This window comes from Sphingomonas sp. GC_Shp_3, assembly GCF_026540945.1.
Classification (GTDB): Bacteria; Pseudomonadota; Alphaproteobacteria; order Sphingomonadales; family Sphingomonadaceae; genus Sphingomonas.
This window is the reverse complement of sequence record NZ_JALNUT010000002.1, coordinates 115,344-346,029: the sequence shown is the minus strand read 5'-3', so window position 1 is coordinate 346,029 and position 230,686 is coordinate 115,344. Positions and strand designations below refer to the sequence as shown.

The 230,686-nt window shown below is 65.2% G+C and carries 195 protein-coding genes and 3 tRNA genes (2 of these 198 only partly in view); 117 read left to right on the top strand and 81 right to left on the bottom strand.

Annotated elements, in window-relative coordinates:
• A protein-coding gene (locus OXR00_RS07285; RefSeq protein WP_267387476.1) for an LTA synthase family protein crosses the window boundary here: on the bottom strand, positions 1–436 show its start. Its footprint begins 1,019 nt before the window's first position; 436 of the gene's 1,455 nt are visible here — the first part of the coding sequence; the start codon lies at positions 434–436; the stop codon falls past the left edge of the window.
• A 198-nt stretch (positions 437–634) separates the two neighbouring features.
• Here OXR00_RS07285 and OXR00_RS07280 point away from each other — a divergent pair, with 198 nt between their 5' ends.
• A complete protein-coding gene (locus OXR00_RS07280) occupies positions 635–1,975 on the top strand; it encodes a capsular biosynthesis protein (RefSeq protein ID WP_267387475.1) in 1,341 nt (446 codons plus the stop codon).
• Between the two features lie 302 nt (positions 1,976–2,277).
• Here the strand turns inward: OXR00_RS07280 and OXR00_RS07275 are convergent, their stop codons facing one another.
• From OXR00_RS07275 to OXR00_RS07265, 3 genes are all read right to left on the bottom strand, one after another.
• On the bottom strand, positions 2,278–5,220 hold the full coding sequence (locus OXR00_RS07275; RefSeq protein WP_267387473.1) for a TonB-dependent receptor: 2,943 nt from the start codon (positions 5,218–5,220) through the stop codon (positions 2,278–2,280).
• Between the two features lie 77 nt (positions 5,221–5,297).
• Positions 5,298–6,671, bottom strand: a complete 1,374-nt coding sequence (locus tag OXR00_RS07270; RefSeq protein ID WP_267387908.1) for a peptide MFS transporter — start codon at positions 6,669–6,671, stop codon at positions 5,298–5,300.
• A gap of 5 nt (positions 6,672–6,676) precedes the next feature.
• Entirely contained in the window at positions 6,677–9,418 is a 2,742-nt protein-coding gene (locus OXR00_RS07265) for a DUF5695 domain-containing protein (protein WP_267387472.1), read from the bottom strand.
• 159 nt (positions 9,419–9,577) lie between these two features.
• Between OXR00_RS07265 and OXR00_RS07260 the strand changes: the two genes are divergently transcribed.
• Genes OXR00_RS07260 through OXR00_RS07250 form a run of 3 tightly spaced genes read left to right on the top strand, consistent with a single transcriptional unit; the run spans position 9,578 to position 14,759 of the window.
• The gene (locus OXR00_RS07260) at positions 9,578–11,965 is read left to right on the top strand and encodes a glycoside hydrolase family 127 protein (RefSeq protein ID WP_267387471.1); all 2,388 of its coding nucleotides are present in this window, start codon (positions 9,578–9,580) and stop codon (positions 11,963–11,965) included.
• The gene (locus tag OXR00_RS07255; RefSeq protein ID WP_267387470.1) at positions 11,962–12,990 is read left to right on the top strand and encodes an Ldh family oxidoreductase; all 1,029 of its coding nucleotides are present in this window, start codon (positions 11,962–11,964) and stop codon (positions 12,988–12,990) included. The genes OXR00_RS07260 and OXR00_RS07255 overlap by 4 nt, the downstream gene beginning before the upstream one ends.
• A complete protein-coding gene (locus OXR00_RS07250; protein WP_267387469.1) occupies positions 12,987–14,759 on the top strand; it encodes a DUF885 family protein in 1,773 nt (590 codons plus the stop codon). Before OXR00_RS07255 ends, OXR00_RS07250 begins: the two co-directional genes overlap by 4 nt.
• Positions 14,760–14,771: 12 nt before the next feature.
• On the opposite strand, the gene OXR00_RS07245 is transcribed toward OXR00_RS07250, so the two are convergent.
• Both OXR00_RS07245 and OXR00_RS07240 read right to left on the bottom strand, forming a co-directional pair.
• A complete protein-coding gene (locus OXR00_RS07245; RefSeq protein WP_267387468.1) occupies positions 14,772–15,950 on the bottom strand; it encodes a Xaa-Pro peptidase family protein in 1,179 nt (392 codons plus the stop codon).
• The gene (locus OXR00_RS07240) at positions 15,947–17,182 is read right to left on the bottom strand and encodes an FAD-binding oxidoreductase (protein WP_267387467.1); all 1,236 of its coding nucleotides are present in this window, start codon (positions 17,180–17,182) and stop codon (positions 15,947–15,949) included. The genes OXR00_RS07245 and OXR00_RS07240 overlap by 4 nt, the downstream gene beginning before the upstream one ends.
• A gap of 80 nt (positions 17,183–17,262) precedes the next feature.
• Here OXR00_RS07240 and OXR00_RS07235 point away from each other — a divergent pair, with 80 nt between their 5' ends.
• The 5 genes from OXR00_RS07235 to OXR00_RS07215 all read left to right on the top strand — a co-directional run bounded on the left by OXR00_RS07235 (position 17,263) and on the right by OXR00_RS07215 (position 22,145).
• Positions 17,263–18,177 (top strand): dihydrodipicolinate synthase family protein, encoded by a 915-nt coding sequence (locus OXR00_RS07235; RefSeq protein WP_267387465.1) that lies wholly within the window; start codon positions 17,263–17,265, stop codon positions 18,175–18,177.
• Positions 18,178–18,191: 14 nt separating this feature from the next.
• Positions 18,192–19,190: a 4-hydroxyproline epimerase gene (locus OXR00_RS07230; RefSeq protein ID WP_267387463.1), complete on the top strand. Its 999-nt coding sequence runs from the start codon at positions 18,192–18,194 to the stop codon at positions 19,188–19,190.
• Positions 19,191–19,221: 31 nt separating this feature from the next.
• Positions 19,222–19,878 carry a GntR family transcriptional regulator gene (locus OXR00_RS07225; protein ID WP_267387462.1) on the top strand — a complete coding sequence of 219 codons (657 nt, stop codon included), beginning with the start codon at positions 19,222–19,224 and terminating at the stop codon, positions 19,876–19,878.
• Between the two features lie 21 nt (positions 19,879–19,899).
• Positions 19,900–21,306, top strand: a complete 1,407-nt coding sequence (locus tag OXR00_RS07220; protein WP_267387461.1) for an amino acid permease — start codon at positions 19,900–19,902, stop codon at positions 21,304–21,306.
• Positions 21,307–21,494: 188 nt separating this feature from the next.
• Positions 21,495–22,145 carry a MarC family protein gene (locus OXR00_RS07215; RefSeq protein ID WP_267387460.1) on the top strand — a complete coding sequence of 217 codons (651 nt, stop codon included), beginning with the start codon at positions 21,495–21,497 and terminating at the stop codon, positions 22,143–22,145.
• Positions 22,146–22,191: 46 nt separating this feature from the next.
• On the opposite strand, the gene OXR00_RS07210 is transcribed toward OXR00_RS07215, so the two are convergent.
• The 3 genes from OXR00_RS07210 to OXR00_RS07200 all read right to left on the bottom strand — a co-directional run bounded on the left by OXR00_RS07210 (position 22,192) and on the right by OXR00_RS07200 (position 25,394).
• Positions 22,192–22,344: a hypothetical protein gene (locus OXR00_RS07210; protein ID WP_267387459.1), complete on the bottom strand. Its 153-nt coding sequence runs from the start codon at positions 22,342–22,344 to the stop codon at positions 22,192–22,194.
• Positions 22,345–22,426: 82 nt separating this feature from the next.
• On the bottom strand, positions 22,427–22,744 hold the full coding sequence (locus OXR00_RS07205) for a 2Fe-2S iron-sulfur cluster-binding protein (RefSeq protein ID WP_267387457.1): 318 nt from the start codon (positions 22,742–22,744) through the stop codon (positions 22,427–22,429).
• 202 nt (positions 22,745–22,946) lie between these two features.
• On the bottom strand, positions 22,947–25,394 hold the full coding sequence (locus OXR00_RS07200) for a TonB-dependent receptor (protein WP_267387456.1): 2,448 nt from the start codon (positions 25,392–25,394) through the stop codon (positions 22,947–22,949).
• A 229-nt stretch (positions 25,395–25,623) separates the two neighbouring features.
• On the opposite strand from OXR00_RS07200, the gene OXR00_RS07195 reads away from it, so the two are divergent.
• The 3 genes from OXR00_RS07195 to OXR00_RS07185 all read left to right on the top strand — a co-directional run bounded on the left by OXR00_RS07195 (position 25,624) and on the right by OXR00_RS07185 (position 27,464).
• Positions 25,624–26,004 (top strand): hypothetical protein, encoded by a 381-nt coding sequence (locus OXR00_RS07195; RefSeq protein ID WP_267387454.1) that lies wholly within the window; start codon positions 25,624–25,626, stop codon positions 26,002–26,004.
• Between the two features lie 106 nt (positions 26,005–26,110).
• The gene (locus tag OXR00_RS07190; RefSeq protein ID WP_267387452.1) at positions 26,111–26,440 is read left to right on the top strand and encodes a UrcA family protein; all 330 of its coding nucleotides are present in this window, start codon (positions 26,111–26,113) and stop codon (positions 26,438–26,440) included.
• 91 nt (positions 26,441–26,531) lie between these two features.
• Positions 26,532–27,464 carry an MBL fold metallo-hydrolase gene (locus OXR00_RS07185; protein WP_267387451.1) on the top strand — a complete coding sequence of 311 codons (933 nt, stop codon included), beginning with the start codon at positions 26,532–26,534 and terminating at the stop codon, positions 27,462–27,464.
• Between the two features lie 15 nt (positions 27,465–27,479).
• Here OXR00_RS07185 and OXR00_RS07180 read toward each other — a convergent pair whose 3' ends face one another.
• The 13 genes from OXR00_RS07180 to OXR00_RS07120 form a co-directional block, all read right to left on the bottom strand.
• On the bottom strand, positions 27,480–28,406 hold the full coding sequence (locus tag OXR00_RS07180; protein WP_267387450.1) for a YncE family protein: 927 nt from the start codon (positions 28,404–28,406) through the stop codon (positions 27,480–27,482).
• A 57-nt stretch (positions 28,407–28,463) separates the two neighbouring features.
• A complete protein-coding gene (locus tag OXR00_RS07175; protein WP_267387449.1) occupies positions 28,464–29,351 on the bottom strand; it encodes a sterol desaturase family protein in 888 nt (295 codons plus the stop codon).
• Between the two features lie 86 nt (positions 29,352–29,437).
• The gene (locus OXR00_RS07170; RefSeq protein WP_267387448.1) at positions 29,438–31,021 is read right to left on the bottom strand and encodes a tetratricopeptide repeat-containing sulfotransferase family protein; all 1,584 of its coding nucleotides are present in this window, start codon (positions 31,019–31,021) and stop codon (positions 29,438–29,440) included.
• 10 nt (positions 31,022–31,031) lie between these two features.
• Entirely contained in the window at positions 31,032–31,961 is a 930-nt protein-coding gene (locus OXR00_RS07165) for a DNA-binding response regulator (protein WP_267387447.1), read from the bottom strand.
• A complete protein-coding gene (locus OXR00_RS07160; protein ID WP_267387446.1) occupies positions 31,948–33,387 on the bottom strand; it encodes an ATP-binding protein in 1,440 nt (479 codons plus the stop codon). The genes OXR00_RS07165 and OXR00_RS07160 overlap by 14 nt, the downstream gene beginning before the upstream one ends.
• Positions 33,384–35,168, bottom strand: a complete 1,785-nt coding sequence (atzF, locus tag OXR00_RS07155) for an allophanate hydrolase (protein WP_267387445.1) — start codon at positions 35,166–35,168, stop codon at positions 33,384–33,386. Before atzF ends, OXR00_RS07160 begins: the two co-directional genes overlap by 4 nt.
• Positions 35,168–38,773, bottom strand: a complete 3,606-nt coding sequence (gene uca, locus OXR00_RS07150; RefSeq protein WP_267387444.1) for an urea carboxylase — start codon at positions 38,771–38,773, stop codon at positions 35,168–35,170. The genes atzF and uca overlap by 1 nt, the downstream gene beginning before the upstream one ends.
• On the bottom strand, positions 38,773–39,405 hold the full coding sequence (locus tag OXR00_RS07145) for an urea amidolyase associated protein UAAP2 (RefSeq protein WP_267387442.1): 633 nt from the start codon (positions 39,403–39,405) through the stop codon (positions 38,773–38,775). The genes uca and OXR00_RS07145 overlap by 1 nt, the downstream gene beginning before the upstream one ends.
• A gap of 7 nt (positions 39,406–39,412) precedes the next feature.
• Positions 39,413–40,222 carry an urea amidolyase associated protein UAAP1 gene (locus OXR00_RS07140; RefSeq protein WP_267387441.1) on the bottom strand — a complete coding sequence of 270 codons (810 nt, stop codon included), beginning with the start codon at positions 40,220–40,222 and terminating at the stop codon, positions 39,413–39,415.
• Complete coding sequence (locus OXR00_RS07135; RefSeq protein ID WP_267387440.1) at positions 40,219–41,010, bottom strand: ABC transporter ATP-binding protein; 792 nt, start codon at positions 41,008–41,010, stop codon at positions 40,219–40,221. Before OXR00_RS07135 ends, OXR00_RS07140 begins: the two co-directional genes overlap by 4 nt.
• Entirely contained in the window at positions 41,007–41,825 is an 819-nt protein-coding gene (locus tag OXR00_RS07130) for an ABC transporter permease subunit (RefSeq protein ID WP_267387439.1), read from the bottom strand. The genes OXR00_RS07135 and OXR00_RS07130 overlap by 4 nt, the downstream gene beginning before the upstream one ends.
• A gap of 168 nt (positions 41,826–41,993) precedes the next feature.
• Positions 41,994–43,085, bottom strand: coding sequence for a putative urea ABC transporter substrate-binding protein (locus OXR00_RS07125; protein ID WP_267387438.1), 1,092 nt, complete (start codon positions 43,083–43,085; stop codon positions 41,994–41,996).
• A gap of 154 nt (positions 43,086–43,239) precedes the next feature.
• Positions 43,240–44,178 carry a LysR family transcriptional regulator gene (locus OXR00_RS07120; protein ID WP_267387437.1) on the bottom strand — a complete coding sequence of 313 codons (939 nt, stop codon included), beginning with the start codon at positions 44,176–44,178 and terminating at the stop codon, positions 43,240–43,242.
• 215 nt (positions 44,179–44,393) lie between these two features.
• Between OXR00_RS07120 and OXR00_RS07115 the strand changes: the two genes are divergently transcribed.
• The 4 genes from OXR00_RS07115 (at position 44,394) to OXR00_RS07100 (ending at position 49,272) form a co-directional block, all read left to right on the top strand.
• Positions 44,394–45,377, top strand: a complete 984-nt coding sequence (locus tag OXR00_RS07115) for a sterol desaturase family protein (RefSeq protein WP_267387436.1) — start codon at positions 44,394–44,396, stop codon at positions 45,375–45,377.
• Between the two features lie 49 nt (positions 45,378–45,426).
• Positions 45,427–46,035 (top strand): hypothetical protein, encoded by a 609-nt coding sequence (locus OXR00_RS07110; protein WP_267387435.1) that lies wholly within the window; start codon positions 45,427–45,429, stop codon positions 46,033–46,035.
• Positions 46,036–46,319: 284 nt separating this feature from the next.
• Complete coding sequence (locus OXR00_RS07105; RefSeq protein ID WP_267387434.1) at positions 46,320–48,962, top strand: glycoside hydrolase family 3 C-terminal domain-containing protein; 2,643 nt, start codon at positions 46,320–46,322, stop codon at positions 48,960–48,962.
• Between the two features lie 103 nt (positions 48,963–49,065).
• Positions 49,066–49,272, top strand: coding sequence for a hypothetical protein (locus OXR00_RS07100; protein WP_267387433.1), 207 nt, complete (start codon positions 49,066–49,068; stop codon positions 49,270–49,272).
• 68 nt (positions 49,273–49,340) lie between these two features.
• On the opposite strand, the gene OXR00_RS07095 is transcribed toward OXR00_RS07100, so the two are convergent.
• Positions 49,341–50,234, bottom strand: a complete 894-nt coding sequence (locus tag OXR00_RS07095) for an MBL fold metallo-hydrolase (protein WP_267387432.1) — start codon at positions 50,232–50,234, stop codon at positions 49,341–49,343.
• Between the two features lie 150 nt (positions 50,235–50,384).
• The gene (locus tag OXR00_RS07090) at positions 50,385–50,642 is read right to left on the bottom strand and encodes a PilZ domain-containing protein (protein ID WP_267387431.1); all 258 of its coding nucleotides are present in this window, start codon (positions 50,640–50,642) and stop codon (positions 50,385–50,387) included.
• Between the two features lie 383 nt (positions 50,643–51,025).
• On the opposite strand from OXR00_RS07090, the gene OXR00_RS07085 reads away from it, so the two are divergent.
• Positions 51,026–52,399 (top strand): methyl-accepting chemotaxis protein, encoded by a 1,374-nt coding sequence (locus OXR00_RS07085; protein ID WP_267387430.1) that lies wholly within the window; start codon positions 51,026–51,028, stop codon positions 52,397–52,399.
• 115 nt (positions 52,400–52,514) lie between these two features.
• On the opposite strand, the gene OXR00_RS07080 is transcribed toward OXR00_RS07085, so the two are convergent.
• The 4 genes from OXR00_RS07080 to OXR00_RS07065 all read right to left on the bottom strand — a co-directional run bounded on the left by OXR00_RS07080 (position 52,515) and on the right by OXR00_RS07065 (position 56,457).
• Positions 52,515–53,996 carry a carotenoid oxygenase family protein gene (locus tag OXR00_RS07080; protein ID WP_267387429.1) on the bottom strand — a complete coding sequence of 494 codons (1,482 nt, stop codon included), beginning with the start codon at positions 53,994–53,996 and terminating at the stop codon, positions 52,515–52,517.
• Positions 53,997–54,155: 159 nt separating this feature from the next.
• Positions 54,156–54,524 carry a hypothetical protein gene (locus OXR00_RS07075; protein ID WP_267387427.1) on the bottom strand — a complete coding sequence of 123 codons (369 nt, stop codon included), beginning with the start codon at positions 54,522–54,524 and terminating at the stop codon, positions 54,156–54,158.
• A gap of 201 nt (positions 54,525–54,725) precedes the next feature.
• The gene (locus OXR00_RS07070; protein WP_242147280.1) at positions 54,726–55,013 is read right to left on the bottom strand and encodes a hypothetical protein; all 288 of its coding nucleotides are present in this window, start codon (positions 55,011–55,013) and stop codon (positions 54,726–54,728) included.
• A gap of 256 nt (positions 55,014–55,269) precedes the next feature.
• Positions 55,270–56,457: a LysR family transcriptional regulator gene (locus tag OXR00_RS07065; RefSeq protein ID WP_267387426.1), complete on the bottom strand. Its 1,188-nt coding sequence runs from the start codon at positions 56,455–56,457 to the stop codon at positions 55,270–55,272.
• A 106-nt stretch (positions 56,458–56,563) separates the two neighbouring features.
• Between OXR00_RS07065 and OXR00_RS07060 the strand changes: the two genes are divergently transcribed.
• From OXR00_RS07060 to OXR00_RS07050, 3 genes are all read left to right on the top strand, one after another.
• Positions 56,564–58,405, top strand: coding sequence for a phosphoenolpyruvate carboxykinase (GTP) (locus OXR00_RS07060; RefSeq protein WP_267387425.1), 1,842 nt, complete (start codon positions 56,564–56,566; stop codon positions 58,403–58,405).
• 49 nt (positions 58,406–58,454) lie between these two features.
• The gene (gene tpiA / locus OXR00_RS07055; RefSeq protein ID WP_267387423.1) at positions 58,455–59,267 is read left to right on the top strand and encodes a triose-phosphate isomerase; all 813 of its coding nucleotides are present in this window, start codon (positions 58,455–58,457) and stop codon (positions 59,265–59,267) included.
• 218 nt (positions 59,268–59,485) lie between these two features.
• Positions 59,486–61,774 (top strand): FdhF/YdeP family oxidoreductase, encoded by a 2,289-nt coding sequence (locus tag OXR00_RS07050; RefSeq protein WP_267387421.1) that lies wholly within the window; start codon positions 59,486–59,488, stop codon positions 61,772–61,774.
• A gap of 574 nt (positions 61,775–62,348) precedes the next feature.
• On the opposite strand, the gene OXR00_RS07045 is transcribed toward OXR00_RS07050, so the two are convergent.
• Both OXR00_RS07045 and OXR00_RS07040 read right to left on the bottom strand, forming a co-directional pair.
• Complete coding sequence (locus OXR00_RS07045; protein WP_267387419.1) at positions 62,349–64,268, bottom strand: M1 family metallopeptidase; 1,920 nt, start codon at positions 64,266–64,268, stop codon at positions 62,349–62,351.
• Positions 64,269–64,468: 200 nt separating this feature from the next.
• On the bottom strand, positions 64,469–65,629 hold the full coding sequence (locus tag OXR00_RS07040; protein WP_267387418.1) for an FAD-dependent monooxygenase: 1,161 nt from the start codon (positions 65,627–65,629) through the stop codon (positions 64,469–64,471).
• Between the two features lie 75 nt (positions 65,630–65,704).
• Between OXR00_RS07040 and OXR00_RS07035 the strand changes: the two genes are divergently transcribed.
• Both OXR00_RS07035 and OXR00_RS07030 read left to right on the top strand, forming a co-directional pair.
• Positions 65,705–66,328, top strand: a complete 624-nt coding sequence (locus OXR00_RS07035; protein ID WP_267387417.1) for a TetR/AcrR family transcriptional regulator — start codon at positions 65,705–65,707, stop codon at positions 66,326–66,328.
• A gap of 95 nt (positions 66,329–66,423) precedes the next feature.
• Positions 66,424–67,134, top strand: coding sequence for a DUF4396 domain-containing protein (locus OXR00_RS07030; RefSeq protein ID WP_267387416.1), 711 nt, complete (start codon positions 66,424–66,426; stop codon positions 67,132–67,134).
• Between the two features lie 70 nt (positions 67,135–67,204).
• On the opposite strand, the gene OXR00_RS07025 is transcribed toward OXR00_RS07030, so the two are convergent.
• From OXR00_RS07025 to recJ, 5 genes are all read right to left on the bottom strand, one after another.
• Positions 67,205–68,587, bottom strand: a complete 1,383-nt coding sequence (locus tag OXR00_RS07025; RefSeq protein ID WP_267387414.1) for a HAMP domain-containing sensor histidine kinase — start codon at positions 68,585–68,587, stop codon at positions 67,205–67,207.
• Complete coding sequence (locus OXR00_RS07020) at positions 68,577–69,254, bottom strand: response regulator transcription factor (RefSeq protein ID WP_267387413.1); 678 nt, start codon at positions 69,252–69,254, stop codon at positions 68,577–68,579. Before OXR00_RS07020 ends, OXR00_RS07025 begins: the two co-directional genes overlap by 11 nt.
• 77 nt (positions 69,255–69,331) lie before the next feature.
• The gene (locus OXR00_RS07015) at positions 69,332–70,528 is read right to left on the bottom strand and encodes a trypsin-like peptidase domain-containing protein (protein ID WP_267387411.1); all 1,197 of its coding nucleotides are present in this window, start codon (positions 70,526–70,528) and stop codon (positions 69,332–69,334) included.
• Between the two features lie 363 nt (positions 70,529–70,891).
• A tRNA-Glu gene (locus OXR00_RS07010) sits at positions 70,892–70,966 on the bottom strand.
• Positions 70,967–71,026: 60 nt separating this feature from the next.
• The gene (gene recJ, locus OXR00_RS07005; RefSeq protein ID WP_267387410.1) at positions 71,027–72,793 is read right to left on the bottom strand and encodes a single-stranded-DNA-specific exonuclease RecJ; all 1,767 of its coding nucleotides are present in this window, start codon (positions 72,791–72,793) and stop codon (positions 71,027–71,029) included.
• Positions 72,794–73,109: 316 nt separating this feature from the next.
• Here recJ and OXR00_RS07000 point away from each other — a divergent pair, with 316 nt between their 5' ends.
• Together OXR00_RS07000 and OXR00_RS06995 are read left to right on the top strand one after the other, a co-directional pair.
• Entirely contained in the window at positions 73,110–75,533 is a 2,424-nt protein-coding gene (locus OXR00_RS07000; protein WP_267387409.1) for a TonB-dependent receptor, read from the top strand.
• A 106-nt stretch (positions 75,534–75,639) separates the two neighbouring features.
• On the top strand, positions 75,640–76,875 hold the full coding sequence (locus tag OXR00_RS06995; RefSeq protein ID WP_346731988.1) for a multidrug effflux MFS transporter: 1,236 nt from the start codon (positions 75,640–75,642) through the stop codon (positions 76,873–76,875).
• 13 nt (positions 76,876–76,888) lie between these two features.
• Here the strand turns inward: OXR00_RS06995 and xth are convergent, their stop codons facing one another.
• Positions 76,889–77,704: an exodeoxyribonuclease III gene (xth, locus tag OXR00_RS06990; protein ID WP_267387408.1), complete on the bottom strand. Its 816-nt coding sequence runs from the start codon at positions 77,702–77,704 to the stop codon at positions 76,889–76,891.
• Entirely contained in the window at positions 77,701–80,175 is a 2,475-nt protein-coding gene (locus OXR00_RS06985; protein ID WP_267387407.1) for a PAS domain-containing sensor histidine kinase, read from the bottom strand. The genes xth and OXR00_RS06985 overlap by 4 nt, the downstream gene beginning before the upstream one ends.
• A 142-nt stretch (positions 80,176–80,317) precedes the next feature.
• On the opposite strand from OXR00_RS06985, the gene OXR00_RS06980 reads away from it, so the two are divergent.
• The 3 genes from OXR00_RS06980 to OXR00_RS06970 all read left to right on the top strand — a co-directional run bounded on the left by OXR00_RS06980 (position 80,318) and on the right by OXR00_RS06970 (position 85,527).
• Entirely contained in the window at positions 80,318–83,521 is a 3,204-nt protein-coding gene (locus OXR00_RS06980) for a helicase-related protein (RefSeq protein ID WP_267387406.1), read from the top strand.
• Positions 83,522–83,628: 107 nt separating this feature from the next.
• Positions 83,629–85,062, top strand: a complete 1,434-nt coding sequence (locus tag OXR00_RS06975; protein ID WP_267387405.1) for an HWE histidine kinase domain-containing protein — start codon at positions 83,629–83,631, stop codon at positions 85,060–85,062.
• Between the two features lie 114 nt (positions 85,063–85,176).
• Positions 85,177–85,527 (top strand): response regulator, encoded by a 351-nt coding sequence (locus OXR00_RS06970; RefSeq protein WP_267387404.1) that lies wholly within the window; start codon positions 85,177–85,179, stop codon positions 85,525–85,527.
• 3 nt (positions 85,528–85,530) lie between these two features.
• Here OXR00_RS06970 and OXR00_RS06965 read toward each other — a convergent pair whose 3' ends face one another.
• From OXR00_RS06965 to OXR00_RS06950, 4 genes are all read right to left on the bottom strand, one after another.
• On the bottom strand, positions 85,531–85,737 hold the full coding sequence (locus OXR00_RS06965; protein WP_267387403.1) for a helix-hairpin-helix domain-containing protein: 207 nt from the start codon (positions 85,735–85,737) through the stop codon (positions 85,531–85,533).
• The gene (locus tag OXR00_RS06960) at positions 85,734–86,228 is read right to left on the bottom strand and encodes a nucleoside deaminase (protein WP_242153204.1); all 495 of its coding nucleotides are present in this window, start codon (positions 86,226–86,228) and stop codon (positions 85,734–85,736) included. Before OXR00_RS06960 ends, OXR00_RS06965 begins: the two co-directional genes overlap by 4 nt.
• Entirely contained in the window at positions 86,228–87,421 is a 1,194-nt protein-coding gene (locus tag OXR00_RS06955) for a DUF2252 family protein (RefSeq protein WP_267387402.1), read from the bottom strand. Before OXR00_RS06955 ends, OXR00_RS06960 begins: the two co-directional genes overlap by 1 nt.
• Before the next feature lie 92 nt (positions 87,422–87,513).
• Positions 87,514–88,692: a sodium:proton antiporter gene (locus OXR00_RS06950; RefSeq protein WP_267387401.1), complete on the bottom strand. Its 1,179-nt coding sequence runs from the start codon at positions 88,690–88,692 to the stop codon at positions 87,514–87,516.
• 203 nt (positions 88,693–88,895) lie between these two features.
• Here OXR00_RS06950 and OXR00_RS06945 point away from each other — a divergent pair, with 203 nt between their 5' ends.
• Positions 88,896–89,303 (top strand): DUF2231 domain-containing protein, encoded by a 408-nt coding sequence (locus OXR00_RS06945; protein ID WP_346731993.1) that lies wholly within the window; start codon positions 88,896–88,898, stop codon positions 89,301–89,303.
• Entirely contained in the window at positions 89,303–90,595 is a 1,293-nt protein-coding gene (locus tag OXR00_RS06940) for a sorbosone dehydrogenase family protein (RefSeq protein ID WP_267387398.1), read from the top strand. The genes OXR00_RS06945 and OXR00_RS06940 overlap by 1 nt, the downstream gene beginning before the upstream one ends.
• A gap of 60 nt (positions 90,596–90,655) precedes the next feature.
• On the opposite strand, the gene OXR00_RS06935 is transcribed toward OXR00_RS06940, so the two are convergent.
• From OXR00_RS06935 to OXR00_RS06895, 9 genes are all read right to left on the bottom strand, one after another.
• The gene (locus OXR00_RS06935; RefSeq protein ID WP_267387397.1) at positions 90,656–90,964 is read right to left on the bottom strand and encodes a hypothetical protein; all 309 of its coding nucleotides are present in this window, start codon (positions 90,962–90,964) and stop codon (positions 90,656–90,658) included.
• Between the two features lie 22 nt (positions 90,965–90,986).
• Positions 90,987–91,589: a general stress protein gene (locus OXR00_RS06930; protein ID WP_242153188.1), complete on the bottom strand. Its 603-nt coding sequence runs from the start codon at positions 91,587–91,589 to the stop codon at positions 90,987–90,989.
• 64 nt (positions 91,590–91,653) lie between these two features.
• Entirely contained in the window at positions 91,654–91,911 is a 258-nt protein-coding gene (locus OXR00_RS06925; RefSeq protein ID WP_242153185.1) for a GlsB/YeaQ/YmgE family stress response membrane protein, read from the bottom strand.
• Between the two features lie 120 nt (positions 91,912–92,031).
• Entirely contained in the window at positions 92,032–93,522 is a 1,491-nt protein-coding gene (locus OXR00_RS06920) for a helix-turn-helix transcriptional regulator (RefSeq protein WP_267387396.1), read from the bottom strand.
• A gap of 148 nt (positions 93,523–93,670) precedes the next feature.
• Positions 93,671–94,246 carry a DedA family protein gene (locus OXR00_RS06915; protein ID WP_267387395.1) on the bottom strand — a complete coding sequence of 192 codons (576 nt, stop codon included), beginning with the start codon at positions 94,244–94,246 and terminating at the stop codon, positions 93,671–93,673.
• Positions 94,247–94,331: 85 nt separating this feature from the next.
• Positions 94,332–95,225, bottom strand: a complete 894-nt coding sequence (locus OXR00_RS06910; RefSeq protein WP_267387394.1) for a glycosidase — start codon at positions 95,223–95,225, stop codon at positions 94,332–94,334.
• A gap of 2 nt (positions 95,226–95,227) precedes the next feature.
• Positions 95,228–95,995: an SDR family oxidoreductase gene (locus OXR00_RS06905; protein ID WP_267387393.1), complete on the bottom strand. Its 768-nt coding sequence runs from the start codon at positions 95,993–95,995 to the stop codon at positions 95,228–95,230.
• A 33-nt stretch (positions 95,996–96,028) separates the two neighbouring features.
• Entirely contained in the window at positions 96,029–96,907 is an 879-nt protein-coding gene (locus OXR00_RS06900) for an aldose 1-epimerase family protein (RefSeq protein ID WP_267387392.1), read from the bottom strand.
• Between the two features lie 249 nt (positions 96,908–97,156).
• On the bottom strand, positions 97,157–104,302 hold the full coding sequence (locus tag OXR00_RS06895; protein WP_267387391.1) for an autotransporter outer membrane beta-barrel domain-containing protein: 7,146 nt from the start codon (positions 104,300–104,302) through the stop codon (positions 97,157–97,159).
• Between the two features lie 176 nt (positions 104,303–104,478).
• Here OXR00_RS06895 and OXR00_RS06890 point away from each other — a divergent pair, with 176 nt between their 5' ends.
• Positions 104,479–104,676, top strand: a complete 198-nt coding sequence (locus tag OXR00_RS06890; protein ID WP_242153164.1) for a hypothetical protein — start codon at positions 104,479–104,481, stop codon at positions 104,674–104,676.
• A gap of 77 nt (positions 104,677–104,753) precedes the next feature.
• Here the strand turns inward: OXR00_RS06890 and OXR00_RS06885 are convergent, their stop codons facing one another.
• Complete coding sequence (locus OXR00_RS06885) at positions 104,754–106,307, bottom strand: DHA2 family efflux MFS transporter permease subunit (RefSeq protein WP_267387390.1); 1,554 nt, start codon at positions 106,305–106,307, stop codon at positions 104,754–104,756.
• 90 nt (positions 106,308–106,397) lie between these two features.
• Here OXR00_RS06885 and OXR00_RS06880 point away from each other — a divergent pair, with 90 nt between their 5' ends.
• The 3 genes from OXR00_RS06880 (at position 106,398) to OXR00_RS06870 (ending at position 108,293) form a co-directional block, all read left to right on the top strand.
• Positions 106,398–107,483: a type III polyketide synthase gene (locus OXR00_RS06880; RefSeq protein ID WP_267387389.1), complete on the top strand. Its 1,086-nt coding sequence runs from the start codon at positions 106,398–106,400 to the stop codon at positions 107,481–107,483.
• Positions 107,480–107,983 carry an isoprenylcysteine carboxylmethyltransferase family protein gene (locus OXR00_RS06875; protein ID WP_267387388.1) on the top strand — a complete coding sequence of 168 codons (504 nt, stop codon included), beginning with the start codon at positions 107,480–107,482 and terminating at the stop codon, positions 107,981–107,983. Before OXR00_RS06880 ends, OXR00_RS06875 begins: the two co-directional genes overlap by 4 nt.
• Positions 107,984–108,071: 88 nt before the next feature.
• Positions 108,072–108,293 carry a hypothetical protein gene (locus tag OXR00_RS06870; protein ID WP_267387387.1) on the top strand — a complete coding sequence of 74 codons (222 nt, stop codon included), beginning with the start codon at positions 108,072–108,074 and terminating at the stop codon, positions 108,291–108,293.
• Positions 108,294–108,367: 74 nt separating this feature from the next.
• On the opposite strand, the gene OXR00_RS06865 is transcribed toward OXR00_RS06870, so the two are convergent.
• Together OXR00_RS06865 and OXR00_RS06860 are read right to left on the bottom strand one after the other, a co-directional pair.
• Positions 108,368–110,170, bottom strand: coding sequence for a glycoside hydrolase family 9 protein (locus OXR00_RS06865; protein ID WP_267387385.1), 1,803 nt, complete (start codon positions 110,168–110,170; stop codon positions 108,368–108,370).
• Positions 110,171–110,267: 97 nt separating this feature from the next.
• A complete protein-coding gene (locus OXR00_RS06860; protein ID WP_267387384.1) occupies positions 110,268–111,410 on the bottom strand; it encodes an SGNH/GDSL hydrolase family protein in 1,143 nt (380 codons plus the stop codon).
• A 168-nt stretch (positions 111,411–111,578) separates the two neighbouring features.
• Here OXR00_RS06860 and OXR00_RS06855 point away from each other — a divergent pair, with 168 nt between their 5' ends.
• Genes OXR00_RS06855 through OXR00_RS06845 form a run of 3 tightly spaced genes read left to right on the top strand, consistent with a single transcriptional unit; the run spans position 111,579 to position 114,189 of the window.
• Positions 111,579–111,839 (top strand): hypothetical protein, encoded by a 261-nt coding sequence (locus OXR00_RS06855; RefSeq protein ID WP_267387930.1) that lies wholly within the window; start codon positions 111,579–111,581, stop codon positions 111,837–111,839.
• A gap of 59 nt (positions 111,840–111,898) precedes the next feature.
• Entirely contained in the window at positions 111,899–112,852 is a 954-nt protein-coding gene (locus OXR00_RS06850; protein ID WP_267387383.1) for a glycosyl hydrolase, read from the top strand.
• Positions 112,849–114,189, top strand: a complete 1,341-nt coding sequence (locus tag OXR00_RS06845; protein WP_267387382.1) for a mannanase — start codon at positions 112,849–112,851, stop codon at positions 114,187–114,189. Before OXR00_RS06850 ends, OXR00_RS06845 begins: the two co-directional genes overlap by 4 nt.
• A 117-nt stretch (positions 114,190–114,306) precedes the next feature.
• Here the strand turns inward: OXR00_RS06845 and OXR00_RS06840 are convergent, their stop codons facing one another.
• The 6 genes from OXR00_RS06840 to OXR00_RS06815 all read right to left on the bottom strand — a co-directional run bounded on the left by OXR00_RS06840 (position 114,307) and on the right by OXR00_RS06815 (position 120,504).
• Positions 114,307–114,648, bottom strand: coding sequence for a hypothetical protein (locus OXR00_RS06840; protein ID WP_267387381.1), 342 nt, complete (start codon positions 114,646–114,648; stop codon positions 114,307–114,309).
• Positions 114,649–114,961: 313 nt separating this feature from the next.
• Positions 114,962–115,036 (bottom strand) — tRNA-Glu (locus OXR00_RS06835).
• Positions 115,037–115,095: 59 nt separating this feature from the next.
• Complete coding sequence (locus tag OXR00_RS06830; protein ID WP_267387906.1) at positions 115,096–116,466, bottom strand: 3-deoxy-7-phosphoheptulonate synthase class II; 1,371 nt, start codon at positions 116,464–116,466, stop codon at positions 115,096–115,098.
• Between the two features lie 282 nt (positions 116,467–116,748).
• A complete protein-coding gene (gene cysS, locus OXR00_RS06825) occupies positions 116,749–118,182 on the bottom strand; it encodes a cysteine--tRNA ligase (protein WP_267387380.1) in 1,434 nt (477 codons plus the stop codon).
• A gap of 49 nt (positions 118,183–118,231) precedes the next feature.
• Positions 118,232–119,227, bottom strand: a complete 996-nt coding sequence (locus OXR00_RS06820) for a hypothetical protein (protein ID WP_267387379.1) — start codon at positions 119,225–119,227, stop codon at positions 118,232–118,234.
• A gap of 38 nt (positions 119,228–119,265) precedes the next feature.
• Positions 119,266–120,504, bottom strand: coding sequence for a TIGR04063 family PEP-CTERM/XrtA system glycosyltransferase (locus OXR00_RS06815; RefSeq protein ID WP_267387378.1), 1,239 nt, complete (start codon positions 120,502–120,504; stop codon positions 119,266–119,268).
• Between the two features lie 95 nt (positions 120,505–120,599).
• On the opposite strand from OXR00_RS06815, the gene OXR00_RS06810 reads away from it, so the two are divergent.
• Positions 120,600–120,752: a hypothetical protein gene (locus OXR00_RS06810; protein WP_267387377.1), complete on the top strand. Its 153-nt coding sequence runs from the start codon at positions 120,600–120,602 to the stop codon at positions 120,750–120,752.
• Positions 120,745–122,124 carry a putative O-glycosylation ligase, exosortase A system-associated gene (locus tag OXR00_RS06805; protein WP_267387376.1) on the top strand — a complete coding sequence of 460 codons (1,380 nt, stop codon included), beginning with the start codon at positions 120,745–120,747 and terminating at the stop codon, positions 122,122–122,124. The genes OXR00_RS06810 and OXR00_RS06805 overlap by 8 nt, the downstream gene beginning before the upstream one ends.
• A 56-nt stretch (positions 122,125–122,180) precedes the next feature.
• On the opposite strand, the gene OXR00_RS06800 is transcribed toward OXR00_RS06805, so the two are convergent.
• Positions 122,181–122,732, bottom strand: a complete 552-nt coding sequence (locus tag OXR00_RS06800; RefSeq protein ID WP_267387375.1) for a type 1 glutamine amidotransferase domain-containing protein — start codon at positions 122,730–122,732, stop codon at positions 122,181–122,183.
• A 103-nt stretch (positions 122,733–122,835) separates the two neighbouring features.
• Here OXR00_RS06800 and OXR00_RS06795 point away from each other — a divergent pair, with 103 nt between their 5' ends.
• From OXR00_RS06795 to OXR00_RS06700, 20 genes are all read left to right on the top strand, one after another.
• Positions 122,836–123,840: a DNA topoisomerase IB gene (locus tag OXR00_RS06795; protein ID WP_267387374.1), complete on the top strand. Its 1,005-nt coding sequence runs from the start codon at positions 122,836–122,838 to the stop codon at positions 123,838–123,840.
• A gap of 59 nt (positions 123,841–123,899) precedes the next feature.
• Positions 123,900–125,027 (top strand): mechanosensitive ion channel family protein, encoded by a 1,128-nt coding sequence (locus OXR00_RS06790; RefSeq protein ID WP_267387905.1) that lies wholly within the window; start codon positions 123,900–123,902, stop codon positions 125,025–125,027.
• A 323-nt stretch (positions 125,028–125,350) separates the two neighbouring features.
• Positions 125,351–126,706 (top strand): hypothetical protein, encoded by a 1,356-nt coding sequence (locus tag OXR00_RS06785; protein ID WP_267387373.1) that lies wholly within the window; start codon positions 125,351–125,353, stop codon positions 126,704–126,706.
• A gap of 646 nt (positions 126,707–127,352) precedes the next feature.
• The gene (locus OXR00_RS06780) at positions 127,353–127,850 is read left to right on the top strand and encodes a hypothetical protein (protein WP_242153108.1); all 498 of its coding nucleotides are present in this window, start codon (positions 127,353–127,355) and stop codon (positions 127,848–127,850) included.
• A gap of 103 nt (positions 127,851–127,953) precedes the next feature.
• The gene (locus tag OXR00_RS06775) at positions 127,954–128,850 is read left to right on the top strand and encodes an EpsD family peptidyl-prolyl cis-trans isomerase (RefSeq protein ID WP_267387371.1); all 897 of its coding nucleotides are present in this window, start codon (positions 127,954–127,956) and stop codon (positions 128,848–128,850) included.
• Positions 128,847–129,659 (top strand): polysaccharide biosynthesis/export family protein, encoded by an 813-nt coding sequence (locus OXR00_RS06770; RefSeq protein WP_267387370.1) that lies wholly within the window; start codon positions 128,847–128,849, stop codon positions 129,657–129,659. Before OXR00_RS06775 ends, OXR00_RS06770 begins: the two co-directional genes overlap by 4 nt.
• A gap of 13 nt (positions 129,660–129,672) precedes the next feature.
• Positions 129,673–131,064, top strand: a complete 1,392-nt coding sequence (locus OXR00_RS06765) for a Wzz/FepE/Etk N-terminal domain-containing protein (RefSeq protein WP_267387369.1) — start codon at positions 129,673–129,675, stop codon at positions 131,062–131,064.
• Positions 131,061–131,879, top strand: a complete 819-nt coding sequence (locus tag OXR00_RS06760; RefSeq protein WP_267387368.1) for a P-loop NTPase — start codon at positions 131,061–131,063, stop codon at positions 131,877–131,879. The genes OXR00_RS06765 and OXR00_RS06760 overlap by 4 nt, the downstream gene beginning before the upstream one ends.
• On the top strand, positions 131,879–132,784 hold the full coding sequence (locus tag OXR00_RS06755; protein ID WP_267387367.1) for an exosortase/archaeosortase family protein: 906 nt from the start codon (positions 131,879–131,881) through the stop codon (positions 132,782–132,784). Before OXR00_RS06760 ends, OXR00_RS06755 begins: the two co-directional genes overlap by 1 nt.
• A gap of 29 nt (positions 132,785–132,813) precedes the next feature.
• Entirely contained in the window at positions 132,814–133,500 is a 687-nt protein-coding gene (locus OXR00_RS06750; RefSeq protein ID WP_267387366.1) for an exosortase C-terminal domain/associated protein EpsI, read from the top strand.
• A gap of 180 nt (positions 133,501–133,680) precedes the next feature.
• On the top strand, positions 133,681–134,949 hold the full coding sequence (locus OXR00_RS06745) for a glycosyltransferase (RefSeq protein ID WP_346731987.1): 1,269 nt from the start codon (positions 133,681–133,683) through the stop codon (positions 134,947–134,949).
• Between the two features lie 217 nt (positions 134,950–135,166).
• Positions 135,167–136,024, top strand: a complete 858-nt coding sequence (locus OXR00_RS06740) for a glycoside hydrolase family 16 protein (protein WP_267387364.1) — start codon at positions 135,167–135,169, stop codon at positions 136,022–136,024.
• Entirely contained in the window at positions 136,024–137,274 is a 1,251-nt protein-coding gene (locus tag OXR00_RS06735) for a glycosyltransferase family 4 protein (RefSeq protein WP_267387363.1), read from the top strand. The genes OXR00_RS06740 and OXR00_RS06735 overlap by 1 nt, the downstream gene beginning before the upstream one ends.
• A 196-nt stretch (positions 137,275–137,470) precedes the next feature.
• Positions 137,471–138,403 (top strand): glycosyltransferase family 2 protein, encoded by a 933-nt coding sequence (locus tag OXR00_RS06730; protein WP_346731986.1) that lies wholly within the window; start codon positions 137,471–137,473, stop codon positions 138,401–138,403.
• Positions 138,400–139,548, top strand: a complete 1,149-nt coding sequence (locus tag OXR00_RS06725; RefSeq protein ID WP_267387361.1) for a glycosyltransferase family 4 protein — start codon at positions 138,400–138,402, stop codon at positions 139,546–139,548. The genes OXR00_RS06730 and OXR00_RS06725 overlap by 4 nt, the downstream gene beginning before the upstream one ends.
• Positions 139,545–140,795 carry an outer membrane beta-barrel protein gene (locus tag OXR00_RS06720; RefSeq protein ID WP_267387360.1) on the top strand — a complete coding sequence of 417 codons (1,251 nt, stop codon included), beginning with the start codon at positions 139,545–139,547 and terminating at the stop codon, positions 140,793–140,795. The genes OXR00_RS06725 and OXR00_RS06720 overlap by 4 nt, the downstream gene beginning before the upstream one ends.
• A gap of 40 nt (positions 140,796–140,835) precedes the next feature.
• Positions 140,836–142,137, top strand: a complete 1,302-nt coding sequence (locus tag OXR00_RS06715) for a UDP-glucose/GDP-mannose dehydrogenase family protein (protein ID WP_267387359.1) — start codon at positions 140,836–140,838, stop codon at positions 142,135–142,137.
• Positions 142,134–143,135 (top strand): NAD-dependent epimerase/dehydratase family protein, encoded by a 1,002-nt coding sequence (locus tag OXR00_RS06710; RefSeq protein WP_267387357.1) that lies wholly within the window; start codon positions 142,134–142,136, stop codon positions 143,133–143,135. The genes OXR00_RS06715 and OXR00_RS06710 overlap by 4 nt, the downstream gene beginning before the upstream one ends.
• Complete coding sequence (locus tag OXR00_RS06705) at positions 143,132–143,989, top strand: UTP--glucose-1-phosphate uridylyltransferase (protein ID WP_267387356.1); 858 nt, start codon at positions 143,132–143,134, stop codon at positions 143,987–143,989. Before OXR00_RS06710 ends, OXR00_RS06705 begins: the two co-directional genes overlap by 4 nt.
• A gap of 187 nt (positions 143,990–144,176) precedes the next feature.
• A complete protein-coding gene (locus OXR00_RS06700; RefSeq protein ID WP_267387353.1) occupies positions 144,177–144,395 on the top strand; it encodes a hypothetical protein in 219 nt (72 codons plus the stop codon).
• A gap of 242 nt (positions 144,396–144,637) precedes the next feature.
• On the opposite strand, the gene OXR00_RS06695 is transcribed toward OXR00_RS06700, so the two are convergent.
• A complete protein-coding gene (locus OXR00_RS06695; RefSeq protein ID WP_267387352.1) occupies positions 144,638–145,675 on the bottom strand; it encodes a LacI family DNA-binding transcriptional regulator in 1,038 nt (345 codons plus the stop codon).
• Between the two features lie 128 nt (positions 145,676–145,803).
• Between OXR00_RS06695 and OXR00_RS06690 the strand changes: the two genes are divergently transcribed.
• Together OXR00_RS06690 and OXR00_RS06685 are read left to right on the top strand one after the other, a co-directional pair.
• Entirely contained in the window at positions 145,804–146,568 is a 765-nt protein-coding gene (locus OXR00_RS06690; RefSeq protein WP_267387351.1) for a 2-keto-4-pentenoate hydratase, read from the top strand.
• 146 nt (positions 146,569–146,714) lie between these two features.
• Positions 146,715–147,572, top strand: a complete 858-nt coding sequence (locus OXR00_RS06685; RefSeq protein WP_267387350.1) for an EamA family transporter — start codon at positions 146,715–146,717, stop codon at positions 147,570–147,572.
• Here the strand turns inward: OXR00_RS06685 and OXR00_RS06680 are convergent.
• Positions 147,569–148,744, bottom strand: a complete 1,176-nt coding sequence (locus OXR00_RS06680; protein ID WP_267387349.1) for an MFS transporter — start codon at positions 148,742–148,744, stop codon at positions 147,569–147,571. The genes OXR00_RS06685 and OXR00_RS06680 overlap by 4 nt on opposite strands.
• Before the next feature lie 168 nt (positions 148,745–148,912).
• Here OXR00_RS06680 and OXR00_RS06675 point away from each other — a divergent pair, with 168 nt between their 5' ends.
• On the top strand, positions 148,913–149,896 hold the full coding sequence (locus OXR00_RS06675) for an SDR family oxidoreductase (protein ID WP_267387348.1): 984 nt from the start codon (positions 148,913–148,915) through the stop codon (positions 149,894–149,896).
• 4 nt (positions 149,897–149,900) lie between these two features.
• On the opposite strand, the gene OXR00_RS06670 is transcribed toward OXR00_RS06675, so the two are convergent.
• On the bottom strand, positions 149,901–150,719 hold the full coding sequence (locus tag OXR00_RS06670) for a shikimate 5-dehydrogenase (protein WP_267387904.1): 819 nt from the start codon (positions 150,717–150,719) through the stop codon (positions 149,901–149,903).
• Between the two features lie 232 nt (positions 150,720–150,951).
• On the opposite strand from OXR00_RS06670, the gene OXR00_RS06665 reads away from it, so the two are divergent.
• From OXR00_RS06665 to OXR00_RS06655, 3 genes are all read left to right on the top strand, one after another.
• Complete coding sequence (locus tag OXR00_RS06665) at positions 150,952–152,277, top strand: hypothetical protein (protein WP_267387347.1); 1,326 nt, start codon at positions 150,952–150,954, stop codon at positions 152,275–152,277.
• Positions 152,278–152,392: 115 nt separating this feature from the next.
• Positions 152,393–153,019, top strand: coding sequence for a hypothetical protein (locus OXR00_RS06660; protein ID WP_267387346.1), 627 nt, complete (start codon positions 152,393–152,395; stop codon positions 153,017–153,019).
• A 6-nt stretch (positions 153,020–153,025) separates the two neighbouring features.
• Positions 153,026–153,367 (top strand): transferrin-binding protein-like solute binding protein, encoded by a 342-nt coding sequence (locus OXR00_RS06655; RefSeq protein ID WP_267387903.1) that lies wholly within the window; start codon positions 153,026–153,028, stop codon positions 153,365–153,367.
• Positions 153,368–153,584: 217 nt separating this feature from the next.
• Here the strand turns inward: OXR00_RS06655 and OXR00_RS06650 are convergent, their stop codons facing one another.
• Both OXR00_RS06650 and OXR00_RS06645 read right to left on the bottom strand, forming a co-directional pair.
• Positions 153,585–155,207 carry an FAD-dependent protein gene (locus OXR00_RS06650; protein WP_267387345.1) on the bottom strand — a complete coding sequence of 541 codons (1,623 nt, stop codon included), beginning with the start codon at positions 155,205–155,207 and terminating at the stop codon, positions 153,585–153,587.
• A gap of 394 nt (positions 155,208–155,601) precedes the next feature.
• Positions 155,602–157,350 carry a chloride channel protein gene (locus tag OXR00_RS06645; protein WP_267387344.1) on the bottom strand — a complete coding sequence of 583 codons (1,749 nt, stop codon included), beginning with the start codon at positions 157,348–157,350 and terminating at the stop codon, positions 155,602–155,604.
• Positions 157,351–157,568: 218 nt separating this feature from the next.
• Here OXR00_RS06645 and OXR00_RS06640 point away from each other — a divergent pair, with 218 nt between their 5' ends.
• Together OXR00_RS06640 and OXR00_RS06635 are read left to right on the top strand one after the other, a co-directional pair.
• On the top strand, positions 157,569–158,741 hold the full coding sequence (locus tag OXR00_RS06640; protein WP_242151780.1) for an AI-2E family transporter: 1,173 nt from the start codon (positions 157,569–157,571) through the stop codon (positions 158,739–158,741).
• Between the two features lie 45 nt (positions 158,742–158,786).
• A tRNA-Asp gene (locus OXR00_RS06635) sits at positions 158,787–158,863 on the top strand.
• Between the two features lie 103 nt (positions 158,864–158,966).
• On the opposite strand, the gene OXR00_RS06630 is transcribed toward OXR00_RS06635, so the two are convergent.
• The 4 genes from OXR00_RS06630 to OXR00_RS06615 all read right to left on the bottom strand — a co-directional run bounded on the left by OXR00_RS06630 (position 158,967) and on the right by OXR00_RS06615 (position 160,446).
• A complete protein-coding gene (locus OXR00_RS06630; RefSeq protein ID WP_267387343.1) occupies positions 158,967–159,173 on the bottom strand; it encodes a DUF2842 domain-containing protein in 207 nt (68 codons plus the stop codon).
• Positions 159,170–159,715 carry a 5-formyltetrahydrofolate cyclo-ligase gene (locus tag OXR00_RS06625; protein WP_267387342.1) on the bottom strand — a complete coding sequence of 182 codons (546 nt, stop codon included), beginning with the start codon at positions 159,713–159,715 and terminating at the stop codon, positions 159,170–159,172. Before OXR00_RS06625 ends, OXR00_RS06630 begins: the two co-directional genes overlap by 4 nt.
• A gap of 189 nt (positions 159,716–159,904) precedes the next feature.
• Positions 159,905–160,210 (bottom strand): cell division protein ZapA, encoded by a 306-nt coding sequence (locus OXR00_RS06620; protein WP_267387341.1) that lies wholly within the window; start codon positions 160,208–160,210, stop codon positions 159,905–159,907.
• Positions 160,210–160,446 carry a hypothetical protein gene (locus OXR00_RS06615; RefSeq protein ID WP_267387339.1) on the bottom strand — a complete coding sequence of 79 codons (237 nt, stop codon included), beginning with the start codon at positions 160,444–160,446 and terminating at the stop codon, positions 160,210–160,212. Before OXR00_RS06615 ends, OXR00_RS06620 begins: the two co-directional genes overlap by 1 nt.
• Before the next feature lie 166 nt (positions 160,447–160,612).
• Here OXR00_RS06615 and gap point away from each other — a divergent pair, with 166 nt between their 5' ends.
• The 6 genes from gap (at position 160,613) to thiE (ending at position 165,623) form a co-directional block, all read left to right on the top strand.
• Entirely contained in the window at positions 160,613–161,623 is a 1,011-nt protein-coding gene (gap, locus tag OXR00_RS06610) for a type I glyceraldehyde-3-phosphate dehydrogenase (RefSeq protein ID WP_267387337.1), read from the top strand.
• On the top strand, positions 161,623–162,120 hold the full coding sequence (locus tag OXR00_RS06605; protein ID WP_267387335.1) for an MOSC domain-containing protein: 498 nt from the start codon (positions 161,623–161,625) through the stop codon (positions 162,118–162,120). Before gap ends, OXR00_RS06605 begins: the two co-directional genes overlap by 1 nt.
• On the top strand, positions 162,120–163,313 hold the full coding sequence (locus OXR00_RS06600) for a phosphoglycerate kinase (protein ID WP_267387334.1): 1,194 nt from the start codon (positions 162,120–162,122) through the stop codon (positions 163,311–163,313). Before OXR00_RS06605 ends, OXR00_RS06600 begins: the two co-directional genes overlap by 1 nt.
• A gap of 57 nt (positions 163,314–163,370) precedes the next feature.
• The gene (locus OXR00_RS06595) at positions 163,371–164,267 is read left to right on the top strand and encodes a fructose bisphosphate aldolase (protein WP_267387333.1); all 897 of its coding nucleotides are present in this window, start codon (positions 163,371–163,373) and stop codon (positions 164,265–164,267) included.
• A 105-nt stretch (positions 164,268–164,372) separates the two neighbouring features.
• Positions 164,373–164,933 carry a glutathione peroxidase gene (locus OXR00_RS06590; protein WP_267387332.1) on the top strand — a complete coding sequence of 187 codons (561 nt, stop codon included), beginning with the start codon at positions 164,373–164,375 and terminating at the stop codon, positions 164,931–164,933.
• Positions 164,934–164,942: 9 nt separating this feature from the next.
• On the top strand, positions 164,943–165,623 hold the full coding sequence (thiE, locus tag OXR00_RS06585; protein WP_267387330.1) for a thiamine phosphate synthase: 681 nt from the start codon (positions 164,943–164,945) through the stop codon (positions 165,621–165,623).
• 31 nt (positions 165,624–165,654) lie between these two features.
• Here thiE and OXR00_RS06580 read toward each other — a convergent pair whose 3' ends face one another.
• The gene (locus OXR00_RS06580) at positions 165,655–165,918 is read right to left on the bottom strand and encodes a hypothetical protein (protein ID WP_267387328.1); all 264 of its coding nucleotides are present in this window, start codon (positions 165,916–165,918) and stop codon (positions 165,655–165,657) included.
• A 306-nt stretch (positions 165,919–166,224) separates the two neighbouring features.
• Between OXR00_RS06580 and OXR00_RS06575 the strand changes: the two genes are divergently transcribed.
• From OXR00_RS06575 to OXR00_RS06440, 28 genes are all read left to right on the top strand, one after another.
• A complete protein-coding gene (locus OXR00_RS06575) occupies positions 166,225–167,235 on the top strand; it encodes a L,D-transpeptidase family protein (RefSeq protein WP_267387326.1) in 1,011 nt (336 codons plus the stop codon).
• 1 nt (position 167,236) lies between these two features.
• Entirely contained in the window at positions 167,237–167,875 is a 639-nt protein-coding gene (locus tag OXR00_RS06570; RefSeq protein WP_267387324.1) for a M23 family metallopeptidase, read from the top strand.
• 35 nt (positions 167,876–167,910) lie between these two features.
• On the top strand, positions 167,911–168,474 hold the full coding sequence (efp, locus tag OXR00_RS06565; protein WP_093220932.1) for an elongation factor P: 564 nt from the start codon (positions 167,911–167,913) through the stop codon (positions 168,472–168,474).
• Between the two features lie 161 nt (positions 168,475–168,635).
• Positions 168,636–169,448 carry an inositol monophosphatase family protein gene (locus OXR00_RS06560; protein ID WP_242151689.1) on the top strand — a complete coding sequence of 271 codons (813 nt, stop codon included), beginning with the start codon at positions 168,636–168,638 and terminating at the stop codon, positions 169,446–169,448.
• Between the two features lie 197 nt (positions 169,449–169,645).
• Complete coding sequence (ndhC, locus tag OXR00_RS06555) at positions 169,646–170,020, top strand: NADH-quinone oxidoreductase subunit A (RefSeq protein WP_242151685.1); 375 nt, start codon at positions 169,646–169,648, stop codon at positions 170,018–170,020.
• Entirely contained in the window at positions 170,011–170,556 is a 546-nt protein-coding gene (locus tag OXR00_RS06550; protein ID WP_242151682.1) for an NADH-quinone oxidoreductase subunit B, read from the top strand. Before ndhC ends, OXR00_RS06550 begins: the two co-directional genes overlap by 10 nt.
• Positions 170,553–171,380 (top strand): NADH-quinone oxidoreductase subunit C, encoded by an 828-nt coding sequence (locus OXR00_RS06545; protein ID WP_267387320.1) that lies wholly within the window; start codon positions 170,553–170,555, stop codon positions 171,378–171,380. Before OXR00_RS06550 ends, OXR00_RS06545 begins: the two co-directional genes overlap by 4 nt.
• Complete coding sequence (locus OXR00_RS06540) at positions 171,377–172,612, top strand: NADH-quinone oxidoreductase subunit D (protein WP_267387319.1); 1,236 nt, start codon at positions 171,377–171,379, stop codon at positions 172,610–172,612. Before OXR00_RS06545 ends, OXR00_RS06540 begins: the two co-directional genes overlap by 4 nt.
• Complete coding sequence (locus OXR00_RS06535; RefSeq protein ID WP_267387317.1) at positions 172,609–172,791, top strand: hypothetical protein; 183 nt, start codon at positions 172,609–172,611, stop codon at positions 172,789–172,791. Before OXR00_RS06540 ends, OXR00_RS06535 begins: the two co-directional genes overlap by 4 nt.
• Complete coding sequence (locus OXR00_RS06530; protein ID WP_267387316.1) at positions 172,784–173,122, top strand: nuclear transport factor 2 family protein; 339 nt, start codon at positions 172,784–172,786, stop codon at positions 173,120–173,122. The genes OXR00_RS06535 and OXR00_RS06530 overlap by 8 nt, the downstream gene beginning before the upstream one ends.
• Complete coding sequence (locus tag OXR00_RS06525) at positions 173,122–173,790, top strand: NAD(P)H-dependent oxidoreductase subunit E (RefSeq protein ID WP_267387315.1); 669 nt, start codon at positions 173,122–173,124, stop codon at positions 173,788–173,790. The genes OXR00_RS06530 and OXR00_RS06525 overlap by 1 nt, the downstream gene beginning before the upstream one ends.
• The gene (gene nuoF, locus OXR00_RS06520; RefSeq protein WP_267387313.1) at positions 173,790–175,094 is read left to right on the top strand and encodes an NADH-quinone oxidoreductase subunit NuoF; all 1,305 of its coding nucleotides are present in this window, start codon (positions 173,790–173,792) and stop codon (positions 175,092–175,094) included. The genes OXR00_RS06525 and nuoF overlap by 1 nt, the downstream gene beginning before the upstream one ends.
• Positions 175,094–177,094 carry an NADH-quinone oxidoreductase subunit NuoG gene (gene nuoG / locus OXR00_RS06515; protein ID WP_267387312.1) on the top strand — a complete coding sequence of 667 codons (2,001 nt, stop codon included), beginning with the start codon at positions 175,094–175,096 and terminating at the stop codon, positions 177,092–177,094. Before nuoF ends, nuoG begins: the two co-directional genes overlap by 1 nt.
• Positions 177,091–178,146, top strand: coding sequence for an NADH-quinone oxidoreductase subunit NuoH (gene nuoH / locus OXR00_RS06510; protein ID WP_242151661.1), 1,056 nt, complete (start codon positions 177,091–177,093; stop codon positions 178,144–178,146). The genes nuoG and nuoH overlap by 4 nt, the downstream gene beginning before the upstream one ends.
• Complete coding sequence (gene nuoI, locus OXR00_RS06505) at positions 178,143–178,628, top strand: NADH-quinone oxidoreductase subunit NuoI (RefSeq protein WP_242151658.1); 486 nt, start codon at positions 178,143–178,145, stop codon at positions 178,626–178,628. The genes nuoH and nuoI overlap by 4 nt, the downstream gene beginning before the upstream one ends.
• A 111-nt stretch (positions 178,629–178,739) precedes the next feature.
• Positions 178,740–179,351, top strand: coding sequence for an NADH-quinone oxidoreductase subunit J (locus OXR00_RS06500; RefSeq protein WP_267387310.1), 612 nt, complete (start codon positions 178,740–178,742; stop codon positions 179,349–179,351).
• Positions 179,348–179,653: an NADH-quinone oxidoreductase subunit NuoK gene (gene nuoK / locus OXR00_RS06495; protein ID WP_130156446.1), complete on the top strand. Its 306-nt coding sequence runs from the start codon at positions 179,348–179,350 to the stop codon at positions 179,651–179,653. Before OXR00_RS06500 ends, nuoK begins: the two co-directional genes overlap by 4 nt.
• A gap of 7 nt (positions 179,654–179,660) precedes the next feature.
• Positions 179,661–181,772: an NADH-quinone oxidoreductase subunit L gene (nuoL, locus tag OXR00_RS06490; protein WP_267387302.1), complete on the top strand. Its 2,112-nt coding sequence runs from the start codon at positions 179,661–179,663 to the stop codon at positions 181,770–181,772.
• Positions 181,769–183,295, top strand: coding sequence for an NADH-quinone oxidoreductase subunit M (locus tag OXR00_RS06485; protein ID WP_267387301.1), 1,527 nt, complete (start codon positions 181,769–181,771; stop codon positions 183,293–183,295). The genes nuoL and OXR00_RS06485 overlap by 4 nt, the downstream gene beginning before the upstream one ends.
• A gap of 8 nt (positions 183,296–183,303) precedes the next feature.
• On the top strand, positions 183,304–184,800 hold the full coding sequence (gene nuoN / locus OXR00_RS06480; protein WP_267387300.1) for an NADH-quinone oxidoreductase subunit NuoN: 1,497 nt from the start codon (positions 183,304–183,306) through the stop codon (positions 184,798–184,800).
• A 166-nt stretch (positions 184,801–184,966) separates the two neighbouring features.
• Entirely contained in the window at positions 184,967–185,674 is a 708-nt protein-coding gene (locus OXR00_RS06475; protein ID WP_267387299.1) for a biotin--[acetyl-CoA-carboxylase] ligase, read from the top strand.
• A 53-nt stretch (positions 185,675–185,727) separates the two neighbouring features.
• Entirely contained in the window at positions 185,728–186,510 is a 783-nt protein-coding gene (locus OXR00_RS06470; protein ID WP_267387298.1) for a type III pantothenate kinase, read from the top strand.
• A 223-nt stretch (positions 186,511–186,733) separates the two neighbouring features.
• Positions 186,734–188,311: a ribonuclease J gene (locus tag OXR00_RS06465; protein ID WP_267387900.1), complete on the top strand. Its 1,578-nt coding sequence runs from the start codon at positions 186,734–186,736 to the stop codon at positions 188,309–188,311.
• 39 nt (positions 188,312–188,350) lie between these two features.
• Positions 188,351–188,635: a DUF1467 family protein gene (locus tag OXR00_RS06460; protein WP_267387296.1), complete on the top strand. Its 285-nt coding sequence runs from the start codon at positions 188,351–188,353 to the stop codon at positions 188,633–188,635.
• Between the two features lie 134 nt (positions 188,636–188,769).
• A complete protein-coding gene (locus tag OXR00_RS06455; RefSeq protein WP_267387295.1) occupies positions 188,770–190,056 on the top strand; it encodes an efflux RND transporter periplasmic adaptor subunit in 1,287 nt (428 codons plus the stop codon).
• Positions 190,057–190,068: 12 nt separating this feature from the next.
• A complete protein-coding gene (locus OXR00_RS06450; protein ID WP_267387294.1) occupies positions 190,069–193,176 on the top strand; it encodes an efflux RND transporter permease subunit in 3,108 nt (1,035 codons plus the stop codon).
• The gene (locus OXR00_RS06445) at positions 193,173–196,469 is read left to right on the top strand and encodes an efflux RND transporter permease subunit (protein WP_267387293.1); all 3,297 of its coding nucleotides are present in this window, start codon (positions 193,173–193,175) and stop codon (positions 196,467–196,469) included. Before OXR00_RS06450 ends, OXR00_RS06445 begins: the two co-directional genes overlap by 4 nt.
• A complete protein-coding gene (locus OXR00_RS06440; protein WP_267387292.1) occupies positions 196,466–197,905 on the top strand; it encodes an efflux transporter outer membrane subunit in 1,440 nt (479 codons plus the stop codon). The genes OXR00_RS06445 and OXR00_RS06440 overlap by 4 nt, the downstream gene beginning before the upstream one ends.
• Before the next feature lie 14 nt (positions 197,906–197,919).
• Here OXR00_RS06440 and OXR00_RS06435 read toward each other — a convergent pair whose 3' ends face one another.
• Entirely contained in the window at positions 197,920–198,633 is a 714-nt protein-coding gene (locus tag OXR00_RS06435) for a LamG domain-containing protein (protein WP_267387290.1), read from the bottom strand.
• Between the two features lie 137 nt (positions 198,634–198,770).
• Positions 198,771–200,372 (bottom strand): carboxylesterase/lipase family protein, encoded by a 1,602-nt coding sequence (locus OXR00_RS06430; RefSeq protein ID WP_267387289.1) that lies wholly within the window; start codon positions 200,370–200,372, stop codon positions 198,771–198,773.
• Between the two features lie 274 nt (positions 200,373–200,646).
• Here OXR00_RS06430 and OXR00_RS06425 point away from each other — a divergent pair, with 274 nt between their 5' ends.
• From OXR00_RS06425 to OXR00_RS06400, 6 genes are all read left to right on the top strand, one after another.
• Positions 200,647–204,456 carry a LamG-like jellyroll fold domain-containing protein gene (locus OXR00_RS06425; RefSeq protein ID WP_267387899.1) on the top strand — a complete coding sequence of 1,270 codons (3,810 nt, stop codon included), beginning with the start codon at positions 200,647–200,649 and terminating at the stop codon, positions 204,454–204,456.
• A gap of 98 nt (positions 204,457–204,554) precedes the next feature.
• Positions 204,555–205,136: a TerD family protein gene (locus OXR00_RS06420; RefSeq protein ID WP_267387288.1), complete on the top strand. Its 582-nt coding sequence runs from the start codon at positions 204,555–204,557 to the stop codon at positions 205,134–205,136.
• A 26-nt stretch (positions 205,137–205,162) separates the two neighbouring features.
• Positions 205,163–206,323, top strand: a complete 1,161-nt coding sequence (locus OXR00_RS06415; RefSeq protein ID WP_267387287.1) for a TerD family protein — start codon at positions 205,163–205,165, stop codon at positions 206,321–206,323.
• Complete coding sequence (locus OXR00_RS06410; protein WP_267387286.1) at positions 206,307–207,452, top strand: DUF475 domain-containing protein; 1,146 nt, start codon at positions 206,307–206,309, stop codon at positions 207,450–207,452. Before OXR00_RS06415 ends, OXR00_RS06410 begins: the two co-directional genes overlap by 17 nt.
• A 9-nt stretch (positions 207,453–207,461) precedes the next feature.
• On the top strand, positions 207,462–208,040 hold the full coding sequence (locus OXR00_RS06405) for a TerD family protein (RefSeq protein WP_267387285.1): 579 nt from the start codon (positions 207,462–207,464) through the stop codon (positions 208,038–208,040).
• A 28-nt stretch (positions 208,041–208,068) separates the two neighbouring features.
• Positions 208,069–208,644 (top strand): TerD family protein, encoded by a 576-nt coding sequence (locus tag OXR00_RS06400; RefSeq protein ID WP_267387284.1) that lies wholly within the window; start codon positions 208,069–208,071, stop codon positions 208,642–208,644.
• Here OXR00_RS06400 and OXR00_RS06395 read toward each other — a convergent pair.
• Both OXR00_RS06395 and OXR00_RS06390 read right to left on the bottom strand, forming a co-directional pair.
• Positions 208,641–209,111: a hypothetical protein gene (locus OXR00_RS06395; protein WP_267387283.1), complete on the bottom strand. Its 471-nt coding sequence runs from the start codon at positions 209,109–209,111 to the stop codon at positions 208,641–208,643. The two genes, OXR00_RS06400 and OXR00_RS06395, sit on opposite strands and share 4 nt — an antisense overlap.
• A gap of 74 nt (positions 209,112–209,185) precedes the next feature.
• Complete coding sequence (locus OXR00_RS06390; protein ID WP_267387281.1) at positions 209,186–210,049, bottom strand: toxic anion resistance protein; 864 nt, start codon at positions 210,047–210,049, stop codon at positions 209,186–209,188.
• Between the two features lie 68 nt (positions 210,050–210,117).
• Between OXR00_RS06390 and OXR00_RS06385 the strand changes: the two genes are divergently transcribed.
• Positions 210,118–211,668 (top strand): cryptochrome/photolyase family protein, encoded by a 1,551-nt coding sequence (locus OXR00_RS06385; protein ID WP_267387280.1) that lies wholly within the window; start codon positions 210,118–210,120, stop codon positions 211,666–211,668.
• Here OXR00_RS06385 and OXR00_RS06380 read toward each other — a convergent pair.
• Both OXR00_RS06380 and OXR00_RS06375 read right to left on the bottom strand, forming a co-directional pair.
• On the bottom strand, positions 211,665–211,991 hold the full coding sequence (locus OXR00_RS06380; protein WP_267387278.1) for a hypothetical protein: 327 nt from the start codon (positions 211,989–211,991) through the stop codon (positions 211,665–211,667). The two genes, OXR00_RS06385 and OXR00_RS06380, sit on opposite strands and share 4 nt — an antisense overlap.
• Positions 211,992–212,085: 94 nt before the next feature.
• Entirely contained in the window at positions 212,086–213,534 is a 1,449-nt protein-coding gene (locus OXR00_RS06375; protein WP_267387276.1) for a dihydrolipoyl dehydrogenase, read from the bottom strand.
• A 103-nt stretch (positions 213,535–213,637) separates the two neighbouring features.
• Here OXR00_RS06375 and OXR00_RS06370 point away from each other — a divergent pair, with 103 nt between their 5' ends.
• Positions 213,638–213,982, top strand: coding sequence for a hypothetical protein (locus tag OXR00_RS06370; RefSeq protein WP_267387275.1), 345 nt, complete (start codon positions 213,638–213,640; stop codon positions 213,980–213,982).
• A 39-nt stretch (positions 213,983–214,021) separates the two neighbouring features.
• On the top strand, positions 214,022–214,903 hold the full coding sequence (gene yghU, locus OXR00_RS06365; RefSeq protein WP_267387274.1) for a glutathione-dependent disulfide-bond oxidoreductase: 882 nt from the start codon (positions 214,022–214,024) through the stop codon (positions 214,901–214,903).
• Positions 214,904–214,951: 48 nt separating this feature from the next.
• On the opposite strand, the gene OXR00_RS06360 is transcribed toward yghU, so the two are convergent.
• Complete coding sequence (locus OXR00_RS06360) at positions 214,952–215,845, bottom strand: SDR family oxidoreductase (protein WP_267387273.1); 894 nt, start codon at positions 215,843–215,845, stop codon at positions 214,952–214,954.
• Between the two features lie 203 nt (positions 215,846–216,048).
• Between OXR00_RS06360 and OXR00_RS06355 the strand changes: the two genes are divergently transcribed.
• Complete coding sequence (locus OXR00_RS06355) at positions 216,049–218,553, top strand: TonB-dependent receptor (RefSeq protein WP_267387272.1); 2,505 nt, start codon at positions 216,049–216,051, stop codon at positions 218,551–218,553.
• A gap of 35 nt (positions 218,554–218,588) precedes the next feature.
• Here the strand turns inward: OXR00_RS06355 and OXR00_RS19760 are convergent, their stop codons facing one another.
• Positions 218,589–219,347 carry a helix-turn-helix domain-containing protein gene (locus OXR00_RS19760; RefSeq protein WP_267387271.1) on the bottom strand — a complete coding sequence of 253 codons (759 nt, stop codon included), beginning with the start codon at positions 219,345–219,347 and terminating at the stop codon, positions 218,589–218,591.
• A gap of 345 nt (positions 219,348–219,692) precedes the next feature.
• Between OXR00_RS19760 and OXR00_RS06345 the strand changes: the two genes are divergently transcribed.
• Genes OXR00_RS06345 through OXR00_RS06335 form a run of 3 tightly spaced genes read left to right on the top strand, consistent with a single transcriptional unit; the run spans position 219,693 to position 223,111 of the window.
• The gene (locus OXR00_RS06345; protein WP_267387270.1) at positions 219,693–221,066 is read left to right on the top strand and encodes an Nramp family divalent metal transporter; all 1,374 of its coding nucleotides are present in this window, start codon (positions 219,693–219,695) and stop codon (positions 221,064–221,066) included.
• A gap of 45 nt (positions 221,067–221,111) precedes the next feature.
• Positions 221,112–222,077 (top strand): ferritin-like domain-containing protein, encoded by a 966-nt coding sequence (locus OXR00_RS06340; RefSeq protein WP_267387269.1) that lies wholly within the window; start codon positions 221,112–221,114, stop codon positions 222,075–222,077.
• A 29-nt stretch (positions 222,078–222,106) separates the two neighbouring features.
• Positions 222,107–223,111: a ferritin-like domain-containing protein gene (locus tag OXR00_RS06335; RefSeq protein ID WP_242151575.1), complete on the top strand. Its 1,005-nt coding sequence runs from the start codon at positions 222,107–222,109 to the stop codon at positions 223,109–223,111.
• Between the two features lie 44 nt (positions 223,112–223,155).
• Here OXR00_RS06335 and OXR00_RS06330 read toward each other — a convergent pair whose 3' ends face one another.
• The gene (locus OXR00_RS06330; RefSeq protein WP_267387268.1) at positions 223,156–226,023 is read right to left on the bottom strand and encodes a beta-galactosidase; all 2,868 of its coding nucleotides are present in this window, start codon (positions 226,021–226,023) and stop codon (positions 223,156–223,158) included.
• Positions 226,024–226,214: 191 nt separating this feature from the next.
• Here OXR00_RS06330 and OXR00_RS06325 point away from each other — a divergent pair, with 191 nt between their 5' ends.
• The 3 genes from OXR00_RS06325 to OXR00_RS06315 all read left to right on the top strand — a co-directional run bounded on the left by OXR00_RS06325 (position 226,215) and on the right by OXR00_RS06315 (position 227,768).
• Positions 226,215–226,961 carry a Crp/Fnr family transcriptional regulator gene (locus OXR00_RS06325; protein WP_267387267.1) on the top strand — a complete coding sequence of 249 codons (747 nt, stop codon included), beginning with the start codon at positions 226,215–226,217 and terminating at the stop codon, positions 226,959–226,961.
• Positions 226,962–227,020: 59 nt separating this feature from the next.
• Positions 227,021–227,263 (top strand): hypothetical protein, encoded by a 243-nt coding sequence (locus OXR00_RS06320; protein WP_267387266.1) that lies wholly within the window; start codon positions 227,021–227,023, stop codon positions 227,261–227,263.
• A 211-nt stretch (positions 227,264–227,474) separates the two neighbouring features.
• Positions 227,475–227,768, top strand: a complete 294-nt coding sequence (locus OXR00_RS06315) for a hypothetical protein (RefSeq protein WP_267387265.1) — start codon at positions 227,475–227,477, stop codon at positions 227,766–227,768.
• A gap of 113 nt (positions 227,769–227,881) precedes the next feature.
• On the opposite strand, the gene OXR00_RS06310 is transcribed toward OXR00_RS06315, so the two are convergent.
• Positions 227,882–228,943 (bottom strand): SDR family oxidoreductase, encoded by a 1,062-nt coding sequence (locus OXR00_RS06310; RefSeq protein WP_267387264.1) that lies wholly within the window; start codon positions 228,941–228,943, stop codon positions 227,882–227,884.
• Between the two features lie 101 nt (positions 228,944–229,044).
• Between OXR00_RS06310 and OXR00_RS06305 the strand changes: the two genes are divergently transcribed.
• Positions 229,045–229,428, top strand: a complete 384-nt coding sequence (locus OXR00_RS06305) for a helix-turn-helix domain-containing protein (protein ID WP_242151557.1) — start codon at positions 229,045–229,047, stop codon at positions 229,426–229,428.
• Here the strand turns inward: OXR00_RS06305 and OXR00_RS06300 are convergent.
• A protein-coding gene (locus OXR00_RS06300; RefSeq protein ID WP_267387262.1) for a Tat pathway signal sequence domain protein crosses the window boundary here: on the bottom strand, positions 229,420–230,686 show its 3' end. The gene runs 1,424 nt beyond the window's last position; only the last 1,267 of its 2,691 coding nucleotides appear in the window; its start codon lies off the right edge, out of view; its stop codon occupies positions 229,420–229,422. The two genes, OXR00_RS06305 and OXR00_RS06300, sit on opposite strands and share 9 nt — an antisense overlap.

Sequence of the window (230,686 nt, the reverse complement as noted above, 5' to 3'; positions counted from 1 at the left end):
CCCCCGTCAGGACAGCGCCGGTGAGATGCGCGGGCGCGCTCCACGATACTTGCGAAATCAGCACCAGCGCGGCGGCCAGCGTCGCTACGCCGGCCAGCCAGCGTTGCCGCAACGATACGGCGGTGAAGTAGAAGCGCGGGTGCCGCACCACCGCCGCGAGCAGCGCCAGATCGGAAAACACCAGCGGCTCACCCAGCATCCGGTGCTTGGCATTAGAGGCGACGGCCAGCACCGCGACCATTCCGGTGGCGAGCACTGCCGCCACCACGCTGTTGCCGGCGACGGCAAGGAACAGGCCGAACACCCCCGTCACCGTCAGCACATGCACGGCGACGCCGGACAGACGCCGCAATCGTCCGCGGCGCGGGTGTACCCCCGCATCGAGCAGCAGCGTGACGATAAGCGACGCCAGCAGGAAAAACACGATCGTTGTCACAAGTATCGCGTTGCCCGCCTCGATTACGCCATGTGTCGCGCCCACTATAGCGTTGCGACAGCGCGCTCTATAACCGGCTGCCGTGAGAGTGTCACCGCTTGCACCGGCCGCGCTTGCCAGTGTCGGTGCGATGTTTATTGCGGCGCCGCACGGGTACGGTGCATGTTGGCGCCGCTGACGACGAAAGAGGAATGCCGGATGTCCAAGCTGTTCGCCGACGGAGTGGCCGTAGCGCCACATGTCGCCGCGCCTGGGCTTCCGGAGGCGTTGCCGAGCCGCAACGTGCTGCTGCTGCAGGGCCTGATGGGCCCGCTGTTCCGGCGCGTCGGCGAGGCGCTGCGCCGCGATGGCTACGGCGTTTACAAGGTCAACTTCAATGGCGGCGACCGGCTGTTCTGGCGGTTGCCGGGCGGCATCGATTATCAGGGGACGCCCGAGGAATGGCCGGCGGCGCTCACCCGGATCATCGCCGAGCGCCAGATCACCGACGTGGTGCTGTTCGGCGATTGCCGCCCGCTGCACATGGCGGCGATCGCGGTGTGCCGCGAAGCGCGTGTGCCGGTGCATGTCTTCGAGGAAGGCTATATCCGCCCCGACTGGGTGACGCTGGAGCTGGGCGGCGTGAATGGCCATTCGACGCTGCCGCGCGATCCCGCCTGGTACCGTGCCGAGGCCGCCGCGCTGCCGCCGGCGCCCGAGCATCATCCGGTACCCTCGTCGTTCCGCCGCCGCGCGCTGGAGGGGCTCGCCTACAACGCCGCCGACGTGCTGACCCGCTGGCATTATCCGCATTGGGAGACGCATCGGCCGTGGCATCCGCTCGTCGAGGGGATGGGTTGGCTGCGCCGGTTGCTGCGGCGGCAGGCGGCGGCGGTTCGGTCGCAGGCGGTACTGGCAGCGCTGGAGGCAAGCGCCGAGCCGTACATGCTGTTCCCGCTCCAGCTCGATTCGGACGCGCAGATCCGTCTGCACTCGTCCTTCGCCGGTATCGCCGACGCGCTCCGCATGGTGATCGCCTCGTTCGCGAGCCATGCGCCGGCGGGGATGCGGCTGGTGGTGAAGGAGCATCCGCTCGACAACGGCGTGCGGGACTGGCGGAAGGAAACCGCCGCGCTCGCCCGTATGCACGGTGTCGGCAATCGCGTGGACTATCTCGAGACGGGCGATATCGTGCCGGTCGCGCGCCGATCGGAAGGCGTGGTGACGATCAACAGCACCAGCGGCACGCTGGCGCTGGCGCTCGACGTGCCGGTGATCGCGCTCGGGCAGGCGGTGTACGACATCGCGGACGTCACCTACCAGGGGCGGCTCGACGATTTCTGGCGCAAACCCGGCAAGCCCGACGCCGAAACCTTCGCCGCCTTCCGCCGCGTGCTGATCGATCGTTGTCTCGTTGCGGGCGGGTTCTTTTCGAAAGAGGCGCTCGACAAGGTGGTGGAGGGAGTCGTCACCCGGCTGGAGGCGGCCAGCCCGCTGCAGGGCGGCGTGCCGGCGGTCAAGTCCTCGACCGGCTGGACGAACATGCTCGCGGGGGAGTGAACTCCTAGGCTGGGTACCGCGCTGCCGAAGCCGGGAGGGGCCAGTCCGAAGTGCCTGCGCCGAGTTGATTGCGGATGAGAAGCGTGAGTGGCCGACACGCGAAGCCGGTGCAGGGCCGGCGCAGCGCGGTGACAGGATGACTGGGCGCGGCGCTCAGCCCCGCCGTCTGCGCCGCTGCCGGATGTGGTGAAATGGCCAGTCCGAACGCCAGCAGCAGGGGCGTGCGACGGGTCCGGCCACGACGGGTCAATCTTGAGCACGGTGTCAGCCGGTCGCGGGCGCGCGACCGGCCGTAAGGGGCATCAGAACGCGACGGTGGCGCCGACGAAGATCGAGCGGCCGAGCGGATCGTACACGCCCGGATAGGTGTTGCCGTTGCCGAAGCTCGCCAGCACGCCCTGCGCGATCGCGGGCGGGTCCTTGTCGAGCAAATTGTTGACGCCGGCGCGAAGCGTCAGCCGCTTCTCGACGGTAATCGTCGCGGCGAGATCGAAGTAATTATACGCGTCGATCTTGCGGTTGACGATGCTGGGCGATCCGGCATCGGCGAGATACGCATTGTCCGACGTGGTGGAGAGCCGCACGCCGCCGAAATACCGCCATGCCAGCGACAGCGCGGGGTGGCTCGCGCCGCCGAAATCCCAGGTGGTGCGCAACTGGTGGCGCCATTTGGGCGCGGGCTCACCGCAGGTATAGCCGTACAGCCCGTTGCAATTATACGTGCCGAGCCCGGGCAGCGGTTCGGTGGTGAGGTCGAGTTGATAGGTGCCGACCAGGTCAAGGCTGATCCGACCGAAGCGGCCCACACCGAACGCATAGCTCGACGTGATGTCCAGGCCGGACGTCTTGAGGTAGCCGGTGTTGAGCGTGGTGCCGACGACATAGCCGTCGTTGCCGAACAGCACGCCGCTTTTCGGATCGCGGTGGAACAGGTTGCAGTAGAACGGATCGCCGGTCGCGGTGCACTGGCTGATCGACAGCGACGGGTCGATGGTGCTGATGTAATCGTTGATCTTGATGTGGAAGTAATCGACCGACAGCGTGAAGTTGCGCACTTCATGCGGGGTCAGCACGAGGCCGATCGTATAGGTGTCGGCCTTCTCGGGCTTCACGTCGCGGTTGCCGCCATATTGCTGCACACAGGTGCCGGCCGGGCATTGCGGGATGGTGCCGTATTGCGCGGCGGTGACGCCGGTACGCTCGCACGTGGCCAGCGACAGCACCGGGTTCGCGCCCGCGCACGGATCGGTGGCGGTGACGTTGCCGAGCGCCACCGCGCCGAACAGTTCGCCGATGTTGGGCGCGCGGATCGCGCGGTTATAGCTCGCGCGCAGGCGCAGATCGGACACCGGCGACCACGAGATTTCGCCCTTGTACGTCCAGACGTTGTAATCGGACGAGAAGCCGGTCGAACCCTGTTCGTTATGGTAGGACGAATAGCGCGTCGCGCCGTTGATGGTCAGCGCCTTGAACAGCGGCAGGTTGGACAGGATCGGGATCTCGATCTCGCCATAGCCTTCATTCACGCTGATGATGCCGTCCGAATTGAACGTGCCGTTCTGCTGCGCCACTGCGTCGGCGGTGAACTTCAGCGATTCGCGGCGATGCTCGCCGCCCACCGCGAAGGCGATGCCCTTGTCCGCCCACGGGCTCTGGATGCCGTAGCTGTCGAGGTTCCCGCTGATCGTGCCGGAAATCACCGTCTGCCGGTTGCGGCTGGCGGTGCGCGAGTCGGAGAAGATGTAGCCGAGGTTGTTCGGGTCGATCGCATTGTAGGCGAACACGTCGATCGGCAGGCAGCTCGGATCGCTGCCGTCGATCACCGACTGGCAGGTCGGCTTGCCGGCGACGTTGACGACGTTGAGCGCGCGCTGCGCCTTCACGTTGTCGACGTTGTTCATATAGTGTTCGTCGTAGTTCACCTGCGATTGCAGGAAGTTGACGTCATAGGTCAGCCCTTTCGCAAAGGTGCCGCGCACGCCGGCCGAATAGCGGAAGTCCTCATGCCGCAGGTCGTCGCGGCGCGGTGTGTACAGGCGCAGGCCGATGAAGGTGTCCTGCGTCTGCGCTGTGCCGGCGGCGGCGCCGCACAAGGTCGTTGCCTGGGACGCCGACAGGTAAGGATTGTTGCAGGGGATCGCGAACGTCGTACCCTGGAACAGCGCGGAGGGCGCCGCCTGCGAGTTGGTATGGTCGTTCATGTACATGAAGCTGCCATAGACCTCTACCAGGTCGCTCAGCTTGAACTTGGCGAAGCTGCCCGCGGTGTAGCGATCGTCCGAGCGCTGGAAGTAGTTGGTCGGCGCGTAATTGTAGAGGAAGCCCGAGTTGTACGGCGTCCAGGTGTGTGCGCCGTCCTTGGTGTTGTTGAGCGTCTTGCCCTTGTTCGGCCCGCTCAGCAGCGTGAACAGACCCCAGGGATTATTGCTGGACCCGCCGCAGGTCAGCCCCGATCCGGCATCGTCGACCGGATCGAGCGCGCAGGCCGACACGTCGCGCGAATCCTGCGTGACCGGATCGGTATGGCGATAGCCGCCGTAGACGGTGATGTTGCCGCGCCCGTCCGCGAAATTGTGCCCGAACGCGCCGTTGACGTCGATCTTGCCGCCATCGACCGTCCCGCCGCGCGCATTGGGATAGCCCTTGGCGGTGGACAGCGCCTGTAGGCTCGTGTTGCCGTTCTCATGCTGGTAGATGCCGCTCTGCGCATCCAGCCGCAGCCCGTTGAGATCGTCGCGCAGCACGAAGTTGACCACGCCAGACATCGCGTCCGATCCGTATACGGCGGAGGCGCCGCCGGTGACGACGTCGATGCTCATGACCAGCGCGGACGGCACGAAGTTGGTGTCGACCGCCTGTTGCGGCAGCATGCGCTGCCCGTTGATGAGCACCAGCACCCGGTTCGACCCCAGGTGCCGCAGGTTGACGTTGGAGGTGCCGTCCGATCCGTTCGAGACGTTCTCGTTCGCGTCGGCGGTGAATTGCGGCAGCCGGTTCAACACGCTTTCGACGCTGGTCGCGCCCTGCAGGCGGATCTCCGCGTCGCTCACCGTGGTCAGCGGACTGTTACTCTCAAGGTCGGCACGCTTGATGCGCGTGCCGGTGACGACGACGTCAGCGGCATCGCCGGTGCTCGGTTGCGGTGGCGCGGAGGCGATCTGGGCATGTGCCGGTGGCGACAGCAGCGCGATCGCCAAAGCGCCCAGTCCTGCCGAGCGATGTCCCCAAGCGCGAGTGCGCACCATGCCATGTCCCCTTGTTGTTCGTATGACGAACAGCACCACGAAGACGACACACTGTCAAATAAAATATACGATATCCATTATGCGCCGTTCGCAAGGTGGCGCAGATTGGGTATGTCTGTGGGCAGCGCCTGCTCGGGGTCGAGCAAATGCGACAGTTTACGCGTGACTAGCACTGCGACGCCTGCGCCGAAGCCCGCGATTGCGGCATGCAGCAGCCAGAACCGGGCTGGGCCAAGCGGCGCGTAGAAACGGCCGAGCCAGCCAGCGGTGAGGTTGGCCACGAACAGGCCGGCATAGGCAACGCCCATCAGCGTCGCGGCCAATCGCGGCGGCGCGGCGCGTGCTACTGCCGCGAGCAGCACCGGCATCACGAACAGATAGGCCGAGGACGACAGCAGGAAATAGCCGAACCCCCACATCACGCCGAGTGCATGCGGCTGCGGGAACGCCGCGGAAAACCCGGCGAGCAACAGGTCCGCCGCCGCCAGCATCGCGCAGCCGATCGCGATCTTGCCGGCGACGCGCGGTTCACGGCCCGCCGCCGCCTGCCGTTGCCACAGCGCGAGTACCAGCGGTGTCGCCAGCACCGTTACCAGCCCGTCGCTCGCCAGATACCAGGCGATCGGCATCTCGAACCCGCCGATATGGCGGTCGACCGCGCCGCTCACCCACAGCGGGAACAGATTATAGCCCTGACCGAACGGAATATTGAAGAACGCGGTCAGCGCGACCAGCCCGATCAGCCCGGCGATCCGCCTGCCATCTCCGGCCTGCCGCCCGGCCATGACAGCCCCGCCACGCCGCGCCCGGTCGGCGGGCAGGTAGCGCCAGCCCGCGCCATAAAGGGCGATGCCGATCAGCATCCCGACACCCGCGCTGGCAAAGCCCCAGTGCGCACCCCGCAGATCACCGATCGTCCCGCACACCAGCGGCCCGGCGAACGCGCCGATATTGATGCCGAGGTTGAACAGCAGATACGCGCGGTCGCTGCGCGGATCGCCATCGTCGTACAGCCGCCCGACCTGCGTGGCGATATTGCCCTTCAGGCACCCCGAGCCGAGGATTAGCAGCGCCAACGCGATCAGGAAGGTCGCATCGAACGCGAGCAGGAAATGCCCGCCCGCCATCAGCCCCGCGCCGAGCAGAACGGTGGGCCGGCTGCCGATCACCCGGTCGCCGATCAGCCCGCCGAGGATCGGCGTGAGATAGACCAGTCCGGCATACAGCCCGAAGATCTGCGAGCCGAGCGCCTGATCGGACAGCGCTCCGGTCACCGCCTCCACCCCGGCGCGGAAGCCAGCGAACCCCCACACCCGCCGTTCGGGTGCGGTCGGCAGTAGCGTCGTCACCATGTAGAGCAGCAGCAGCGCCTGCATGCCGTAAAAGGAGAAGCGCTCCCACGCCTCCGTCATCGCCAGCACGGCCAAGCCGCGTGGATGGCGCTGCCGCATGACGGTCACGACCGCGATGGCATCAGGTGGACGACGGTGGCGGTGCTCCCAAGCGGAACAGTGCGTCCGCCGCGTTCGTCGCTGCCGCTGGTGGTGGCGTAAGCGCGTCCGCCGGTGGTCGCCTCGACGAACAGCCGTGCCGCCGGTGTCGCGGGCGTGGCGGGGTCGAGCGTCAGCGTGATCGCGCCCGTCTTCGGCGCATAGCTGGCCGAAGCAATCTTGCCCGCCTCAAGCGTGATCCACGCGCCCGCCGGCGCCACGAACAGCCGCGCGCGCGCGCCGTCCTTCGGCACCACCGTCACCATGCCGCCGCCTTGCGTGAGGTTGCCGCCATACGCCACCCAGCCGAACGTCGCATCGTTCACGAGGTACGTCGCCGCCGCATAGGCGTGGCCGAAGAAGCCCATGCCATAATCGCCGGTATACGGGTCCCACGCCATCCGGTCCGGCCAGCTATGGAACGCCGCCGATCCGAAGCCGTCACGGTCGATATTGGTGATGCCGCCCATCATGCCGCCATACGCCACGCGCAGCAGGTGCGTGTCGGCCGGATTGGCGCGATAGGCATCGAACAGCGGCACTGCGTTGAGCGCCGATCCGTAATGGTGGATCTGCCGCTCGATGCGCGGATATTTGCCGCCGTACAGGAAATCCCAATAGCGTCGCGCATTGCCGTTATAACCCCAGCTCGGGATCGTCGGATCATAGCCGAGGATCGCCTCGCGCGTGGTATCGGCCTGCGGCTGATAGCCGAAATAGCGCATCCACGCGTAGACCTCGGGCTGACCGGTCGAATCCCATGCCATCTCGCTGCCGAACGGATATTGCAGCGTCTTCCAATGGTCGGCGCGGCGCTTCATCAGCGTTTCCATGTTGGCGGCCTGCGCGGTCATCCCCTCGCGCTTCAGGTCTTTCAGGATGTCGACGAACACGTCGCCCTCCATCAGCCCGAACTGCGTGTAATACGGCGCATCGCGCATCATCGCGGTGACGGTGGTGTAGGCATGGTCGAGATACCACCGCCAGTCATGCGCGGTGACGAGGCCGGGGTGGTTGCGGGCGAGGCGGTAGAGCACCCAATGCCCGATCGCGACATGGGGGTAGTTGTAGGCGCGGCCGATATCGTCGGCTTGGGCATGCGACCATGACGTCCATGTCTTCCAGTCGGTCGCCGGGTCGTAATAACCGGGATGCTCCTTGGGCGCATAATAGAAGATGCTCTTCTTCACCGCACCGGCATGCGGCCCGTCCGCCACCTGCAACGTGCCAAGCACGGTCTTGTCGACCAGCGTTTCCTGCTTGGCGACCTCGCCCGCATCGGGATTGTCGAGCTGCTTCATCATCGCGGCGACCCAAGCGCCCGCACCACCCTCGTCGCTCATGCCGGAAATCCACACGCGCGGTTCCTGCGTGACGATCCTGCCGGCCTCGCGGTCGTAGGTAAGGATCGCCGGATTGCGGTGGAACGGATCGGCCTTGTCGTCATACCACTGCCGCGTGGTGGTGAAGCGGCCGAGATCCGCCATCACCTGATCCAGCGGTTTGGTGATGTCGTAGCTCACCGTCTGCACCGTTTCGTCGGCATAGGTGATGGTCAGCCGCGCCGGTCCCCAGCCGGTCGCCCGCACGGTGTAGCGCGCCCAGCCTTTGGTCGGCGCGGCCCGCGTCGCCACCAGTGCCCCTGCTGGGAAGGACTCGATCTTTGCCACCTTCGCGCGGTATTTCAGGAACAGCGATGCCGGCATGTCGGTCGGCACGACATAGCCGGGGATGCCGACCACGACCGGGCGGTGCTGCGCGGCGAGCGTGTCCTCGATTCCCCGGATCTGCGGCGCCAGCGCGAACCGCACACCGACGCTGCGGCTTTCGCCCGGCGCTAGGATGATGCTGGTGGGCACGTTCCACTGCGCGCCCGCCTTCGCCCACTCCTTGTCGGCATAGCCCTTCGACGCGATCGTCCAGTCGTAAAACCCTTCGGAGGTCTGGCTGCGCTTGCTGCGTTCGCTGAACACCGCATTCGGCGCGGCGCGTGCATCGGGCAGCGGCACATAGGCTTCGAGCGGACTGTGCGCGTCGGGCAGCACCAGCAGCGCCGGCCCCTTGCCGCTCAGCCGCGTGACCTGGAGATACCCGGCATCGCGGCCGATATAGGGGTCGGTAAAGCTCGCCTGCGCATGCGCCTGTTCGAGCGTGCGATCATCGATGATGTTGTCGAACACCATCGGCAGCCCGAGTGCGCCGATCTCGACCGGTTGCGTCGAGGTGTTGGCGAGCGTGAAGCGCAACAGCGGCGACCCGCCCGCATCGATCCAGCGCCGCTCGACCCGCAGCGGAAACCCCGCGCCCATCGACGCGGTGATGTCGGCCGCGGCAAGCGTTCTGCCGGTGGCGGCGAGCGAGCGGATCGGCTTGCGTGCGTGCGCCGAGGCAAAATCGCGCCACGCGCCGCCGGTGGTGCGCAGCCGGATATCGATATCGCCGATGTGATTGTAGCCATCGCCCTGCCGTTCGGCCTCGCGATTGCCGGGCACGAAGTCGAACTCCGGCACCGCCGCTGGCGAGAGCCGCGCCAGCGTCTGCGTATCGCGGCGTAGCGCGAGGTCGAAGCTGCCGATCCGCAGCGGTGTCGTCGCGATCGGCATGAACACCGGCTTCGGCTTGGGCGGCTCCTGCGCAAGCACCGCCGGCGTAATGGCAAGTGCCGAAGCTATGACCAGGAGGCGGGTGCGCTGCACCAACGGTGTCATACGATGTGCGGAGAAGATGACATCGCTTACAACAAGCAGGATGCGGTTTGCTGGTCAACAATATTATACGGTATATTTAAAGCAGTGCGCAGGGCGGTCAGCGGTTGACCTTCTTCGCGGCGACCGATAATCGTATACCATATTCGGAAGGTGAGGGCGATGCGCACCACAAGACGCGAGATGATGATGGGCGCCGCAACACTCGCGTTGCTCGGGCGGGCTTCAGGAGCGGGGGCGGCCACCGTGTTAGCTGCTGCGTTGCCACGTACAGCCACGCCGTTGCCGCTCTCCGCCGTGCGTTTGCACCCTTCCGATTTCGCCACCGCGGTCGAGGTCAATCGCAGCTATCTGCTGCGTCTGAGCGCGGACCGGTTGCTCCACAACTTCCGCCTGTATGCCGGCCTGCCGCCCAAGGGCGAGATCTACGGCGGCTGGGAAAGCGATACCATCGCCGGCCATACGCTCGGTCATTACATGACGGCGCTGGTGCGCATGCACGAACAGACCGGCGACGCCGCCCTCCGCATCCGCGCCGATTACATCGTCGATGAACTGGCAGCGGCGCAGGTCGCGCGCGGCAACGGCTATATCGGCGCGATGCAGCGCAAGCGCAAAGATGGCAAGGTCGTCGACGCGATCGAGATCTTCCCCGAGATCATGAAGGGCGACATCCGCTCCGGCGGGTTCGATCTCAATGGCGCATGGTCGCCTTTCTATACCGTCCACAAGCTGTTCGCCGGGCTGCTCGACATCCACGAAAGCTGGCGCAATCCGAAGGCGTTGGCGGTGGCTGTCGCGTTCGCCGGATATTTCGAGCCGGTGTTCGCCGCGCTGGACGACGCGCAGATGCAGGAGATGCTCGGCACCGAATATGGCGGGCTGAACGAGAGTTACGCCGAACTGTCCGCCCGCACCGGCGACAAGCGCTACCTCGCCGTTGCCGAGCGGCTGTACGACCGCAAGATGCTCGACCCGCTCGAACATCGCGAGGACAGGCTCGCCAATTTCCATGCCAACACACAGGTGCCAAAGCTGATCGGGCTGGCGCGCATCCACGAACTGACCGGCGAGCCGGCCAAGGCGACTGCCGCCAGCTACTTCTGGCAGGTGGTGACGCAGCATCACAGCTATGTGATTGGCGGCAATGCGGATCGCGAATATTTCTCCGCGCCCGACACGATCGCCACGCACATCACCGAACAGACGTGCGAGCATTGCAACACCTACAACATGCTCAAGCTGACCCGGCAGCTGTATTCGTGGTCACCCGACGGCGCGCTGTTCGACTATTACGAACGCGCGCATCTCAACCACGTGATGGCGGCGCAGAACCCGAAGACCGCCGGCTTTACCTACATGACTCCGCTGCTGACCGGCGCGGTACGAGCCTATTCGACATCGGCCGACGATGCATTCTGGTGCTGCGTTGGCACCGGCATGGAGAGCCACGCCAAACATGGCGAGTCGATCTTCTGGGAAGGCGATGCGGCGCGGGACAAGGCGTTGCTCGTCAACCTCTACATCCCTGCGGAGGCGACCTGGGCCGCGCGTGGCGCATCGCTGGTGCTGGACACCAAATATCCCTTCGAAGGCACCTCGACGCTGACGCTCACCAAACTCGCCAGACCGGGCCGGTTCCCGATCGCACTGCGCGTGCCCGCCTGGGCAGCTGGAAAGGTGATCGTCACCGTCAACGGCGCACCCGTGACGCCCGCTTTCGCGCGCGGCTATGCCGTGGTCGAGCGGCGCTGGCAGGCGGGCGACACGCTCACCATCACGCTGCCGCTCGACCTGCGGATCGAGCCGACGCCGGGCGATGACAAAACCATCGCGTTCCTGCGCGGGCCGATGGTGATGGCGGCCGATCTCGGCACCACCGAAGGCGACTGGTCGCGCGCCGATCCCGCACTGGTCGGCGGCGATCTCCTGAGCGGCTTTCGGCCCGGCGCGCAAACCGCGACATACGCCACCAGTGGTATCGCGCGCCCGGGCGACCTTACCTTTGTGCCGTTCTACCGCCAGTACGAGCGGCGTAGCGCGGTGTATTTCAAGCGCTTCTCCGAAGACGAATGGAAGACCGAGGAGGCCGCCTTCGTCGCCGAACAGGCGCGGTTGAAGGATATCGCGGCGCGCTCGGTCGATGTCGTCCATCTTGGCGAGATGCAGCCCGAACATGACCACGGCCTGATCTCGGAACTGTCGTATCCGGTCAGCTACCGCAATCGCAACGGACGCGATGCACGCTCGGGCGGGTTTTTCGAGTTCACGGTGAAGGCGAAGCCCGGACCGTTGATCCTGCAGGCAACCTATTGGGGTGACGAGCGTGGCACGGATTTCGACATCATGGTCGATAACGTGAAGATCGCCACGCAACACCTCGGCGGTGACCAACCGGGCAAGTTCATGGATGTCGAATATCCGCTGCCGATCGGGCTGACCCAAGGCAAGGCGCAGTTGAAGGTGCGGTTCGTGCCACATGCCAAGCATACCGCCGGGCCGGTGTTCGGCGTGGTGTTGTTCAGCGCCAAGCCGAAGCCCGCCGCATGACGGCAGACGCTGCCGACGTCGCGATGTCGCTGGACGCGGTTCGCATGCTGGCACGCACCACGCTGCTGCGCGCTGGCCTGTCCGCGCCGCACGCGGATGCGGTCGCCGAGACGATGGTGGCGGGTGAGCGTGACGGCTGCACCTCGCACGGATTGTACCGGCTGCTCGTCGCCACCAACAGCATCCGCGCGGGCACGGTGCGGACCGATGCTGTCCCGACACTGAGCGAGCCGGCACGCGCGCTGGTGCGGGTCGATGGCGGCGGCGGCTTCGCGCAACTTGCTTTCGAAACCGGTCGGGGCATGCTGGTGGAGAAGGCGCGGGCCTATGGCATCGCCGCGCTTGCACTGAACAATGTCGTGCATTTCGCCGCGCTGTGGCCGGAGGTGGAATGGCTGGCGGATCAGGGGCTGGTGGCGCTGGCGTTCACGCCCAGCCACGCCTGGGTCGCGCCGGCCGGCGGTACCAAGCCGGTGTTCGGCACCAACCCGATCGCGTTCGGCTGGCCGCGTCCGGACACCCCGCCGTTCGTGTTCGATTTCGCCACCAGCGCGGTGGCGCGCGGCGAGATCGAACTGCACCGCCGCGCCGGCAGGCCGATCCCGGACGACTGGGGCTATGACGCGGATGGCGCACCCACCACCGACGCGCTCGCCGCGCTGAACGGCGCGATGCGCACCTTTGGCGGCCACAAGGGATCGGCATTGGCGGCGATGGTCGAACTGATCGCCGGCCCGCTGATCGGCGATCTCACCAGCCGGGAATCGATTGCGGCGGATGGCGGCGCGGGCGGATCGCCATTGGGCGGTGAACTGATCCTTGCGATTGATCCCGCCGGTTTCGTCGGCGACGCGGTCGACGCGCATCTCGTGCGTGCGGAACGGCTGTTCGCCGCCATCCAGGGGCAGGGCGCACGGCTGCCGTCGCAGCGCCGTTACGCAGCGCGCGCGGAGAGTCTCGCGCACGGCGTCCGGGTGCCGGCGCGCCTTCTCTCGGATATCGCAGCATTGGTGGAGCAGGCATGAACGCACGGACGAACTGGCTGGCGGTGGCGCTGGCGTTGAGCGGCACGCCGATCGCGGCACACGCCGCCGCGCCGGTCGCTCACGCAAACTCCGCCGACGATCGGCTGAGGGCGATCTACACCGCCGAATATACGTGGCGGCAGGCGCTGCAAGGCCCGGATGAGAACAGCGGCCCCAATGCCACCGAACACCTGCCCGACGTCAGCGCGCCGGCGCAGGCGGCGAAGCTCGCGCGCTGGAGCGATACCGAACGGCAGCTGGCAGCGATCCCGGTGGCGAACCTGTCGGCCGCGGGCAAGATCGACTATGCCGTCTACAAGGGCCAGATCGACGCATTGCTGGCCGAACAGCAGTATCGCGATTACGAGAAGCCGCTGAACGCCGACACCAGCTTCTGGGGCGATGTCGCCGAAGCGTCGCGCGGATCGTTCCGCAAGGAAGCCGATTATCGCAATTACCTCGCGTTGCTCCGCGACATCCCGCGCTATTTCGACGCGCAGATCGTCAACATGCGCGCCGGCCTCAAGCGGGGGTTCACGCCGCCGCAGGTGACGTTGCAGGGCCGCGATATCGGTGTGGCGCAAGTCGCCGAGGCCAAGACGGTCACCGACAACCCGTTCTATGAGCCGTTCCTGAAGTTTCCCGCCGGCATGACGCCCGCCACGCAAGCCGCGTTGAAGGCAGAGGCCGCCACCGCGATCGCACGCGACGTCGTGCCCGCGCATGCCAGGCTGCTCGCCTTCCTGCGTACCGACTATATCCCGGGTGCGCGCAAGACGCTCGCCGCCTATGATCTGCCCGACGGCAAGGCCTATTATCAGTCCAAGATCCGCGAGTTCGTCACGCTCGACAAGACGCCCGCGGAAATTCACGCGATCGGCGTGGCCGAGGTCGCCAAGATCCATGGCGAAATGCTCGACGTGATCCGTCAGGTGAAGTTCGACGGCGATCTGCCCGCGTTCCTGCACTTCCTGCGCACCGACCCGCGCTTTTATCCCAAGACGCCGCAGGATCTGCTCAACCGCGCGGCGTGGATCGCCAAGACGTTCGACGGCAAGGCGAGCGACTGGATCGGCCATCTGCCGCGCAGCCGCTTCGCGATCAAGCCGGTGCCGGCCGATCTCGCGCCGTTCTATACCGGCGGGCGCGGTGGGCCGGGCATCTACCTGGTCAACACCTGGAACCTGCCGTCGCGGCCCTATTACCAGATGGTCGCGCTGACGCTGCACGAATCCGCGCCCGGTCATGCCTTCCAGATGCCGCTTGCCGCCGAGAACAAGGGGCTGCCGCAGTTCCGCCGCGATGCCTATCTGTCGGCATACGGCGAGGGCTGGGCGCTGTATTGCGAGAAGCTTGGGCTCGACATGGGGATGTACGACGATCCCTATGATCGCTTCGGCATGCTCAGCTACCAGATGTGGCGCGCGGCGCGGCTGGTGGTCGATACCGGCATCCATGCGCAGGGCTGGAGCCGCGCACAGGCGCAGGCGTTCCTCCACGACAATACCGCCTTGTCGGATCACGAGATCGAGACGGAGGTCGATCGCTATATTGCCTGGCCGGGGCAGGCGCTGAGCTATTACATGGGCGAACTGGCGTTCGAACAAGCCCGTGCGCATGCCGAGCAGGCGCTTGGTACCAAGTTCAACATCCGCGCGTGGCACGATGCGGTATTGCAACTGGGATCGGTGCCGCTCCCGCTGATAGAGGCGCGCACCGATCAATTCATCAGGGACGGCGGCAAGGGGCCTTATCCCGACGAGGAGTAAGGCCGTAGCCGGTCACGGAAACGGTCGCTCGATCGACACCTGCGGTTCGGTAAACCACGCCGCGCCGGTTTCGGTGACGTGGAAGTGGTCCTCCAGCCGGATGCCGAAGCGATCCGGCACGACGATCATCGGTTCGTTGGAGAAACACATGCCGGGTGCGAGCGGGGTACGATCGCCGCGCACCAGATAGGCGGGTTCGTGGATCGCCATGCCGATGCCGTGGCCGGTGCGGTGCGGCAGGCCGGGCAGGCGGTAATCGGGGCCGAGGCCGGCACCTTCCAGCACCCGCCGCGCCGCCGCGTCGACTGCCTCGCAGGGAACGCCTGGCGCGACCGCGTCAAACGCGGCGGCCTGTGCTGCCTTCTCCAGCGCCCATAATGAGCGCACTTCGTCGCTGACCGTGCCGAACGCGTAGGTGCGGGTGATGTCGCTGTGGTAGCCGTGCACCGTGCAGCCGGTGTCGATCAGCACCAGCGTGTCCTCCTCCAGCAGTTGATCGCCGGGCAGGCCGTGCGGAAACGCGGTCGCGCGGCCGAACTGGACCGCGCAGAAGCTCGAACCGCTTGCCCCCAGCGCACGGTGCGCGGCGTCGATGAAGCGCACCACCGCGCTCGCCGCGATGCCGGGGGCAAGAATGCGGGCGGCGCGACGGTGCACCTCCAGCGTTATCGCCTTGGCCTGCCGCATCAGCGCGAGTTCGGCGGGCGATTTCACCATCCGACAGCCGTCGATCGCGTAGGCGCCGTCGATCAGCGTCAGTCCAGCCGCCCGCAAGGTCTCGCCATACTGAAACGGCAGCAGCGGATCGACCGCAAGCGTGGCGCCGCTCGGTAGAGCATCCGCGACCAGCCGCACGGGATCGGCATCCTCCTCCCACAGCAGCAGGTCGGCCGACACCGCGAGTTCCGCCTCCAGCGATCCACGCTCGAACGCGGGGCAGATCATCCGCGGTTTGCTGTTTACCGGCACCAGTAGCGCCACCAGCCGCTCGGTCGGGCGCCAGCTTACCCCGGCGAAATAGTGCAGGCTCGGCCCAGCGTTGACCAGAACCGCGTCGGCGCCGCGCTCGGCTCCGAGCGCGCGCAGCCGGTCGAGCCGCGTCAGTCGTTCGGCCTGCGTGATCCCCGGCGCGGGGCTCGCCCAGCGCGTGAGGGCCCCAAGTTCGGCTTCCGCCGTCGATCCGCCAATCATGCTTTTCCTCCTCTGCCGCCGAACCGTTCGAGATCGAAACTGTCGATCGTAAACGGTAGTGTGATGTCGTCTGCGAGATGCCGCACGATCTCGCCGGTAATGGCGGCGAGCGTGAGGCCGAGATGCTGATGCCCGAACGCATAGATCAGATTGTCCACCCGGCGCGACCGCCCGATCGCGGGCAGGTAATCCGGCAGCGTCGGCCGCGCGCCCATCCAGCGGGTGAACGGCCCGGCGATCGGCAGGCCAAGCTCGGCGACATGGCGTTCCAGCCGCGCCCATTTGCGTGCATCCGCCGGGGCGTCGGGCGTGCCGAACTCGACGAAGCTCGCCGCCTGTACCGTGTCGTCGTAGCGGGTGACGATCATTGATCGATCCTCGAACACGATCGGCGGCAGATCACGCGGCCAGCGATCGGCAGCGGCGCGGATGTGGTATCCGCGTTCGGCGATGATCGGCGCGCGGTGGCCGACCCGCGCGACCAGCGCACCCGACCGCACGCCGCCTGCGATCACGATCAGATCGGCGGTGACGCCCGGGATTTGCGCCTGTCCGTCGGCGTGGATGAGATCGGCATCGCATGGCGTGATCCGGCCGCCCGCCTGCGTGAAGCGGTTCCGCATCGCGGTTCCGAGCCGGCCGAGATCGGCGATCTGCGCGCTGCCCGAAAAGCGGATCGCCCCGGCGACCGGTCGCGCGGTCAGGCTGTTGATCGCCGCCAGTTGCCCGGCGGAAGCGGAGTCGAAACGCGCGGTGCCGGTGTCGGTCGCGCGCCACGCTGCAAGACTATGTGCGGCGCGGGCGGGTGTCTCCCACGCGACGAAATGGCCGCTGTCGCGGACCAGATCGCCATCGCCCAGCAGGCCACCCAGTCGCTGCCACGCAGGCAGCGCGTCCGCCAGCAGTGCCGACAGCGCCTGCTTGCCGCCTGCGAAGGCGCGCGGGGTCGATGCGGCGGCCATGCGCAGCGCGAACGGCAGCCACGCGCCCATCATCGCCGGCGGCAGCGACAGCGCACCACCCAGCGGATACAGCCGCCGCACCGCGCCTCGCAGCGTTGCCGGCGACGCGAGCGGCACGACCTGTTCGGTGGCGATATGCCCCGCGTTGCCCCACGATGCGGCATCGTTGCCGCTCGATCGTTCGAGGATCTCGACGGCGTGCCCCGCCTCGGCCAGCGCGATCGCGCAGGCAAGCCCCACAACACCTGCGCCGACAATCGCAATCTTCATCGTCTTAATCTCCTGTTGCCGCGCAACATAACCTATCGTATACCGTATCCAGAAAGAAACTACAGGACGGATTTTACGGTATGGCAATCGGTTGGAGCGGCGTGTTCCCCGCAGTGACGACGCAACTTCGCGAAGATCTGTCGATCGATCTCGACGAGACGCAACGCGTGGTCGACGATCTCATCGTGGACGGTGTCACCGGAATTATTGCGCTCGGTACCTGCGGGGAGAACAACTCGCTCGAGTTCGAGGAAAAGAAGACCGTCCTCGCCGCGATCGTGGAGGCGGTGAAGGGGCGCGTGCCGGTGCTGACCGGGGTTTCGGAGTACGACACACGCCGCTCGGTACGCTATGCCCAGGCTGCCGAAAGCATCGGCGCCGATGGTCTGATGGTGCTGCCGCCGATGGTCTACGTACCGCAAAGCCATGAGTTGATCGCGCATTTCAAGGGCATTGCGGAAAGCACCAGCCTGCCGATCATGCTCTACAACAACCCGCCCGCCTATCGCACCACCATCGACAGCGACGTGCTGCGCGCGCTGGTCGCGGTCGAGAACATCGTCTGCGTCAAGGAATCCGCGCCAGATACGCGCCGCTTCACCGATTTCCGCAACGAATTCGGCGATCGCTACGTGCTGTTCGCCGGTCTGGACGACGTTGCGCTCGAAGGGCTGTACCTCGGCGCGCAGGGCTGGGTTTCTGGGCTGACCAACGCGTTCCCCAAGGAATCGGTCGAATTGGTGGCTGCGTTCGATCGCGGCGATCATGCCAAGGCGCTCGAAATCTACCGCTGGTTCATGCCGCTGCTGCATCTCGATGCGGAGCATGACCTCGTTCAGTCGATCAAGCTGGCCGAGCAGGTGATGGGACGCGGTTCCGAGCGCGTGCTGCCGCCGCGCCTGCCGCTAATCGGTGCGCGCCGTGCCGAGGTGATCGCGATGGTCGAGAAGGCGGCGGCGACGCGCCCGGTCATCGAACGCGCGCTGGCGGCATAAGGCGAGGGGCGGCTATGCGGAACACCTTCTTCTGCATCGACGGGCATACCGCCGGTAATCCCGTCCGCCTCGTCGCGGGCGGCGCGCCGTTGCTGAAGGGCGCATCCATGTCGGAACGGCGCCAGGACTTCCTGGCGCGGTTCGACTGGATCCGCACCGGGCTATGCTTCGAGCCGCGCGGACATGACATGATGTCGGGCGGGTTCCTCTACCCGCCGACCATGCCCGACACCGATATCGGCATTCTGTTCATCGAAACCTCGGGCTGCCTGCCGATGTGCGGCCACGGCACGATCGGCATGGTTACGTTCGGGCTGGAGCACGGGCTGATCCAGCCCGCCACGCCGGGCAAGCTGCGCATCGAGGTGCCGGCGGGCGTTATCGACATCGCCTATGAGGTGGAGGGCGACAAGGTCACCTCCGTCAGGATCGTCAACGTCCCCGCCTATGTAGCGCGACGCGGCATTCAGGTCGATGTCGACGGGATCGGCGCGCTGTCGATCGACGTATCCTACGGCGGAAATTTCTACGCGATCGTCGAACCGCAGGGTTGCTACACCGGCCTTGACGATCTCGGCGCGGCGCGGCTGGTGGAACTCAGCGCGCGCGTGCGCGAGGCGGTACAGGCGCAGTATGAACCCGTGCATCCGTCCGACCCGACGATCTGCGGCGTCAGCCACATCCTGTGGGCGGACCGGCCCCGTGCCAACGATGCCGACGGCCGTAACGCGGTATTCTACGGCGACCGCGCGATCGACCGCTCGCCGTGCGGGACCGGCACCTCGGCGCGGCTCGCGCATCTTGCCGCAACCGGGCGCCTGGCGGTCGGCGACCGCTTCGTCCACGAAAGCTATATCGGCAGCCGTTTTATCGGCCGCGTCGAGGCAGCGACGATGCTCGGCGACCAGCCCGCAATCATCCCGTCAATCGAAGGATCGGCCATCAGCACGGGATTCAACACGATCTGGATTGATCGCGCCGACCGCTTCTGGGAAGGTTTCCAGGTCAAGTGATTCCCGCTTGCCCGATCGGAGCCGCCTCGCGATGAGTTTAGTCGTTCGTACGTTGTCGGAACGCGTGTTCGAGGTGGTTCGCGAACAGATCGTCACGGGCAAGCTGCCGCACGAACTGCCGATCCGGCAGGATGCGCTCGCCGCCGAACTCGGCGTCAGCAAGATCCCGCTGCGCGAGGCGCTGGCGCGGCTGGAGCAGGAAGGATTGCTCACCAGCCAGGCCAATCGCGGCTATTTCGTGCAACCGATGTCGGGCCGGCAGGCGGAGGAGATCTACGAGCTGCGCCTGTCGATCGAGCCGGCCGCCGCCGCCCGCGCCGCCATCCACGCGACCGAGGCCGATCGCGAGGCGACGATCGCGGCGTTCGAGCGGCTCGACCGGGCCGCCGCCAGTAACGTGGCGGAGGTGGCGATGTGCAACCGCGACTTCCACACCGCGATGGTGCGGCCCGGGCAACGCCTGCTCACCACCCAATTGGTCGAGCGGCTGGCGATCCTGGCCGAACGCTATGTCGTCGCACATCTCGAACCCGCGGGACGTGACGCGCGCGCGCACCTGGAACATCGCGAGATGCTCGACGCGTGGTTGTCGCGCGACCACGAGCGTATCACCAGCTTGCTCGGCGCGCATATTCAGGCGACGCTCGACGATCTGAAAACACAATTCGCAGCCGACGCCACCAGCTGACGCGCACATCCGGGGGAAAACATGTTCGGACCGACCAAATCGCTTGAAGGCGTCGCCCGGCATGCCGCCGGGCAGAGCCTCGCCAAGACGCTGAGCTGGCCGCACCTGATCGCGCTCGGCGTCGGCGCGATCGTCGGCACCGGCATCTATACGCTGGTCGGCGTCGGTGCGGAGCGGGCCGGACCGGCGGTGATCCTCGCCTTCCTGATCTGCGGGCTGGTGTGCGGGTGCGCGGCGCTCGCTTATGCGGAGATGGCGACGATGATCCCGGCGGCGGGCAGCGCCTATACGTTCAGCTATGTGGCACTGGGCGAGGGCATCGCCTGGGTGGTTGGCTGGAGCCTGATCCTCGAATATTCGCTGGCGTGTTCGACGGTGGCGGTCGGCTGGTCGGGCTATCTGGTCGGCTGGATCGAATCGGCGGGCGTAAACCTGCCGCACGCGCTGCTGGTCGGCCCGCACGGTGGCGGCATCGTCAACCTGCCGGCGGTGGCGGTCGCGCTGGCGGTGATGGGTATGCTGATCGCCGGCACGCGCGAGAGTGCGACCCTCAACATCGTGCTGGTGGTCATAAAGCTGGTCGCGCTGGCGATCTTCGTGACCTTCGCCGCCCCGCATTTCGATGCGAAGAACCTGCACCCGTTCATGCCCTACGGTTTCGGCAGCGAGGGCAAGCACGGCGTGATGGCGGCAGCGGCGATCGTGTTCTTCGCCTTTTACGGCTTTGACGCGGTGGCGACGTCGGCGGAGGAAACCAAGAACCCCAAACGTGACCTCACGATCGGCATCATCGGATCGATGATCCTGTGCACGCTGATCTACATCGCGGTTGCGTTCTCGGCGATCGGCGCGCTGCCGTTCACCGCGCTCGCCAATTCACCCGAGCCGCTCGCGCTGGTGTTGCGCACGATCGGCCAGCCGGTCGCTGGGCACCTGATCGCGTTGGCGGCGATCCTCGCGCTGCCGTCAGTCATCCTGGTGATGATGTACGGGCAGAGCCGCGTGTTCTTCGTCATGGCGCGTGACGGCCTGCTGCCGCGCGGTCTTGCCAAGGTGTCGAAGCGGACCGGCGCACCGACGCTCATCACGCTGCTGACCGGCATCTCGATCGCGGTGGTGGCGGGCATCTTCCGGCTCGATGAGATCGCCGAACTCGCCAATGCCGGCACGCTGCTCGCCTTCATTGCGGTTGGCGCCTGCCTGATCGCGATGCGGCGCAAGGCGCCCGATGCGGTCCGGCTGTTCCGCAGCCCCGCGCCGTATCTGGTCGGCGGGCTGGCGGTCGCAGGGTGCCTGTATCTGATGGCGAGCCTTCCGCCGATGACGCTGGTCCGCTTCATCCTGTGGAACGCGATCGGGCTGGCGATCTACTTCATTTATGGTCGCCGCCGCAGCGAGGCCGCGGTCGAAGCCCGCGCGAAAGGCTGAACGATGCGGAACATGATAGTGCGGCGCAGGCATATGCAGGCTGTTCGATCCACCGGTTGCGCACGCGCCTGTAGCGGCTAAAGCCGGACCTGGCGTCGGCCCAGCGGCGGATACCGATCGGCGCGTGGTGCGATGCGCGTAAGCGGGAAGGATTGGTCTTGGATTTCAACCCGCTGCCACTTGGAAGCGTGATCGGCGCGTTCCTGCTGGCGTTTCCGACGCTGTTCTCCGTCGTCAATCCGGTCGGTGCGGCGTTGATCTTCCATCAGGTTATCAGCAACCGCACGCGCGCGGAGCGGCACGAACTCGCCCGCAGGATCGCGAGCTACTCGCTCATCGTGCTGCTCGCCTCGCTTCTGCTCGGCGGCATCGTCCTGAACTTTTTCGGCGTGAGCCTGAGCGCGCTCAGGATCGGCGGCGGTCTTGTCGTGGCGGTACGGGCATGGGGCCTGCTCATGCAGCCGGAGGTTCACGAGGAGCGCAAGGCGAGTTCGGCCGAGCCCGCCCAATCGGCCGAAGACGTGGCGTTCTTCCCGCTGACGATGCCCTTGACCACAGGGCCGGGGACCATCGCCGTCGCCATCGCGCTCGCCTCGCAGCGTCCTGGAGGGCAGGGCGGTCTACTCAGTTTCTATGTGGGGGTGAGCCTTGCCGCCGCGTGCATCGCGGTGATGGTCTGGGTCTGCTATCGCTGGTCGGACAGCGTGACCGCCTGGCTCGGGCCGGCAGGCGCGCGCGTCCTGTCGCGCCTCGTAGCGTTCCTCCTCCTGTGCATCGGCGTGCAGATCATGATCACCGGCATTGTCGGGGTGGGACAGTTGCTGCTCGGGACGAAGTGACCCTTGGCCGCAGGAGCGGCTCGGCGGCACCGCTCAGCGGCACCGCCTAGCTTGGGTGAGCCTCGCTCTCCTTCTCGTCGTTGCCGCCTTGCGTGGGCTGCTGGTCCGTGCCGGTGTCGACATGATCGTCCGCACCGCTTGGTCGAGGTGCCTCCCGGAAGTCGCTCGGCTTCGGCTCGCTGGGCTTATGATCCGCCATATGGCTCTCCTTCTGCTCGCTCAAAACGCGCGAGACGGGAGATCGCGCCAAACAATCTCGTGGTGTGCCGCTGGCACGATGCTTACGCGTCTGGTGCAATCGTGACGTGCAACCCGTCCAACGTGTCGTCGAAGGCGATCTGACACGACAGGCGCGAGGTCGGCTGACGATGATCGGTGCTTTCGAGCAGATCGTTCTCGTCGCTCGTCATCGGCGACAGTCGGGTGAAATCGGCTTGATCGACCAGCACGTGGCACGTCGCGCAGGACAGGCAGCCCCCGCACAGCGCGAGCAACTCGTCGATTCCCGCGTCGCGGATGATCTCCATAACCGACTGCCCGGATGCGGATGCGAGTTCGCGGGTTTCACCTTCGCGAGTGGTGACGATCAACTTGGCCATAGTGTATCCTGAGGTCTGGTGGTGGGGTTTACGCGCTGCTCGGCGTCGGAGCGTCCGCGTGATCATAATGTCAGACTGCGATCGATCGTGGAGGCCGAACGTCGCTCCTTACTGGGGGCGGACCTGCGGCAGGCGGTACGCCGCAAAGCGAAGTGCAGCGCCGGCGTGCCACGCCGACGCTGCACTTCGTCAGGCGTCCAGTTCAGTAATGAACCCGGAAATCGACGCCGACACGGCGCGGTGTCAGCACGCCTTGCGCGTAATAGCGTTCGACCACGTCTGTCCGCACCTGGTTCAGCGACGACTTGTCGTTGCTGATCGCGGTGATAGCGTATTTGTCGAAGATGTTGTCCGCGAACAGGCCGATCTCATATTGCTTGGTGACGTAGTTCAGCGAGGCGCTGTGCGTCACGTACGACGGGATGATCTCGCCGTTGCCGCGCAGGCCGACGCGCGAATAGATGTTGCCGCGGTAGATCGTCGCCCAGTTCGCCTCGATCTTGCGACCGTCGCCCAGCGGATAGCTGTAGTTCACCTGCGCGCTGCCGGAGTTCTTGGCGGAACCCGGCAGGCGGTCGCCCGACGACGCATCGTAGCGAATCCCCTGGCTGACGACGAGGCCGGTGACGTCCTTGGTCAGATGCGCGTCGACATACGAATAGGTGCCAGTCACGGAGAGGTTCGGGGTGATCCGCGCCGTTCCCTGGAAATCGAAACCCTGCGACACCGCGTCGGCCCCGTTCACGGTGATGCCGATCGCGCCGTTGACGGTCTGGCTCGGCACCTGAACGCCGTTCCAATTCACATGGAAGCCGTCCACCGTCACCTGAAGGCGCTTGTCGAACAGGCTGGCGCGTACGCCGACTTCGATGTTGCGGGTCTTGTCCGGCCCGTAGAACAGCTCGTTGGGCAGCGCGCAGAGCACCTGCCCGCCGGCCGCGGCCCGCGCCAGATCCTCAGCGGTACAGGCGACCACCGAGTTGACGCCGCCGACCCGATACCCGGTCGAGTAGGTGAAATAGGCAAGCAACTGGTCGCTGAACTTATAGGACGTGTTCGCTTTCCAAACCAATCCGTCCTTGCCGGTTGATCCTGGTCGGAAGCGGGTGGGCAGGATGGTGGTGGATGGATAGGCGGCGACGCCCACGCCGATCAACGGCAATGCTGATCCGCCTACGACATCGGCGGTATATTTGAAGTAGCGTAGGCCGCCGGTTACCTGCCACGCCTTGGTCAGGTGGAGTGTGGCCTCGCCATAAACGGCTTTTTCGACGTTCTTGGTTCGCAGGTCAGAGACGTATTCGAGGTTGTCCGTTCGGGACAGATCGGAATATTCCGCGAAGCCCGGCGTGTATTCCTGCCGCGACGAATGGTATTTCTGGCGATTGTAGAAGCCGCCCAATACCCAGTTGATCGGCCCGCCGTGCGAGGAGACGAGCCGAACTTCCTGGTTGAACTGCTTAGTTTCACGCTGGTTGTTCGCGTAAGAGGAAAATTGCGGGAACGCCTCGTACCCGTAGTCGAGGTCGAGCAGCAGATCAGTGTTATCGTCGGTATTGGTGAAATGCTGCTTCGTGAAGGCGGTCGTGCTGACGAGCTGGGCGACGTTGAACAGATTAATGTTCAGTTCGGCCGAGAACAGGTCGGACTTGCGGTTGAACGGCTCGCTGTACCGCCACGGACCTTCGTATTTGTCGGTGTCGAGCACCCCGCCGCCATTCGCCTGACGTCCGCCCGTCTTGGTGGTCTGGTGCGCGTAGGTGAGGTAGGCCTTGATGTTGGGGTTGTATTCCAGCAGCAACTGGTTGCGCGTCGTGAAGGTGTGTTCGTAGTTCACATCCTTCTTGCGGGTGAAATTGGCGTAATAATCGTCGTTGGTGCCGAACGATCCGGTCGATGTAGCGGTGGCACGGTCCGGCTGTGGATCGGACGCGCCCGGATGCTGGAGGATGTGGTTGTAATCGATGAAGCCGGCGTTGTTGTAATAGCCGGTGGAGGTGCGGAACGCGACGTGATCCTTGATGATCGGCACGTTGATGGCGACATCGCCGATCCCGCCGAAATCATCGGAATGTGACTCCGCATAGGCGCGGCCGTGCAGATCGATCGAGAACTTTTCCGTGTCCGGCCGGTTGGGGAGGTAGCGAACCGCGCCCGCCAGCGTGCCGAGGCCGTAGAGCGTGCCCTGTGGCCCCTGCAACACCTCGACCCGGCTGATGTCGATCAGCTTGAAGTCGAGATAGAGCGGAACCTCGCCGAGATATACGCCGACCGAATTGCCGCTGTTGGCGCCGTCGACGCTGGTATCGCCCGATGCGATGCCGCGCAGGATGATGCCGCCGGTCGAGGCCGGGCCGGTGTCCGCCACGGTCACGCCCGGCGTGAAGTTGGCGAGCGAGCGGATATCGTCGAGGCGCTGCGATTGGATCAGCTCGGCCGAGACGGCGCTGATGTTGATCGGCGCATCCTGAAGTGTCGTCCGCCGCCGGCTGCCGGTCACGACGATATCGTTGACGCCGCCCGCATCAGCAGCGGCGGCGGGGGATGCGGCCGGCGTCTGCGGCATGTCCTGCGCGCATGCGGGCGTACCCGCAACGCTCACCAGCGCGGTCGCGCACAACAAACCCGCGCGCGAGAATCGTGTTACCATTTAAGCCCCCATGATACTGTCTAACGCTGTCGCTCCTGCGCGATCTTATTGCGTCGCGCCGGCACCTCGTCCGGGTCCATGCGCGTTCCTTGAGAGTGTGGGTATTATGGCCAAACCGACATGGGGCGTTTGACGTAAGCGGCGGGTGATCGGCAGCGCCTACGTCAAACGGCGGATGCCGTTATGACATGGCATGCGGTAGCCGACGATCATGGTCACTAACGCTCCTGTGTCCGCAGTCGCAAAAGCTGCCGCCTTGATCTGCGGGCTGGTGGTGTTCGCGGTACCGGTGGAGGCGGAGAGCGCCGCGCAGGCGCGGCTGGTGCATTGCGGCGCGGACACGTGCCTGCGCCTCGCCGGGCACCGGCCGGATGCGACGACGGCGGTCAGCGTCGGCGGGCGCGAGCTTGCCGTCGAGGGCGGGCGGGACTGGCGGGCGACGGTCCCTCTTGCGACCGCGCGGACATGGCCCCTCGCGCGCGGCTATGCGCTGCGGGTAACACTCGCTGATGCGGCAGCGGGTACCGAGCGCATACAAAGCGTACCGCTCCCCCCCGGTTCACTTGGGTCGCACGTTGAGCTTGCGTCGCTGGTGGTGAGCGGCCGCTGACGCCCGCACTCTCGCTCCGCCCACGCTTGTGATCGTGCCGGGCCACTCCTACATAACGTCCACCTGATCGCCAGAGAGCGATGGGCAGCGTTTGCAGGAGATGATGATGAAGCTCGCACTGGCGGCATGTGCCGCACTTCTGGCGGTATCGCCCGCCGTCGCCGCACCCGGCACCAATCCATTTTCGGCCGACACCGCCGTGCTCAACCTGCGCGGCATCGATCTCACCAGCGTAGAGGGGCAGCAGCGCCTTGCGATCCGCATGGACCAGGCGGCGAATGCGGTGTGCGGCGAGGGCATGAGTTCGATCCATCTTGCGCTCGGCGCACAGGCGCGGGAATGCCGCGCGGACGTGATCGCCGGTATCCGTACCCGTATTGGCGCGGCGACGGCGGCGCGCGCGCCCGCTGGCGGTACGCAACTGGCGATGCGATGACGCCTGGACCGGAGCCGCTGCCAGCATTGCTTGCGAGCGGCTCCGTCAAACGGCGTATGGCGATGAATATGCCCGACCGTATGGTCTGCGCATGAAATTACTCAATCTCGTAGAAAACGGCGGCCGCGTTGCCGCCGTTTTTCGTTGCGGTGTTCTCGTCGCTGCCACCCTCGCCATCGCTGGTGCTGCCCCGGCCAGCGTCGGACCACGATTTGCGCATTGGATCGACGGCACAACGCCGCACGAGCCGGAAACGCAGGTACAGCGCATCGACGCAGATACGTTCGTGATCCGCCAGTCGGTCAAGACCAACTTCGAGGCGCCGTTCCTGTACCTGCTGTTCGGACGCGACCGTGCGCTGCTGATCGACACCGGCGCGGGCGGGCTGGAGATCCGCCCCACGATCGACCGGCTGATCGCGGACTGGCGCGCGCGTCATGGTGATCGCCCCGTCCGCCTGATCGTCGCGCATTCGCACGGCCACGGCGATCATCATGGCGGCGATGCCGAGTTCCGCGACCGACCCGACACCGATGTCGTCGGGCTGACGCCGGAGCAGGTCGCCGCGTTCTTCGGGATACAGGATTGGCCGCGCCAGATCGGTCATTACGATCTCGGCGGTCGCATCCTCGATATCGTGCCGACGCCCGGCCATGAACCGGCGCACATCATGGTCTATGATGCGCGTACCCGGCTGCTGTTCTCCGGCGACATGCTGTATCCGGGCCGGTTGTACATACCGCTCAACCGTTTCGATGCGTTCCATGCCAGCGCGGACCGGCTCGCGGCGTTCGCCAAGGATCATCCGATCCGCGCGCTGCTCGGCGCGCATATCGAGATGACAACCACGCCGGGGCAGGATTACCCGATGGAGGCGCCCGCGCATCCCGCCGAACACGGGCTGGCGCTTGCCCCGTCAGCGATCGCGGAACTGGATAAGGCAGTTGCGGCGGCCAAATCGCCACCGACAATCGACCGCCATGCCGACTTCATCGTCTATCCCGTGGCACCGCGACCAAACTGAAGCGCGTTTGATAGATCAGCGACCGATCGCGGCAGGGTCGGGCCACCATGACAGCGTGTGCGCGTTATGCGCGGTGGTCCACACGCCCGCCCGCGTGTAGCGGAGCGCCCCGCTGCCAGCTGCCGTGCCGACCCGTGCCTTGATCGCCAACGACGCGGGATCGACCACGACGAACGTTTGCCCGGCGGTGGTACGCAGCCAGACCTTGCCGCCGCCCGCATCGATATCGCCGTATTTCAACGTCTCGTCGACCTTGACCCGGCCGGACACCGCGCCGCTGGCCAGGTCGATCCGCGCCAGCGTGCCGTCGCCCTGTTCCTGAACCCAGACCGCGCCTTCGCCCGCGACGAGGAAGCCCGGTTCGCGGCCAAGCGGCGTCGTTGCGACGACACGGTTGCTGGCGGGGTCGATTTTCTGGAGGGTCTGTTGCGTGCCGCTGACCGCCCATAGCGAGCCGAGCCCGAACGCCAGGTAAAAGGCATCGGGATTGGTCTGCACCGACGCGGTAACGCGGTTGGTGGCGGGATCGACGCGCGCGATCGTGCCTTTCGCGTCGCTCGCCACCCAGATCGACCCCGCACCCGCGACGACGTTAAGTTCGCCCTTTGGATTGGCGATCCCGGTCGGGATAACGGCAGTGATCCGGGCGCTCTTCAGGTCGATACGATCGAGCGTTTGATCCTTGCAATTCGCCACCCACAAGGAACGGTACGCGACCGCCATCGCGCCACAGGGGTGCGCCACGGCGACCTCCGCGCGTTTGCCGTGGCGCGACCATTGCTCGACCCGGCCGACATTGGTCGCCCATACAGTATCGCCATCCACCGCGAGGAAATCGGCAAAGCCGGGCACGGTCTGCACCTGTGCGGTCGGGGTGGCCGGTGCGCCGGCCTGCGCGGTGCCCGTGCCGAGGGCTACGGCAAGCCAGGTCATTGTCTTCATCAATCGCGTCAATCTGCGCTCCTGCGTACGGGTATCTCGCGGGATCCAATGAGTGGATCAGCCCGCGACTTTAGTAACGCCCTCGCTCCGGCGCCGCGCCTTCAGTCGCCCGACGAGCGGTTGCGCCGGGAACAGGAACTGCTCGGGAATCGACAGACGGCGACGATCGTCCTGACCGACCAGTTCCGCCTCGCCGTCGCTATAGGTGCCGAAAATCCGGTCGAGCAGGATCAGCGAATTGCCATAGTTCGAGCGCGTTTGTTCATAGCCGGTGGAATGGTGCAGGCTGTGATGCTGGATGGTGGTGAACACGAACGCGTACCAGCGCGGCGGATCGAAGCGGGTGTTGGCATGCGCGAAGGTCGAGATCACCGCGAGGATGTTGATCGCGCAGAAGACGGCGGCTTGCGGCAGATCGAATACGGCGACCACGCTCAGGCTGATGAGGAACAGCTCGATCGGGTTGCCGACCGCGCCCTTCATCGCATTGAGCTGGGTGATGTGATGGTGCGGGGCATGGGTCGACCAGAAGAACGCCTGATTGTGCATCAGCCGGTGCATCCAATATTGGCCGAACTCGACCAGGAAGATCACCAGCGCGACCTGAAACACGAACGGCAGGTGCATCGCCCAGGCGGTGGAGATGCCGAGCGACTGTTTCACCGCACCCAGCGGCTCGTCGGCGAGCTTCGCGGTCAGCCAGGAGATGACGGTATAGCTGAGCGTGACATAGAAAACGTCGGTGAAGAACTCACGTTTGGTCAGGCGCCAGCTCGAATGGCGTTCGTTGACCCACTCCAGACCCTGGATCAGCGCGATCGTCAGCAATGTTGCCACGACGACCGACCGGGAGCTTTTGATCCAGGCAGCCGGGCCAAACGCCCAGAACAGCAGAATACCCAGCACCATGATCGGCTGGACATAGCTCAGCAGGATTTTCTTCATCGCAGTGTACCCATGATCGTCATCACGGACGGTACCGGGCGTGATCGGCGGCCGCAGGTGTGCGAATGACGTACCCGGCGGGCGGATCAATCCACCACGATCCCGCGCGCGGCGAGAAAGTCGCGCGCCGGCGCCAGCGCATCGGCGTGGCGTCGCCAGCGATCCACCGCGTCCTTGTAGAGCGGACGGCGCACCTGCGCGGCGCTTGGCGTCGAAACGGGGGCGCTGTTGGTGTGGAAGTCGAGGCAGGCGTCGGACCAGCCGAGGCCGCAATGGTCGAGCAGGCGGGCGGTTTCCCGCGTCTGCTCGGATACCAGTGCTTCATAGTCGAGTTCTAGGATGCGGCCGGGCAGCGCCTCCCGCCAGAGTGTCATCAGCCGGTCGAAACGGTGATAATATGCGGCGATATCGAGCAGGTCATAACTGTAATCGTAATAGCGCGAGCCGATCGCGAACAGATTGCGAAAGTTCGCGAGGATGGTGTCCATGGGGTTGCGGCGCAGGCATATGATCGTCGCGTTCGGCAGCGCCCGCGCAATCACGCCCGCGTACAGGAAGTTGCCGGGGAACTTGTCGACGAAGCGTGGCTTCACCCCACCGATATGCGCCGCGGCGCGACCAAGATAGTCGCGCCCGATCGCGCTCAGATCGGCGGTCGCCAGCGCAGCGATCGTGCCCGGGTCGAGAACCGTCCGGCTGCGCGTGCCGGCGGCGAGCTTGACCGCGAGCGGCATGGCCTGAAGCTCGCCCGCGCTCTCGACCTGCGGGTGCGAGGAGAGGATGCGATCGACCAGCGTGGTGCCGGTGCGCGGCATGCCGATGATGAAGATTGGCGCTGCCGACGGCGCATCGGTCACGCGCGCTCGGGCGATGCGTGGCCAACAGGCTTCGATGGCATCGAAATTCGCGGCATCGTCGGCAAAGCGATAGGGCAGGGTGGCGCGATGTTCGGCGTTGGTTTTGACCAGGACCGCAAGCGCGGCGTGTGGATCGGCGAGATCGTCGATCTCCTTGGCGAGCGCGTAGCCAAGCAATAGCCGATCATTGGGCGCACGTGCGGCCTCGCGGGCGTGCGACAGCCGCTCGACATGATTGCGCTCGGGCGTTTGCCGACGCAGGCCGGCGAGCAGGTGGTGCGCGCGGGCATCCTCCGGCGTCAGTGCTAGCAACGCCTCCAACGCCGCTTCCGCCGCCTCCTGCCGACCGACGAAACTCAGCGCCGCGGCCTGGTTGTAGCGGAATGCGGTGTTCGCGGGCGCGAGCCGCACCGCCGCGTCGAAGTGCGGCAGCGACGCGGCATGATCGCCCAGTCGCGCATAGACGCACCCCATCGTGTCGCGCCCGAGCGCATCGCCGGGCGGCGACAGCTCGGCGACGGCGAGCGAGCGTGCCGCGTCCCGATCGCGCCGCACGAGCGTGTAGAGGCGCGCCAGTTGCGCATGATATTCGCCGTTGCCCGCAAGCGCCACGGCTGCTTCGATCATGACGATGGCGGCCGTCACCTTGCCGAGCAGGGCGGCGCTGATCCCGGCGAGGAAATGCGCCTCGGCATCCGTCGGCGCGGCGTTGCGCCACTGGTCGGCGGCGGCGAAGGCGGCGTGGTGATCGCCCCGCGCGAGCATCAGCCGGATAGCCGCGCCGTGCGAATGCGCCTGCGCGGGCAGCGTCATCCGCGCTGCCTCATCGCGCCAGTGTCGTGACGGCGATCGCGGTGGCGGAGGCGCGGTTCTCCACGCCCATCTTCTCGAAGATCTGCTCGAGATGCTTGTTCACGGTGCGCGGGCTGATCTGCAGGATCTCGCTGACTTCGCGGTTCTGCTTGCCGCGGCTGATCCACAGCAGCACCTCCGCCTCGCGCGAGGTGAGGCCGTGCTGCGCCGCGAGCAGTTGCTTCTCCTCCCCCTCGTGACGTTCGGACAGACGGAAGACCCATTGGCCGGCGGCGGTGCAGCGCAGCAGGCCCGCTTCGAGCGTGCGCTCACCGACTTCGACCGCCAGACGCGCGCCCGGCGTCGGTGCGCTCGCCTGCAACCGTCGCAGCGCGGCCAGAAACGGATCGGGTAGCCCACCGGACGTGGCGCACCAATCCGGAAACAACCGCTCCAGCATCTCGCTCGCGGCCGGGGTCAGCCAGTGCGGCTCGCCCGCGCCGTCGACCGCCAGCGCCGGTCGCCCGCTCATGTCAAGCGCGAGCTGGCTGCCGTGCGCTACGCGGGAGGTGGCGAGGTGGACGCGGATGCGCGCCAGCAACTCGTCGATCACGATCGGCTTGCTGACGAAATCAATCGCGCCGGCATTCAGCCCACGCACGACATGTTCGGAGTCGGTCAGGCCGGTCATGAAGATGATCGGCAGATGCTGGTGCGCCGGACTGGCCTTGATCCGCTGCGTTGTCTCGAACCCGTCGAGGTTCGGCATCACCGCGTCCATCAGGATGAGATCGGGCGTGACGTTCTTCATCAGCGCAATCGCGGCGAGCCCGTCGATCGCGATGAGCACGGTCATGCCGGCCCCCTCCAGCGTGCTGGTCAGGAACCGCAGCGCCTCCGGCGCGTCGTCGACGACCAGGATCACCGGCCGCGTCGTGTCGGCGGGTTCAGCGCGCGGCATCGTCGATCGTTTTCACGAGGCCGCGCAGGTCGAAGTCGCCAAGGTGCCGGCGCAGTAACGCCACCAGTTGAGCGGCAGCCGGAACGGCGCGCTCCAGGTCGGCTAGGGCACTCTCCATGCCGCGAATGTGCCCGACTTCGGCCAGATCACGCAACTGCTGAAGGAAGGGCGCCGCGTCCGCTGGCGCCGAGGGCGCGGGTGCAGGTGCGTCCGCGACAACCGCGACCTCGGTTTCCTCCCAGCGAAGATCAAGCTGTGTGCCGATCACCGCCACCAGCGCGTCGAGCTCGACGGGCTTGGTGACGAAGGCGTCGTGATTGCTGCGCCCGTCACCGCCGGCACGAAACTCATGCGCGTCGGCGGAAACCATCACGATCCGCAGCGCCGGGCCATGCGCGGCGCGAAGCCGAGCCGCGGCCTCCCACCCGTTCATGCCGGGCATCTGGATATCGAGCAGCACGATGTCCGGCGCGTGCGCTGCGGCAAGCGCTATCCCCCCCATGCCGTCGGCCGCGACCTGCATGTCGAAGCCGAGCGGACATAGCAGCGATTGCAGGATCGTGCGCTGCGCAGGGTCGTCGTCTATCACCAGCACGCTACGCCGCGCGCCCTGATATCCGGTAATCCGGCCACCCTTCGCGGGCGACCGCGCCGCGCTTGCGGGCGCGGGCAGCATCGTCCGGAACCGGAAGACGCTGCCGACACCCGGCGTGCTGGTGACGGCGATGTCGCCGCCAAGCACGCTGGCGAGGACGCGGGTGATCGCCAGCCCCAGCCCGATGCCGGGTTGCCGCTGCGCCTCGGCCGAACTGCCGCGATCGAACGGCTCGAACACGCGGTCCAGATCGTCGGCGGCGATGCCGATGCCGGTATCACTGACCGCGATGTCGGCGACCTGGCTACGGTAGCGCACGGTGATGGTGATGCCGCCCGTCTGCGTGTATTTGATCGCGTTCGATACGAGATTGATGAGGATCTGCCGGAACCGCTTCTCATCCGACTTCACGCAGTCGGGCAGTCGATCCTCGATGATCAGCTTGAAGTCGAGACCCTTGGCGGCGGCCTGGCTGCGAAACATGTCGACGACATGGCCGAGCAGGCTGCGCACGTCGAACACGTCCGACCGGATCGTCAGCATGCCGCTCTCGATCCGCGAGATTTCCAGCAGGCCCTCGACCAGATTGGTGACGTGTTCGGCGGAGCGGCGAATGATCGTGCCTGCCTCCGCGCCGGAAATCGTGTCATCGCGTTCCAGCAGTTGCGCATAGCCGTAGATGACGTTGAGCGGCGAGCGGATTTCGTGGCTCACCGCGACAAGGTAGCGGGTCTTCGCCTCGTTCGCCGCTTCGGCCGAGGCCTTCGCGCGCTGGAGTTCGGCGACGTCCGGCGCACGTTTGTCATCCTTGTCGTCGCCGCCCGCGATCATGACCCGCCCGGCCGCGCAAGCGATGCGATATACGCGCGCCAGCCACCAAGCGCGGTGATATCCTCGGCGCCATCGGTAGCGCGAGGTTCGGCGACGAAGCCCTTAACGACGCTGCCGTCGGTAAGCGTCACCGAGCCGATCGCAAGGGGGGCGGGCACTTCGACGACGAAGCTGCCGAACGCCGCCACGTCGAGTTCGTAGACCTCCACCGCAATGGCGGCGCCGTCTGCGGAATGGATCAGTGCGGGCTTGGGCGGAGTGGAATTGGCGATCGCGTACAGGCGGTAGTTCGGCGCGGTCGTGGTCGTGGCGACGAGACGCGCCTCGCGCGAGGTCAACTGCCAATGCAGCGGCATACCTTCGAGATGGGCGCCGACGACGGCGAGCTTCACGGTGTCCATAAACGGTTCCTCTAGGTGCAGGGGAGGTGCTGGGGGAAGGGCCGCCGCGGCGAGATACGCTTCGCCCGCATCGAGCAGCGCCTGATCGGTCCAGGCCGGCGCGATCAGCGTGACGCCGAAGCCGGTGGCATTGTCGCGCCAGCCGGCGGGCAGTGCGAGCGCGGCCATGTCGAGCAGATTGACGAAGTTGGTGTAGAGGCCGAGGTTGCTGTTCAGCGCGATCGGTGCCGCCCGCATTTCGGCGATGCGGTAGATCGTCGGCGTGGTCGGCAGCGCGAGCAGGTCGATGTCCTGCCATATGGTTTCGGCGATGCGCTGGAGTTCGGCCAGTCGATATTGCCCTTCGAAGACCGCCACACCGCTCACCGATCGGCCGTCTTCCATGATCGCGCGCACGGTCGGGTCGATCGCGTCCGGCCGTTCGTCGAGCAGCGGGAGGGCGGCGGCGGTACGCTCCGCCACCCATGGGCCACCGTAGAGCAGCATCGCCGCCTCGCGCAGCGGCGTCATGTCGATCTCGACCAGATCGGCGCCACCGGTGGCCAGCGTCGCCAGCGCCTGATCGTACAGCCGCTCGGCCGCGACATCGCCGAGGAACAGGCGCTGATCGGGCTTGGGCACGCCGATCCGCCGCGTGCGCCGCGGATGGTCCTCGCGGTGGCGCGAATAGGGGTCGGTGGCGTCGAAGCCGGCGACGACCGCATCGACGGCGCGGGCATCGGCGATCGTCTGGGTGAGTACAGTGATGCAGTCGATGGTACGACACGCCGGCACCAGCCCGGTGGTACTCCAGCGGCCTTTGGTGGGCTTCATGCCGATCAGACCGTTGAAGGCAGCGGGTACGCGCCCCGATCCCGCCGTATCGGTTCCGAGCGCGAATGCCACCAGCCCGGCTGCCACCGCGACGGCGGAACCCGAACTCGACCCGCCGCTGACATAGGCGCGGTTGAACACGCAGGCCGGCGCGCCATACGGGCTGCGCGTGCCGTTGAGGCCGGTCGCGAACTGGTCGAGGTTGGTTTTGCCCATCGCGATCGCCCCGCCTGCGATAAGGCGCTCCACCGCCTCTGCGGAGGTGGCGGGCGTGTACGCAAAGTCGGGGCAAGCGGCGGTGGTCGGCGTATCGGCGAGGTCGATATTGTCCTTGATCGCAAACGGAACCCCCGCCAGCGGCAGCACCTCGCCGGCGGCGACTCGTGCATCGACCCGCGCGGCGGCTGCGAGCACCACCTCGTCGGCAACGCGTGTGATCCACACCGCAGGCTGTATGGCTGCGTAGTCGCGGATGCGGGCAAGCGCCTTGCGCACGACGGCTACGGCGCTGGTTTCGCGCGACGAGACGGCGGCGGCGATCGCGGTGGCGTCGAACGGCAGGTCCATCACGCCACCTCCACCGCAAGCATCGCGCCACCCGGCGCGAGCGGCTGGCGTTCCTGCGCGTAGATCCGCCGCACGATGCCGCTGACCGGGCTCGTCACCGGTGATTCCATCTTCATCGCCTCGATAATCGCGATGGTGTCACCGGCGGTGACGATCGCACCCTCGCTGACCAGCAGCTTCCACAGGCTGCCGCCGAACGGCGCCTCGACCAGTTCGCAGCCGCCTGGCAGGTCGATCTCCGCTGCGGCGGCGCCACTGTCGGCTTCTTCGGTGAGGGCGGCGATGCGGTCGAACTCGCCGCTCCGTTCCCAATCGGCGCGTTCCTCGTCGAACGCGGCCTGCCGCTGCGCCTGAAACGCGGCGATCGACTCCGCGTTTTCGGCGAGGAAGGCGCGGTATTCGGACAGCCGGAACACCTCCTCCTCGATACGGATCGCACGTCGACCGAGCGGGAAGTCGCGCCGCCATTCGGTCAACTCCTCATGGCTGACCGGGAAGAAGCGCACGCGATCGAAGAAGCGCAGCAGCCACGGCTTGCCGTCTCGGAACGCCTCGGTCTGCCGCCACGCGTTCCACACCTGGATGGTGCGCCCGAACAACTGGTAACCGCCCGGGCCTTCCATCCCGTAGATGCACATATACGCACCGCCGATGCCGACCACGTTGGGTGGCGTCCAGGTGCGCGCCGGATTGTATTTGGTGGTGACGAGGCGGTGACGCGGATCGATCGGCGTCGCCACCGGCGCACCCAGATAGACGTCGCCGAGGCCCATCACCAGGTATTCCGCGTCGAACACGATGCGCTGCACGTCGTCGATGCTGTCGAGTCCGTTCACCCGGCGGATGAATTCGATGTTGTCCGGGCACCACGGCGCATCGTCGCGCACCGCTTCCATATATTTGTCGATCGTCTGGTAGATCGCCGGGTCTTTCCACGACAGCGGCAGGTGCACCACGCGCGACGTGATCTCGAAATCATCGAGCCCGCCGAGCCGCTCCTCCGCCGCCGCCAGTGCATCGAGCAGTGCCGCCTGCGAGAGCTGCCGGCTGTCGTAGTGGATCTGGAGCGAACGGATACCCGGCGTCACTTCAATGATGCCGCTGAGGGCCGCTTTCTCGACTTCCAGCATCAGCGCATGGACGCGCAGCCGCAGTTCGAGATCGAGCACGATCGGGCCGTATTCGACCAGCAGGTTGCGGTCGCCCTGCTGGCGGTACGTCACCGCCGGGCGCACGCCCTGTGCGGCGATCGCGCGCAGGATTGGGGAGCCGAGGTCTTCGCCTGCTGCGGTCATGGGTGCACCGGTCAGGGTTGCGACGAGCTGGTCCTGCGCCTGCTCCGCCGCCACCGCCGTCGGGTTGTCGATCGCCATGAAGCGCACGCTGTCGCCCGGCGCGAGCTGGCCGACCTTCCACAGATCGGCCTGCGCCACCACGAACGGGCAGACGAAGCCGCCAAGCGATGGCCCGTCCGGCCCGAGGATGATCGGCATGTCGCCGGTGAAGTCTACCGCGCCAATCGCATAGGCGTTGTCGTGGATGTTGGAGGGATGCAGCCCGGCCTCGCCGCCATCCTTGCGCGCCCATTGCGGCTTGGGGCCGAGCAGGCGGACGCCGGTGCGGTTGGAGTTGTAATGCACCTTCCACGCGGTTTCGCGCAGCATGGCGATGTCGTCGGGCGTGAAGAAATCCGGCGCGCCGTGCGGACCGTACAGCACCGCGAGCGTCCATTCGCGCGTGATCGCGGGCTGGTCGGCGGCGGCAAACGTCGTCGCGGACGGCGCTGTCGGAGCGGTACGGGCGAGGTGCAGCGTATCGCCGGTCATCACGGCGCGCCCGGCATGGCCACCGAACTCACCGAGCGTGAAGGCGCTGCGGCTGCCGAGGAACAGCGGCACGTCGAGACCCCCGGCGACCAAGATATAGCCGCGCATACCGCCACCGGTGACACGGCCGATCTTGAGCGTCTGGCCGGCGGCGATCTCGACCGGATCATAGCAGCGAACGGGCTGACCATCGAGCGTCGCGGCGAAGTCGGCACCGGTCAGGCAGACGCGCGCGGCCGTGTTGAACAGCAAGGTCGGGCCGGCGGCGGTGATCTCAAGGCCAGCGGTGCCTTCGTCGTTGCCGATCAGCCGGTTGCCGAGCCGGAAGGCCAACGCATCCATCGGGCCGGACGGCGGCACGCCCACATCCCACAGGCCGAGCCGACCGGGGTAATCCTGCACGGTCGTCGATGCGCCGCCCGCCAGCACCCGGATCGAGCGTGGTGTATAAGGAATGTCCGCCAGCGCGCGGGTCGAAACCTGTCCGCTGGTGAAGGCGGGCGCGCGCACGACGGTGCGCAGCCAGTCGAGGTTGGTCTCGATCCCCGCGATCGCGGTGTTGTCGAGCGCGTCCTGCATGGCCGTGACCGCGGCCTCGCGGGTCGGAGCGGTGACGATCAGCTTGGCCAGCATCGGATCGTACCATGCGGAAACCTCGGTGCCGGCGGCGATCCAGCTGTCGACGCGTGGGCCATCGGGGAACAATACGCCGACAAGCTTGCCCGAACTTGGCCGGTAATCCTGCGCCGGGTCTTCCGCATAGAGGCGCACCTGGATCGAGGCGCCTTCGGGCGCGGCGGCGAAGCCATCGAGGAACGAGAAATCCCCAGCCGCGCCCCGCACCATCCACGCGACGAGATCGACCCCGGTCACCTGCTCGGTTACGCCATGCTCGACCTGGAGCCGGGTGTTGACCTCCAGGAAGAAGAAGTCGTCGCGCTCGGCATCATAGAGGAACTCGACCGTGCCAGCGGACTGGTACTTGGCGGCGGCGGTGAGGCGAACGGCGGCGTCGATCAACGCCTGACGTGTGGCGGCGGGAAGCAGCGGGGCGGGGGTCTCCTCGACGACCTTCTGGTTGCGCCGCTGGAGCGAGCAGTCGCGTTCGCCGAGCGCGACAACATTACCCGTGCCGTCGCCGAACACCTGCACCTCGATATGGCGTGCGCGCGCGACATAGCGCTCCAGGAACACGCCGCCATCGCCGAAATTGCCCGCGCCGAGCCGCGCGACGGTGGCGAAGCCCTCGCGGATATCGGCCTCGTCGTTGCAGACCTTCATGCCGATGCCGCCGCCACCGGCGGTCGCCTTCAGGATCACCGGGTAGCCGATCCGCGCGGCCGCTTCGATCGCCGCCGCCTCATCGCGCAGCAGGTCGGTGCCGGGCGCGAGCGGCACGCCCTGTGCGGCGGCGAGGTCTCGCGCGGTGTGCTTCAGCCCGAACGCGCGGATGTTGTCGGGCGTTGGCCCGATGAAGACGATGCCGCGCGCGGCGCATGCCTCCGCGAAGGCGGTGTTCTCGGACAGGAAGCCGTAGCCTGGGTGGATCGCCTCCGCACCGGTCGCCTCCGCCGCCGCCAGGATCGCCTCGACGTTGAGATAGCTTTCCGCTGCGGGCGCCGGCCCGATGCGAACCGCCTCGTCCGCCTGCGCGACGTGCGCGGAACCGGCATCGGCATCGCTGAACACCGCGACCGAGCCGACGCCCATCGCCTTCAGCGTGCGGATGATCCTGCAGGCGATCGCGCCGCGGTTGGCGATTAGGACCTTCTTGAACATCACGCCGCCACCAGCATGCGCACCGGCGTCGGGTTGAAGCCGTTGCAGGGATTGTTGATCTGCGGGCAGTTCGAGACGACGACGATCACGTCCATCTCGGCACGCAGGTCGACCGTCAGGCCGGGCGCGGAGATGCCGTCGACAATACCGAGCGTGCCGTCCGCCTCCACCGGCACGTTCATGAAGAAGTTGATGTTCGACACCATGTCGCGCTTGCCGCGCCCGGCGCGGACGTTGGCGTCGAGGAAGTTGTCGACACAGCTATGTTGCGCCTTGGTGTGATGGCCGTAGCGCAGCGTGTTCGATTCACACGAACAGGCGCCACCGATCGTGTCGTGATAGGCGACATTGGTGCCGGTGATCGTCATCATCGGCCGGCCTTCGTTGGAGAGCAGCACGGCTCCTTCGCGCAGGAAGATGTTGCGCTGTGCGGCGATCGTGTCCTGCGCGCTGTAGCGCTCGGCATCGTCGTCGGCGGCGTACATCAGGAAATCGACCGCCTGATTGCCTTCGAGATCGATGATGCGCAGCGTTTCGCCGCCCTGCACGCGGTGCATCCACGGCGCGCGGGCGGGCACGGTCTCGTCGTGGCGGATCGTGCCGGGGAGGTCGGATGTGGTCATGTCGGTCATCATCTCTTCAGCGCCGGTAAAGGTCTTCGGTGTTGAGAAAGGCGCGGAGCCCCTCGGGCGTGGCGGTGCGGATCGCGTCGTCCTCCGCCGCCGGTACGCCGCGCCAGGCGGTCGCGCGCAGCGGCGTGACGGTGAAGTCGGGCCGTTCGTCGAGCACATGCGGACAGTTGGCGAGCACCACGATCAGCTCCATCTCCGCACGCAGCAGCAGCGCGCGGCCGGGCACGAACGGGCCGAGATCCGGCTCGGTGGTGCCGTCCTCGGCGATGCGCACGCCCTTGAACCAGGTGATGCACGGGTGGACGTCCTTGCGGCCGAGGCCGTGCTTCGCCACGCCGAGCATGAAGCGGTCGCGTGCGTTCGGGTGCGCGCCGTAATTCTTGCCCTCGCCGTAAGCGCGCGCGTTGGAAGCTTCGTTGGAGGCGCCGCAAAATGCGTCATGCGTGCCCGCCTCATCCTCCAGGATGGTCATCATCACCCGGCCCATGTCGGACAGCAGCAACCGGTCCGCGCCGAGGTAGCCGTTCCACTGCACCTTGAGCGTATCGGCGACGTTCAGCCGCTCGGTCGGCGTTTCGGCGTTGAACAGCAGCATCGAGGCGCAGGCGTCCCCGGCGAGGTCGATCAGGCGCAGGCGCGTGCCGCGCGCGATCCGCCGCGAGGCGTAGCCGCCGGGTGCGATCGTCTCCTCCCACACCACGCCTTCGGGTGCGTCGTCGGCGGCCGGGGGCAGGATGGGCATGGCATCGACGCGGGTGCCGGCCATCGCGCGGGCGTGGTCGCGGGCGCCGTGCGGATCGGCGGTGCTGGTGGTCATGCGAGGTCTTTCTGTGGCAAGTCTGCGCCGTAGAGCGCCTCGACCAGCGCCGCTGGCGGCAGGGTCTTGCGGTCGAGCGGCAGATCGTAGGTGACGGTCGCGCCGAAGCGGTGCGGCGCGTGCGGATCGACCCGGCGCTTGTCGAAGGCGAGTACGCGGGTGCCGAGTTTGAACGCCTCGCCGATGTCATGCGTGACCATCACGATGGTCAGCCCGTGTTCCTGCCACAGCCGCGTGATGAGCGCGTGCATGTCGAGCCGGATGCCGGGATCGAGCGCGCCGAACGGCTCGTCGAGCAACAGGATGCGGGGGTGCTTCACCAGCGCCTGCGCGATCGCAAGCCGTTGCTGCATCCCGCCCGACATCTGTGCCGGGTACACGTCCAGACTGTGTTCGAGGCCGACCGCCGCGAGCATCTCGACCGCCGTGTCGCGTGCATCGCGCCGCTTAGACCCGAACAGCCGGACGGCGAACGGCGCCTGCGCACATTCGATGCCGAACATCACGTTGCGCAGTGCGGTGAGGTGCGGGAACACCGAATAGCGCTGGAACACGACGCCGCGATCGGGGCCGCACTCCGCACGCATCGGCGTGCCGTCGAGCAGCACCTGGCCGCGCGTCGGCGCTTCCTGGCCGAGGATCAGGCGGAGGAATGTGCTCTTGCCCGCACCCGACGGACCGACCACACCGACGAAGCTACCCTCGGCAAGCTGGAGGCCGACGCGCTCCAGCACGACCTTCTCGCCATATTCGACCCAGACGTTGCGGAGTTCGAGGAGCGCGCTCATCGGCCGGCTCCATGCGCCCAGGGGAAGCCGCGCCGGCTGATCAACAGCAGCAGCGCATCGGCGGCGATCGCCAGCAGCGAGATCCACGCGACGTACGGAAGGATGATGTCCATTGCGAAATATCGCCGCACCAGGAAGATCCGGTAGCCGAGCCCGACATCGGAGGCGACCGCCTCGGCGGCGATCAGGAACACCCACGCCGGCCCCATCGACAGCCGCAGCGCCTCGATCAGGCGCGGCATCAATTGCGGCAGCGCGACGCGAATGGCGAGCTGCCAACTGTTGGCGCCGAGCGTCTGCGCCTTGGCGAACTGCTCGGCGGGAAGGTTGGCGGTGAAGCTCGTCAGGTCGCGCACCATGAACGGGGCGATGCCGATCGCGATCAGCGCGATCTTGGAAGCCTCGTCTAGGCCGAGCGCGATGAACAGGATCGGCAGCACCGCGACCGGCGGAATGACGGCGATGACCGCGATCGCTGGGCCCAGTATGGCGCGCGCCAGCGGCACGACGCCGAGCAGCAGGCCGAGGATCAGCGCCGTCCCGGTCGCGATGGCGAGGCCGATGCCGAGCCGATAGAGGCTGGCGATCGTATCCGCGACCAGCACGATGCGGTCGGTTGCGGGATCGCGATCGGTGGTGAAGCCGTGAATCGCCTGCGCCATCGCGGAGAAGGTCGGCAGCACCTTGTCGGCGGGATTGTCGGCGTGGCGCGCCTCCGACGCGATCAGGTACAGCAGCAGCAACACGACGATCGGCAGCGCGCCGAGCAGCAGCCGCGCGCCCCGCGTCGGGCGAATGTCGACAAGCCGCCTCACAGCGCAGACTGCGCAGCGGCGGTGCGCGAACGCCCGTCGGTCAGGCTGTAGGACTGTCCTGGCAACACTTGCATCTCGGTTCCGTCATCCATCCCTGCTCGAACGGCACGAGGCTCCACCCACCGGAACGCGTGTTCCGGTGTCGCCCGCTCCGATATCTGAACCCGTTTACAGCTTTCCGTCCGCCGCCAGTTTCATGTAGCTCGGATCGAACCGAAGCTTCACGTTCTTGGGGTCGCCAAGCGCCTTGCCGCCGGGGAAGGTAATGCCGATCGCGTCGACCGACTTGGCGGTCGGGCCGAACAGGCCGTGCGCGAAGCTGAACCGGCGGACCCGGTCGGTGACGGTGATGAGATCGGGGTTCTGCGCATAGGCGACCGCGTCCTTTGCCTGCGCATAGAGGTGCGTCGTGTTGAGCTGATCGTCGAAGCTCGCCTCGCTCGTCCCCGCCGCCTTCGCCATCGCTGCGCGCGCGGCGCGTCCGGTGGCGTCGTTGCGCGTCATGATCGCCATCGTCTCGTACCAGATGCCGGCCAGTGCCTTGCCGAGGTTGGGGTTGGCCTTGAGCGTCTCAGTGCTGACGTTCATCGTGTCGAGGATCTCGTTCGGGATCTTCGAGCTGTCGAACACCTCGGTCGCACCGGGCATGGCGCGGACGCTGGCAAGCTGCGGGTTCCAGGTCGCGACCGCGTTCACGCTTGGCGAGGCAAAGGCGCCGACGATATCGGCATCTCCGGTGTTGACGGTCTTCACGTCGGAAAGCTTCAGGCCGTTCAGTTCCAGCCCGCGCGCGAGCAAGAAATGCGACACCGACAGCTCGACGAGCTTGACCGAGCGGCCCTTGATATCGGCCATGCTCTTGCCGTTCTTGAGCACGACGCCGTCGTTGCCGTTGGAATAGTCCCCGATCAGCAGGACCGTCGTGTCCTTCCCGCCCGCCGCCGGGATGGTGAGCGCATCCATCGTGGTCGAGACGACGCCGTCCAGCTTGCCGGCGGCATATTGGTTTACCGATTCGACATAATCGTTGACCTGCACGACGCGGATGTTGATGCCGTATTTGTCGGCCCACTTCTTCACGATGCCGGCCTGCTGCGCATAGGGCCAAGGCATCCAGCCGGTGTAGATCGACCAGCCGATCGCAAAGTCCTTCTTCGTGGCGGACGCGTCGGTGGAACCAGCCGGTTTGCCGCTGCACCCATTCAGCGACAGCGCGACGGTGATTGCCGCAACGCCCGCTAACACTGATCGACGCATCATTCGGCCTTCCCTTCTGTCCGGCTACCGATCCCCAAGTCGCGCCCTGCGCACCAGGATGTTCGGCAACATCAAGACATTACCCTTGCCGGCGATGTTGGCGGCTTGGGCATCATCGATAAAGACGCAAAATAATGATGAAAGGCATAGGTGGTATCTATGCCCTGCGCTGCGCACGGTGGCGGCGGAGCACTTCGTCGAGGAATAACTGCGTCGCGGTGTCGCGGGATGGCTCAGCGCGCGCGAGCAAAAAGATGTCGTAGGACGGCTCTGTATCGGCGTGGAGCAATGGCCATAAACGCCCCTTCGCCACCGCGTCGGCGGCGGCGAGCACCGGCAGGAAGCCGATCCCTACACCCAGGGTAATCAGGCGGATCGCCTCGTTGATATCCTCGGCGCGGCCGTTCTCCCGCGTGCCCAGCCGGTAGCGGCGACGTAGCCGGGTGATGGTGTCGAGTTCATCTTCCCCGGTCAGCACGAAACCTTCGTCCTTCAGTTCGCCCAGCCGGTCGACACGATGCCCGAACATCGGATGGCTGCGCGCGCAGTAAAGTTGCTGACGCTCCACGAACAGCGGCTCGTAGACCAGGCTGCTGCGCACGTTGCTGTCATAGCCGACGCCGATTTCGGCTTCGCCATGCTCCAGCGCATCGAGCACCGCGCGCCACGGCGACACGCGAATCTCGATGTGAATGTTGGGGTTGCGGCGGTGAAAACTGGCGATTGAGTCGTCGAACTCGGGAGAAGCGACCGCCGAGATCAGCTGGATGCGAACGATGCCTTCCACCCGCTTGGTCGCCTGTGCGACTTGGTGCGGAACCATGCGCGCCGCCTCCAGCATTTCCTCGCACAGGCCGAGCAACGCCGTGCCGGCCGCCGTCAACTCGACTCCTGAGGCGGATCGGCGCAGCAACTGCTCGCCAACCTGGTCTTCCAGACGTTTCAAAGCGGCGCTGATACTGGGCTGCTGCTTGTTCAGCCGCCGCGCCGCCGCGCCGATGCCGCCGGCGCGAACGATTTCCACGAAGGTCCGCAGCAGGTTCCAATCGACACGGCTGGCGAAGGTCTTGTCCGGTAAGGTTGCGCGATCGACCAACGTGTAGTCCCTGCGGTTGCTTGGCGGTGCACCTTAGCCGACCGCACCTTGCACGCAACGCCTCGGGCAGACGCACCACCGGCGATGCGAACGGTGGCAAGCTGTTGCGCAACCCAGACATTTCTCGTCAGCACGCGCTTATAAGTCGGATGACGTATGACGGACGCGTGAATATTCGGGCATTTTGAAGACCGCATTTGATCTGCGGGGACAACATGGACGGCATTCGCGTAGGCAAAAGGATCATCGGAGCGCAATCGCCCGTGACCATCGGCTGGGAGAACATTCCCAAGGTGGAGGGCGGGCCGGTGAAGCAGTTCGTCTTTACCTATTTCCAGCCGGTCGTGCTGTTCGCGCTGGTTGCGTTCTGGTTCTACGCGCCCAATTCGATCGCCAAGGCATCGACCGCGATCGGCATTCATATCGGGTTCACCGTGCTGTTGCTCGGGCTCGAATGGGTGAACCCGCGCTACGAAAGCTGGCGCTTGACGTGGAAGGAACTCGTCACAGACCTGTTCTATGTCGGTCTAGGCTACACGCTGCTCCGCATCGTCGACAGCTTCATCGGCAGCGATGTCATGGTGGAGGCTATCCAGCATTCGATCCACTGGGACAAGTTCGCATGGTTCATCGGGTTGCCGCTGCTAGTGCAGGCCTTCCTGATCTCGTTCCTGTTCGATTTCGGGCAGTATTGGATGCACCGCGGTATGCACAACTGGTACCCGCTGTGGCTGCCGCACTCGGTGCATCACTACATCACACAGTTGAACGTCAATAAAGGCGCGGTTGGCAATCCGGTGGAGTTGTTCCTGATCGGGCTCGGCATCGGCGGGTTCTTCGACTTCCTGCCGCGCGCCGCGCTGCTCGCCGGTGCGTTCGGCATGGCGATCGGCACCTATCAGCACATCAACGTGCGCTTCAATTCGCCGCGCTGGTGGCGTTTCTTGTTCAACACGACCGAACATCACAGCCTGCATCACTCGCAGGACTATGAGGCGAGCCGCAGCAATTTCTCCGGATCGTACATCTTCATCGACCGGATGTTCGGCACCTGCGTGGATGGTGAGGCTGAATTGCTCGGCATGGAGGGCGGGCGTCGCATGTCGATCCGCGAACAGATGACCTACCCGTTCACCGAAGGCTGGAAGACGCTCAAGGAGCGGTTCGCCAGTCAACCGGTGGCGGTGCCGGCCGAGTGACGGACCTGCTGCTCAAGCCATCGGTGGAAGATCTTGATACGGTGACGGCATGACCTCGCATTACATCGACTGGATCTGGAAAATTCGTGGCAATCTCACGCTTGCCCCTGGCCAGACCGGCGATGATGCCTTCGATCGGCTCGATCCGTTGTTTCGCCAGTCCGGAACCGCCCACAAGCGGACCGGGGAGACGCTGACCTTTCAGAAGAAGGATCAGGACGCGCAGGATAAGATGTCTGTGTTCGACGACGGCGTCTTACACATCGAACAACGCGGGGCCGAAGCGGTGCTGCGATATCAACTGACCAGCCGCGCCCTGTTGTTCTGCTTCCTGGCGCCGCTGCTGTTCCTCGCCATCGGCCAACTGACGCTCGTGGTGGGCAAGTACCAGAAGTCGTCGCACGAAGCATCGGACACGAAGAAGCCTGCGGTCAAAAAGCCCGATGTGCCGATGAACCCGATCGACAAGGCGCTTGGCGCCCCCGCACCCGAAAAACCCAAGAAAGACGGAAGCAAGCCCGAGGGGCGAAAGAAAAAACCGTCTGCCACGACCGCCTATGTCTTCGCGGGCATCTTCGCAGTCCTGTATCTGGTCGGCCGGGTTCTGGAGGACCGGTTGATCAAAGGCGTGTTCAAGAAGAAACTGTGGGATCTTTAACAAGATCGTACGACCAGGCGTAAGCTGCACACAGCATCGCACCCGCAGTACACCTCGCAACCGGCGTTGATGTAGCGACTGAAGCGGATCCAGCTTATGATCGGCGTCATCCGTGCGATCAAACTTCCGCGTCAGACACGAAGCTCTGAAGATCGACGTGAGCGTGCCGCGCAATTGAAAAAAGATCGAAGATGAACCGCATGCATGCTTACGCGCGTGCAGGACCGCGTTATGGTAGCGCGAACATACGTGGCCGATTGCGCGTAAACAGGGGAGCGATGACTATGAGCAAGGTGCGCGATCGTTTGGCGAGCGTTTCGCTAGCGGTGCTGGCGGCGACCTGCGCCTCGCATACCGCGGCCCAGATCTACCGCGACCCTACCCAACCGACAGAGGCGCGCGTCGACGATCTCGTCGGCCGCATGACGATCGAGGAGAAGGCCGCGCAGATGCAGAACACCGCGCCCGCCATCCCGCGGCTCGGCATCCCACCGTACGATTACTGGAACGAAGGGTTGCACGGCGTCGCCCGCGCGGGCGAGGCGACGGTGTTCCCGCAGGCGATCGGCATGGCGGCAAGCTGGGATCCGGCGCTGATGCTCGCCGAGGGGCAGACGATCGCGATCGAGGGCCGCGCCAAGTACAATCAGGCACAGGCTCAAAAGAATTATGACCGGTATTACGGGCTGACCTTCTGGTCGCCAAACATCAACATCTTCCGCGATCCGCGCTGGGGACGCGGTCAGGAAACGCTGGGGGAGGATCCGTACCTCACCGGCACCATGGCGGTGCCGTTCGTGCGGGGCTTGCAGGGCGATGACGCCAAATACCTCGAAGCGGTCGCGACGCCCAAGCATTTCGCGGTGCACAGCGGCCCCGAGCAATCCCGCCATCGCTTCAACGTCGACCCGTCGCCGCGCGACCTGTCAGAAACGTATCTGCCCGCGTTCCGTCGCGCGATCGTGGAGGGTCACGCTGAGTCGCTGATGTGCGCTTACAATGCGGTCGATACCAAGGCTGCTTGCGCGAACACGATGCTGCTGCAGGATACGCTGCGCGGCGCGTGGGGGTTCAAGGGGTTCGTGACCAGCGACTGCGGCGCGATCGACGATATCACCACCGGGCACCACAACAGCGCGACCAACCCGGAGGGCGCGGCGCTGGCGGTGAAGGCAGGGACAGATACCGGCTGCGATTTCAAGGACGAGATGCTCGATCTGCCGAAAGCGGTGAAGGCCGGATATCTGACCGAAGCGGATATGGACGTCGCGCTGAAGCGGCTGTTCACCGCGCGGATGAAGCTCGGCATGTTCGATCCGGCGGCGAACGTGCCGTTCTCGACCATCGGCATCGACCAGAACCACTCCGCCGCGCACCGCGCGCTCGCGCTGAAGGCGGCGCATGAATCGATCGTGCTGCTCAAGAACGATGGCGTGCTCCCGCTCGCGGCGGGCGCGCGCAGGATCGCCGTCGTAGGGCCGACCGCGGCGTCGCTCATCGCCCTGGAGGGCAATTACAACGGCACGCCCGTCGGTGCGGTGCTGCCGGTCGACGGCATGGCGGCGGCGTTCGGCGCGGACCGGGTCGTGTATGCGCAAGGGGCACCCTTCACCCAGGAACTTGCGGTGGCAGTCCCGCGCAGCGCCTTCCCCGGTGGCCTGACCGCGACCTTCTACAACAATCCGAACTTCAGCGGTACGCCGGTGGCGACGCAGCGCGTCAAGGAGATCGACGTCAACTGGGGCTCGATCGCGCCGGCAAGCGGGGTCGATCCGCGAACCTTCTCCGTACGGTGGAGCGGACAGATCGCGCCGCCCGCGGCCGGCGATTACCAGTTCGAGCTGGAACGCCGCGAACGGTGCGACGTCGGCAACGGGCTAGAACGCTACACCATCCATATCGAGGGCGCGCCTGACCAGAGCGTGACTGCCAAGTGCAATGGCCGCGCGCAGGATTTCGCACCGATGAAGGTGCATTTCGCCGACACCAGTCCGCGCGCGTTCCGCATCGATTTCGCGCATGAATCCTCGCGTGCGAGCGATGTCACCTTCGCGTGGAAACCGCCGCTGACGGCACTTCGGGACGAGGCGGTCCGTGCTGCGGCGCAGGCGGATGTGGTTGTCGCCTTCGTCGGCCTGAATGCCTGGCTCGAGGGCGAGGAGATGCCGCTCCACGTGCCGGGCTTCGCTGGCGGCGACCGCACGGGCATCGCGTTGCCGGCCGCGCAATCCGCGTTGCTCGACGCACTTGCCGCAACGGGCAAGCCGCTGGTGGTGGTGCTGCAAAGCGGCTCCGCGCTGGCGCTCGGCGCTCAGGAGGCCAAGGCCAGCGCGGTGCTGGAGGCGTGGTATCCTGGTGAAGCTGGCGGGCAGGCGATCGCCGACGTGCTGAGCGGGAAGATCAACCCCAGCGGACGTCTGCCAGTGACATTCTACGCCTCGACCGAGCAGTTGCCTGCCTTTGACGATTATCGGATGGCGAACCGCACGTATCGCTACTTCGCGGGCAAGGTGGAATATCCGTTCGGCCACGGGCTCAGCTACACGCGCTTCGCCTATGGCGCGGTGAAGCCGGTCAGCGGCAGCGTTGCAGCGGGGCAGGGTACCAGCGTGTCAACGACTGTCCGCAACACCGGCAAGCGGGCCGGTGACGAGGTCGCGCAACTCTATCTGTCGGTGCCCGGGCGTGAGGGAGCACCGATCCGGTCGCTCAAGGGGTATCAGCGTGTCCACCTCGCCGCCGGTGAGACGAAGACGCTGACCTTCCAGCTCGATCCTCGTGACCTCGCGATGGCGGACGCTACGGGCGCGATGGTGGCGAGCGCGGCGACTTACAATGTGTGGATCGGCGGCGGGCAGCCCGGAACCGGCGCGCCCGGTGCACAGGCGAAGTTCCGCGTTACGGGTACTGCGACGATGCCTCGGTAAGCGCGGTTACGGTCCGCGCGGGCATCGCCCGATCCGTCAGGCGGTGGACATCGGCGAAAGCTTCTCCATCTAGGTCGCTTGCACGGATAAGAGGAAGACCGGGATGGCATGGCGCAGGGTTGAGCAGGGTGGGGTCCCGGTCAATCGGCCCATCCTGGTCCGCACGATCGAAGGGGATGCGCCGGTGGTGGCGTTCCTCAGCAACGAGCAGATCTGGTATGCCGGCGGCGCGCTCGTGCAGAACTCCACCACCGTGCTGGGTGCGACGCCGACGGAGTGGTGCGAGCCGCAGGGAGAGGAGCGGCTGTAGGCGACGCCCGGTCGGCTTCCCCGCTTACGGGCGGTGCCCGGTCGTCCTACCGGACGCCGGGGCACTGCTCAGCCGATCGGTGCCACGTCCGGGTGCCATGCGTAGCCCGTACCATGCTTCACCACACGTCCAACACCGGGGAAGGGGAAGTGCGGCGAGAAGACGCGCTCTCCACTTTTGGCAAGCCGTGCCAGCCACGTCTCGCGGCTGCTCCGTCCCGTGATCCCGTCATTGTCGTAGCCGATGATCCACTCGGGATGGCCAAGCGAGACGATCGTGCTGTGCGCAAGGTCGCCGATGTCCATGAGCTGACTGCTGCCCGATCCGATCCGATAGCCGACGTGACCGGGCGTGTGCCCCGGCAGCGAAACCGCGACGATATTCGGCAGCACCGCCTTGCCGGGCTCGAAGGTCCGCACCCGTGGCGAGATCGCGGCTACGAGCGCCGGATCGCCTTTTTGCTGCATCCACGCCCATTCGGCGGCTGACATGTGGATCGTCGCCTTAGGAAACGCGAGCGCGCCGGTTGCGGTCACCAGGCCGCCGACATGGTCGCCGTGAGAGTGGGTGATCAACACGTCGTCGATCGTGCCTGGTGTCACTCCCGTCTTGGCGAGACTGCCGATCAGCGCGCCACCGACCTTGGGGCCGAGACCCGTGTCGATCAGGATGGTGCGGCCAGACTGCCGCACCAGAAGCGCATCGACCCCGAGCGTGACGGTGCCGGTCGGCGCGCCGGCGTCGGCAAGTGCTTTGCCGACCTGCTTTGCGCCGACGTCCTTGCCGAACACGGAACCATCGTTCGGAACGATGTTGAGCATGTCGCGCAGCGCAGTTACGGTGGAGCCGCCCATCCGGATCGAGACAGCCGCTGGTCCGGCCGGCGCTGGTGCGGCAATCCCCTGAGACGCGGACAGGAGCGCGACCAGCGTGCCGATTGAATGGTGAACTATGCGGCTCATGTTTCCTGCCCCATTTTGAAGTGCCGCTGACCGGCGACCACGGGATCGATACACGTAACGAGCCAATCGGGCACGTCTACTTTAACGCTGGGGGAAGAAGTCAGCACACGCCGTCCGCGACGTGCTTACAGGTAGATAGTGTCTTTGCCGTTACCGTAGCATGGCGCCGAGCACCCGCTCCGCGATCGACGTGTCGAAGGAGACGCCAAACCGCGAAGCCGCACTCCAGACCACGTGTGCCGCGCATTCCGTACCGAGCAGCTTTATCTTGACCGAAGCGCCGGTCGCCGGCGGCATCGCACTATGGACGAGCGCGCCTGTGGAGGAAATGTTGAGGATGTGTGCTCTTGCGGGCTGATGCTCGACGATGATTTCGACAGGCTCGAACAGCTTGTGCCGGCGCGCCACGCGGCCGGTGCTGACTGCTCCCGTTGTTCTGTTCGATCGTTGCATCGCGGCATCGTATCACGACTTTAGGCTCGCGATGCATATTATGCTTTTGTTAGGCACGATTGTCCGCGCTGCAGTGGCGGCCATCGTCCACGCCTTAGCGGAGGATGGCTGACATCCCGGAACGCTAGCGACTCAGCCTTGTGCCATGTGCGACGCCGGTTGCGGATATCATCCTATCGCTGGCGCTGCTCGGCAGACGCTTGCGATCGGGTGTGAGGTGGTGCGTGATCGCAACGATCCCGTGGACGATAGGGCTGCGCCGCTTGGCAAGAGCATGTTGGCTTAACCGCTCCTTAGCTACCTTCTGGCATAGAGCTTCGCAAGAAAAGGGAGTCGCTGTGTCTATCGCGTCCGGAGCCCACGAACAGTACGCCCAGGTTCCGTACACAACTGCGTCGCTCGACCTGGAGGCGCGACTGCGAACGTTTGGCCTCACCGCAGAGCGTCAAGAAACGTGTCGTTTGATGTGGAGCATCTTCGAACCGGACGCTCACAAGGTCGCCGAGACGCAGATCGATGGATGGAACGAGGTATTTCCTCCCGAGTACCGCGTCCAATCCGTTCATCGGGAAAAAGCGGTACGACAGATGATTGCGGACCTGCGGGATCGCTTTTCACAACCTGGCGGAGACGCGTGGGTCCGTCGGGCGAGAAAGAGAGTGGCGATCGCCTTTGAAGCAGGCGTAACGCTGACAACTCTCGTCGCGATCGGCGGCGTGACGGCGTCTTACATACAGGAGCTGCTTTCGCAGAAGCATGATTGCTCCAAGGATGAGCGACAATACATCAACGATGTGTTCCTGCGCCTCAGATCGCTCGAATGTGATGTCTATTCCTCCCTCTACATGTTCGCCATCGAGGACGAGGCACGCCGATCGCGCGAGCAGTTGGCCACGGAGTTCCGCGACGGTATCGCGGCTTCGGTCGAGACGACCGGCGAAGAGGGGCGTGCGCTTCGGTCACAAGCCGTGCGGAGTTCCGCTTCGGCGCGCGGCGTCCTCATCAAGGCGAGCGAAATCGCTGCCGCAGCCGAACAATCGGCAACCTCTATGCGAGAGGCAGCGCGCACGGCCGCAGGCCTGATACAGGCGATCGAGCGCACGCAGAACGAGGTTCAGGTCGCCGCGGCGATTTCCGATCGTGCCGCGACCCAGGCTGGGGAAGCCGTCGGCATGAGCGAGCGCCTGAGCGAGCACGCCCGATCTATCGACTCCATCTTGCAGTTGATCCGCGACATCGCCGGCCAGACCAACCTGCTGTCCCTTAATGCCACGATCGAGGCGGCTCGCGCCGGAGATGCCGGGCGCGGGTTCGCGGTTGTCGCTCAGGAGGTCAAGGCGCTCGCAAGCCAGACCGCTCGCGCTACCGACCAAATCGCTGCGCAGATCACCGCTATCCAGGTGGCGACACAATCAAGCGTACAGACCAATGCCTCTATTAAACTGACGGCTGGCGAAGTGCAGGATAGCGCGGATCGACTCCGTGAGGCGATGGGCATGCAGGCTCAGACGGTCACGGCGATCGCAGCATCGGTCGACGAGACCGCGCTGGCCGCCGCCCTGATGAGCGATACGATTGCTGCTGTGCGTGGTGATATCGATGAAGTGGCGAGTGAGATCGACGGGGTCGGTGACGGGCTACGGCGCCTCGATAGCCGGCTGGCGGAGCTGAAAAGCAGCGCAGGCGCCTTCGCAAGCAACGTTGCCGCCTGAGGTTGCGAAGGCTCCCCGAACCGGCGGTAATCCGAACGGTCGGCTGCCTTGCATGCGCTAGAAGAGGATCCGAATGGCATGATAGCCAGGCGCAGCATGCCGCCGCTTATGCCAGCTAAACGACTGCACGTTCCGGAAGCCACGCGCCGTGTATACCCGGCGGAATTCGGTGCGGGATGCGAATGGTTGCCACCGGCGGTTCCGTCACGGCGCGTGCGTTCAGGATCTCCAGCGCGGTGCTGCCCCCGTCGGCGTTGACCACAAAACCCATCAACCAGCCATCATCCTCATCCGCGCCTGGGAAGCGCGGCACGAACACGAACTCGCCTGCGACGCGACCGGGCCCGAATGCGTGCAGGCAGCGAACGTGCGTTTTCAGATCGTGCTTGATCAGCGGCGCCTCGCCAACCAGCGTCTCGGTAAGCTCCTCGGGGAGGCCGAGCGCATAGACGTAGCGATAGGCGCGGCCGGTGCGACGTTCATCGATCGTCGGCAGTTCCTGTGGAGCGGCGTCGATCGGATGCTGGTCGACCTTCCCCAAGACCGGATCGATCGTCCAACGCTCCAGCCCGCGAGGCTGCTCGTCCGGAGCGAGATTGTCGCTGGCGAACATGCGATCATAGGCGATCACGTCGAGCACGACGCGTCCGTCCGGCGAATCATAGGCATTGGCGGTGTGGAACACGAAGCAAGGATCGAGCGCGATCCAGCGGATATCCTCGGCGTTTCCGTCACGCGGCAGCAATCCGATCCGCGCCGGGTGTCGCGCATTCCAGCGGTACGGGAAGCCGTGTCCCGACAGGACCGTGCGCATCGACAGGGTGAGCGGTAGGTCCATGATGACGACGTAGCGCTGCGTGATCGCGCAGTCATGGATCAACGGCCCGTGCGAAACGGGAATTGTTATCGAGCGGCGCACCCGGCCGGCGACATCGACGACGTTGTAGCGGACGCGCTTTGGGTCGGTCGCCTCGTAACATAGGGCATGCAGTTCGCCGGTCGCCGGATCGCGGCGCGGGTGTGCGGTGAACGAGCCGGGCAACGTGCCGCCGAAGTCATCATAGCGTTGCGCCTCGAGATGCTCGTCGAACCGGACCGGTGTGCTGCCCGCCTCGACCAGCGCCCAACCGCTACCGGCATGATGCAGCACGCTGGTGTTGACGGTGTCGAACACGTGGCGCGGACCCGGCGCTGCGGGAACACCGCGTACCTTGGCCACTTCCTCGGAACGGATCCAGCGATTGCGATACCAAAGCGCGCGACCGTCCCGGATGCGGACGCCGTGGAGCATGCCGTCACCAGTAAAGAAATGGTAGGACCGGGGATCGGGTGCCGCCGGGTTCGGACCGATCCGCACGTAGCGCCCTTCGAGTTCGGGCGGGATCACGCCCTCGACCTCGAGGTCTTCGAGCGTGAACTCGGCGGTCATCGGCTGGTGGATGCCGGTGAGCAGGGGATGAGGCGCATCGCGGGGCGGTAGCCTGCGTCGGTTGAAAGAAGCGATGCCAGTAACGACCGGCGACAGCACGGCTCCAACCACGGCGTCGATACGCTCGGACCATCGCTCCGCTGCAGTCGCGGTTCGGGGCGCGGTCACCTTCCGGCCGCTTTTCGCACGGAGCAAACTGGGATGGGGTGACGCGCCGGCACAAGCGGCGAACACCTCAGGCCCTGCTCGGCCATCCTGTCGGAGGCGGGACCATAGATGCACATGAGTGAGCCCCTATCGGACGGGTATAATGAGCCGGCGCGTCGTTCACAGCATGTCGTACTTTACCTGTTCCGGCGCGAAGGACCATAGCATCGGTTGGTAGTCGGGCTGGGCCAGCTCGTTCCCACCGGTCAGCTCCATCCACAGACCCATCTCGCGCCTGCCAAGCAACTGCCGCTCGCCATCGTCAAGCATGACCACCTCGCCGTCCCGATAACTTTCGATCGGCTGCCAGTTGGGTTCCCAGGTCGTTCCGGCGGCGTCCTGTTCAGGATGATGGAACGCTGCGCCGGTGACCTGTTCATCCGGTGCGGCAGGAGCGTTATGGAGGCCGTCGCCTGGTGACCCCACGACGGCAGCGCGGTCGGATGGAGACAGAGCGGCGAAGTCAGAGGCAAGCTTCTCGTCGGTCATCGCATCGTTCCCGTCCAGACTGGAGATCAGGCGTGATTTCGCCAGATGTCCCCGTCTAAACGCCGACGCGTGCTACATGATCCGCAGGTCCGTCTTCTTACTACCGAGCCGTGACATGGGAGGCGATCACTAGGATCGGTGGCTCTCCACCCGGTGCCCGTGGCCGCGCCTGAAAAGAACGCGATGTTGCGCCATGGCGCTTCACCCCTCTGCCGGGTCGGCGCGCGGCAACTGTTCGGCGAGCGCCGCAATCGCTGCCCCGGTGAATGTCGTACCGGTTGCTCCGCCCACCCTGAGCGGATGCTCCGTCGTCAGTGTTGCCGCTGCCTTGTGCGCCGCGTCGAGGCCGAGCCAATCGCGTACCGCGCGTTCCAGGCTGGCGACCTCCGCAACGTCGCTGTCGCCGCGCGGCACGTCTGCCAAAGCGGCGCTCATCCGCCAGTCGATGTCCGAGTTCATCGCACCGTCGCCCCAGGTCGCCTCGGTCATGCTGGTCTCCTCATGTTCCACTTCGATTGTTCCCGATGCCACCGATATTCAACAGCGCCACGAACGGCAGAAATACACATCTGAGCCTGATCTTGAGCCGCGCCGGCGTGCCGGTCAATGCCAGCTCACCACCCGGGTGATCCTGTGCACCGGGAAGCATCAGCCCGAGGCGAAGCAAGCGCCGCTCGGATCAGTCCAGCAGACTGAGGTGACGGTCCAGGAGGAGGCCGCAGCACTTAAGACGGGGCCAGAGCGGTCAAGCCACCTGACGAAGTGCCGTCTGTCGCAGGCAGGCAACGAACTCGCTCTGGAGTTTGGTCGGGAACCAGTCGCGACGGGATATCACGCCGATCGTACGTGGCGTGTCAGGCACCTCGGACTCAATGCGAACGAGCGTGCCTGCGTCAATCTCTGCGCTCACCTGCGCGGTAGAGAGCAACGTCAGGAAGTCGCTGCGCGCCAGCACACCCCGGATCAGTGCGACGGATCCGCACTGGATCGGAGCCTTGGGCCGGGCTTTGCCGGATCGGTCGAACATCTTCTGCCAACGGTCGAGCAGACTGGAGGCGCGGCGCGACACGATCCACGGGTACGCCGCCAATTGCTCGAATCCGGCGACCGTCCCCGCCAGCGGATGCTCGGCGCGCCCGATGATGGTGAGGTTGTCGTCAAACAGCCGCTCCTGCAACAAATCGGCCGCCGGGCGATCGCGCAACGCCCCGATCAACAGGTCGATGCGACCGCTGCGCAGCAATTCCACCAGTTCGAGGTAAGACCCCTCGATCACATCGACTTCCACATCCGGCGTCGACTCCAGCAGGTTTGCCAGGGTCGCCGGCAGCAGGAGCGATCGCGACAGCGCCATCGCGCCGATCGCCAGGCGGCCGCCCACGTGACGGGCCTCCTCCATGGCGGCCGCCAATTCCGTCAGCGCGATCAGGAAACGGCGCGCAAGCCGTTCGCCCGATCGCGTCAGTTCGACGCCGCGGCCTTTCCGCTCGACCAGGGATGCGCCTGCGACGCGCTCGATGTCGCGGACCGCCCTGTGGAGCGATGGCGGTGAAATTCCGACCGCTTCCGCCGCCCTGGTAAAGCCGCCACTTTCCGCCAGCGCTGTCAAACCGCGAACATGCGCCATGGTCAGATAGCTTTCGAGCGGAACTCCCGTCGGTACTTTGCCCAGATTTCGGCACGCCCGTGCAAGATGGTTCAACGCCCGCCGCACGCGCGCGATGATCCGCTGCCCGTCCGTCGTCGCGACCACACCCGCTGCGCTCCGGTGGAACAGGGTTGCGCCGAACGCCCGCTCCAAACCGCCCAGCGCTTGCGTCAGCGCCGGTTGCGAAATCGACGCGGCCCGCGCCACCGCACTCACGCTGCCGCTTTCATCGATGGCGACGAGAAGGCGCAGGTGCCTGAGATTCAAGTCGAACGCATCCGTCATTTGTCATTCTTAGCCTGATCTTATGTCCCTCCGATAATCATATTTGTTGGACGCGACGCCAAGTGACAAAGCACGAAAAAGCGATATTCGTCCGGGAGGGCAGACCATGTCTCATCAGGCTACCATCGAACGCGACGGCGCGGCGGCGACCTCGCTGACCCGCCATCAAGGCCTGTTGGCATGGGTCGACGCGGTCGCCGCCAGGGCCAAGCCGGACGCAATCCACTGGTGCGATGGCTCCGACGCCGAGTGGGACCGGCTGGCCGCGCATGCGGTGGCGGCGGGCACGATCAGCCCGCTCAATCCGCGTATCCGGCCCAACTCCTTCTACGCACGGTCGGATCCGCGCGATGTCGCCCGTGTCGAGAGCCGGACCTTCATCTGCTCCGACATGGAACGGGACGCGGGACCGACCAACAACTGGGCGGATCCGAACGAGATGCGCGCCCGATTGGACACGTTGTTCGATGGCAGCATGCGCGGCCGCACTCTGTACGTGATCCCGTTTTGCATGGGGCCGCTCGGTTCGGACAAGAGCTTGATCGGGGTCGAAATCACCGACAGCGCGTATGTCGTCCTTTCAATGCGGATTATGGCTCGGATCGGAACGCCCGTGCTCGATCTGCTTGGCGATGACGGGTTTTTCGTGCGCTGCGTGCATTCGGTCGGCATGCCGCTCGCGACCGGACAGCGCGATGTCGCATGGCCATGTAACGAAGAAAAGTGGATCGTGCATTTCCCTGAGACGCGCGAAATCTGGTCCTATGGTTCGGGCTATGGCGGCAACGCCTTGCTCGGCAAGAAATGCTTTGCCCTGCGCATCGCCAGCGTGATGGCGCGGGATGAAGGCTGGCTTGCCGAGCACATGCTGATCCTGAAGCTCACCAGCCCCGAGGGCGCGGTGCATTACGTCGCGGCGGCATTCCCGAGCGCGTGCGGCAAGACCAACCTTGCCATGCTTGAACCGGCAATCCCGGGCTGGACCGCAGAGACGGTCGGCGACGACATCGCCTGGATGCGGTTCGGCACGGACGGCCGGCTGTACGCGATCAATCCGGAAGCCGGGTTCTTCGGCGTCGCACCCGGCACCGGCCCCGGCACAAACCACAATGCGATCGAGACGCTGACCGGAAATTGCATCTTCACCAACACTGCATTGACTGCCGATGGCGATGTCTGGTGGGAGGGTCTGACCAAGACACCGCCGGAGGGGATGACCGACTGGACCGGAGCGCCGTACGACCCCGCCAGCGGCAAGCCCGCGGCGCATCCCAATGCGCGTTTCACGGTTCCTGCCGCGCAATGCCCGGTCATCGCGCCCGAATGGGACAGCCCGGAAGGCGTGCCGATTTCCGCCATCCTGTTCGGTGGGCGCCGGGCGACGGCGGTCCCGCTGGTCAGTCAGGCATTCGATTGGGAACATGGCGTCTACCTCGCCGCGAACATCGCGTCCGAAGGAACGGCGGCGGCGGAAAATGCAGTGGGCGCGTTGCGGCGCGACCCGTTCGCGATGCTGCCTTTCTGCGGCTACCATATCGCGGACTATTTCAACCACTGGCTGCGGATCGGCGCGAGTGCGGAGTCGGATGCGTCGGTGCTGCCCAAGATCTTCCTGGTAAACTGGTTCCGCAAGGATCAGGCCGGTAAGTACATCTGGCCCGGCTTCGGCGACAACGCCCGCGCGCTGAAGTGGATCGTCGAACGCTGTGAAGGCCTCGTCGAGGGGACTTCCACCGCAATCGGGCTCGTTCCTGCAGCGGACGAACTGGATCTGACCGGTCTTGATCTCACCGCCGGGCAACTCTCCGAACTGCTCGGTGTGGACGCGGCGGTCTGGGTCGGCGAGGCAGAGCGCAACCGGGCGTATATCGACGGGTTGGGGGATCGGTGCCCGGCCGCGCTGCTGCGGCAGCAGGACGCACTCGAGGTCAGGCTGGCGGCATTGTGATGCACCCCTGCGGTGCCGCTCGAACGCCATCAGCGATGAGCGTCTCCCAATGATCCGGCGCAAGCTCGTGGCGGGAAACTGGAAGATGAACGGCAACCGCGCCGCTTTGTCTGAGCTGGTCGCGATCGCTGCGGCAGCGCGACCCGACGTCGATGTCGCAATCGCGGTCCCTGCGACGCTGATTATCCCCGCAGTCGCATCGGTGCCGCGCCTCGCGATTGGCGGGGAGGATGTTCATCCGGCAGACCAGGGTGCCCACACAGGGTGTATATCGGCCGCGATGCTGAAGGATGCGGGTGCGACCTTCAGCGTCATCGGGCATAGCGAACGGCGTAGCGACTGCGGGGAAACCGATGCCGAGGTGCGCGCGAAGGCGGAAGCGCTGCATCGTCACGGGCTGGCGGCGATCCTCTGCATCGGCGAGACGCTCGCTGATCGGCAATCGGGTCGAGCGGTCGAGATGGTGGTCCGTCAACTGATCGGCTCGTTACCATCGCAAGCGGCACCGGATTGGTTGTCGATCGCCTACGAGCCGGTTTGGGCGATCGGTACCGGACATACCCCGACCGCGACCGAGGTGGTCGAGATGCATGGCGCTATCCGCGCGACGCTGCAGGATCTTATCGGTGGCGATGCGGCGGCAGTGCGGTTGCTGTACGGCGGCTCGGTGACAGCGGACAACGCCGCGCAGTTGCTGCATGCGGGCGACGTCGATGGAGCTCTGGTCGGAGGGGCCAGTCTTACTGCGGCGACATTCGTGCCGATCATGAACGCTGCACAGCCAGCGAACGCGGGGGCAGGCAGGTTCAGCCGCGCCCAGCAAAACAACGCGGTCGATCACGTGATTGCCGCACAAGCATAGTGACTGCGCTTTCTTTCGTGCGTTAGGTCGCCCATCATGAGATGTCGCGAACGCAACAAGCTCTGTACCGTGACGCCAAGATGGCGCAGCCTGCGGCGGTGCTGTCAAGAATGTCACGGAACAGGTGATGCGGTTGGGGAATTAGCACCTGTGTCGGGCCGGGTTGCCATCTGATACTCCTAGTCCCGCAACCCAGCACAGGCTCAAGGAAACCACCGATGGCTGACCAAAAGGATCTTCCCCACGCATCCGGGCCATCAGGGGGATGGGGATCGATGAAGGGGATGTCGCGCATCTTCGGCGAGTCTTGGCCCGCTGGCGGTGGGGTGCGCAGTCTTGCTCGCCAGAACAAGCCGAAAGGCGTAATGTGCGTGTCCTGCGCCTGGCCCAAGCCGGCGAACTACTCGGCGTTCGAATTCTGCGAGAACGGCGCCAAGGCGACGATGTGGGAACAGACCAAGGCGCGCTGCACTCCGGAATTCTGGAACGAGGAGGCGCATACGGTCACCGCGCTCCGGGAGTGGAAGGACCATGACCTGGAGATGACCGGGCGGCTGACTCATCCGATGCGGTATGACGCCGCGACCGACCGCTATGTCGCCATCAGCTGGGAAGATGCGTTTTCCGAAATCGGCAAGACGCTTACCTCGATCGAGCGCGACAGTGCCGTCTTCTATTCGTCGGGCCATGCTGGGCTGGAAGCTTCCTACCTCTATGCACTGCTGGCGCGGACCTACGGCAACAACAACTTGCCGCAGAGTTCCAACATGTGCCACGAAACCACTTCGGTCGTGCTGACCAAGGTGATCGGTTCTCCGGTGGGGACGATCGTGTGGGACGATCTTGAGCAGACCGATGCCTTCTTTTTCTTCGGGCAGAACCCCGGTACGAACAGCCCGCGTTTTCTCCATCCTTTGAAGGATCTGAAGGATCGCGGCGGCAAGATCGTGACGTTCAATCCGGTGATCGAACAGGGACTGGTTTCCTTCGTCGATCCGCAGAGCCCTGCGGCGATGTTGACGGGTAAGGAAACCAAGATTTCCGACCAATATCATCAGCTCAAGGCGGGCGGCGATGTCGCCGCGATCCTGGGGCTGTGCAAATGCGTGGTCGAGGCAGACGACGCCGCAAAGGCGGCCGGCAAGGCCGAGGTCATCGATCACGCCTTCGTCAAGCAGCACACCACCGGTTTCGACGAATTCATCCGGTCGTGCCGCGACGTGAGCTGGGCCGAGATTGAGCAGGAATCCGGGCTCACCGAAGCGGCGCTGCGCGAGGCGGGCGACGTCTATATCGCCGCCGACAAGGTGATCGGCGTTTATGGCATGGGCCTCACGCAGCACACGCACGGCGCGCTTAATATCGCGATGCTCGTCAATCTGCTGCTGCTGCGCGGCAATATTGGCAAGCCTGGTGCCGGATGCTGTCCGGTGCGCGGGCACAGCAACGTTCAGGGGCAGCGCACCGTCGGCATCGCCGAAAAGACCAAGCTCGTTCCGCTCGACAAATTGAAGGAGCTGTTCGGCTTCGATCCGCCGACCGAGGACGGTGTCAACATCGTCGAGGCGGTCGAGGGGCTGTTCGCGGGCAAGGTCAAGGCATTCATCTGTCTGGGCGGTAATCTACTGCGTGCCGTTCCGGACCAGAAGCGTATGGAAGACGCCTGGGCGAGCCAGGACTTGACCGTCATGATTTCGACCAAGCTCAACCGCAGTCATCTTTTCCCCGGTAAACAGGCCTATATTCTACCGTGCCTCGGCCGGTTCGAGATCGACGAGCAAGTAAGCGGCAACCAGACGGTCACCACCGAGGACAGCTTCTCGATGATCAATGCGTCGGTCGGGCATAGCGAACCGGTGTCGGACATGGTCAAAAGCGAGCTCGCGATCGTCACCGGCATTGCCAAGGCGGCGGTAAAACCGTCGGCCGGGCTGAAGTGGGACGAATGGACCGCGGATTACGGGCTGGTCCGCGATCTGATCGAACGCACCTACCCAGACGATTTTCGAGATTACAACGCCCGGATGTATCAGGCGGGTGGCTTCTACCGCGGCAACGGCGCGCACGAGCGGATCTGGAAGACGCCTGAAGGCAAAGCGGTGTTCACCACACCGGGCCAGCTCAATTCGTTGGGCTTCAAGGATGCGCCAGGTCGCTATCGGCTGATCACGATGCGCTCCAACGATCAGTTCAACACAACGATCTACGGTTACTCGGATCGCCTGCGCGGACTGGAGGGATCGCGCGACATTCTGCTGATGTGCCCCGAGGACATCGCTGAACGGGGTTTCACCGACGGCCAGATCGTGACGCTTGTGACCGACGTTGACGACGGCCAGGACCGCCGCCTCGGCGGGCTGACGCTGACCGCCTACAAGCTGCCGCGCGGCACGATCGCGTCTTATTATCCCGAATGTAATGTGCTGGTTCCGATCGGCCACCACGATCAATTGTCCAAGACCCCGGCGTCGAAATCGGTTCCGGTCCGGGTGGAAGCGGGCGCGTGATGGCAGGTCGGGCGTTTGCGGCTGGAGACCAATTCGGCCGCCTGGAGCATCGTTAGCGATTCCGCTGTTCCTCCACTGGCTCCATTCGGCTGCGATCATCTCGCTAATGAGCGCAGTCGTTTGCCCGTAGCGATTGTGGCTCCGCGTTCGTGCAGGTGGTGAGCGCGATGGCGGCGCTGTTGCTCGCACGCCAGCGGTCGCATTGGTTCAAGCGCCTTATCGAAACCGAGCCGCTGCTGATCATGCGCGACGCATACTTCCTGGAGGATGCGCTGCGCTGAAGGCGCGAGGCGACATTTTGACAAAGCTGCGACGCGCACATCGCGGAGCCTGCCGCACTCGCGACCGTCATCCAAGAGACGATGAGCGGCGGCTCGATTGTGTCCGCAACGTCAGCAACTGAACTCCTTTCCGGCGTTCGCTAGGGGAGTCCCAGAAGACGGTACGGCGTAGCATGGATTTTCCCGACGTCAGACGAAGGGATGTGAGCCTCGAAACTGATGATCCGGGTAGTGTTGCATTATCGACACCCCCTTCGGTCCTCGTCGGCGGCGGGTACATCCTTCGCCGTCCTTCAAGGTGTCACGCCATTGTTGCTGCGATCTCGGTCTGGCAGAAGATGGTCGGGGTCGAGCATAACCGACGATATGCGGCCGGCCGGGACCGCAACCACAGGCTTGACCCGCATCCAGGTTTCGACGGGCAGCTTGATCCGTGTGGTGTGCCCGTCTGCATACTTCACCTCCAGCACCGCCGGCATGACGAGCTTGTCACGGCTTTCCAGCGTGATGTTGGCACCCTTGTCCGGATCGCCGGCGGTATAGGCAATGTTCGTCACCGCCAGATCGAGCTGCCAGTTGTTGAAGAACCAGCCGCGCCAGAACCAGCTGAGGTCTTCGCCGGCTTCGCTCGACATTGCGCGGAAGAAGTCGGACGGGCTGGGATGTTTGAACGCCCAGTCGGCGGTATATTTGCGGAAGGCGGGATCGAACCGGTCCGGCCCGAGGATAACATCGCGCAACAGGCGCAATCCCAGCGCGGTCTTGAAATAGCTGACGGAGTGGCGATACTTTTCGCCCATTACGTCCGGATAGCTCATGATCGGCGGCGCATCCTTGTCCGCCAGCAGCGGCAGGATTTCATCCACCGGGTTGCCGCCGCCGGGAGCATATTCGCTGTCGCGCTTGGGTCCGAACACACCGTTCTTGAACTCGTCGCTTTCGAACGTGTCGATGAAGGTGTTGAAGCCTTCGTCCATCCAGGCATCGCGGCGTTCGTTCGAGCCAACGATCATCGGATACCAGGTGTGGCCGATCTCGTGGGCGGTGATCCAGAACAGCTCCTTGCCTTTATCCGGGATGCCGTCGAACGCCATCCCCGGATATTCCATGCCCGTCGAACCACCGGCGATGCTCCACGCGCTCGGATAGGGGTAGGCGAACCAGCGGCGAGAGAAATGCTCGACCGAGTCCTTCAGATATTCCGTCGAGCGTCCCCAAGCGGCGTCGCCAGCGCTCTCGACCGGATAGACGCTTTCCGCCAGGGCGGTCTTGCCGCCGGGCAGATTTATCCGCGCCGCATCCCAGACGAAGGCGCGCGAGGCGGAAAAGGCCACGTCGCGGGTGTTGGCGAAGTGATATCGCCAAGTCTTGTCGGCATTCGTTACGGGACGGGTGCGCTCGTGCGCAACCTCCTCGGGTGTGCGGATCATCACCGTGGCGTCGCTGCCCGCCGCCTTGGCGAGGCGCGTGCGTTGTAGCGATGTCAGCACTTCCTCCGCATTGGTCAGCACGCCGCCGCCGGCGACGATCATGTCGGCCGGCACCGTGACCGCATAGTCCACATCGCCATATTCGCAGTAGAATTCGGACCCGAGGTAGGGGAGCGTGTCCCACCCGCGCAGATCGTCGTACACGGCCATGCGTGGGAACCACTGGGCGATATCGAAGATCGTCCCGTTCGGCGTGTCGAGCCACGAGTTGCGCCCGCCCCACACGCCGGGAATGGCGTAATGGTAGGCAATCCGAAACTTCAGTTTCGTGCCGCCGCCCTTGAGCGGCTGGTCGAGTCGAAGGTTCATGCGCGTATCGGAGACGACGAACGGGATCGCTACCCAGGTCTTGCCGCGGAGCACTTCCACCGACGCAATAACATAGCCGTCGCTATGCTCGCCCGCGCCGCCGCCCTTTCGCCGCCCACCCAAAACCGCCGCGCGCGAGTCTTGACGGTAGATGTTCTGGTCAAGCTGCATCCACAGGCTTGGCAGGGCGTCGGGGCTGTTGTTGGTGTACTCGATCGTTTCCGTAGCCGTCAGCGTTTTGGCGGAGGTGTCGATCCGCGCGGCGATCGCATAGTCGACCCGGTTCTGCCAGTATCCTGGTCCGGGTGCGCCGTTGGACGAACGGTAGACGTTCACGCCGTCGGGTAGCGGCTGCGCCGCGAATGCCATCTTCGGGTCGAAATCGGCGGCCCGCGCCGGACCCGTCCATATCATGGCGGCAGCACAGGCAGAACGGAGCATGGCCCGTGGAAAAGAATGTCTCATCGCTGCTCCAGTGGAATCATGCGTGCATCATGACCATTCGGCGAGTGCGTTCATAGTGGATGAATGCCCGTAGAGCCGGAAGTTTATCAACAAGCAGCAACACGGTCAGTGCCTTACTAGGCCGAAGACGAACGTCGTACCGGCCTTGCCTAGAAGCCGATGTCGCCCGCAGCGATTTTCTGGTCGCGGGCGGCAAGTTCGTCCGCGTCGGCGGGGCACATCATCGACATTCCGTCGTCTGCCGCCCGGTTCTGCACCTCTTCGACAAAGGGTCGCAAGCCATCCTCATAGTGCCGGAAGGCGGCGGTGTGATCGCCTGGGTAGCGCTCCAGCGCCGCCGCCAGCCGCCCGGCACCGATGATCGCCATCGAACCGCCAAAGCCGGCAAGCGGCGAGACGCAATAGCCCGCATCGCCAACCAGCGCGACGCGCCCGCGCGACCAACTCGGCATCCTGATCTGGTTGATCCGGTCGAAGTAGAAGTCGTCGTCGTCCGCCGAAGCAGCAAGCATCGCGGGCACCTTCCAGCCGAGCGCGTCAAATCGCTCGTGGATCAGGCGCCGTTGCTGCGCACGGTCGCGATAGTCGTAGTCGATCTCGCCTTGGGATCGGAACCCAAACCCGATGTCGGTCCGGTCGTCATAGCCGTTCAGCATCGCCGTCCGACCCGGCACGCTGAAAACCTCCGACATGTTCGCTGCCAGCAAGCCGGTCTGCGGCACCACCTTCAAAAAGAAATAGCCGCCCATGAAGTGGCTGAACTGCTCGCCGTCACCGAAGATCAGCTTGCGCGTGTTCGACCGATTGCCGTCGCAGCCGAAGATCAAGGCGAAATCGCGCCGACCGCCATCGTTGAAGGTGACCGCTACGGCGTCCTGCTGCTCCTCCAGCCGATCGATCGAGCGGCCGAACAGCAGCTCGACGTCGGTCGCCACCGCGTCGAACAGAATATCCAGCAGATCGTCCCGGTGGATCTCGTAGCGTTCGTGCGATGCCTGATCGCCGCCGGCCCCGATTCCCCCTAATGTCACGTCAGCTTCGTTCTTGAACTCGAAACGGCGCGGGGGCAGCGCCTTGGCGCGCACCGCATCTGCAAGACCCATGCGGGTCAGGATGTCGATCGTCTCCCCTTCGATATCGACGGGGGTTCCGCCACGTCGAAGCTTCTGCGCCGATTCGACGATGCAGACGCGGTAGCCGAGCCGGTTCAGCCAGTATGCGGTCGCGAGACCGGCGAAGCTGGCGCCGCTGATGAGCACGGCTTCACCGTGATCTGCCGACCGCGCAGGCCTGATGGTTGACGAAGCCATGATACAGTCTCCAAACTTGCTGCTGATGAACATGTACTCAGTATATATTTATACGCAAGCCATTAAGGACCGAAGGTGGATCGCAGAACCCGCAAGCGCATGGAAACACGTCAGGCGATATCCGACGTCGCCACGCGCCTCTTCATGGAGCGCGGCTTCGATCGGGTGACGATCGACGAGATAGCGGAAGCGGCGGACGTCGGACGCATGACGGTGTTCAACCATTTCCCGCGCAAGGAGGACATGTTCTTCGACCGTGAGCAGGAGATACATGATCTGGCGTTCGACGCGATCCGAACGCGCGCACCCGGCACCTCGCCGATCCAGGCGCTGCGGCTGCTCGCGCATCAGATGATCGAACACCGCACGGACGCTTTCCCGCTTTTCACGGATACGCGCAGGTTCGTCGAAACGGCACAGGCCAGCGAGGCGTTGAAAGCGCGTGCACGACAGATGCGCGACGATTTCGTGCATGCATTGGCCGGCGTGCTGGCAGACGGGATGGGGCGCGGCGCCGATGATCTCGACGCACATCTCGCGGCCGGGCTGATCGCAACGACGTGGAGCATCGCGTTCATACGGGCGCATGCCGAACTGAGTGCCACTGGAAACATCGCGACCGCGACGAGCATTTTCCTGGGCCTGATCGACCGGGGACTCAGCGGCACGCATGCTGCGATGGATGGAACCCCCTTCTAAAGGGCCATCTGGCAAGGTCTGGCAAGGCTACTGAAACAGTTTGAAATGTCTCACGGACACGGCGACATCATGATGTCGAGACAGGAAGTGATCTGATGGCTGCGTTTCCCCCTTGGCTCCACATGCTGGCAATCGCATCGCTTGCGTTGGCATTTTCCAGCGCGATCGTGATCGCGCTGGATGAGCTGCGCCGTCCCCAGAAAATGCGGATCATGTATGTCGTCTGGCCGCTGACTGCCCTGTTCGGCAGCGTGATCTGGCTGGGCGCTTATTACAAATGGGGTCGCGGCCCTGCTGACGGGGATTTCGACAGGCAGGCAAAGCCGCCCTTTGCGGCCATGGTGGTAAAAGGTGCGAGCCACTGTGGCGCGGGCTGCACCCTTGGCGATATCGTCGCTGAATGGACAGCCTTTGCGGTACCGGCGGTGGCGGTGTGGTTCGGCTATGGCAGCCTGTTTGCGAACCGAACCTTCGCGATATGGATTCCTGACTTCCTGCTGGCGTTCCTGTTCGGCATCGTCTTTCAGTACTTCACGATAAAACCGATGCGTGACCTGTCCGTCGGGCAGGGTATCTGGCAGGCAATCAAGGCGGACATCGCATCGATCAGTTCGTGGCAGATCGGCATGTACGGCGTTATGGCCATCATCCAGTTCCTGATCTTTCTTCCTGTCTTCGGTGGCGTCGCGGAAGTGAACAGCCCTGAATTCTGGTTCGCGATGCAAGCAGCCATGATCGCCGGCTTCGCCACCGCATACCCGGTCAACTGGCTGCTGATCCGCGCGGGTGTAAAGGAAGCGATGTGAGCAGTGACCGGTAAACCGCGACGGGTCAACGCGATGCGCAAGCCCGGCGCGTGGCGTCGGCAACGGCAGGTCAGAATGTCGAACGCACCTCGGGGAACCGCACTTCAACACGCAGGCCCGGCCGATTGTCGAGCAGGTGCAACGTTGCGCCATGCACGTGCGACACGACATCTACGATACTAAGGCCGAGGCCGCTTCCAGGCGTGGTTCGGCTATCGTCGAGCCTGCGGAACCGACCGAGCACTTCCTGCCGGTAATCAGTGTCGATACCTAGCCCATTATCGGCGACGATCAGCACGGTACGTCCTTGCTGCACCGCCAGCTCTACCGTGATGATACCGCCGGCGCACGTGTACTTGATCGCATTGTCGAGAAGATTTGCTCCCAGCCGCCCAAGCAGCGAGCGTGACCCGAGCACCAGCGCCGTCGTCAGTTCTGCTTCGAGCGCTATGCCCTTTTCCTCTGCCAGCGGCTGGTAGATCTCGACGAGCTCGCGCAGGATCGCATCGAACTGCAGTGATACGAAGGTTGAAGCGGGTGTGGCCTCGGCGCGACTGAGACTTAACATGTCGTCGATCAGGTGCAGGATGCCGTCAAGATCATGCCGCGTCTCTTCTAGGATATCGCGCTGGGCTGATCCCGCGTCTGCCTGCATGTCGGCGAGTTCCAGCCGCGTTCGAATACGGGTAAGGGGGGTCTTCAAATCATGCGCCATACCGTCGGTCGCGGCGCGGAGCGACCCTACCAGCCTCTCGACCTCACCAAAGGTGCGGTTGATCGTCTCGGCCAGCCGGTCATATTCGTCACCACGCGGTGACACGGGCAGGCGCTCAGCGAGTTGGCCCGAGAGGAAGCGCTCTCCCGCCTCCGATACCACCCGCACGAACGCAAGACCGCGACGACTATGCCACCAGCCAAGCAGGAGGCCGAGGGCGCCCGTCGCGAGCAACGACCACGACAGCGCGGAAAGATAGCGTTGTCGCAGGGTCGCACGTTCGTCCGCGAAATCGCCCACCAGCAAACGGTCGCCGCCATCGAGCAACACCGCACGCGCTTCTACCCAGCGCCGGCTGCTTTCGCCACGCGTGTTGGCAACGCTGGTTTCGAAACTTCGGAAGCCGGTGTCGGTGATCTCAGCCGGCCAGCTTGCAAGATTGCCTGCAATCGGCGTGCCATCAGGCAGCGCCAGAAGGTAGAAGAACTCGTGAATGCGCGGCACCGCCTGTTGTCGCTCGATCGCCTGTGCGACGCCGTTCATGCCCTCGCTACGGTAACGATCAATGAGGCCGGTCATTTCGTCATCGACGACCGCCCGCCGTTGAGCTTCAAAGGTGCGGGCGGTCTGGATGTACTGTAGCGTCAGGGCGACACCCGTCGAAATGAGCGCGATCAGGGTGATCCACAAGGCGCCGCGCCAGGCCGCGCTTCGGGTATGGCGGCGCTTAGTCGGCATCTAGCCGGTAGCCCGCGCCGCGGACCGTTCGGACCATCGGAGTTTCGCCTTCGCCGTCGATCTTCGCGCGCAGGCGGCTGATGTGCACGTCGATGACGTTTGTGCCCGGATTGAAATCGTAATCCCAGATTGCCTCAAGCAACATAGTCCTTGTGACGACCTGACCAGCGTGGCGCATCAGATACTCGAGCAGCTGGAATTCCTTGTTGAGCAGCTCGATCTGCCGGCCGCCACGACGCGCGGACCGGCCAAGCAGATCCAGCGTCAGACTACCGATCTGGCGCCGCGACGCAGGCGCGGGATGCTCGCTGCGGCGCCTGACGATCGCCTCCAGGCGTGCGATCAGTTCCTGAAAGGAGAACGGCTTGGGTAGATAGTCATCTCCGCCCGCTCGCAGACCAGCCACGCGATCCCCGACCTCTCCCAAAGCTGACAGGAGCAGCACCGGCGTGCGGTTTCCCTGCGCACGCATTGCCTGCAGTACGGCGAGTCCGTCGAGCTTCGGCAGGTTTCGGTCAAGGATCAGCGCATCATAGTCGTGCGTCAGCACCGCCGTGAGGCCCTCGACGCCATCAAGCGCAGTGTCGCAGCTATGACCGAGTTCCATCAGCCCGTGCCGCACGTAGCTGGCGGTCTGCGCATCGTCTTCAACCAACAGCAGCTTCATCGCGCGCCCTCTGCGACCGACCCGTAGCAGGGAAGGGGACGCCCGGCGATCCCGCCGGTTCCGACCAAGGTGCCAGCCTAGGCGTTGTGCTCACCTCCGATGCGAAGGTTTAGCGAAAGTTGTCGGCCGTCGCGTAGCACCGTTACCGGTACGCTAGAGCCGGCTCTTGCATCGGCAACCATGCGCGATAGCGTCCGACTGTCTTTAACCTGATGCCCGGCGAACGTACGCACGACATCCCCCTGCTTGACCCCGGAGAAGAAGGCTGGACTGTCGAGATCGACGCTGGCGACGAGCGCACCGTCGGTGTTCTTCATGCCCATGGCATCGGCTATATCTGGCGTCACGGTCTGCAGCGCTACGCCAATGTGTCCACGTGACACGCTACCATGTGCGATGATCTGGTCGGAAACGCGTTTGACCATGGCTTCGGGGATCGCGAAGCCAATGCCTACATTGCCGCCCGAGGGTGAGAAGATGGCGGTGTTCATACCGATGACCCGACCATCGCCGTCGAACAGCGGCCCCCCGGAATTTCCTGAATTGATTGCCGCATCGACCTGCAGGAAGTCATCGTACGGGCCCTCACCAATGTCGCGGCCCCGTGCCGAGACGATGCCAGCGGTCACCGTGTTGCCTAACCCGAAGGGGCTGCCGACAGCGAACACGCTGTCGCCGACGCGTATGTGACCACTGTCTCCCCATTCGACTGGTTGGAAATTGCCCGTGCCGTGGATTTTCACCACCGCCACGTCCGTCTTGGGATCGGTCCCCAGAACCGTTCCATCAAACTCGCGCCCGTCGCTCAGTTGCACCTTCACTTGTGTCGCACCGTCGACGACATGATTGTTCGTGAGTACAATACCGGAGCGATCGATGATGAAGCCAGATCCGAGCGCTCCTTGGAGCGGCGCTTGTTGAGGCGTACCGTCGCCCGCCCCGAACTGAGGTCCGAAGAAGCGTTGCAGTTGATCCTGCATGGAGCCGTCCGACCCCTCTCCGTCATTGTCGCCGAGTGGCATCGCCATGCGCTGAGCTTCGGCATGTTTCATCACCTTGATCTGCACGACGCTCGGCCCGACAGCCTGAACCATGTCGGCAAGAGCGTGGGGTTGGCCGGAACCCACGTGCGCGACCGCCGGGGCGACCACGGCACGACTGACGTCGCTATCTCCAAGCGCTAAGGCGCCCGTGGCGCCGATCGCCGCACCACCCGCCAGCAGCAGCGCCGCGAGCTTTGACGGTCGTTTGAAACCTTTGTGCGATTGCATCATGTGATCCCGATAGAATTAGCGTAGGTCCTTTCTGCGCCGCGAGGTTCAACTGGGCCTGTGACCGGGATTAAATCGATGTAATGGTCGGCGGCTGTCTGAACTGGCATGGTGCACGCGCTCAAGCGGCGGCTGGTTCTAGCCTGAATGGCTCCGGTGAGGCCTGTCGAATAAGATTATCACGTCGTTTAGGCTCGAAGGATGTCCGCCTCATCGACGCACCTGAATGTCATGCGATCCGGCGGTGCGCCGACGATCGACGTATCGATTCCGTTGATCTGGCGGGTTTATGGCGTTTGAACGCGCGAGACCAACATGTGAGTCTTTGCGCCGTTTCCACCATCTAAGTTGTTGAAAAACAACGAATGGTGACCCCTACGGGATTCGAACCCGTATTTCAGCCGTGAAAGGGCCGCGTCCTAACCCTTAGACGAAGGGGCCATACCGCCGACAGGCGGGCGTTGGGCGCTGCTAGGGAAAGAGCGCCGCGAGGTCAAGCCTCTATTCGGCCCAGGCCGCATCATCGAGGTGGAGTTCCGCCGCCGGTCTGGCGCCCCAATCGTCGATTTTCGCGCGGCCGGCGAGCCACAGGCGGCGGTGGGGCGGGGCGCCGAGCAGTGCTTGGCCGAGCAGCGTGTCCGCCGCGCGGAACGCGACCGTCTTTAGCGGGCGTCCGTCGTCGCCGCTGGCAATCGCACGGACATGACCGTTGCCGACGATATCGGCCTTGATGATCCGCACCGGGCCTGCGACGATGCGCGGCGCGGGCCAACCCATCCCGTACGGGCCGCCCGCCTCCATCGCCTCCACGAGCAGCGGGTTTACGCCACCGGGGGTGAGCAGCGCGTCGACGAGCAGCGCACGGTCACCGATCGAGCGGGTGACGGCAGCCTCGAGCCGTTCCTCCAGGAAAGCGGCGAACGCCTCGACCTGATCCTCGGCGATGGTCAGCCCGGCCGCCATCGCATGGCCGCCACCGGCCACCAGCAAGCCGCTGTCCTTCGCCGCCAGCACGCCCGCGCCGAGATCTACGCCGGAAATCGAGCGGCCGGAGCCTTTGCCAACGCCGTTCTCGTCGACCGCGATGACGATGGCGGGGCGGCCGTATCTCTCCTTCAGTCGCCCGGCGACGATGCCGATCACGCCAGGGTGCCAGCCGTGGCCGGCAACGACCATAACCGCGCGATTGCCTTGAGGGCCGGCGATTTCCTCGGCGGCGGTCTGCACCAGCGCCTCGATCGCGCGCCGCTCCTCGTTGAGCCGGTCGAGTTCGCCGGCAATCGCTTCGGCCTCGGCGGGGTCTTGCGTGGTGAGCAGTCGCACTCCGAGATCGGACTTGCCGACGCGCCCACCCGCGTTGATGCGCGGCCCGAGCGCAAAGCCGAGATCGGAGCATATCGCCGCCCGTGTCAGCCGCGCCGCCGTCGCAAGCGCGCCGAGGCCGATGTTGCGGCGTTGCGCCATCACCTTCAGCCCCTGGGCCACAAATGCGCGGTTGAGGCCCTTCAACTGCGCGACATCCGCGACAGTGCCAAGCGCGACGAGATCGAGCAGGTCGAGCAGGCGCGGCTCGGCGCGCCCGTCGAAATACCCTCGCGCGCGCAATGTCCGCACCAGCGCCGCGCCAAGCAGGAAGGCAACACCCACTGCCGCGAGGTGGCCATGCTCGGCGCCTTCCTCCTCGTCGAGCCGGTTGGGGTTCACCAGCGCGTGAGCGTGGGGCAGGGCCGCGGCGCATTTATGGTGATCGACCACGATTACGTCGACACCAGCGACGCGCGCCATCTCCAGCGCCTCGAACGCCTGTGCTCCGCAATCCACCGTGACGATCAGCCGCGCGCCTTCGTTGGTTAGCCGCACCAAAGCTTCGCCGGACGGGCCGTAGCCCTCCATTAGCCGGTCGGGAATATACGCCCGCGCTTCCAATCCGAGATCACGCAGCAGCAGGATCATCAGCGCGGCGGAGGTTGCGCCATCGACGTCATAGTCACCGAAGATCGCCACCGGCTCGCCGGCCTGCACCGCATCGGCAAGACGATCCGCCGCCCGGTCCATGTCCCGGAAGATCGACGGATCGGGCATGAACGCGCGGATGCTCGGCGCCCGGTGCGCGTCGAGCGCCTCGCGCGGGCAACCGCGCGCCAGCAGCAGTTGCGTGACGAGATCGTCGGGCGAGAAGCCGGGGTCGCGTGCGTCGGTGGACAGCATCCGCCAGCGCCATGGCTGGCCGAGAATCGAGTGCGTGATGTTGAGGACGAGCGGGTTCATCGTGGCGTGCGGGGCAAGCGGTACATGCGCCCTCCCTGCACCAGATCGTGGTTGGTTAACAGGTGCGTGGACCGGTGTGGGATGAATATCACAGGTGCCGACAATCGTGTCACGACGTGCGATCGGCGGATGATGCGATGGTGCGTGTTGGGTCTCGATCATGGCCGTGCGAAACAGAAATAAACTTAGTATTCAGATAGATGCGCGGGTGTTGCGGCGGGCGGTTTGGCATCGCTCACCCCGCAGTTGCTGTCATTATAAAGACACAAACCGACCCTAGCCGCCGCCTTGGGGTCATTCGCAACGCAGCTACTTCATGCTCGCCGCTACGGTGGGTGTCGTCGTACGCGCGGCATCGCGGTTGACCGAACCGACTGTTACCGTGGGGGTTTTCGTGTCCAATTTCGCCATCCGTTCGTTCCTGTTCCTCGGCTGCGCCACCGCCGCGCTGTCGTTCGCGACTGCTGCCTCGGCACAGGACGCACCGGTTGCGCATACCGATGCGGCACCGGCCGACGGCTCGCTGGGGGACATCGTCGTCACCGCCGAGCGGCGTTCGGAGAACCTCCAGAAGGTGCCGATCTCGGTCGGCGTACTGCAGGGCAGCGACCTGCGGGATTACACCGCCGGCGGCAGCGATACCCTGCTCGAACTCGCCAACCGCGTGCCCGGCCTGTATGCAGAGACGACCACCGGCAAGATCTTCCCGCGCTTCTACATCCGCGGCCTCGGCAACATCGATTTCTACCTCGGCGCGTCGCAGCCGGTCGAGATCATCCAGGACGACGTGGTGCTCGAGCATGTCGTGCTGAAGTCCAACCCGGTGTTCGACGTAAACCAGATCGAGGTGTTGCGCGGCCCGCAGGGCACGCTGTTCGGCCGTAACTCGACCGCCGGCATCATCAAATTCGACACCAACAAGCCGACCAACGATTTCACCGGTCGCGCCACCGCGTCGTACGGCACCTACAACACGGTGACTTTAGACGCCGGCGTCGGCGGGCCTATCGTCAAGGACGTGCTGAGCTTCCGCGTGTCGGGCCTGTACCAGCACCGCGACAACTGGATCGACAACACCTACACCGGCACCACCAGCGCGGATGGCACCACTGGCGGCAAGGGTACGCTCGGCGGCTTCGACGAGAAGGACATTCGCGTCCAGTTGATGCTGACCCCGCCGGACACCGGCTTCACCGGCCTGCTGTCGGCACATGCGCGCGACTATAAGGGCACCTCGACGATCTTCCATCGTGGCGGCATCCTCAAGGGCAGCAACGACGTGAGCGACACGCCGCGCGCCTCGGTCGGCCTCGACGAAGGCTTCGGCAACCCGCAGGCGTACAAGACCTATGGCGCATCGCTGAACCTCAAGAACGATTTCGGCGGCGTCACGCTGACCTCGATCAGCGCGTACGAGACGACCTCGGGCTACAGCCGTGGCGATACCGATGGCGGCGTCGCCACCAATTTCGCCGGCAACCGCTATTTCGGCGAGAGCCAGGGCCGGGTGCGCGATCTCGACCAGCTCACCCAGGAAGTGCGTCTCGCCAACGACGGCACCGGCCGTTTCAAGTGGCAGATCGGCGGCATCTATTTCTACTCGCGCGACAATACCGAATTCGACCAGCGTGGCTTCTTCCTGCGCCGCCCGGATGCGAACGGCACGCTGCCGAACCCGAACAACTATGTGCTGCTGCGTAACATCAACACGTCGTATGCGGGCTTCGGGCAGGCGAGCTATGAGATCGTGCCGAAGCTGACCATCACCGGCGGCGTGCGCGTGACCAACGACACCAAGTCGACCCGGCTCGTCATCCCGCCGCGCAACGCATTGGGCGTAGTAACTTTCCCGGCGACGGCGGCACGCTTCGTGCGGCTGTCGGACACGCAGCCGAGCTGGGACGTCGCCTTGCGCTATCAAGCGACCGACGACGTGAGCGTGTTCGCACGCGTCGCGCACAGCTTCCGCGGGCCGACCATCCAGGGTCGCAACGCGGTGTTCAGCTCTGCGTTCGTGACGGCGGGGTCGGAAACGATCACCTCGTATGAAGCGGGCTTCAAGTCGAACCTGTTCGGCAACACGCTGCGCTTCAACGCGACGGGCTTCTACTACAAGGTCCACAACATCCAGCTGAACGGCAACGACGCCAACAACAACGGCCTGCTGTTCAACGCCGATCAGGCGCAGGCATGGGGCGGCGAGGCGGAGCTGACCTGGCGTCCGGTGCCGAACCTGACGATGGGCCTCGGCGCGAGCGTGCTGCATACCGAGATCAACGACAAGCGCGTCTACACGCCGGTGTGCTTCCTCAATGGTGCGGTGACCTGCACCGTGCTCAACCCGACGATCGCGGTGCGCAACGCGACGGGCGTGACGACGGCGACGCTGGCGCAAATCGACGGCAACGCGCTGCCGAACGCACCCAAGTACCAGCTCGACGGCAACGCGCGCTACGACTTCCCGCTGCCCAACGGCGGCAAGCTGTTCGTCGGCGGCGACGTGACGCTCCAGGGCTACACCAGCCTGGTGCCGTACAAGACGGTGGAATACACCACCGACGGCACGTTCGAGGCGGGCCTGAAGGCGGGCTACACCGCGCCGGAAGGTGCCTATGAGATCGCAGTGTTCACCCGCAACGTGACCAACGAGAAGAACCTGAAGGGCGTGCTCGACAACTACAATGCGGCGGTGTTCAACGATCCGCGTATCGTCGGCGTGCAGCTCAGCGGCAAGTTCTGATCGCGGCCTGAGCCTGTCCCGCTTGTAAAGTCGGGCCGGCACGGCAAAGACGGGGGGCTGTTCCGGCGAGGAACGGCCCCCTTTGTCGTTTCGTGAAAGGGTCGTTGTGACCGAACCGATCCCCACCGTAACCGCACGCTATCCGATGGGTGGTTTCGAGTTCGTCGCGTTCATCGCTGCGCTGATGGCCGTCAATGCGCTCGGCGTTGATCTGATGCTGCCCGCGCTCGCGGACATCGGCCGCGACCTGGCGATCGGTACCGCCAACGAGCGGCAGTGGATCGTCACCGCCTATATCTTCGGCTTCGGGCTCGGACAGATCGTCTATGGACCGCTGACCGATCGCTATGGCCGCAAGCGCGTGCTGCTGGCGGCGCTCGCCGCCTTCGTCGCGGCGGCGGTTTTCGCGGCGGGGTCTGGCTCGTTTGCGGCGTTGCTCGGCGCTCGGGTGCTGCAAGGGGTGACCTCCGCCTCGTCGCGTGTGCTCTCGGTGGCGATCGTGCGGGATCGCTTCTCCGGACGGCCGATGGCGCGCACGCTGTCGATCGCGCAGATGATCTTCTTCATCTTCCCGATCCTTGCGCCGACACTCGGCAGTGCGATCCTCGCCTTCGGGCCGTGGCGGCTGATTTTCTATTCGCTCGCGGGGTTTGCACTGGTGGTGCTCACATGGACGACGTTCCGCTTTGCCGAGACGTTGCCGGTGTCGCGCCGCATCCCGATCTCATTCGCCGCGTTGCGCCAGTCGTATCGCTTGACGCTGACCGATCGCTTTTCGATCGGCTATGCGGCCTGCGGTGCGTTGACGTTCGGCGGCATCGTCGCGTTCGTATCCGCCTCGCAGCAGATCTTCGTCGACGAGTTCCACGCCGGGGACAAGTTCACCGTGCTGTTTGCGGTCTGCGCGTTTTCGATGGGGTGCGCGGCGTTCGCCAACAGCCGGCTGGTCGAACGGCTCGGCATGCGGCTGATTTCGCAGAGCGCGGTGCTCGGGCTGATCGTGCTGTCGCTGGCGCATGTCGCGGTCATCACCAGCGGGCACGAGACGCTCTACAGCTATATCCCGTTCCAGGCGCTGAGCATGACCTGCATCGCGCTGTGCGGCACGAACTTCGGCGCGATGGCAATGGAGCCGGTCGGCCATATCGCCGGCACCGCATCATCGGTGCAGGGCTTCATCAGCAGCGTCGGCGCGGTCGCCGTCGCTTCCGTGATTGGCCAGTCGTACAACGGCACGACGCTGCCGCTGGCGATCGGCTATCTCGGCATCGGACTGGGAACGCTTGCGCTGATCCTCTGGATCGAGGGAGGGCGGTTGTTCCAGGCGCGCGCCGCCGCGTGAACGTCGACCCGCGTCATGCGCGACGCTTGCGGGCAGCCGGCGCGGACTCATCGCCGAGCGTCACCCAGACCGGCGCGTGGTCGCTGGTCTTCTCCCAGCCACGAACGTGACGATCGACCTGCGCGTCGATTAGCCGCGGCGCGAGCGCGGGCGAGAGCAGCAGATGATCGATCCGCAACCCGGCGTCGCGGCCATAGGCGTTCCGGAAATAGTCCCAGAAGGTATAGATCCGCTCGTCCCGATGCAGGTGCCGCAGCGCATCGGTCCAGCCCTGATCGACGAGCCGCGCATAAGCGGCGCGGACCTCTGGCGCGAACAGCGCGTCGTCGGTCCAGCGTTCCGGTTTGTAGACGTCCAATTCGGTCGGCATCACGTTGAAATCGCCGGCCAGTATAACCGGCAGCCCGCTGGCGAGCAGGCCGGCGGCATGGTCGATCAGCCGCTCGAACCAGCGTAGCTTGTAGTCGAACTTGGGGCCTGGATGCGGGTTGCCGTTGGGCAGGTACAATGCGCCGATCAGAACGCCGGCGACGGCCGCCTCGATATAGCGGCTCTGATCCTCGCCATCGTTGCCATCGTCGCCGGGCAGTCCGCGCCGCGTCTCGTGGATCTCGCCGACGCGGCTGAGGATGGCGACGCCGTTCCAGCTTTTCTGGCCCAACCAGACCGCATCGTAGCCGAGATCGCGCAGCGCGGCTTGCGGGAACTTGTCCTGCGGCGCCTTCAGTTCCTGCAGGCAGACGATGTCGGGCGCATCTTCCGCCAGCCAGCGCAGCAGCACCGGCAGCCTGCCGTTGACGCCGTTGACGTTGTATGTGGCGATCTTCACGTGCCTTCGTTCCAGCGCATCATCTCCGCGACCTTGGCGGTGAGCGCCTGCATCGTGAACGGCTTGGTAAGCAGCGCCATGCCGGGTTCGAGATGGCCGCCGCCAACGGCCGCATTCTCGGCATAGCCGGTTATGAACAGCACCCGCAGTCCCGGCCGCAGCGCGCGCGCCGCATCCGCGACCTGCCGACCGTTCATGCCGTTGGGCAGTCCGACATCGGTGATGAGGAGCGCGATGCGGGCATCGGATTGCAGCACCTTGAGGCCGGACGCCCCATCCGCCGCGCCGATGACGGTATAGCCGATCTCGTCCAGCACTTCGTCGACGAGGTGTCGGATAGAGGTTTCGTCATCCACGACGAGAATGGTTTCGCCTGCCGCCGCCGCCGCTGCGGCGATCGCCGCTTCGTCCTTCGGCAGCAACACGTCGCCGGCATACCGCGGCAGCACGATCTCGATGGTGGTGCCGCGGCCGAGTTCGGAGGCGATCCGCACCTGCCCATTGGACTGCCGCGCAAAGCCGTAGACCATCGACAGGCCAAGGCCGGTGCCCTGTCCGATCGGCTTGGTGGTATAGAACGGCTCGAACGCGCGCTCGATCGTCTCGAACGACATGCCGGTGCCGGTGTCCGAAACGCTGATGGTGACATAAGGCCCGGGCGGCAGATCGCTGTCGCGCGCCGCGTCCTCGTCGAGGTGGACGTTGGCGGTCGCGATGGTGAGGTGGCCGCCATCCGGCATCGCATCGCGCGCGTTGATGCACAGGTTGAGGATCGCGCTTTCGAGCTGCGTCGCATCGATCATGGCGTTCCATAACCCGTCTTCGGCGATCACCTCGATATTGTTGGCGGGACCGACGCTGCGGTGGAGCAAATCCTCCATGCCCCGGATCAGTCGGTTCACGTCGGTCGGTGTCGGGTCGAGCGTCTGCCGACGCGAAAACGCGAGCAGTCGCTGAGTGAGCGAAGCGGCGCGCCGCCCTGCGCCCTGCGCGGCGGTGATGAAGCGGTCGGCATCGTCGAGCTTGCCGCGCGCGAGCCGCAGTTGCAGCAGTTCGAGGTTGCCCATCATGCCGGTGAGCAGATTGTTGAAATCGTGCGCGAGCCCGCCGGTCAGTTGCCCTACCGCCTCCATTTTCTGCGCCTGGCGGAGCTGGCTCTCCGCCGCGGCGAGCGCGTTGGCCGCCGCCTTCTCCTCGGTCACGTCGCGACCGACCGCGATGATCCGGTCGTCGCCAGGACCGGCCGCCCACAGCAGATCGCGGTAGCTGCCGTTCTTGTGGCGATAGCGGTTTTCAAACCGGCCGATTGCCTGCCCCTCGCTGATCCGCATCGCCGCCGTGATGGTGGCATCGAGATCGTCCGGGTGAATGAAGGCGAAAAACGGATGCCCCACCAATTCGGCTTCGGTCCAGCCGAGCACGCGCGTCCACGCCGGGTTGACCGCTTCGATCGTGCCATCGAACCCGGCGACGAGCATCGCGTCCAGCGACAATTGCCACAGCCGGTTGCGATCGGCCGTCCGTTCGGCGACCTGCTGCTCCAGCGTGGCGTTGAGTTGTTCCAGTTGCTGGCGAGCGTGGAAGCGCTCGGTCTCGTCGCGGGCGATTTTGATGAAGCCGCGCGGCGCGCCCTGCGCATCAGGCGGCAACGGATGCACCGAACCGTTCAGGAACACGCGGCTGCCGTCGTCTCGTAGATGCCAGCGTTCATCGGTCGCGCAGCCGGTGCGGTTCGCGCCGGTCAGTTCGGCGGCGTCGGCACCGGCGGCGCGATCTTCCTCGGTGAAGATCAAGCCGAACGGCTGGCCGATCGCTTGCGCGGCCGGCCAGCCCAGTACGGCGCTGGCACCGGCGGACCAGCTGGTGATGGTGCCGGCGGGATCGGTGGAAAGGATGACATGATCCTTCGCCCCCTCGATGACGAGGCGCAGGCGCTCCTCGCTTTCCCGAAGCGCCGCGTCGGTGAGGACCCGCTCGGTCGTTTCATTGGTGAAGACGAACAGGCCGACGATCTCGCCGCTCGGATCAAGGACGCGCGAGTAGGAGAAGGTGAACCATGTGTCGGCCGGCCCACGATCGGTATCGAGCTTCCACGGCAGGTCGACAAAGCGCTGGCTGCGTCCCGCGAAGGCGTCGTCGATAATCGGTCGGGCCTGTTCCCATGCGTCCGCCCAAACGCGATCGAACCGCTCGCCCATCGCCCAGTCCAGGCGTGGACCGAGCAACGGAAAATACGCTTCGTTGAAAAAGAACGTCAGGTCTTCGCGCCCCCATGCCAAAATCATCGACTCTGGCGAGTTGAGCACGGTGCTGAGCATCGTTTTCAAGATGTCGGGCCATCCCTCCGGAGGGCCAAGCGGGTGTGTCGACCAGTCCCGTCCGAGGATCAGGCGCGTTGCCTCGCCACCGCCGGCGAGGAAGCGGAGCGGTTTCGGCAAGGAAGCGGCATCGCGGTAAACGTCGGAAGTCATGGTCGTCCAGAGGTTGGCGTCGGGCATGCCGTCCTGAAACCCGCGGCGTGGCCGAGCGATCCCTGCGGCGGCGAACCGTATAGCGCGGAACGGGCGGCAGTTACACTCGTTCGACGCACTTCAACACTTTGAGGTATCCTTCATGCCGGCAGCCGCCGATCCGACCGCACGTGTCCTCGCTCCTGTCGTCACTGCCGCCGCGCTGCCGGTTGGTTCGGTCGCTGCGCTCCTCGCGGAGGCGCTTGGGGATGGCGACGTGCTGTTTGCTGCGGCCGACGATGCCCGTGCCGACGCGGTGTTCCATGCGCTAGCGGCGATGACGCCCCCCACGGTGGTGCTGTTCCCCGCGAGCGACGCCTTGCCGGGCGAGGAAGCGGCGGCATCGCCGGCCAATGTCGGCCAACGCGTGGCGGCGCTGCGTCGGCTGCGGCTGGCGCAGGCGGAGGCGGACCGCGCGCCGATCGCCTGCGTCACCACCGGCGAGGCACTGGCGCGCGCCTATGCGACGCCGGAGGCGTTCGCGGCATCGCCGCCGCACGTCGCGGTGGGCGAGGCGGTCGATCTGGCGGCGCTGTTCGATCAACTCGCGGATCTGGGGTATCACCGCGACGAGCGTGTCGATGAGCCGGGCGAGATCGCGCTGCGCGGCCATGTTCTCGACATCTATCCCGCCGATGCGGTCGAACCGCTCCGAATCGAGGTCGAGGATGGGCACATCATCGGGTTGCGGAGTTTCGATCCCGCCACCCAGCGTACCACCGGCGACTGCGATTCGCGCGAACTCGGCCGCGTGTCCGAACCCGATCTGGATGGTGCCGGCGTTACCTTGCTCGATCATCTCCCGGACGCCGCGCTCGCCATCGAACCGGCGGCGGAGGATCGTCGCAAGCGTTTCCTGGCACTCGCCGCCGATGGTGAACGTCGCCGTCCGAAACGTGCGCTGCGCGCCATCGTGGCGGAGAAGGCGTGGCAAACCGTCGCGTCGAAACGACGGTCCGTGCCGATCGAGGACGCGGCGGAAGGCGATGCACCGCCGCGCTTTATCGAAGGCAAGGCGCCGCTGCGGGCGTTTGCCAGACTTGCGCGTGCTGCCTTCGATGAGGGCGATCGCGTCGTGCTGCTCGGTAGTGCACGCGACCTGCGCTTTCTCGGCGGGCGGGTTGCCGCCGCGTTGAAAGGCGAGGTCGTGCATGTTTCCTCCTGGCAGGAGGTGCAGGGCGCAGAGGCTGGTGCGTTGCTCGCGCTGGAGGCGCCGGTCGATCATGGCTTTTACCGCGAGGGCGTGCTTGCGGTTGCCGCCGCCGATCTGCTCGGCAGTCGCGCCGAGCGTGACGACGCGCAGACCGCTGGCGCCGATCTCTCCGCGTTCGGCTTCGGCGAGATCCGCGTCGGGGATGTGGTGGTGCATGAGGATCACGGCATCGGCGTCGTCGCCGGCCTTGCCGACATGCCCGAGAGCGACGGCGCGGCCGCAGGCGAGGGGATCGCGCTGACCTACGCCGACCATGGCGTACGGCTGGTGCCCGTCACCGAAGCGGACCGGCTGTGGCGCTACGGCGGCGACGCCGATGCGGTACCGCTCGATAAGCTCGATGGTTCGACATGGCAGAAGCGGCGCGGCGCGATCGACATCGCCATCGCCGAGACCGCGCGCAGCATGACCGAACTCGCCAAAGCGCGCGCCGAGCGGAGCGCGCCGGTGCTCGACCCCGACACCGCCGCCTACGAACGGTTCGCCGCCGGCTTCGCCTTTAGCGAAACGCGCGATCAGGCGCGGGCGATAGAGGCGGTGCGTGCGGACCTCGCTTCGGGCGCGCCGATGGACCGGTTGCTCGTCGGGGACGTAGGGTTCGGCAAAACCGAGGTGGCGCTGCGCGCGGCGGCGACGGCGGCGCTCGCCGGGCATCAGGTCGCGATCGCCGCACCGACCACGGTCCTCGCGCGGCAGCATATCGAGACGTTTACCGAACGGTTCGAGGGCACCGGCATCACCGTCGCCGGCCTGTCGCGGCTGTCCAGCACCGCCGATCGCAAGCGGGTGAAGGCGGGGCTGGCGGACGGCTCGATCCAGGTGGTGGTCGGCACCGGTGCGGTCGCGGGCAAGGGGATTGCATATCACAACCTCGCGCTGGTGGTGATCGACGAGGAACAGCGCTTCGGCACCGCCGACAAGCAGCGGCTGCGCGATCTTGGCGACGTCCACATCCTGTCGATGAGTGCGACGCCGATCCCGCGCACGCTCCAGACGGCGCTGGTCGGCATCCAGCAACTCTCCGTGATCGCCACGCCGCCCTCACGCCGTCAGCCGATCCGCACCGCCGTCGATGCGTTCGACGAAGCGACGCTGCGCGCCGCCTTGCTGCGCGAACGCAGCCGCGGCGGGCAAAGCTTCGTGGTGGTGCCGCGGATCGAGGACATGGCCAAGCTCGCCGACCTGCTCGCGCGGCTGGTGCCGGAGCTCGAGGTGCTACAGGCGCACGGCAAGCTCCCCGCCGCCGAGATCGACGAGGCGATGGTGCGCTTCGGGCGCGGCGACGGCGACGTGCTGCTCGCCACCAACATCATCGAGGCGGGACTGGACGTGCCGCGCGCCAACACGATGGTGATCTGGCGCGCGGACCGCTTCGGCCTCAGCCAGTTGCACCAGTTGCGCGGCCGGGTCGGGCGCGGCAGCCGGCGTGGGCAGGTGCTGCTGTTCACCGAACCCGACAAGGAGATCGCGCCGCGCACGCTCAAGCGGCTCCGCACGCTGGAAGCGTTCGACCGGCTTGGCGCGGGCTTCGCGATCAGCGCCCAGGATCTCGACATGCGCGGTGCGGGCGACCTCGTCGGCGAGGCGCAGGCCGGGCATATGAAGCTGATCGGGATCGACCTGTACCAGCACCTGCTGGAAGGCGCATTGCGGGCCGCACGCGGCGAGGTGGTGGATCGTTGGACCCCCGAACTGCACCTCGGCATCGCCGGGCGTGTGCCGGAGGACTGGGTTCCGGATGCGGAGCTGCGCGTCACGCTCTACATCCGCGTCGCCCGCGCCGACAGCCCTGCCGCGATCGACGCGCTTCATGCCGAGCTGGAGGACCGTTTCGGCGCGCTGCCGGACGAGGCCGTCACGCTGCTGAAGATCGCGGGGGCGCGGGCAAGCGCGCTGGCGCTGGGCATTGCGCGCATCGATGCCGGGCCGGCGGCGATCGCCTTCACCCCGCGCAAGGAGTTCCGGGCCGATGCGGAGGCGGCGGGGCTGACCCGCAAGGGCGACCGTTATCTGTTGGCGGAACGGATCGACGATGCGAATGCGCGGCTCGACCGGCTTCAAGAGGTGCTGGAGGACCTCGACGCATCCGACTAGCGTAGAACCCTCGTTGCCCTCCCGGAAAACCTTGCTAAGACGTTCTCGCTTTGGACCGTAAGCCGTCAGCCCCTTTTCCCGTTCAGCCGAGCGATCCGCTGCCTGTTGTGCAAGCGGCGGTCGACGCGTTCGCGGGCCGGCTCGACCCGATGGACCCGATCGTGGTGGCGTTCGACGACGCGATCGTTCCGATGGTCGTGAGCGATCCGACGTTGCCGAACAACCCGCTGATCTACGTCAACAAGGCGTTCGAGAACCTGACCGGGTTCGCCGCGGTCGAGGTGCTGGGGCGCAATTGCCGGTTCATGCAGGGGCCGCTTACCGAGGAAGCGGATGTCGCCCGCCTGCGCACCGCGATCGCCAATGCCGAGCGGATCGAGATCGACCTGCTCAACCATCGCCGTGACGGTACGCCGTTCTGGAACCGGTTAATGATCGCGCCGGTGTTCGACGAGGCTGGCAAGCCGCGCTACTTCGTCGCCTCGCAACTCGACGTGACGGTGGAGCGGCACCGTGTCATCCGGCTCCAGCAGGATCGCGAGGCGCTGGCGGCGGAGCTTTCGGATCGCGAGGCGGCGCTGGCGGAACGCGAGATACGGCTGGCGATGGCGCTGAAGGCGGGTGGCCTCGGCACGTGGAGCTACGATCCCGGCGCGGAGGAGATCACGGCTTCGGCAAGCTGCAAAGAGGTGTTCGGGCGTCCGCTCGACGCGCCGTTCACCTATGCGGAGTTTATCGGCTCGATCCACCCGGACGACCTGTCGGCCGTAGTCGCCGCGCTTGCCGACACGATCGAGAACGCCGCGCCCTATCGGATCGACTACCGCATTCTGACCTCTGCCGGCGATCAGCGCTGGATCAGCGCCCAGGGCGAGATGCAGTATCGTGCAGACGGTACGCCACTCACCATGACCGGTTTCGCGGCGGATGTGTCGGATCGCAAATTCGCCGAGGAACACCGCGCGGTGCTCGCCAGCGAACTGACGCATCGGGTGAAGAACACGCTCGCCACCGTTGGTGCGGTGGTCGGTCAGACGTTGCGCGACGCGGCATCGCTGGACGATGCGCGGCATGCCGTGGAGGGGCGTATCGCCAGCCTCGGTACCGCGCACGAGTTGTTGCTGCGCGACGAGATCGAGGGAGCCGCGATCGGCGATATCGTCAAAAATGTGCTGGCGCCGTTCATCGATCGCAACGGGCGACGCATCGCCATGGCGGGGCCGACGATCCACCTCACACCCGAGGTGACGCTGGCGCTGTCGATGGCGTTGCACGAACTCGCCACCAACGCAGTGAAGTACGGCGCGCTGTCGAACGACGCCGGGCGGGTGGTGATCGGCTGGGCATTGACCGGTGCGAATGCGGAGCGGCGCTTCACCTTCACCTGGGTCGAGGAGGGTGGTCCACCTGTTGTGCCGCCGTCGCGAACCGGTTTCGGTACGCGGATGATCGAACGTGTCCTGTCCCGGCACGTGCGCGGCAAGGCCACGATCCACTATCCGGCCGATGGCGTGCAATTTGGCATCGAGGCGCCGATGTGATCCAGACGATGATCCCGAATTAGCATTAAGCAACGATTGTCTTAATCTGGATTAGTTTTTTGCGACTAAACATGTTGGTCGGCGGTTGTAGCAGGGCTCAACCGGGATCAAGACATGTGCCACGTGCTCGTCATCGAAGACAATCTCCTTATTGCCGACCATATCGTCCAGATCCTCGAAGGTGCGGGTGGATCGTCTTTTGATCTGGCATCCACGCAGGCGGAAGCGATCGAAGCCGCCCGTGCGCGCGTGCCCGACTGCATCATGTCGGACGTCAGACTTGCCGAGGGCACGGGACCGGCGGCGGTGCAGGCGATCATCGCCGAACATGGCGCGGTGCCGGTGATCTTCATGACCGGTACGCCCGAAGCGTGTACGCCTTGCGCCCCGCCGATGGTTATTCTCGCCAAGCCGATCCAGGCGCATGTTCTGGTCGAGACCTTTCGTGATCTCGCACCGGTGTAACCGCTAGGCGTCGCCGATCGTGATCGTTCCGTCGAGTCCATCGGCTTTCCCAGTCAGCCCCGGCACTTCATCGAGCTGCCGCAGATCGCTGAAGCCGCCGCGTTCCTCACGGTAGCGCACGATCTCGAAGCCGTGTCCTTTCAACTGCGCAATGCCGTCAATCTCGGCAGCGGTCGCGGTATTGATGTTGAGAGCTTCGCCGTTGCTCATAGGTTCGCCTGTTCTTCCTTGGGAAGGTCCACGTCCGGACCGTAATATAGCTCCGCACATTCCGCGCGCAGGCAGCCGCCTTCGATCGTGATGTCATCGCGGTACGCATCGCCGATGAACGACAGTGTATCGATGTGCCGCGCCTCGAAATACATCGGATGCACGTCAGCGCGGCCTGCGCCGTAAACAACACGACCGACCTTCGACCAGATCGACGCCATCGTGCACATGCCGCATGGCTGAAGCGTGGAGTATAGCGTCGCACCGCGCAGTTCGAGCTCGCCGGTGCTTTCGCAGGCCCGGCGAATTGCCATCATCTCGGCATGGGCAGTGGCGTCGGGCAGTTCGTGCGTTTGGTTTCGTTCGGCGGCGATCACCTTGCCATCGAGTACGATCACGCAGCCGAGCGGCGAACTCGCCGGGTCGGAACCCTTGGAGCGTGCCACCGCGATCGCCATGCGCATCCAGCGCTCGTCATCGGGGCGGGGCATCAGGCGGCCAACGCGTAGCGACGGCAGTGTTCGAGATAGCCCGCCTCATGGCTACCGGCCAGCGAGACCACGCTCTGCCACAGCCAGGAGGGCGCATCGATCATCCCGCGTCGGTCCGCTTCCAGCACGCCGAGCCATTCGGTACGGCTGGCCGTGTCCATCTGCCGCGCGTGCGCCTTGCCGACGACGAACGCCAGGTACCGCGCCGCCATCACCGCCTGACCTTCGCTGAACTGATCGACCTCGAGCTTGAGATCCTGCGGCGACAACTCGCGGATGAACAGCGAACGGCCGAGCATCTTCGCGGCGGTCATCCGCGTGCCGAGGTGGGGCGACAGCGCGCGGGCCGCCGTGACGACGCGCTCGCCGTTGTCGTCGGGCATCTCCGCTCCGCGTGTGGCGGGGGCGATCGGTGCGACGGCTTCCTTGATGTCGACCAGTGCGTAGTCGGAGCGGCCCTTGGCATTTTTCAGGCCGATGATCGCGGCGAAGCGGAGCAGCCCGAGCGAACTGCACCCTTTCATCCAATAGGCCGCGTCGACCATCCGCACCGCGCGATCCTTGTCCTTGTGATCGAGCGAGAGGATCAGGCGCGCCACCTCCGGGTCGGCAAACACCGCTTCCAGGCTGCTGCGTTCGTTTTCGTCGAGCGCCCAGAACTTCTTGCCGAGCGGAATTTGCGGGTCGATCGCGTCGAGCCGCTCCCGCGCGAGGTGCTTCCACCGGCGGCCAAGCGCCTGCCGTTTGATGCTCCGCACCACGTCCGGCTCGACACCGGCATCACCGCTCGTCGGATCGTGCATCGCGGCGGCATAGCCCTCGACCATCTCCTCGATCATCCGCGCGGTGGTCACGCCGGGCAGGTCGGAGCCGCGTGCGGCGGTGGCGAGCGACAGGCCAAGCCGGATCAAGTCGTGCGCGGGATTGCCGATCACCGCCTGATCGAGATCGCGGATCTGGATCTCGACATTGCCGTCACCATTGGCGATCGGCCCAAGGTTGCCGAGGTGGCAATCGCCGCAGATCCACACCGCCGGTCCGATCGGTACGCGCCCCGCGACCGGCGATGCCTCCAGCCATTCGTAGAACTTCACGGTATTGCCGCGCACATAGGCGTGGGCGGAACGCGCCATCTTGCGGGTACGATTGGTTTCAAGGATCTCATGTCGTTCGGTCGGGCTTGGCGTCGGCATTCGTGGGTCACCTGCGTGCGTGTGAAGACGTCCAACGCACGGACCCCGAAATCGTAACGAAACATTGCGCGCCGGTTTCGAAGGCTGTGACGTCAGCTTGCGTCGCTGCGCCGTAGAAGCCTCGGCACGGTCAGACCCTGCACGAAGATCGAGAATGCGACGACCGCGAACGCCACGCTGATCAGCGCGTCGTGTTCGGGCAGCGCCGCCGGCGCGGCTAGGGCGAGGGCGAGCGCGAGTGCGCCGCGCAAGCCGCCCCAGAAGAGGATGTGCTGGGTGATGCCGTTCACCGCCAAAGAGGAGCGGCGGAACAGCCCGACGATCGGGTAGATCGCCACCGCGCGCCCGCCAAGCACGAGAATGGTGCCGACCACGGCGGGCAAAAGATAGGCTATGATCGGCTGCGCTGCCTCGCGGCTGCCGATCAGCAGGAAAATCACCGAATTGGCGAGGAATGCGGCGAAATCCCAAAAGCGGATCATCGCGGCGCTGCCCTCATCGGTAAGCGCACGCCCGCGCCCGCGGTTACCGACCAGCATGCCGGCGGACAGCGTCGCCAGCACGCCGGACACCTTGAGTTCCTCCGCGATCAGGAACGATCCATAAGCGGCGAGTACCGTCAGCGTGATCTCGACAAGGTGATCGTTCGACCCCTTGGCCAGCAGCATGATCGCACTGGCGACGACCAAACCGCACAGCACGCCGCCAGCCACCGTGCTGACCAGCGATATCGCGATGCTGCCGGCCGAACTGTCCGCACCGGCAATCCATGCAGCCACCACGGCGAACAGCACGGCGGCGGCGCCGTCGTTGACGAGGCTTTCCGATTCCATGAGGAAGGCGAGGCGCTGTTCCGCCTTTTGCTCCTTCATCATCGCAATCACCGCTACCGGGTCGGTTGCGGCGATCAGCGCGCCGAACAGCAGCGATCCCTGCCAGCCCCAGCCGCATAGCCAGTGCATCCCCGCCGCCACTACCAGCGCCGACAGGAAGGTGCCGACAAAGGCTATGCTCAGCACGAGCGGGGCTTCACGCCGGAACTGGCTCCAGCCGAGATGCAACGCCGCTTCGAACACCAGTGGCGGCAGCAGCACGGTAAAGATCAGCTCCGGGGTGAGCACGATCTGACTGCGGTAGCCGACCAGACTGAGCGCGATGCCGGCGACCACGAGGCCGACCGAATAGGGCAACCCGATCCGCCGGGTGACGATCGCCACCAGACACGCGACGAGCAGGAGCAGCCCCAGCGCGGGGATATCGACATGCGCCATGAGGGAGCCTTTCTCGTTGCTGAGCGAACGTCATGCCATAGGGCGCGACCAAACCAAATCCGGCGTCGCTCAGGCGATGATGAATATTTCGGAACTCGCAGATACATCCGGAACTCCATCCCGATGGAATCCGTTCCGCAGAAACATGATCATCGTGGGAGGGGCCGTTGCCCGAAGCTTATACCTCGCCGCCCCTTCATGCCGTGAGGCGACCTTTGCATCCGATGGTGCTCGGTATTCCGCTGATCTGCTTCCTCGGCGCGCTCATCACCGATATCGCATATTACAACACGTTCGACGTCAACTGGAAGAACTTCTCGGACTGGTTGCTGGCCGGCGGTGAAGCGGTCGGCGCGCTGGCGGCGCTGGTCGGCATCTTCGATCTGGTGCGCCCTCACGTCCGCGCCAACCCGCTGATCTGGCCCTACGCGATCACCTACGCGGTCGCGATGATCCTCGGGCTGTTCAACAATTTCGTACATAGCCGCGATGCCTATGGCGCGATGCCGACTGGGCTGGTGCTGTCGGTGTTGACCGTCATCGCGCTGACCGTGGCCGCAGGGATCAGCGTTCCGCTGCTGCGCCCGAGCCGCACCGGAGGGATCGTTTGATGCGTAGCGTACTTCTCGCAGCCGTCGGGCTGCTCGCGCTGTCGGCTTGCGCCAAGCAGGGTGGCGATACGGAAAAGCAGATCGGCGCCAATCCGGCGCTGCCGGACATCAGCGAATATCTGATCCCGCCGATGCACGTCGTTCCGCCGAGCCCGTGGAATGGCAAGACGCCGAAGGTTCCTGGCGATCTGAAGGTCCAGGCGCTTGCCACCGGACTGGCACATCCGCGATCGCTGTACACGCTGCCCAATGGCGACGTCCTCGTCGTCGAAACCGATGGCCAGCCCGAGCCGGTCCATCGGCCCAAGGACATCGTCATGCAGTTGATCCAGGCGCACGGCCATAACGATGCCAAGGCGGGCATGGATATCGTTCTGCTGCGCGACACCAACGGTGACGGCATCCCCGAACAGCGCACCAAGTTCCTGACCGGGCTGAAGTCGCCATTCGGGGTCGCGCTGGTCGGCAACGATCTGTACGTCGCCAACACCGATGCGATCATTCGCTATGCCTACCAACCGGGGCAGACCAGCATCAACACGCTCGGCACCAAGCTGGTCGATCTGCCGGGCGGCCCGATCGATCACCATTGGACCAAGAGCCTCGTCGCCAGCCCCGATGGCAGCAAGCTCTACGTCGGCGTCGGTTCGAACAGCAACATCACCGAAAATGGCATGTCGGCCGAACGCGGCCGTGCGGCGATCTGGGAGGTCGATCGCGCGACCGGCGCGTACCGCCTGTTCGGCACCGGCATCCGCAACCCGAACGGCCTGCAGTTCGAACCGCAGACCAAGGCGCTGTGGGCGGTCGTCAACGAACGCGACGAACTCGGCCCCGATCTCGTGCCGGATTACTTCACCTCGGTGAAGGACGGTGGCTTCTACGGCTGGCCGTACAGCTACTGGGGCCAGCACGTTGATCCGCGCGTCAAGCCGCAGCGGCCCGATCTGGTGGCGAAGGCGATCGTGCCGGATTATGGCTTGAGCAGCCATGTCGCACCGCTTGGCATGGTGTTCTCGGCCGGGGCGACCGCTTTGCCGCCGCGCTGGCGCTCGGGTGCGTTCATCGGCGAACATGGCAGCTGGGATCGCGGCCACCTCAACGGCTACAAGGTGATCTACGTCCCGTTCGCCAACGGTCGTCCGGCAGGCAAGGCGATCGACGTCGTGACCGGCTTTGTCGAGGGCGATGCGGCGCATGGCCGCCCGGTCGGCCTGACGCTCGACAAGACCGGCGCACTGCTGATCGCCGACGATCTCGGTAATACGGTCTGGCGGGTCAGCGGCCGTTAGGGCCGAACGTGCGAAAACGGCGGCGTGGCTGTGTGAGCCACGCCGCCGTTTCGTTTCGTGTTACTGCGCGGTCGAGACGTTGCCCTTGAAGTCGAGCCCGACGTGGACGGTCTGGCCGGCCTTCATCGCGGTGCCGCGCCACACGCCCTGCTTGTCCTTGGTCAGCGCCGAGACGTTGGTGAAGCCGGACTTGGCGATATGCTCGCGTGCCTGCGCCTGCGTGAACGAGTTGGCGCCGCGGCGCGCCTGACCGTCGTTGACGGTATGCGCGGTTTTGATCGCCGCGTTGTTCTTGGCAGGGGCGGTTTGCGCCAGCGCGGGAGCGGCGAACAGCGCCGCGCCTAACAGGATCGTGGTGGACATACGCATAGTGATGTTCCTTTGATGGAGGTCAGACGCGATTGTAGCGGGCGCGTTCGGCGGCGATGTCGCTGTCCGAATAGGCAGGCGCGCTTTCGTCGAAGCGGTTCCAGCCCTGTGCCTGATACGCGCTGCGGCGCTCGCTCAGGTTGACGGTGCGATCGTCGCTGAGGATGTTGCGCGCAGTTGGAACCAGCGGTTCGTCGACCTTGGCGGTAACGAGCGTACCACCACGGCGGACACCCTCCGCATAGACGTGCGCGTCGTCCTCGGAGACGCCGGCATGGGTCAGCGCACCGACGAGACCGCCTGCCGCCGCACCGACGAGCGCGCCGCCCGCCGCACCGGCTGCGGTTGCCGCCAGCCAGCCAGCCGCGACCACCGGACCGATACCCGGAATGGCGAGCAGGCCGAGCCCGGCGAGCAGACCGCCGACACCGCCTACCGCCGCGCCGATGCCCGCACCCGTGCCCGCGTCCTCCGCGGCCGGTTCGGCGACATCACCAGCCGCATTGCGCTTGTCATGGCCGACGATGCTGATGTCGCGGTGTGCGACGCCGGCGGCTTCCAGATCCTGCACCGCGCGGCGGGCGTCGTCGTACTGGTCGAACAAGCCTGTGATGGTCTGTGTCATGAGTCTTCTCTCCTGTGCCCGGCCGTGGATCGACCGGGGCTTTGTGGTTTCGAAAGCGGGATGTTCAGCGGCGCGTGCCGCGCACCACCATGTGATAGAGCACCAGCACGATGATCGCGCCGATGACCGCGACGATCAGGCTGTAGACGTTGAGGCCGGTGACGCCGGCCGCGCCGAACTGGTTGAACAGAAAGCCGCCGACGACCGCGCCGACCACGCCAAGCACGATATCGAGCAGTACGCCTTCGCCGGTGCGATTGACGATTTTGCTGCCGATGAAGCCGGCGACCAGACCGAGGATGATCCATGCAAGAATGGACATTGACGTTCTCCTTTCAGACACGAGCGGTTGGCTCGATGTTGGAAAGGTAAGGCCGGAGCCGAATGCGCCAAAGATGCGCAGGCACCTGTTGCATGGGTGCGCCGGCACCTGTCCGTACAATTAACTTTGCGGATCGATGCCGAGCTGATGGCCCCGGTCGCGCGCCCAGATGATTGCTTCCGCGCGGCTGTGCGCGCCGATCTTGGCGTAGAGCCGCGCGACGTGGTTGCGCACGGTGTTGCGCTTCAGCGACAGGGCATCGGCGATGGCGTCGTCGGTCTTACCCTTGGTGATGAGGGCGAGCACCTCGCGTTCGCGCGCCGTCAGGTCGACCGGCGGGGTGGGAGCACCGTGCTGCGGCGGCGGCCCGCGCAAGGCGGCGAGGCGGTCCATGATCTTCTGGCTGAGCCAGCTCGAATCCTGCATCGCGCCTTCGATCGCGGCGATCAGGTCGAGTTCGGTGCGCTTGCGGTCGCTGATGTCCTGAAACGCGGCGAGGATGCAGTATTGGCCATTGATCGTCACCGTCTCGGCCGAGGCGAGGCAGGTGACGAGATCGCCGGTGCGCGTCTTGATCTGCACCTCATAGCCCCGGAACGAGCCGCTTTCGGCGACTTTCTTTTCGATTTCGCGGCGTGTCGCCGAACTTTCGAACAGTTCAATCTCGGCGGGCTTGCGGCCGACCACGCTGTCGTGGCCCCATTCGGTCAGCGCCAGGAAGGCGTGGTTGACGTTGAGGATGCGGTGCCCGTCGACGCTGGTCAGCAGCATCGGCACCGGCGCGAAGCGGAACGCGGTGGCGAACCGCTCCTCGCTCTGGCGCAGCGCCATTTCCGCGCGGCGGCGCGGTTCGAGGTCCGCGAAGGTGAAGATCATGCATGGTTCGTTGTTGGCCATCTCGGCCGGATGGCCGGCAAGCAGCACCAGTTTGCTGTCGCCGCCGGGCAGCGGCAATTCCGCCTCCATTTGCGGGACGGCGTCGCCGCGCCCGAGCCGCGCCTTCGCCTTATCCCGCTCGACGGCGTGTTCAAGGATGTCGAAATCATACAGCGAGCGGCCGACGATCTGGTCGCGTTCCCAGCCGGACAGTTCGAGGAAACCTTCGTTGACGCGGACGTAGCGCAGATCGGCGAGCCGCACGATCAGCGCAGGCGCAGGGTTGGCGTTGAACATGCTCTCGAAGCGCTCCTCGGCCTCGAACGCCTCGGTCGCGTCGCAGATGATGAGCACCAGGCAATCGGGTTTTCCATCGTGATCCAAAGCGAAGCCGCGCTCGCGGTGGACCCAGTCCGGCTCGGGCTGGCCGGTCTTGCAGACATCGACGATCACGTTCTCGAACGCCTCGCCACGACAGAGCCGTGCCATCGGATAGGCGGAGGCGGGCAGGGGCTGTCCAGCACGCAACCGCAGCGTGAAGCGATGCTGATACTCGCTGACCGTCGCGCCCAGATCGGCCACGCCCGCGCAGCCATGCATCGCCAGCGCGGCCGCGTTCGCCCAGACGATCCTTCCATCAGGCTCGATCAGGATCACGCCGTCGCTCAAACCCTCGACGATACGCTGGAGTTGTTCGCGGTCGGGCTGGTCGTTGGATGTTCTGGCCTTGACCATAGGAATGCGGCTCCGTCGAAGATGCGAGCGCATAACGCGGAACGGTTGCGAAAGACCAATGCGGCGGTGTCTCCGGCGCTGGTCGCTGCGGCGTAGCAATGGGCGGATCAGGCTTGATTGTCGAACAAAAGACTGATCCGGAAGGTCTTCAGCGTGTCGTGTTGGACGCGCGGTTGCGCGATCTGCGCACCAACCAAATCACCGCCGCCAATACGGCTACCACGGCGACAGCGATGGCGATGTTGGCCGGCGTGAGCAACTGCCCGAGCAGCGCCTCCAGCGCGTGGCCGAACACGAAGCCGACCGTGGTGAACGCGATCGCCCAAACAATCGCGGCGAGCGCGTTGATGAGCAGGAAACGACGCGCGGGAATCTTGGTGGTGCCGATCGCGACCGGGCTGACGGTGCGAAGACCATAGAGGAAGCGGAACACGAAGATGAAGCGGTTGGGATGCCGCTCGATCATCGCGATCGCCCGCGCGAACGCAGGCTTGTCGTGCAGCCGACGTACCCAGGCGAGGTTACGGTAGCGCCGCCCGAGCAGGAACAGCACCTGGTCCGCCGCGAACGAACCGAGCGCGGCTGCCACCATCGCCGCCGGGAGCGATAGCACACCGCGATGCGCGAACACGCCGCCGGTGATGACGCAGGCCTCGCCTTCTATGCCGGCACCGAAGAACAGCGCGATCAATCCGTATCGCGCAATCAGCAGCTCGATCGTCATGCTTTCCCCGTACCATTCGGATCGTACGCCGGCCCCAGCGCACGATCCGGTGCTACAGGCTAGGTTGATGTGGCGCTATGCCGGACTAACTCTGGCGGATGATTGCGCGGTACAGGTGCGTGTCGGCCAGCGAGTAATACAGCCAGATCTGCCCGTCGACCGTCACCACCGATGCGGCGAAGGCGATATCGGTGCCGGTGCGGTCCGGCCCGGGCGGCGGCGTGATGAGCGGTTCCACGCAGCGCGCGACCACCTTGGTATATTCGGCATCGAACGCGACCCAGCCGATCCGCCAGCGCGCGTCGTGGGTGGCGCCGTTGTAGAACATCACCGGCCGGGTCTTGTCGGTGGTGAGCAGCGGTCCGGTCGAGAGATGCCAGCTATCCCAGCCATCAGGGCGCGGCGAGAACGGATCGGCCGCATCGGTCCATGGGCCGGCGTCACCATCGCTGACCGCGAGACCGACCAGCGATGCCTCGTTGCGCGCATATTCGTAGAACATCCGCCAGCCGCCGTCTTTGGTGCGATCGACCGTGGCTTCCTTGATGTTGCCCTGGCTTGGCGTGTTCTGCATCGCGACGCCCCGTTTGGTGAGGCGATCGATCGACGGGCCGGTGGCGTAGAGCATCTCGCCGTGGGTGCGCGTCGCATCTACGCCGGTATAATAGATGACGACGCTGCCATCCGCGCGGAACACCGGCGTCGGGTCTTCGCACCCGCCAATGTCCTCCGCGCCCGGCCCGGGCGAGAGGATCGGCGTGTCGGTGGCGGTGAAACTGAGGCCATCCTCGCTCGTCGCGTACCAGATCGTGCCGGTGTCGCCGGTTTCCCCTGGCTTAGGCACCGCCCGCACCAGCATCGCATACAGGCCGCCATCGGTGCGCCAGACATAGGGGCTCATCAGGTCGCGGCAGGAAACCGCCTGATTGCCCGTCATCGTGATCGCGTCGATCTGTTCGACGTTGAAATCAATCGGCATCGTCACGCCCCCTGGGCGACGGTCAGCGACAGCGCGCCGTCAATCGTCACGGTGGTGCCGGTGATGTAATCCGCCACCGGCGACAGCAGGAAGTTAACCAGCGCCGCAACCTCGTCCGGTCGGCCGGCGCGCTGCCACGGGATTGCCGCCTCCTTCGTTTTCAACTCGGCGGCATTGTCGATCGCGCTCTGGTTCATGGGCGTCAGGATCATGCCGGGCGCGACGCCGTTAACCGCGATGCCCTTCGGCGCGAGTTCCAGCGCGAGCGTGGCGGTGAGCTGCGACAAGCCGCCCTTGGCGGAATCGTAATCGACGCCGCCCGGTCGTGGCGCGCGTTCGTGGATGGAGGATATGTTGACGATCCGGCCCTTCATCCCCTTGGCCTCCAGTCCGCGCACCAGCGCGCGGCAGGTGAGGAACGGGCCGTACAGGTCGGACCGCACCACCCGGTCGAATTGCGCCAGTTCCATATCGACAAGGAACACGCCGCTCATGTTCATCCCGGCCGAATTGACCAGCAGGCTGACCGTGCCGAACGCTTTCTCCGCCGCAGCGAACAGCGCGGTAACGCCGGCCTCGTTGCCGACATCGGTCTGAACGGCGATCGCCCGGTCGGCACCGCCGATCGAGGCACACACGCGCTGCGCCGCGGCCTCGTCCTTGTAATAAGTGATCACCACACGCGCGCCGGCATCGCCGAGCGCCTTGGCGCAGGCTGCGCCGATCCCGGATTCACCACCGGTTACGATCGCTACGGCATTGTCGAACATCTTATCGTCTCCGAACGGGGGAAGGTGCGGGCATCAGGCGGTCAGCGCGATGTGCATGGCGAAGCGCTTGCTGGCGCCGGGCGTGATTTCGATGATGCCGGGCTTGTCACGAATATCGCCGGAGAAGCCGACCGGATCGGAAAAGCCCTGCCACGGCTCGATGCAGATGAAGCCGGCACCGGGCTTGGTCCACACGCCGAGCGTGGGGAAGTCGGCGAAGTCGACCGTCAGCCTTGGTCCGGTCGCGGCGCCATAGCTGACCCGGCGGCTCGCCAGCGCATCGAAGATCAGCGCATCGTCGACGAACAGGTCGTCGCGGAGCGTCAGCAGATCGCCCACCACCGGCGACGGTTGCGGCTCGGGCAGCAGAAAGCCATTCGCGTCGATGCGGCGGACGGGCGCGGGTTCGTCGCGTTCGAAGCGGATACCGTGGGCGTCACGCGGCTGCCCGAAAGGGAGCGGCCAGCGCAGCGCGGGGTGGAAGCCAAAGCTTGCCGGCATCGCACGATCACCGCCGTTGGCGATCGTGGCGACCACCTCCAGCGTCGCACCGCCGAGCGAAAAGGCGATGTCGAGCTGGAAATCGAATGGGTAGATCGCGCGCGTCTCATCCGATGCCGTCAGGCGCATTGTGACGGCGTCGGCGGTCTGCGCGACGATGTCGAACGTCGAATGGCGGGCGAAACCGTGCTTCGGCATCGGGTAACTCGTGCCGTCAAGCCGGTAATGCCCGCCTTCCAGCAGACCAATAACTGGGAACAGGATCGGCGCGCGGCCATGCCATACGGCAGGATCGCCGTCCCACTGCAATTCACGTCCGTCGCGATCGGTCAGGTGCTGAAGTTCCGCGCCCAGCGTGGAAATACCGGCAGTGAGCCGGTCGGACGCGATCGTTGCAACGTACGCGGTCATGATGGTCCTTGGCAGATGCCTGGCGCCGCCGCGACTGCCAGATCCTCGACGCGCCAACCGCGACCGCGACGGGTTGGTTCCAGTTGCGAAGATGACTTCTTGTTCACAATACGATGGGGGATCGGGACCGCTCATCCCATGTGGGTTCCGGAGTGTGTGTTGCTACGGACCCGATCCCGTCGGATCATCCCTCATGCGACACGCGCGGCTGGATCGGGCCAGCAAGCGCGCGTGTCGCACAGCCGCGCGTCAGAACGCAAGCCGCAGACCGGTCCGTCCGCCGGCACGATGATCGGCCTCGCCGCTTTCACCGGTAAGTGCGCCGAACAGCGTAAGGCGCGGCGAGAGCGCGATCTCAGCCCCAAGCGTTGCGGTTGCGAGAACCGGTGCCCGTGATGCACCCTCGGCCAGCAGGGTGAGGTCCCCGCCGCCGAACCCGGCCAACGCGGCCGGCGTGCGGCCCTTCGCCTGATAACGCGCGCCAAGTGACAGGTACGGTGTAATCCGCGCACCTGGCACAAGCGCGCTTCCGCTGAACGTCAGTCCGCCATCGACGAACACCGCCGTGTGGTTGCGACGCGCAACCGACAATGCGAAAGCGCTGGTGCCGACCTCGTTTGCTGCGGAGCGGGTGGCGCGAATTGCGGTTGCGCCGAGGCTCGGTCGCACCGTCCAGGTTCCGGTGACGGGCAACGCGTAATCGATCGACGCGTCCGCTGTCCAACCATGCAGGCGATATTCCGCATAGACGCTCCCGTCGGGCACCGAACGCCTTGTGCTGGCATCACCCCCATCATAAGCGACCGTCGCCTTTATGCCGAAGCCGCCGCTGGCGAAGCGGCCGTGCACGCCTGCCACCGCGCCATCCGCGCGGGTATGCGCGGCCAGGCCCACCAGCGTTTGGCGGTTGTTCATGTAGCCGCCGAACGCGCCGATCGACCAAGTTGCGCCGCCAAAGCCGATCCCGCCGAGGAAGCCATAGCCGTTGGTGCGCGCAAGCGCATTGCCCGAAACCGCATCCGCCTCCAGCGTTGCCGTTCCGCCCAGCACGCTCGCGAAGGTGAACAGCCCCGGCGTGTCTCGCCGTGCGGTAAAATCCGCGCCGCGCCCGGACGCGGCAAGGGACAGGCCGTTACCGACCGTAATCTGCTGGGCCGAGGCATAGGCCTCCGGCGTCAGTTGCCCGAACAGCGCGGCGTTGGACGCGCCGGACGCTGTAACCAGCGAGGGCGCCACCGCGAGCAGTGCCGCACTAGATTTCCCGCTGACCAGAACGGTGTTTACATAATCGATGCTGCGCCGGACCGGCGCCGAGAAACTCGCGTCGTTAAGGAACTCGCCCGCCAGTCGGATGCGGGTGTCGTCCTGCACAAGGAAACCGAACAACGAGGCCGGTTTCACCACGGTGGTGTAGCTGCCGGTAATGCCGCCGCTCGCCACGATCAGATCGGTGACCGTGCCCGGTTTGACGGCGCCAGTGGCGACGAGTTGCAGCGTCGCGCCTTGCGCGATCGAAAGCGCGCCATTGACGACGAGCTTGTCCGATACGCTCGGCGTGATCTCGAACAACGAGGTCGAGCCACCCGCCAGCGAGACGGTTCCGTTGACCGTCATCGTGCCGGGCGATGCGCCCGGACTGAGCGTGCCGTTTACCGTGACGTTGCCATTGACGGTGCCCGCCGAGCCAAACGTCGCGTTGCTGCCCACCGTGATGTTGGACGCCGAGATGGTCGACCCGGCGAGACCGACCAGGCGGCCGCCCGCCAGCGCCACCGTGCCGAATGCGGCATCGCCCGACACGGTCGCGAAACCGGCGCTCATCCGCAGCGCCTCGATGCCGGAGACGGTTCCGAATGCGACGGGTGCGGCGACGCTGCCGCCGGACACGTCGATGCTGTCGGTGCCAGTGCCACCGGCGACCGAGCCGGCGAAAGTACCCGCGATCGTGAGCCGATTGTCGGCCGGGCCGAATGTGAGGTGCGAGGTGGTAAGCGATGCGTCTGCTGCGATGGTCAGGTCGCCGGTGATGGTGGCGGTGTCGAACGAGAAGCCGCCGCCATTCAGCGCCAGCGTGCCGCTACCTTGTGCGACCAGCCGCTCGAAGCCGGTCAGAGTACCGCTGTTGAGGGTCAGGCCGTTCGCAAAATCGAGCGTTGCCGTGTCGGTGCCGGCGCCGCCCGCGACGGTCCCGATCAAGGCGCCGCCACGCGCCAGCGTGAAGCTGTCGTCGCCCGCACCGAGGTCGATCGTGCCGGCCAAGGTGCCGCCGGAGGCGACCGTCACCGCCTGCGCGCCGTCGCCAAACGCGAGTGCCGCACCATCGCTACCGAGCGTTCCTGCGATCGTCAGCGTGCCGTTCGCCAGCGATACCGTTTCGAAATGCGTGGCGGTGCCAGTAAGCGTGACCGGTCCGTTAGCGGTAAGGCGCAGCACGTCAGTCCCGTCGCCGCCGTCGTAGCGGCCGGCCAGAGTCGTCGCGCCGAGTGCCAGCGTGTCGTCGCCACCGCCGAGCGAGGCTGCGGCGACGTCGCCGTCGACGGACGCGCTTTCGGCAGCGGCGCTGCCGTCGATCCGGCCGATCGTGAACCCGCCCAGGCTCGCGTTCAGGTTCGCACCGGCGAGCGAAACCGACTGGAAGTTCTGATCGAGCGCCAGCGTAAGCGTGCCGGTGCCGGCCACGGCGAGTTGCTGGAAGTTGGCGCGCGCGCCGATCCCGCTGCGATTCCCGTTGAGGATCACGCGGTATAGGTTGGTGCCGCCGCCGCCATCAACGCCGCCGGCCGCGATGCTGCCGGCCATGTCCGTGTAGCTATCGTCCCCCGCGCCGAGCCTCACCGCGCCGGCGATGCGACCGGCGTTCACGATGCTGACGCCCGCGTCACCGCCGGTGATCGTGGTTACGCCTGACGTTGCCAGCGTCTGCCCCGCGGCCACCGCCAGCGTCCCGCCCGCGAGCGCAATCGTATCGACGTTGAACGTGCCCGAGTAGTATCCGGTGCCGGTGCCGGTTTGCGTGACGGTTTCAAAATTGCTGATCTGCGATGCGGCGAGGGTGGCGGTACCGCCGCTCGCATCGACGATGTAATGGTCGTTACCGTCACCGCCGTCGACTAGGCCGCTCACGGTCGCACCGACACGCTGGATGAAGCGATCGTCGCCCGCACCGAGCGAAACCGCACCGTTGATGGTGCCGGCATTGTCGAGCGTGTCCGCGCCATCACCTAGAAAGATGTCGCCCGTGATCGTGCCGGTGTTGACGATCACGTTGTCGAACGCGTCGAACGTCTGGATTGCGGTGCTCGTCTTCGTGCCGGTCGCGGTTATGACGCCGGCATTGCTCAGGTTCAGCGCGGTTTCCGCGATGAGGATGGCGTAAGCACGCTCACCGCTGGCTGTAATTACACCGTTGGCCGTGTTTGTGATCGTACCCGACAACCCGGCGCCGCTCACGAGCAACGCGTTGGTCTGCGGGTAAAGATAGGGGCTAGCGCCGGTAGCGGTCGCACGGATCGTGCCGCTATTGGTGATGGTATACGCGATCGGCTGCGAAGCCGGATCCGCATACAGGCTGAGCGCAGTCGCGTTCGTGCCGCTCGTCGCATCGACCTGCGCGGACAGCGTACCTGAATTGGCGATTTGGATCGTGCCTCCGTTGTCCGACCCGAAATCATAGACGTTGATTGCGGCTGCCGCCGCTTTGTTGTCGCTGGAGATCGTACCGCTGTTCGCGAAGTCGATCGCGGTGGGGGCGACATCCACGTAACTATAGTTCGTCGCCGTTAAACCGCCTCCGCTGATCTGGCCGCTGTTGCGGATCGTCATGACACTGGTCCCGCTTAGCAAGACGCTCGGTGTGGAGTCCCCGTAGGGATAATATGGGTAACCGGGGTAGGAATAGCTGGGGAGCGACGCCTCCGCTTGCGTGATCGTGCCGCTGTTGGTGAAGGTGAGCGGCGTGGCGCTGTATACCGAAACAGACTGGCTACGCGGGTCTGCCGAGGAGATCGCGCCGCTGTTGGTGAAGGCGGACGTCGTGACGGAAACGCCGCCCGCAATCGAGCCTGTGTTGGTGATCGCCGCCAGAACCTGATCGTCTGGGAACAGCGCGGCCGAAGCAAATGAATATGTTATGCTGCTAGGCAGTGCAGTCGACAAGCTGCCGGTGATGCTGGCCTGATTGACGACCTGACCGTTGCCGGCCACAAACAGGTTGCCGCCAAAGGTGCCGTTGGCCGTTACCGTGGCGACCGTGTCGGCGCCGAGTACCTGCACGAGGCCGTCTTCGAAATTGCGGACTTTGGAAAGGTCGAGCGCGACCGTGTCGCTGCTCGTCAAAGAACGTCCATATATGTCCCGCCCGGCGCCACCATCGATGGTGCCAGAAACACCTAACGCATCCGCAGTTTGCAACAACAGGTCGTCGCCGTCGCCGAACAGCAGGTCACCTGCGATGGTGCCGCCGGCCGCCACATAGGTGCTGTTGCTGTAGGAGCGGGTGGGTGCGCCAGAATAATATGAAACGTCATAGCCCAGGTCGACGGTGCCGTTCACGGTTCCGGCGTTGCTGAAAAGACCGGAATACAGCTGCACCGCGGTGCCGCCGGTCCCCGTTATCATGCCGCCTGCCGCGTTGACGATCATAGCCGTCGCGGAGCCATAGCTGTTACGAATGGCGCCGATCGCGACGCCACCAGTGCTGGCGATGGTGCCTGAATTTGAGATCGTAGAACCCGAGGCCTCGACCGCGACGCCGCCGACGCGGATCGTCCCGCTGTTGTTGACAGTGATCGGCCCCGTGATGCCGTTCGCCATCGCGCCGCCGTCAACCTGCGTGATGTCACCCGAATTGACCAGAGTTTCAGGCTGGAAGTTGCTGATGCCGGTGCTGCCATCGAGCAGAATCGAGCCGGCATTGGTGATGCTGGCGCCACCGGTAATGGCGGTGAGTGAGCCTGCGGCAGCTCGGTTGGTCACGGTGATTGTTCCGAGGTTCGCGAAAGTGTCATCGCTATTCAGAGATACGCCGGACATGGAATAGGCCGTGCTATCTGCTGACTGCAAGACTGTGATGTTGCCGCGGTTGGTGATTGCCAATGCCGCGGTTTCAGGACTGCCGTCCGGATACGTGATCGCTTTGGTTGACCGGATCGCCGGTGCATCGATGACCGAAACCGCCCCGTTGAGATCGACGCTGCCGTTGCCGGCTAAAACAAGCGTCTGCGTGCGGGCTTGGCCATCAGGACCGCTAAGCGTCAGCTTGGCGCCGTGGGCGACTTGATAGCCGACACTGGAAAACGGCGTTGTATCGCCGGAAATCAAATTCGCGGACGTGTCGGTGTTGATGGCGTAAAGCAGCGAAGCCTTGCCGGTCACGGTAACGGTTCCGTTGATACCCGCGAACGATCCGGTGCCGGTGTTGACCAGATCCGTGAGGAGCGTGCTGCCATCACCCATCGCAAGGTTTCCGTTGAGCGTGCCACCGCTCAGCGCCAGGTATGCGGCGGCGCCATCGCCCACCACGACGTTGCCGTTGATCGTACCCGCATTGGCGATGCTGGCGTTGTATCCACCTATGACAGCCGGACCATTGCCGCCGTTTACCACGCCGCCTGCAGCATTGGTAAAGGACTGGTCGATCGACACACCCGTCCCGGCCGAGCTGATCGTCCCCGTGTTGGTAAAATAATAACCGTACGACATCACTCCGGTGGTCGCACCAGTAATCGTGCCGCTGTTCGACGATCGAAGCCCGACATTTCCGAACAGTGAGACTCCGACCCCTGCCGTGGACGTGATGGCGCCGCTGTTGTTCAGCACGGCGTCGGACATCTCAACGCCGGTGTTCTTGGTCGTGATCTGGCCGCTGTTCTCCAACGTGTTGTTGAACATCGAGACGCCACGGCTATCATTGGCCACGATGCCGCGATTGATGAAGTTATGGTTGCTGAAGGCTACCGCATAGCCGCCACGCCCATAGGCATCCACGACGCCGGAACCTTCGATCGTTCCTTCGTTGGTGAACATGGCGGAGGAGGCGAAGCCGTAATCAAGATCGCTGATGCCAGGCGCGGTGAGGGTCGTCCGGTTGATCACCGCTCCACGGCCGCTCAGAGTCAGGGGGTTTGCGGTCGAAAAACCCGCCAAAAGCGTCGCGGTCACCTGGGCGTCAGGCGCCAGGACGAGTTTTTGAAACCCGGCGTCGAGGTCGATCGGGGTAGTTACGTCCGTGTCTGCGGAGAATACTACACGCTCGACATTGTTGGTGCCGGCGGTGGTGATCGTGCCGGTGATCCCGGTCGCCAGCGCGCGACGGCCGACGTAGGTTGCCGCCACCGTGTTGTTGTCGTTGCCAAACGTTACCGCGCCATCGATCCGCCCCGTCGTGGAGTCGATCGTATTGCCGCCGCCGGTCGCCACGACATTGCCGGTGACGACCCCCTTGTTGACAAGGTTGATGAACGACGCTTGCACTGCTGTGCTGCCCGCAGAGGTAATCTCGCCGTCTGCGTTGTTGGCGATCGTCAGTAATCCGGCCGACAATGCCGCGCCGGAGCCTGCGTTGGCGATCGTACCATCGTTGGTGATGGTCGTTGAAGCGGTGGTATTGCGTAGCGTCGCGGCGTTCGAGGTGGAGCGGATCGCGCCGCCCGCTGAATTGGTGATGGTGGCGTAGTAGCTGCTATTGGAGTTTCCGGAGTCCACCGCGCTACTCGCGCCGCCATCGATGCTGCCCGCGTTGCCCAGCGTGACCACCGGGCCCAGGATGCCGCCAACGATTGCGCCGGCTGCCTGGTTGGTGATCGTCGTGAAAGTTGCGATCGATTGGTCGTAGCCGTAGGTGTTTGTGGTAGCGTTGCCGAGCAGGGCGATGCCGCCCGTACCGGTAAGGGTGCCGGCGTTATCCACTGTCGCGGAGATCGTCCCGCTTGCATTGCCGGGCGACGGGAGCAAGGCGAGTGCCGTCGCGCCGGAAACAGCACCGCCTGCGCCTACGGTGAGCGCGATTTGCTGCGTACTGTAGTAAGATGGCGTTGTCGAAGTCCCCGACATGACCGCAATCGCGCTCTGTCCGTCTGCGGAAACGCTACCACCCACGTTGATCGTGTTCGCGGTAAAAGAGCTATAATCGCTACGCAGGACGTCGACCGTGATCGCTGAGGTGCCGGTGGTGGCGACGTTCGCGCCTGGCGCGACCGTCAGCGTTGTGTTCGCAGTGGTCACCCGGATCCCGTCGGTGTCATTGCCGGAGCAGGCGGTGGTGCCGTCCGCAATGGTGGGGTCGGGTGAACATTGCGCCGTCGCCGCACTGGCGCTCGCCATCATCAGCGCCATCGCGCTGCTACCGACAGCGAACTTCCACCGACGCGCGGATGCGTCGATACCGACCTTGCTCATGTGCTTCCCCCCCAATCGGCGTACTCTGCCGATCAGCCACGATATGAACAATTGCCGAAATGTGTCTAGTCATATCGAACCGCAGCTTCTTCGTGTCTGCTTGATTTTGTTACGTGATCCTTGCGATTACCCGCCCGGAACTTGAACTTGACAAGCGGCAATGACAGGAAAGTAGGATGCGTACCGTTTCCAGCACCGCCAGCGCCCGTCTATATCACTTGAGCGAAGAGGATGCGGCCGCGCAGACCCTGTTCTACGGCCCGCTCGGCGAAGCCTTGATGGTGGCGCGACAGCAGCCCGAGGACGTACAGACCGGCCTCTGGTTGGCGACCGAAAGCGACGTGGTCGCGTTCCTCGATCTGGACGAGGGTTGAGGAGCGGGACTGCTTCGCCTTCGCGGCGGGACGGGGGCGTCTGTGCGGGACGTAAGTCGGCCAAGGCCGCCTGTCGTCTACGGGCGCTGCGATGCGTGTTGGTCCGCCTGCTTCCCCCTGCGGACCAGCGCGATCAGCAGGAGCGAAACCGCGGTCAGCACCGCGAGCATCAACCATGCGTCGTTGATCGCGTGAACCAGCGCGGCCTTTGCGATCAAGGGTCGCACCATCTCCTCGACCTCGGGCCCGATCGGCTGGCCGACCTGATCGAGAAACGCGTCGCGCGGAATGCCGATCGACACCGCCGTGGCGACGTCTCCGTGGCGCAGGCTGCTCGCGATGTCTCGCGCATGTCCGGCACTTCGGCTGAAGATGACGGTATCGATCAGCGCCAGCCCGATTGCCCCGCCGAGATTGCGCATGAGGTTGAACAGGCCGCTCGCATCCGCGACCATCCGCACCTGGATGTTGCCGAGCGCCAGCCGCGTCGGCGGCAGCAGGCAGAACATGATCGCCGCGCCTCGTAGGATTTGCGGCACGAGCATCTGCGCGAAGTCGGTATCATTGGTCTGCGTCACGCTCATCCCCATGCCGACGGCGAACACCCCGAAGCCGAGGCCGGTCAGCACGCGCGCATCGACGCGTTGCTCCAGCGCAACCGCGATCGGGGCGGCGACGAGTTGCGCGATCCCCGTCACAAGCATGATCTCGCCGATCTCGAGCGCGCCGTGCCCGCGCACAAGCCCGAGAAAGAACGGCATCAGGTAGGTCGATCCGAACAGCCCGACGCCGAGCGCGAAACTGAAGGCGCAGCCGATTGTGAAATTGCGATCGGCGAAGTTTCGAAGCTCGACAATGGGATGCTGTGACCGCAATGTGCGCCAGACGAACACAACGCCGCCCACGACGAACAGCGCCAACGGCATTGCCACCCGCAGCGAGCCCCAGCCGAACCGTGGTGCATCCTTCAGCCCAATCTCCAGCGCGGTCAGCGCGACAGCCAGCAAGAGCACGGCGACGCTGTCGATCGTCCGCAGCGCGTGGCGATCGATTGGGCTGCGCGGCAGCATGGCGGCGGCGCCGGTCGCGGCGACGATCCCGGGCACGATATTAACCAGGAACAGCCAATGCCACGAATAGGTCTGCGTCAACCATCCACCGACGATCGGGCCGATCGTCGGCGCGAAAACGGCGGCCAGACCGGCTATCGTCGTGGCAAGCCCCTGGCTACGCTGCGGGAACAGCAGGAAAACCGCCGAGAAAACCGCCGGGATCAGTGTGCCGCCGGCAAATCCTTGCAAGACCCGGAACGCGATCAGCGTCGCGAAGTTGTGGCTGATCGCGCACCCGGCCGAGGCGAGCGTGAACATCGTGATCGCCACCACGAACAGCCGACGCATGCCGAGCAGCCGTGTCAGATAACCGGTCATCGGAATGGCGACGATCTCGGCGGTGAGGTACGCGGTCTGCACCCAGACCATCTGATCCGCGCCGATGTGAAGCGCGGCGCGGATCGTCGGTAGGGAGGTCGCTACAATCTGGATGTCGAGGATCGCCATGAACATGCCGAGGCACATGAAGGCGAAACCGATCCAGGTACGGGCGGTCACGTGCGGTTGGGACTCGGTCATGATACCTTTCGGGAACGACACTTCGGCGGGCTGGATCAACCCTTGCCGGAACCCACGGCGCGGGAGATCGTTTCCTTCGCGACATAACAGATGTGCCGGGAACGCCGGTCGGATAGGACCTGCATGCGCCACCCGGTAACGATGTTGTCGCTGGCGACCGCGACGCCACCCCATATCCTCGATCAGGCGGTCGCGCTGGAGATCAGCCGGGACGTGCTCGGCGAAAGCTTTGGCGATTTTGAGCGGATGGCATCGGTGTTCGAAACCGCCGGTATCCAGACCCGGCAACTGGCGTGCCCGCCGGACTGGTATCGCACCCCGCGCGACTTCACCGAAAAGACCGCTGCCTATCTGGCCGCCGCCGACGACCTGTTCGTCGAGGTTGCCGGCAAGGCGCTCGCCGCCGCCGGGCTGGCGGCGGCGGATGTGGATACGATCGTGACCGTGTCCACCACCGGCATCGCCACGCCAAGCCTGGAAGCGCGCGCGATGCGTCGTATGGACTTCCGCCAGAACGTCGCCCGCGTGCCGGTGTTCGGGCTTGGCTGCGCGGGCGGTGTGACGGGGCTTGGCTTGGCCGCGAAGCTGGCGGGCGCGACACCGGGATCGATCGTCCTGTTCGTGACGATCGAATTGTGCAGCCTGACGTTGCGGACGCGAGGGACCGGCAAGGCGGACATCATCTCGACAGCGTTGTTTGGTGATGGCGCGGGCGCCTGCATCTTGAAGGTGGGCGACGAGGGTTTCGCGGAGGTGAGTGCTTCCGCCGAGAAGACATGGCCCGACACGCTCGACATCATGGGTTGGGAGATCGAGGCCGGTGGCTTCGGCGTGGTGCTCAACCGCGCGATACCAGCGTTCGCGCGACGCAATATGCGTGCGGCGATGGACGAAATGCTCGGTCCGCAGAACCTGCGGGTGGAGGCGGTGGATCGTTTCATCTGCCATCCGGGCGGTGCGAAAGTGGTGGACGCGCTGGAACTCGCCCTGTCGCTGCACCAGGGCTCGCTCGACCATGAACGCGCGACCTTGCGGGACCACGGCAACATGTCGGCCCCGACCGCGCTGTTTGTGCTCGACCGGGTGCGGGCCGACGCGCTGCCGCCGGTATCGGTGCTGACCGCGCTCGGACCCGGCTTCACCGCCAGCACCGTTACCCTGAAGCGCGCGGCATGACGCTTGCCATTGCGGTGCTGGTGTTCGTCACCGTGCAGCGGCTGATCGAACTCCTCATAGCGCGCAGCAACACCGCGTTTCTGCTGCGCCGTGGTGCGTACGAAGTCGGTCGTCGGCATTATCCGCTGTTGGTGGTGCTGCACGCATCGTGGCTCGCCGCGCTGTGGTGGTTCGGATGGCGGGCTTCTGTCAATCTCACGCTGTTCGCGCTTTTCATGGTGATGCAGGTTCTGCGCGTGTGGGTGCTGGCGACGCTGGGCCGGCGATGGACAACGCGCATCATCGTGCTGCCCGGCGCGCCGCTGGTGACGGGTGGGCCGTTCCGGTTCCTGCGCCACCCGAATTATTGCGTGGTCATCGCCGAGATTGCGTTGTTGCCGCTGGCGTTTGGGTTGCCGTGGATCGCGCTGCTGTTCTCGATCCTCAACGCGCTAGTCCTTTGGATCAGGATCACCGCCGAAAACCGTGCGTTAGGCGACAACGGCGTGAGCCACGCCTGATGATGCGCGACGTAAAGCAACCCCCGGACGAGTAGGACGACATATGCAACGAGCAGGATATCTGGCGATGGTTCTAGCGCTTGCCGTCGTGGGGACGGCCACGCCCGCAGCGGCTGCCGACGAGGGGCGCAAGGCCTGTTTCGCGGATGCCAAGCGTCTTTGCCCCGCCCAGGTAAAGGCGTTCAACCGCAAAGCCGCCGAAGCGTGCATGATCCAGCGAATCGATGAAACCTCGCCGACATGTCATGCCAAGATGCTGGCAATCCGCGACCAGCGGATGGCGAAACAGCAGCCCTCCCACCGCGACTAAGCCCGACCGGACGTGAACCGCTCAATTGCCATGCTGTGAGGCTTCGTGAGCGCACGACATCCGTGCGCTAGGCGTTAGTCCGGCATGGTCAGATACGTCGACACCCACAGCAGCGGCGCGTTCCAGTTGATCGCGACCTCGTTGTCGGCATAAGCGCGCGCGTCATCGAGCCAGCATCGCTGCGGTGCGCAGCGCCCCTTAAGGGTGGCGGAGGTGGGATCGGCGAAGGCGGTATTGTTCGCGCCGCCGCTCATCACGCCCGGTGGTGGCCCGGGCAGGCGTGCGTCGAGAGAATGCGCCCAGAAGCGATGATGCGGGTGGCGCATTGCCTTCCAGCCGAAGCCTGAAACATAGCTTTGATCGAGCGGGTTGCGACCGAGCACATAGTCCGCCGCATCGACCACCGCGTCACGATACGCGGCCTTGCCGGTGAACCGCGCGGCGAGCGCCAGTATGATGCCACGGTTGAGCATGGTGCCGTTCGATCCCCATTGGTAGCGGTTGGACGCATAGGGGATGTGATACCCGGAGCGGGCATCCTCGGCGAGGAAGCGGTCGGCAAGCGCGACCAGTTTCGCGCGGGCGGCGTCGCGTTCCGCCGCCGGTATGCCAGCGGCGGTGGCGAGCGTGATCGTGCCGAGCGCGGCGGTGCTGCCCCAGCCCGGTGCATCGCCCAGCGGCGCGGCGTGGAGCGCCATGCGGTGCAACGCGTCGGCGAGTTCGGGCATCTTCGTCGTGGCGTAGAGTTCCGCAGTGGCCCAGTAGAGTTCGTCCGACAGATCGTCGTCGCCATAGCCGCCGCTACCGTTGAAATGCTGCGCGGCGTAGACATCCGGGTTGCGTAGCGCCGCCTGATACGCCTTGGTCGCCGCGATGAGGCAACGGTGCGCGAACACTTGGTCGATCGGCTTCCAGATGCGTGCGCATTGCGCGGCGGTGGCGGCAAGGTTCAGCGTGGCGGCGGTGCTGGGCGGGTAGAGCAGCCGCTCCTCCGGATCGTCGGCGGGGACGGTCGGCAGCGCGGTCCAGTTGCGATCCGCGACCTTGTGATGCGCCATGCCGCCGGCATCGGTAAGGGCGAGGTGGAGCGGGCCGTCGCCCTGTCGGCCGTGCGGCAGCGCGAGACGCTCGCCATCGGGCACCTGCATGGCGAGCAGGAAGCGCATTTCCCAACGCGCCTCGTCGAGCAGATCGTTGCTGCCGTTGCCCGCCTCCGGCAGCGCGGCGCTGCCGTCGGGGAAGGGCGGCGCGGCGGCGTTCGTCTCGTACAGGTTGAGCAGCGTCCACACCGCGATGCCGCCGTTGACGACATATTTGCCCTGATCGCCCGCGTCGTACCAGCCGCCGGTCACGTCGAGCGAATAGCCGCAGCCCGGCCATGTCGTGCCAGCGCGATCGACGCCCTTGAAGCAAGTGACGACCTCGTGCGGGTGACCGGCGGCGCGCGCCCACGGCTTGCCGCCGGCGAACGCCGCCTCGATCGGAATGCCGGCGCGGGTCTGGTAGAAATAGTTGAGCGCGGCGCGCGACAGCGGGCGGTACACCTCCGCGCCGATCGCGAACGGGTGCGATTCCACGCCGCCGGCCTCGATCCGATAGGTTCCGGGCATGTGGACCCCGCCAAGGTCGATCCGGTGGACGTGATCGCCGGAGGCGGCATCGTCACCGAACGGCTGGGTCTGACCGGTGGTCACGACATGATCCTGCGCGTCGAGCAGGCGCCACGGCAGCGGCGCGGTGGCGGACGTGGCGAGGATCGCACGCTGTGAGGTGTCGGGACGGAAGCCGATCTGGTTGAGGTGGATCGCGGGGGCAGGCGTGTTGGCGAGCAGCGCGATTAGCGTCGCGGCCCCGGTGATCCGGCCGATGCATGCCATACGGTAGTCCTTCCCGAAGATCATGAATAGCGGCTGGCGCGGCAGGCGGCATTGTCGCCCGAGACGACGGGATCGACCGCCGGCGCCGACGCTGCGATCACTTGTGCCGATCCCATACGCGGGGTTGCGCATCGATCACCCGTTCCAGCGTGGCGGCAATGGTGCGATCGTCGGCGAGATCGGGGTGGCCATGGCAGCCGGTGAAATGCAGGCCGTCTACCTCCACGAACGCGATGCGCCGGTCGCCTGCCTGTCGCAGGTTCGCGGCGACAAGACTGGCCTCGCGTGCGATTTCGCCATTGGCGAGGTCGGTAGCCCATAGCAATACGAACGCCCCCGGGTAGCGCTGCCGCGCCTGCCGCACGAATGCGGCATAGGTGCGCTCGTAATCGGCGTGGAGTGCATCGCGGGTGGCCCAGCGCTCGCCAAGTTTGAGTTTTGTCGAGAAATCGTTGGTGCCGAGTGCGAACACCACCACCTGCGGATGCCAGCCGGTGCTCCGCTCGGGCGTTTTGCCGTCGAGCAGCGCGTAGGGATAGGCCTGCGGCATGGTCGGCGCGGCGAAACCATCGTAGTTCCGCACGATGCCGCGCCCCGAGATCGCGTTGATCTGATAGTCTGCATCGTAATGCGCGGCAGTAATGCCGGCGGGGCCGTGTGGCGTGTCGGTCGTCCCCCAGACCTGATCCTGCGTGCAATCCGTGGTGGTCGCGGTGTTGCCGTAGCCGACGGTGTGCGAATCTCCGATGAACTCGATCTGCCGACGACGCGGCGGCGGGGGCGCGAGCGGGGTCGTGCCAAGGGGTGCGAACAGGCCGCCGAAGCTGGTCGGGCCGGCCTGACTCTCGCTGACGACATCGACGCGGATGCGGTGATCGCCTGTGCCGGGTGCTGCGATCCGGTAGCGGGCCACCGCCGGCCGCACCAGCGCGATCGGCGCACGGCCATCGACGGTTATGCGTAGCGAGACGTCACCCGGACCGACTGCGAGATCGACCGCCGGACCGCGAAAGCGCGCCTCGAGATAGGTGCCCGGCCATTGTCGTTGATAGCGCATATTTGGCGCAGTGCCGTTCGTCACGACACGCCCGCCAATGTGAAGCGCAAGCGGTCGGCCCTGAGCAACATCAGCGCCGAGCTGCACGATCGCCCCCGGCGGTTGCGGAGCGGACGCGGCGCAGAGCGGGGCGGCCATGACCGCGAGCAGCACCAGCCTGTGATCGAAGCGCCTGCCGACCATGATCCTCTTCCCCACTTTGTGTTATCGGAGAATACCTTAGGCGCGCATCGGCGGCCGGACAACGTAGAGAAATGATTTGCTTTTCCGATGTCTATGGCCACCGTGGTATGGTGACGAAAGATCGTGAGGTCATCGGTGGCTGAGGACTGGATCGTAGGCATGGCCCCGGTGCCGGACGACGTCCCGCGATCGTCTAAGCAGATGATCGAGAGCATTCAGGGCCGCGCTGGTGACGACTTCATGAAGCCCGGCCACGTCATCTCCTGGATCAGGCATTGCCTCGGCGATGGCGGCACTGGTGGACGTGACCAGGGCGACACGCGCGCGTCTCAAGAGCTGCTGCGCGACCTTCATACTGTGAGATATATCAGCGGCCTTACCGCTAACGCGTTGGATGTCGCCGGCCCGGTCCGTTGCGGTACGCGGTGAGGGGCGGCGGGCCGGTCCTCACGCGGCGGCACACGCTGACCGGGGCGGCGTCGTGTGCGATGCTGCCTCGGCGGCTCGGCGCCGCCAGCGCGGTGCGGCGCTTGTCCAACCCGGCTGCAAACGGGCCGGCGCGGGCGCTCTATGCGTGGCTATGGTCGCTTTACGGTCGGCGAACGCTGAGCGGGCAACAGGAAAGCCCTAGTAAATCGCGTGACGAGCTGGAGTATATCGAGCGTACCACCGGCAAGCTGCCCGCTTTGCTCGGCCTCGACTATATTGACCCGGCCGACTGGGGCGGCGTGCGCGAGCGTGCGCTGGACTGGCACCAGCGCGGGGGCGTCGTGACCTTGTGCTGGCATTGGGGTGCGCCGGACATCGGAACGGGATATGAAAATTCCAAGCGCGATTTCGACGTGTTCGCCGCGCTGCGGCAGGGCGCCACCCAACATCGGCTGATGACCGAGCAGATGGACGCGGTGGCGGGCGAACTGGCGTGGCTGCGCGACCATAAGGTGCCGGTGCTATGGCGACCGTTTCATGAATTCAGCGGCGACTGGTTCTGGTGGGGCAAGCATGGGCCGGAGGGGTTCCTCGGCCTGTGGCGAACGATGTACGAACGGTTTTGCGGCCAGCACCGGCTCGACAATCTGATCTGGGTGCTGGGTTGGGCGGGACAAAACGTCGATGCGCTTTATTACCCTGGGCGCGGCATGGTGGATATCGCGGGGGCGGACATATACGTCGATCATCACGGCAACCTTGCGCCGATGTTCGCCGCAGTGAAGCGGATCGTCGGCGACAGCGTGCCGATCTGCCTGCATGAGAACGGGCCGATTCCCGACCCGACGAGCTTGGGGCCGGATGCCGACTGGCTGTGGTTCATGACGTGGCACACGCGCTGGCTGGAATCGCCCGACCAGAACGGCGTGACCGATCTGCGCGCGGCCTATACGGCGAAACGCTATCTGACGCTCAACGAGATCGCCGCGCGGCGGGGGAGAGGAATGCGATGACCGGAAAGATCGATCGGCGCGCGCTGCTGGCGTCGGCGGTGCTGCTGGCGGGATGTACCACGGTAGCGGCGGGCGGAGCCGCCGCACCGGCGCGCGACTTCGTGCGTCGCGACGGCATGCGGCTGATGGCGGGCGACCGGCAGTACCGCTTTGTCGGCGGCAACATGTGGTATGCCGCCTACCTGGGCTCCGACGCGCCGTACGGCAACCGCGCGCGGCTGACGCGGGAGCTGGACGCGCTGGCGGCGATGGGGGTGACCAATCTGCGCATCCTCGCCTCCGCCGAGGAAGGCCCGTTGCGCAATGCGATCAAGCCGGGGTTCCGCACCGCCACCACCGTCAACCAAACACTGCTCGGCGGGCTGGATTTCGCGCTGGCCGAGATGGCGAAGCGCAACATTCGCGCGGTGCTGTACCTGACCAACTTCTGGGAGTGGTCGGGCGGGATGATGACCTATCTGTGGTACGTCAACGGCGGGCAGTATCTCGACATGAACGACCCCGCGCATCCGTGGCCGGCGTTCGCCAATTTCAACGCAAATTTCTACGGCGATGATCGTGCGGTCGGCCTGTATTACGATTGGGTGCGCCGAGTCGTCACGCGCACTAATGGCGTGACCGGCCGCAGTTATGTCGACGATCCGACCATCATGGCGTGGCAGCTCGCCAACGAACCGCGGCCCGCCGGCGATGCCGCGCATGCGGTGCTGCCACAATTCTACGCCTGGGTGCGGGGCACGGCGCGGCTCATCAAGTCGCTCGATCGCAACCACCTCGTCTGCACCGGCTCGGAAGGGTTGAAGGGCGCGCTTGAACAGCCGGAGATCGTGCTGGCCGAACATGGCATCGCCGAGATCGATTATCTGACCGCGCACATCTGGCCGAACAACTGGGACTGGGTGCGCCAGACCGACCTGCCCGGCAGCTATGCGCGCGGCGAGACGCTGACCGAGGACTATATCGCGCAGCACATCGGCTTCGCGCGCACGCTCGACAAGCCGCTGGTGATCGAGGAGTTCGGCTATCCACGCGACGGCGGCAGCAACGATCCGGCGGTCGCGACGCGGTTCAAGGATCGGTTTTACGAACTGATCTACGCCGCTGCCGAGCGCGACATGGCGGCGGGCGGACCGATCGCCGGCACCAATTTTTGGGCGTGGAACGGCGAGGCGCGCGCACAGCATGGCGACTTCCGCTTCCACCCCGGCGACCGTGCCTATATGGGCGACCCGCCACACGAGCCACAAGGGTGGTACGGCATCTTTACCGGCGATACGACCGTTCGTGTTGTTGCCGATCACGCCGCCCGCGTTGCGCGCCTGCCGCAGCCGCGCTGAGGCAGGGCGAAGGCAAGGTGCGGCAATAGCAGCCGGGCACAGGGGGAAGAGCGCTGCGCGGATTGCCTCGCCGGGCGGGTCGCGCACGCAGGCCGGCCATGCGTAGATCAGGCGGGGTCAATCGGCGCCCCTATCGACTTGTGCGGGCTGCGGTCCCGCGCCGGATGCATGATCGTAGCGGCATTGGTGCGCATTGATGCTGTTTCGCATCTTCTCCAACAGCGCCAACGAGTGCCGAAGCGTGGCGGCCAACTCCTTCTCGTCCTTCGCGCTCTCTTCCTTGACGGTATATGCGCTGTCGATTGCCTCGAGCGCCTGCGCTTTGCTGAGCGCGCCGTTGTCGAGCAGACTGTGCACGAGGCTTTCGACAAGCAGTAGCGAGGCTTGCGCCTGTGCATCGCCAGATGGCTGGCGATCACTCTTGAACGAAGAGTCGGCGGTTGGTGTCTGGTTCATCATCGCCCTCTTCTCCTTCGAGTCCGGAACAGAAGGAAATGCTCGGTGGAGGCATCGGTTTCGTTGCGAGCCGATGTCTCGCCACGCAATTTATCGCACAACCGCCCTTCGCGATGCCGCGGCATGTCACTGCCGAGTAACTCGAAGCCCGGCTGAAACTTGCCGACAATCGTCCTGATTTAAGTCACGCGTCGGGTCTGTCTTGTGCCGATCGTTGACGGGTGGGAACCTGCCCATGCGGCACGCCCGGCTGTCATGCCTGCGCTCACCCACGTGTTTAGCAGCAATACCGATGCAGGTGAGGGATGATGCGACCTGGTGACCCCTACGAGAATCGAACTCGTGCTTACGCCGTGAGAGGGCGTCGTCCTAACCGCTAGACGAAGGGGCCGTGCGCAGTCGAAGCGGCGCAGTACGGCGCACGCTCCGCTGCGTCAAGCCGGATTATCGCTACGCAGCGGCGCGGCGACGCTCCGACATTTCGTCGTTAAGCATTTCCGCCAGCAGGAATGCCAGTTCGAGGCTCTGGCCAGCGTTGAGGCGCGGGTCGCAGTGCGTATGGTAGCGATCCGCCAGCGATTGCTCGGTCACCGCCACCGCGCCGCCGGTGCATTCGGTGACGTTCTGCCCGGTCATCTCGGCATGAATGCCGCCCGCGATCGAGCCTTCGGCGCGGTGCACCGCGAAAAAACCGCGCACTTCCGCAAGGATGCGCTCGAACGGTCGGGTCTTGTAGCCGTTGGCGGCCTTGACGACGTTGCCGTGCATCGGGTCGCAGCTCCACACCACCGGATGGCCTTCGCGCATCACCGCGCGGACAAGCTTGGGCAGGCCGGCCTCGATCGTGTCGTGGCCGTAGCGGGTTATGAGCGTCATGCGACCGGGCACGCGCGCAGGGTTGAGCGTGTCGAGCAGGCGCAGCAGCGCGTCCGGCTCCAGCGAAGGCCCGCACTTCATGCCGATCGGGTTGCCGATGCCGCGCAGATATTCAACATGGGCGCTGCCCTCGAAGCGGGTGCGGTCGCCGATCCACAGCATGTGTGCCGAGGTGTCGTACCAGTCGCCGGTCAGCGAATCCTGCCGGGTCAGTGCCTGTTCGTAGCGCAGCAACAGCGCCTCGTGACTGGTATAGAAGCGCGTCTCTGCCAGCTGCGGCACCGTTTCGGGGTTGATCCCGCACGCTTCCATGAAGTCGAGCGCCTCGCCGATCCGGTCGGCGACAGCAGCATATTTCTGCGACCACGGGCTGCGACCCATGAAATCGTGCGTCCAGCGGTGGACCTGGTGCAGGTTGGCATAGCCGCCGCCGGCAAAGGCGCGCAGCAGGTTGAGCGTCGCCGCCGACTGGCTGTAGGCGCGCACCATGCGCTGCGGATCGGGGATGCGGCTTTCCGGCGTGAAGGCGATATCGTTGACGTTATCGCCACGGTAGCTCGGCAGCTCGACGCCGTTGATCGTCTCGGTATCGGCCGAACGCGGCTTGGCGAACTGGCCCGCCATCCGGCCGACCTTCACCACCGGCAGCTTCGATGCATAGGTCAGCACCACCGCCATCTGGAGGATGACGCGGAAGGTGTCGCGGATGTTGTTGGCGCTATGCTCTGCGAACGATTCAGCGCAGTCGCCGCCTTGCAGCAGGAACGCCTTGCCTTCGACGACCTTGGCGAGATCGCCGGTGAGGTTGCGCGCCTCGCCGGCGAACACCAGCGGCGGGAAGCTGGCGAGCTGGTCGGTGGCCGCGTCGAGCGCGGCGGCGTCGGGATAGGTCGGCATCTGGCGGGCCTCGGCCGTCGTCCAGCTATCGGGCGCCCAGGTGCTCATGTCGTTCTCCATTCGAATTTGGATGTACCAGTCGGCATGCGTGGCGATACCGTTCGCGGCGATCTGGTTGACGGCCTGACTGCCGGCGCGCTTGCCGTCTTCTTCCCAGCCCTGCACCGTGCTGCCGGGCGCACCGTACCACGCGCCGAACGCCGCCCGGCTAAGCGCGCGGTCTTCTCGGAAGCGTTTGATCTTGATGCCGGCAAGCGTTGTCATGCGGCGTAATTACGCGAACGGGGTAAATTCCGCAAGTGGGTTTACCCGATTAGAGTAATCGTGCCGTCAGTCTACCGCCGGCTTCCAGTCCCAACCGAGCGGGTCGCCATCCATCACCTCGACACCCGCGGCAGCAAGCTGGTCGCGCAGTGTGTCGGAGCGGGCGAAATCCTTCGCCACCCGCGCAGCCTTGCGCTCGGCAAGGCATGCCTCGATGTCGTCTGGGGTGATCGCCACGCCTGCCGGCATCACCCGCAGATCGGCACGGGCGAGGGTCAGCAGCGGCAGGCCGAGCACGTCGACGAAATCCGACAGCGCCGCCAATCGAACCGTTGGTGACAGCTTCTTGTCGGCCAGCATCTCGTCCAGCACCGGCAGCGCACGCGGCGTGCCGAGATCGTCCGAGACTGCCTCATCCAACCGCGTGCGATATCCGGTCGCATCGCCCTTCACCGCGCCATCGTCGCGCGCCCGCAGCGCCTCGACCGCCATCACCAGCCGCTTCAGCCGGGTGGACGCCGCAGCGAGGTTTTCCCACGAGAATTCGAGTTCGCTACGGTACTGCGCCGACAGGCACATCAGGCGATAGGCGAGCGGGTGGAAACCACGGTCGACAAGTGTTTGCAAGGTGGTGAAATCGCCTGACGACTTCGACATCTTGCCAGCGCGTTCGACCAGGAAGTTGTTGTGCATCCACACCCGCGCGCCGGTATCCGCGCAATCGCAGAACGCCTGGTTCTGCGCGATTTCGTTCGGGTGGTGGATCTCGCGGTGGTCGATGCCGCCGGTGTGGATGTCGAAACCGTCGCCGAGATATTTGCGGCTCATCACCGAACATTCGAGATGCCAGCCGGGTGCGCCGCGACCCCAAGGGGAGTCCCATTCCATCTGGCGCTTCTCGCCGGGCTCGGACGTGCGCCAGATCGCGAAGTCCTGCGGATGGCGCTTCCCGGCGACCGGATCGATCCGTCCTTCGCGTTCATCATCGCTCACGCGGGCGAGACGGCCATAATCGGGCACGGTCGAGACGTCGAAATACAGACCGCTATCGAGTTGGTAGCAGTGATCGGGTGCGATTTTCTCGCCGAAGGCGATCATCTCGGCGATGTGATCGGTCGCGAGCGGGAAGTGCGCCGGCTCACGGATGTTGAGATCTGCGAGGTTCTGCTTGAACGCTTGCGTATAGTGCGCGGCGATATCCCAGATGCTCATCGAGCGGGCACGCGCGGCGGCTTCCATCTTGTCGTCGCCAGCATCGGCATCCGAGGTGAGATGCCCGACATCGGTGATGTTGATGACGTGGGTGAGGGGATAGCCTTTCCACGTCAGCACGCGGCTGAGCGTGTCGGTGAAGACGTAGGCGCGCAGATTGCCGATGTGCGCATAGTTGTAGACCGTCGGCCCGCACGAATAGACACGCACGTTGGCGGGGTCGATCGGGGCGAATGGCTCAAGGGTTCGCGTAAGGCTGTTGTAGAGCGTGAGGGGGGTGCCGGTCATCGCGCAGCCCTTAGCGGCGCGCGCGCCGGCCCGCAAATCGGCGACGAAGTCAGCCGGCGCGGGTGGCGAGGCCGCGCAGAGTGTCGAGCGTGTCGCGGATCGACTCCTGCCGTGCGGCCCGTGTCGGAGCGGGGTCCGGCGTGACGTCACGCCGGGCGACGCTGCGTTCCAGCCGGTCGAGCAGCGCGCGGACCGAGGTGGGTGGATCGCCCTCCGGCGCGCGCGCGGGCGTCTGCTGCATCGAGGCGGCGATCAGGTCGATTGCTTGACCGGTCTCCACGCGGACCGAGGCGGGCAGGTTGGCCGGCTCGTCGGGCTCTTCGGCGAAATCTTCGGCGGTCGGCGCCGGCGCCGCCTGAAGCATGGAAGCGGCGATCAGGTCGATGGCGCGACCGGTGTCGCGCCGGATCAGTCTGGGCAAGGCGGCGGGTTCCGCTTGCGCCGCTTGCGCCGCTGGCGGCGTCGGCGCCTCGGCCTGCGATGGAGCAGGAGTCAGCCGAAGCGAAGCAGCGATCCGGTCGGGTGTATCGGACGTGTCGAGCCGGATCGGCAGCGGCGGCTCGGCGGGAGCGAGGCGGGACGTCGGCATCGGTCGCTCTGGCTCCGGCGCTTGCGCGTCGAACGACGCGGTGAAGGATTGCGGATCGAACGCGGCGAGCGGCATGTCGAGATCGTCGGGCAGGGCCCGCTCGACCGGAGCCACTTCGGCGCGCACCTCCAGAAATGGTGTGCCGAGATCGCGGTTGGCGAACACCGGCTGGCGCGGCGGCGCATCGGGATGCACGTCGGCACGGCGCAAGGCCGGCCCGGCAACGCCGGTCGCGCGGGGATTTTGCAGGATGATCAAGCGCGTGCCGACCGCGACGAACAGCGCGACCCAGGCCAGCACCGACACGACCCCGCCACCGACCAGCGCCAACATCGCGCGTGCGGTCAGCCCGAGCGGCGGTTGCGCCGCGTTGACCAGCGCGGCGATCCCGCTGTCGACGACGAGCGACTCCAGCGTGGAGGTCGGCATGACAGCGAATACAAGGGCGATGAGCACGCCTGCCACCCCTGCGCCGGTGGGCGCAAGCGGAAGGATCAGACGCTGACGGGGGGACGCGACCATGATCCGTGTGATGGCACAGTATCGGTAAGTTTTTGGTAAACCGGTTCGTAACGGCCCACGTTCACCGCCCAGTTGCGCTCAGCTTCGACAAAGGCGCGACCGCGTGTGCGGCGTGCTTCCCAGCCGTCGCGGTGGCTGAGCAGATCGGCGAGCGCGGCAGCGATGCCGCCGGGATCGCCGGGCGGGAACAGCGTACCGGTAACACCGTCGCGGATCAGTTCGCGGTGCCCGCCGACGTCCGATGCCGCGACGAGGCGGCGCTGCGCCATTGCCTCCAGTGGTTTGAGCGGCGTGACGAGATCGGTCAGCCGCATGTGCTTGCGCGGGTAGGCGAGAATGTCGACGAGGCTGTAATAACGTTCGACCTGCTGGTGCGGCACGCGGCCCGCAAAGTGGATGTGGGCCGCAACCGGCGAGGCGGCGGCCTGCGCGCGCAGCCTATCCTCCATCGGCCCGCCGCCGACCAGAAGCAGGTGCGCGGCTGGCCGTGCCGCGACCAGGGCGGGCATGGCGGCGATCAGATCGTCGAGACCTTCGTAATCGTAGAAGCTGCCGATGAAGCCGATCACCTCCGCATCGGTGATGCCGTGCCGCGTGGCCAGGACGTCATCATACGCGGCAGGGTCGCCGAACAGTGAGAGGTCGACGCCGTTTGGGGAAACGAGGATCTTGCCCGGCGCGATACCGCGCGCGAGCAGGTCGCCGCGCAGGCCTTCGCAGATCACCGACACCGCATCGGCGCGGCGCACCGCCCATGTTTCGAGCGCGCGGGTGGCGCGGTAGCGAAGCGAGCCTTCGCTGCCGGTGCCGTTGCCGACCGCCGCATCCTCCCAGAACGCGCGGATCTCGTACACCAGCGGCAGCCTTTTCGCACGCGCGACCCGTAAGGCGGCAAGCGCCCCCAGAACCGGCGAATGCGCGTGGATGATGTCGGGCCGGAACCGCTCCGCCACCGCCGCGACGCTACGCGACAACGCGTGGATTTCGGCAAGCTCGCCCAGCACCGGCGGCAGCTTGGGCGCGCGTGGAGTGCGGTGGAAGTCGATGCCGTCGATCGTCTCCGCGCTCACGTCCGACACGCCCTGCCGCACGCCGGTGACCGCCGCGACCTCCCAGCCGCGTGCCTGCTGCGCCTTCAGGATCGCGCGCGTGCGAAAGGTGTAGCCGCTTTGCAGCGGTAACCCATGATCGAGGACGTGCAGGATCTTCATGCGGCTTCATCTGCCACGCGACTGCTTAACGGAGCCTCAACTTCGCGCGGGCTATGCGGGTGCGAACCGAGGCTACGCAGCGCAGGGACGACGCTATGATCGACAATTTTGCGCTCGCGATCAGCCACGGCTTGATGATGCTGGCGATCTGGGCGTTGCTGAAGCGGCCCGACCTCGATCGCGAGCCCAGTCCGCGCGATCGGCCGGCGCGGACCAAGCCGGGCAGGGAGGATCGGCCGGGTGCGTGACCTCATCTTTGTCGCGTTCCTGGCTGCGTTCTTCCTGGCGGGTTTGCGCAAGCCGTTCATCTTCGTGCTCGCCTATATCTATATCGACGTGGTCAGCCCGCAGCGCCTGACCTACCTCCTGCTCAATTCGATCCCGATCTCGCTGATCGCGTTCAGCGCGGCGGTGCTGAGCTGGGCGCTGATCGACGATAAGCGTGACGTGCGGCTCGCGCCGCGCCAGTTCATCATCCTGCTGCTGCTGGCATATTGCGGAATCACCACGCTCAACGCCGACTTCCCGCAGGCCGCCGCCGACAAATGGGACTGGGTCTGGAAGGCGCTGGTGTTCGCCGCGTTCCTGCCGCTGACGCTGCGCACCAAACTGCGCGTGGAGGCGCTGCTGCTGTTCATGGTGCTGTCGGCATCGTCGATCATCATCGTCGGCGGGATCAAGACGGTGGTGTCGGGCGGCGGCTACGGCGAACTGAACCTGATGGTCTCGAACAACAGCGGCCTGTACGAAGGCTCGATCATCTCGACCGTGGCGGTGGCGATCGTGCCGCTGGTGCTGTGGTTCGCCAGCCACGGCACGATCTTCAAACCCGACTGGAAGGTGAAGCTGTTCTGCTACGCGCTGGTGTTCGCGTGCTGCATGATCCCGGTCGGCACCTCGGCGCGGACGGGGTTGTTGTGCATCGTGCTGGCGGCGGTGCTGCTGCTGCGCGATGCCAAACGCAAGATGCTCTACATCGGCGTGATCGCTGCGATCGGCGTGGTGGCGGTGCCGTTCCTGCCATCGGCGTTCGTGTCGCGGATGGGAACGATCAAGACCTACAAGGCCGACGAATCCGCCTCGACCCGGCTGGCGGTGTGGCAGTGGACGTGGAATTACGCGAAGACGCACCCGTTCGGCGGCGGCTTCGACATGTACCGGCAGGACGTGCTCAACTACGATCTTATCGTGGCGGAAGGCACCGGCAGCAACATGACGCTGAAGCACATCCCGACCTCGGACCGGGCGCGTGCCTATCACAGTTCGTATTTCGAGATGCTGGGCGAACAGGGCTGGCCCGGGATCGTGCTGTGGGGCGGTCTGAACCTGGTCGGCATCTTCCGCATGGAGATGCTCAGGCGCCGCTACCGCAAGCCCGCGCCCGAGGATGCGTGGGTGGCGCCGTTGGCGGGGGCATTGCAATCGGCGTTGCTGATCTACCTGCTCGGCGCATCCTTCGTCGGCATCGCGTTCCAGCCGTTCATCTATCAGTTGATCGGCGCGCAGATCGGGCTGGACACCTATCTGGCGCGCAAGCGATCCGAAGGAGCTTGGCGGCCGTTCCGCAAGGCGAAGCGCGAGGCCGAGCCGAGTGGTGCGACCGAGCCGGCGCCGGCCTGATCCTCGTACCCTCAAGGGGTTTGGGCCGGGCACGCTCCGCGCCCGGCCCGAACGCCTCAGGCGTCCGCGGTTTCTTCCGCCAACGCGGCGATGATCGCCTTGTTGAACGCAGGGATGTCGTCGGGCTTGCGGCTGGTGATGAACTGGCCGTCGCGCACCACTTCCTCATCCACCACGTCAGCACCGGCGTTGGCGAGATCGGTGCGCAGCGAGGGCCAGCTCGTCATCGTCTTGCCGTCGACCACGTCCGCCTCGATCAGCAGCCACGGTGCGTGGCAGATCGCCGCGACGAGCTTGTCCGCATCGACGAATTCCTCGACGATATCGACCGCGCGATCATTCATGCGCAGCGCATCGGGATTGGCGACGCCGCCGGGCAGCAGTAACGCGGTGTAATCCTCGGTATCGACATCGTCGATAGTCAGGTCGGGCGTGATCGTGTCACCCTTCTCATCCTGCTTCATGCCCTGGATCGGATCGGTCGAGAGGGACGCAAGCGTCACCTTCGCGCCGGCATCGAGCAGCGCCTGACGCGGTTCAAACAGTTCGGCCTGCTCGAAGCCATCGGTGGCGACGATGAGGACGTGGGCGTGGGAAAGGTCGGTCACGGGGAATCTCCTTGGCAGATGCGCCTCAAACCCCCGGCCGTGCGGCTCCGTTCCGGAACGAAGCGACAGACCGCGCATTTTGAAAGCCATGGAGCAAAGCACGATGACCGGCGAGATCACCTATCACGACGACAGCGATCCGGGCATTACGCGGCGCAAGGTGCGGAACGGCTGGGGCTATTGGGACGCGGACGGCAACCGCATCACCAATCGTGACGAGATCGACCGGCTCAACCGTATCGGCCTGCCGCCGGCCTACCGCGACGCGTGGTTCTGCCCCAACCCGTGCGGCCATATCCAGGCGGTCGGCTGGGACGAACGCGGCCGCAAGCAGTACCGCTATCATCTCGATTTTCGTGCCGCGCAGGATTGCGCCAAATACGACCTGTGCGCGCCGTTCGGTCGCGCGCTGCCCAAATTGCGTGCGCGGGTCGAGGCCGATCTCAAGCGGCGCGGGCTCGGCAAGGACGCGGCGGTGTCGGCGATCGTGCGGCTGCTTGATCTCGGCCATATCCGCGTCGGCAACGAAGGGTATGTGAAGGAAAACAAGAGCTATGGCGCGACCACGCTGCGCCGCCGCCATGCTGCGCTCAAGGGCAAGACGCTCAAGCTGCAGTACAAGGCCAAGTCCGGCAAGATGCGGCTGCTCACCATCACCGACGCCTCGCTAAGCCGGTTCGTGAAGAAGTGCCAGGATCTGCCCGGTCAGCACCTGTTCCGCTGGATGGACGATGCCGGCGAGTCGCACCCGGTCACCTCATCGGACGTCAACGCCTATATCCGCGAGGCGATGGACGGCCACTATACCGCCAAGCATTTCCGCACCTGGAGTGCGAGCGTGGTCGCCTTCGAAACGCTGATCGGTGCGGAGCATGACATCGGCCTCAAGACGATGCTGGAGCCGGTCGCGGCGGCGTTGGGCAATACGCCGGCGATTTCCCGGAAATCCTACGTTCATCCGCTGCTGATAGAGGCGACCAAGAGCGGGCAGGCATCGCTTCGCGCGACACGCCTGCCCCGAAGCGCGCGCTATCTCAGCCGCACCGAACGCGGGCTGATCGCGTTTCTGGAGGCGGGTGGCGTGCCCGAAGCATCAAGGGCTGCATAACCGACATGAGTAATACGACCGCGCCGATCCTTCCGCCGGTAAAGGTGCGCGACATCAACATGCAGTTCCGCGACCTGGTCGGCGCGACGTTCGACTGGCTCGGCACGCACTGGCTGCAGATCCTGATCGCGCTAGGCGTCGGCGCGGTGATCGTCGTCGTATTGGCGACGTTGCGCAAGCTCGGGGCGAAGCTATGCAGCAGTCGCTTCAAACTCGCTGGCTGGGGGCCGGTGGTTGGCCATGCGATCGTGCGGACGAAGAACTTCTTCATCGTGATGGTCGCCGCCAAACTCGTGCAGGGATATGCCGGCGCGCCACCCGAAGTCGCCGCGACGATCAAGTTCCTGTTCACGATCGCGGCCGTGTTCCAGGTGGCGATCTGGGCGCGCGAGATCATCCTCGGCGCGATCACGCGGCGTACCGGCTCCGAACATTATGCCGGCGAAGCGCTGGAAAGCGCGATGGGAATCATCCGCTTGCTCATCACCTTCGCGGTCTTCGCGATCGCGTTCATCGTCGTGCTCGACAATCTCGGCGTCAACGTCACCGGGCTGGTGGCGGGGCTTGGCGTGGGCGGCATCGCGATCGGCCTTGCCGCGCAGGGCATCTTCGCCGATCTGTTCGCGGCGCTCGCCATCCTGTTCGATCGGCCGTTCAGGCGCGGCGACAAGATCAGCTTTGGTGACAGCAGCGGCATCGTCGACAGCATCGGGCTGAAATCGACGCGCATCCGCGCCTATTCCGGCGAACTGCGCGTGATCGCCAATAAGAACCTGCTCGACAAGGAAATCCTCAACGTCTCGCAGCGCAACCACATCCGCCTCGGCTTTACGATTGGCGTCGCCTATGAAACGCCGCCCGACGTACTGGCGCGGCTGCCCGGCATCCTCAAGGAACTGGTGGAGGCGGAAGGCGCGACGGCAGCGCGGGCGGGTTTTGAATCGTTCGGCGCAAGCTCGCTCGATTTCGCGCTTCTGTTCGACATCCCCGGCGAGGACTGGGGCACCGCGCACCCGACCCGCGACAGGCTGATGGTCAGCATCATGCGCCGCTTCGCCGATGAAAAGATCACGATCGCCTATCCGACCCAGACCACCTACACAGCCGCGCCCGACGGCACGATCATCATGCCCTATGCCGATCCCGTCGGCGTAAAACAGGTCGATCTGGACAAAGGCGAAGCGTAACCGCCGATGCCTTCGCTTGGCGGGAGCGTTGGCGGCACAACTGGCAGAGCAGGGATCGCGCCGCCGCTGATCCACGACCACGCGGTGATCAACGGTTCGACCAGCACCAGAGCGGTGCTCACCGCCACCCACGATGCGCGGCACGATGCCGACCACTAGGCAGCGCCGGACGCCTCACGCTCATATTGAACACAATCGAGCCACGCGGCGCACGGTGGCGGGAGATCGCACCGAAACCGAGGCGATGCGATGCCGCGCAGGCGGTGCGCATGGTACGCGCGCCGGATGGAGCGATACAGACATATGCGCGGTGGCGCAGGCACATGACGCAGGCCCTTGCCCACGGTAGCCGCGCGCCCTTCCAAAGCCGTCGTGCCGGCCTGCGCACCGGGCCGCGCCGCGCCGGGACGGTGCAACTGGTGACGCCGCGTGGCGCGATACTGGCGGCGCTTGGGCTGCTGGTCGTGTCGCTCTGCTACAAGCTGTTCGCGCTGGGCGTGGTGGTGATGCTGGCGCTGGGGGTCGGGCTTTGGGCGTTTCGCGCCAGCTGGCGCCGGATCGATCCGGTGTTCGTGCTGGCCACCTTGTACGTGGCGGACGCGACCGTCACCGCGTTCATGGTGTCGCGCTCGGCAGGCGTCGCGCGCACGGTACAGTTTGCCATCACCGCCTTCGCGCTGCTCGGGCTATACGCCTACGCGCAGGCGGCCAGGCGGGTTGACGCCGCATTCCTTCTGAAAGGCGTCGGCATCGTGAGCGCGGCGATCGCGCTACACCTCATCGTCTGGCATCTGCTCCACCACCATTATGTGACGTGGAAATACCTGTCCGATACCAAGCTGATCCTGTCGCTCGCGCTTATTCCGCTGTTCGGTCTGGAGGATTGGATCAAGGACAAGGCGCGCATCCTGTTTCCGGCCGCGCTGCTGCTGGCGTTCGTCGTCATCCTGATGAGCGGCGAACGCAAGGCGCTGATGCTGTTCTGTATCCTGTTCGCGCTGTGCCGGATGCCGCTAGCGGTAAAGCTCGGAATGGCGGGCGTGATCGCGCTGACCACCGGGCTGATCCTGCTCGACGACAGCGGGTATATCCACCGTCAGCTGCTCAGCGCCTCGCATGACTATAGCGCTGCCTCGACCCGCTACTTCTTCACGGTCCAATCCATCGGCGACCAGAGCGACATGATCCGCGAGTTCGTGAACCGCAACGCCCGGCGGCTGTTTGCGGATCATCCGCTGTTCGGCCTTGGTGCAACCGGATATTGGACATGGGCGATCGGCACCTACGGCCCGACCGGGCTGGCGATGAACGTGCACGGTGAATATCACCGCGTGCCGGTTGAAGGCGGGGTGTTCGGGATCGCCATAGCGATCGGTTTCCTGGGTCTGGCATTGTGGCGGGCGATCCGGCACGCCTTGCGGCAGGGAGGGCTGGCGGCGCCGTCACTGGACCGCGTGCCGCTCTACTGTGTCGCCTTGCTGCTAAGCTACTGCTACGCCGAGGCGGTCGACACGGCGATGCTGCTGTTGATCGGTGCGGTCGGGGCGATCGTCGGTGCGTTGCCGGTTGCGCCGTCCAGCTTGCGATCGGGCGCGCTGCGCTTCGCACCGCGCAACCGGGCGGCGTCGCTTCGCAGGCGAAAGCCCGAGCTTGTCGGGACGCTGCGGCGACGCGGTTGACGCCGCAAGGGTTGCTGCGAATCGGTACACACTGCGGATACACCGCGTTGGAGCGGTCCGGCTCGGTCTCGTCGCTCCTCGCGCGGCTACGGAGCGCGACGTAACAGACAACGTAACAAACAGCGCGGTCGCTTTGTTTTACCTACGGAATCATCGGCCTTGCGCAGTCGCCGGTACAGCGCCTTCCCCCTCGCGCCATGAAAAATGCCGCCGCCCGACGCTCCCACTATTACGTCAAATACATCCAAAGCTGAGAGAAATGGTTCCCGCGAACACTGACTTGCCGCAATAGAGTAGCCGCAGCAACGCGGTGTGCGTGCTCCTGAAAAACGACAAGTCTACGTATTCGCGTAGTAATTCATAAGGTCATTGTATCTGAGGCTGCGATAATTCTACAAGTTATCATTACATATAACATGTACATGTCCGTTATGGCGATATCACATAGCTTAGACGGCGAATAAGTTTTGATGCAATGCGGAAATATACGTATGATGTTACCGCCCGATAGACTTATCTAATCGGCGCTACGTCCTCAGCATTCATCAACAACAGTCATTTAGGGAGTTTCCTTATGGGCATCAGGTTCAGCAGACGAATTTCGATTCTAGCAGGTGTTTGCGCGGCTTTCGTCGCGACGCCTTCGTTGGCCTTCGACTATCAACTCGGCACCTTGCAGACCGGCGTTGCCGAAACGTCGGGCGGTCATATCGGCATCGTCTACAATCCTTCGGATCGTGTCTTTTTCTCGGTCGCCGCGAAGAACACTCTGGATGCTGATGTACTGAAGGGGTCGCTGCGTGCACTTACACCCAAGAACGGCAGCACGCAGACCTTCTACCTGACCAGCCTCACCGCCAGCCTCTACACTGCGGCCGGTGCCTTTGTGTCGAGCATCGCCAACATCACTGGTGCGGCAACGGAGCAGACCACGACTGTGGAAAAGCTGATGGCAGGCAATTATTATATCAGCGTGTCCGGCACTGCGGTCGACCCGAAGCTCGGCGGTGATTACGCGCTGTCGCTGCTGAGCAGCCAGCCTGCAGCGGCTCCAGGGCCGGCTGGCATCCTGTTCGTCGGCGGTGCGGCTGCGTTGATGGCAGCGCGCCGTCGTCGTCAGAAGGCCAAGGCTGGCCTCGCCTGATCGAAGCGTGAACGGGTGCGGTCGCGCGGCGACCGCACCCGCTTTTTTCAAGTGGGGAAGCTAGACGGATCGCGTTCGCGTACCGTCGCTATGTGGGGTATCGATGTTGCTAAGTCTCGTCCTGCACCCGCTTGCGCGGTGCAATCGGCCCTACGCGTCGCGCGGACTGGCGCTGGCGCTTGCCGCCGGGCTTGCCGGGTGCGGCGCCGCCAAGAACCCCGACCAGCTCATCGTCAAGGGTGACAAGTTCGAGATCACGCTCCAGGAATATGAGCAGTTGCTGCGCGGCCTGCCACCGGTGACGAAAGAAGCGGTCGCGCCGATGCGACGGGCGGTGCTTCAGGAACTGATCGACGAGAAGCTGCTGGCTGAGGCGGCGACGGGCGCCGGTATGGACCGCGATCCCGCAAACAGCCAGGCGATCGCAGCGGCGAAACGCAACATTCTCGCGCAAGCCTATGTCCATACCCTGACCGGCAACGTGCCCAAGCCAAGCGAAAGCGCGGTGGAGCGCTATTACAACAGCCATCCCGCGCTGTTCGGCAATCGTCGGCGCTTCGTTGTCGAAGAATATGTGCTGCGTAGCGATCTGCCCGACGTGCGGTCGTATGTGGAAACGCTCGATCACGGCGACTTCGCTACGCTCGCAACGTTGGTCTCTACGAAGATTCCGGGGATGCAGCCGGCAACGGTGACCCGTTTCAGCGACGAACTTCCCGATGATCGCGGCGGCATGCTGGAGAAGCTCGGCGCCGGGTCGAACATCGTCTACCAGTCGCCGGGCCAAATTCATCTCGGTCGTATTCAGTTTGCAACGGTAGAGCCGGTCGCGCTTGATCTGGCACGTTCGCGCATCGAGCAGAGTCTGGCTGCGGAGCGGACGTCGGCGATCACGGCGGCAGCGGTCAAGACCCTTCGCAAGTCCCGCAATGTCGAGATCGTCAACAACAATCTGAAAGCAGCGTCCGCGAGCAACGCGCAAGAGGCACCAAAGTCATGAAGCTGCGCCATTTCTCCGTAGCGATCCTGCTTGTGGTCGCGCCGCTATCGGCACCGGCGACTGCTGCGCCCCAGGATGCTTCGCGGGGCGCGCCGGCGGACGCATCATCCTATACGGTTGGTCCCGGTGATGTGCTGACCGTCACAGTGTACCGCGCGCCGGACTATGCCGCCACCGTGGAAGTCGCCGACGACGGCACGATCGTGCTGAACGCGATCGGGCGCGTCAAGGCGGCTGGCATGACCACCGCGCAGGTCGGCAGCGAAATCGCGCGGCGACTGCAAACCGGTGGTATTTTCCGCGATCCGGTCGTCAACGTGCTGGTGCAAACCTACCGCAGCCGAACCGTCTCGGTGCTCGGCGCGGTTGCCAAGCCCGGCGAATATCCGCTCGATCGCGGTGGTCTGACCATCACCGAGATCCTCGCACGGGCGGGGGCTACGCTGGGCGTCGGCGGCGGCACGGTCCGCGTGTTGCATCAGGACGGCTCGCAGCAGGATCTCGCCGCCGATCAGGTGCTGGCGGGAACGGTGAACCAGCCGCTGCAGCCGCATGATACGTTGATCGTGACGGAGAGCGCGACATTCTACATTTCGGGCGAGGTGCAACGACCGGGTTCGTTCCCGCTTGAGCCGGGATTGACGATGGAGCGCGCGATCGCGCTCGCCGGTGGCGTCACGATCCGCGGCGCGCGCAGTCACCTCAAGGTTACGCGGCACGTTGGCGCGGCGGACGAACTGATCCGTGCCAAGCCGCAGGATCCGGTGCAACCGCGCGATCTCATCACCGTCGGCGCACGACTTTTCTAGACAGGCGACAGCGATGACCCCCAAGCATCTCGGCAAGGTTCTTCTTGAAAAGTGGCGGATCATCGCGCTGTGTATCGCTTTGGCGATGGCGCTGGCGGTGCTCGATCTGGTCGTGACCACGCCGGTCTATAAATCCACCGCAACTGTGGTCGCGGGCGTGCGTGCGCCAGAGACGATCGGCCCGCAATCAGTCGCGGAGCAGCTGTCTTCGGATTATCTGCTCACGCAAGAGGATATCCTTAAAAGCGACCGTGTCGCGCGGCAGGTGGTGACCGACACGGGTCTCGCCAACGCGCCTGGCGTCATCCAGCAATATGGCTGGGAGCCCACGGACGGTGCGTTGCCCGATTTCATCGCCAGCAAGCTGCGCAACGGTCTGCTCGTGGATTCCAGCGTGACCAATTCGCGCGTGATGGAGATCAGCTTCCTGAGCGGGAATCCGCAGTTCGCCGCTGCAATGGCGAACGCGTTTGCCAGTGCCTTCATCGACGTCAACGTACAGTTGCAGGCGGATCCGGCCCGCCGCACCGTCGCCTCGTACACGCGCCAGCTCGATGCGTTGAGCGGCAAACTGCACGAGATGCAGGCGCAACTCGTCGCCAAGGAAGGCACACTCGATATTGTAGCGGGCAAGGGCGACAATGACCCGGACAGCGCGCGGCTCAATGCATTGTCCGCGCAACTCGCTGCCGCACAGGCGCAGAGCGCCGCGGCATCGGCGCATGCGGGTGCCGGAGCGTTGCCGGACACAATGGCGAGCGGGGTGGTGCAGGGGCTGCAGACCGAGATCGCTCGGCTCGAGGCGCAACGCAGCCAGATGAGCGCCACCGCGGGACCGAACAATCCCGATTATCGGCAGCTTGTTGCGCAGATCGCCGGCTTGCGCGGGCAACTATCGAGCCAGGAGGCACTTATCCGCAAATCGGCGGCAGCGGCGGCGGCACAGGCGCAGGCGATGCAGTCCGGTCTCAACGGCGCGGTGACAGCGCAGCGCGGGCGCGTGACCAAGGTGCGTGCTGCGCAAAGCGAAGTGTCGGTAATGCAGCAGGACATCGCCAACCTCCAGGCGTCGTACGATCAGATCGCGCAACGTCGCGCGCAGCTTCAGGTGCTCGACAATACCGGGCAGACCAACCTTTCCTTGCTGTCGCCAGCCACGCCGAGCGACACGCCGGTGCTGCCGCGACGGCTGCTGACGCTGGCGCTGGCGCTGATGACCGGCGTGGTCGCGGGCATCTTGCTCGCGCTGACGATCGAGTTCTTCGACCGCCGCATCCGCTTTAGCAGCGAGATCGAGAGCTGGCTCGGTATCCCGGATCTGGGCGCCATCCGGATCAGTCCACCGCGACCGATGCGGTTGCCGCGCATGGTTACCGGCCTCTTGCCAAACACGAGGGCACAATGATGGAGCACGTCAGCCGCGAATGGGACGATCTCTCGGTTCGGATCGCCGATCTCTTGGCCGCGGAGCGTCAGCGCACCGGTGATGCGGCAGAGGATCACTCCGCGTTGGTGAAGGACCGCGAAATGCTGTTCAGTCGTGCGGCGGCGTTGCTGGCAGATGCCCCGCGCCAAGCGGCGCCCGCCAGCAACATCAGCGCGTTGCCGCCGGGGATGGGGGTGGCGGACGATCTGTTCGTTCTGAAGAGCCCGCACTCACCGCGCGTTGCGGATCTGCGGCGTGTCGCGCAAACGCTGGCGATGCGCTGGTTCCTTGGCAATCCCAAGCAGCCGGCGCTCTCGATCATAAGCGCGGACCGGCGGGAGGGGCGCACCGCCGTCGCAGTGAACCTCGCGTGTATCTTCGCGCAATCGGGCGTTCGGACGTTGTTGATCGACGGCGATCTGCACAATCCGGCGATCCACGCAAAGTTCGGCCTTGACGAGCCCCGACCCGGCACGATCTGCCGGGCGGTGCAGGGCGTCGATCACCTCGCGGTGATCACGGCGAGTGCATTGCTGGAGCTGAAGTCGGATCGTTTCATGCAATCGGCGTTGCAGTCCGTGATCGAGACGATGCGCAGCGAGTTCGAAGTAATCTTCGTCGATACGCCGGCGGCGGCGACCTCCAACGACTATCAGATCGCCGGACTTGCCACCGCCGGGGCCTTGTGCGTGACGCGTGAAGGCGTAACCCGTGCGCGGCGCTCGTCGCGGGTGCTCGACCTGTGCGAAGATGCCGGGATCGCCATCGTCGGCGGCGTGATGTTGCGGCCGTGATGGGGACGGGTGCCATTCGGTTGTCGGAGGGCATGTCGGATGTGCCGGCTCAGGATGCCGGTGCGGTCTCCTCGCGGCAGGGTCGCGAACCGGTTGCGCTCGGGCTGATCCTGGTCGGGCTGGTCGCGCTCTACGCGCCGGTGCTGATCGAATATGGCGCGTTGTTCCTGTGGAGCGAAGACGACAACCACAGTGGCCTGCTGCTGTTGCTGGTGCTGTTCGGCTATTGGCAGGATCGCAAGGCGTTCGCGTGGACCGCGACGTCGCGAGAGGTGGGTTATGGCGCGGCAGCGATCCTGTGCGGGTTGCTGTTGTACTTTGTCGGCCGGATCACGGATTCGGTGCAGATGCAGGGCGTGTCGCTGCCGGCGATTATGACGGGGCTGGCGATGGCGTCTGGCGGGTTCGCGCTGGCGCGGCGGTGGCTGCTGCTCAGTACGTTGCTGATCTTCATCGTGCCATGGTTCGGGCCGATCGCGGATGCCTTGCTGGTGCCGTTGCGGCTTGGGTTGACGCATTCGGCAGCACGGCTCGCGGCTTGGCTGGGCTTTCCCGTGAGTACCTCCGGCGTGTTCATCTACGTCGGGTTCGTCGAACTGAACGTCGCCGGCGCGTGCGTGGGGTTGCGCGCGATGGTGTCGATGACGGCGATCGGGTTCCTTTTCCTGCATTTCTTTCCGGCGCGGTCACTGGGCGCCGGGCTGTTGTTTGTCGTGCTGATGCCGATGATCGCGCTAGCGGTAAATTTCCTTCGGGTGTTCGGCCTGATCGTGACCACGGCCGTGGCGGGCGTAGGCGGCGAGGCGTTCATGCATGACGTCGCGGCGTATCTCGAGGTCGGCATTGTGCTGTTCGCGTTCATGCTGCTCGGCAAGGCGCTCGGACCGCGGGCTGAGGCCGCATGATGCGCCGGCGTGACCTGATCGGGGCGGGTGTGTTCGCCGGGCTTGCCGCAACCGCATCGGCCGGAGCGATCGCCTTTCGGCGGGCGCAGCAGGAGGTGCCGGTTGGGCGAGGTACCATTCTGACGCACCTTCCGGCGCAACTCGGCTCGTGGCATTTACAGGCTGCGCGCGCCGACATGATCGATCCGGTCGTGGTGGACATTGCGTTCTCGCAGGCGCTGGAAATGTATGACCGCGTGATCGAGCGCGATTATGTTTCGCCGGTGCTGCCGCGCATCATGCTCAACATCGCGTACAAGCGCGAAGTGCGTCAGGAGGAGCGGTTCCACTGGCCTGAATTCTGTTATGCGACGCAAGGCTTCCACGTGAAGCGGCTTGCGCCGATCGCGCTCGGGCCGGCTGGCGACAACGTCACCCTCACCCAGTTCGTCGGCCAGCGCGAGGAGCGTCGCGAGCGCGTCGGCTATTTCATGCGAATTGGAAATGCCGTGCCGTCCGGCTCCCTGGCTGTTCGTGCGGCCTTGTTCCGACAGAGCCTCGCCATGCATCTTCCCGACGGCGTGATGGTCAGGGCTTCGTTTCTGGAAGATGACATCGCGCAGGGCGGAGCGACCACGCCAGCCGATCTGCTTGCCCGTTTTTTCCGGGAACTGGTCCAGACCGCGAGTGCGCCGCTGGGCGAGATCCTCGTTAATAAACATCCGAAGTCGATCTAACAACAGTCTGAATGACCGGGTTACGTGTATATGCCTACGTATAACATGATACTCGAAGGTCATGTTGTAGTCTTACGATGATATACAGAATAACGAGATAAGACTTATAATTGTACTTCCAAATGCGCTTGAATATTCTTCGTAATTTTAGGCGGTGTAGGATAATCAAAGGGATTCGTGATGGGTAAGCTATTGCATAATCAGTTTAGCGAACCTGCACGTCTTGGGCGGCCGCTTGTGATTGCGCACGTACAGACGCGCATGAACCGGTCTGGCGGTGCTGAAGAGAATACCTGGGCCTCGTGTGTCCACCAGGCGCAGTCGGGGCACATTGTGCATCTGTTCTGCGGCCGATCCTCGGACGTTGAGGAATATGCGGGTCGCGGCACGCCGGTGCGTGTGCATCTGGTTAGCGAACTGGTGCGGGAGGTATCCGCTCAAGACGACCTTGCCGCCTACCGCAAGCTGTCGACGTTGTTCGACGAGGTGCAGGCCGATATCGTCCACACGCACACCAGCAAGGCCGGCATCGTCGGGCGCCTCGCGGCGAGCAATGCAAAAGTACCGGCGATCGTGCATGGCGTCCATATCCTGCCGTTCAGCAACGTCGGCCTGGCGGAAAAGCTGGTCTACCTTACCGCCGAGCACATCGCCGCGCCGATGACCGATCACTTCATCCACGTCAGCCACGGCACGCGCCGCGCCTACGCACTGGCGCGTCTTGGCGGTCAGCGGCTCCATTCGGTTGTGCGCTCGGGCATGAATATCGAGAGATTTCAGACCGCGACAATGCCTGACGACTGGCGGGGGATGCTGGGCGTCGGCCCGACGGCGGAGAAGCCGCGGACCATCCTGATGATGGCGGTGCTGGAGGCACGCAAGCGGCAGGCGGAATTCATTACCGGCTTCGCCCGGGTGACGCGTCCGGGCGAAAACATCCGCCTGCTGCTTGCCGGCGATGGACCGGATAACGAAATTCTTGCGGCGTTGATCCACTCGCTTGGTGTCGGCGATCGGGTCAAGTTGCTCGGCCACAGGTCCGATCCGGAGCGGCTGGTGGCACTGGCCGATGTTTCAACGCTCGCGTCTTTGCGGGAAGGATTGCCGCGCACGATCGTGCAGAGCCTTGCAGGTGGCAAGCCGGCGGTCGTCAGTCCTTTGCGAGGGATCGAGGAGATCATCGACAGCGGACGCAACGGTATCGTCGTGCGCAGCAAGGATGCGCAGGCGGTCGCGCGCGAAGCGGTTGCGCTGGTGAACGATACCGGTCGGCTGAAAGCCATGACGCAGGCGGCATCGACTGCCCCGGTCGAGGATTGGAAGTTCCCGTCGATGTTCGCGCAACTTGACGAAGCGTATCGTGAGACGTTGGCGCTTCCCCGCGTCGCGGCGCGGATGGGCGCGCGTGAAGATGCGCGCGCGCAGCAGGCTGTATATCGCTGCGCCTGAAGAGCGGTGAGAGTTCTGGCAAGGGTGCCGAGTAAAAAGTCGTGATTGGAAGATTCTTGGTGAATCATTTGTTTATACATCTAAGATTCGTCAGATATTCCGCAGTACTGCGGATGCCTATCTGCGTAATCAGTAAACTAAACCTTCTATATTGTCTTGGACGAGAGCGTTGGCTGGCAGCGGGTGCTTGCGAATGTCCTCTTGCAGGAGGAAGGTTATGGTAGGAACGATCAAGCGTGCTGGCATCAAGGGCGCAGCGTGCGCATTGGCTTTGTGGCCGTGCGCAGCGTTCGCCGACAATGGGTGGAGCGAGGCACAGCGCGGTGCTGCGTTGGACCTGGGCAAATCGAAACAGGTCTATGGCGAGAAGTTCAATACGCCGCGACCGTTTTCCGGTCCGGTCTTGTGGGCAAAGCAGCACACCAACGTTGGTCTGGAGAAGTTCGACGCCGCGGGCGGTCGCGCGTATCAGAACCAAAGCGGCGCGCTGGCGATTCAGGCGTATAAGGACGACGCGGGAATCCACAGCGGGCACGTTCAGTCGGTCAACAGCAGCCAGGCATATGACGGTGCGCCGGTGGTGCCGGGAGTGAATGGCTTCACGTGCACCGCTTGCTATTTCGAGACGAAGGCGCGTTTCCCCGAGGCGAAGGGAACGTGGGCGGCGTTCTGGCTGCTGACGCCGGATCTGCCGTCAAAGCGCGGGCATCTCGAGGTCGACGCGATCGAATATTACGGTTCGAGCGACAAGCGCGGCCATCATCACACGATCCACCGCTGGGGGCCGAACGAGAGAAAAGGCCATACCCAGCATAACGACTATACCGGCATGAACGCCATCGCCGACTTTGGTTGGCACACCTATGGTGCGGACCTGCGCGGGGTTGCGACGCTGGGCGGCAAGCCTGCGATCGTCATTTACATGGACGGCAAGGAAGTCAGCCGGATCGCGGCGGACGCGGATTATTTCACGCGTCCATTCTACTTCAACCTGACGCTGTCGATCAATCCGAAGGACACACCCGCGACGTTGCCGCAAACGGTTCTGTTCGATTACGTAAAGGTCTGGAAATAATGGGCGACGACGAGGATGCGCGAGAGCCGGCGGACACGCGCGAGCGATCGCTCATCCTCGTCGTAGCGGCCTATTTCCCCGACAGCTACGGCGGGGCGGAGCGGCAAGCACTGATCCTCGCCGAAGCGCTCGGACGGCGCGGCGTGACCGTCACGCTGATCGCGCCGACCGTGGCGCGGGATGTGCCCGCGGTCGAAGAGACGGTGTTTGGCCGCATCGTGCGCAAGCGGTTGTCGGCCTATCCCAATCTTGGCGGGCGCAACATGCTGGCGTTCCTCGCGTGGAGCCTGTGGGTGCCGTGGCAATTGCGCGACGCCCGCTGGCGCGGCGTGCCAGTGTACGTGTTCCATGCCCGACTGCATGCGTTGGGGCCGGCGCTGGCGGCGATGCGGCTCGGCTCGCCGCTGCTGATCAAGCTCGGCGGCGGCGGCGAAGCGTCGGAGTTCGCGGCGTTGCGCGCCAAGAAATACCTGTATGGTCATTGGGTCGAGCGGCTGTTGCGGCGACGGGTCGATCTGTTCGTCGCCAACAGCACGCAGATCGCCAGCGAATTGCGCAAGCTCGATATCGCGCGGGAACGCATCGCCGAATTTCTCAACGGAGTTGCATTGCCGGCAATGACGTTGCTGGAGGCTGCGATCGCCACGCGAAGCGGCCGTCGTTTCATTTATGCGGCGCGCCTGCACCCCGACAAGAACGTCGATGTGCTCTATCAAGCGGCGATGCGGCTCGCTGCGGAAGGTGCCGGAGTGCATCTTCGCCTGGTTGGTGACGGACCCGAAAGGGATCGGCTCGCCCCGATCGCTGCGGCTTCGTCGCATCCGTCCGCAGTGTCGTTCGCCGGGTTCGTTGCGGACGTCTATCCCGAATTGCAGGTGAGCGATTTCTTCGTGTGCGCCTCCAAACGCGAAGGGCAGTCGAACGCCCTGCTCGAAGCGATGTCGGCGGGTGTCATCCCGATCGTGTTCAAGGCAAGCGGTGTCGAGGAGGTCGTTTCGGACGGGTGGAACGGCTTCATCGTGGAAGACTCCACCCCACAGGCGTTCGTTGCGGCGATGCGCCGTGCGCTCGATCTGAGCGCGGCGGCGCGGCGTGAAATGTCGCTGGCGGCGCGCGCGTTCGCGCAGGACAATATCGGGATCGACGCGATCGCTGCCCGCACACTTGCTGCGATCGACGCCATCGACCGCACCGGTACGGCCGTCGCCGAGCCCGTGCGTGCCAACGATCTGATCGGAACGCGGGCATGACGGCGACCGCGCGTGGCCTGCGACTGGAGCCGCCAGCATGCCTGGCGCCCTGTCTGGATATGCGAATCGTGCGCAGCCCGCGCCGCTCGGCCCGGCTCGCCTGAATGATGTCCCGCACGTTCGCCTTGTCCGCCCGCGTGTCTCGGCACGCCTGTCGTCCGGAGATATTGCCATGTCGCTGACAGTCGCGGTTATCATGACCTGTTATAATGAGGGCCCGTATATCGGCGCGGCGGTGCGCAGCGTGCTGGACCAGACCCGTGCTGACCTGATCGAAGCGGTGGTGATCGCCGACGACGGTTCAGATCCCGCGACACTCGCGGTTCTGCGTGATCTGGAACGGTGGGACGCGCGAATCCGCGTCCTGTACGGTGAAGGCGGGGTGGGTGTACCCGGCCAGCGCCGCCGCGCGATCGCCGAAACGCGTGCGCCGGTGCTCGCCATCCTTGATGGTGACGATCTGTGGACACCCGACAAGCTCGAACGGCAAATGCCTGTGCTGGCGGGGGACGCCGCCGTCGGCTTGGTCTACGCCGATTTCTACGTGTTTCCCGATGGCGACGTTGGCGCGGCGCGGCGCGCGGGCGTGCTGGACATCACCGCCGAGGCCGATCTGTCGCGCACCTATTTCCTCAACGATCCACCGATCATCCCGTCCACGACGTTGCTGCGTCGCGATGCTTATGACGCGGCGAATGGGTTCGACGCGGCGGTGCGTGTCTTCGAGGACACCGACTTCTATCTTCGGCTCGCGGGTGTGACGCGCTTCGCGTTGGTCGACATGCCGCTCCTGTATAAGCGACAGCGCGGTACCAGCATCACCGGTGGGCGCAAGGATCTGATGGCGCACCACGCCTATGTCGCTTTGAAGGCGGCGGCCGACGCGCCTGCGTTGTTGCCGCTGGTGCCGCGCCGCCTAGCGGAGCGTGCGCGCAAGCTCGGCAACCACCGTTTCCTGCTCAACGACCCGGCGGGCGCGGTGCGGCTGTTGCGGCTGGCGGTGCGGCTCGATCCGCTTAACTGGCGCGCTTGGCAGTCGCTCGTCGCGACAAGCCTGTTCCCCGGGCTCGCGCTGAAGATGCTCGGCGCGGGTGGGCGGGCGCGTCAAGCGGCGCTGGGCGTCGCATGATGTTGCAACGGGGCCGCCCGCCGGTGGTGATCGTCACCTGCGAATACGCGCCCTTTCCCGGTGGCATCGGCACCTATGCGGTCGAACTCGCCACCGCATTGGTGTCGAGCGGACGCAGGGTGATCGTCGTCGCAGCCGCCTACGATGGCGCGGAGATGCTGCCGGCGGGAATCGAACATCATCTGATCTTGCGCCACCATAAAGTGCCGCTGGCGGCGGCGCCCAGGCTGCTCGGCATCTTGCGGCACCTGCCATCCGACACGATCGTGCTTGCCGCCGATATCCGCAGCCTGTTGGTGTTGCGGATGCTTCAGCCGCTACACGGTCGCCGTTACCGCGTGATGGTGCACGGCAGCGAGGCGAGCAAGTTCCGGCGCGGCAGCGCGATGTTCGCGATCGTGCGGCGGGCGTATCTGGCGGCGGAACTGGTCACGTACAATTCGCAGGCGACGCGTGACATCTTCCGCGCGCAGATCGGCCAACCAGTGCGGGAGGCGATCACCTATCTTGGTGTTGGCCGGGAATGGTTCGCCCCGCCGGCGGCCGGTGCGTTCGAGCATCAGGCGCTTGCGATGGTGCCGGATGGGCCGCTGTTCTGCAGCGTCGGGCGGCTGGAACCGCGCAAAGGGCATCTCGATACGATCGCCGCGCTTGCCCGCGCGCGCGACGGACATGGCATGGCCGATCCGGTCTATGTCGTCGTCGGCCGCGCCGAGGATGATGGCTATGCGCAGGCGATCGCCGAGGCAGGTCGTGCGCACCGGGTCCGCACGGTGCTGGCCGGGCGCCTGTCGGTCGACGATATCAAGCGTGTCTATGCGCGCGCCGCCGCCAACCTGCTGTTCGCGCGCGCATTGCCCGGCAAGATCGAAGGCTTCGGGCTCGTGCTGGTCGAGGCAGCGGCGCAAGGCTGTCCCTCCATCGCGGCGGCGGTCGGCGGCATCCCGGAGGTGTTGGGCGAAACCGGCGCGCTGATCGCGCCGGACGATCTCGACGGGTTTGCGGTGAGCATCGCTGAGTTCGCCGGCAACGCGGCTGCGCGGGGGGCGCACGGCGCGGCGGCGCGTGCACGCGCGGAACGCTTTACCTGGGCGGCGTGCGCGCGGACGACGTTTCCGGAACTGTTTGCAGGCGTGGCGGCATGATCGTCATCGAACACGACTCCGCATCGACCCTGCCAGGTAAGGCGCGATCGCGCTTCGCGGCTGGATTGCTGGCCGGAGCGGCATTGTTCGCGAGCGGGAGCGCGGCTGCGCAAAGCTACCGCGTCACCCCGACCGCGTCGGTCAGCTATGACGACAACCTGTTTCGGCTTCCCCCCGCGATCCGGGAGAGCTTGCCCGATCATGGTGAGGACGTCGTCACCTATCTGGCGGTGAACGGGGATGCGCAGACCCGGATCGGCGTGATCGTGGTTGATGCGCAGGCCATGGCGGGCAAGACCTTTCACGCCAACAATCCCGCTGTCGACACGTTCAATTACATCGGCAAACTGAGTGCGATGTACAAAACGGGGCAGGCGACGGTGGACGCGTCCGCGTCGTATCTCCACGCGCCGGTTCCGTTCGCGGATTCGAACAGTGTCCGCCGGGTGTTGCGCAGCACGACCGATCTGAACCTTGATGCGTCGCACGATCTGCTCGGCGATTTCCGTGCTGTCGGGCGGTTCGAATATCTCAAGATCGCGCTCTCCGGTGGCGGGCTCACCGCGTACAGTTCGGATCGCGTGACCGGCAGCGGCGGGTTCGGCTATTATTCGCCGAGCGGGAACAGCATAACGCTGGAATATACCCGCACACAGGCCACCGGCGATTCCCCGCGTCCCGTCCTAATCGGTAACGCGGTACAAGTGTATCGCGGCGATGCGCTCGACAGTTCGATCCTGTCGCATATCGATTACCAGATCACCGGCCTCACCAGCATCAACGGCACGTTCGGCTATACCAAGCATAACGATCGATCGGTGCTGAACGCCGATTTCGCGGGGCTGGTCGGCAATATCGCACTACGCTGGTCACCGTTGCCGGGGCTGGTCGTCAAACCGGCGTTCCGGCGTGGCTTCTCGTCGGAAACCCTGCTGTTCTCGAACGGTGTGGTGGCGACACGGTACAGCCTGTCGGTTAGCGAGACGGTGTTCGGCAGGCTGGGTGTGAACGTCGGGCTTAGTCGCGAGAACCGTCGGTTCCGCTACGACCTGCGGGCGACCGATCCGTTCGCGGTGAATCGAACCGAGCAAACGACTGTCGCCAATGCGGGCCTTTCTTACATGACCGGGCTAAAATTCTCGCTCGCTCTCACTTATGAGCATAACCAACGCGATTCGACGCGGGTTGATTATCCGTACGCTGCCAACACCTTCACCTTTACGATTTCGCGCGATTTCGGCTCGTAATCGCTGGCATCACTCTACGAACACAACGGGGGCTCTTCACATGAAAGTCACAATGATCGGATCAGGCTATGTCGGCCTGGTATCCGGAGCATGCTTCGCGGACTTCGGACATGACGTGACGTGCGTCGACAAGGACGAACGCAAGATCGAAGCGCTGAAGGCGGGCAAGATCCCGATCTTCGAACCCGGCCTCGACCATCTCGTGTCGAGCAACGTCGCCGCCGGGCGGCTGGCGTTCACCACCGATATCAAGGCGGGCGTGGCGGGCGCGGATGCAGTGTTCATCGCGGTCGGCACGCCATCGCGGCGTGGCGACGGCCATGCCGATCTGTCCTACGTCTATGCCGCCGCTGCCGAGATCGCGCAGGCGATCACCGGCTTCACCGTCATTGTCGACAAGTCTACCGTGCCCGTAGGCACCGGCGACGAAGTCGAGCGGATCATGCGCGAGGCCAATCCGGACGCAGAGTTCGCGGTGGTCTCCAACCCCGAGTTCCTGCGCGAAGGTGCTGCGATCGACGATTTCAAGCGGCCCGACCGCATCGTCATCGGTGGCGACGATCCCCGCGCGATGGCGGTGATGCGGCAGGTGTACCGCCCGCTGTACATCAACAAATCGCCGATCGTGGAGATGGACCGGCGCGGCGCCGAACTGACCAAATACGCCGCCAACGCCTTCCTCGCGGTGAAGATCACCTTCATCAACGAGATCGCCGATCTGTGCGAGAAGGTTGGTGCGAACGTGCAGGATGTCGCGCGCGGCATCGGCCTCGACAACCGCATCGGCTCCAAGTTCCTGCATGCCGGGCCGGGCTATGGCGGGTCGTGCTTCCCCAAGGATACGCTGGCGCTGCTCAAGACCAGCCAGGATTTCGACGCGCCGCAGCGCATCGTCGAGGCGGTCGTCAACGTCAACGATCAGCGCAAGCGCGCGATGGGCCGCAAGGTCATCACAGCGATGGGCGGCGACGTGCGCGGCAAGACGGTGGCGGTGCTCGGTCTGACCTTCAAGCCCAACACCGACGACATGCGGGATTCACCCGCGATCGCGGTGATCCAGACGTTGCAGGATGCTGGCGCCACCGTCCGTGCTTACGATCCGGAGGGGATGGAGCAGGCCGAACTGGTGCTGAAGGAAGTCGCTTATTGCAACAACGCCTATGAGACGATGGAAGGCGCCGACGCGCTTGTCCTCGTCACCGAATGGGATGCGTTCCGCGCGCTTGATCTGCCGCGTGTGAAAAGCCTGCTGTCGCAGCCGATCCTGGTCGATCTGCGCAACGTCTACCCGCGCGATGCGGTCGAAGCGGCTGGCTTCACCTATACGGCGGTGGGCCGGTGAGCGGCGGCGCGCAACGGGCCGATCCCGTCCTCGTCACCGGCGCCGCCGGGTTCATCGGTCATGCGACGGCGCATAAGCTGCTCGCCCGCGGGGAGCGGGTGATCGGTGTCGATATCGTCAACGATTATTACGACCCGGCGCTGAAGGCGGCGCGGCTGGCGACGTTCGAGGGGGTGGAGGGCTTCACCTTCCACAAACTCGACATCGCCGATGCGCCCGCCATCGCCGCGCTGGTGCGCGACAACGGCGTAAAGCGCATCGTCCACCTCGCCGCGCAGGCGGGGGTGCGTTACAGTCTGGAGAACCCGTTCGCTTACGAACGCTCCAATCTCGCCGGGCATCTTTCGCTGCTCGAAGCGAGCCGCCATGCGCCGGATTTCGAACATCTCGTCTACGCATCGTCCTCGTCGGTATACGGCGACAAGCCGATGGGTGGGGCGGGCTTCACCGAGGACGAGCCCGCGACCAGCCCGGTGTCGCTCTACGCCGCCACCAAGCGCGCTTGCGAACTGATGAGCCACAGCTATTCCAAGCTGTACGGCTTCCCGCAAACCGGCCTGCGGTTCTTCACAGTCTACGGCCCGTGGGGCCGGCCAGACATGGCGTATTTCGGCTTCACGCAGAAAATCCTGCGCGGGGACCCGATCGAGGTCTACGGCGAAGGCAAGATGGCGCGCGACTTCACCTATATCGACGACATCGTCGACGGCATCATCGGCTCGCTCGACCATCCGCCGGAACGCAAGGAGCATCGCGTCCTCAACATCGGCGACAGCAGACCCGTAGGCCTGATGGAGATGATCGAGGCACTGGAGTCGGCACTCGGCAAGACCGCCGAGAAGATCATGCGGCCGATGCAACCGGGTGACGTCACCGCCACCTACGCCGACGTGTCGAAGCTGCGCGCGATCACCGGCTATCATCCCGAGGTGATGCTCGAGGATGGCCTCAAGCGCTTCGCCGACTGGTATCGCGACTTCTACAAGGTGCCGGCATGAAGATCCGCAAGGCCGTCTTTCCTGTCGCCGGGCTCGGCACGCGCTTCCTCCCCGCCACCAAGGCGGTGCCCAAGGAAATGCTGCCGGTGGTCGACCGTCCGCTCATCCAATATGCCGTCGATGAGGCGATCGAGGCGGGGATCGAGACCATGGTGTTCGTCAACGGTCGCGGCAAGGCTGCGATCGAGGACCATTTCGACATGGCCTACGAGCTCGAACGCACCCAGGCGGATCGCGGCAAGTCGGTGGCGGCGCTCCAAGGCTCGCGGCTCACGCCGGGCGATGCGGTGTTCGTCCGTCAGCAGGAGCCACGCGGACTCGGCCACGCGATCTGGTGCGCGCGGCACGTCATCGGTGACGAACCGTTCGCGATTATCCTGCCGGATGAGTTCATGGTCGGCAGCCCCGGCTGCCTCAAGCAGATGGTCGATGCCTACGAACAGGTCGGCGGCAATCTGATCTGCGCGCTGGAAGTACCGTTGGCGGAGACGCCGAGCTACGGCGTGCTCGATCCGGGGCTTCGTGACGGCACGCTCACCGAGGTGCGCGGGCTTGTCGAGAAACCGAAGGCGGGCACTGCGCCGTCCAACCTGATCGTCGCCGGTCGCTACATCCTCCAGCCCGAGATCATGGGATATCTTGCCACGCAAGAGGCCGGCGCCGGTGGCGAGGTGCAGTTGACCGATTCGATGGCGAAGCTGATCGGCCAGCAGCCGTTCCACGGCGTCACCTTCGCCGGCGAACGCTATGATTGCGGATCAAAGCTCGGCTTCGCACAGGCCAATTTCGCGCTGGCCTGTCGCGATGCCACCATGGGCGGCGACCTTCGCGCGTGGGCAAAGACGATTCTTTGACAAGGATGCAGGTCGTCGGCGCTAAAGTATCGGCGCACCGTCGGCGTGTCGCAAATACCCTTCCGTAGGCGAAACTTTGCCTTCCGTGAAATGCGTGTGGTAAGATCCATTCCGGTGGATTGCGCCGCATGTTAACGGAAGCGCAAAGGGCGGGTATTATAGGATGGCGACGTCGCGGAGAAACCCTATGTCAAACGTCGAGTCCCCTGTCGCCCCCGTCTTGCCGGGCCTCCGCGTGCACGATCAATCGCCGGGTTTTCGACCGGTGGGTTTCCATCCCGCGCCGCGGCCTGAGCCGGCTGGGTTCCGGCACGCGTTGCGCGGCAAAATGCTGTATCCGGCGTTGCTGGCGATGCTGTCGGTCGCGTCGTGGGTGGTGACGCGCGACAAGGACAATCTGCGCTAAACACCCACCCACGTGGTGCGGCGCCCCAAACGGATTTCGCCGGAGCGCAATCGCCTCGATCGCCTGCGATCGGGTACTTACGATAAACGGCGCGGCGCTGCGCTGGGGACCCGTTTGTGCATCAGGGAACACCGGCCATAAGGTTGTCTGAGCCGATGTCACATCCGGCGGTCTGATCGCTGCGAGGGCCAAAATATCGACGGCGTCGACGATACAGTGTCATGTCGCGCGGGCATGGGCCGTCAATCCGCAGCCGGGCTCGAAACCGAACCGCGACGGATCAACGTCGAGCGGAACAGCGACGGTTCGCGCACCTGATCGTCGGAGGTCTGCTCGGTAACGCCAGCGATCAGCTTCAGCGCGGCGGATCGCGCCATCGTCGCGATCGGCCAGCGCACTGTCGTCAGTGGCGGCCACATATGCGCGGCGATCGGCGTGTCGTCGAACCCGATCACCGAAAGGTCGCGCGGCACGCTGAGACCGCGTTGGCACGCCGCGTGGATCACGCCCGCCGCCATTTCATCGTTGCAGGAGAAGATTGCGGTCGGTCGCGGCACCAGATCGAGCAGCCGGTCGGCCGCGACCAGACCGGAATCGAACTGGTAATTGCCGTCCGCGATCATGCTGCGGGGAAGGGCGATGCCGGCATCGCGCAAAGCATCCTCGAACCCCAGCCGTCGCTCCCGCGCGGACCGAAAGCCGTGCGGGCCGGCGATCAGGCCGATGCGACGATGCCCTTCCGCAATCAGGTACTTGGTCGCCTCGCGCACCGCGTCGCGATCGTTGGAGGCGACCATGTGGTCGTCGGTGTCGAGTTCGGCCGACCCCATCCGCACATAGCGACAGCCGATGTCGGTGCAGATTTGTGCGATTGCGTCGTTCTCGCTGATCGGGGGCATCAGCAGCACGCCGAACAGCCGCTGCCGCTCAAGAAAGTGCCGCAAGTCCTGCAACATCGTCGCCGAACCGCGATTGAGCGGGCGTACCACCATCTCGAACTCGGTGTCGTATACAGCCTCCAGCATGCCCTGCTGCACGTTCATGACGGTTTGCGCATTGGGGTTGTCGTGGACCAGCCCGATCAGGAAATTGCGCCCCAGCGCGAGCGCGCGCGCCTGCGGGTTGGGGATGTAGCCAAGGTCGCCGATCACCTCCTCGACGCGCCGGCGTGTATCCTCGTTGAGCAGCGGGGACCGGTTGATGACGCGGCTGACGGTTTTCTTCGAGACGCCGGCGACCCGCGCGACGTCGTTGATCGTTGGTTGTCCGGTCTTCTCCATGGCCCAGCATAGTCGCGGAAACGAGCGCGAGCCAGCCTCGGCGAGATGGTTGTCCTTGACACCGGTTTCCGGTAGTGGCGCGACGCATAAGCTTTACCGAAAGGCCGATAGTGTCGCCGGACTCCAATGTGGAACTGATTGCCCGGGCCTTTACGGACGCGCGCCGCGCCAGGCTCGCGCTGCCCGACTTTCCTGGCCGGATCCCCGAATCGCTCGGGCAGGCGTATGGCGTGCAGGATCGTGCGATCGCGTTATCCGACGCGCGCATCGCCGGCTGGAAGGTTGGCAAGATCAGCCCCCCGTTCGACGGAACAGACCGGCTCGCCGGGCCGATCTTTTCCGATCACGTCGTGGACGCGGGCGACGATGTGGCAATGCCGATCTTCGCCGACGGGTTCGGCGCGGCGGAGGCGGAGTTCCTGTTGCGGATCGGAACTGCGCCCGATCCGCTCAAAACCCGCTACAGCCACGCGGAGGCGGCTGCCCTGATCGATGCCGTGCATGTCGGGATCGAGATCGCCAGTTCGCCGTTCCCGGGCATCAACGATCATGGCCCGACCGTCACCGTGTCGGATTTCGGCAACAACAACGGGCTGATCGTCGGCGCTGCCATCGAAGGCTGGCGCGATCTCGACCTTGATGTCTGGCCCGTGGAGCTGTGGATCAACGACACGCTGATTGGCAGCGCGACGACCGCGACGATGCTGGACGGCCCGTTCGGCGCGGCGCGCTTTCTGTTCGAACTGCTTGCGGCGCGGGGTATTCCGGTCGGGGCGGGGCAATGGATCTCGACCGGTGCGGTGACCGGGGTGCATCCGGTCGCTGTAGGGGATCGGGTCGTGGCGCGGTTTGGCGGGCGGCTGGATGTGGCGTGCGGCATCACCGCGCGTTAAGCGCACGGGGGTGACAGCGCGGAGCGCAGCGGCACGTCGCGCCGGATGCACTGCCGCGTGCGCCCGGTCTGATCGGGCCGGTAACGCTGACGGTCGAACGGTAAAAGCGCGGGCAAAGGCGGCGTGCGCAGGCTATGGCGCGCACCATGCCTGCACCCGATCGTAACGCCACGCTGATCGGCATCGCCGCCGCCTTCGGGTCACAAGCGTCGATGAACCTTGGCGCAAGCGTCGCCAAGCACCTGTTCCCCGTGGTCGGCGCGTTCGGCATGACGGCGCTGCGCGTTGCCCTTGCGGCGGTGCTGCTGATGGCGCTGCGCCGGCCATGGCGGCGGCGCGTGCCGCGTGCGCTGTTGCCCGCGCTGATCGCGTATGGCGCGATGCTCGGGTTGATGAACCTGCTGATTTATCAGGCGTTCGCGCGCATCCCGCTCGGCATCGCCACCGGGATCGAGGTGATCGGGCCGCTCGGCCTCGTGCTGGCGGCATCGCGGCGCAGGGCGGATTTCGTATGGCTCGCCGCCGCGGTCTGCGGGTTGGTTCTGCTCCTGCCGCTGCGCGCGCATGACCGGCTCGACCCCGTCGGGATCGCCTTCGCGCTGGGCGCGGCGGGGTGCTGGGCGTTGTACATCATCTACGGCAAGCGCGTTTCCGCCACGCTCGGCCGCGATGCGGTGGCGTGGGGGATGCTGGTGTCGGTCACCTTCACGCTGCCGGTCGGCCTCGCCGCCTCGGGCACCGCGATGCTCAGCCCGTCGGTGCTGGCGACCGGCCTCGCCATTGCCGCGCTGTCGAGTGCGCTGCCCTATTCGCTGGAGATGGAGGCGATGCGCCGCGTCCCCGCCGCCGTGTTCGGCATCCTCGTCAGCGCGTCGCCCGCCGTCGCCGCGCTTGCCGGGTTCGTCGTGCTGGGCGAGGTGCTGAGCCCGCTGCAATGGTGCGCGATCCTGTGCATCATCACCGCCGCCGCCGGCAGCGCACTGTCCGCCACCCGCCGCGTCTAGCGTCGCGCCAGCCCGACTAACTGGATCACCACCGCGATCAGCGCGAAGCCTGCGCCGATCGCTGCCACCGCCGGCCAGCCGGCGGCATGCCACGCCACGCTCGCCGCCGCCGATCCGATCGCGCCGCCGATGAACATTCCGCCCATAAAAATCGTGTTGAGCCGAGCCCGCGCCTCCGGGTTCAGCGCATAGACGAGGTGCTGGTTGGAGACGATCGCGCACTGCACCGCAAAATCGAGCAGGATTACGCCCGCCACCATGCCCGCCACGCTGTTCCACAGCCCAATCAGCCCCCACGCGACCAGCGCCAGCACCGCCCCCATCGCCACCACGGGCCTGGGGCCGCGCTTGTCGGCGACCCGGCCGGCGAGCGGTGCGGCCAGCACGCCGACCGCGCCGATCACGCCGAACAACCCCGCCACGTCCGCGCCGAGATGAAAGGCGGGTTGCTGGAGTCGCAGCGCCAGGATCGTCCAGAATGCGCTGAACCCACCGAACAGCAGCGCCTGCGTGATCGTCGCACGCCGTAGCGCTCCATATTCACGCCACAGCCCACCCAAAGACCGCAACAGCGCGCCGTAGCCGAGCGTCGCGTCTGGCATGCTACGCGGTAGCATCGCCCACATCGCACCCGCTGCCGCCAGCACCATCGGCACGCCCAGCCAGAACATCTCCCGCCAGCCGGCGTGCGTTGCCACGAACCCGGCGAGCGTCCGGCTGAGCAGGATGCCGCACAGCAGCCCGGCCATCACTGTACCCACAGTCGCCCCGCGCCGTTCGGGCGCGGCAAGGTGCGCGGCGAGCGGCACGATCTGTTGCGCGACCGTCGCCGCAACGCCGACCAGTAGCGACGCGGCGACGACCAAGGCTGCGTTCGGCGCGATCGCGGTCAGCGCCAGCGCGGCGGCAAGTGCGAGGAACTGCAATAGGATCAGCCGTTTGCGCTCGACCAGATCGCCGAGCGGGACCAGCAGGAACAGTCCGGCGGCATAACCCGCCTGCGTTGCGGTCGGCACCAGCGCGGTTGCCGTGCCGGGCATGTCGCGCTCCATGATGCCGAGCATCGGCTGGTTATAGTAGATGTTGGCCACGCCCACGCCGGCTGCCACCGCCATCGCCAGCGTGAGTGTCTGGCCGAGCGGTTTGGGTTTGGTCGTAGCGTCATGCGTCATGACGGCTCCTTAGCACCGGATCGGCCGCCGCAAATCGTTTTGATCGAGATCAGGAGGCGCGCAAATGCAGGAACGCCGCGCTGGCCAAGCCGTTGAACCGCGAGACTTTCAGGTGGGCAGGCGGCAGGCGCCACCCGCTCGCTGCCCGTGCCTGCCAAGGAAGCGATCATGACAGACAGCACTACCCGCCGCGAAATGCTGAAGGGCGCCGCCGTCGCCGGTGCCGGCCTCGCCGCTGCTCCCGCGCTTGCCGGTGCCGCTCAGGGTGCCAGACCCGCGCCCAACCCGATCAACCGTTTCCCGACCGAGCCGTTTGCGGAACAGAAACAGCCCTGGCCCGCGCTTCAGCGCAACATGCACCCGGTACCCGATTGCGGCGAAACGAGCTATCGCGGCAGCGGGCGGCTCGCCGGGCGCAAGGCGCTGGTGACGGGCGGAGATTCCGGGATCGGGCGCGGCGCGGTGATCGCCTTCGCACGCGAGGGCGCGGCCGTCGCGATCAACTATTTCCCGACCGAGGAGCCCGATGCGCAGGATGTCGCCAAGCTGCTGCGCGGCGAAGGCCACAAGATCGAGCTGATCCCCGGCGACCTGACCGACGCCGCATTCTGCGATGCGCTGCCGGGGCGTGCCGCGAAGGCGCTGGGCGGGCTCGACATCGTCGTCAACAACGCCGCTTATCAGCAATCAAAGGCGTCGATCGACGAGATCAGCTTCGAACAGTTCGACCGGACGATGAAGACCAATCTCTACGCGATGTTCCACATCTGCAAGGCGGCTATCCCGATGATGAAACCCGGCGCGTGCATCATCAATACCGCCTCGGTCAATTCGGTCAGCCCGGAGAAGGAACTGCTCGATTACGCCACCACCAAGGGCGGTATCCTGATCTTCACCAAAGCGCTCGCCAAGCAACTCGCGTCGAAGGGCATCCGCGTCAACGCGGTCGCGCCGGGGCCGATCTGGACGCCGCTTCAGGTCGCCGGTGGGCAGTTGCCGGGCGAGATGGACAAGTTCGGGCAGGACACGCCGCTCGGTCGCGCCGGCCAGCCGGCGGAACTCGCCGGGCTGTACGTCACGCTGGCCGATGGCAGCACCAGCTACACCACTGGCAGCCTGTTCAGCGCGAACGGCGGCACCGGCGTGGCGTAAACCCTCAGCCGCCGCGCGCGAAGGCGGCGGCGATGTCGACCTGCTCGGCCGTCGGGGTGATGCCGGTGTAGAGGACGAACTGCTCAAGCGCCTGCAGCATCCCGATCGCATCGCCGGTGATGCACGGTTTGCCCGCCGCCCGCGCGGCCTTCAGCAGCGGCGTCTCCGCCGGCAGCGCCACCACGTCGATCACCGCCTTTGCGGCAGCGATCATCGTTTGCGGAAAGGCGAGCGCATCCGCGTCCGCACCGGCCATGCCGAGCGGCGTGACGTTGACGAGCAGGTCGGCACCGGTATCGCCAAGCTCCGCGCGCCAGTCGAATGCGTAGGTGCGCGCGATCGCCTGACCCGCGACGATATTGCGGGCGACGATCGTGCCGGTGGTGAAGCCGGCATCGCGCAACGCCGCCGCAACCGCCTTCGCCATCCCGCCCGACCCGCGCAGCACGAACGGCATCGGCGCAAGGCCGCTGTCGCCCAGCAACGTCCGCACCGCGCTGTAATCGGTGTTAAAGCCGGTCAGCCGGCCACCATCGTTGACGATGGTGTTGACGCTGTCGATCGCTGCGGCGGACGCGTCCAACCCGTCGAGTAACGGGATCACCGCCTCTTTGAATGGCATGGAGATGGCACTGCCGCGGATGCCGAGCGCGCGGATGCCGCCGACCACGCCGGGAAGGTCCGTGGTGGTGAACGCCTTGTAGACGTAATCCAGCCCGAGCAGTTCATACAGTCGGTTGTGAAAGCGCGAACCGAACGTGCCGGGCCGCGCCGCCAGCGACATGCACAGCGTGGTATCGCGCCCGATCGTCGTCTTGTTCATCATGGCGGACCTCGGGACAAAGCGGGAGCGACGCGTATATCGGGCCGATCGCCACGACGCCACGGTTGTCATCGTGCGTGCCGAAACCGGACGGGCGTCAGCAATGCTAACCTCCGGTTGTGATCATTGCGTTCCATTAACGCTGTTTCGCTACGCTGCGGGCTTTGCGGACGCGCACGGCTCTGGTTGCTGGCGTGCGGATGGCGAAGTGGGGGCGGCAATGGACCGGGCGGTGGGCAAAAGCACGATGGGGGTATCGGCGCGGCGTGGCTGGATCGTAACAGTAGAACAGGCGGCGTGGGTGGTGCCGGCGATCTTTGCGCTCGCGCTCGTGTTGCGCCTGCTCCTACTCGTGCTGGTGCCGCAACAGCCGATGTCGGACGGATTGTGGTACATGGACCGTGCCGGTGAAATGGCGCGCGGTATGGGCTTTCAGGAAGGTGGCCGGCCGACCGCCTTCTGGCCGGTGGGGTATCCGGCCGCGCTCGCCGGCAGCATGTTGGTGGTGGGGCCGGGCACGTTCGGACCGATCGCGCTGAACCTCGCCGGTGCCGCCGCGATCCTTGCCCTCATGTTCCGTTTTGGCGCGTTGCTCGGTATGGGGGCGCTTGGCGTGCGGATCGCCGCGTTGCTTTACGCGCTGTACCCGGCGCATATCGCCTATACCGGCCAGCCTTTTTCGGAGACGGTGTCGACCGCGCTGCTGATGGCCGCCTTCGCCGCGCTGATCGCGGGGCGGGGGCGCTGGTGGAGCCTTGCCGGCGCGGGCGCACTGTTCGGGTTGACCACGCTGATGCGGGCGCAGGCGATGCTGTTCCCGGTCGGCGCGCTGATCGCGATGGCGGTGTGCCTCAAGGATTTCGGCTGGCGTGGTGCGGTGCGAGCTGTGCTGCCGGTGTATCTCGCGCTCGCGGCGGTGGTGCTGCCGTGGAGCATCCGTAACGCCGTTCAGATGGGCAGCTTCATTCCCGTCTCCACCAATGGCGGCATCGCACTGTATTACGGTGCCAACGACCGCGCGACCGGCGACTGGTACGAATGGGAACGCACGCCGATCTGGGACCAGACCGGCGTCGGCATTCCCTATCGCGAACACCTCGTTCGCCAGGTCGAACTCGATCAGCGTTTCAAGGCGCTCGCCAAGAATTGGATCATCGATCATCCCGCGCGCTGGCTGGCGCTGGGTGGGCGCAAGGTGATGCTGCTGTGGCGCAAGGACAGCGACGGGCTGTGGGGGATCGACTCGAGCTACCCGCGAATGGGGCTCGCCGTCACCGCCGCGCAGGCCGTGAACCAGCTCTATTACATGGGGCTGCTGCTGTTCGGCTTCGGTGCACTCGCTTTCGCGGCGCCGGCGCTGTGGCGGCGCGACAATGCGCGCGCGCCGCTGCTGCTGCTCGGCTGCATGCCGGCGTTCGTGACGCTCACCGCATTCGGCTTCACCGGGCAGGTTCGCTATCATTACCCAGCGATGCCGTTCCTGATCCTGCTGGCAGGCTGGTCGATCGCGCTGCTGCTGCGGCGTGACTGGAAGATGCCTAGCGTAAATGTTGCTTAGGCGGATGGACGCTTTTGCCCAGCAGGTCCATCAAGGAACGTGAAACAGTAACTTGAAATGCTGCATTTAACTCGCCAAGGTCATGTTTTACTATTGAGCAACAATGGGGCAGGCCATGCAACGAGTTTCGGGTTTACGACTGCAAGACTCCTTGATCATCCCGTTGATGGCGTTGGCATCATGCGGTGGCGATAGTTCTTTGTCGGACGCGGGCGCTCCAACTGCGGTGGTAACGCCCACGCCCACGCCCACGCCTACATCAACTGTGGCTTACACCGCTGCCTCTGACTTTAGCCGGGATCGCAGCTTCGACGCGATTGGCATGACGCAGACCTATTCAGTCGGTGGAGCCGTCTTCACCGTCGACTCTCCCCAGCAGGAAAATTCGTCAGTTGGGTTTGAGTACACTTCTGCTGACAGAGGTTACAAAGTCAGATACAATGGTAGCTTATTAACGGCACAACCTGCCGTTCAGAAGACGGATCCTTTTGTTTACGATCATTGGGATGACGGCTCCTACCAAGGCGGATTGATCCCGATATCCTACGACGCTAACGGCACGGCCGTATACTCGACAAACTCTTCATTTGATCGATCTCCGTTGCGCGTTAGTATTAACAGCAGTGGTAATTACGTGCCGTCAGTTTACTCAGGTTTTGCCCTCTGGAAACAATTCTCTTATACGGCCAATAATACACGAGGTTTTGTTCATTATTATTTGTTCGGGGCACGAACTATCTAAAGTGATCTGCAGACATCCGGTAAAGCTACGCGTTCGGGATTGTCGACAGTGTACTATCTTGGTGCCAGCAAAGCAGCATTAAGCACCTCCGACTCGGGGAAAGCCACTACTTTTACTATTGACTTCGATCGTCACACTGTCGAGGGAACGACATCGATATCTGGCGACTATGGCACCATGATGATTGGCTTCACTGGGACAATCGATCCGCTGACCGGGCGGGTGTATGGAACGCTTAACCAGAACGTGACCGGAACCTTCGAAGGAGCTTTCTACGGCCCGGGTGGAAGGGAGCTGGCGCTGATGTTCAACGGCGGTAATGTAATCGGCTATGCGGTCGTTCAGTAATTAGACTCGCGCGGAATTTTAAGAATCATGAAATATTAGGATGATAGCTGTCGCGCGGCAGTGGTGTTCGCCCTCTATTAGTGTTGTTTGCTTACAGACATCAGTGATGACTTTGGGACACGGTCTTAACTGTCTCTCTTTGAGGATTTTTTGGGGGGGGGGCTGTGTCAGTTTTCGACCACTGTCGCCGCTCTCCCCAATCGACGCACCTAAGCGCCTAACCAGCCGCGATGCTCGCCGCGACCGCTTCCGCTACCTTGATACCGTCGATCGCCGCCGACAGGATGCCGCCGGCGTAACCGGCACCTTCGCCGGCTGGATACAGCCGCTCGGTGTTGATGCTCTGGAGATCCTTGCCGCGCGTGATGCGGATCGGCGAGGAGGTGCGCGTCTCCACGCCGGTCATCACCGCATCGGGGTCGTCGTAGCGGGCGATCTGGCGGCCGAACACCGGTAGCGCCTCCCGCATCGCCTCGATCGCATAATTGGGCAGGCAGGCGGCGAGATCGGTCGGCGTCACGCCCGGCTGATAGGAGGGTGTTACCGTACCCAACGCGGTTGAAGCGCGCTTGGCGAGAAAATCGCCGACGCGCTGCCCCGGCGCATGGTACGATGATCCGCCCGCCACATAGGCGAGCGACTCCCAGTGCCGCTGGAAGTCTATCCCGGCGAGCGGACCGCCAGGGTAATCGCGCGCCGGGTCGATCGCGACGACGAGGCCGGAATTGGCGTTGAACTCGGCGCGCGAATACTGGCTCATGCCGTTGGTGACGACGCGGCCTTCCTCCGATGTCGCGGCCACTACGCGCCCGCCCGGGCACATGCAGAAGCTGTAGACGGTACGCCCGTTGGCGCAGTGGTGCGACAGGCTGTACGCGGCCGCGCCAAGGTCCGGGTGGCCTGCGCACGCGCCGAACCGCGCGCGGTCGATCCAGCTTTGCGGATGCTCGATGCGCACGCCGATCGAGAACGGCTTGGCCTCGATATGCACGCCGCTGGTGTGCAGCATCTCGAACGTCGGCCGCGCGCTGTGGCCGACCGCGAGCACAACGTGATCCGCCTCCAGAAAGCTGCCGTCATGGAGGTGCAGGCCACGGATGCGCTGGTGCGTGTCGCTGGTGCGTTCCACCTCCAGCCCGTCGACGCGCGTCTGCCAGCGATATTCGCCGCCCAGCGCCTCGATCTGCCGCCGCATGCTCTCTACCATCGTGACGAGGCGGAAGGTGCCGATATGCGGGTGCGCTTCCCACAGGATATCGTCGGGCGCGCCTGCGGCAACGAACTCCTCCAGCACTTTGCGCCCAAGGAAGCGCGGATCCTTCACCCGGCAATACAATTTGCCGTCGGAGAAAGTGCCGGCGCCGCCCTCGCCGAACTGAACGTTGGAATCGGGGTCAAGCTGCCCGCGCCGCCATAGCCCCCAGGTGTCCTTGGTGCGTTCGCGCACCGGTTTTCCGCGATCGAGGATGATCGGGCGGAACCCGGCCTGCGCGAGGATCAGCCCGGCGAACAGCCCGCACGGCCCCGCGCCGATCACCACCGGCCGCGTGCCGCTCCACGCCACCGGCGCGGTGACGGGCGGGCGATAGGCCATGTCCGGCGTCGGCCGCACGTCCTTGTCGCCGACCAGCCGCGCCAGCACCGCGTCCTCCCCATCGAGGTCAACGTCGAACGTGTAGACAAGCTGCACGGCATTCCGCCGCCGCGCATCGTTGCCACGCCGGTACAGCGTATAGCCACGCAGATCGGCGGCCGCGATGCCGAGCCGTGCACAGATCGCCGGCGCGATCGCCTCGAGTGCGTGGTCGAGCGGAAGGTACAGGCCGGAGAGACGGATCATCGTGGCGCCTCTACAGCCTCGTGGACGATCCGCCAAATCGATGTGGCTTACGCGATGTGCGTATAGGGTTGTCTGCTTTCGCAAAGACCTTGCCACCCGTGCAGAAAACGCCGCATCCTGGAAGCAGTCACTCCGGGATCGAGAGAATGCTGACTAAGCGTAAGCAGGCATACGTCTACATCGGCACGGGACTGCTCTGGGGGGCGGTCGCTACTGATAAGTTATTCTTTCACGTGGACCGGCCGTTCGCGTGGTTCACGGTTGCGCTCGCCGTCGCGTTATGCGTTCTCGGGACCATGCGCATGCATGCGGCGCGACATGCCTAACCGTCCGCTCTGGTCCTTTCGCGCCTCAAGCCGACTTTCCATTTGCACGATCACCCGACATCGCCTCATCACCGCTCGCCGAACAGCTCGCGCTGCGCTTTCTCCAGTTCCTCCGCGTAGCGCCGCCGCACGTAGGTCTCCGACAGGACACCCAGCACGGTGCGGTCTGCCGCCAGCACGGCGAGTTCGTCCGCGCCGCTCGCGTCGAACGCGGTCATCACCTGCTTGATGTCCATGTCGGGTTTCAGCGCGGCATCGGTGTTGACCGCCACGCTTGCCACGCACGCCGCCGGGTCGAGCGCTTCGCCATATGCGTCAGGTGTGCGCACGATACCGGCGTAGTGTGTCTTCCCGTCGATCAGCACCACCTTGCTCGCCGATCCCAGCGGAAAGCGGCGGCGGAACTCGGCGATGGTCGTAGTGGTGGGCGTCTCGCGGGTTTCGCCGCGCATCATCCGTCCGGCGGTGAGCGTCTTGACCCAGCCGACGTCGCGCGCGCTCTTGATCGTTTCGCCGCGCAGGTGGAGCCGCCACGTCGAGAACGAATAGCCGAACAGTTCGCGCACGATCGTTGAGGAGACCAGCGACGCGGCGATGGCGGCGCCGGTCAGCCCGAAATCGTGCGTCGCCTCCAGTACCAGCATCGCCATCGTCATCGGTCCGCCGATCACCGCGACGCCAAGCGCCGCCATCCCGACGATCGCGGCATTGTGCGGGTCGATGATCTGGAACCCGGCCACCGCCGTCAGCGCGGTCGCGAACAGCGTACCGGCGAGCGTGCCGAGGAACAGCGAGGCGAAGAACAGCCCGCCGCGAAATCCGAAGCCCAGCGATACGATCGAGGCAAGGCATTTGCAGATGAATATCATCGCGATGAACCGGATGCTGGTGCCCGCCATCAGATCGTTGTGCAGCGCGCCGTGTCCGGCCGACAGCACCTGCGGCGAGATCAGCGCGATCGGCACCAGCAGCGCGCCGCCGATCGCGGGCCGCGCCCAATCGGGGATGCGCAGCCGCCGCACGCCCTGTTCCAGCGACGCGACTGACCGCATCAGCACGATGCCGATCCCCGCACAGGTGGCGCCGAGCGCGGCATATGCGATGTAGTGATGCGTCTCGGTTGCGGCGCCCGATGCCGCTTCGACGACGTAAGGATGGGCGCCGAGCGTTTGCGACACGAGCACCGCCGACAGGGTCGCCGCCGCGATCGGCGCGATCGCGGACGGGGTGTAGGCGCCGATCACGATTTCGAACGCGTAGAACGCACCGGCGAGCGGCGCGCCGAACGCCGCCGCGATCGCCGCGCCCGCGCCCGCGCCGACCAGATTGCGCAGGTCCGGCCGCCGCAGATTGAGCAGGCCGCCGGTCAACGAGGCGACAGCGCCGCCAAGCTGCGCATAGGCCGCCTCCAGCCCAACCGACGCGCCGAAACCGTTGGACAGGATCGTCTGGCCGGAGATCACAAAACTATCGGCGATTCCCATCCGCCCGCCGTGCAGCGCGTTCGCTTCCACCGTATCGACCATCGCCCGCCTGCGCGCGCGTGTCGCCAGCGTGAACAGCGCCAGCACCGCGCCGCCGATCGGCAGCACGATCAGCGTGCCGAGCGACAGGCCGGGTTGTGCGCTGAGCCGCGACGTGCCGGGGAGTGCGAAGAACCAGTGTTGCAGCGTCCGCGCGATCGCGCCTTGCACAACGCTCAGCGCGCCGGCCGCGCCGCCGATGCCGATGGCGAGCACCACGAATGCCGCCTCGCTCGCCCGCAGCCGCCGTCGCAGCCAGTTGGCAGGGCGAACGAGACGATGCCGCAGCGACATCAGCCGCGCGCGCTGACAGCGCGGGGTGCGTCAGCGCAGGGCAGGAGCATCGCTTCGGTGTAATCGGCCATTTCGCCCCGTAGCGCCGATTGCAAGCAGGGGGAATGCCGCTAGGGTCCGCTCTTCTCGGTACAGGAGCTTTGCGGGTGAACGACACGGGCGTGGATCTGTCAGCTAACGAGCCGCGCGTGTCGCTGCCGGTTGGCGGCTTCTCACCGATACCCGCCGTCTCCGATCCGGACGAGATGATGCTGGTGCTGGCGATGCGGCGTGACCGTATCCTCGCCACGCTGACCTTGTTCGCCGGCATCGGTCTTGCCGTATCGCTGCCGTTTGCGTTGAAGGCAGGGGCGGAGTTCTTCCTGCCGACCACCGCAGCGCTGGTGATCGCCATCGCGCTGGTGCCGGTGCTGGAATGGCTGGAGCGGCGCCGCATGCCCTCGGCGGTGGCGGCGCTGATCTGCATCGTGCTGTTCGTACTCGCCGCCAATATCGCGCTGGCGGCGATCGTGGTGCCGGCGGTGGAGTTCTTCCGCAAGCTGCCCGAGCGGATCGACCGCATCCAGATGAACATCGCGCCGCTGATCGACCTGTATTCGAGCCTGGAGAGCTACCTCAACCGCGCCGTGCGGCATCTCGCCGCGCCGGGGCCGGTGCGTACCGCGCAGACCGCCGCGGTGACCCCGCCGAGCTCGATCTTAGAATTCGCCGCCACCTCCGCGCCGGGTGCGATCGTGCAGGTGTTCTTCGGCATCCTGGTGATCTTTTTCTTCTTGGCGGGTTGGACCCGGCTGCGACGGCGCACGATCACCAGCCGCACCAGCTTCGGCGGTGCTATGGCGACCGCGCGGGTGATCCAGCATGTCGTCGACGATACCGCCGCCTATCTCGGCACGATCACGCTCATCAACCTAACGCTCGGGCTGGTCGTGTCCGGCGTGTTGTGGGTCATGGGCATGCCGTACCCGTTGATGTGGGGCGGCATTGTCGCCTTGCTCAATTACGTGCCGTATTTCGGACCGATCGCGGCGGTGCTGCTGCTCGGGCTGGGCGGCTTGATGACGTTCCGCGATATTTGGGCGGCGGTGTTCCCCGCGATCCTGATGCTGGGCTGCCATCTCGTCGAGGCGAATGCGATCACGCCGATGATCGTCGGGCGGCGGCTGACGATCAGCCCGATCCTGATCCTCATCTCGATCAGTTTCTGGAGCTGGGTGTGGGGCACGCCGGGCGCGCTGCTGGCGGTGCCGCTGCTCATCATCCTGCAGACCGTGCTGGGCGCGGTCGGCAAGCCGGATATCGCCGGTTTCCTGTTCGAACACGGCGCGATGGCGCATGCGCCGAACAACAAAAAAGACGCTGACGAAGAAAGTCATGGGAAAGTCGGTTGACAGCCCCGAAGCGCTGACCTAGTTGGCGCGCCTCACGCTTCTCAAGCGGGTGTAGCTCAGTTGGTTAGAGCGCCGGCCTGTCACGCCGGAGGTCGCGGGTTCGAGCCCCGTCACTCGCGCCATCCCTTTGTTTTATCAGGGATGGCGCATCGAAGTGGGGTCTCGTAATCGCCGCAATTAGCCTCTTCCGCGATCGTTCGTGCGTAGGCTCAAACGGCGCGGCGGCTATCGCCAGCGCCCGGTCTCCATCCACGCCAGCAGCGGCTTGAGCGGTGCGATCCAGATCATCCCGGTCACGCCGTAGAAGCCGAGCTGGAGCAGCGGCTGCCACCGCGCCACCACGCCCGAGAAACTCGCGACGATCACCACCCACACCAGGATCAGCGCCAGGATTACGAACATGCCGAAGGGTTTGCGCCACGTCGGTGTCATCGTGTGATCCATTCCTGTTCGGTGGCGACCGCGTGAAGCGGCATGTCCCACGGGTCGGCGGGCAGCATATCGACTTGCTGGACGCTCCACGCCACGCCGATTCGCACTGCGTGTGGAAACGCGGCAAAAGCGCGATCGTAATAGCCCGCGCCCTGGCCGAGCCGGTTGAGGGCGCGGTCGAACGCGACCAGCGGCGTCAGCACGATGTCGGGCGCCAGTGCGGGGGAGGCGTGGTGCGGCTGATGCAACCCGAACGGGCCGGGCGCGAGATCGTCCTCCGCATCGTAAGCGAGGAACCGCATCGGCTCGGCGCGGGTGGTGACGTGCGGCAGTACGATCGCGCAGCCCCGCTCAACGGCGGCGCGCGCGAGAAACATCGGGTCGGCCTCGCTACCGATCGGCACATAGGAAGCGACGGTGGCGGCATGGGAGAGCAGGACGGTGAACGCCTCGCCGGGTTCGATCCGGGGCGGCGAGGTGGCGAAGAACGCATCCCGCGCAGACCGCATCCGCGCCCGCAGCGCGCGCTTGTCGAGCGTCATGGGCACACCGGGCGGAAGGTGGCGGGACCGCCGTGGCCGTTTGCCTGAATATCCTCTGACGCCGTTAGCATCAGGTGGGGATCATGTACGACAGGCCAGGGCCAGCGCAGGGACAACCCCCTAGGAAGTATAATCGCCTCAGGGATGTTCGGTAAGGCTCGTACCGGGCAGTGCCCGCCACGGAGCAATCTAGGCGTTCCGCGCGGGTTTCTCAAGAGCATCGGCAAGCTCCTCAAGCCATTCGGCGACGCCGGTCAGCGCCTGCGATTCGGTGAACCCAGCCGGCGGCCGCCGTTCCGCCTCATCCAGCGCGTCGGCGAGCAGGAGTGCCACGAACATCATGGTGCGCTCGTTGCTCATCCCGCCCGACGCGCGTGATGCGTCCGCCCAATGCGAATCCAGCAATGCGCCCAGTTTGCGCAGGTGCGCTTCCTCGCCTTCGCGGCATGCCACGATGTGGTTGCGACCGCCGATCGACAGCGAAACCTCCGCCATCAGTCTACCGTATTCTCGTGAGCGGCATCGTCGTTGACGCTGGACTCATCGACGACGGATTCGCCCGCGATCACCGCATCGAGATCGCGAATCGCGTTCTCGATACGCTCACGCAGCGCTTCGTGACGTTCGGCGAGCGCGGCGTTTGCGCGTTCGCGATCCGAGACCGCGGTTTCGATACGGGCGATGGCGCGTTCGATCCGTTCGATCGCGGCAGGGGTGGTTTCATCTGCCATGAGGCGGCGATAGCACGCATGGCCGGTCGGACAATATTGGAATTGCCGCGCCCCGGTTGACGCCAGCCTCCGCCCACCGCAAAGACCGCCGCGAAACACGGGAATCGGGCGCGACCGCCTGCTGCACTGGCAGGACGCCTCCGCCCCGGCGACGAGGAGCACGGCTATGACGGTTAAGGTTGCGATCAACGGTTTCGGGCGGATCGGCCGCCTCGTGGCGCGCGCTTTGATGGAACGTGCCGACACCGGGCTCGAACTCGTCGCGATCAACGATCTCGCCGATGCCAAGTCGAACGCGTGGCTGTTCAGCCGCGACAGCGTGCACGGCAAATATCCCGGCACCGTCGTTGCAGAGGGCAACGATATCGTCATCGACGGCAAGCACATCCGCGTGACTGCCGAGCGTGATCCCGCCAACCTGCCGCACGCTGAACTCGGCGTCGACATCGTGCTCGAATGCACCGGCTTCTTCACCGACAAGGCGAGCTGCCAGAAGCACATCGATGCGGGCGCGAAGAAGGTGTTGATCTCGGCACCCGGCAAGAACGTCGACCTCACCGTCGTCTACGGCGTCAACCACGACAAGCTCGAGGCTGGCCATACCATCGTCTCGAACGCATCGTGCACCACCAACTGCCTCGCCCCGGTCGCCAAGGTGCTGAACGACACGGTCGGTATCGAACGCGGCCTGATGACGACCGTCCACGCCTATACCAACGATCAGAAGATCCTCGATCAGATCCACCCCGATCTGCGCCGCGCCCGCGCCGCCGCGATGTCGATGATCCCCACCACCACCGGCGCCGCCCGCGCGGTGGGCGAGGTTCTCCCCGAACTGAAGGGCAAGCTCGACGGTTCGGCGATCCGCGTGCCGGTGCCGGACGGCAGCCTCGTCGACCTCAGCTTCATGCCGGGCCGCGACACGACGAAGGAGGAGATCAACCAGATCCTCAAGGACGCGTCGGAGAACGGCCCGCTCAAGGGCATCCTCGCCTTCTCGGACGAGCCTCTTGTGTCGATCGATATCGTCCACACGCCGTATTCGTCGACCATCGACAGCCTGGAGACGGCGGTCATGGACGGCAAGCTCGTCCGTGTGGTGAGCTGGTACGATAACGAATGGGGCTTCTCCAACCGGATGATCGACACCGCCGGCGCGATGGCGAAGTTCATCTGATGAGCCGCGTCGCCCCGATGGTGTCTACGGTCGCCATCGGGGCGACGGGTACGCTCGCCGGGATCGCCCGCCATGCCTTTCCGAAGGGCGCGATGGAGGCGATCGACCATGCCGATGTAACGCTGGCGGGCGGCATCGTCGGCGATTTTCGCGGCGCGATGAAGGGCAAGCCCTATCGCCGGCAGGTCACGCTGATCGAGCGGATCGACTGGGCGGCGGCGATGGCCGAGGTCGATCACAGCCATGACTGGACGGCGCGGCGCTCCAACCTGCTGGTCGATACGCTCGATCTGCCGCAGGTGCCCGGCACGCTGCTCAGGATCGGCGCCGACGTGGTGCTGGAGATCACCCGCGAGACCGACCCGTGCGAGCGGATGGAAGCTTTGGCCCCCGGACTGAAGGCGGCGTTGCTGCCCGACTGGCGCGGCGGCGTCTGCGCCCGCGTCGTCTCCGAAGGGCGGATCACGATAGGCGATACAATCGAGGTGGTGCGATAATGGCTCGGAGTTTCAAGACGCTCGACGATATGGGCGACGTGCGCGGCAAGCGCGTGCTGGTTCGCGAGGATCTCAACGTACCGATGGCGGATGGTGCCGTCACCGACGATACCCGCCTGCGCGCAACGCTCGCAACGGTCAGCGAACTGGCGGACAAGGGCGCGATCGTCCTCGTCCTCGCGCATTTCGGCCGCCCCAAGGGGCAGCGCAACCCGGACATGTCGTTGGCGATGGTGGTGCGGCCTTATTCGCAGGTGCTCGGCCGTCCGGTGCGCTTCGTCGACTGGGACGGCGCGGAAGATGCGGTCGCGATGATGCAGCCCGGCGATATCGCGGTGCTGGAGAACACCCGCTTCTTCGCGGGTGAGGAAAAGAACGACGCGCAAACCGTCGCGATGATCGCCAAGCTCGGTGATGTCTACGTCAACGACGCCTTCTCCGCCGCGCATCGCGCGCACGCCTCGACCGAGGGGCTGGCGCACGTCCTTCCCGCGTTCGCCGGTCGCGCGATGGAGGCCGAACTCGACGCGCTCGACAAGGCGCTGGGCAACCCCGAACATCCCGTTGCGGCGGTGGTCGGCGGTGCCAAGGTGTCGTCCAAGCTCGACGTGCTCAAGCACCTCGTCACCCAGGTTGATCATCTCATCATCGGCGGCGGCATGGCCAACACCTTCCTCGCCGCGCGCGGAGTCGATGTCGGCAAGTCGCTGTGCGAGCACGACCTGGTCGGCACCGCCGAGGAGATCTTCGCCACTGCCGACAGCGCAAACTGCACGATCCATCTGCCCTACGACGTGGTGGTGTCGAAGGAATTCGCGCCCAACCCGCCAAGCTTGCGGACCTGCAACGTGCACGAGGTCGCCGCGGACGAGATGATCCTCGATGTCGGTCCGGCGGCGGTCGAGGCGCTCGCCGATGTGCTCAAGAATTGCCGGACACTGGTGTGGAACGGCCCGCTCGGCGCGTTCGAGACGCCGCCGTTCGACGCCGCCACGGTCGCGCTGGCGCGCACGGCGGCGGCGCTGACGGTGGGCGGTTCGCTCGTGTCGGTGGCGGGTGGTGGCGATACCGTTGCCGCGCTCAACCAGGCTGGGGCAGGCGATGATTTCACCTTCGTCTCGACCGCGGGCGGCGCCTTCCTGGAATGGATGGAGGGCAAGGATCTGCCCGGCGTCGCGGCCCTCGCGCGCTGACGCGACCGACCTATCCGGCGCCCGTGCGCTGCAATACGAACTGGAAGTGGAACAGCCATGAACACCGCCGACATGACCGCCAAGATCGCCGCCGGCCACGGCTTCCTCGCCGCCCTCGACCAGAGCGGCGGGTCCACGCCCAAGGCACTCGCCGGCTACGGCATCGCCGAGGGATCGTATGCGGGCGATGACGCGATGTACGCGCTGATCCACGACATGCGCAGCCGCATCATCACCGCGCCGAGTTTCACCGGCGACAAGGTGATCGGCGCGATTTTGTTCGAACGCACGATGGACGGCCAGATCGACGGCAAGACCGCGCCCGCCGCACTGATCGAACGCGGCATCGTTCCCTTCATCAAGATCGACAAGGGGCTGGAGGCCGAGGCCAACGGCGTGCAGTTGATGAAGCCTATGCCCGATCTCGACGCGCTGCTGGCGCGATCCAAGGCGCTGAACGTGTTCGGCACCAAGGAACGCTCGGTGGTGAACCTCGCCAACCGCGAGGGCATCGCCGCGATCGTCAAGCAGCAGTTCGAGATCGGCCGTCAGGTCATCGCCGGCGGGCTGATGCCGATCCTTGAGCCTGAGCTCAACATCAAGAGCCCGGAGCGCGCCGAGGCCGAGGTGATGCTGGTCGAGGAACTGCTGAAAGCGCTCGATGCGTTCCCGGGCGAGGATAAGGTGATGCTCAAGCTGTCGCTGCCCGAGCGGGCCGGTCTGTACGGCGCGCTGGTCGATCACCCTCGCGTGTTGCGCGTTGTCGCGCTGTCGGGCGGCTATGCCCGTACCGAAGCATGCGCGGAGCTTGCCAAGAATCCCGGCATGATCGCGAGCTTCAGCCGCGCGCTGCTGTCGGACCTGCGCCACCAGATGAGCGACGCGGAATTTGACGCCGCGTTGTCTGCCGCGATTGATGAAATCTACGAAGCGTCGGTTCATAAAGTCGCGTAGCCAGTTGTAGCCTGACGTTAGCGAGGCGGGGAGGGCGCGTTGCCGCCCGCTCCCCGCCTGATGGCGCGCGTCGGCATCGTGTGATTACGCCATGAGGGAAGCCCGATGACCATGTTGCTCGAGACTCCAGTCAGAACGATCGACGGCCGCCACACCAGCCTAGCCGACTATACGGGCGACGTTCTGCTGGTCGTCAACGTCGCTTCCAAGTGCGGACTGACCCCGCAATACGAAGCTTTGGAGGCACTTTACCGACAGTATCGCGACCATGGCTTCAAGGTGCTGGGCTTTCCCGCCAATGATTTCGGCGGGCAAGAGCCTGGTGGCGACGCTGAAATCGCGGATTTCTGCACTTCCACCTATGATGTCGACTTCCCGATGTTTGCGAAGATCATCGTGTCCGGTCCGGGCAAACACCCGCTCTACGCCGCGCTGATCGCCGCCGCGCCGGAGGCGGCGGGCGACCCCGCAGCGTTCCGTCAGCGCTTGCGAGGCTATGGCATGCAACCGACCGAAGCACCTGAAGTGCTGTGGAATTTCGAGAAGTTCCTCGTCGCCCGCGATGGGACGGTCGCGGCACGGTTCGCTCCGTCGACCGCTCCCGACGATCCCGCGCTGGTTGCGGCGATCGAAGCGGAACTGGCGAAGCAGGATCAACCGCGCTAGGGCGCCGGTATGACAGAAGACGATCCGCTCGGCCCGCTCGACCCCGATTTCGCAAAGCAGTTCCGTCGCGATGATCGGCGCCCACCTTGCCAATTGTATCTTATCTCGCCGTTGGACGTGGCGGGTGTATTCGCGGACCGGCTTGCACGTGCGCTTGATGCAGGCCCGGTCGCGGCATTTCAGTTCCGGGTGAAGGACGTGGACCAGCACGAGGCTGCGCGGCTGGCGGAGCCGCTGCTGCGGATCTGCGCGGATCGCGACGTTGCGTTTATCGTCAACGACAGCATTTCGCTTGCAAAGCGCATCGGTGCCGATGGTGTGCATCTGGGGCAGGAGGACGGTGATCCGCAGGAGGCGCGCCGTGTGCTCGGCCCCACCGCGCAGATCGGTGTGACCTGCCATGACAGTCGTCATCTTGCGATGGAGGCTGGCGAGGCGGGTGCCGATTACGTCGCGTTCGGCAGCTTCTATCCGACCACGACCAAGGTTGTGAAACACCATGCCGAGCCGATCATCCTGAGCTGGTGGGCAACGATGTTCGAAGTGCCCTGCGTTGCGATCGGCGGCATCACGCCTGCCAACGCGGCGCCGCTGGTGGCGGCCGGGGCGGATTTCCTCGCGGTATCCGGCGCGGTGTGGGGCGGGGACGAGGATGCTGCGGTCAAGGCGTTCGCCGCGTTGCTGGGGTGATCCGACGGAGCTGAGGCGCGGTCAGTCTGCGTCAAGACAGGTGGATGGCGTCGTTCGCATCCCGATGATGTGTCTCTTGAATGTTGACCTGGATCGGGCCGCCACCGTGCGAGCGTCGAAATTGCGCGGCCGCGTCCAACGCTGCGCTTAACGACGGGTAGTCCTTTCCGCGCACGGCCACCAACCCGTCCGTGCGAATCTGTACCCAAGACCACCGGAAGGTGCCGCGCGGTTCGGAGGAGGCAACAGAATCGAGCGCGAACAGCACTTCATACCTGGCCGTGCCTTCTGTCATGGAATTAAAACGCAATCATTTCGCTGCCAGTTCCGCCGCCGCATTGCGGCACTTGCACTGCGATCGGTGCAGCTCGGGCTTCGTTATCTTGTCATATCGTAAATAGCGATCGTTGTTTGCACGAAACGACCCCATAGCGTCGGATCAGACGTGTTTATTCGGGAGTGTGACAACCGTGCAGATGCGACCTGATGACCCCAAGCGTGCATGGCTCGTCAGTGAAGCTCGGGCGGCAGCAATCGTTGCGGCGCGGAAACAACAGCGCTGTTCGTCGTTGTTGTGCTGATAACGATTCAGGACGCTCCAATGACACGCAAACCGATCTTGCTGGCAGCTTGCCTCGCATTTGGCGCTTCCTCTCCGCTCGTCGCGGCTCCGGCTAAGCCACAAGCTCCGTCCGCTCCGGATCAGGCGGTTCTGCATGTCCAGGTGATCCTCGACCATCTCGGTTTTTCGCCCGGCGTGCTTGACGGCAAGCCCGGCATGTCGCTCACCGCAGCGTTGAAGGGGTTTCAGCAATCGCGCGGATTGGGCGCGAGCGGCAAGTTGGACAAGCCGACGCAAGCGGCCCTCCAGCAGTATGCGAACATGCCCGCGACGCAGACGATCACGTTGACACCGGCAATCCTCGGCGGGCCGTTCACCAACCCATTGCCGAAGCAGCCGGCGGAACAGGCGAAGCTACCCCAACTCGGCTATCGCAATGCGATGGAGAAGATGGGTGAGATGTTCCACACCACGCCGGCGGTCCTCGTCGCGCTCAACAGCGGCGATACCAGGCTCGCGCCGGGGGTGAAGATCACCGTGCCGGCGGTGGTCGCCACGAACCGCAACTACGATCCGAAACTGCCGGAAAAATGGCGGCAGACGCTGAGCACCCTCAATGTCGACGCGCAGCAGCCGCAGGCCGCCAAAGTCGTCGTCGACAAGTCGGATTCGGTGCTGCGCGCGTACGATGCCAGCGGCAAACTCATCGCGCAATTTCAGGCGACGATGGGCAGCAAGCACGATCCGCTGCCGATCGGCACCTGGAAAATCCTTGGCCCGGCTTACAACCCGCCGTTCCACTACAACCCCAAGCTGTTCTGGGACGCCAAGAAGGGCGAGAAGAAGGCGACGCTGCCGCCCGGCCCTAACGGCCCGGTCGGCGTGGTGTGGCTCGATCTGTCCAAGGAGCATTACGGCATTCACGGTACGCCCGAACCGACGACGATCGGCCGCGCGGAGAGCCATGGCTGCATCCGCCTTGCCAACTGGAACGCCGCGCGGCTGGCGATGATGGTCAAGCCGGGGACGCCGGCGATCTTCCAGGAATAACATGCGGACGGTCTGGCTGATCCTGATCCTGCTGGTGGCCTTGGCGGTGGCGGGTTGGTTGGCGTTGCTCAATCTCCCCGACGCTCCGCACAGGGCTGCTCCGACCCGGAAGCCGACAACCCAAGTGGTCGAGGTGGTCTCGGAAACGCGGGTGCCGCGTCCGCGTCAGGGTGGAGCGTCCGGGCTGCTTGCCGTTCCGGTGGCGGGTGTGACCCGTGATGCGATCACGGATACGTGGGGTGATCCGCGCGAGAATGGTGTGCGCGAACATCACGGCACCGACATCCCCGCCGCTGCCGGTACGCTGGTAACCGCCGCAGCGCCGGGAACGGTCGAGAAGCTGTTCCAAAGCGACAAGGGGGGCATGACCATCTACGTCCGCTCGCCCGCGCGCAAATGGACATTTTATTATGCGCATCTGTCGGGCTACGCGCCGGGGTTGCACGAGGGGCAGGTGGTGCACACCGGCGATCCACTCGGCTTTGTCGGCGATACCGGCGATGCGGGGGCGGGCAACTACCACCTCCACTTCGGCCTGACCCGCACAACGCCGGATCAGCACTGGTATGAGGGCGCCGATGTCAACGCGTTCCCCTATCTGACCGGCCTGCGGGTTGCCGGATCGGGCGGTGGAGGCTAAAGACCGCGCCTTCGCTCTTTCCACAGGTACATGGCATGAAGATCAGCGGCGTGGACATTCGTCCCGGCAACATCATCGAATATGAAGGCGGCATCTGGAAAGCCGTCAAGATTCAGCACACCCAGCCCGGTAAGGGTGGCGCGTACATGCAGGTCGAGATGAAGAACCTCATCGACGGCCGCAAGAACAACGTGCGCTTCCGCTCGGCGGAAACGGTGGAGCGGATCCGGCTGGATACCAAGGATTTCCAGTTCCTGTTCCGCGACGGCGATGCGCTGACGTTCATGGACAAGGACAATTACGAGCAGATCACGCTCGATGCCGGCATCCTCGGCGATGCCGCGGCCTTCCTTCAGGACGGCATGGACGTGGTGATGGAGCTCTACGACGAGCGCCCGATCTCGGTCGAGCTGCCGTCACAGATCGAAGCGACCATCGTCGAGGCGGACGCAGTGGTGAAGGGGCAGACCGCCTCGTCAAGCTATAAGCCGGCCGTGCTCGACAATGGCGTACGCGTCATGGTGCCGCCACATATCGGCGCGGGCACGCGGATCGTTGTCGACGTGTACGAGCAGACTTACGTCAAGCGCGCAGATTGAGTCGGATAGCGTAGCTATTCGCCAGGCTGCCGCTCGGCCGGCGAACGCAGTTCGGCCGACGACGAGTAGCAGGTGCGAGATGCCCCGCATCTCGCAGATCATGCCGAGGGCATGATCGACCTGATACTCTTTGCTCGCGTTGCGTTGTTAAAGGAACCACCATGCCATCCCATTCCGGACTCCTTACCGTCATGGACCGCGCCGCGCGGAAAGCCGCGCCGCGGCTCCGTCGGGACTTCAACGAGGTCCAGCATCTTCAGGTCAGCCGCAAGGGTCCGGCCGACTTCGTCTCGATGGCGGATCAGCGTGCCGAACAGACGATCTACGAGGAGCTGAGCAAGGCGCGGCCGGACTGGGGCTTCCTGATGGAGGAGCGCGGCGAGATCGCGGGCGACCCGTCCAAGCCGCGCTTCATCGTCGATCCGCTCGATGGTACGACCAACTTCCTGCACGGGATCCCGCATTTCTCGATCTCCATCGCCGTCGAGGAGCCGCTCGCGAACGGTAAGCGCGAGGTGACATCGGGGATCGTCTATCAGCCGCTCACCGACGAGAGTTTCTGGGCGGAGAAGGGGCGCGGCGCCTGGGTGCAGGAGCAGCGGCTGCGGGTCTCGGCGCGGCGTGATCTCGCCGACTCGGTGATCGCGACCGGCATTCCCTTCCTCGGTCATGGCGACTTCGTGCAGTGGAGCCGTATCTTCGGTGCGGTCGCGCCTGAAGTGGCCGGCATCCGCCGGCTCGGCTCCGCCGCACTCGACCTTGCCTGGGTGGCGGCAGGCCGGTTCGACGGTTTCTGGGAATCGAGCCTGAAGCCGTGGGATGTGGCGGCAGGGCTGTTGCTGGTCAAGGAAGCGGGCGGCTTCGTCACCGACTTCCGTGGTGGCGACAAGATGATGGAACGTAACGAGTTCCTCGCCGCCAACGACGCGCTGCAATCCCGCCTCCACAAGCTGATTGCCGGCGCGCTGCGCTGATCGGTATCGGCCGGCATCGCCGCTTCCGGGGGACATGTCCGCATCAGGCTTTGCGCCCGGTGCGGCCCTTCTATTTGTGGGAAAAAGTGGCTGATTTCCGTTAAGTTGCGATTCATTCTCAAGCGCTCGACCCTTGCCCGATGCGGACCATCGGCCTAAAGCCCAAGGCATCCCACTTCGCACTTGCGAGAAACCCATTGTTCGATCCGCTGCAATATCTGCCGATCCTGTTGTTCCTCGGCGTGGCGCTGGCGCTTTCCACTGCCTTCGTCGTGTTGCCCATCATCGTCGGGCGGCTGACGGGAACGCACAAGCCGAGCCCGGAAAAGCTCAGCGAATATGAGTGCGGCTTCCCCGCCTTCGAGGACCCGCGCAGTCAGTTCGACGTGCGCTTCTACCTGGTTGCGATCCTGTTCATCGTCTTCGATCTGGAGGCGGCATTCATTTACCCCTGGGCGGTCAGCGTTTTCACGCTGGGCTGGACGGCATGGTTCGCGATGATGTTGTTCATCGGCGAACTCGCGCTCGGCCTCGTCTATGCCTGGAAGAAGGGAGCTCTCGAATGGGAGTAGAACTCACCCGCGACGCTGGACCGAATCCGGTCGTGCAGCCCGATCAGACGTTCTTCGACGGGCTGAATGGCGAGCTGACCGACAAGGGCTTTCTTGTCACCTCGACTGAAGAGCTGTTCCAGTGGGCGCGCACCGGTTCGCTGTGGTGGATGACGTTTGGTCTTGCCTGCTGCGCGGTCGAGATGATCCACGTCAACATGCCGCGCTACGATCTCGAGCGCTTCGGCGCGGCGCCGCGCGCCTCGCCGCGCCAGTCGGACGTGATGATTGTGGCGGGCACGTTGTGCAACAAGATGGCTCCGGCGCTGCGTCGTGTTTACGACCAGATGAGTGAACCCAAATACGTGATCTCGATGGGTTCGTGTGCCAATGGCGGTGGCTATTATCACTATAGCTATTCGGTCGTGCGCGGCTGTGATCGGGTCGTGCCGGTCGATATCTACGTGCCTGGCTGTCCGCCGACGGCCGAGGCGTTGCTGTACGGGATCATGCAGTTGCAGCGGAAGATTCGCCGCTCGGGAACGGTGGAACGGTGAGGGCGCCCGCACCCGCTTATAGCGCCAACGATGGCGTGATCGACGCGGCTACGGCCGTGCTCGGCGGCAAGCTCGATCTCGCGACCGATCTAGTCGGTGAGGTGTCGCTGCATGTTGCACGTGACAGTTTGGTGGAGACGATGATCGCGCTGCGCGACACGCCGGGTCTCGAATACCAGCAGCTGATGGAAATCGCGGGTGTCGATTATCCGGATCGCGGTGTCGAACGCTTCGAGGTGGTGTATTGCCTGCTGTCGCTGACGCGCAATCACCGCATCCGCGTTCATGTCCGCAGCGACGATGCGCAGCCGGTGCCGTCGGTCACGGGGATCTGGCCGGTCGCGGGTTGGCTCGAGCGCGAGGTGTACGACATGTACGGCGTGCTGTTCTCGGGCAATTCCGATCTACGCCGTATCCTGACCGACTATGGTTTTCGCGGCCACCCGCAGCGTAAGGACTTCCCGCTGACCGGCTATGTCGAGATGCGCTATTCGGAAGAGGCCAAGCGCGTCGTGTATGAGCCGGTTCAGCTGGCGCAGGATTTCCGCAATTTCGACTTTATGAGTCCGTGGGAGGGTGCCGAATACATCTTGCCGGGTGACGAGAAGGCGGCTTTGCCGGAAGCCAAAGGCGCGCCGACGCCACTGAAGGCGGACGAGATCCAAAAGGCTGATGCCGCGCAATCCGCCAAGGTCGCGCCGACCGAGGCGAAGACCACAGAAAGCCCGGCGCAAACCGGTGCCGGCAAGAGCGAGCCAGACGCGGTGCCGAAGCCGCAAAACCCGGCGGTGGTTCCCACGCCGGGCGAGGGGCAGAACCAATGAGTGATTACCTCCAGGAACTCGAAGGTGTGACGGACGCCGCCGATCCGACGGTCGGCGACATCGACATCCAGAACTACACGATCAACTTCGGGCCGCAGCATCCGGCTGCGCACGGCGTGTTGCGGCTGGTGCTGGAGCTCGACGGCGAGATCATCGAGCGGGTCGATCCGCACGTCGGTCTGCTCCATCGCGGCACCGAAAAGCTGATCGAGCACAAGACTTACATGCAGGCGCTGCCGTATTTCGACCGGCTCGATTACTGCTCGCCGATGTGCATGGAGCACACTTACGTGCTCGCGGTCGAGAAGCTGCTCGATCTGGAAGTGCCGATCCGCGCGCAGTATCTGCGGACGTTCTTCGCCGAATTGACCCGTATCTCGAACCATATGCTCAACCTCGGTTCGCATATCATGGACGTCGGCGCGATGACGCCGAACCTGTGGTTGTTCGAGATCCGCGAAGACTGCATGGGCTTCTTCGAGCGGGCATCGGGGGCGCGTATGCATGCGGCCTACTTCCGACCCGGTGGTGTGCATCAGGACGTCCCGCTGAAATTGCTCGCCGATATCGGTGAGTGGCTCGACACTCGTCTGCCGCGTCTGTTTGAGGACGCGATCAGCCTGGTCGCGGACAACCGCATCTTCAAGCAGCGTAACGTCGACATCGCCACGGTCAGCCGTGAGGACGCGATCAAGTGGGGTTTCTCCGGCCCGATGATCCGTGGGTCGGGGTTGGCATGGGATCTGCGCAAGTCGCAGCCGTATGACGCGTACGCCAAAATGGACTTCGACGTGCCGGTCGGCACGCGCGGCGACTGCTATGACCGGTTCATGGTGCGCGTCGAGGAGGTTCGCCAGTCGGCGCGGATCATGCGGCAGTGTCTCAACGAGATGCCGGATGGCCCGATCGCGAGCTTCGATCGTAAGGTCGTGCCGCCCAAGCGTGGTGAGATGAAGCGGTCGATGGAAGCGCTGATCCATCACTTCAAGCTGTACACCGAGGGCTTCCACGTGCCGGCAGGCGACGTGTACGTGGCGACCGAGAGCCCTAAGGGTGAATTCGGCGTGTATTTGGTCGCAGACGGCACCAACAAGCCGTATCGCTGCAAGATCCGCCCGACCGCGTTCTCGCATCTTCAAGCGGCGGACTTCATGTCGAAGGGCCACATGCTTGCCGACACCACCGCCATCCTCGGCGCGATGGATATTGTGTTCGGTGAGTGCGACCGGTGAGCGGCGCGGTGCTTTCGACCTGGGCGTTCGTCGCGGTGGCGGGGCTGATTGCGGCGCTGGCATTTGCGCTGGCGCAGGTGACCGCCGGCGCAGGGATGATCCTGGTTGCGCTGGGCGCGACCGCCTGGACGGCCTATGTCGTGCGCCGTGGTGCGATGCTGCGGGCGCGCCATGACTGAGGCGCGGCTCGAAACCACGCACCGCATGATCGCGCTGTACAATGCGCAGGATGCGGAGGGCTATGTCGCGCATATGACCGACGGCGCGTGCGAGGCGACCTATCGCGGCGCGGTGGTGCGCGAGGGCAGGGAAGGCGTGCGTTCGGGCTTGAAGGCGATGTTCGCGCAGTACCCTGAGAACCGTGCGGAGATCCGCCAGTCGTTCGTGCTCGGCGAGACCGTCGTGCTGCATGAGGACGTGTCACGCGCACCCGGCGGTGAGACGTTTGAAGTCATGTCCATCTATTCGTTCGTGGGCGACAAGGTCGACCGCGTGGAGTTCATCCGCTAATGGCCGACGCCCCGAAGATTCCCGACGAAGTTGAGACCCGCGCACGCTGGGGTGCGTTTGCGTGGACGCCAGAGAATCAGGCGAAGGCCGATGAGATTCTGGGCCGGTATCCGAAAGGGCGCGAGCAATCTGCGTCGATCCCGTTTCTGGATCTCGCACAGCGTCAGGTCGGTGCGGACACGAACACGCAAGGCTGGTTGCCGGTGCCGGTGATTGAGTATGTCGCGCGCCAGATCGGCGTGCCGTACATGCGCGTGTATGAGGTCGCGACCTTCTATACGATGTTCAATCTTGCTCCGGTCGGCAAGTATCACGTGCAGGTTTGCGGCACGACGCCGTGCCTGCTTGGCGGGTCGGACGACGTGCTGGCTGCGTGCAAGAACAAGGGCTTGTCCAAGGGTCATACCACGCCCGACGGTCTGTTCACGCTGACCGAGGTCGAATGCCTTGGGGCATGCGCGAACGCGCCGATGGTGCAGATCAACGACGACAATTTCGAAGACCTGGATTACGACAAGACCACCGCGATCCTGGAGGCGCTCGTCGAGGGCAGGCCGCTGACGCCGGGTTCGCAGACCGGCCGTCGCGATTCCTGCCCGGCAGGCGGTCCGACCAGTCTTGTCGCGATGGTCAATGAAAACCATGATTATCGCGGGGAGTGGGCCTGATGCTCGCCGACAAGGACCGGATCTTCACCAACGTCTACGGTTTTCAGCCGTGGAACCTAGACGCCGCGATCATGCGCGGCGATTGGGACAATACCAAGGACCTGATGGCGCTGGGGCAGGATGCCATCATCGACATCATCAAGGCGTCGGGCCTGCGCGGGCGCGGCGGCGCTGGCTTCCCGACCGGCATGAAGTGGAGCTTCATGCCCAAGGAGTCGAAGGACGGTCGGCCGAACTTCCTCGTCATCAATGCCGACGAGTCCGAGCCGGGTAGCTGCAAGGACCGCGAGATCATCCGCCACGATCCGCACAAGCTGATCGAGGGCGCGCTGGTCGCGGGTTATGCGATGCGCGCGCGGGCCGCATATATCTACATTCGCGGCGAGTATATCCGCGAGGCCGAAGTGCTGTTCGCCGCCGTTGCGGAGGCCTATGATAAGGGCCTGATCGGCAAGAACGCGAGCGGCTCGGGCTACGATTTTGACGTGTTCGTGCACCGCGGCGCTGGCGCGTACATCTGCGGCGAAGAGACCGCGATGCTCGAGAGCCTTGAGGGCAAGAAGGGGCAGCCGCGGCTCAAGCCACCGTTCCCGGCGGGTGCGGGGCTGTATGGCTGCCCGACGACGGTCAACAACGTCGAGTCCATCGCGGTTGCGCCGACGATCCTGCGGCGTGGCGCGGCGTGGTTCTCCAGCTTCGGCGCCGAAGGTAACAAGGGCACCAAGCTCTTCCAGATCAGCGGCCATGTGAACAAGCCCTGCGTGGTCGAGGAGGCGATGAGCATCCCGTTCCGCCAGCTCATCGACGAACATTGCGGCGGCATCCGCGGCGGTTGGGATAACCTCCTCGCGGTGATCCCGGGCGGTTCGTCGGTCCCGCTTGTGCCGGCCGCCGAGATCATGGATTGCCCGATGGATTTTGACGGGCTGAAGAAGGTCGGTTCGGGCCTCGGCACTGCTGCTATCATCGTCATGGACAAGTCGACCGACATCGTCCGCGCGATCAGCCGACTGTCGTATTTCTACAAGCATGAGAGCTGCGGCCAGTGCACGCCGTGTCGCGAAGGCACCGGTTGGATGTGGCGCGTGATGGAGCGGATGCGTACCGGCGATGCCGATATCTCCGAGATCGACACGCTGTATCAGGTAACCAAGCAGGTCGAGGGGCACACGATCTGCGCGCTCGGTGATGCCGCCGCGTGGCCGATCCAGGGTCTCATCAAGCATTTCCGCCCCGAGATGGAGCGCCGCATCGCCGCCAAGAACGGCGGCGGCGAGGCTCCGATGATGGAAGCTGCCGAATAATGCCGATAGTCAAAGTCGATGGCGTCGAAGTCGAGGTGCCGCAGGGCGCGACCGTGCTTCAGGCGTGCGAAATCGCGGGCAAGGAAATCCCGCGTTTCTGTTACCATGAGCGCCTCAGCATCGCCGGCAACTGCCGGATGTGCCTAGTCGAGGTAAAGCCCGGCCCGCCCAAGCCGCAGGCGTCGTGCGCGTTGCCGGCTGCGGATAAGCAGGAAATTTTCACCAATTCCCCCATGGTGAAGAACGCGCGCGAAGGCGTGATGGAGTTCCTGCTCATCAACCATCCGCTCGATTGCCCGATCTGCGATCAGGGTGGCGAGTGCGACTTGCAGGACCAGAGCCTCGCTTATGGGCGTGGTCACTCGCGCTACGATGAAAACAAGCGCGCGGTTACCGAAAAGTACATGGGGCCGATCGTCAAGACGGTGATGACGCGGTGCATCCAGTGCACGCGCTGCATCCGTTTCGCCGAGGAAGTCGCCGGCGTGGAAGAGATCGGCGCGCTGTACCGCGGCGAGAACATGCAGATCACCTCGTATCTTGAACACGCCGTGTCGAGCGAACTGTCGGGCAACGTTATTGATCTCTGCCCGGTTGGGGCGCTCACCTCCAAGCCGTATGCCTTCGAAGCGCGCCCGTGGGAGTTGCGCAAGACGCTGTCGATCGACGTGACCGACGCGGTCGGCACCAACATCCGGCTCGATTCGCGCGGCCGCCAGGTGCTGCGGTCGCTTCCTGTCATCAATGAGGACGTCAACGAGGAGTGGGCGTCGGACAAGACGCGCTATGTCGTCGACGGTCTGGTGCGGCGCCGGCTCGATCGGCCGTACGTACGTAAGAACGGTAAGCTGGTCGCGGTAGACTGGGATGAGGCATTCGCCGCGATCAAGGCGGTTGATGCCGGGTCGAGCGTCGCGGCAATTCACGGCGATCTCGTCGACTGCGAGACGATGTACGCCGCCAAGGCGCTGGTGACGGCCATGGGGTCGAGCCTGCTCGAAGGTCGTCAGACCGGCATGGACTATGATACGTCCAGCCTCGCGGCTGTAACGTTCAACACCACGATCGCCGGCGCAGAAATGGCTGATGCGATCCTGCTGGTCGGCACCAATCTGCGCTGGGAAGCGCCGCTGGTGAACACGCGCATCCGCAAGGCGATCAAGCGCGGCGCAAAGGTGTTCGCGATCGGGCCGGAACTCGACCTGACCTATAAGGTCGAGTGGCTCGGCAACGATCTTTCGCTGCTCGGCAAGCTGCCGGACGCCGTGCTGTCGGCGTTTGAGGGCGCGGCGCGACCGATGGTGATCGTTGGTGGTGCGGCGCTGAAGGGCGGCCATGGCGCGACGCTGGCGCTCGCCAAGACGCTCGATCTGGTGCGAGAAGGCTGGAACGGCTACAACGTGCTGCACGCGGCGGCGGCGCGCAACGGCGGGCTGATGCTCGGCTACGCGCAGAAGGGTGGCATCGCCGATATCGCGGCGGCCGCACCGAAGCTGGCGTTCTTCCTTGGTGCGGACGAGGTTGATTTCTCCGCATTTGGCGGCACGTTCAAAGTGTATATTGGCCACCATGGCGATAAGGGGGCTGCGGCGGCCGACGTGGTGCTGCCGGGCGCGAGCTATGCCGAAAAGTCGGGCACCTATGTGAACCTTGAAGGGCGCGTGCAACGTGGCGACCGAGCGGTGTTCCCGCCGGGAGATGCCCGCGAGGATTGGACGATCCTGCGCGCGCTGTCGGCCGTGCTTGGGTACACGCTGCCGTTCGACACGCTTGACGAACTGCGCGCGGCGATGGCCGTGGATACGCCCGAACTCGCGACGCTTGGCCTCAAGGCCTTCGCCTGGAACCCGCCGTCGCTCGACGCGGCAGGGCAGGGCGAAGTCGCTTATCCGATCAAGGACTTCTACTTGACCAACGCGATCTGCCGGGCCAGTCCGACAATGCAGCGCTGTTCGTCGGAAATCCTGCATGGCCAGGACTTCGCGGAGGCGGCGGAATGACCTCGTTTTTCACCTATCGCTTCGGCTGGGGCTTCGGCATCTCGTGGTTCGTCGCCACGTTGATCGACATCCTCATCATCGCGCTGCCGCTGATGCTTGCGGTCGCGATGATCATCTACGTCGACCGCAAGATCTGGGCGTCAATGGCGCTGCGCCGTGGCCCGAACGTGGTCGGCCCATTTGGTCTCCTCCAGTCGTTCGCAGACGGTCTCAAGGTCTTCCTGCAAGAGACGATCATCCCGATCGCCGCGAACAAGACGCTGTTCCTGCTCGCGCCGATCATCACCTTCACCGTCGCGCTCATCGTGTGGGCGGTGGTACCGTTCGCCGAGAATGCGTCGGTCGCCAACATCAACGTGGCGTTGCTCTATGTCCTCGCGGCGTCTTCGCTCGGGGTGTACGGCATCATCCTCGCGGGCTGGTCGTCCAACTCGAAATATCCGTTCTACTCGGCGATTCGCGCGGCGGCGCAGATGGTGAGCTACGAAGTCGCGATCGGTTTCGTGCTGATCTCCGTCGTGTTGTGGGCGGGCAGCTTCAACCTCGGCACGATCGTCGAGGCGCAAAAAGGCTATCTGTTCGGCTGGGTGAACGGCAACTGGATCAACCCGCTGCTGTTCCCGATGGCGGTGGTGTTCTTCATCTCGTCGCTTGCCGAGACGCAGCGTGCGCCGTTCGATCTGACCGAGGCGGAGAGCGAACTCGTCGCCGGCTACCAGACCGAATATTCCTCGATGAGCTTCGCACTGTTCTGGCTGGGCGAGTACGCCAACGTCATTCTGATGTGTGCGCTCAACGCGACGTTGTTCTGGGGTGGGTATCTGCCGCCGCTGAACATCGGCTTCCTCTACATGGTGCCGGGCATCATCTGGCTGCTGCTCAAGATGGCCGGGTTCTTCTTCCTGTTCAGCTGGGTCAAGGCGACGGTGCCGCGTTACCGTTATGACCAGTTGATGCGGCTGGGCTGGAAGATTTTCCTGCCGCTGTCGCTGATCTTCGTTTTCCTCGTGTCGGGCTACCTCATGCTCGTGCGGGTTGGAGTACCGGCATGACCATCGGCCAGCTTATCAAGTCCTACACCTTGTGGGAGTTCGTGAAGGCGCATGCGCTGACCTTGAAGTATTTCTTCAAGGCCAAGGCGACAATCAACTATCCGTTCGAGAAGAACCCGTTGTCGCCCCGCTTTCGCGGCGAGCATGTGTTGCGGCGTTATCCGAATGGTGAGGAGCGGTGTATCGCGTGCAAGCTCTGCGAAGCGGTGTGTCCCGCCCAGGCGATCACGATCGAGGCCGAACCACGCGACGACGGCAGCCGTCGCACGACTCGCTACGATATCGACATGACCAAGTGCATCTATTGCGGTTTCTGTCAGGAGGCGTGTCCGGTCGACGCGATCGTCGAAGGGCCGAACCTCGAGTTCGCTACGGAAACCCGCGAGGAGCTGATCTACGATAAGGCGAAATTGCTGGAAAACGGTGACCGTTGGGAAAGCGCGGTCGCGGCGAACCTTGCCGCCGACGCGCCGTATCGTTAATGCGCAGCCTCATCGATTCAACGCCGCTCGTGCGCCCGCACGCGCAGACGCCAACAGGCGCTGCAACGGCCATCACCCAAACCCAGGCGAACGGGGGTTCGAAGTAACATCGTGATCCAGGCCTTCGCCTTCTATCTTTTCGCGATCATCGTGATCGCGTCAGCCGTGCTGACGATCACTGCGCGCAACCCGGTACACGCTGTGTTGTGGCTGATCCTCGCCTTTTTCAATGCCGCTGGGCTGATGGTGCTTGTCGGCGCTGAGTTCATCGCGATGCTGCTTGTCATTGTGTACGTGGGTGCGGTCGCTGTGCTGTTCCTCTTCGTCGTGATGATGCTCAACATCGACTTCGCCGAAGTGCGGGCCGGTTTCGTTCGTTATGCGCTGATCGGACTGGCCTTTGCCGTTGCGCTCGCGGCCGAGATCATGATCGCGTTCGGCGCCTGGAGCGCTGGGACGATCGAACTTGCGCGTCGCGCTGCACCAACCTCCGCGGCCGTGCCGAACATCGAGGCGCTCGGGTTGCTGCTGTATTCACGGTATCTGTTCGTGTTCGAGGGTGCCGGTCTGGTGCTGCTCGTCGCGATGATCGGCGCGATCGTCTTGACGCACCGTGAGCGCAGTGGTGTCCGCCCGCAGAACATCAGCCGCCAGAACGCACGCCGTCCACAGGATGCGACGCGCAACACGCGGCCGACCGTAGGACAGGGGATCGAACTGTGATCGGCCTTACGCATTATCTCGTCGTCGCGGCGATCCTGTTCGCGCTCGGCGTGCTTGGCCTGATCGCCAACCGCAAGAACCTGATCGTCATGCTGATGGCAATCGAGCTGATCCTGCTTGCCGTGAACCTCAATCTCGTCGCCTTCTCCGCGTTCCTGCATGATCTGGTCGGTCAGATCTTCGCGATGTTCGTGTTGACGGTGGCGGCGGGCGAGGCGGCGATCGGTCTGGCGATCCTCGTCATCTATTTCCGTGGCCGGGGTACGATCGCGGTCGACGACGTCAACCGGATGAAGGGGTAACACCGGCGTGACTTCGATCCTCTTCATCGTTTTCTTGCCGCTCGCGGCGGCTATCCTCGCGGGCTTCTCGAACAAGTCTTTCGGCGCAGCCTTCCCCAAGGCAGTGACGACAGGCGCCTTGTTCCTGGCTTGCGCACTGTCCTGGCCGGTGTTCATTCATTATCTCGGCGGCGGCGAGCCTGTCATTACGCCGGTGCTGAAGTTCATCGAATCCGGCGACATGCACGTTTCGTGGTCGTTGCGCGTCGATGCGCTTACGGCGGTGATGCTGGTGGTGGTGACGAGCGTCTCCGCGCTGGTTCACCTTTATAGCTGGGGCTATATGTCGGAAGATCCCGACCAGCCGCGGTTCTTCGCCTATTTGTCGCTCTTCACGTTCGCCATGCTGATGCTGGTGACGGCGGATAACCTCGTCCAGATGTTCTTCGGCTGGGAGGGGGTCGGTCTTGCATCGTACCTGCTGATCGGATTCTGGTTCCGCAAACCGTCGGCCAATGCTGCCGCGATCAAGGCGTTCGTCGTCAATCGCGTCGGTGATCTTGGCTTCATGCTCGGCATCTTCGGCACGTTCCTCGTCTTCAAGACGGTATCGATCCCCGAAATCCTTGCGGCCGCCCCGCATATGGCAGGATCGACGATCGGCTTCTTCGGCTATCGTTTCGATACGATGACGGTGCTATGCCTGCTGCTGTTCGTCGGCGCGTGCGGCAAGTCCGCGCAGCTCGGCCTGCACACGTGGTTGCCGGACGCGATGGAGGGCCCAACTCCGGTGTCGGCGCTGATCCATGCCGCGACGATGGTTACGGCCGGCGTGTTCATGGTGTGCCGTCTGTCGCCGATGTTCGAGATGTCGCCGTTCGCGATGCACGTCGTGATGACGGTCGGTGCGGCCACGTGCTTCTTCGCGGCGACCTGTGGTCTCGTCCAAACCGACATCAAGCGTGTGATCGCCTATTCGACCTGTTCGCAGCTCGGTTACATGTTCTTCGCGGCGGGTTGTGGTGCCTATGGCGCCGCGATGTTCCATCTGTTCACGCATGCCTTCTTCAAGGCGCTGCTATTCCTTGGTGCCGGCTCGGTGATCCATGCGATGCATCACGAGCAGGACATGCGCTATTATGGTGGGCTGCGGAAAAGTATCCCGATCACCTTCTGGGCGATGATGGCGGGTACGCTCGCGATCACCGGCGTCGGTATCGAAGGCGTGTTTGGGTTCGCTGGCTTCTATTCGAAGGACGCGATCATCCTCTCGGCCTGGGCTGCCAACCAGCAAGGCGCTTCGATCGTCGGCATCATCGTCGCGTTGCTGACCAGTTTCTACTCCTGGCGTCTCATGTTCCTGACCTTCTGGGGCAAACCGCGCTGGGCGGCGTCCGAGCATATTCAGCATGCCGTCCATAATGCGCACGGTCACGGCCATGACGATCATGCGCATGGCCACGACGATCACGGCACGCAGGCGGCGCATGCTCACCACGGTGAGGATGCCGAGGAAGGGCAGGGATCGTCTCCGGATCCGCATGCGCCGGGTGCGCATGAGTTGCCGGCAGGCACGGGTGGGTACCATCCCCACGAAAGCCCATTCCCGATGCTGATCCCGCTGATCCTTCTATCGGTCGGCGCGGTGTTCGCGGGCTACGTGTTCCATCCGTTCTTTTCGGATGCTGGTGCGGGCAACAGCTATTGGCACGGGGCAGTCGCGTTCCACGCCGAACTCTCCGAAGCGGTCGAGGAACTGCCGACCCTGGTCAAGCTTTCGGCTTCGATCGCTATGCTGATCGGGCTGGTCAGCGCCTGGTACGCCTATATTGCAAAGCCGGGCCTGCCCTCGGCAATGGCGAAACAGTTCAGCGTCCTGTACGATTTCCTGCTTCACAAGTGGTATTTCGACGAGCTGTACGACCTGATCTTCGTCAGGCCCGCGTTCGCGATCGGTCGTTGGTTCTGGCACCGTGGCGACGAGAAGACAATCAACCGGTTCGGGCCTGACGGCTCGGCCTGGCTCGTCTCGCTCAGCAGCCGCGCGGCAGGACGCCTTCAGACCGGCTATCTCTACACCTATGCGTTCGTCATGCTTATCGGGCTGACCGCAGCGATGACCTGGGCGATCACACGATGAGCGGTTTCCCCATTCTTTCCCTGATGCTCGCGGTACCGGCACTCGCCGCGATCGGGTGTCTGTTCCTCAGCCCGGCCGGCGCCCGTTGGCTCGCGTTGGCTGCAACCCTGGTCGATTTCGTACTCGGGATTGCGCTCTGGGCGAATTTCGACATCGGCGGCGCCCAGTGGCAGTTTGTCGAGAACGCCGGCACCATCGGCGTGTTCGACTGGAAGCTTGGCATCGACGGTTTTGCGCTGATGCTCATTATGCTGAGCGTATTCCTCATGCCGATCTGCATCGGGGCGAGCTGGGTCGCGATCGAAAAGCGCGTTCAGGAATATATGGCGCTGTTCCTGTTCACGGAGGTGCTGATGATCGGCACCTTTGCGGCGCAGGATCTCCTGCTGTTCTACATCTTCTTTGAAGCCGGCCTGATCCCGATGTATCTGATCATCGGCATTTGGGGTGGGGCGAACCGGATCTACGCGTCGTACAAATTCTTCCTGTACACCTTGCTCGGCTCGCTGCTCATGCTGGTCGCGATGCTGTGGATGATCCATTACACCGGAACGACTGACATCCCGACGTTGCTGAAGACCGACTTCCCGCGCACTGCTCAGACATGGTTGTGGCTGGCCTTCTTCGCCTCCTTCGCGGTCAAGATGCCGATGTGGCCGGTCCATACCTGGCTCCCGGATGCGCACGTGCAGGCGCCGACGGCAGGTTCGGTGATCCTGGCCGGCGTCCTCCTCAAGCTTGGCGGCTATGGGTTCCTCCGCTTCTCGGTGCCGATGTTCCCGGAAGCGTCTTCGCAATTGACATGGCTGATCCTTGCGCTGTCCGGGATCGCGGTGGTTTACACCAGCCTGGTTGCCTTGGTGCAGTCGGATATGAAGAAGCTCATCGCTTATTCATCGGTCGCGCATATGGCGATCGTGACGATCGGATTGTTCGCCTTCAACCGGCAAGGGCTCGAGGGCGCGATGATCATGATGCTGAGCCACGGGTTGGTGTCTGGCGCGCTGTTCCTGTGCGTGGGCGTGATCTACGATCGCCTGCATACCCGTGAGATCAGTCGCTACGGCGGTCTCGCCATCAATATGCCGAAATATGCGGTGCTGTTTCTGTTCTTTACCATGGCATCGATTGGTCTGCCCGGCACGAGCGGTTTCGTCGCCGAGTTCCTCAGCCTCGACGGCGCGTATCAGGTGTCGACCGTGGCGACTGCGGTGTGCACGACCGGTATCATCCTCGGCGCCGCTTACATGCTTTACCTCTATCGCCGGGTCGTGTTCGGTGATTTGACCAAGGATGATGTCCGGGTGATGCCCGATCTATCGGTTCGTGAAATTGCATTGCTGGCCCCAGTTGCGGCGGTTGCGCTGTGGATGGGTGTTTATCCGGAAAGCTTCCTTGCTCCGATGCGAAAGGATGTCGGTACGTTGGTTGCACGGGTCGATCGTGCTGCGCCCGTTGGGGACTCGCGGCCCGTGACCGGGCATGCGGCCTTGGCGCCCTCGCAGGTGGAGGCGCATCAATGAGCCCGTCGATGATGCTCGCTGCCGCGATGACCGTGGTGCACCCGTCGCTTCCGAGCGCCTCGCTCATGATGGTGATGCCGGAGGAGGTGCTATCGATTGGTTCGATCGTGCTGATGCTGGTAGCGGCCTGGGGTGGACAGGGTTCTACGCGTCTGATTTCATGGGTCTCGGTGGCGGTACTGGCTGGCGCGTCGATCGCGTTGCTTGGTCCGGCGTCGAGCGGCGGGGTAGCGTTTGACGGGCTGTTCCGCGCCGACGCTTTTTCTGCATTCTCGAAAGTGTTGATCTACGGCGCCAGCGCGGTGGCAATCTTGATGGCGCCGCGGTTCTTCCAGCAGACGAGTGGCGACAATCTGCGGCCTGAATATCCGGTGCTGATCCTGTTGTCCGCGTGCGGCATGGGCATGATGGTTTCGGCCGGCGACCTGCTGGTGCTGTACGTCGGCCTCGAATTGCAGAGCCTAGCCGCTTATGTGCTGGCAAGCTTCATGCGGCGGGACACGCGTTCGGCAGAGGCTGGCCTTAAATATTTTGTGCTCGGCGCGCTGGCGAGCGGCATTCTGCTGTACGGCATCAGCCTCGTTTATGGCTTCAGCGGCACGACCCTGTTCTCCGGGATCGCCGAGGCCTATGCCGGGATCGTGCCGGGCACGCACAATTACGGGCTGATGTTCGGTCTCGTCTTCGTGTTCGCGGGGCTGGCGTTCAAGATGAGTGCGGTGCCGTTCCATATGTGGACGCCGGATGTGTACGAAGGTGCGCCGACGCCGGTAACCGCGTTCTTTGCGTCCGCGCCGAAGGTCGCGGCGATGGGGCTGGCAGTGCGTGTCGCAGTCGAGGCGATGGGCCCGGCGGTCGATCAGTGGCGGCAGATCGTGATCTTCGCGAGCCTCGCATCGATCATCTTCGGTGCGGTCGCGGCAATCGGTCAGTCGAACATCAAGCGGCTGCTGGCCTATTCGTCGATCAACAACGTCGGCTTTGTGCTGGTCGGCCTTGCTGCGGGGACGCAGGCGGGTGTCGCGGCGGTGTTGTTCTATCTCACAGTGTATGTCGTCATGACGCTTGGTGGCTTTCTGGTGGTGCTCCAGATGCGCGGTGTGGATGGGCAGCCGGTAGAGACGATCAGCAGCCTGTCGGGCATGTCGCGCACGCGACCGGGTTTGGCGCTGGCCATGGCAATCTTCATGTTCAGTCTCGCGGGTATTCCGCCGCTGCTCGGGTTCAACGCGAAGCTTGCGGTTTTTAACGCCGCGGTACAGGCGGGTCTTTACCCGCTCGCGGTGGTCGGCTTCGTGGCTTCGGTGATCGGCGCATATTACTATCTGCGCGTTATCAAGGTCATGTATTTCGATGAGCCGGTCGGCGACGGCTTTGGCAAGAGCGGCGACGTCGTCGAAGGCGGCCTTATAACGGCGGCGGCGGTGTTCGTGTCCCCCGTCGGGTGGGTGCTGCTTGCGCCGCTTGGGCTGGCGACCATGGCGGCGGCAAAGGCGCTGTTCTGAGCATCTGCGGTTTGGTCGCCGCACGATCTGTGTCCGGCCCAACCCGGTTTTGGAGCCGAGAGCACGCCACTGTTAGGCGCTTACGTCCGGGCTTAGTCGGTCTACCAAGCTCGGCCATGAACGTTCGCCTGACTCCGCGCCCCAACCGCCGCGACGGTGCCGGTCAGTGACGATCCGCACCGTTGCGGAAACCGGTTCCACCAATGCTGATCTGCTCGTCTTGGCGCGGAACGGCGGGCCGGACGGGGTGTGGCTGCGGGCGAAGCAGCAAACCGGCGGGCGCGGCCGGCAAGGGCGGGCGTGGGTCTCGCCGCCGGGCAATCTGTATGCGAGTACGCTGGTGAGGCTACGTCCCAGCGACCCCGAGGCAGCATCGCTCGCGCTGGTTGCTGCCGTCGCGGTGGAGGACGTGGTGCGGGTCTATTTGGGCACCGCAGCTATCGCAGTTCTCAAGTGGCCGAACGATTTGTTGGTTAATGGTGCCAAGCTGTCGGGTATCTTGCTTGAGCGGGCGGGCGACGCAGTGGTGGTGGGGATCGGCGTCAATCTCGCGCACCACCCAGAGAGTCTCGAACGGGCAACGACGAGCCTTGCGGCTCATGGCGCCATGGTTGATCCAGCGCGCTTCCTTGAGACGTTGGCGGACACGTTCACGCGCTGGCTTGGGGTTTGGCGGGGGCAGGGGCTGGTGCCGGTGCGCGCGCGCTGGCTTGATCGGGCTTATCCCGTTGGTACTGCGTTGACCGCGCGTTTGCCCGACGACAGCACCGTCGAGGGATTGTTCGACGGCCTCGACAGTAGCGGCGCGCTCGTGCTGCGCTTGGCGGACGGCAGTCGACGTGTCATTCACGCGGCGGATATTTTCCTGCTGTGAGGCTCCTGCTGTGAGGCTAGGGTGTCGGTCCGCGACGATGAAGGGGGACGCCAATGCTGCTCGCGATTGACGCTGGCAACACCAATGTCGTTTTTGCACTGCTCGATTCAGGCACGATCCGCGCACGCTGGCGGATTGCCACCGATGCGCGTCGCACCGCAGATGAATATGCGGTCTGGCTAAGCCAGTTACTTGCTCTCGAGGGATATGAGCGCAGCCACGTCAGTGGTGTCATCATCGCCACCGTGGTGCCGCGCGCGCTCCACAATCTCCAGGTGCTCGCGCAAAAGTATTTCGGCTCCGATCCGCTGATCGCAGGGCAAGGCAAGGCGGCGTGGCCAATCCCGCTTGACGTCGAGGAGCCGCAGTCGGTGGGTGCCGACCGTGCGTTGAACGTGATGGCGGCGCACGCGCGTCACCCCGGCGATCTCATCATCATCGATTTCGGTACCGCGACCACGTTCGATGTGGCGGACTATCGTGGCGCCTACAAAGGCGGCATCATCGCGCCGGGCATAAATCTCTCGCTCGATGCGCTCGTCACCGCCGCGGCGAAGCTGCCGCGCATCGCGATCGAGGCGCCACCGTCACCGAGCGTGATCGGGCGCGACACCGTCAGCCAGATGCACATCGGTATCTACTGGGGCTATGTCGCGATGATCGAGGGGCTGGTCGGTCGCATGAAGGTCGAGATCGGCAGACCTGCGACGGTGATTGCAACCGGTGGTCTCGCGACGCTGTTCGAGCGCAACACCAGCGCTTTCGACGCGATCGAGCCCGATCTGACCATTCAGGGGCTGGCGATGCTGTGGGATCGCGCCCATATGAACCCATGATGGAATGCGGCGTGAGCTTTGTTCCGACCTGTCTTGTCTGGCGCGTGCCAGTATCTCCGCCCGCCTTGTCTGCTGAGCACATGGTGGTGGCGGGATGCCCGATCCGGCCCTGACCCGTAATTTTCGCGGCATATGCCGCCCCAATTGAAAGAACAGAACCTTAGTGACGACCCCCAAGAACGAACTGCTTTTCGTGGCGCTCGGTGGCTCCGGCGAAATCGGCATGAACGTCAATCTGTACGGCTGCCAGGGCAAATGGCTGATGGTCGATTGCGGCATCACCTTTGCCGATCCGGCCTATCCGGGCATCGAACTGATCCTGCCGGACCTGCAATTTATCGAAGAGCGTGCTGACGATCTGCTCGGCATCGTGCTGACGCACGGGCATGAGGACCATATCGGCGCGCTGCCGTACCTGGCCGAGGATCTCGGCGTTCCGCTGTACGCAACGCCCTTCACCGCAGGGCTGATCCGCGGCAAGCTGGAAGAGGAAGGCAACGCCAAGCGCGTCAAGCTCAACGTCGTCGACACGACAAAGACGTTGCAGCTTGGGCCGTTCGGCGTGGATTTCATCCCGCTGTCGCATTCGATCCCTGAGATGAGCGGGCTGTCGATCGCCACGCCGTATGGCCGCGTGTTCCACACCGGCGACTGGAAGCTCGACGCCTCGCCGGTGATCGGCAAGCCGGCCGCGCCGGAGCAATTGAGTGCGATCGGCGATGGCGGCGTGCTCGCGCTGGTGTGCGATTCGACGAACGTGTTTAACAACGATCCCTCGGGATCGGAAGCGGACGTGCGTGCCGGCATCACGGAGGTGGTTGCCAAGGCCAAGGGCCGCGTGCTGGTGACGACCTTCGCGTCGAATGCGGCGCGGCTGCATACCTTGGGTGAGGTAGCGAAGCAGACTGGCCGCGCGCTGTGCGTGGCGGGGCGTTCGCTCGACCGCATCCTGAAGGTTGCCAAGGCGACCGGTTATCTCAAGGATTTCCCGGCCACGGTCGATCCGGAAGCGGCGATGCGGCTGCCGCGCGACAAGGTGATGATCGTCGCGACCGGCGGGCAGGGCGAAGATCGCGCTGCTCTGTCGCGGGTCGCGTTTGGCAGTCATCCGATCAAGCTCGATGCGGGCGACACGGTAGTGTTCTCCTCCAAACAGATCCCCGGCAACGAGGTCGCGATCGGTCGCATCCAGAACCAGCTTGCCGCCAAGGGGATCGTGATGATCACCGACCGGCAGGCGCACGTCCACGTTTCCGGCCACCCGGGCCGGCCCGAACTCGCGCAGATGTACAAGTGGTTGCGGCCTGAGATCCTGATGCCGGTGCACGGCGAGATGCGGCACCTGATGGAGCAGGCGCGCTTCGCCCTCTCCGAAGGCGTGCCGCAGGCGTTGGTCCAATCGAATGGCGAGATCGTGCGGCTGGCGCCGGGCAATCCGCAGAAGATCGGCCATGCGCCGATCGGGCGGCTGGTGCTCGATGGCGACGTGCTGTTGCCCGGCGATGGCGGGACGATCAACGAACGGCGCAAGCTCAGCATCAACGGGCAGATGTCGGTCGCGGTGGCGATCGGCGGGCGCGGGCTGATCGGCACGCCGCAGGTGCGCTACAACGGCCTGCCGGTCGAAGAGGATCGCGTGCCGTTCCTCGAGGAGACTGTCGACGCGGTGATTGCCGCCACCAAGCAGCCACCCAAGGATCGCGAGAAGTTGCGTGAGGCGATCCGTCTCGCCACGCGCAAGGTGGCGACGCGGTGGACCGGCAAGAAGCCGATCGTGGACGTGCTGCTGATCGAGGCGTAATTACGCCGCCGGCGCGCGGAAGGGAAAAGGGACCAGAAGATGCGGTGGACGTCGGCGCTCGCGATCTGGTTCCTGTTCTGCGCGCTGTCGGTGTTTTTCGTGCTGCCCTTCGGCGTGCGCACCGCCGAGGAGGCGGGCGTCGCGCCGGTACCGGGCCAGGCCGAAAGCGCGCCGCATGAGTTCCGGCCGCTTCGCACCATCATCCGCGTGCTGATCGTCGGCACGGTGCTTTGGGGGCTGTTCCTGCTCAACTACCATTTCGAGTGGATCACGCCGCAGATGATCGACGTGCTCGATACCTGGAACGACGCCGCTTCTTCCTGAGCCGCGACGCTGGCGCGCAGCCGGGAAAAGCCGCCCGAAACCGGTACCCCGCGACACTCTGCGACAATTGTATGATTGACAGGAAGGCCCGTTCCGAGACGGTAGCGGCAACGAAAGCTACCTGCGGAAACACCATGATCGAGGCCGAGCCTACCTCCCCAGCCTACCGGGACGACACCGTGGCCGATGCGCCGCGGCCAATCGGCCGGCGCGGGCGCGTGTTGAGCTGGATCGGCGGACTTGTCGCGCTGGCGCTGCTCGTACTGGGCGCGGTGTGGCTCTCGCACGCGAGTTCGAGCAACCAGCATGGCGGGCCGGGCGGCGGAGGTCGACGCGGCGGCGGCGGCGGTCGTGGTGGCGCGCAGCCGACGACGGTCGGCACCGTCAAGGCGGTGCGCGCCGACCTGCCGATCGTGGTGGAGGCGCTCGGCACGGTCACGCCGGCCGCGACGGTGACGGTGCGGCCGCAGGTGTCGGGCACGATCACGCAATTGCTCTACCGCGAGGGGCAGCTCGTGCGGAAGGGGCAGACGCTGGCGATCATCGATCCGCGTCCGTATCAGGCGGCGCTGTTGCAGGCACGCGGCGCGCTGATCCGGGATCAGGCGCAGCTTGCCAACGCGCGCGTCCAGCTCAGCCGCTACCAGACGCTGCTCGGGCAGGATTCGATCGCGCGGCAGGATGTCGATACGCAGGCCGCCACCGCCAAGCAGCTCGAAGGCACGATCGCGATCGACCGCGGGCAGGTGCAGCAGGCGCAGATCAACCTCGGTTACACGCGGGTCGTATCGCCGGTTAACGGTCGCGCCGGCCTGAAGGTGGTCGATGTCGGCAATTACATCGGTGCGGGCGATGCCAACGGCATCGTCGTTGTCACCACGCTCCAGCCAATCGACGTCGAATTCGCGGTGCCGCAGGATCAGGCGCCGGCGATCGGCAAGCGTGTCGCGCAAGGCGCGGAGATCCCGGCAACGGCGCTCGACCGGACCCGCACGCAGACGCTGGACCAGGGCCGGTTCTCGACGCTCAATAACCAGGTCGACACCACCACTGGTACGATCAAGGGCAAGGCGCGTTTCGCCAACGCAGGCGGCCAGCTTTACCCTAGCCAGTTCGTCAACGTTCGGCTCACCGTCGATACGATCGTTGGGGCCGTGACGATCCCGCCCGCCGCCGTGCGTTCCGGTCAGGATTCGAGCTTCGTCTGGCTGCTCAAGCCCGACAAGACGGTAACACAGCGCAAGATCAAGACCGGTATCTCCACCGCCGACAAGGTGCAGGTGGTGAGCGGCCTCAACGTCGGCGATATCGTCATCACCGATGGTGGCGACCGGCTGAACGAGGGCGCCAAGGTCGCGCTGCCCGGTGACAAGCCGGCGGCGGGCGCGGGCGGTGGGCGTCGCCGCCACCAGCGCGGCTGATCGGCACCACCCATGAGCCCCTCGCGCATCTTCATCCTGCGGCCGGTCGCGACCGCGTTGCTGATGGTCGGCATCGTGCTGGCCGGCCTCGTCGGCTTCCGCATGCTGTCGCTGTCGGCCTTGCCCGAGGTCGATTACCCGACGATCGAGGTGACGACGCTCTATCCCGGCGGCAGCCCCGACGTGATGAGCCAGACCGTCACCGCGCCGCTCGAGCGCCAATTCGGCGAGATGCCGGGCTTGACGCGAATGGCCTCGACCAGTTCGGCGGGGGCGTCGGTCATCACGCTGCAATTCGGGTTGAGCGAGGGCCTCGACGTTGCCGAGCAGGAGGTGCAGGCGGCGATCAACGCCTCGTCCGCGCTGCTGCCAGCCGATCTGCCCGCGCCGCCGGTCTATGCCAAGGTCAACCCGGCTGACGCGCCGGTGCTGACCATCGCGATCAGTTCCAAGACGATCCCGCTGACGCAGGTGCAATCGATCGTCGACACGCGGCTGGCGCAGAAGATCAGCCAGATCAGCGGCGTCGGCCTCGTCACGTTGGCGGGCGGGCAGAAGCCCGCGATGCGGATCCGCGCCGACACGCAGGCGCTGGCAAGCTACGGCCTGTCGCTGTCGCAACTGCGCACCGCGATCGACAATGCCAATGCCAACAGCGCCAAGGGCAGCTTCGACGGGCCGAACCGATCGTATCAGATCAACGCCAACGACCAGCTCGAATCGGTCGATGATTACAAGAACCTGATCGTCAGCTATTCGAACGCCGCACCTGTCCGGCTCTCGCAGGTCGCACAGGTGATCGAAGGCGCGGAGAACACGCGCCTCGGCGCACTCTCCGGCACCACGCCGGCGATCATCCTCAACGTGCAGCGCCAGCCCGGCGCCAACGTCATCCAGACCACCGACGCGATCAAGACGCAGTTGCCGGAACTGCTCAAGAGCCTGCCCGCCGGCCTCGACGCGAAGGTGATCGCCGACCGCACCACCGGCATCCGCGCCTCGGTCAGCGATGTCGAATTCGAGTTGGTGCTGGCGGTCGCGCTGGTCGTGCTGGTGATCTTCTTCTTCCTGCACTCCGCGCGCGCGACGCTGGTGGCGGGGCTGGCGGTGCCGATCTCGCTGATCGGCACGTTCGGCGTGATGTATCTGCTGAACTACAGCCTCGATAACCTGTCACTGATGGCGCTGACCATCGCGACCGGCTTCGTGGTGGACGATGCGATCGTGATGATCGAGAACATCCAGCGCCATATTGAGGAGGGCGTGCCGCCTTTCGAGGCGGCGCTGAAGGGCGCGGCGGAAATCGGCTTCACCATCATCTCGCTGACCGTGTCGCTGATCGCGGTGCTGATCCCGCTGCTGTTCATGGGCGATATCGTCGGGCGGCTGTTCCGCGAATTCGCGGTGACGCTGGCGATCACGATCCTGATCTCGGCAGTGGTTTCGCTCACCCTCACGCCGATGCTGTCCGCCCGCTGGCTGAAGGCGCCTGCCGACGAGAAGCCGAGCCGGGTGGCGCAGCGCTCTGCCGCGCTGTTCGGCGCGGTCGAGCGGCGTTACGAACGCGCACTCGGCTTCGTGCTCGACCGCCGTTTCGCTACGTTGCTGGTGGCGATCGGCACACTTGCGCTGACGGTGCTGCTGTATCTCGTCATTCCCAAGGGGTTGTTCCCGACGCAGGATACCGGCCAGCTGCAGGCGCGGCTCGTCGCCTCGACCAGCGTATCCTACGACAAGATGGCGGCCCTTCAGGCGCAGGCGGCGAAGGCGATCCTTCAGGATGGCGACGTACAGTCGCTGTCGTCCTTCGTCGGTGTGGACGGATCGGACAATGCCACGCTCAACTCGGGCAGCATGTTCGTCAACCTGAAGGAAAGCCACGGCAACCAGGCCGACGTGATGCGTCGACTGACCCAGGCGGTCGACAAGATCCCCGGCGTGCAGCTCTACCTGCAACCCACGCAGGATCTCACCATCGATGCCGAGAGCGGCCCGACGCAATATCGCATGTCGATCGAAGGATCGAATACCGCCGACGTCAACGCGGAGGCGAAGCGCATCGCCGCCGCGCTGCAATCGGTATCCAAGGTGCGCAACGTCACCACCGATGCCGGCGCGCAAGGCTCGGCGGCGTTCATCAACATCGACCGGGATACCGCCGCGCGGCTCAACATCACCGCGTCGAGCGTGGATGATGCGCTCTATTCCGCGTTCGGCCAGCGCATCGTCTCGACCATCTTTACCGAGACGACGCAGTACCGCGTCATCCTCGAAGCGGCACCCGGCCTGCTCACCGATCCGCAGTCGCTGGGGCTGCTTCACCTGCAAGCGTCCGGAGGCGCAACGCCGCTCAATGCGATCGCGACGATCCGGGAGGGCAGTTCGCCGCTTCAGGTTACCCACGTCGCGCAGTTCCCGGCGGCGACGATCGGGTTCGACACCGCGCCGGGCGTTTCGCTCGGCAGCGCGGTCGACGCGATCAAGGCCAAGGTCGCCACGCTGAACCTCAAGCGCGGCATCTCCACCACCTTTCTCGGCGCGGCGGGCGCGTTCGCCAGTTCGCTCACCAACCAGCTTTACCTGATCCTGGCTGCGATCGTGTGCGTCTACATCGTGCTTGGGGTGCTGTACGAAAGCTTCATCCACCCGATCACGATCCTGTCGACCTTGCCATCGGCGGCGGTCGGCGCTCTGTTCGCGCTGTGGATCACGGGCCACGATCTCGACGTAATCGGGATCATCGGCATCGTGCTGCTGATCGGCATCGTAAAGAAGAACGCGATCATGATGATCGACTTCGCGATTGCCGCCGAACGTGATGAAGGGCTGCCGCCGCTGGAGGCGATCCGGCAGGCGGCGATCCTGCGCTTCCGCCCGATCCTGATGACGACGCTCGCAGCGCTGTTTGCCGCGATCCCGCTGATGATCGGCATGGGCGAGGGTGCCGAACTGCGCCGCCCGCTCGGCATCGCTATCTTTGGTGGCCTTATGGTCAGTCAGTTGCTGACGATCTTCACGACGCCGGTCGTCTACCTCTATTTCGACCGTGCGCAGCAATCGCTCGCCAGGCGTGGCTGGGGTGCGCGCGCGCCCGAAGTCGGCCCCGAAGCGCGCCCGTGAACCTGTCGGCACCCTTCATCCGGCGGCCGATCGCGACGATGCTGCTGACCATCGGCATCGCGCTCGCCGGGATCGCCGCGTTCTTCTCGCTGCCGGTGGCGCCGCTGCCGCAGGTCGATTTCCCGGTCATCAGCGTGTCGGCGAGCCTCGCCGGCGCCAGCCCGGACGTGATGGCGCAAAGCATCGCCACGCCGCTCGAACGCCGCCTCTCCACGATCGCCGGCGTCAACGAGATGACCTCGTCCAGCTCGCTCGGCTCGACGCGGATCACCTTGCAGTTCGATCTGTCGAAGAACATCGACGCCGCCGCGCGCGAGGTGCAGGCGGCGATCAACGCCTCACGCGTCGATCTGCCCGCCACGCTCCGGCAGAACCCGACCTATCGCAAGGTGAATCCCGCCAACCAGCCGGTCATCACGCTCGCGCTCACCTCCGACACCAAGACGGCGGGGCAGATATACGATGCGGTGTCGAACATCATCCAGCAGCGCATGTCGCAGATCCCCGGCGTCGGCGATGTCGAACTCGGCGGCGGCTCGCTGCCGGCGGTGCGGGTTGCGGTCAACCCGTACCAGCTCAACGCCTACGGCATCGCCATGGAGGACGTGCGCGCCGCGATTGAGGCGTCCAACGCCAACCGCCCAAAGGGTTTGGTAGAGGGCAAGAACGGCCGCTCCTGGCAGATCTACACCAACGCCGCCGGCAAGAGCGCCGCCGATTACCGCCCGCTGGTGGTGGCGTGGCGCGGTTCGGCGGCGGTGCGGCTGGGTGACATCGCCACCGTCACCGACAGCGTGGCGGACACGCGCACGCTCGGGCTGTTCAACGGCAAGCGTGCGATCGTCGTCAACATCACGCAGCAGCCGGGCGCAAACCTGATCCGCATGGTCAACCAGATCAGGGCCGAACTGCCCGCCTTGCGCCAACAGCTCCCGCCCGACATCCGGCTCGACGTGGCGATGGACCGCACCAGCTCGATCCGCGCATCGCTGCGCGAGATCGAGATCACCGTGCTGGTCGCGCTGATCCTCGTCATCGTCGTGGTGTTCGCCTTCCTGCGCGACTTCCGCGCGACGATGATCCCGGCGGCGGCGACGGTGATTTCGCTGCTCGGCACGTTCGGGGTGATGTATTTCCTCGGCTTCAGCCTCAACAACCTGTCGCTGATGGCGATTACGGTGGCGACCGGCTTCGTGGTGGACGACGCGATCGTCGTGCTGGAGAACACCACGCGTCATCTCGAACAGGGCATGAACCGGTTTGAAGCGGCGCTGAAGGGCGCGTCGGAGGTCGGCTTCACCGTGCTGTCGATCAGCGTCAGTCTGGTCGCGGTGTTCATACCCCTGCTGTTCATGGGCGGCATCGTCGGTCGGCTGTTCCGCGAATTCGCCGTCACGCTGTCGGCGGCGGTGCTGATCAGCCTCGTGCTGTCGCTCACCACCACGCCGATGCTGTGCGCGTGGTTCCTCAAACCGCCCGAGCATGATCGCGAGCCCGGCCGCGTTTCGCGCACGCTGGAGCGCGGCTATCAGCGGGTCGAACGCGGCTACGAACGTGCGCTGGACTGGGCGCTGGCGATGAAGCCGCTGGTATTGCTGCTGCTGCTCGGTGTCGTGGCGCTGACCGCGTGGCTGTACATAGTGGTGCCCAAGGGCTTCTTCCCGCAGCAGCAATCGCCGTTGCTGTTCGCGGGCGTGCGCGCCGATCAGAGCGTGTCGTTCCAGGATATGCAGCGCAAGCTGAAGCAGGTCGTCGGCATCCTGCACCACGATCCGGCGGTGCTGAATGTCGTCGGCTTCACCGGCGGCAACCGCGCGGGCAGCGCCTTCATCCTGATCTCGCTGAAGCCGGTCGGCCAGCGTCACGGCGCGAAGGAGCCGGACATCATCACCCGCCTCCAGGGCAAGCTGCAACCGGTCGCGGGGATCCGTATCTTCCTTGCGCCGACGCAGGATCTGCGGATCGGCGCGCGGCAGTCGAACTCGACCTATCAGTACACGCTCGTCGCCGACAGCACCGCCGCGTTGAAGGAATGGTCGCAGAAGCTCGCCACCGCGCTTGGCAAGCGCAAGGAACTCAAGAACGTCGACAGCGACTTTTCCGAAAACGGCGTCGAGAGTTTCCTCACCGTCGATCGCGACACCGCCGCGCGGCTCGGCATCACCTCGCTCGATGTCGATAACGCGCTGTACGACGCGTTCGGCCAGCGCAGCGTCGCCAACATCTACGAGGATGTGAACCAGTACAGCGTCATCCTCGGCTGGCCGGAGGGCATGGCGAGCGGCCCACAGGTGCTGCCCGACGTGCGCGTGCCCGCGCATGCCGACGCGGTGATCGCGACCGGCCCCAATGCGACCGCCACCAACAATACTACCACCACCGCGACCACAGCGACGACGCTGACCGGCACCTCCGCCACGACCAACACCGCCGGCAAGTCGGCATCGCAGGCGAGCGCAGCGGTGCCGACCAACCCGGCGCTGCGCAGCCCGTCGACCGGATCGGCGCTGAGCAACACGCCGCGTACGATGGTGCCGCTCGACGCGATCTCTTCGTTCGGTCAGGCCGCGACTGCCGCCAGCGTCAACCACGACGGCACCGAGGTTTCGACCACCATCTCGTTCGACACCGCGCCCGGCGTCGCGCTTTCCACCGCGCAAGCCGCGATCACCGCGACCGAGGCGGACATCGCAATGCCGACGACGGTGCACGGCCGCTTCGCCGGGCAAGCGGCGACCTCGCAACAGACGCAGGGGCAGCAACCGTTGCTGATCCTTGCGGCGCTGGTGACGATCTACATCGTGCTCGGCATTCTCTACGAAAGCCTCGTCCACCCGCTCACCGTGCTGTCGACGCTGCCTGCCGCCGGAGTCGGCGCGGTGCTGGCGCTGATGCTGTTCGGGATGGACTTCTCCATCATCGCGCTGATCGGCGTGTTCCTGCTGCTAGGCATCGTCAAGAAAAACGCGATCCTCATCATCGACTTCGCCATTCACGCGCAGCGCACCCGCGGGATCAGCGCGGAGGCCGCCGCGCGCGAGGCGAGCCTGCTGCGCTTCCGCCCGATCCTGATGACGACGATCGCCGCCGCGCTCGGCGCGGTGCCGCTCGCGATCGGCTTCGGGGAGGGGGCGGAACTGCGCCAGCCGCTCGGCGTCGCGATCATCGGCGGGCTGATCGGCAGCCAGTTGCTGACATTGCTCACCACGCCCGTCGTCTATGTCTATCTCGACCGCCTGACGTCGCGCCGCGCGCACGCCCGGCGCTCGAAACTCAGCGAGCAACCCGCATGACCAAGTCCGTCCGTTTCGCCCTCCTGCCGCTGTTGGCGCTCGCCGGCTGCTCGCTCGCGCCGCATTACACGCGACCGGACGTCGCCTCGTCCGCCGCGTGGAAGCCGGTCGATGGCTGGCAACCCGCCAACCCGTCCGATCAGGCGCCGCGCGCCGACTGGTGGAGCGGCTTCGGCGACGCCACGCTCGACGATCTGATCGTCCGCGCCCACGCGCACAATCAGACCATCGCGCAGGCCGCCGCCACCTACCGCCAAGCCCGCGCCGCCACGCGCGAGGCGCGCGCCAGCCTGTTCCCGACCGTGTCCGCCACCGGGTCGGTCACCCATTCGGAAAGCGGCGGATCGCGCACCATCGTCACCAACGGCGTCGCGTCCTCGGCCGGCGGACGCGCGCAAACCACGTATAGCGCCGCGCTGAGCGGTAGCTGGCAACCCGATCTGTTCGGCCAGATCACCAACACGGTGAACAACGCCCGCGCGACCGAGCAGGCGCGCCGTGCCGATCTCGCCTCCGCGCAGCTCGCCATAGACGGTGAACTCGCCACCGATTACCTGGGCTTGCGGGCGAGCGATGCGCAGATCGCCAGCCTCGTCGCGACCGTCACCGCCTACCAACGCTCGCTCACCATCGCCACCAACCGGTACAACGCCGGCATCGCCCCGCACAGCGACGTGTTCCAGGGCCAGTCGCAACTCGCCTCCGCGCGATCGGACCTTGAGGGGCAGAAGCGCACGCGCGCGCAGTTCGAGGATGCGATCGCCACGCTGGTGGGCGAGAATGCCGCCGCCTTCGCGCTGCCGGCGGCGGCGCAGTGGGCGCCGGCGACGCTCGCCGTACCGGTCGCGATGCCGTCGACCCTGCTCGAACGTCGCCCCGACATCGCCGCGGCGGAGCGGCAGGTCGCCGCCGCCAATGCGCAGATCGGCGTGGAGCGCGCCGCATTCTTCCCGGTGCTGAACCTGTCCGGCAACGGCGGGTTCAACAACGACAGCCTGTCCGGGCTGTTCAGCTCGGCCGCATCCTTGTGGTCGGTCGGCGCATCGCTCGCCCAGACGATCTTCGATGCGGGCGCGCGCCGCGCGCGAGTGGCGGCGGCCCGCGCCGCCTATGACGCAGCGGTCGCCAATTACCGGCAGGTGACGCTTACCGCATTCCAGGACGTGCAGGACAATCTCGCCGCCACCGCGATTCTCGCCCGGCAGGAGGCGCTGCTGCGTGAGGCGTCGATCGCGGCGGATCGCAGCGAGGCGTCGGTGCGGTTCCAGTATCAATCCGGCATCGTCGTCTTCACCGACGTGGTAAGCGCACAGGCCACCGCGCTGTCGGCACGGCGTGCGCTGATCCAGATCCAGTCGGACCGGCAGACGACAGCGGTGGCGTTGATCCAGGCGCTCGGCGGTGGCTGGCAGGACGACGTGACCGCGCGCCGGTAACGCCGCGCCAAAGCTTACCCCTTCCGCGCCTGCGGCAGCACGAAGTCCGCCGGCGCCAGCGCACTGCGTGCGAAGAACGCCGCCCGCACCGCACCGTGGAAGAAGTTCACCCGGTTCATCCGCATGCCGATCGCGGCGCGGCCGGGCCCCTGCGGATTGAAACGCACCGGAACCGCCATCTGCTCCACCCCATCCACATAGGAGCGGTAGATGCTGCCGTCGTAGCTCTGCGCGACGTGATACCAGCGACCGACCGGGAAGCGGTTGGCCGGCACGATCAGCGTCTGCTTGGCGTGGCCATCGGTGGTGAAGGCGTCGAGGTACCAGCCGTCATCGACCACGCGGATCTCGAACAGGATGCGCGTCTTGCTGAGCCCGGGCGCCGAGCCATCCTCGGTTTCGAGGTGGAGCCAGCGCTGCTCGAGGGCGCCGCCGTCCGGGCGAAACAGCGCCTCGATCGTGAAGGTCCGCGCGCCGGCGAGCGGATGGTGATCGATCAACAGGCCATCGTCGACACCGTCGAACAGCGTCGCTTGCCCCCACGGACTGGTGGTGAGTGTCGGCGCGCCGACCAGCTCGGGTGTGCGTCCGCCGATGTGGCGTAGCGTATCGAACCGCCATAATGCGCCCGCAGCGCCATGCCGCGCCCGCGCCACGGCGGGGAGCAGTCCGGCCGACAGCGCTGCCATCGGGATCGCGCCCATCACCACGTCTCGCCTGCGCATCATGCCTCCTCCTGACCACCATGCCGCGTGCGGGCGTAGCGGAGTGTTTGCAGCATCCTTTGCATCTCGATTTTCCACGCCAATAGCATCTTGCTGTATCCAGTGCCTTGCTTGAGACCCCGCGCGGGCTGGCCCGCCGCTCAGGTTCCGGGTTGGATGTAGGGGATGCGCGCGAACAGCTCGCGCTGCCAGCGGCGCGGGTCGTTCTCGACGCGGCTGGTCACGTCAAATACCATCGTCGCACGCGTCGGCATGTCGTATCTCGGCCATGTGGCAAGACCGGCGTGATTGGGATCGCCGTTCTGTGCGAACGCAACGAAGCTGTTCTGCATCGCCGCCGATGCCGCGCGTGCGTCCGCGCCCGTGCCGGTCTGCGAGCCCTCCGCGCCGAGCGTGCCGAACACCAACGGGATATCCATCGTGTGGAAAGCGCCGCGCCGTGGGTCCCTGCGCGAGCCGAAATCGACCTGATACACCCACGCCGGAGCACCGGCGCGCGCGCGCTCCTCCGCCTCGATCACCTGTCCGCGCCAGCTGCGCCCGGCGGTGGAGGCGGCGTAGAACACATCGGCGGGCGACCATTTCGGAAAGTGCCTGCGATATTCGCCGACCACCCATTCCGGCAGCACGTCGATTCGCAATTCGGGTGCGAGCCGGTCGGGCAGCGTATCCCATGTCAGGCCGCCGAGCGTGTCGGGCGAAACGAACGCGCGCGTCTCGTCATGCACGTTGCCGAGGATCAGCGGGATCGGCAGCCCGATCGGGTTGGCATCCGGCCAGAACGGGTGTCGCACCAGCCACTTCATGTCGAGCACCGGCGCGAACGACAGCCCGCCTGCCATCACCGGATCGCGCGTCGCCAGCGCCTCGACCAGCTTCTCCGCAGGCATGTCGAGCAGCGGCTGGAGACTGCCGGGCTTAACGCCCAGCGCATCGAGATAGGCGCGGGCACGCTCGGTCGCGTGGAGCGGGCCCTGCGCCGTTACCTGCTGTCCGCTCATCGTCGCGGCGCGGTTGAACAGGCCCTGTGCCGCCGGCATTCCCGTCAGCGTGGCGATCTTGGCGCCGCCGCCCGATTGGCCGAACAGCATCACCCGTGTCGGATCCCCGCCGAACGCCGCGATATTGTCGCGGACCCATTGCAGCGCGCAGATCAGATCGAGCTGTCCGGCATTGCCGCTGTCCGCAAAGCGCGGATCGAACCGTGCGAGGTAGAGGTAGCCGAACGCGTTGAGCCGGTGGTTGACCGTCACCACCACCACGTCGCCACGGCCGGCGAGCGCCGCGCCATCGTTGAGTGGATCGGTAACGCTGCCGTTCGCATAGGCACCGCCGTGGATGTAGAGCATCACCGGCAGTTTTGCGCCCGGCGCGCGCTGCGGCGTCCAGACGTTGAGGTAGAGGCAATCCTCGGACTGTGGCCGATATCGACCAGTCTGCGGGCACACCGGGCCGAAGGCGGTGGCGAGGCGCGGCTTGCCCGGTGTGGCGTAAGCACGCGGCGCGCGAAAACGTTCGGCGGTGCCGTAGCGGATGCCACGAAAGCTCCATACCGGATGCGCCACGCCCGCGCTCTGCGCTTCACCGGTGAAAATGCCGGATGCGGCGACGATCCGCGCCGCCGACGTCGCCGCACGCGCGGCGCGCGGCAACAGCGCGAGCGCCGCCGCGCCAGCACCGCCGCCGATCAGCGCGCGGCGCCCGACCGCTATATCGAGACGTTCGGTTGCGGTGCCCGCCATAGCCATTTTCCTCTCGCGCCGTGTTACCGGCCTGAGCCTATGGTGACCGGTGTCAACGAGTTTGGCAACCGTGACTCGCGCGACAACCTGATTGCCACGCGCTGAGTTGACACCGGTTTCCAAATTTGGGCATGATGGTGACAGAACAGGAGAGGATGCCAGCCGCGCGCTCCGGCGAACCATATAGGGTTCGCCAGACGCAGCGGTGTCGTCGCTCTCCATAAGGCGAGGGGAGAGGCCCGTGAAAACCATTGGACGCGAGGGGCCGCAGCCATTGCGCTCGACTCGTCGCACGGCCCTGTCGGCCTGCGCCAGTCTGCTCGCCATCGCCGCCCTGCCGGCCGCTGCGCAGGCGCGCACGGCAGATGCCACCGGGTTGCTGTTCCGCGTCTCCGCCGACAAGAGCATGACCGCCGATGTCGCGGCGGGCGATCCCGTGCCCAATTTCCGCAGCGGCGTCACGGTCGTGCCCGATGGCGCGATCGGCGGCGCGGCGCGCTGGGCGGATGACGGCTATGTCGCATGGCGCGCGCCCGGCAACATGCGCGCGGCGCGCGGCACGCTCAGCTTCTTCTGGCGCGCGCGGCAGCCGGTGGGAGAGGCGCCGTTCGTGATCTTCCGCACCGGTTTCGCAGATCATAGCAGTTGGGACATGGCGTTCCTGCGGATCGATTGGAACGGCCATGGTTTCGACGCCTTTGTTACCGATGCCAACCTGTCGCGCGTGCGCGTCTCGTGGCGCATACCGCACCTGCCCGCAGCGGATGCGTGGCACCACATCGCCTTTGCGTGGGACGAGACTGCGGGCGTCCGGCTGTATGTCGACGGCAAGCCGGTCGCGCGCAAGGATCAGGTGTCCGATCTCGATGCGGGGCTCGACCAATTCGGGCTGGCAGGGCGCGTCATGTCGCCGCATCAGGTGCAGAGCCGCTATAACTTCATGCGCGGCAGCGATCTCGACGAGATCCGCGTCTACGATCACATGCTGGGCGACGCCGGCATCGCCGCGCTCGCCGCCAAGGGTGAGCCGCCTGTTGATCCCGCTGACGATACACGCCTGCGCCGCACGGCATGGTTGCACCGCTATGGCTGGGACCACGCCGCCCCGCCGCCGCTGGTCGATCCGGTCACGCGCATCCGCAAGGTCGAGTTCGCCGATGCCAAGGACTTGAAGGAGTGGATGTGGAAGGGCGTCGACGGCATCGCCGAAACGACATGGCCTGGCGTCTACAACCGCTCGCGCCTGCCCGGTCGCGACGATTATTTCGAGCTGCCCGACTGGAACGTCTATGTCGAAGGCGGCAAGCGCTACGACCTGACCGTACCGCCGGGCGAAACCGTCAACCGCGTCGAGATACGCGGCGCCGCGTACGGCACGCTACAATGGTCCGGCAAGACGCTCGCCACCCGGGCGAAGGGCGTCGTGCGCAGCGTCGACAGCTTCTCAGCTCACACCGGCGGCACGCTCTCCTTCATCAACCAGATGCAGGAAGAGCCGATCCAGGAACTCTGGGCCTATGACGTCGGCGCGGGCACGGAACCCACCGGCAGCTTCAAGCTCTCCTACACGATCAACGCCGACGCCGCACCCGATCTCGCTGCGCTCGCCCCGCTCAACGCGTTCATCGCCGGCCGGTTCGCACCCGACGAGCGCTCCACCGTGCTCGCGCTGCCGAGCGCGGGCGTGAAGGCGGCGATCGGCGCCGGTGCCGCCGGTGCCAGCGGAACGGTGCAGCGCACGGCTGGCGCGATGCCGATCGTCCACATCCTTATCCCGTCCAACTTCGCCGATGCCGATGCCGACAAGCCGCTCGCCCGCGCGTGGGATTACGGCTGGCAGAACCTGCATGACGGGCTCGACGGTATCGCCATCGACCTGCCGGCGATGAAGCTCACGCCCGATGCGCATGGTCTCGTGCCGCTCAACATCCGCGTGAAGGACCCGCTATGGCCGGGCCGCGACATGATCGACGTGTCGGTGTCGGTGCGTCCGGGCGAGGCGCGCACGCTGTGGCTCGACCTGCGCGATCGTATCCTGCCGAAGGACAGCCTTTGGCTCAGCATCGCCTCGGCCGCACCGGATTTCGACGCGCATAGCCTGTCGGGCGCAAAGCTTCGCCTCGTCTTCAAACCGCGTGCCGAGGCGCTGGCCGAGCATGTCGCCGATCGGTTCAACCAGGTGAAGGATAATTGGGGCTTCCTCGTCGAGGAACATACCGCCTCCAAACGCGAGGGCCTCTACGCGCGCGTGTTCGCGGACATCAGCGACCTGCTGCGCGTCGATCCCGACAATGCGCTGGCGCGGACATATTGGTCGGACATCGACTATCGCCCCGAGGACGCGCCGCCGGTCACGCTGGCGGCGGCACCGGCGGGCACGCCGCTATGGGCGTTCCGCCAACTCGAGGACCTCAAGCTGTCCCGACAGTTCGTTGATTGGTGGATCGACAAACGACAGGTGCCGTACGGCGATTTCGGCGGCGGCATTTCCGACGACACCGACCTGACCGAACAATGGCCCGGCCTCGCGCTGATGGGGGTCGAGCCAGACAAGATCAACGCCTCGCTCCGCGCGCTGTCCGACGCGGTGTATGCCAACGGCATGATGGTCGATGGCCTCGGCTATATCACCACCGACGAACTCCACACCTATGAGGAGGGGATCAACTCCAACGGTGAGCGGCTCTATCTCAACTGGGGCGAACCCAAAGCGGTCGAGCGGCTGATGGATACGGTGCGGGCGATGCGCAACGTCCTGCTGGTCAACCCGGCCGGCCATATGCACTTCGCATCGAGCTGGTACGGCGCGCGGAAGATCTATCGCGACGATCCGTGGTCGTGGCAGAAACCCTATGCGTTCAACATGCTGCAACCGGCGATGCTGGTCGGCCTCTACAACGGCAATCCGGCCGCCAAGGGGCAGGTGACCGGGGTGATGGACGGCTGGCTCGCGCACGGCAAACAAGGCATCGACGGCAACTGGAGCTTCCCCAACGAGATCAACTGGAAGACCGATGCCGAGCGGGTCGGCGACGGCGGCGGGATCGAAACGCCGATGCAGACCGCGTGGGGTGCGTATCGCCTGAGCGGTGACGCCAAGTACCTCCGCCCGATCGTGGCGCGCGTCGCCAAGGCCGGCATCGGCACGCTGGCTGCGATCAACGAGGATGCGCTCACGCTGGCGCCACAGGGCGCGGCATGGCGGCAGGCCATCCTCGGCAAAGCCGGCAGCGATCCGTATTCGCGCTATGTCGGCTGGCAGACGAGCGGCGACCTCGCCCTGCTCGAACGGCTGCACGCGGACTCGATCACCACCAAGACGCAGCGGTTCTACATGATGACCGAGGGGCATTGGTGGACCGACCGCGTAGAATCGGCGATGGATATCCTCCAGCGCGAACGGCTCGGCGGGATCGCGCTGGTGCGCGGGCAGGAGTGGCCCGGCCATACCGTCAGCTGGCGTTTCGCGGAAGCCGGCGGGGCGGAGCAAGTCGCGATCCTGCTGCCTGACGCGACGCCCGATCACTTCCGCGTGCTCGCCTACAACCGCAGCGACCATGTGCAAAACGCGCGCATGACCGGCTGGGACGTGACCGCCGGCACATGGTCGATGACCCGCGCGACGAGTGTCGACTCCGGCAAGACGCTGTCGGCGACGGGTCCGTCTACGTCGCTGACGCTGGAGCGCAGCGCCGGCGTCGATGTCACGTTCGCGCCGGGCACCACCACCGTCTATGAATTTCAGCTCACCCGCCCCGGTGCGCCGGTGACGGAGCGCGCCGATCTCGGCATCGGTGTGGATGACGTGGTGGTACGGGGTGCGCGCGTGAACGTCACGGTGCATAGCCTTGGTGCCCGGCCCGTGCCAGGCGGCACCGCCAGCCTGATCGATGCAAGCGGCCGCGTGCTGGCGAGCGCGGCCATCCCGCCGCTGGCCGCCCCGCTCGATCTGCTGCCGAAGACGGCGGCGGTGCGGCTGTCGATCCCGGCGAAGGCTGCGGGCGGGCTGTCCGTGCGGGTGGCGCTGGCCGGTGATGCGCCGGAAGTGACGATGCTCAACAACGTGGTGCCGCTCGTGCGGTAGCGACACGCGCGTGACCGAACCGTCTTGCGAGCCCGGCGGCATTGCCATAGTCCTGTGACACACCCGGCGACCGTGCCGGCCGTTTACGGAGAAGCCGCTTGGTAAGTCTGCAAAAAGGCCAGTCGGTACGGCTGGAGAAATCGGGCGGCGGGACGCTGACGCACGTCGCGATGGGTCTGGGCTGGGACGTGCGCAAGGCCAAGGGGCTGCTTGGCCTGTTCGGTGGCGGTGGCGGCGATATCGACCTAGACGCATCCTGCCTGATGTTCGACGCGCAGCGCACGCTGGTCGATCAGGTGTGGTTCCGGCAGCTTTCCAGCCATGACGGCAGCATCGTCCACAGCGGCGACAACCGTACCGGCGCAGGCGACGGCGATGACGAGACGATCAACGTCGATCTCACGCGTTTGCCGCCTAAGGTGGAGACGCTGGTGTTCACCGTCAACAGCTTCACCGGCGACAGCTTCGACCGGATCGCCAACGCCTATTGCCGCGTGGTGGATACGACCAACGGCAAGGAACTCGCGCGTTATGACCTGACCGGCTCGGGCGCGCATACCGGTCAGGTGATGGCCAAGCTGTCGCGCGCCGGCGGCGGTTGGGAGATGAAGGCGCTGGGTGAGCGCACCACCGGTCGCACCTTCAAGGACATGATGGGCAATATCCTCGCGACGCTGTGATGCGTGACGTTCCGGAGAGCGGCCGCATGAGCGATCTGCAACGCGGCGGCAACGCACCCGTGCCCGCGTCGGCGCTGACGGTTACGCTCGCGTGGCCGCAGTCTGCGGGCGTGGCGGTCGATGTCTGTGCGTTTCTGCTCGACGCCGTTGGCCGGGTGCGGGGTGACGCCGACATGGTGTTCTACAATCAGCCGGAAGCGGCAGGTGGCGCGGTGCGCTTCGCCGCGTCGGCAGGGCAGGGGCGGTTCACGGTCGAACCCGCAACGCTCCCCGATATGGTCGAGCGGATCGTGTTCTGCGTGACGATCGACACCGCCGGCGGGCGTGGGTTGACGCTGGCGCGGATCGATGGCGCGGAGATCATCGTGGCCGCAGCCGGCACCGTACCCGCGTTACGGTTCCGCCCGGCATTGGCCGATGCGAGCGAAGCGGCGATGGTGTTCGGCGAACTGTACCGCCGCGCCGGCCAGTGGAAGTTCCGCGCGGTCGGCCAGGGTTTCGATGGCGGCCTAGCCCCACTCGCGCGCTCGTTCGGGATCGACGTGGCGGACGTTGCTGCCCCGACGCCAGTTCCGCCGCCGCCGCCGCGCACGGTCAGCCTTGCGAAGGTGACGCTGGAGAAGCGCGGCCAGACCGTCAGCCTTGAAAAGCGCGGCACAAGTTTCGGCGAGATCACCGTCAACCTCAACTGGTCGCGCGGGCGACGCGGGCTGTTCGGCGGCGGCGCGATCGACCTCGATCTCGGCTGCCTGTTCGAGCTTGCCGATGGGCGCAAGGGCGCGGTGCAGGCGGTCGGCCGCGCGTTCGGCTCGTTCGCACAGGCGCCCTTCGTCGCGCTGTCGGGGGATGATCGCACCGGCGACGTGTCGCAAGGCGAGACGCTGCGCATCAACGGCGCGCACTGGCCGGACATCCGCCGCGTCGCGGTGTTCGCGACGATCTATGCGGGTGTGCCCAACTGGCAGCAGACCGATGGCGTGGTGCTGGTGACGATGCCGGACCAGCCGCCAATCGAGCTGCGCTTGACGGAGGGGCGGAACGATCACCGGCTGTGTGGCGTCGTGCTGATCGAGAATGACGGCGGCCGCGTGCGGCTGACCCGTATCGTCGACTATATGCGCGACCAGCGTATGCTCGACGAAACGCTGGGCTGGGGGCTGCAATGGGTCCATGGCCGCAAGGATTGAAGGCCGCGCCACGCGGCAAAACCGGGGGGTAGACGTGTTCAAATATTTCAAGGGATCGCTGATCTTCACAATGCTGTGCCTCGCGATCGGCGCGTGGCTCGGCTGGGAGATCACGCATGACATCGCCGGTACGCTCGGCGTGTTGTGGATCATCCTCGTGCTCGGCGTGCTGGAGACGTCGCTGTCGTTCGACAATGCCGTCGTCAACGCGACCGTGCTGCGCGACATGGATGCCAAGTGGCGGCGACGTTTCCTTACCTGGGGCATCATCATCGCCGTGTTCGGGATGCGGATCGTGTTCCCGCTGGTGATCGTCGGCATCGCCGCGCACCTGGGGCCGATCGACGCGCTCAAGCTCGCCGCGACCGACCCGGTCAATTACGAGCGCATCATCACCGGCGCGCATGTCGGCATTTCCGGGTTCGGCGGCGCGTTCCTCGGCATGGTCGGGCTGACCTTCTTCCTTGATGAGGACAAGCACCTGAACTGGATCGGCCTGATCGAACGGCCGCTCGGCGCATTGTCGCAGATTTCGGGGCTGGCGATCGGCTTGGTGCTGCTGGCGCTGTACGGCATCTCGCGGCTGATCGCGCCGGCGGACGCGATGACGTTCATCGCCGCCGGCATCTTCGGGCTGGTCGCGTACATTGCGGTGCAGGCGATCGGCTCCGTGCTGGAGAGCGACGACGACGACGCAGAGGGTTCGGATGGGGCGACCGCCGCGACCGCTGCCGTCGCCAAGGCGGGTCTGGCGGCGTTCCTGTACCTCGAAGTGCTCGACGCCAGCTTCTCGTTCGACGGGGTGATCGGCGCGTTCGCCCTGTCGAACAACCTGTTCATCATCGCGCTCGGCCTCGGCATCGGTGCGATGTTCGTGCGGTCGATGACGGTGATGCTCGTCGATCGCGGCACGCTCACCGAATATCGCTTCCTCGAACACGGAGCCTTTTATGCGATCGTCGCGTTGGCGGCGATCATGCTGCTGTCGGTTCGCTTCGAAATTCCCGAAACCGTTACCGGGCTGATCGGCGCGGCGTTCATCGGTCTCGCCTTCCTCGCCTCGGTGCGGAGCAATCGGGCGGAGGCGCGCGACGTCGTCACCGCCACCGGCGACCATATCCATCGCTAAGGAGCCACTATGTCGGTCAGTCTCAGCAAGGGCGGCAATATCAGCCTGTCGAAGGAAGAGCCGGGACTTACCAGCATCCTGATCGGCCTCGGCTGGGACACGCGGATGAGCGACGGCGCCGACTTCGATCTCGACGCCAGCGCCTTCCTGCTCGGCCCCGGCGACCGGGTGCGCGGCGACGAGGATTTCATCTTCTACAACAACCTGCGCTCCAGCGACGGCGCGGTCGAGCATACCGGCGATAACCGCACCGGCGCGGGCGAGGGCGATGATGAGGCGATCAAGGTCGATCTCACCCGTGTGCCGGCCAGCGTGCAGAAGATCGCGGTCACCGTGACGATCCACGAAGGCGAGGCGCGGCGGCAGAGCTTCGGCATGGTCTCGAACGCGTTCATCCGCATCGTCAACGACGCGACGGGGCGCGAAATTTCGCGCTACGATCTCGTCGAGGATGCCTCGACCGAGACGGCGATGATCTTCGGCGAGGTGTACCGCCATAACGGCGAGTGGAAGTTCCGCGCGGTCGGACAGGGGTATAAGGGCGGCCTCGGCCCGCTCGCGCGCAATTACGGCGTACACGTCGGTTGAATTCTGAGGCTGATACGGGAGACACGACATGGCAGTTTCACTCACCAAGGGCGGCAACGTCAGCCTCAGCAAGGAAGTCCCCGGGCTGACGGCGGTCAGCGTCGGGCTCGGCTGGGATACCCGCATGACGGACGGCAGCGACTTCGATCTCGACGCCAGCGTGTTCCTGCTGGGGGGCAGCGGCAAGGTCGGCTCGGACGAAGACTTCGTGTTCTACAACAACGCGCGCGGCGGCGGTGGCGCGGTCGTCCACCAGGGTGATAACCGCACTGGCGCGGGCGATGGCGACGACGAGGTGGTGATGGTGTCGCTCGACAAGATCCCCGCGCAGGTCCAGCGGCTGAGCTTCGCGGTGACGATCCACGAGGCGGACGCGCGGCGGCAGAACTTCGGCATGGTCTCCAACGCGTTCATTCGCGTGGTGAATGCCGAGGGCGGTGCCGAGATCGCCCGCTACGACCTGTCGGAAGATGCCTCGACCGAGACGGCGATGATCTTCGGCGAGGTGTACCGCAGCGGTGGCGAATGGAAGTTCAAGGCGATCGGTCAGGGCTTTGCCGGTGGCCTCGGCCCACTCGCGCGGTCGTTCGGCGTCAACGTCTAGCGCAGCGGATCGTCCTTGCCGTAGCGCGTCTCGATGAACTTCAGGTTGTCGGCGAAACTGTCGAGATCGCCCTGCGCGAGCGTGCGGGACAGAGTCTCGACCCGCTCGATCATCCGCTCGAACCCCTGATTGAGGTTGTAGCTGGCGGATCGGCCGGTCTGGCGGAAGATCTCGGCACGGTGCGCGGGCGGGATCTCGGCATAGCTTTCGATCAGGCGGGGCAGGTGGCTGTCACGCATCTGCCGCACCTCGGTCAGTGCCGACACCATCAGCGCATCGCCCTGCGATCGCGCCTCGACATCCGCGATCAGCCCGAGCAGCCGCGCCACCAGCGGACGCGAGGTGTCGGGAAGGCGCGGATCGTCGGCGGACACGGCCGGCGCCGGCGGCTCCGCGCGCGGCGGCGCCGGCGCGGGACTTGCCGGCCCGTTCAGCCACACCGCCAGTTTATCCAGAAACCCTGTCACCGCACACTCACGTCAACCCGCTCGGGCTGTCGTAGAGCATCGGGGCGGAGCCGCGCTAGAGCCGTTTTCGTGGGTCAGCGCGAACCCGGCGAGCGCCCCGCCGTATTCGCCGCCGCGATCGCCGCCTGCGCCTGCGTCAGCGCATCATCGAGGATGCGGCGCACGTCGCGGGCATCACCGCCCGCCGCGCGCGCCGCCGCGACCGTTTGGTCGAGCGCGGCGGTCTGCTCGGCAAGGCGCTGGCTGCCCGCGATCGCCTGCCGCGCGGCGATGGCGGTGCGCAACGCGGCGACGCTGGTGTCGCGCGCCCGCGCCAGCGTGTCGGCGAGCGTCCGCTGGCTCTCCCCGATCAGCCCGAGCGTCAACACGCCCTGCTGGGTGACGGCGGCCTGCGTAAGCAAATCCTGTTCGCGCGCCAGCAACCGCTCGGCCACCGCCTCGCGCAGAAACCGCGCGCGCTCCGGGCTGTCGATCGCGAGCTCGCGCGCGGCGGCTTCCACCGCGCCGCCACACGCGCGCACCAGCGCGAGCGCAGTGTCCAGCGCCGCCGCCGCCGCACTCAGCCGCATGTGATCGGTGTCGAGAGCGATCAGCGACAGCGCCACCGCGTCCCGCTCCCGGTCGAGCGTCTCCACCAGCGTGGCGATTTCGATCGGCGGCTCGGCCTGGACTCGGCGACGGAAGAACGACGGTTGCGGCGGCGGCGCATCGACGCGCACGATCAGCGCCTGCAACGCGGACAGACTCGCCTGCGCGGAGTGGCTTGCGGTCACGCCCCGATCCAGCCGCGCGCTCGCGTCCGCCGCCGCTGCGATCGCCTGCCGCCCCAGCGCGTCGACCCGCGCCAGCACCGTGGCGTCGTCGGCCGCCAGCCACTGGCGCAGGGCAAGACGCGCCTCGGCACGCGCGTCGCTTTGAGAAGCGGGAAGGTCGGTCATCCTATTGTCTTAGCCGCTCGTGCCGGCGCTTGCACCCGCCGCGCACCCTTACGCGTTGATGGCCGCGCATGACGATCCTCATTCCCGTCCTCGGCGACCAAGTGTCGCATGATCTCGCATCGCTCCGCGACATCCCGCGCGGCGAAGCGGTGGTGCTGATGATGGAGGTGGTGGAGGAAACGACCTACGTCCGCCATCACAAACGCAAGATCGCGCTGATCTTCTCCGCCATGCGGCATTTCGCCGAGGAACTGCGCGCGGCCGGCTGGCAGGTCGATTACGTCCGGCTCGACGATCCCGACAACACCGGCAGCTTCACCGGCGAGGTCGCCCGCGCGGTCGCTCGGCACCGGCCCACCGCGATCCGCATCGTCGAATCAGGCGAATGGCGGGTGAAGACGATGATCGACGGCTGGTCGAAACGCTTCGGCATCCCGGTCGAGGACCTGAACGACGACCGCTTCATCTGCGGCATCCTCGAATTCCAGACCTGGGCACAGTCGCGGGGCGATCTGGTGATGGAGTTCTTCTACCGGGAGATGCGCCGCAAGACCGGGCTGCTCATGCAGCCGGACGGCAAGCCCGAGGGCGGCCAATGGAACCTCGACAAGGAAAATCGCGCGCCGCCCAAGCGCGGGCTCAACTATCCCGAGCCGATGTACTTCACCCCCGACGCGATCACCGACGAGGTGCTCGCGCTGGTGGCGCGCCGGTTCGCCGGCCATTTCGGGCGGTTGGAGAAGTTCGCGCTCCCCGTGACCGCGCACGAGGCGCGGCAGGCGCTGACCCACTTCATCCGCACCGCGCTGCCCGATTTCGGCACCTATCAGGACGCGATGGTGACCGGGCAGGACTGGCTGTACCACTCATGGCTCAGCCCCGCGCTTAACCTTGGGCTGCTCACCCCGCTCGAGGTCGCGCAGGCCGCCGTCGACGCTTATGCCGCCGGCGAAGCGCCGCTCAACGCGGTCGAGGGGTTCGTTCGCCAGATTATCGGCTGGCGGGAATATGTGCGCGGCTATTACTGGCTGGAGATGCCCGACGTCGCCACCGCCAACGCGCTGGAGGCGACCCGCCCGCTGCCTGAATTCTACTGGACCGGCGAGACCGACATGCTGTGCATGGCCGAGGCGGTGCGCAACACCCGCGACCACGGTTACGCGCACCATATCCAACGGCTGATGGTGCTCGGCAACTTCGCGATGCTGGCCGGGGTGCGCCCGCAGGAGGTCGCCGACTGGTTCCTCGTCGTCTATGCCGACGCCTATGAATGGGTCGAACTGCCCAATGTGATCGGCATGAGCCAGCACGCCGACGGCGGTCGGATGGCGACCAAGCCCTATGCCGGCGGCGGCGCATACATCAACCGCATGTCAGATCATTGCGGCCGATGCCGCTACGACGTGAAGCAGAAGACAGGGCCGGACGCCTGTCCGTTCAACGCGCTGTACTGGGATTTCCTTGCGCGCCACGAACGCCGCTTCCGTGGCAACCGACGGATGAGCAACATGTACGGCACCTGGGACAAGATGCAGCCGGAAGCGCGCGCGGCGTACCGCGACAGTGCGGCGGCGTTCCTCGACGCGCTGGAACCGGCCGCGCAGGGCTGGGCGCGTTAGCCGATCAGCGCGACCTGCGCGGGCGAGAAACCATGACCGATCAGCGTCTCACGCTCCGGCGCCGGGATCATGCCTTCGACGCGGGCGAGGATCGCCGCCCGCCGCAACGCCTCTAGTCGGGCATTGGCGAGCGGCGCGACCGGTCGCACCGCGAACGCCCACGCGACCAGCCGCGCGAAGCGGCCCGTCGCGCGCACGCTGCTGACCGTCTCATGCGCGGCGAGTTGCAGGACGAGCGCCTCCTCCGCGTTGAACACGGGCGTCTGCGGATCGACGGAGCGTTCGCCTGCTGCGGGTGCGGCCATATCGCGGAAGTGATACATGTTGTGGATCCGAAACTAACTGTGAAGCCGGTAGCGCATGCTGCGCTGCAAAAACAGTGATAAGTCGGAAACGGAGCGTATCGTTTATATGCCATCAGGCGCCGGGTGGATTGCCCTGGTCGCGGTTGCTGGGCAGCGGCGCGTGGATCGTGGCGCAGATCTCACGCAGCGCGGTCTTGAGGCCTTCCTCCAGCGTGGGATGATAAAACGGCAGTTCCAGCACGCCGGTCGCCGTCTCGCCGCGCTGCACCGCCCAGGCGATCAGGTGGCCGAGGTGGTCCATGCCCGGCCCCACCATCTCCGCGCCGGTCAACCGCCCGTCCGGGCGCGCGGCATACAGCCGTACCAGACCCTCCGCCCGCGCCTCGATCTTGGCGCGGCCCTGATCCGCGAAGGATGCGCAGCCGATCACGCTGTCATCCTCGGCGGACGCGCCGATCACCGCTATCGGCGGGTCGGTGAAGGTGATCGCGAACGGCGCGCAGCGTTCCTCTCGCGTTACCTTCGGCCAGGTCGCGGCATTGGCGCCGGCGATCGCGCCTTCGTCGGACGCTTCGTGCAGCACCGGCACCATGGCATCGGCATCGCCGGCGATGAACACGCTCGACGTTCCGCATTGCAGCGTTTCGGGATCGAACGTCGGCACGCCATGATCGTCAAGATCGAGGCCGCTGGTGTCGAGCCCGAGGTCCGCCACGTTCGGCGGGCGCCCGGTCGCAACCAGCACGCGCTCGAACCGTCCCTCGCCTGCGGCGGGTCCGTCCCAGCGCAGCAATGCGGCATCGCCCTCGCGCGCGACGCTGATCTCCACGCCGAGATGCACCGCCATGTCGCGCTGGATGATGTCGCGCAGCGCCGCCTCGACCTTTTCATCCTTCAGCCCCGCCAGCGTCTCGCCCTTGTCGAGCAACGTCACCGCGACACCCAGCCGCGCGAACGCCTGCGCCAATTCCAGCCCGAGGGCGCCCGCGCCGACCACTGCGAGCGACGTCGGCAGTTCTTCAAGCTCGAACACGGTTTCGTTGGTGAGGACGAGATCGCCAAGGCTCGCGAACATCTCGGGCACCTTCGGCCGCGAGCCGGTCGCGATCACCACCGTCTTGGCCGTGACGCGGCGACCGTCGCTGAGCCGCAGCGTGGTGGCGCCTTCGAACGCTGCACGTGCCCGCACCTGCACGCCGTCCGGCAACGCGTCGATGGTTTCGCAGGTCGCAGCGACGAACGCGTCTCGCATCGACCGCACCCGCGCCATCACCGCAGCACCATCGACCCGGCTCTCTCCCACGACGATGCCGAACACGTCGGCCTTGGCGACACTATGTGCGGCAGCGGCGGCGGTGATCAGCAGTTTGGAGGGCATGCACCCGACCGAGGCGCAGGTCGTGCCGCCAAAGGACTCGTCGATCAGCAGCGTCGTCGCGCCGGCCTTACGCGCGCTCCGCTCCGCAGCGAGGCCGGCGGTGCCCGCGCCGATGACGGCGACGTCGCAGGAAAGATCGGTGATGGTGTGCTCCTCATCGGCAGGACGCCGTTGCCAAGCCAAAAGCGACGATAGCCGGCAAAGTTCCTGCGGTAGCCTGTTCCGGGCTGGCGGATACCGACAGGGTCGGGCACGTTGAACACGCGTCGCAACGAGTTAGGATCGCATGCCCCACGCCAGCAATATCGTCCTCTGCGACGGCCCGGATAGCCCGCACGCATTCGACATCGTGCCGCTCCAGCCGCGTACCGGTACCCTCGATGCGCTGTGCCCGATTTGCAAGGGCCATGGCCAGTGGAATACCGAGATCGATCTGGTCAGCTTCCGCTGCAAGCGGGCATCGTGCGGCCGTTGCTATGGCGAAGGCTGGATCGAAACCGGCGATGATCCGATCGGCTTGCCCGATATCGAGATGACCGCCGGCGGTTACCCCAAATGGACGATCCGGTACGTGCCGCACGAAGATGCCGATCTGCCCGATCCCGCCGCGCCGGGTCTCGCCGAGACCTGATCGCGCGTCTACCTCCCCTTTCCATCAAGCGAGACGATCATGGCTGACGATAACACCGACAACCGCAACCAGCCCGAAGGCTATGTCCCGCCGGAAGTCTGGACGTGGGACATATCGAACGGCGGGCAGTTCGCCAGCATCAACCGCCCGGTATCGGGCGCGACGCACGACAAGGTGCTGCCGGTCGGCAAACATCCGCTGCAACTCTATTCTATGGGCACGCCCAACGGGCAGAAGGTGACGATCCTGCTTGAGGAACTGCTCGCCGCCGGCCACACCGGTGCCGAGTACGACGCCTGGCTGATCGAGATCGGCAAGGGCGATCAGTTCGGCAGCGGCTTTGTCGAGATCAACCCCAACTCGAAGATCCCCGCGCTCGCCGACCACTCCACCGATCCCGTAACCCGCGTGTTCGAAAGTGGATCGATCCTGATCTACCTCGCCGAGAAGTTCGGCGCGTTCCTGCCGACGGCCGGACTCGCCCGTACCGAGACGCTCAACTGGCTGATGTGGCAGATGGGCTCCGCGCCGTTCGTCGGCGGTGGCTTCGGGCATTTCTATGCCTATGCGCCCTTCAAGATCCAGTATGCGATCGACCGCTATGCGATGGAGACGAAGCGCCAGCTTCACGTGCTGGACACCCACCTCGCCGGGCACCGGTATCTTGCCGGGGACGACTATACGATCGCCGACATGGCGGTTTGGCCCTGGTATGGCGGGGTGCTGAACGGCGCATACAACGCCAAGACGTTCCTGAACGTCACGGAATACAGCAACCTCGCGCGCTGGTCCGACCTGGTCGGCGGGCGGGACGCGGTGCGGCGTGGGCGCATGGTCAACCGCGTTGCCGGACCGGGTGCTTTCCTGCGCGAGCGTCACGATGCCGCCGACTTCGACGCAGCGGAGACGCTCTCCGCCTGATCCGGTGATTGGCGCGGTGGCACGGACTACGCCGTGCCACCGAACGCGTCAGGCGATGCCGGCGCCGGCGGTTACACCGTACACCTCACCGTTAATGAAGCTGCCTTCCTGGCTGGCGAGCAGAACGTATACCGGCGCCAACTCAACCGGCTGGCCCGGGCGGCCGTAGCTGCTTTCCGAACCGAATTTCTCCACCGCCTCCGGAGGCTGGCCGCCCGAGGATTGCAACGCGGTCCAGAATGGTCCCGGCGCGACGACGTTGGCGCGAATGCCCTTCTCCAGCAACTGCTTGGCGAGCGCCTTCGTATAGGCAACGATGCCGGCCTTGGTGGTGGCGTAGTCGAGCAGGATCGCCGAGGGTTCGTACGCCTGGATCGACGCGGTGGTCACCACCGACGCGCCCGCCGGCAGGTGCGGCACAGCGGCCTGCGCGATCCAGTGCATCGCATAGAGGTTGGTCTTCATGGTCTTGTCGAAGTCGTCCGACGTGACCTTGGAGATGTCTTCCCGGTTCTGCTGGCGGCCGGCATTGATGACGAGAATGTCGAGCCCGCCGAGCTTCTCGACCGCTTGCGCGACGAGCTCGCGGCACCACGCCTCGTCGGTGATGTCGCCGGGCAGGTCGACCGCGGTGCGGCCCTCCGCCTCGATCAACTGAATAACCTCGGCGGCGTCCGGTTGCTCGGCGGACAAGTGCGAGATCGCGACGTCGGCGCCCTCGCGCGCGAACGCGATCGCCACCGCGCGGCCGATGCCGCTGTCGCCGCCGGTGATGAGGGCCTTGCGGCCTTTCAACCGGCCGCCACCGACGTAGCTGGTTTCGCCGTGGTCGGGCTTGGGGTCCATCTCGCTTGCGAGACCGGGGACGGGCTGCGGCTGACGCGGGAACGGTGGGCCGGGATATTGCGTGCGGGGATCCTGCATGGTCAGGCGGTCGCTCATGCGTAACTCCTTGATTGTCAGCCGCTTCAGCGGTTGAGCGTGGCTGCGGTTCCCGGCGGATGCTTGGGTTTTTCCGGTGCCGCGGTGAGCAACAGGGGCGACGTGCCGCTGGCTTTGCGGCCCGGTAATTTTTCTTGCTACGCGGCGCGCCCCACGCTGATTACAGGATCGTGACAGAAAAAGATCAAACAGGGACTCCATTCATGACTACTCTCCGGCCGCTGTTCGCCGTTGCCGCTTCGAGCCTCGCGCTCGCCATCGCGACCAGCGCGGGCGCGCAGACCTTGCCCGCCACCGAAAGCACTCCCGCTCCGGAAAGCACCAACGCGCCGGCAGCACCCGACGCGGCACCGCCTGGGCAGAGTGATATCGTGGTGACCGGCACGCGCACCACCGGTCGTTCGCGGCTCGACAGCGTGTCGCCGGTCGACGTGCTGAGCGCGGCGACGTTGCAGCGGCAGGGTACCACCGAACTCGGCGCATCGCTCTCCGCCGTGGTGCCGTCGATCGATTTCCCACGCTCCTCGGCGGTGGACGGCACCGACTCGATCCGTCCCGCCACGCTGCGCGGCCTGTCGCCGGACCAGACGCTGGTGCTCATCAACGGCGTGCGCGCGCACACCTCGGCGCTGCTCAACACCAACGGCTCGGTCGGGCGTGGCTCGGCGGCGGTCGATCTCAACACGATCCCGAGCGTCGCGCTCGACCGGGTCGAGGTGCTGCGCGACGGCGCGGCCGCGCAATACGGTTCGGACGCGATCGCAGGCGTCGTCAACCTGCGCCTGCGCGAGGCGCGCAGCGGCGGCGGCGCGACGGTCACCTATGGCCAGTCGATCACCGACGTGAGGACCGCGCGCGGCGACCGGCACGAGAATGACGGCGAAACCGTCACGGTCAGCGCCTGGCAGGGGGTTGCGCTCGGCTCGGACGGGTTCCTCACGCTGTCGGGTGAATATCTCGATCGCAATCCGACCAGCCGTGGTGACTTCGATCCGCGTAAAAGTCCATTCCGCGTGCGCTCGCGCTTCGGCGATCCGGACGTGAAGCAGTACAGCGTTTATGCGAACGCCGGCAAATCGCTCGGCGACAGCGGCTTCACGCTGTACGGCTTCGGCGGCTACCAGCATCGCGACAGCGTCAGCGCCGCCACGCCGCGCATCGCCGGGGGCATCGGCGCCAACGCCAATGCCAGCGCCGATGCGCTCGCCGCGATCTACCCGGACGGCTTCCTGCCGCTCATTCTGGTTGGGTCGGAGGATCTGACCGCCACCGCCGGCCTGCGCGGTGACATCTCCGACTGGAAGGTCGACCTCAGCCTCTCCTATGGCCAGAACAAGCTCAACTTCCTGACGCTGAACTCCGGCAACGCAACCTATGGCGCGGCATCGCCGACCAGCTTCTTCGATGGCGAGATCACCTACGATCAACTCGTCAGCGGTCTCGACGTGTCGCGCGAACTGCCGCTTGGCGACGGTACGCTCAACGTGGCATTCGGTGGCGAATACCGCCGCGAGGGCTTTCAGATCGGCGCGGGCGACCATGCCTCCTACGATCGGGCGCCCGGTGCCGCCTCCAACCTGGGTTCGGGTGCGCAGGGCTTCCCGGGTTTCCTGCCGTCGAACGAGGTCAACAAGCACCGCGACAACGTGTCGGGCTATATCGATCTGGAGGCGCATCCGGTCACCGGCCTGACGCTGGGCGCGGCGGGACGGCTCGAGCGCTATTCGGATTTCGGCACGACCGTGAACGGCAAGCTCTCCGCGCGCTATGACTTCACGCCGTGGCTGGCGCTGCGCGGCACCGTCTCGACCGGCTTCCGTGCGCCGTCGCTCCAGCAGCAATATTACACCTCGACCGCGTCGGTGCTGACCACTGGTACGATCGTCGAAACCGGGTTGTTCCCCTCGACCAGCGCGGTCGGCCGGGCGCTTGGCGGCAAGGCGCTGGAGCCGGAAAAGGCGGTGAACTATTCGGCAGGCTTCGTCGTCCGCAAGGGCGGCTTCGACCTGTCGGTGGATGGCTATTACATCAAGATCCGCGACCAGATTGCGCTCTCGGAAAACCTCAGCGGCCCGGTCGTCATCCAGCGGCTGCGCGACGAGGGAATCACCACCGTCACCGCGGCACGCTATTTCCTGAACGGTATCCGCTCGCGCGCGAAGGGTATCGACGTGGTCGCGCATTACCGTGCGCCGACCGACAGCCTCGGGACGTTCGACCTGACCGCGGCGGCGAACTTCAACGACGTGAAGGTCACCAAGGCGCCGCCTGCCGCGACGATCACCTCGTCGACCGGCAGCACCACGCTCGCGGTGTTCAGCCGCCAGCGTATCGTTTCGTTCGAGGAAGGCACGCCGCGCGAGAAGGTGGTCGGCACGATCGACTGGTCGCTCGACAAGCTGGGCGCGACCGCGCGCGTGTCCTACTATGGCGATGTGACGCAGCCGGGCACCACCGGTTTCGCCGAGGATGATATCCACACCGGCAAGCACGCGCTGTTCGATCTGGAACTGCGCTACAAGCTGCTCGACCGGGTGAACCTCGCGGTCGGCGCGAACAACCTGCTCGACGAATATCCCGATTACGTGAAGCTCGCCTCGTCACGCGGTACGGTGCTGAACAGCACCGGTCTTGTCGGCTTCCCGTATTATTCGCCGTTTGGCTTCAACGGCCGCTACGTTTACGGTCGGATCGGCGTAAACTGGTAACGGATGAGGGGCGGGCGCTCAGGTGCTCGTCCCGGTTACTCAGCGGTTGCGGTTGCGGCGCACATCGCGGACGGTGTGGCGCTTCGCGGCCGCTGGTGCGACTTCACGCTGCCATGCGCGAGGTCGCGCAGCGCCGGTTCATCGTCGATGCAGAGCCAGCCACGCTCCGCACTGACCAGACTGGCGTCGCGTAGCTGCTGCATCATCTTGTTGACCTGCACGGCGCTCAGTCCGAGCGCCTGCGCCAGCACGCGCTGCCCGATCGGCATGTCGAAGCGGCCAGCCACGCAGCGCCCGGTCGCATCAACGCGGTCGCGCAGTTCAAGCAGCAGGCGCGCTAGGTTGCGCAGAGCCGAGCCATCGTTCAGCCAGGCGAGATGATCGAGCAGTCGTGCGCGATACTCGTGATCGGCCGCATTAATCCAGGCGTGCGCGATCGGTGCGGCATCGGCGGTCAGCGTCGTCGCGTCCACGCTGCACAATCGCGTCATCGCGATCAGATCGCAATCGTTGCCACCGCCGCCGATCGCCGGGGTCAGAACATCGCCGGGCAACAGGAACATAAAGATCACGCGCCGCTGGTCGCTGGTCGTCCGGCACCACGCCGCCCAGCCAGAAGTGACGATGCGCGGTGCGGTCAGCCGCACGACCGAGCCCGAGACATGATGTTCCGCGCTACGCCACAGGCCGCGAATTGTGGTAGATTCGCCTGCGTCGCGCGCCGTATCGAGCTTCAGACGGTGAAGGATGCAATCGAGGTTCGGCCGTTCCAAACGCTGTTCGCGGACATTCACAGATTACTCCCTCTCCCCGCCCGATCGTTGTCGGCGGCATGTTGCATACCGCAGTAACGGATCAGGCATGGTTACGGATGCACTACTGATTGCTTGATTATCAAGGCACGACGGTTGGCGCGGCGGTCGCCCGTGCGAGCGTCGCATCGTTGATAGCGGGCGCAGGCTCACGCGATATCCTGAAGTACCGTTCGGTTCCCTAGCAGATCCGCAGAAAGTGAGTTTTTTGCGCCGGCGTTAAGGCCCTTTAACGCTTGTCGATTAATCTGCCCGATTGGCGGGGTCAGCGGTATCTTTACCTGACAGAACGGTTGAACACGGTGCTGCTTCCAAAGGGAACCGCCCATGTCTCCGCCGTACATGATTGATCAGGCAGGCGGTGCGGCCTATGGATTACAGTCCGTTCGTCCGGCTGCTGCGATCGACGGTCGCATGAATTCGCTGGGCGCGGCGCATCGCTCGATCGCTGTGCCGGCTGGTGTCGGTCAGTTCTGGAAGAAGCTGTTCGCGTTCGCGGGGCCGGGATATCTGGTGGCGGTCGGGTATATGGACCCGGGCAACTGGGCTACCGATATCGCCGGGGGGTCGGCGTTCGGCTATGCATTGCTGTCGGTCATTCTCTTCGCAAGCATCCTCGCGATGTTCCTGCAGGCGCTGTCGGCGAAGCTCGGCATCGCCAGCGGCCGCGACCTCGCGCAGGCGTGCCGTGACACCTATTCGCCGGGCGTCAACATGGGCCTGTGGGTTTTGTGCGAACTGGCGATCATCGCCTGCGATCTTGCCGAAGTGCTCGGCACCGCAATCGCGCTGAAGCTGCTGTTCAATTTGCCGCTGGTCGCGGGCGTGTTGCTGACCGGCTTCGATGTGTTGCTGATCCTTGGCCTTCAGCAGCGCGGTTTCCGCAAGCTGGAAGCGATCATCATCGCCTTGCTGGTGGTGATTGGCGGCTGCTTTGCTTTTGAACTGGCGCTGTCCAGGCCCGACATGGCGGCGGTGCTGCACGGCTTCGTTCCGTCGACACACATCGTCAGCGATCCGGCGATGCTGTACGTGGCGATCGGCATCCTCGGCGCGACCGTGATGCCGCACAATCTGTATCTTCACTCCTCACTCGTGCAGACACGCCGGTTCGAACGCACCGACGCCGGCAAGCGTGAAGCGTTCAAGCTGGCGACGATCGACAGCACCACCGCGCTGACGCTCGCGTTGTTTATCAACGCGGCGATTCTGATTCTCGCTGCATCGACCTTTCATGTGGCCGGTCGCTACGACATCGCCGATCTAGGCGATGCGTTCCACCTCCTGTCGCCAATGCTGGGCGCTGGCGCTGCCAGCGTGTTGTTCGCGGTGGCGCTGCTTGCCGCCGGACAGAATTCGACCGTGACGGGCACGCTCGCCGGGCAGATCGTCGCGGAAGGGTTCGGCGGTCTCACGCTGCCGCCGTGGCTGCGCAGATCGGCGACGCGGATGCTCGCGATCGTGCCGGCCGCAGTGGTCATCATCATGGTTGGCGATGCTGGCGCGACCAAGTTGCTGATCGCCAGCCAGGTCGTGCTCAGCCTGCAACTGCCGTTCGCGGTGGTGCCGCTCGTCCGCATGACGAACGACCGCCGGATGATGGGCGCGCTCGTCAATTCCCGCTGTGTCGGCCTGATCGCATGGGCAGTCGCGGCGATCCTCATTACCCTCAACGGAGTACTGCTATGGAGTCTGGTTTGAACCTTTAAGTATCTGATCGAACAACAATTTCAGGAGCGCGAGATTATGACCGACGACACCAAACATGCTATCGAGGTTCTCGACCGACGGGTCGAACGCCGCAACGAACGCCGCGATTTCTTTAAGTCGGCGCTGGGTACGCTTGCCGTAGCAGGCGCGGGCGCTGCCGCAATGACGTTGCCGGGCCGCGCGCAGGCCGCCGATGTGACCGACGCTGACGTTCTGAACTTCGCGCTGAACCTCGAATATCTTGAAGCGCAGTTCTACAGCTACGCGGTATTCGGCACCGGCCTGCCAGCCAGCCAGCAGACCGGCACCGGCAAGCAGGGCACCGTCACCGGCGGCCGCAAGGTGACGTTCACCGACCCGATCGTTGCCGCCTATGCCAAGGAAATCGCCCAGGACGAGACGCAGCACGTCGCATTCCTGCGCACGCAACTCGGCGCATCGGCCGTGGCGATGCCGGCGATCGACATCGGCACCGATCCGAACGGCGCCTTCAGCAGCGCGGCACGCGCGGCCGGACTGATCGGCGCGGGCGCGTCGTTCGACCCCTATGCGAATGACGAGAATTTCCTGCTCGGTGCCTTCATCTTCGAGGATGTTGGCGTCACCGCATACAAGGGCGCGGCGCCGCTCATCACCAACAAGACCTACCTTGAAGCGGCGGCGGGCATTCTCGCGGTCGAGGCGTATCACGCCTCGCTGGTCCGTACGGTGTTGTACGCGAAGGGCGTGCAGACGCCGTCGCTGCGCACCTCCGCCGACGCGATCTCGAACGCGCGCGACAGCCTGGACGGGTCGAGCGACCTTGATCAGGGCATCTCGTCGACGATGATCAACGATACGCCAGCATCGAATATTGTGCCGCTCGACAGCAACGGCATCGCGTTCAGCCGGTCGACCGGACAGGTGCTCAACATCGTCTATCTCAACAACAAGGCAGTTTCGATGGGCGGCTTCTTCCCCGCCGGTGTCAACGGAACGCTCAACACGAGCGCCGCGAACTGACCCGATCCACGCCTTCAGGAGCAGATTCCATGAACGACCAAGAACAATTGATCGAACTTCTCCGCGCCGGCGACAAACGCCGCGAGGAACGCCGCCGCTTCATGCGCACAGCCGCTTCCGCAACGGTTGCGGCCGGTGGTCTGTCGCTACTTGCCGCATGTAGCGGTGACGGCGCCAACGTTGTCACGCCTACCCCGACGCCCACACCCACGCCGACCGGTTCAACCGGCACGGTGTCCGACGCGGACGTGCTCAACTTCGCGCTGAATCTCGAATATCTCGAGGCGCAGTTTTACGTCACGGCGGTTTACGGTACCGGCCTTTCGGCGGCGAACCTCGGCGGCACCGGGACCCAGGGGACGGTAACGGGTGGACGCAAGGTTACCTTCACCGATCCGGTCGTCGCACAATATGCGCGTGAAATCGCGGCCGACGAGGCTGCACACGTCAACTTCCTGCGCGCGCAGCTCGGCACGGCTGCGGTTGCGCAGCCGGCGCTCAACATCGACGGCGGCGCAACGGGCGCGTTCACGGCGGCGGCACGTGCGGCCGGTCTGATCGGTGCGAATGACACGTTCGATCCGTATGCGAGCGACGAGAACTTCCTGCTCGGCGCGTTCATCTTCGAGGATGTCGGCGTGACCGCGTACAAGGGTGCTTCGACGCTCATCACCAACAAGACCTACCTTGAGGCTGCCGCCGGTATCCTCGCCGCAGAAGCCTATCATGCCGGTCTGATCCGGACGGTGCTCTACAGCAAGGGCTTGCAGACGCCTTCGCTTCGCACATCTGCCGACAAGATCTCTGACGCGCGCGACAGCCTCGACGGGTCGAGCGACGACGATCAGGGCATCTCGGGCGCGGACGCCAGCGTGTCGAACATCGTGCCGACGGATGCGAACGGCATCGCCTACAGCCGCACGACCGGCCAAGTGCTGAACATCGTATATCTGTCGAAATCGTCGCTGGCAGCGGGCGGGTTCTTCCCGAACGGCGTCAACGGCAACATCCGCACCAGCGCCGCCAGCGGCTGATGCAGGCGGGGCGCCGTCACCCGGTGGGTGACGGCGCCCACGTCTTACCGGCCCGCTTTGTAACCGGGCGATGGCACCATCCCCACGCGCAGCGACGATCTGTACGATCCGAGATCGACCAGCGACACGCGGCCAAGGCCGCCACCGGCCTCAGTATTCCATACCGCGATTGCGATGGTATTGGCACCGTTGGGATTGAGGATACCCGTCGGGATCGGAAAGCGGTGCTGCGGCCCGAGTTGGCTGACATAATTGCCCATCTGCCAGCCATTGACGAAGAGTGTGGCGCGGTATGGTCGCGCGGCATCATCGGTGATGTCGAGTGCGATCGAACTGTCCTGCCCCTTCGGCAGCGCCAGCCGCGCGGTGCTGCGATACCATGTGATACCGGGCTTCGTGGCGGACGCGGGTAGCGATACCGGCTGCCAGCCACGATCCGGAAAGCCGGGGAGCGACCAGCCCGAACGCTCGCCGAACAGGCCGCCGTTGTTCATCGGACCGCGCACGGTGTCGACCAGAGCCTCACCGCCGCGCACACCTTGCAAGCGCCACGTAATCGGTCCGGTGCCACCGCTCAGCGTGGCGAAGGTCAGGCCGCGCGCGGTGCGGTTGTCGCTGCCGTCGTCGTAATCTTCCTCATGCCCCATGTTGACGGTGAGCACCGACAACACATTGTCGCCGCCCGCCTTCAACGCGCCGGCCGGGAAGGCGAAGGTCTTCTCCAGCGTTTCGCCCTGAACGCTGCCAAGGAATTGCCCGTTCAGCCATGCCGAGACCGCGCCGGCCTTGCCGCCGCTGATCACTTTCAACGTTACCCCGGTCGCACCATCCGCCTGGAAGTGGCCGCGATACCAGATGTTGCCGGTGTGGAAGCCGTAATCATCGGCGAACAGCACCGGCAGCGCCTCGGGTTTGGTGATGCTGGCGGTGACGGTGCGGTCGGCCTTGGTCCAGCCGCTGTCGTCGAAGCCGGGTTCGATTTCCGGCGCTTCCTCGTGCATCCGCCAGGCGAGCGCGGGCAATCTGACCGGCCGCGCGATGGGTAGCGTCGCGGCGATGCTGCCGCTCGGTGTCGTGCGACCGTGGATCGCCACGCCGTTCCAGCGGATCGTGCCGGTGTCGGCGAACACCTCGAAGCTGTCATCGCTGCCGGTATCGCCCGACAGATCGAGCGTTCCGCCTGCAAGCACAGCCCCGCGCAGCAGGTGGGTGCCGCGCACCAGCACCGCGCCCGCCGCCGTGTCGCGCCGCCAGAACGTCGCCGCCGCGTCCTTGTCAGCGATCAGCAGGAGCAGCGGCCGGGTGAACCCTGCGCCGGAGATGCGGACCCGTGCAACACCGCCGTGCGTGTAGTTGAGGCGCAGGTCGCCATCCGACCAGTCCTGCGCCACATTACCGTCCAGAACCTCGACTGTGGGGCGTATTGCGGCGCGCAGCACCGTCTCGCCCGGCTGGCCGGCATCGCCGTAGACCAGCGCGACCTCCCGTCCGGCGATCGATGCGTGGGTCATCAACTCCGATGTCGAATAGACCAATGTCGTCGGCCCGAGCGCATAGCCGGCGAGCAGGATCTTGCCCTGCCGCCCGTTGAGGGTGATCGCCGTGTCGGGCGCCTGCGGAACGCGCTTGTACCGCCGCCCGGCGATCGACAGGTCGAGATGGACGTTGTCGACCGCGTTCGTGGTTGAATCGGCGTGACGGAGATAATGGAACTGGGTATCAGTTTCGGGATTGCGACGCGCGATATCGACGATCGCCTTGTTGTCCAACCGCGCCGAGCGTGCGCCGACCGTCATCGTCAGCGGCGCAACGGCCTGCGTGAAATAGCCGATCCGCTTGTCCTCAGCGTATTTTGCGTCGAACTGGCGCCCTTCGGTGATTGCCGCGCCGTAGTCGTAGGACGTGTAGTTTTGCGGGATCGCCTGCCAGCCCCAACTGGTGCCGCCGTACACCATATAGAAGTTCTGGAGCGTCGCGCCGGCGGCGATGTTTTGTTTGTAGAACACGCTTGCGAAGCGGTCGTTGATGAGCGTGGCGCATTTGGGATAGCCTGGACCACCCCAGGGATCGAATGCGCCGCCCTGAAATTCAGGCGTGATGAGCGGTTGATCGGGAACGCGTTTTATCGCCATGTCGGGCACCGGCTTCCACACGTCCGGGTGCGAACAATCGAAGCCTTGCGGGTAATAATCCCAACCATCGACCTTCAGCGCACCGGTGCCGGAGACGAAATTGGCATCGTGATTGCCGATGGACGGCACGGTGATGCCGTGCGCCGTCGCCTGCGCCTTCAGATGTTCCATATAGGCGCGTGCGCCCGGCTGATCGCCGCGGTAATATTCGTTCTCGACCTGGTAGGCGATCACACTGCCGCGACCGTCGGAATATTGATGGCGGGCGATGATCGCGTCGATCTTCGCCATCCACTCGTCGGCAAGCGTAAGATAGGCCGGATCGTCGCTGCGGTTGCGGACGGGGTGGCGGGTCAGCCACAAGGGAAAGCCGCCGCTGTCGACCTCCGCGTTGATGTACGGACCGGGACGGGCGATGACGTACACGCCTTCTTCCGCCGCGATGTCGAGCAGACGGTCCATGTCGCGGACGCCGGTGAAATCGTACACGCCTTGTGCCGGGCTGTGATAGCCCCAGGAAAAGTAGATCGAGGTCGCGTTGAAGCCGGCGGCCTTCATCTTCTGCAGAATGTCCCGCCACAGATCCGGGCTGGGGAGGCGATAGGGATGAAACTCGCCCGACCAGATGTAGACGCGTTTGCCGTCGAGTTTGAAGCTGTAGCCATCCATGTCGATACGGTGGCTGGTTGCCACGAACGCGGGCGGGGTCGGGGCTGCGCCGCACGGCGCCGCCAACAAAGCCGCGCTGCCCAACAGCAGCGGCCGAGCCCATTTCGCCATCGTCATTCTCCCTCTGTATCGAGCGCAACTGGGCGTTCGCCCAAGCCGCCCATGTTTTCGGGGCAAGGCATTAACCCGACAGGGTGGATTGGCAAGGGAACCGCGCGCGGCCGGAACAATGGCCGGCGTGGAACGATCATGCCTGAGATGCCAGTCATAAGGCTTGATCTAAACGCGAAAGGAGCCGCTGCATGGCCCGTTGCACGACAAACGAGGCGATCGCGCTGTTTCTCAACCGGCTTGTTCTGCGGTCGTCGCTGGGCGATGCCGAACGGGCGGCGGTTCTGGATCTGGCCAGAGTGTCGGAGATCGACGATGTCGAGCGAGATTTCGTGCGGGTCGGCGACCGGCTGAGTCATGCCTGTCTGGTCGTTGACGGGATGGTCGCGCGGTTCGCGCAAATTCAGGACGGCGCGCGCAGCTTCGTCGCGCTGCACATTCCAGGCGATCTGGCCGACCTGTTCTCCGTCGTCGAGCCCAACGTTACCTGGGCGCTGCATGCGCTATGCCCGACGCGTATCTTGCGCATACCGCACCACACGTTGCGGGAGCTGGTCGAGCGCTATCCCGCGCTGGGCATGGCGTTCTGGCGTGACACAATTACCGACGCGAACATCCTGGCGCAGTGGACCGTCAACATCGGTCGCAAGGATGCGCTCGCCAGCGTCGCCCATCTGCTCGCAGAGATGGCGACGCGACACCAGGCTAACGGGCTCGGCAGCGAAAAAGAATATCCGTTTCCGATCACGCAGGCGGATCTTGCCGATGCGGTGGCATTGACCCCCGTTCACCTCAACCGCGTGCTGAAGCGGCTGCGCGAGGACAATATCGCGGTCAAGGAGGCTAACTCCGTGCGGATTCTGGATTTTCAGCGGCTTGCTTATCTGGGCGAATTTGACCCAGCGTATCTCCAGCTGGCCCGAGACGATCGCACGTAAAATCGTGCTAACGCAAATCAACCACTGAAACCTCCACGCGGCAGGAGCATTTTTTGGGCATGCCGCGCTATCATCTTCATATCTACAACCACACTGGCGAGACGCTCGACCAGGAGGGTAGCGAGTATAGCGATATCGGCATCGCACGCGCCAAAGCGATCGCAGGGATCCGCTCTTTTCTCAGCGCCGAAGTGCTCGAAGGGAAGGTGGATCTGCGCGGGTATCTGGATATCGCGGATGACGATGGCACGGTGCTTGAGCGGATCGACTTCCACGACGCTGTCAAGATTCACGACATTTGAACAGGCGCGGCTGCGCTCGATCAGGAACGGCGGGCAGTCAGTTTGATCCGGTTACCATGTGGTGTCCATCGGGCGCTTACGGCGAGTGATGGCGGTGGTCACCGGAATTGGCGGGTTGCCGTCTGCATTTGGCGGGTGATTGCATCGTCTTGGCCGCCCGCGCGTTTCGACCTGGTAGCCTGAACGGGCTTTAACTTGAGAGGACACCGACATGGCGGACCCAACCCAACACAGCGAAGACGGCAAGCAGCCGGTGCAGGCGAACGGCGCGGGTGCGCCGCCGAACCCCCATAGTGACGCCGGCGACGTGACATCGGGCGAGATGCCGGGCGGTGAATCGGCTGGTGGCGCATATCCGAATCCGCACACTGGCAAGGATGACGGTGGCACATCACCGGGTGACTTCCTCGGCCATGGCGGCCAGACCAAGCAGGCCTACCACGGCTCAGGACAACTCGGCGACCAGAAGGTCGGTGACCAGAAGAACGCACCCTCGCAAGACTAGTAACGCGATGCTGCGCCCAAGGTTGAGGGCCTGACGCTGCTTAGCGGCAGCAATGCACATGGCAGGCCTAACAGCGGCGGCGGTCAGGCGCCGCTGTCAGGCACATACCTTCGTCAAGGGATCAGGCGATCGGCGCGCAGCCGTTCGAACAGGGCGAAGAACGCATCATCGGTCGGCTGGTACGCAGTGAAGCCGAGGCGCCGGCTTTTCGACATGTCGGTCACCACCTCGATCGGCCGGCCAAGGTCGGCGTCGGTATGCCACGGGGACGCGAGACGGCTGAGGTCTGGCTCGGCCAGCCCTTCGCGCGCGGCAATTTCCCGCCACACTGCCGCATCGTCCGTCATCTGCGTCTCGAGCGGGCGCACGGTACCGTCGAACGGTGCCGCCGCGACGCCGAACCAGTCCGCGATCCGGCTCCACATCCACTGCCAGCGAAAGACGTCGCCGTTGACGATGTTGAACGCCTCGTTGTGCGCAGCCTCGGTTTCGGTCGCCCACAACAGGTGCCGCGCAAGCTGGCCGGCGTCGGTCATGTCGGTCAGGCCCGACCACTGCGCCGCCGAACCGGGGAAGGTGAACGGCCGCCCGGTCTCGCGGCACAGCGTCGCGTAGACGGCAAGCGTGGTGCCCATGTTCATCGCGTTGCCGACAGCCTTGCCGATCACGCTGTGCGGGCGATGGACACTCCAGGTGAAGCCATCCCGCGCGGCGGCGGCGAACACCTCATCCTCCTGCGCGTAATAGAAATTTTCAAGGTCGAGCCGGTCCTGTTCCTCGCGAAACGGGGTCTGCGGCAGGCTGCCCTTGCCGTACGCCTCGAACGGCCCAAGGTAATGCTTCAGGCCCGTCACCAGCGCGACGTGACGCGGGCCAGTCGGCTTGGGCAGGCCGTCGAGCAGGTTGCGCACCATCGCGGAATTGACGCGGATATTTTCCGCCTCGCTATCCTGCCGCAACCAAGTGGTGATAAATACCGCGTCTGGCTGCACGTCCTTCAGCGCCTCTGCGGTGCCGGCGGCGTCCTGAAGATCCGCGACCAGCGGCTGAACCCCCGCCTGTTCGACCGGGCGTCGCGCAATGCCGTGCACGGTCCAACCCTGTTCCGCCAGCAACCCAGCTGTCGCGCTGCCGACGATCCCGCTTGCGCCCGCTACCAATGCCGTTTTGGCCATCATCATGCTCCTGAATGTCTGTCACATCGCAGCTAGGCATGGCCGCGCCGACCTTCTAGACGGCACCCTTTGGGGACATAGGCACCCGGAGGTATCCACCCATGCAACCCGGTTCACCCGACGATAGCTGGCGCGAGGATTGCGCGCCGCGCCGCGTAATGGAGCTGTTCGTCACCAAATGGACGAGCATGATCCTGCATACGCTGCACGCCCGCCATGACGGCGTGGCGCGTAATGGCGTGCTGATGCGCAGTCTGCCGGGCATCTCCAAGAAGATGCTGACCCAGACGCTGCGCGACATGGAGACGAGCGGCCTCGTCTCACGCCACGTGCAGGGCACGATTCCCCCCGCCGTCGAATACCGACTGACGGCGCTCGGGCTCCGCTTTGTCGAGCCGGTCGAAATGCTCTACGCCTGGGGCCGCGACAATGCCGATGCGCTCGACGCGCTCGGGCCGCGACCGACGTCGCGGCGCTCAGCCTGAGGTGCCGGCGAATTTCCGCAGCAATACCGGCACGGTTATCAGGTTGATCGCCCATTGCGAAACCTCCGGGATCGCCAGCGCGGGCGTGAACGTGCTGGTGCCGGGGTTCTCCAGCGTTTCCTGCACCGTCGACGGTCCGGTGAACCGTTCCGGCGTCGCGCGGAAATAGTCGGCATCGCCAAACTTCAGCAGCGCGCGGTACAGCGCCAACGCTTTCGCCTCCAGCTCCGCCGATCCGTTGAAATTGGCGGCATAGGCGGTGATACGCGGCTCGAAATACCAGTTGGCGCGCTTGCCCTGCGTAAATTGTTCGCACAGCCGGCCCCAGGCTTGCGTGAACGGCGGGCAGGGGATCAGCGCCTGTAACTCGACAGCGATCTGGTCCCCTGCGAACAGGAACAGGAACTGGCTCGGCTTCTGGTTGGGCGCACCGACCGACCGCAGGTGCTTGGTAGCCGGATCGAACGCGAAGGCATCGTCCTTCAGGAAGGTGTCGCCCATCGCACCGATATCGCGCATTCCGGTCAGGCAATAATCGCGGTAACGGGTGTCGCCGGTGCGCTCCCATTCGACCAGCCAGTTGCTGGCGAGCGCAAGCCAGTCCGGCCCGACCCGCAGGAACGCCTGGGGCGCGGGCACATCCGGGCGCGGCGCGATCTTGCGCAGCGGCGGATTGCGCGCGATCGACGCCTCCACGGTGGCGAGCGGTTCGCGCAACAGGTCGCCGGTGCGCTCGTCGGTGGTGAGATAGTAGAAGAAGCGTTTGATGAACGCCTCGTTGATACGCGCTTCCTTGGCATCGCCCCAATGGCTGACGTTGTGGCGCGAGCCCAGACCAGCAAAGGGGCCGATGTGATGCACGTCCACTTCGTTGTTGTTGCGTGTCATCGCTTCGGCTGCGCGGAAGATGTCGGCCCGGCCGCTTCGCAGAAACGCGAACCACAGCCACACGTTCGGCATCAGCTCGGTCTCGTTCCAGCCGTGGCCGCCAATGTCATACATCCATTGATGGCGGATCGGATCGTAGGTGCGGCGATAATCGCCATAATCCCAGAAACCATACCAGCGGCGTCGCTCGACTTCGCCCGAATAAAAGCCGAACGCGCGGTCGAGCTGCGTGTCGGCTGACGCGATCTCGGCGGCGGTGAGGCCAGGCGCGGCGGTGCCGGGCAGGCTCCAGTAGCCGAGCGTTTCGGTGGCATGATAATGCTCGGGCGCGCAGATCGGCAGCGGCGGGTTGTGCGTGACGCGGCGCATT

Bases quoted from the DNA above. Each gene is read 5' to 3' on its own strand.
- OXR00_RS07280 (WP_267387475.1), top strand. From the start codon at position 635: ATGTCCAAGCTGTTCGCCGACGGAGTGGCCGTAGCGCCACATGTCGCC.
- OXR00_RS07275 (WP_267387473.1), bottom strand. From the start codon at position 5,220: ATGGTGCGCACTCGCGCTTGGGGACATCGCTCGGCAGGACTGGGCGCT.
- OXR00_RS07270 (WP_267387908.1), bottom strand. From the start codon at position 6,671: ATGCGGCAGCGCCATCCACGCGGCTTGGCCGTGCTGGCGATGACGGAG.
- OXR00_RS07265 (WP_267387472.1), bottom strand. From the start codon at position 9,418: ATGACACCGTTGGTGCAGCGCACCCGCCTCCTGGTCATAGCTTCGGCA.
- OXR00_RS07260 (WP_267387471.1), top strand. From the start codon at position 9,578: ATGCGCACCACAAGACGCGAGATGATGATGGGCGCCGCAACACTCGCG.
- OXR00_RS07255 (WP_267387470.1), top strand. From the start codon at position 11,962: ATGACGGCAGACGCTGCCGACGTCGCGATGTCGCTGGACGCGGTTCGC.
- OXR00_RS07250 (WP_267387469.1), top strand. From the start codon at position 12,987: ATGAACGCACGGACGAACTGGCTGGCGGTGGCGCTGGCGTTGAGCGGC.
- OXR00_RS07245 (WP_267387468.1), bottom strand. From the start codon at position 15,950: ATGATTGGCGGATCGACGGCGGAAGCCGAACTTGGGGCCCTCACGCGC.
- OXR00_RS07240 (WP_267387467.1), bottom strand. From the start codon at position 17,182: ATGAAGATTGCGATTGTCGGCGCAGGTGTTGTGGGGCTTGCCTGCGCG.
- OXR00_RS07235 (WP_267387465.1), top strand. From the start codon at position 17,263: ATGGCAATCGGTTGGAGCGGCGTGTTCCCCGCAGTGACGACGCAACTT.
- OXR00_RS07230 (WP_267387463.1), top strand. From the start codon at position 18,192: ATGCGGAACACCTTCTTCTGCATCGACGGGCATACCGCCGGTAATCCC.
- OXR00_RS07225 (WP_267387462.1), top strand. From the start codon at position 19,222: ATGAGTTTAGTCGTTCGTACGTTGTCGGAACGCGTGTTCGAGGTGGTT.
- OXR00_RS07220 (WP_267387461.1), top strand. From the start codon at position 19,900: ATGTTCGGACCGACCAAATCGCTTGAAGGCGTCGCCCGGCATGCCGCC.
- OXR00_RS07210 (WP_267387459.1), bottom strand. From the start codon at position 22,344: ATGGCGGATCATAAGCCCAGCGAGCCGAAGCCGAGCGACTTCCGGGAG.
- OXR00_RS07205 (WP_267387457.1), bottom strand. From the start codon at position 22,744: ATGGCCAAGTTGATCGTCACCACTCGCGAAGGTGAAACCCGCGAACTC.
- OXR00_RS07200 (WP_267387456.1), bottom strand. From the start codon at position 25,394: ATGGTAACACGATTCTCGCGCGCGGGTTTGTTGTGCGCGACCGCGCTG.
- OXR00_RS07190 (WP_267387452.1), top strand. From the start codon at position 26,111: ATGAAGCTCGCACTGGCGGCATGTGCCGCACTTCTGGCGGTATCGCCC.
- OXR00_RS07185 (WP_267387451.1), top strand. From the start codon at position 26,532: ATGAAATTACTCAATCTCGTAGAAAACGGCGGCCGCGTTGCCGCCGTT.
- OXR00_RS07180 (WP_267387450.1), bottom strand. From the start codon at position 28,406: ATGAAGACAATGACCTGGCTTGCCGTAGCCCTCGGCACGGGCACCGCG.
- OXR00_RS07175 (WP_267387449.1), bottom strand. From the start codon at position 29,351: ATGAAGAAAATCCTGCTGAGCTATGTCCAGCCGATCATGGTGCTGGGT.
- OXR00_RS07170 (WP_267387448.1), bottom strand. From the start codon at position 31,021: ATGACGCTGCCCGCGCAGGCGCATTCGCACGGCGCGGCTATCCGGCTG.
- OXR00_RS07165 (WP_267387447.1), bottom strand. From the start codon at position 31,961: ATGCCGCGCGCTGAACCCGCCGACACGACGCGGCCGGTGATCCTGGTC.
- OXR00_RS07160 (WP_267387446.1), bottom strand. From the start codon at position 33,387: ATGATCGCGGGCGGCGACGACAAGGATGACAAACGTGCGCCGGACGTC.
- atzF (WP_267387445.1), bottom strand. From the start codon at position 35,168: ATGGACCTGCCGTTCGACGCCACCGCGATCGCCGCCGCCGTCTCGTCG.
- uca (WP_267387444.1), bottom strand. From the start codon at position 38,773: ATGTTCAAGAAGGTCCTAATCGCCAACCGCGGCGCGATCGCCTGCAGG.
- OXR00_RS07145 (WP_267387442.1), bottom strand. From the start codon at position 39,405: ATGACCGACATGACCACATCCGACCTCCCCGGCACGATCCGCCACGAC.
- OXR00_RS07140 (WP_267387441.1), bottom strand. From the start codon at position 40,222: ATGACCACCAGCACCGCCGATCCGCACGGCGCCCGCGACCACGCCCGC.
- OXR00_RS07135 (WP_267387440.1), bottom strand. From the start codon at position 41,010: ATGAGCGCGCTCCTCGAACTCCGCAACGTCTGGGTCGAATATGGCGAG.
- OXR00_RS07125 (WP_267387438.1), bottom strand. From the start codon at position 43,085: ATGATGCGTCGATCAGTGTTAGCGGGCGTTGCGGCAATCACCGTCGCG.
- OXR00_RS07115 (WP_267387436.1), top strand. From the start codon at position 44,394: ATGGACGGCATTCGCGTAGGCAAAAGGATCATCGGAGCGCAATCGCCC.
- OXR00_RS07110 (WP_267387435.1), top strand. From the start codon at position 45,427: ATGACCTCGCATTACATCGACTGGATCTGGAAAATTCGTGGCAATCTC.
- OXR00_RS07105 (WP_267387434.1), top strand. From the start codon at position 46,320: ATGAGCAAGGTGCGCGATCGTTTGGCGAGCGTTTCGCTAGCGGTGCTG.
- OXR00_RS07100 (WP_267387433.1), top strand. From the start codon at position 49,066: ATGGCATGGCGCAGGGTTGAGCAGGGTGGGGTCCCGGTCAATCGGCCC.
- OXR00_RS07095 (WP_267387432.1), bottom strand. From the start codon at position 50,234: ATGAGCCGCATAGTTCACCATTCAATCGGCACGCTGGTCGCGCTCCTG.
- OXR00_RS07075 (WP_267387427.1), bottom strand. From the start codon at position 54,524: ATGACCGACGAGAAGCTTGCCTCTGACTTCGCCGCTCTGTCTCCATCC.
- OXR00_RS07070 (WP_242147280.1), bottom strand. From the start codon at position 55,013: ATGACCGAGGCGACCTGGGGCGACGGTGCGATGAACTCGGACATCGAC.
- OXR00_RS07065 (WP_267387426.1), bottom strand. From the start codon at position 56,457: ATGACGGATGCGTTCGACTTGAATCTCAGGCACCTGCGCCTTCTCGTC.
- OXR00_RS07060 (WP_267387425.1), top strand. From the start codon at position 56,564: ATGTCTCATCAGGCTACCATCGAACGCGACGGCGCGGCGGCGACCTCG.
- tpiA (WP_267387423.1), top strand. From the start codon at position 58,455: ATGATCCGGCGCAAGCTCGTGGCGGGAAACTGGAAGATGAACGGCAAC.
- OXR00_RS07050 (WP_267387421.1), top strand. From the start codon at position 59,486: ATGGCTGACCAAAAGGATCTTCCCCACGCATCCGGGCCATCAGGGGGA.
- OXR00_RS07045 (WP_267387419.1), bottom strand. From the start codon at position 64,268: ATGATATGGACGGGTCCGGCGCGGGCCGCCGATTTCGACCCGAAGATG.
- OXR00_RS07040 (WP_267387418.1), bottom strand. From the start codon at position 65,629: ATGGCTTCGTCAACCATCAGGCCTGCGCGGTCGGCAGATCACGGTGAA.
- OXR00_RS07030 (WP_267387416.1), top strand. From the start codon at position 66,424: ATGGCTGCGTTTCCCCCTTGGCTCCACATGCTGGCAATCGCATCGCTT.
- OXR00_RS07025 (WP_267387414.1), bottom strand. From the start codon at position 68,587: ATGCCGACTAAGCGCCGCCATACCCGAAGCGCGGCCTGGCGCGGCGCC.
- OXR00_RS07020 (WP_267387413.1), bottom strand. From the start codon at position 69,254: ATGAAGCTGCTGTTGGTTGAAGACGATGCGCAGACCGCCAGCTACGTG.
- OXR00_RS07015 (WP_267387411.1), bottom strand. From the start codon at position 70,528: ATGATGCAATCGCACAAAGGTTTCAAACGACCGTCAAAGCTCGCGGCG.
- recJ (WP_267387410.1), bottom strand. From the start codon at position 72,793: ATGAACCCGCTCGTCCTCAACATCACGCACTCGATTCTCGGCCAGCCA.
- OXR00_RS07000 (WP_267387409.1), top strand. From the start codon at position 73,110: ATGCTCGCCGCTACGGTGGGTGTCGTCGTACGCGCGGCATCGCGGTTG.
- OXR00_RS06985 (WP_267387407.1), bottom strand. From the start codon at position 80,175: ATGACTTCCGACGTTTACCGCGATGCCGCTTCCTTGCCGAAACCGCTC.
- OXR00_RS06980 (WP_267387406.1), top strand. From the start codon at position 80,318: ATGCCGGCAGCCGCCGATCCGACCGCACGTGTCCTCGCTCCTGTCGTC.
- OXR00_RS06970 (WP_267387404.1), top strand. From the start codon at position 85,177: ATGTGCCACGTGCTCGTCATCGAAGACAATCTCCTTATTGCCGACCAT.
- OXR00_RS06965 (WP_267387403.1), bottom strand. From the start codon at position 85,737: ATGAGCAACGGCGAAGCTCTCAACATCAATACCGCGACCGCTGCCGAG.
- OXR00_RS06960 (WP_242153204.1), bottom strand. From the start codon at position 86,228: ATGCCCCGCCCCGATGACGAGCGCTGGATGCGCATGGCGATCGCGGTG.
- OXR00_RS06955 (WP_267387402.1), bottom strand. From the start codon at position 87,421: ATGCCGACGCCAAGCCCGACCGAACGACATGAGATCCTTGAAACCAAT.
- OXR00_RS06950 (WP_267387401.1), bottom strand. From the start codon at position 88,692: ATGGCGCATGTCGATATCCCCGCGCTGGGGCTGCTCCTGCTCGTCGCG.
- OXR00_RS06940 (WP_267387398.1), top strand. From the start codon at position 89,303: ATGCGTAGCGTACTTCTCGCAGCCGTCGGGCTGCTCGCGCTGTCGGCT.
- OXR00_RS06935 (WP_267387397.1), bottom strand. From the start codon at position 90,964: ATGCGTATGTCCACCACGATCCTGTTAGGCGCGGCGCTGTTCGCCGCT.
- OXR00_RS06930 (WP_242153188.1), bottom strand. From the start codon at position 91,589: ATGACACAGACCATCACAGGCTTGTTCGACCAGTACGACGACGCCCGC.
- OXR00_RS06925 (WP_242153185.1), bottom strand. From the start codon at position 91,911: ATGTCCATTCTTGCATGGATCATCCTCGGTCTGGTCGCCGGCTTCATC.
- OXR00_RS06920 (WP_267387396.1), bottom strand. From the start codon at position 93,522: ATGGTCAAGGCCAGAACATCCAACGACCAGCCCGACCGCGAACAACTC.
- OXR00_RS06915 (WP_267387395.1), bottom strand. From the start codon at position 94,246: ATGACGATCGAGCTGCTGATTGCGCGATACGGATTGATCGCGCTGTTC.
- OXR00_RS06910 (WP_267387394.1), bottom strand. From the start codon at position 95,225: ATGCCGATTGATTTCAACGTCGAACAGATCGACGCGATCACGATGACG.
- OXR00_RS06905 (WP_267387393.1), bottom strand. From the start codon at position 95,995: ATGTTCGACAATGCCGTAGCGATCGTAACCGGTGGTGAATCCGGGATC.
- OXR00_RS06900 (WP_267387392.1), bottom strand. From the start codon at position 96,907: ATGACCGCGTACGTTGCAACGATCGCGTCCGACCGGCTCACTGCCGGT.
- OXR00_RS06895 (WP_267387391.1), bottom strand. From the start codon at position 104,302: ATGAGCAAGGTCGGTATCGACGCATCCGCGCGTCGGTGGAAGTTCGCT.
- OXR00_RS06890 (WP_242153164.1), top strand. From the start codon at position 104,479: ATGCGTACCGTTTCCAGCACCGCCAGCGCCCGTCTATATCACTTGAGC.
- OXR00_RS06885 (WP_267387390.1), bottom strand. From the start codon at position 106,307: ATGACCGAGTCCCAACCGCACGTGACCGCCCGTACCTGGATCGGTTTC.
- OXR00_RS06880 (WP_267387389.1), top strand. From the start codon at position 106,398: ATGTGCCGGGAACGCCGGTCGGATAGGACCTGCATGCGCCACCCGGTA.
- OXR00_RS06875 (WP_267387388.1), top strand. From the start codon at position 107,480: ATGACGCTTGCCATTGCGGTGCTGGTGTTCGTCACCGTGCAGCGGCTG.
- OXR00_RS06865 (WP_267387385.1), bottom strand. From the start codon at position 110,170: ATGGCATGCATCGGCCGGATCACCGGGGCCGCGACGCTAATCGCGCTG.
- OXR00_RS06860 (WP_267387384.1), bottom strand. From the start codon at position 111,410: ATGGTCGGCAGGCGCTTCGATCACAGGCTGGTGCTGCTCGCGGTCATG.
- OXR00_RS06850 (WP_267387383.1), top strand. From the start codon at position 111,899: ATGCTGCCTCGGCGGCTCGGCGCCGCCAGCGCGGTGCGGCGCTTGTCC.
- OXR00_RS06845 (WP_267387382.1), top strand. From the start codon at position 112,849: ATGACCGGAAAGATCGATCGGCGCGCGCTGCTGGCGTCGGCGGTGCTG.
- OXR00_RS06840 (WP_267387381.1), bottom strand. From the start codon at position 114,648: ATGATGAACCAGACACCAACCGCCGACTCTTCGTTCAAGAGTGATCGC.
- OXR00_RS06830 (WP_267387906.1), bottom strand. From the start codon at position 116,466: ATGAGCACCTGGGCGCCCGATAGCTGGACGACGGCCGAGGCCCGCCAG.
- cysS (WP_267387380.1), bottom strand. From the start codon at position 118,182: ATGACCGGCACCCCCCTCACGCTCTACAACAGCCTTACGCGAACCCTT.
- OXR00_RS06815 (WP_267387378.1), bottom strand. From the start codon at position 120,504: ATGAAGATCCTGCACGTCCTCGATCATGGGTTACCGCTGCAAAGCGGC.
- OXR00_RS06810 (WP_267387377.1), top strand. From the start codon at position 120,600: ATGATCGACAATTTTGCGCTCGCGATCAGCCACGGCTTGATGATGCTG.
- OXR00_RS06795 (WP_267387374.1), top strand. From the start codon at position 122,836: ATGACCGGCGAGATCACCTATCACGACGACAGCGATCCGGGCATTACG.
- OXR00_RS06790 (WP_267387905.1), top strand. From the start codon at position 123,900: ATGCAGTTCCGCGACCTGGTCGGCGCGACGTTCGACTGGCTCGGCACG.
- OXR00_RS06785 (WP_267387373.1), top strand. From the start codon at position 125,351: ATGACGCAGGCCCTTGCCCACGGTAGCCGCGCGCCCTTCCAAAGCCGT.
- OXR00_RS06775 (WP_267387371.1), top strand. From the start codon at position 127,954: ATGTTGCTAAGTCTCGTCCTGCACCCGCTTGCGCGGTGCAATCGGCCC.
- OXR00_RS06770 (WP_267387370.1), top strand. From the start codon at position 128,847: ATGAAGCTGCGCCATTTCTCCGTAGCGATCCTGCTTGTGGTCGCGCCG.
- OXR00_RS06765 (WP_267387369.1), top strand. From the start codon at position 129,673: ATGACCCCCAAGCATCTCGGCAAGGTTCTTCTTGAAAAGTGGCGGATC.
- OXR00_RS06760 (WP_267387368.1), top strand. From the start codon at position 131,061: ATGATGGAGCACGTCAGCCGCGAATGGGACGATCTCTCGGTTCGGATC.
- OXR00_RS06755 (WP_267387367.1), top strand. From the start codon at position 131,879: ATGGGGACGGGTGCCATTCGGTTGTCGGAGGGCATGTCGGATGTGCCG.
- OXR00_RS06745 (WP_346731987.1), top strand. From the start codon at position 133,681: ATGGGTAAGCTATTGCATAATCAGTTTAGCGAACCTGCACGTCTTGGG.
- OXR00_RS06740 (WP_267387364.1), top strand. From the start codon at position 135,167: ATGGTAGGAACGATCAAGCGTGCTGGCATCAAGGGCGCAGCGTGCGCA.
- OXR00_RS06735 (WP_267387363.1), top strand. From the start codon at position 136,024: ATGGGCGACGACGAGGATGCGCGAGAGCCGGCGGACACGCGCGAGCGA.
- OXR00_RS06730 (WP_346731986.1), top strand. From the start codon at position 137,471: ATGACCTGTTATAATGAGGGCCCGTATATCGGCGCGGCGGTGCGCAGC.
- OXR00_RS06725 (WP_267387361.1), top strand. From the start codon at position 138,400: ATGATGTTGCAACGGGGCCGCCCGCCGGTGGTGATCGTCACCTGCGAA.
- OXR00_RS06720 (WP_267387360.1), top strand. From the start codon at position 139,545: ATGATCGTCATCGAACACGACTCCGCATCGACCCTGCCAGGTAAGGCG.
- OXR00_RS06715 (WP_267387359.1), top strand. From the start codon at position 140,836: ATGAAAGTCACAATGATCGGATCAGGCTATGTCGGCCTGGTATCCGGA.
- OXR00_RS06705 (WP_267387356.1), top strand. From the start codon at position 143,132: ATGAAGATCCGCAAGGCCGTCTTTCCTGTCGCCGGGCTCGGCACGCGC.
- OXR00_RS06700 (WP_267387353.1), top strand. From the start codon at position 144,177: ATGTCAAACGTCGAGTCCCCTGTCGCCCCCGTCTTGCCGGGCCTCCGC.
- OXR00_RS06695 (WP_267387352.1), bottom strand. From the start codon at position 145,675: ATGGAGAAGACCGGACAACCAACGATCAACGACGTCGCGCGGGTCGCC.
- OXR00_RS06685 (WP_267387350.1), top strand. From the start codon at position 146,715: ATGCCTGCACCCGATCGTAACGCCACGCTGATCGGCATCGCCGCCGCC.
- OXR00_RS06680 (WP_267387349.1), bottom strand. From the start codon at position 148,744: ATGACGCATGACGCTACGACCAAACCCAAACCGCTCGGCCAGACACTC.
- OXR00_RS06675 (WP_267387348.1), top strand. From the start codon at position 148,913: ATGACAGACAGCACTACCCGCCGCGAAATGCTGAAGGGCGCCGCCGTC.
- OXR00_RS06670 (WP_267387904.1), bottom strand. From the start codon at position 150,719: ATGAACAAGACGACGATCGGGCGCGATACCACGCTGTGCATGTCGCTG.
- OXR00_RS06660 (WP_267387346.1), top strand. From the start codon at position 152,393: ATGCAACGAGTTTCGGGTTTACGACTGCAAGACTCCTTGATCATCCCG.
- OXR00_RS06650 (WP_267387345.1), bottom strand. From the start codon at position 155,207: ATGATCCGTCTCTCCGGCCTGTACCTTCCGCTCGACCACGCACTCGAG.
- OXR00_RS06645 (WP_267387344.1), bottom strand. From the start codon at position 157,350: ATGTCGCTGCGGCATCGTCTCGTTCGCCCTGCCAACTGGCTGCGACGG.
- OXR00_RS06630 (WP_267387343.1), bottom strand. From the start codon at position 159,173: ATGACACCGACGTGGCGCAAACCCTTCGGCATGTTCGTAATCCTGGCG.
- OXR00_RS06625 (WP_267387342.1), bottom strand. From the start codon at position 159,715: ATGACGCTCGACAAGCGCGCGCTGCGGGCGCGGATGCGGTCTGCGCGG.
- OXR00_RS06620 (WP_267387341.1), bottom strand. From the start codon at position 160,210: ATGGCGGAGGTTTCGCTGTCGATCGGCGGTCGCAACCACATCGTGGCA.
- OXR00_RS06615 (WP_267387339.1), bottom strand. From the start codon at position 160,446: ATGGCAGATGAAACCACCCCTGCCGCGATCGAACGGATCGAACGCGCC.
- gap (WP_267387337.1), top strand. From the start codon at position 160,613: ATGACGGTTAAGGTTGCGATCAACGGTTTCGGGCGGATCGGCCGCCTC.
- OXR00_RS06605 (WP_267387335.1), top strand. From the start codon at position 161,623: ATGAGCCGCGTCGCCCCGATGGTGTCTACGGTCGCCATCGGGGCGACG.
- OXR00_RS06600 (WP_267387334.1), top strand. From the start codon at position 162,120: ATGGCTCGGAGTTTCAAGACGCTCGACGATATGGGCGACGTGCGCGGC.
- OXR00_RS06595 (WP_267387333.1), top strand. From the start codon at position 163,371: ATGAACACCGCCGACATGACCGCCAAGATCGCCGCCGGCCACGGCTTC.
- OXR00_RS06590 (WP_267387332.1), top strand. From the start codon at position 164,373: ATGACCATGTTGCTCGAGACTCCAGTCAGAACGATCGACGGCCGCCAC.
- thiE (WP_267387330.1), top strand. From the start codon at position 164,943: ATGACAGAAGACGATCCGCTCGGCCCGCTCGACCCCGATTTCGCAAAG.
- OXR00_RS06580 (WP_267387328.1), bottom strand. From the start codon at position 165,918: ATGACAGAAGGCACGGCCAGGTATGAAGTGCTGTTCGCGCTCGATTCT.
- OXR00_RS06575 (WP_267387326.1), top strand. From the start codon at position 166,225: ATGACACGCAAACCGATCTTGCTGGCAGCTTGCCTCGCATTTGGCGCT.
- OXR00_RS06570 (WP_267387324.1), top strand. From the start codon at position 167,237: ATGCGGACGGTCTGGCTGATCCTGATCCTGCTGGTGGCCTTGGCGGTG.
- efp (WP_093220932.1), top strand. From the start codon at position 167,911: ATGAAGATCAGCGGCGTGGACATTCGTCCCGGCAACATCATCGAATAT.
- OXR00_RS06560 (WP_242151689.1), top strand. From the start codon at position 168,636: ATGCCATCCCATTCCGGACTCCTTACCGTCATGGACCGCGCCGCGCGG.
- OXR00_RS06550 (WP_242151682.1), top strand. From the start codon at position 170,011: ATGGGAGTAGAACTCACCCGCGACGCTGGACCGAATCCGGTCGTGCAG.
- OXR00_RS06540 (WP_267387319.1), top strand. From the start codon at position 171,377: ATGAGTGATTACCTCCAGGAACTCGAAGGTGTGACGGACGCCGCCGAT.
- OXR00_RS06530 (WP_267387316.1), top strand. From the start codon at position 172,784: ATGACTGAGGCGCGGCTCGAAACCACGCACCGCATGATCGCGCTGTAC.
- OXR00_RS06525 (WP_267387315.1), top strand. From the start codon at position 173,122: ATGGCCGACGCCCCGAAGATTCCCGACGAAGTTGAGACCCGCGCACGC.
- nuoF (WP_267387313.1), top strand. From the start codon at position 173,790: ATGCTCGCCGACAAGGACCGGATCTTCACCAACGTCTACGGTTTTCAG.
- nuoG (WP_267387312.1), top strand. From the start codon at position 175,094: ATGCCGATAGTCAAAGTCGATGGCGTCGAAGTCGAGGTGCCGCAGGGC.
- nuoH (WP_242151661.1), top strand. From the start codon at position 177,091: ATGACCTCGTTTTTCACCTATCGCTTCGGCTGGGGCTTCGGCATCTCG.
- nuoI (WP_242151658.1), top strand. From the start codon at position 178,143: ATGACCATCGGCCAGCTTATCAAGTCCTACACCTTGTGGGAGTTCGTG.
- OXR00_RS06485 (WP_267387301.1), top strand. From the start codon at position 181,769: ATGAGCGGTTTCCCCATTCTTTCCCTGATGCTCGCGGTACCGGCACTC.
- nuoN (WP_267387300.1), top strand. From the start codon at position 183,304: ATGATGCTCGCTGCCGCGATGACCGTGGTGCACCCGTCGCTTCCGAGC.
- OXR00_RS06470 (WP_267387298.1), top strand. From the start codon at position 185,728: ATGCTGCTCGCGATTGACGCTGGCAACACCAATGTCGTTTTTGCACTG.
- OXR00_RS06465 (WP_267387900.1), top strand. From the start codon at position 186,734: ATGAACGTCAATCTGTACGGCTGCCAGGGCAAATGGCTGATGGTCGAT.
- OXR00_RS06460 (WP_267387296.1), top strand. From the start codon at position 188,351: ATGCGGTGGACGTCGGCGCTCGCGATCTGGTTCCTGTTCTGCGCGCTG.
- OXR00_RS06455 (WP_267387295.1), top strand. From the start codon at position 188,770: ATGATCGAGGCCGAGCCTACCTCCCCAGCCTACCGGGACGACACCGTG.
- OXR00_RS06450 (WP_267387294.1), top strand. From the start codon at position 190,069: ATGAGCCCCTCGCGCATCTTCATCCTGCGGCCGGTCGCGACCGCGTTG.
- OXR00_RS06440 (WP_267387292.1), top strand. From the start codon at position 196,466: ATGACCAAGTCCGTCCGTTTCGCCCTCCTGCCGCTGTTGGCGCTCGCC.
- OXR00_RS06435 (WP_267387290.1), bottom strand. From the start codon at position 198,633: ATGATGCGCAGGCGAGACGTGGTGATGGGCGCGATCCCGATGGCAGCG.
- OXR00_RS06430 (WP_267387289.1), bottom strand. From the start codon at position 200,372: ATGGCGGGCACCGCAACCGAACGTCTCGATATAGCGGTCGGGCGCCGC.
- OXR00_RS06415 (WP_267387287.1), top strand. From the start codon at position 205,163: ATGAGCGATCTGCAACGCGGCGGCAACGCACCCGTGCCCGCGTCGGCG.
- OXR00_RS06410 (WP_267387286.1), top strand. From the start codon at position 206,307: ATGGCCGCAAGGATTGAAGGCCGCGCCACGCGGCAAAACCGGGGGGTA.
- OXR00_RS06405 (WP_267387285.1), top strand. From the start codon at position 207,462: ATGTCGGTCAGTCTCAGCAAGGGCGGCAATATCAGCCTGTCGAAGGAA.
- OXR00_RS06400 (WP_267387284.1), top strand. From the start codon at position 208,069: ATGGCAGTTTCACTCACCAAGGGCGGCAACGTCAGCCTCAGCAAGGAA.
- OXR00_RS06390 (WP_267387281.1), bottom strand. From the start codon at position 210,049: ATGACCGACCTTCCCGCTTCTCAAAGCGACGCGCGTGCCGAGGCGCGT.
- OXR00_RS06385 (WP_267387280.1), top strand. From the start codon at position 210,118: ATGACGATCCTCATTCCCGTCCTCGGCGACCAAGTGTCGCATGATCTC.
- OXR00_RS06380 (WP_267387278.1), bottom strand. From the start codon at position 211,991: ATGTATCACTTCCGCGATATGGCCGCACCCGCAGCAGGCGAACGCTCC.
- OXR00_RS06370 (WP_267387275.1), top strand. From the start codon at position 213,638: ATGCCCCACGCCAGCAATATCGTCCTCTGCGACGGCCCGGATAGCCCG.
- yghU (WP_267387274.1), top strand. From the start codon at position 214,022: ATGGCTGACGATAACACCGACAACCGCAACCAGCCCGAAGGCTATGTC.
- OXR00_RS06360 (WP_267387273.1), bottom strand. From the start codon at position 215,845: ATGAGCGACCGCCTGACCATGCAGGATCCCCGCACGCAATATCCCGGC.
- OXR00_RS06355 (WP_267387272.1), top strand. From the start codon at position 216,049: ATGACTACTCTCCGGCCGCTGTTCGCCGTTGCCGCTTCGAGCCTCGCG.
- OXR00_RS06345 (WP_267387270.1), top strand. From the start codon at position 219,693: ATGTCTCCGCCGTACATGATTGATCAGGCAGGCGGTGCGGCCTATGGA.
- OXR00_RS06340 (WP_267387269.1), top strand. From the start codon at position 221,112: ATGACCGACGACACCAAACATGCTATCGAGGTTCTCGACCGACGGGTC.
- OXR00_RS06335 (WP_242151575.1), top strand. From the start codon at position 222,107: ATGAACGACCAAGAACAATTGATCGAACTTCTCCGCGCCGGCGACAAA.
- OXR00_RS06330 (WP_267387268.1), bottom strand. From the start codon at position 226,023: ATGGCGAAATGGGCTCGGCCGCTGCTGTTGGGCAGCGCGGCTTTGTTG.
- OXR00_RS06325 (WP_267387267.1), top strand. From the start codon at position 226,215: ATGGCCCGTTGCACGACAAACGAGGCGATCGCGCTGTTTCTCAACCGG.
- OXR00_RS06320 (WP_267387266.1), top strand. From the start codon at position 227,021: ATGCCGCGCTATCATCTTCATATCTACAACCACACTGGCGAGACGCTC.
- OXR00_RS06315 (WP_267387265.1), top strand. From the start codon at position 227,475: ATGGCGGACCCAACCCAACACAGCGAAGACGGCAAGCAGCCGGTGCAG.
- OXR00_RS06310 (WP_267387264.1), bottom strand. From the start codon at position 228,943: ATGGCCAAAACGGCATTGGTAGCGGGCGCAAGCGGGATCGTCGGCAGC.
- OXR00_RS06305 (WP_242151557.1), top strand. From the start codon at position 229,045: ATGCAACCCGGTTCACCCGACGATAGCTGGCGCGAGGATTGCGCGCCG.